The organism is Dyella sp. Tek66A03, assembly GCF_052567735.1.
Genome location: NZ_CP199584.1, coordinates 286995 through 517680 on the forward strand (window position 1 = coordinate 286995; position 230686 = coordinate 517680).

The following is a 230686-nucleotide window of genomic DNA, read 5'->3' on the forward strand; positions in this document are numbered from 1 at the left end:
ATTGCCGTCGATCTGCAGCAGCACCGCCTGCTGCGCGACGCCGACATCGACGATATCAATCGCCGCCGCGCGCCCTACCGCGACTGGCTGCGCGCCGGCGTGAGCTATCTGGAGTCGGATCTGATTGATCCCTCGCTGGCCGCGGAGCCGCTGCCAGCGGACGAGCTGCGCCGTTACCAGAAGCTCTATGGCCTGTCGCGCGAAGAGCGCGAAACCGTACTCAAGGCGATGGTGGAGCTGGAACAGGAAGCCACCGGCTCGATGGGTGACGACACGCCGATCGCGGCGATGTCGCGCCAGGTGCGGCCGCTGTTCGACCGTTTCCGCCAGGCCTTCGCCCAGGTCACCAATCCACCGATCGATCCGCTGCGCGAAAAGCTGGTGATGTCGCTGGTGACGCAGATCGGGCCCGAGAGCAACGTGTTCGATCTCACCCCCGAGAACGCGAAGCAGGTGCTGATCAATTCGCCCGTGCTCTCGCAGCGCAAGCTGCGGCAGCTGCTGGCCTTGCCGCAGTTCATCACTACCCCGCGCTTCGATTTGATGTATGCGCCGGAAGAAGGCTTGGAAGCGGCTCTGCGCCGGCTTTGCCAGGACGTTGAAAAGGTGGTGCGCGAAGGTTGCTCGTTGGTCTTCCTCAGCGACCGCTACCCCAGCAAGGACCAGCTACCCATCCACTCGCTGCTCGCGGTGGGCGCGGTGCATGCGCACCTGATCGATCAGTCCCTGCGCTGCCAATGCAATATCGTGGTCGAGACGGCCACGCCACGCGACGCGCACCAGTTCGCCTGCCTGATCGGATTTGGCGCTACCGCGATCTACCCCTGGCTCGCCTACCAGAGCCTGTTCGAGTTGGGCCGCGAAGGCCACATCGCCAGCGACCGCTTCGAAGTGGGCCGCAGCTATCGACGCGGCATCCGCAAGGGCCTGCTCAAGATCCTGTCGAAGATGGGCATCTCCACCGTTGCCGGCTATCGCGGTGCGCAGCTGTTCGAGATTGTCGGGCTGGCGCCGGAGGTGGTGGCGCTGTGCTTCCCCGGCACGCCGTCGCGCATCGGTGGCGCGGGCTTCGCGGAGCTGGAACACGACCAGCGCCTGCTGGCTGCGGAGGCATGGAACGAGGCATTGCCATTGCGCGCAGGCGGACTGTACAAGTTCGTCTACGGCGGCGAATACCACATGTACAACCCGGACGTGATCGCCAGCCTGCAGAAGGCCGTGCGTACCGGCAGCAGCGCGGATTACCGCGCCTACGCCAATTACGTCGATCACCGCCCGCCCTCGGCACTGCGCGATCTGCTGGCGCCGCGCCCGGTGGGCGATCCGGTGCCGCTGGACGATGTCGAGTCGGTCGAAAGCATCCTGCGTCGTTTCGATTCGGCGGGCATGTCGCTGGGCGCGCTGTCGCCGGAGGCGCACGAGGCACTGGCGATCGCCATGAATCGCCTCGGTGCGCGCAGCAATTCGGGCGAAGGCGGTGAAGATCCCGCCCGCTACGGCACCGAGAAGACCTCGAAGATCAAGCAGGTGGCATCGGGTCGCTTCGGCGTCACGCCGGCGTATCTGGTCAATGCCGAAGTGCTGCAGATCAAGATTGCCCAGGGCGCCAAGCCCGGCGAGGGCGGTCAGTTGCCCGGGCACAAAGTCGACGCCACCATCGCGCGACTGCGCTACGCCAAGCCGGGTATCGGCCTGATCTCGCCGCCGCCGCATCACGACATCTATTCCATCGAAGACCTGGCCGAACTGATCCATGACCTCAAGGAGGTCAATCCCTCGGCGCTGGTCTCGGTGAAGCTGGTCAGCCATGCCGGCGTCGGCACGGTCGCGGCGGGCGTGGTGAAGGCAGGTGCGGATCTCATCACGGTGAGCGGTCACGATGGTGGTACGGGTGCCAGTCCGCTGACCTCCATCAAGTACGCAGGTACGCCGTGGGAGCTGGGCCTGGCCGAGACGCAGCAGACGCTGCGCCGCAACGACCTGCGTGGGCGCGTGCGCCTGCAGACCGATGGTGGTCTGAAGACCGGCCTCGACGTGATCAAGGCGGCGCTGCTCGGCGCGGAAAGCTTCGGTTTCGGCACCGGCCCGATGGTGGCGCTGGGCTGCAAATACCTGCGCATCTGTCATTTGAACAACTGCGCCACCGGCGTCGCCACCCAACATCCGGTGCTGCGCAAGGAGCACTTCATTGGCCTGCCGGAAATGGTGATCAACTATTTCCGCTTCGTCGCCGAAGATGTGCGTGCGCATCTCGCCCAACTGGGCGTGCGCAGTCTCGATGAGATCATCGGCCGCGCCGACCTGCTGGAACAGGTCGATGGCACCACGCCGGTACAACACAAGCTGGATCTGCTGCCGCTGATCGGTACCGGCTCACTGGGTGCAAACGTCGACTTCGCCTGCACCCTGCCACGCAATCCGATGCGTGACGAAGCCGAGTTGGCGGAGCGCATCGATACGGCAACCCGCGAGGCCATCATTCAGCGCAGCGGCGGCGTGTTCACCTTCGATATTGCGAACATCGATCGTGCGATTGGCGCACGCCTATCCGGTGAAGTGGCTCGTCGTCACGGCGATCACGGTATGGATGCACATCCGCTCGTGTTGAAGCTCACCGGTTCAGCGGGTCAGAGCCTCGGCGCGTGGAATGCCGGCGGCGTGCATATCGATCTCACCGGCGAAGCAAACGACGGCGTTGGCAAGGGCATGGCCGGTGGCCGCATCGTGGTGCGTCCGCCGGCGGATTCACCGTTTGCCAGCCAGGATGCCGCGATCATCGGCAACACCTGTCTGTATGGCGCGACCGATGGCGAGCTGTTTGCAGCGGGTCGCGCGGGCGAACGCTTCGCCGTGCGCAACTCCGGCGCGCTGGCCGTGGTGGAAGGCGCCGGCGATCACTGCTGCGAATACATGACCGGTGGCGTGGTGGCCGTGCTCGGCAAGGTCGGTCTCAACTTCGGTGCGGGCATGACCGGTGGCTTTGCCTACGTGCTCGATCTCGAACGCACCTTCGTCGACTGCTACAACCACGAGCTGGTGGACATCCTGCGTATTTCCCCTGAGGGCATGGAGCATTACATGCAGCATCTGCGCGGCCTGGTGGCGCGACACGTGGAGCTCACCGGCAGCGACTGGGGACGCCATATCCTGCATGACTTCCGCGGCCTGCAGTACAAGTTCTGGCTGGTGAAGCCGAAGGCTGCGAGCCTGTCGGCACTGGCCGAGGAACTGAGGAGCGCGGCATGAGCGACAAGGACTTTCAGTTCCTCAATGTGCAGAGGCAGACGCCACGCACGGTGCCGGTATCGATTCGCGTGCTCGGCTACGGCGAGATTTCCGGCGATTTCGGTGCCGCGCAGGCCGGCACCCAGGCCGAGCGTTGCATCGACTGCGGTAACCCGTATTGCGAGCATGCCTGCCCGGTACACAACTACATCCCGAACTGGCTCAAGCTGGTGGAGGAAGGCCGCCTGATGGAGGCGGCCACCTTGATGCACGAGACCAACCCGCTGCCGGAAATCTGCGGCCGCGTATGCCCGCAGGACCGCCTGTGCGAGGGCGCGTGCACGCTGGAACAAACGTCGTTCGGTGCGGTGACCATTGGTAGCATCGAGCGCTGGGTTACGGACGAAGCGTTACGCCAGGGATGGCGCCCTGATCTTTCTGCGGTGCGCGAGACCGGCAAGCGGGTGGCCATCGTGGGTGCTGGCCCGGCTGGGCTGTCCTGTGCGGACCGCCTGCGTCGTGCTGGCATCGCGGCCGATGTCTACGACAGCCAGCGGGAAATCGGCGGCCTGCTCACCTTTGGCATTCCGCCGTTCAAGCTGGACAAAGCTGTCGTGCGCACGCGCCGCGAGCTGCTCGAAGGCATGGGCGTGCGTTTCCTGCTCGGCCGTGAAGTCGGGCGCGATATCGAATTCGGCCAGCTGCTTGACGATTACGATGCGGTCTTCGTGGGCACCGGTGCCTACACCTATGTCGACGCCCAGCTGCCGGGACGCGAGCTGCACGGCGTGCACGACGCGCTGCCATTTCTGATCGCCAATACCGAGCGCTTGCTGCGCGACGAATCGCCGCCGCCGGCGTTCGACTTCCGCGGCAAGCACGTGGTCGTGCTCGGCGGTGGCGACACCGGCATGGACTGCAATCGCACGGCGATCCGCCTGGGCGCGGCCAGCGTGACCTGCGTGTATCGGCGCGACGAAGCGAATATGCCGGGCTCCGCGCGCGAGGTGAACTACAGCCGCGAGGAAGGCGTCACCTTCCTGTTCCAGCGCCAGCCGCTGGAGATCCTCGGTGGCGCCCGCGGCAACGTGCGTGGCGTGCGGGTGATCGAGACGGCCCTGGTCGACGATGGTTCCGGCCGCATGCGCCCGCAGAACGTGGCGGGCACCGAATACGTCATCGACGCCGACGTGGTGATCCAGTCCTTCGGTTTCCTGCCCAGCCCGCCCGATTGGCTGCGCACGCATGGCGTGTCGCTGGACCGCACGGGGCGCATCGTCACCGGCGCCAACGGCACCCTGCCGCACCAGACCAGCCACCCGCGCATCTTCGCCGGCGGCGACAACGTGCGCGGTGCCGACCTGGTAGTGCGCGCGGTATACGACGGTCGCGAGGCGTCCGGGTCGATCGTGCAGATGCTGCAGGAAGTCGACGCACCTGCCCTCGCGCATGCCTAGCACTTTTCCCTCTCCCCTCCGGGCGACCCGGAGGTAGTCCCTGTGGGAGAGAGGGTAGGGTGAGGGGACACGGTCGCGAATGCGTCGGATCGAAGCGCGCTCCGAATCATCTATTCCGCGAGCACCCACCCCTCACCTCAATCCTCTCCCCATAGGGGAGAGGAGGCTAAGCTAACGAGCCATGCTGTCCGACGCCAGGCGCGATGGCTGCCCCCTTATCGGAACGAAACCCCATGCGTCTTGGTCTCGCCGCCAACCAACTTCATCACGCCCATGCCGATGCGGCACTGTTCCGCTGGCTGCGCGCCAGTGAGGCCGGCATCCGCGAACTGGGACTCGGGCTGCACGCAGTAGGGCGTACCTACGACGCCATCCTGCGTGCGGGGCATCTGGAAGGCTACGCACCGCTGCGTCGCTATCCCTATGGACGCGAAGGCGGCCTGATGAAGCTGGTGGCCGAAGTGGTCGGCTTGGGCGACGACCGCGTGTTGGATGGTGCGATCTACCTGATCGATCCGGTCGATCCCTCATCGATCTTCCCGGAAGCGGTGGCGCTGAAGCGGCAGTGCGTGATCCACGGCAAGCCGTTTATCTCCACCGTGGCGTCCGCGCGCGACTGGATCGAGTTTGAGCGACTCCATGCCGGGTGGGCGCCTGATTCGGGAGCGGATGCGTTTTACGCGCTCGAGTCCCAAACCGCCGCCCTGATCGCACACGATGCCATGAAGCCGCAGATGCTCGCCTATGCCGACGCGCATTTCGACGTGCTCTCCCGCTTTGCCCATCGCGTCGGCACCGGCACCACCGGCCAGCGGCTGAACGAGCTGGCCTGGAGCCGTGGTTGGCCCAAGGACTCGGCTTGGGTGCAGCGCTACCAGAGCGGTCCCCTGGGCGGCGACGCGCAGATCGCCGACCTGGTGCTGGAAGGGCGCTGCCAGCGCGCGATTTTCTTCGAAGATCCGCATGTGGCCCGCCAGCACGAGGCCGATATCCAGCTGCTCGAGCGCGCCGTCACCACCCGTACCGACGAGGCGGTGTGCATCACCTCGCCCAAGGTGGCCGCGCGCTGGGCGTCAGCTGTACGGCTGCGCGCGGCTGCCTGAACAGGCACAGGCGCGCGGACGTTTGCCGGTTCTATACTCCGGATCAGAGCCCTGGGTTAGCCCAGGGCTCATCGCTTGCCCGGAACGTCGCCAGGCCATGGGCCAGAGTCGACGGGGGAAACCAGGGCGGCGCGCCGAGCAATCGGCGCGCCGTTTTTTTTTGGCGCTGGTGCCGCCATGCGCGCTCGCCCACAATGCCCGGATGACGCCGGGAGCCACGACATGTGCCTGATCGCGCTGGCTTGGAAGGTCCATCCGCGCTGGCGCCTGCTGCTGGCCGGCAATCGCGACGAGTTTCATGCGCGCCCCAGCCTGCCACTGGCGCGCTGGGAGCAACCGCCCATCATCGCGGGCAAGGATCTGGAGGCCGGTGGCACCTGGCTGGGCGTGACCGACGCGGGATCCTGCAGCGTGGTCACCAATGTGCGCGATCCGCGCGATCCGCAGCACGGGCGATCACGTGGCCTGCTGGCGCTGGACTATCTCTCAGGCAGCGCCGATGCCGTGAGGCATGCTGACGACCTGCTGGAGACGGCGGCGGACTACCGCCCCTTCAACTTGCTGACCTTTGATACCGAGCATGCGTTCTACCTGGGCAACCGGCCGGACCCACGCGCACAGGCGATCACGCCCGGCATCCACGGCCTGTCCAATGCCGACTTCAATACCCCGTGGCCGAAGACCCGCGCGCTGATGGGGCATTTGCAGGCATGGCTCGATGCCGGGGAGGATGACGAGTTCGCGCCGCTATTCGCAGCCCTGGCCGATCCGCATGTCTATCCAGACGACGAGCTGCCGGATACGGGCGTGGGACTGGAGCGCGAGCGCTGGTTGTCGTCCGCCTTCATTCGCGGCGAGCATTATGGAACCCGTGCCAGCACGGTGGTGGCTATCGGTTACGACGGGCGCGGCGTGGTGGTCGAGCGCCGCTTCGGGCCTTTTGGTCGCCCGGAGGGTGAGACGGCGATGCCGTTGGTGGCGCGAGGCTAAAGCGCGCACAGGGTGCGCTCCTACAGTGCTGTCGGGGTGGTCAATCCTCGCCTGACTTCGCTTCCGGAAATTCGCCGTCGACATAGAACCACAGGCCGTGTTCGCGCACGAAGCGGCTGACCTCATGCATGCGCTGTGCCTTGCCGCCGCCGTAACGCAGGCGTGCGATGAACTCCACTGTGGCTTCATCGTTGGCACTTTCATGGCGCTTCACGGTGAGTCCGAGCCAGCTCGGCGCGGGCTGCTGCGCGCCGAGTTTCAAGGTGGCCGGGCGCGTGCTGGCGTGCCAGGTGGCGAGCAGGTAATCCTCGCGCTTGAGCACATAGGCGCTGTAACGCGAACGCATCAGTTGCTCGGCGGTGAAGGCGTGGCCACCCTCATGCAGGAGGCCGCAGCACCGGGCATAGCCGGCCGTATTGCCGCAGGGGCAGGGGGTGAGCGTGTCGATCGCTTGCACGTAAGGTCGCATCGTCGGTCGTGGTGTGGCGGGTAAACCGCCATTGGGCGCATCGTGACGCGTAAACGGTCGGAAATCCAATGATTCGCGCGTGAAACACCCGGGCCAAGCAGCCCACATGCCGCTACACCGTCATTCCAGCGTTTGCGGGGATGACGGGCGAAAGCTTGTGCTGGTTATCCCCATTATTTGACCAGCACCTGCCGCTGCCACACGCGGCAGCGGTTATTGGCCGGCATGGCGATGTCGTCCACCAGCTTGAAGCCGGCGGCATCGGCCAGCGCATCCACCGCTTCGGCATCGCGGATGCGCATGTGCGCGCCGCGCGCCTGCAACCACTGGTCGAACGCGGCGTTGCTCTCGCTGGTGTACTGCCCACCGTAGTTGAACGGTCCGTAGACGATCAGCTTCGCATCACCCGTCGTGATATCGGCCAGATGATCGAACAGTCGCTCCACTTCATCCCAACCCATGATGTGCAGCGTGTTGGCGCTGAACACGGCGTCATAACGCTGTATCGGCCACGTGCCACTGACGTCCAGTTCGATGGGCGCCGGCGTGTTCGATAACCTGGCTTCGTCTAGCCAAAGCTGGATACCGGGCAGGTTCTCCACCCGATCCGTACATTGCCAAAGCAGTTGCGGCAACGCCGCAGCGAAATGCACGGCGTGTTGCCCGGTGCCACTGCCGATCTCCAGCACGTTCTGGCGATCGGCGAAATGGACGCGCAACACGTCGAGAATCGGGTCTCGGTTGCGCTCGCAGGATGGCGCGTGCGGTTTATCCGCGCCCATCAGGCTAAGGGTTTACCACTCAGCACGCGCGCCGGCAGCATCAGCAGTGCACCGAGGAAGGCGAACACCGCGCTCACCGTGATGCCCACCAGGCGCAGTGGCAAGGTCAGCAGCCACACGATCGGGTACAGCACGATGGCCAGCAGTGCCAGTGGCCAGCAGAACACCAGCAGCAACAACCACAGCAGGAAACCAAGCATGAGACGACCCTCGCGTCAGAACCGGCGCCACTCTAGCGCAGTTGGGCTGCCCGATGGCCGCCCGCTGCCTATGACTGATGGGCCAGGAACTGCTCCCGATACAGGGTGGCGTACAGGCCTTGGCGGGACAGCAATTCTGCATGCGTACCGCGGTCGACGATGCGTCCTTGGTCGAGCACGAGGATCAGGTCAGCGCGAATGACCGTGCTGAGCCGATGGGCGATGACCAGGCTGCTGCGCCCTGCCAGCAAGGTCTTGAGCGCCTCGCTGATCTGTGCCTCGGACTGCGAATCCAGCGACGAGGTGGCCTCGTCCAGAATGATCAGCTTGGGGTCCCGCAGGGCAATGCGCGCCAACGCCAGCCGTTGCCTTTCACCACCCGATAGCTTGTAACCCTTCTCGCCGATCACGGTCATCAAGCCATTGGGCAAGGATGCGATCACATCATGCACCTGGGCCAAGCGGCAGGCTCGCTCGATCTCCTCATCGCTGGCATCGGGCTTGGCGTAGAGCAGGCTGTCCTTCACCGTGGCGTTGAAGAAGATGGCCTCCTGGGTAACGCTTGCCGTCAATCGCGCCAGCGTCCCGAAACCGATCGAGCGCAGGTCGACGTCGTCGAAGCAGACGCTGCCCGCCGTGGGATCGTAGAGACGGGTGGCAAGATAAGTAATGCTGGTCTTGCCAGCGCCGCTCGGGCCGACCAGTGCCACCATCTTGCCGGGTGGCACCTCGAACGAAACATCGTCCAGGACCACGCGACCGCCAGGCAGGTCATAGGCCAGCGACACGTTCTTGAAGGAAAGCGCGCCGCGTGGATGGCTGATGGTGGTGGGCGACGCCGCATCATCCACCTCGATCGGCAGATCCAGGTACTCAAAGATTCGGCGGAACAAGGCCGTGGCGCTGATCAGGTCGACCTGCGCATTGACCAGCGCCGATGCCGGCGCGTAGAGACGGCCAAGATACGTGACAAATGCCACGATAGTGCCGGTGGTAACCGTGCCGGCAATGGCTTCCCAGCCACCCACCAGAAAGATCAGCGCAGGCCCGACACTGGCGAACGACGTGATGAACATCAGAAACCAGCGGCCCAGCGAGTTCTGCTCGATCACCAGGTCGCGAATGGCGCCGGAATTCTGCTGGAATCGCTGGCGTTCGACCTGCTGGGTGCCAAACAGGCGCATCAACAGAAAGCCGCCTATCGACAGGCGCTCCTGCACGTAGGAGTTGAATTCCGCGATCTGCTCCTGCGTACGGCTGGCGATACGGCCGCGCGCCTGCCCGACCTTGCGGGTGGGAAGAATGAAGATCGGGAGAATCGCCAGCGCCAGCAGGGCGAGGCGCCAGTCGAGGTGCAGGATCACGGCGGCGATGGCGATGACGGTAAGCGTATTGCTGGCCAGGTTGACCATGGTGCCACTGACGACGCTCTGGATGCCGCTGGCGTCGTTCTGCAGACGCGACAGCGCCTCGGCCGAACGGGTGTTGGTGTAGAACCGCAATGATTGGCGCAGCAGCCGGTCGAACATCTGGCTGCGGATATCAAAAATCACGCCTTGCCCGAGACGGGTGGCGATAAAGCTCTGCCAGACACCGAGCAGGTTCGCGACCAGCGACGCCACGATCATGCTGGTGACCATCACGAGCAGCAGCGCCACGCTGCGACCGGGAATGGCCTGGTCGACGATTTCCTTCATCGCAAGGCCCGGAACCACCGCCAGCGCGGCCGACACCACGATGCAGAGTACGAGCTGCGCAGTGTTGCGCCACTTGGGTAATACGTAGCGCCCGATCCGCCGCCAATCGGCGAGGCTCATTTTTACATCGGCCGGACGCTTCTGATAATTGAAATGGAAAGAGCTCATACCGTCTTGCCGCTCCGTGTTCGACCGATGGGGCCTGGCAGCGTCGCGCTTCGATACCCCCGCACCCGGGCGACAACGCTGCGAAGCATGCGCAGGAACCTTAGCAGGCGCGCGCGGACCGTCGACGCACCGAAAGAATAGGCGTTCATCGGCCATGACTAGCGATTTTCGTATAATGATGGCCAGCCCGATAAAGCCAGGCCCGGATTCTTGATCCGCGAACGTTTGGTGCCTCGCAAAGCGCCGGGTTTCCGCAACGCGTCAGCGCAGATTCGGCTCGCCCGAATCCCCGGTGTGAGGAGGCGCTATAGCGGTGTCGACGAGCACAGGGCTCGCGTCACCCCATCGGTTTTACGCCGATCAGCCACGCGTGCAGCACAAAGGCGAATAGGGCCCAGCTCACCGCACCGGCAACCACCGCGATGACATCACCCTTCGCCGTGCCGGCGGGATAGGCAACCCCGGCCAGTCGATCGCGGCGACGTGAACTGACGAAGTCAACCACGGCCCACAGTAGGAAGGCGCCGAACAACACCACATCGTGCAGCATGCCGGTGGCCAGCAGATGGCCGAAGGCCCAGGTCTTTACGCCGGCCAGCATCGGATGGCCGAGCTTGGCCTTGAAATGATTGTTCGGCACATAGGCGGCCACCACGAGAATGAAAGCGATCAGCGTGAACAGCGCATTGAGGTGCCGCAGCCACAGTGGCGGCACATACAGCAGTACCGGCTGATGTCTCGCCAGTCCAAAGCCCCAGCAGATCATGACGAAGCCAACGATGGATACCAGCGCGTAAAGCCCTTTCCAGCGCTTCTCGCCGATTCGCGCGAGCTGCCGGCTACGCCAGTCATTGGCAAAGATGCGGACCGAGTGCGCACCGAGGAAGATCACCAGACCGAGGATCAGCAGCGCCATGAGCTCACCTTGGGTGTGTGGGGCTGCGGGGATTATAGGCATGTGCACGGCACATACCGTGACGGCTCACGGCTAGCCGGCGCGAGGGCTAACCCGGACGACAAAGGCCATCGAGCCCTCGTGCAGCACGAAGGCCGTGCCATCCGGTCGCAAGGCGTCACCGACCTGCAGCAACCCTGCGGCTGTCTCGGCGGTGCCGCGCAGTACAAAAAGCAGCACGCTGGCGGCGTCTGTCGCGTGGCTGCCGGGCTCACCGCAAACGGTGACCGAACCCAGCGCTTCCGCGCGCCGCACCATCAGGTTGAAGTCGCGCGTGGCGCCGCCAACGAGCGCGACATCGACGTGGGACTCGCCGGCAAACGCAAACGGTTCAAAAGGCGTATGCAAACGATGCTCGTGCGAGCCGTCGAGCACCATGGTGAAGCCATTGCCATCGAGCAGGGCGATATGACGATCGATGCCGGGAAACGCAGAGAACGGCGACGCGCTGTTCACCTCGGCCACGCTCACGCGCCACAGGAAATGCTCGTTATCCGCATCGACAGGGAAGCGCGCTATCTCGCGCGTCACGCCCATGCCGTTCTTCCACGGCTGGGGCAGGCAATCCGTCGCGCGAATGATGGCGGACGTCATGCCACCTTCTCGATGACACGGGTGAAAGGCGGCAGTGATTTCAACATGCGCTCGCCGTAGCGCTTGAGCACCACGCGGCGATCAAGCAGCACGATGCGGCCATGATCGGTCTCGGTGCGGATCAGGCGGCCACAATACTGCGTGAGCAGACGCGTCGCTTCCGGCACGGTCACTTCGATAAAGGGATTGCGTCCGCGCGATTCCAGCCATTCCGCATAAGTCGCGCCGACCGGATCAGTGGGCACGGCAAACGGCAATTGCGTGATGACCACGGTTTCGCACAGCTTGCCGGGCAGGTCCAGGCCTTCGCCGAACGAGGCGAGCCCAAACAGCGTACTGCCCTTGCCGGCTTCGATATCGATGATGTGTTCGGCGACCAATTGCGCCTTGCCCAACGAGCCTTGCGCGCGCACCTTGCGTACGTGCTCGATCGGCAGCTTCTGCAAGACGCGGTCAAGCTTGACGCGCGAGGTGAACAACACCAGGTTGCCGGCATTCCAGTCGAGATGTTCGGCCAGCCAGTCGCAGATTTCCTGCGCGTGGTCCTCGCGCGCATCGGGCAGCGAGCGCATGGCGGGCACTTCAAGTCGCGCCTGCGCGGCGAGGTCGAAGGGCGAGGGCAGGCTGAGCGTGACCGAGTCGTTCGGCAGTCCCACGGCATCGGCGAAGCCGCGGAAGTTGCCGCCCGCGCTCAAGGTGGCCGAGGTCATCACCACGCCACTCGCATTGCCCCACAGCACCTTACGCAACAGGCCGCCGGCCGACACCGCCGAGGCATGGCACACGAGCTGCTGGTCGACGCTAAGCGTGACCCAGCGCGCCAGCGGTGGCGCATCGTCGCTATCGCTGGCGGACCACGCACGCCAGGTGCGGGTTTGCCGGTCGATGCGTTCCAGCGCCATGCCCAGCTCGCGCGAAAGCGCTTCATGGGTGGGGCCGCTCTCGGTCATTTCCAGCACCGCGCGACGCACGGCACCAATCCAGCGTTCCACTTCGCCGGTAAACACGTAGAGCACGCGCGCATGTTCCACCCAGGCGTCGGGCAGTTGGCCGAGCGAGCCGCGATACATCGGTTCGTCATCATCCGGCGACGGCAGCCAGGCGAGACGAATCTCCTTCTCCAGTTCCTCCAGCGCGTCGCTGAGTTCCTGCAGTTTTTCGTCGCCGGCATCGAGCGAAAGCTTGCCGATCACTTCCTTGTCGGTGAGCGAATAGGCAGCATGGATCTGGCGGCCGAGACGGCTGAGCTGGCGCACGGCGACACTCATATACACATCGGAGGCGCCGCGATCGATCGCCTTGGCCGGCACGTGATGGCCTTCGTCGAAGATGTACAGCGTCTCGTCCGGCTTGGGCAGGATGACGCCGCCAAAACCTTCTTCCTCGCGCGGCATGGTGAGGTCAGCGAGCACCAGGTCCTGGTTCGCCACCACGATGTCCGCATCGCCCACCGCGCGTCGCGCGGCAAAGAACGGGCAGATCATGAACTGGCCGCATTTACGACTCGTGCAGCCGCCCGCGCTGGTCGTGATCATGGGGCGCAGCACATCGCTGATCGGCTCGGGCGAGGCATCGATATCGCCGTCCCACTCGCCACGGTCGAACAGGCCGGCCAGCTTGGACAGCGCCTTCTTATCGCGTTCCTGCGGCGGCTTGGTCCACAGCGCGAGGTCCGCATCGAAGCCCAGCCCCATCTGCGCCGTTTCGTTGAGGCTGTTGCCGGCCATGTTGAGGTTGCGCGGGCACAGGTAACGTCCGCGCCCCTTGGCCAGCGCCACCTTGGCCTCGGTGCCGTTGAGCTTGAGATACAGCGGAATATCGCGTTGCACCAGCTGTTCCTGCAGGGCGACGGTGGCCGTGGCGATCAACAGCTTCTTCTTCTGCGCCCGCGCCACTTCGACACCGGCGATCAGGTAGGCCATCGACTTGCCGGTACCCGTGGGCGCCTCGATCACCGCGGCACCACCTTCCTGCGCCAGCGCCTTGGCCACCTCGGCGATCATTTTTCCCTGCGACGCACGCACACGAAAGCCGGGCAGCCCCTCTTTCAGGCGCGTATAGGCGGCGCGGATCGCGTCTTTGGTGGTATCGGTAAGCATCGGGGGCAGTTCGAGCGTCCGCTGTCGCGGCAGGCCCCCATTCTCGCATGGCCGGCCCTCACCTGCCGGCGGGCCGCTAGCGGGGCAAAGGAAAGGGCCGGCTAGGCCGGCCCTTTCACCCGAAGTTTCTGGACTGCCACCCTACTAAAGGTCGTAAGTCACCGAGAAACGGCCATAGCGCGGCGGAGTCGTCTGATAGAGCGTTGCCCCGTAAGTGTTGGATATGGTGTACGGGGCAGTCTCGTACGTGGCATCGATCACGGTCGGCTTTCGTTCGTTGAACACATTGAAGATATTAAAATTGAAGGCGAGCTTGCTATCGGCGAACGCCGGACGATAAGTCACGCCCAGGTCGACGATCTTCTGCCATGGCAGGCGGCCGTTGTTGCCTAGCGGGGTCGGCTTGCCAGCACAGAAACGGTAGCCAGAGCCATAGCCCACCGGGTTACTTTCGTCCGTACCGAAGTAACCCAGGCAGGCCTTCGGTGCTCCGGACATCACGCGCAACGCGCCAGACAACATCCACTCCGGTGAAACCATATAGCTGCCGTAGGCTTTCAGCTGGTGGGTTCGATCGTTCGAGAGCACTCCGTTGCTGTTGACCATCAGTGCCGCGGCATCCCAGTCCTGGGTTTTGGAGACGTCATCCTGACCAATGGTCGAAAGTACTTGGCCTTCCGTATTGCCGTAGCTACGCGAAAACGTGTAGTCGAAGCGACCCTGCCACTTGCCGTCGAACGGATGCTCCAGGAACAGGTCCAGCGCGTAGTACTTGCGCTTGGCGCCCTGGGTAAAGCCCCAGTCGCCGGTGGACATGCTGACTTTCTCGTAGCCGCTGCCGTCGGCCCTGGCCAACAGGAAAGTGTTCGTCTTGCCCGGGTTGAAGATCAGGCAGCTATTCGGCAGCGTCACCGCATCCGGATCGATGCCCTGTGCGGCGGCCTTCTCGATCAGAGGATCCGTATCGCAGACATCGTCGATAGCCGCCTGCAATTTGCGCAGCGTGCCCTTGGCACCAATCACCCAGTTGGGACCAAGCGTCTTGCTGAAGCCGAGAATCACTTCGTCCTGGTATTGCGACTTGAGGTTGGCGGCTGCAACCGTCTTGGCGTCCGGCTGCTGACCATACTCGCCATTGACGGAAACCGGACCAGGGCCAATCGGTTTCAGGCCGGTCGGAATCCCGTTCGGCGTGATACCGGTATAGGTGAAGTATTCGTAGGTAAAGGTGGACGGCGAGGCGCCACGAATTGCCACACTGTTAGGCAAGGCTAGGTAGTAACGCCCCAGATTGCCGAACACCTTCAGGCTGGAATCGCCGAATGCATCCCAACTGAATCCCAGGCGTGGTGCCCATTGATTCTTATTCTTGACGAAGGGTTCGCCTAAATTATTGAAATTGTCGAATTGATCGTTGCGGAGACCAAGACTCAGCAGCAGCTTGTCGTTGAGCTGCCAGCGGTCTTCCAGATACTGCGCCTTCTGATCCACCGACATATTGGTCGTGGTGACAAAAACATACTGGCGCACGTAGTAGCCGTTACCGCCAGGCGCACCTACACCTAGGCTCGGTGACAGAGGAGCAGATGGCTTAGAGGCCTTTCCATAGAGCCATGCATAACCAGGGCCGCTCAGCTGCTCGCCTTCGTTGGTCGCGGCGTAGTGCATGTTGTCGATGCCACCAGACAGCGTGTGGTCGCCGAGCTTGTACTCGAGGTCGAGGCGCAAGCCGTGGCTCTTGTTCCTTGCATCGGGATCCTTCACGTACAGGATCGTGTTGCCATTGCGGATCGGCGCGCCACCAGTGATCGCTGGATCCTGGTTGGTCACGCCGCTCAGATACGGGCGATCCGGTGTTAGCCCTGGCGTATGCGAGTAGTCAATCGCGCGGTTCTGGCCGTAGGTGGCCGAGAAGGTGAGGTTGTCGGTGATATAGCTTGTGTACTTGCCGATATAGATGTCGGAGCCGGTCTTGGTCGAGGTGTCGTAGCCGTTAAGGGCGCCCTCCGTACCAGTCTTATAGTCGTAAACGTATTGTGTGCCGCTGTATGACGTCTTGTTGGATATAGCTGTTGCTTCAAGGATATTGCTGTCGTTGATGTTCCAATCCAACTTCACGTAGTACTTGGGTATGTCATAGGTAAAGTACGTGTTGTTCGGCTGGGCGACTCCCGCGCTGGATGTCGTTTTTCCCTCCTGCTTCTCCGCCTCTCCCGCGACGAACAGAAACAGCTTGTCCGCTATCAGCGGCCCACCCATGTAGGCGCTATAGATCGTGTTCCAGCGAGTATTGTTTGTACGCGTGCGATATGGTGTGCCGGGAAGCGTGCTGTTCGTATATTTGAAGCCATCCGGCAGCGCGTTGTTTGGGTAGTTCACGTTCTTGGGGTCTTCCGCGAGAAACCTCGGTGCCCAGAGCACTTGCGCCCCGAAATGCCATTCGTTGGTACCGCGCTTGCCGACCTGGTTGATCACGCCGCCGGTAGAACGTCCATACATCGCGCTGTAGCCGCCGGTAAAAATTTCCTGCTGGTCGATGGCTCCGAACGGCAGTCCTATGCCACCCATGTATCCCAGCGGATCGGTGGTGTTGTAACCATTGATGTAATACGCGTTCTCGGTGACTGAGGCGCCACCGAACGAGACCACGCTGGACCCCTTTTTCTGCCCCTCAAAATAGGAGCTGCCAGCAATCACCCCTGGCGCAAGCAGCGCAATCGACTCCGCGCTGCGGCCGAGCGGCAGGCGATCCAATTCTTGCGACGTGATGACCGTGCGCGAATCGACCGACGTTACGTCGATCGGAGGCAGGCTATTGGCGGTTACCACAACAGTAGACAGCGACGACGCGCTGGCAGCCGAGGCGAACGACACCTCAGTACCGGCATTCACCGTTATGGCGACGGTGTCGCGTGTACTGAGTGTTGCCCCTTCCTTTTGCAGCGTGACTTTATAGGTGCCCAACGGTAGGTTGGTAAAGCGATAGCGACCAGAACTATCCACGGTAGCCTGCCGGTTAATACCGGTAGAACCACTGACAGTAACCGTTTGGCCCGGTTCCGCCTGACCGAAGATGCTGCCGGTGGTCGATTGCGCGAAAACCTTACCGCTCATTCCCAAGGCAAGTGCAGCTGCCAGTGCTGAAACTCGTAGCGCATTGCTACGACGCAACGTATAAAAATCCATCTGTTTGGCCTCCCCGGCGACAGCGTGTCGAAAATTACTTCGAGTTAACGAAAGTAATTACGATTCGAACACAGCCGACTTGGATCCCAAGTAGCGGATGGACGACAAACCATGGCAGTACATGCCATGGATGCATGTAAGTGAAAGTCGCAGATCAGAGTTGCGAGGGGGCGGCTTTTCCCCACAGAAACCCTGGGTCGACACCAATTTAGCCAACCATCGAAATTTTACTTGCGTTCAATTTAGGTATTTGGCTAAATAGTGACCATGAACAGCGTCTTCAAAGCCTTGGCCGATCCCACTCGCCGCAAGGTGCTGGAATTGCTCCGTCAGCGTCCGATGACCGCGGGAGAGCTATGGGAGCATTTCCCGGTGTCGCGGCCGACCATGTCGGCGCATTTTGCGGTGTTGCGCGAGGCTGACCTGATCGAGGCCAACAAGATCGGCACCAGCATCATCTATCAGTTGAAGTTGTCGGTGCTGGAAGACGCACTTCTGAGCTTCACCCAGCTGTTCGGCATAGGCGCTGGAGAGCACGCGACAGCGGGCTCCGCTGGCAAGTCCCAGCCCAAACAATCCCGTGAAGGAGCCGACCAATGAGCGAGAACTCCAATCTTCTCCGCGCGAGAAAACAAATCGTTTTCTCCCTCAAGCTCGCGGCTGTCATGCTCGCAGGCAGCTTGCTGCTCGTCCTGGCTCGCAAGCAAGGATGGATCGACGCAGAGCAAGTCGTGCGTGCAAACAACGTCATCCTCGGTCTCGCGTTCGCGGCCTTCTGTAACGTCATGCCAAAGATGCTGAATGGACCGCCGCGCTCTCTCCGCCACGCGACGTTGGCGCAGGCGGCGGGACGCGTCGGTGGTTGGACCATGACGTTGGCATTCCTTGTGTGGGCCGCGCTGTGGACATTCGCTCCGCAGGGGCTCGCAACAATCCTCTCGGTGGCTGTCGTCGTCGCCAGCGTTGCGGTCACGCTTGGCTACGCGGTGTGGAAGGGCGCCGCCTGCCGTAGGTCAGGGAGAGATCAAGCCCTTTGAGCTGGCGCCGGGTATCTAGCCAGGCTTCTGCTCCCGACCCGACGCGGGCATATTCCATTCACTCAATTCTTCGAAAGATCGCGCTTGCGAGACTGGTGCAGGTGGGTAGGCGTCATGCAGATCCGCCGATTGCGCATCGGTAGGGTCCGTGGGGCACGGGTGCGATCGGTACGATGCCGCCGGGGACATGGCACGATCTTCGAGTGTGAGAAAACCTGAGGCAAGAACACGTCGGCGCCTCTATCAGGTTCTAGTATTCCTCTGCCGCTTCGCGGCCCTGCTGTCGGATCAGCGCTTCTTCGCGTGCATCATTGATGGACTGGCGGATGCTGTCGAGATCGACCTCGGTTTCGTCGGGCTCGAACTCGCCGGTCAGTTCCGTTTCGGGTCGCAGCTCGCCGGCTTGGAACAACGCCCACATCTCCTCGCCGTACCACGTGTCGAACAGCTCGGGTGCCCAACGTCCAAGATGCGCCGTGAGGTTGTTGACGTCACGCAGCAGCATCGCGCGCGCCGCATTGTTGCCACCGGCACTGACGACTTGTGGGAAATCGATCACTACAGGCCCATCCGGACCGACCAATACGTTGTAAGCGGAGAGATCGCCATGGATCAATCCGCAACACAACATCAGCACCACTTGCCGCACCAGTACGCGATGGTATTCACGCGCCTTCTCCGCACTGAGTTCAACCTCACCCAGGCGTGGTGCGGAGAAGCCTTCGGCGTCGGTGACCAGCTCCATCACCAGCACGCCGTGGAAATAGCCATACGGCTCCGGCACGCGCATGCCAGCGTCGCGCAATTGGTAGAGCGCATCGACTTCGGTGTTCTTCCAGGCTACTTCCTGCTGCTTGCGCCCGTACTTGCTCGCCTTGCCGATCGCACGCGCCTCGCGACTGCCGCGTACCTTGCGACCTTCCTGATACTGCACGCGTTGCTGGAAGCTGCGCTGTGCCATGTCCTTGTAAACCTTTGCGCAGCGCACGTCGTCGCCGCTGCGGACCACATATACCGCCGCTTCCTTGCCGCTCTTGAGTGGTCGCAGCACTTCATCAATGACGCCGTCATCGATCAGCGCCTGCAAGCCTTGGGGGGTTTTCACAGTGTCTCTGGGAGTAGTTGGCGCAGCGAGAGCGGCCATTAACCGATCATTTTCGCATTTTCTGGCGGATGTGGCCATCTTAGGATGGATTGCGTGCCTACGTAGCCCGGGCCAAGCTCCCGCAAACGTCCGCCTCAGGCCGCAAACCGGCCATCGCATCTGGTTTTTGGGTGTCGAGCATCAACGAAAGGTAGGCAACCCAAAACAGCCGTATTTCGACTGGGTAACATTTGGCGGCCGATGCATCACGGGCGAACTGACAAAGAGATTGCCAGGGCCACTGGTGAAAGGCTGAGTTTTTCAACACCATCGGCTCGAAGCAGACGTCGGCGCACCCATTGACTGGATGTGCCCGTCGGGGCCTTGACGCATCCGGCGGGGTCACTCGTGCCTATTGTCCGTTCGGGCCGTGGTTGAGAACGCTGAGCAACGGGAACCAACGCAAGTTACTTTGGGGGCCGCTCCCGTAAGGTCTGGGGCCATCCGGGGGAGCTTTCAAAGGCGAGGGGGAGCATGCGATGGATACATCGATCGAATTTCAGGCGATTCCACGGGCCGCGGCCGGGCGCTCCGCTGGGGGGCGACCAGCCCAGCAGGACGACCTGGTTTGCTTCCATGACGCAGATGAAGGCACTCATCTGCTTGTCCTGGCCGACGGCTTAGGCGGCGATGGCGCTGGCGAGTTGGCCTCGGAAGGCGTTATTCACGTGGCCCGTCAGTTATGGGAGCAACGCCTTTGGAAAGAACAGCCCGGTTCACTGTTTCTTGAGTCGCTCTGCCAGCAGGCCCATGCGGAGCTGCATCGTCGGCGGGTTGGCCTGGCGAGCGGGGAGCCGCATTCGACCGTGGTTGCCATGTTGGTGCGTGGCGGCCAGGTCTTTTGGGTCCACGTGGGCGATAGCCGCCTCTATCGCTTTCAGCGCGGGCGTTTAATCGGTCGAACCGAGGACCACAGCGTGGCGCAGCTCAAGCGTCAGCGGGGCGAGTTGACTGAAAGCGAGCTAGCCAGCGACCCTGATCAGCACAAGCTATTACGTGCCCTGGGAGGACCGGATGCGCCCGTGGTGGAGCATGGTTGTGCGATGCTGCGCGCCGACCAGGCCTTTGTGCTTTGCAGCGATGGTGTCTGGGAGCAGCTGACTACGCAGGAGCTTGGCCGTCTGTCGCGGCGGCGCGATCAGCACCTCGCGCTGCAGGAGGCACTTACCTCGGCAGTCCAGCGAGGCGGCATGCATGGAGATAATGTCGCGCTCATTTTCGCGCGCCCCGGCCCTGACGGCTGGGCGCGTCGATGGCGCGATAATTTTTTGGCGGCGGTTCGACGAGCCGTGGTGATCAGACGGCCGACAAGTGAGCAAGCCGCTGCGATGCGAAACGAGGTATGACATTGGCTCGATGGTTTCAATTCAGGGGCCTAGGCCTCCGGCGATGGGCGCAAGCCGTCGTTCCACTGGTGGTGCTGGGCGTGGCTGGCTGTGCGCAGGTGAACGCCATCAAGTCCAAGGTAAGCGACAGCTTTGGTGGATCCCAGTCGACGCAGACGTCCGCTACGCGCACCGACGACGGCGCGCCGAGCAGCAGCCAGGTGCTTTCATTGGGGACGATCACCAACACCTATCTCTTGCATGGTCGCTACGCCGAAGGCGAGCAGCAGTTGCGGCATTACCTGGCGAAGTACCCCGGCGATCGTGCGGCCCAGGGCATGCTGCGCCAGCTCACATCGGACCCCAAGACCATGCTGGGCGCGCAGTCGCGCCCTTACGTGGTGCAACAGGGTGACTCCTACGGCACGTTGGCGGCCCGCAACCTGGGCGATTCCAACCGGTTTCTGATACTGGCCCGCTACAACGGTTCCACCAATCCTTCCGCCTTGCGTGCCGGCGATACCGTGCGCCTGCCGCTCGCTGGCGCAGGTGCTGCTCCCGCGGCGGACGCCTCGCCGTCGAGGGCGAACGTGGATACTCGCGTCTCTACCGTGAATACGGGGACTGACCATGCTGACGCGACGATCCCGGCTACGGCCCCGACGGGAGAATCGACAACGGCAAGGGCGCAGCGCCTGCAAACGGAAAGCGTGGCACTGCTGAAACAGGGGCAGCAAGATCAGGCACTGGCCCGTCTGGATGAGGCGCTGACGCTTGATCCCCACTTGAAGCCCACGGGAAACCAGGCCTTGCGCCAGCAGTTGCTGGCCTCGTATCACGAGCGCGCCGTGGTGCTTTATCGTGACCAGAAGTTGGACCAGGCGATTGCCTTATGGGACCGCGTGCTGGCGATCGATCCCGGCTACGAGCGAGCGGTGATCTATCGCGCGCGGGCCGTTGATCTGCAGCACCGGCTCAACCAGATGTGAAGGGCTGGGATGACGACAAGTCCAAACCTTCCCTAGCGATCTAGGCCGACCTGTCAGTGCGTGTTGGTGTCGGCATCACCAGCGTGGGCTGCGACGTGGCTTCCGCACTCGCCCGCGGCAGTTTGGTCTCGGGCGTCTGGCGCGCTTGTAGCGCGCTGCTCATCATATTGAAGGCCGCAAACAGCCGTCCGAGTTCATCGCGGCGCACGAGCCGGATGCGATAGCTGTAATCGCCACCGGCGACCCGCAACAGCGCGTCGCCAAGCAAGCCAAGCAGGGCCAGAGGACGCCGGAACAGCCAATAGGCGGCACCGATCATGGCGGTCAGCGTGACCACGAGCACGGCGACAATCACCCAGAACGTCGTGTGCTGTGCGGCGACCAGGGGGGCATTGCTCACGCCGAGCCGCAATTCGCCGATGGCCTTGGATTGATAGCGAATGGGGACATCGAACAGCAGCATCTCATGGTCTTGCGCGCCATCGACGACCTGGCCGAGGTAGCTATCGACGCCATTGGCCAGGGTCCGACGATGGGTTTCGTCGAGATGGGCCAGGCCGTGTCCGACATCCGTTGGCAAGGTGCTCGCAACCACGTAGCCCTCGCGATTGGCGATGGCGAGGTAGTGGATCTGCTGGTTGTGTGCGATGTCTTGCACCAGGGCGCGGGTGGCCGCGTCGTCCCCAAGCAGCAGATTCTCAGCTGATTCGCTGGCCACCATTCGCCCCAACGAGCTTCCAAAATCGGTGGCGAGACCGGTCACGGCGGTGTTCTGCTTGGCATAGATCGCGGCCAGCCCCAGTAGCAGCACCAGGCACAGGATGGCGCCCAGTGCGCCGATCCAACGCAGCCGTAGGGAGATGATGCGGGTGGCTAGTGGCGTTTCGTGCGAGCGTTCGTACTCGCGACGTGCCAAGCGAAGATCGTCAATGACCTCGGCGCCGGTCTGGTAGCGAGCGTCGGGCGTGGGTGCCAACAAAGTGCGCACGATGCTGACCAGGATCGATGGCGTGGCCGGATCCAGCGGAGCGATGGCTGGACGGGGTTGGCGCAGGCGTTCCCTGGTCAGGCGCTTCAGGTCGCTCGTCTCCGCCCATGGCAGCTTGCCGGTAATCAACCAGCACAGCACCACACCCAGCGAGAACAGGTCGCTGCGTGCGTCGGCCTGCTCCCCACGCAAGCGCTCAGGGGCCATGTAGGCCGGTGTGCCGCCGATCTCCTTGCCTTCGCCGTGCTCGATGCCCTGCGTTGAAAGACGCTCGGCGATGCCAAAGTCGCTGAGCTTGGCGTAATGCCAATCCTCGGCGAGCATGATGTTCTCGGGCTTTACGTCGTGATGGATGACGCCCTGGCCGTGCGCATAGTCGAGCGCTGCCGCTATCTGCGTCGCCAACTCGATGGTCACGGCCAGGGACGGTAGCCCGTCTCGCGCGACCCGGCTGGTCAGCGTTTCGCCCGAAAGTCGCTCCATGGCGATGTACTTGCGGCCGTCCTCGGTCTCGCCGGTATCGAAGATCGTGACGATGTTCGGATGCACCAGGTGCCCCGACGCACGGGCTTCCAGCACGAATCTGTCCCGGTTGCCCGGATCGGCAGCCATGGTGCGATGGAGGCATTTGATCGCCACCGGCCGGTCGATGCCGGGATCGAAGCCGGCGTAAACGACGGCCATGGCACCTTTGCCAAGGACGCCGTCGATGCGATAGCGGCCGATGCTGCGTGGCGCGGGACGCTCGCTCATGCCTGCGCGGTCACATCAGCCACCAGGCCAGCGCGGCCAGCCCAGCCATAGCGGCCACGCCAGCCACCGGCCAGATCCAACGAGCGCGCGACCGCTTGCCGGCTTCACTGGTCAGGAAGACGAACTCGATCTGCCCAAAACGAAGATGGTCACCATGCTTGATGACGTGCTCGTGGACACGCTGGTTGTTGACGTAGGTGCCATTGGTGGAGAGGGTGTTCATGACCACGTAGTGGCCCTGCTGATTCATCAGCCACGCGTGCGTCGAGGAGACGCTCCGGTCGCCGATCACGATGTCGTTGTCGTCGCCACGGCCTATCGTCTGCCGCCCGGGACGAAGGCTAAAGCGCCGACGCTCCCAGCCCGCGCTCACGCCTTCGAGCACGGGTTCGCGCACGCTGGCGCGGCCATCGCTCGCGGGACCGGTTTCGACAGCGAGATGATTCAACTCTGCGGCGGAAAAAAGTCGCGTCCCCTGCGGGCCCGCGGAGCGCTTCCCCGGTGCGGATGACGGAATGTAGCGAGGGGTCACCATCGAGCGCCTTTGAACCAGGATCACAGCGACAATATAGCCAACAAGTCACCCCGGTGGCTCAAACTTGGCCAACCCCGGGTGACTTACGCAAATCTGACGTCCAACTCGCCGCCACGCCCAGGGATGGCAGCAGCTTTGACGTCGCCATCACGTGGTCACGGTGAGGCGCGTGAAGATTAACGCGAAGCGTTGATGGCCAGCGCCACGGCTTCGGCGACGCGAATGCCATCGACGGCGGCCGAAAGAATGCCGCCGGCATAACCGGCACCTTCGCCAGCGGGGTACAGGCCGCGCGTGTTGAGGCTTTGGTAGTCGTCGCCGCGGCGGATGCGCACCGGTGACGAGGTGCGGGTTTCGACGCCGGTCAGCAAGGCATCGTGCATGGCGAAGCCCTTGATCTGGCGATCGAAGGCGGGCAGTGCTTCGCGCATGGCGTCGATGGCGTAGCCGGGCAGCGCCGGTGCCAGGTCGGTCAGGTGCACGCCGGGCTTGTACGAGGGCTGCACGCTACCAAGTTCGCGCGATGGCGTGCCAGCGATGAAGTCGCCTACCAGCTGCGCGGGTGCGTCGTAGCTGCTGCCGCCCATCTCGAAGGCGCGTGCTTCCAGCGCGCGCTGCAGCGCCAGACCGGCCAGCACGCTGCCGCTGTTGTCGAACTCAGCAAAGTCACTGGGCTCGATGCCGACCACCACGGCCGCATTCGCATTGCGCTCGTTGCGCGAGTACTGGCTCATGCCGTTGGTGACGACGCGGCCTGGCTCGGACGTAGCGGCTACGACGGTGCCGCCGGGACACATGCAGAAGCTGTAGACCGAGCGACCGTTCTTTGCGTGATGCACCAGCTTGTAGTCGGCCGCGCCGAGGATCGGGTGGCCGGCGTTGGCGCCGAAGCGTGCCCGATCGATGATCGATTGCGGATGTTCGATGCGGAAACCGATAGAGAACGCCTTGGGCTCCATGTACACGCCACGCTCGTGCAGCATGCTGAAGGTGTCGCGGGCGCTGTGGCCGATGGCGACGACGACATGATCGCTGCGCAACTGCTCGCCACTGGCCAGCACCACGCCGCGCACGTGTCGCGCGCCATCGCTGTCGGTCTCCACCAGCACGTCGTCCACGCGCTGCTTGAAGCGGATCTCGCCGCCCAGCGCCTCGATGGTCGCGCGCATGTTCTCCACCATCGTGACCAGGCGGAAGGTGCCGATATGCGGCTTGCTGACGTAGAGGATTTCTTCCGGCGCGCCGGCCTTCACGAACTCAGCCAGCACCTTGCGGCCGTGGTGCTTGGGGTCGGAGATCTGGCTGTAAAGCTTGCCGTCGGAAAACGTGCCCGCGCCGCCCTCGCCGAACTGCACGTTCGATTCCGGCTCCAGCTGGCGCTTGCGCCACAGGCCCCAGGTATCGACGGTGCGTTCGCGCACCGCCTTGCCGCGGTCGAGGATGATCGGCCGATAACCCATCTGCGCCAGCAGCAAGCCGGCGAACAGGCCGCAGGGACCGGTGCCGACGACGATGGGGCGATGACTCAGCTGGGCCGGCGCCTGCGCCACGAAGTGATAGCCCGTATCCGGCGTGGGCTGCACATGCTTGTCGTCGGCATGACGCTTGAGGATGGCGGCCTCATCGGTCACCTCCACGTCGAGCGTGTAGATCAGCAGGATCGCGTTGCGCTTGCGCGCGTCGTAGCCGCGACGGAACACCGTATAGCCACGCAGTGCGTCCTTGCCCAGACCCAATTTGGCGCGGATGGCCGCCTCGATGGCGCCATCAGCGTGATCCAGCGGGAGCTTGATATCGGTGAGTCGCAACATGCGGGGTCCGGGCGTGAGGTCAGCGGCAGCCGCGCATTTTCGCACGCCCGGCGGTTTGCTTCCCGCCACCGGGCTGAGCCCTTGTCGCACAAGGGCTCAGCGGTGCCGGCTCAGGCTTCGCTGGCAATCCTGCGCAAAGTTTCCTCGAACGCTTCCGGCGGCTGGCCGCCCTGGATCAGGTAACGGTCGTTGACGATCACCGAAGGGACCGCCTGGATGCCCTGCGACTGGTAGAACTGCTCCTGCGCACGCACGTCGAGTGCATAGCGGTCCTGCTCCAGTACCTCGCGCGCGGTGACCGGGTTCAGGCCGACCTTGCCCGCCACCTCCACCAGCACATCGTGCGAACTCACATCGCGGCCGTCGGTGAAATAAGCGGTGAGCAAGGCTTGCTTCAGCTCGGCCTGGCGGCCCTCGAGCGCCGCCCAATGCAGCAGACGATGCGCATCGAACGTGTTCACCACGCGATTGCGCTTGTCCAGATTGAAGGTGAAGCCCACGGCCGCGCCGCGCTGGCGGATTGCCTCGCCGTTTTTGGCGATCTGTTCGGGTGTGCTGCCGTACTTGCGCGCGATGTGTTCGACGACATCTTCGCCTTCCGGCGCCATCTGCGGGTTCAGCTCGAACGGCTGGAAGTGCATCTCGACGGCCACGGAGTCACCCAGTCGATCCAGCGCCTGTTCCAGCGACTTCAGCCCGATGGCGCACCACGGGCATACCACGTCGGAAACGAAGTCGATCTTGAGCGGTTTAGTCATGGCACACCTAGGAAAGCGGGGCGCATATGGCGCGATGCCTTCAACGTGGGGGCTAGCTCACCGCCGATCAATCCGCGCTCAAGGGGCCGGCGACACCGGCCCCTCGTTGCAGCTGACTTCAGGGCTTGCCGATGAAGTCCATCTTGCCCAGCTCCACGCCGGCCTGGCGCAGGATGGCGTAGGCGGTGGTGGTGTGGAAGAACAGGTTCGGGATCACGAAGTGCAGCAGGTAGCCCTCGCCTTCGAACTGCTGCTCGCCACTGCGGGTCTTGATGGTGACCGTGCGCGTCTCGCTGCCGTCGATCTGCTCGGGCTTGAAGCTCTTGATGTAGTCGATGGCGCGGTCGATGCGCGCGTAAAGCTCGGCGAAATTCGCTTCGTTGTCCTCGAACTTCAGCGGTTCCACACCGGCAAGGCGCGCACAGGCGTTCTTGGCCATATCGGTGGCGATCTGCACCTGACGGCTCAGCGGCAGCATGTCAGGCGTGAGGCGCGCCTGCACCAGCAGCTCGGGATCGAACTTGCGGGCTTCGGCATGCGCCTCGCCCTTGCGCAGCACGTGCTGCAGATTGCTCAGTGCGCGCAGGAAAACGGGGACGGCAGCCTGGTACATCGACAATGTCATGGGGAATGCTCCGATGGTTCGGTGGGGGTAACAGGAGGTGGAACCGGGACGACGGAAGATAGTTCAGTAGGTAACGGTACTGCTTCCGCCGTCGCCAGGTCGACCGTATGGCGCGTGATGCGCCAGGCGATGACGCTGCCAATCGCGAGCAGCACGGCCGACAGCACGAAGGCCAGGCCAGGCAGGTGAATCGGCGAGCTCGGCGAGATCGAGATCGAAAACACCTGGGCAAACAGGAAGGGGCCGAAGATGCCGGCGAAACTCGCCAGGCTGCTGATGGCGCCCTGCAGCCGGCCCTGTTCATGCGGATCGACCTGATGCGTCATGATCGACTGCATCGGTGGCTGCGACAGGCCCCACAAGGCCATCAGCGGGATACCCAGCAAAAATACGAAGCCGCTGTCGGCCAGCCCCATCACCAGGAAAGCACCGATACCGCACAGCATGCCGCCGAGCAGCAGGCGGCGCTCGCCCAACTTAGGCGCCAGGCGGCGAGTGAGGAAAGCCTGCACCAAGCCATCGCAGCCACCCACCAGCATCAGCACGTAGCCCACCGCCTGTGGACCCCAGCCATAGCGATAGTCCGCGTACAGTACGAAGGTGGTCTGCAGGACGTAGTGCGCCAGGTAGACCACGAACATCACCACCGCCAGCCCCAGCACCAGCGGGTAGCGGCGCAAGAGTTTGAGTGAGCCCAACGGATGCGCGCTATGCAGCTCGAAGCGCGCCGTACGGCGTTCCTTGGGCAGCGATTCGGGCAGCACGAATAACCCGTAGGTGAAATTGCAGGCCGCCAGGCCCGCCGCCACCCAGAACGGCAGGCGCAGGTCGACATGGCCGAGTAGGCCCCCGAGGCCAGGGCCGATGATGAAGCCCAGTCCGAACGCGCTGCCCAGGATGCCGTAGGCGGCCGCGCGTTTTTCTTTCGGCGTGATGTCGGCGATATAGGCGTTCGCCGTGGTGAAGCTCGCCGCGGTCACGCCCAGGATCACGCGCGCCACGAACAGCAGCCACAGCGTGGGCGCCAGCGCCAGCACCACAAAGTCGATGGCCAGCCCGGCGTTGGAAATCAGGATCACTGGCCGACGCCCGAAACGGTCCGACAGCGCGCCTTGGATCGGCGAACAGGCGAACTGGACGATGGCGAACACCGTGCCGAACACGCCCACCCACCAGGCCGCATTCGCGATACCGCCGCCAGCCAGCTGCTCGATCAGGTGAGGCAGCACCGGGATGACGATGCCGAACGCCAGCATGTCCAGCACCACGGTAATGTAGATGAACGCCACGGCCGCGCGCCGGCGCGGATGGAGCTCATTGATGGCTGGCTGGTCCATGAGACGTGGCTGGCGGGGAGGCGTGCACGATAGCGGATTGTGTGTGACGTGGTGTGTGCGGTGCAGTAGAGCCTCGCTCTTCTTCCTCTCCCCTCTGGGGCACGCGGGAAGGGGCCATGGATGGCCCCGGCTTTGAGGAGCGAGGAGAGGACCGAGGTGAGGGGCGGGTGCTCGCGGGAAGGCCACATAAGAGCCACATCGACAGACGTGAGGCTAGATTGACCCCTCACCCCAACCCTCTCCCCGGAGGGGAGAGGGAGCAATCAAGGCTGCGGCGGCTGGGTCAGCTCACGCGCATCCAGATACCCATCGTGGTTCCGGTCCAGCTTGTGAAACTGCCGGCGCAGGTTCTCCTGGAACTGCTTGAGCGTGATCGGTCGGCCGTGCCCGCCGGGCAGTTCGTCGCCTTCCAGCACGCCGTTGCCGTCGCGGTCCATGCGGCGAAAACCCACGCTCATATGGTCCACGTACTCGGCCTCGCTGACCCGGCCATCGCCATTGGTGTCGAACTCACGCAGATACTCGGCCGGCGTGTTCTGCGCCCGCGCCGCCAGTGGCAGCAGGATCAGGCCGGCCAGAACGATCGTCTGCCGGCGGCGCGTCATGCGACCTCGGTCCGACGGCGCAAGACCGCCAGCGGCTGCGCCCAGGTGGCGCCAGGGCGACGCTTGCTGGTGACGAGGGTGAGGTCGCTGGGCTGGAACACGTTGATATTGTGCGTGGCCGGGGTGGTGAGAATGTACTGGGCGCGGGTGGACTTGAGGAAGGCGCCCACCTTGTCGATGTTGAAGATGTCCAGATGGGCGAACGGTTCGTCGATAAAGACGAAGCCGCCCGGGCGGTCCTCGTCGCGCATCAGCGCCACCAGCAACAGCAGCGACTTCATCACCTGCTGGCCGCCGGAGGCCTCGCCGTCGTCCATGCCGATCCAGCCCTTCTTGTCGAACTCGAAGCGCACGTTGAGGCCGGCCTGGGCCAGCGCCAGATCTTCGTTGGACAGCTCGGGCAGCTCCACTTCCACGCCGATGCCGGCCAGTTCGGCCAGCAGCTTCAGGTTGCGCGCATAGCGTTTGACCGTGTTGCGTAGCACATTGAGATAGGCCGCGCGCGCCTCACTGGTGATGCGCGCGGCGCGCTCCAGGTGCTGGCGACGGCGCACCAGATCCTGCTTGAGACCGTCATGGTCGCCGGCCAGCTTGTCGCGCAGCGGCACACAACCGGCATCCGCCTCCCAGTGGCCCTCATTGAGGCGGCGCTCGATACGCTCGATTTCACGCCTTGCGGCGGCGGGCGATTCGTAGCGCTCGCGCAGTTCGGCCATCGCCTGGCGGTTGCGCTTGCCCGGTCGTACATGGCTGCGCTTGTGCCGGAACGCCTTGAGGCGTTCGATCTGTTCGTTGCGGAACTGGCTGAACTGACGCGTGCCGTCGGCCAGCTGTTGCTGGGTCTGCTTGTGTTCGCGCGCCTCGTTGTCGCGTTGACGCGAGTTCTGCTGGCTCTTTTCGCGCACGCCTTCGTAATGCGTGTCGGCGGCGGCGTAGCTGTCGGCGCAGCGCTGCACGTCGTCCTGCAAGCTCGCCTGCGCGTCGTGCGCCGTGGCGAATTCGTCGGCGCGGTCGATCAGCTGGCCGCTGGCATTGGCGCCGCGCAGCAGGCTCTCCGCACCGCTGGCCTGCTGCTGCCATTGCTTGCGCTGATCGGTCAGCGCGTGCAGCTGCGCTTCGATCCGCTGCAGGCGCGCTTCGCCTTCGCGTAGCTGGCGCTCGCGCGCTGCGCTGCCGAAGTAGACATCGTCGACGCCAAGATGACGGCCACCGCGGCGTTCGCGGAAATACCCCTGTGGCGTGATCCAGTCCTGCTCCTTGCCCAGCTTGCTGCCGTCCGCCACGTCATCGACGCGGCGAATGCGGTCGAGCTGGCGCAGCAGCCATTCCGGCGCAGCGGCATTGAAGTCGACTACTTCCAGCAGCGAGCCGCGCGTAGGCGCGGTGGTCGGCGCACGATCCGCCACCACGAAATGCTTGTAGCGATGCTGCTCGCCAAGACGCCACGCCGCTTCGCGGTCGCGCGGATGGTCAAGCAGCACGACGTGGCGAAAACCGGCGAGTACGGCTTCCACCGCAGCCTGCCAACGTGGCTCGGTGATCTCCACGATCTCGCTGAGCATGCTGTGGCCGATACCCGCGTCATCCAGCGCACGGCGGAAGCTCTGCTCGAACTCCGGCGTGTAGCGCTGGCCGCGACGCCAGGCGCCGAGCTGGGCGGTGAGCGTGCTGAGCTCCTCGCGCAGGCGGGATTCCTCGCCTTGCAGGCGAGCCAAATGGCTGCGTGCATCGATCAGCACGCGGCCTTGCGCGTCATGGTCGGCGCCATCCTGCGTGGCGACCTGCTCGCGCAGTCGCAATTCCTGCTTCAGCAGCACGTCGTTTTCGGTATACGCGCGGCGTGCTTCGTCCAGCTGGCGCTGGGCCTGCTGGCGCGTGGCGTCAGCGCTCTTCTGTTCGCTGCGCAGATGTTCTTCGTTCGCATCGAGTGCGTGCAGGCGCTGGTCGAGTTCGACATCACGCTGCGACAGCTCACGGCACTTGCGCTTGAGGCCGAGCAATTGCGGGCGCGCGCCGCGAATGGCAGCGTGCAACTCGGCCAGTTCGGTGCGCGGAAGCACATCGGCAACCAGCTCCGTGCGTTCGCGACCGAGCGCGTCCCATTCCTGCCACGAGCGCACGCGCCCTTCGGTTTCCTGCAGGCTCACACCGATAAGCGAAAGCTGATGTTCCAGCCCATGCTGCTCGCGGTCGGCCTCGACCTGTTCGTTGCGGGCGCGCTGGTAATCATCCAGCACGGTCTTGTCGCCGAAGACATCGAACACCAGTTCCAGCAGTGCCTTGGGCGGCAGCTGGCACAGCTTGTCGGTGGCGCCCTGTTCCAGCGTGAGCACGCGGCGGATCGCCTGCGACAAGCCGGCGCCTTCCAGGCGCACGCGGTATTCGCGTAGGCCCAGCCAGTCGCCGCGCGCTTCGATCTCGTCCACGCTGACGTCGCCGCCCATCACGGCGTACTGGCGCTGCCACTCGCCACCCTTCTTCTGGATGCGCACGGCGAGCGTGACTTCGCTGTCCATCAAAGGGAAGAACGGACGCTCGCCGCGCGGCCCCGGGATATTGCCCACGCGCGCACGCAGCCACGCGAACGGCTTGCCGTTGTGGCGCAGATAACTCTTGTAGTCGCGGTTGCCGGCGCAATCGATGGTGAGCAAGGTGCGCAGCGCATCGAGCAAGGTGGTCTTGCCAGAACCGTTCGGTCCCACCACGGTGACGATATTGGTATCCAGCGGCAGGCTGAAGCGCTGCCAGTAATCCCAATGGATGACTTCGAGGCTGCGGAAATCAAACATCGCTGGTCACTTCGCTGTCGTCGAGTTCGTCCGCTTCGCCATACAGCGGTTCATCGTTGTCGTCATCGCTGCGGGCCGGCACCAGACCGGCCAGCAGATCGCCCAGGGCGCCGTCGAGTATGCGTCGCGCCGTGCGTTCGTAATCGAACACCAGGTCGAGCACCGGCCCTTCGGCCAGCTCACCCTTGCGGCGCACGATGAAGCCGTGGCGTGCCAGCAGGCCGAGGTTGAAGTTCACCCGCGTCTTGCCGCCCAGCCGGTCGCCGAAGTCGGCCAGCAAGGTGCGCTCGGCCACCACCGGCGACAGCGCAGGATCGCGCGAGATCGGCTTCGCCTCGGCGAACATCAGCGCCTGCGAGGCATCGGCTTCGGCTTGCTGGCGCTCGAGCTGGCGCTGGCGCTTGGGCAGCACGATCAGCGCCCACAGCACGACCAGCAAGGCGATCGCATCGCGATCGAGCTGCAAGGTGTTGGAGATCCAGCTGTCACTGCCGCCGAACACGTGGCGATCACTGCTGCGCGCCACGGCGACGCTGATATAGGCGGAATAGGGGTGTTCGCGCAGTTCCAGGCCGACGCTGGCCAGCCGGCGATCGAGCTCCTCGCGGAAGCCTTCGTCCAGCAGCGCCTTGCGTGCCTGTGCGTCGTCGCGTGGCAACCAGCGCTGCGCCAGCAGCCGGGCGACCAGCGACGCGGTTTCGTCATGCATCGGGTGTGTCCCTGGGTGAATGCGGGCGGGGTGGATGCAGGCGGCCCGCGCTGACCAGCGCAATCGCCGCCAGACCTGGGTCGATCAGACGTGGTTCGATTTCCAAAGCCAGCGGCAGGCGCGCGAGGTCGGCGGTCGGTCCCTGCAGCGCCGACGACTCAGGGTCGCCGAGCAGGCCAAGCAGGGATAGGCGGTACGCGCTCAGCGCGTAGTCTTCGCCACGCAACGCGTCGCTGAGTTCGAGCGGCTGGGTGAGTGCGGCCAGTTCGCCATGCCAGGCCAGCAGTGGCGCGAGATCGTCCTCGTCCATCGGCAGGTCGGCCGTGGTGGGCGTGCTTTCGGCGTCGGGAATCGTGGTGTTTTCCGCCGCCGCGCGTTCGCGTTCGAGCAATTCGAACTCAGCCACGTCGAGCGCGATCTGGTCCTGCAGGAACGGCGGCTGCAGCGGCAGGTGTGCCGCGTCATCGGCGTGCTGGGCCAGCGCGTCGGCGCTGAGCGAACGCAGCCATGCGACCAGGTCGGACGACGACAAGCCAGTACGGCCCAGATGCACGCGATGCTGGTCGATCTTGTTGAGCTCGCGCTGGAAGATGCCAGCCTGCCGCAGCAGTGCGCTTTGCGCGCGGCCCACCGCTTGCGCGAGGCGATGCGTGGCAGGGTCCAGGTCGGCGCTGTCGGCGATGCGGCGCACGACCTCGGTGCCTTTCTCGACCCAGTCCCACACCGAATCCAGCCGCGTGGCGGCATGGCGGATGCGGTGCTCGGAACCCGACAGCACCGCGCGGTCGAAGTCGTCTTTCAACTCCGACAGGCGCGACAGCAGGTGGCTCAATTCGTCGGCCGAGAGTCGTCCCACCGCCTGACCCGCCGCCAGCTGCGCGGTGAGATAGCCGAGGCCATCCTCGTCGTCACGTTCGAATTCCAGCAAGGTGGCGACCGCGGCCAGTGCCTTGCGGCCGAGCGGACTGATCCGGTAGCGCTGGGTCTCGCTGTCCCAGGTCAGCAGCTCGTGGTCCTTCAGGCGCTGCACCACGGTTTCCAGCTTGACCGGTTCGACGAAGGCGAGCTGGTCGCGAATCTCCGCCGGCGTCCACTCCGGCGCATGCGCGCGTGCACCGAGCGTGCGCAGTATCAGCAGGCGCAACAGCACCTGCGCTTCGCTGCCATGGAACAGGGCGCTGAAGGCGCGCAGCAGCGAGCGGCCGCGCAGGAGTGGGAACACCGCCGGCAAATCCTCGGCGCTAATACCCTCGCGCAGTACATCCTGCAGACGCTCGTCGGCGTCCGCGCTATCGACCGGTGTCATCAATCCCTTGCCTGCGCCTTCAGCGTCCGCCGTGGATGCCGATGAATTGCAGGAACTCCGAACGGGTGCGTGCGTCGTCGCGGAACGCGCCCAGCATCTGGCTGGTAATCATCGAGACGCCGCGCTTATGCACGCCACGCGTGGTCATGCATTCGTGGCTGGCATCGATCACCACGGCCACGCCGGCCGGCTGCAGGTTTTCCTGGATGCACTGGGCGATTTGCGCGGTGAGCTTTTCCTGCACCTGGAAGCGGCGGGCATAGGCATCGACCACGCGGGCCAGCTTGCTGATGCCGACCACGCGGTTGGTTGGGAGGTAGCCCACGTGGGCACGACCGATGATCGGCGCCATGTGGTGCTCGCAGTGGCTTTCGAATTCGATGTCGCGCAGCACGACCATCTCGTCGTAGCCGGCCACCTCTTCAAACGTGCGGCGCAAATACTCGCCCGGATCGACCTGGTAACCGGAGAACCAGTCGCGATAGGCCTTGACCACGCGCTTGGGGGTGTCCAGCAGACCCTCGCGGCTGGGATCTTCGCCCGACCAGCGCAGCAGAACACGTACGGCCTCCTCGGCCTGTTCGCGGGTGACGTCGGTCGGTTCGTGGCGGTCGCTCATGCGGGGTCCTTCGGCTACAGCACAGACCCGTCAGTGTAACGCCCTCGTCAAGTCTTGCGCCCGCCACGCCCTGGCCGGTTAAGGCGACGCTGATTAAGTATCGCCATCGTCATGATGTCTGGAAGGCCCGCAGGCTGCAGTGCATGGCGCCGGGAAGACTGGCCGTCTTGCCAAGCCGTGCGGTGCGGCCTGCGGGCCTTCCAGGCATCACCCCGTTCATTCAATTCAACATGTTGGGGCCGCCCCTGTCTGCCCGCATCTCTTCGGTGCGCCGGCTCGACAGCCAGCCAGGCTGCCGTCGCCGACGCCCCTGTGAGCTGCGCGCAGACAGGGGCGGTGACGATGGCGATACTTAATCAGCGTCGCCTTAATGGGGATCGGGGGCGAAATGGCCCGGGAAGGGCTCGGGCAGTCCGGTAGGCGGTACGCCAGGCGAGGGGATCACGCCCTGGGCGACCAGACGCTCGCGGGTGTCGTAGTAAAGCGTGATCACGTCGTCAGGCGTAGCGGAGGCACGCTTGAAGTCGGTATAGCTCACCGACGATTCCTCCCGCGGTCCATGACCGGTGCCAAGCGGGCCGCTGGCATCGAGGGGCGGCACAAGCGGAGCCTCGGCCGCGACGGGTGCTGGTGCGGTCGATGGCGGCAGCGCACCCGCGGCTGCGGACTCTGCAGCCTTCCGTGCCGCGCTGGTCGCCTCCGGCACCATCGGCAGGATCGGACGCGGTAGCGGCCTGGCGCGGAATACTGCCAGGCCGATCACGCCGACATTGTCGGGTCGACCTGTGCGAGTTGCGTAGCTTTGCGCGGCATCCGCAAAGACGAAGTCGGCCACCTGCGAGAGACTCTTGCGCCAACCGCGGATATCGGTCGACGTATAGGGACCGAGCACGTAGCCGGTTTGTGCCCAGTCGGCGGTATCGCCCGATATCGCATTCACGCCGTCGACCGATACCACGCTCAATACGCGCTCACCCTCGATATTGCGCAGATGGATCTGGTAGCGGTGGCCGGGTTGTCCCGCCACGTAATAGCGCCCCTGATAACGGTAGACGGGCAGCTCCTGTTGCGTGGTTCGGTCATACACACCCACTTCCACAAGCCGACCTAGGGCGGTGGCCGAGCTGCTCGCCGTCAAAGCGGCCGCCACGATGAGAGCAATGAGCAAGGTTTTCATGCGACGACTCCGGCACGCATCGCCAGCCGATGCATAAGATGAAACGTCGCAGCCCGTCAAACGGGGTTTGGAGCAAAGGAAGCGTTTCCCAACGCGATTTGCGGTCGCGGAATCTGGCGTGATGCCCGGTATCGGCTTCAGGAGATCAGTCGACCGCGTTGTGCTGCGCCACTCGAGTCATCGTGCCGCGCATCGATCCCGCAGAGAGCACCACCAAACCGGGCGCCGATTGCCATCGCGGATAAACAAGCCGAAATCAGCATTCAGGTAAGCATTTGTGGCGTCAGGCTGGCGAAGGTTTGCCTGGAGAATTCTGGGACGCAATTCTCAGAAAGAGACCCAATCTAACTCGCGCCTGAAGGCTCGCAAGCAAATGCCTGAACGTGTGTCGCAGCACTCTTCTCACGTCGCCGGTTGTCGGCGAGCATGCCCGCCGAGGCCAGAGGTAAACGCGTCGTCGCGTCCCGCCCTGGTAGATGCGGAGTTCATCTGAAGACCCCCCTTGGGCACCTCGACCGGAGCACGTTTCATCCATCCAGCCAAGGGAAATCCATGAAAAGACATCTCGTCGCACTCTCGGTATTGAGTGCTGTCATTGGCCTCGGCCTGGTTAGCCCAGAGGTGTTTGCGGAAGACGCGACCGTAGCGCCGGCAAGTGCGCATGAAAGCGCCAAGCTGGCCGGTTCGTATGCGACGTTTGCTGGCTCAAGCAGCAACGCACAGTCGCTGGTGGATGGACTTCGCGCCGGTACGACCATCGTGCTGGTGACGCCTGCTACCGCGACCAGTCCAGCCGTGCAGACCACGTTTACGCCAGACACCGGCAAGCTCGGCTACGGCAACGTCAATATCGCGCTGTCGCTCGCACAGGCGGAATTGTCCAAGGCGGGCATTACGCAACCCACGGCTGCGCAGATCGTCGTGGCGCTGAATGGCGGCACGATCACGAGTTCGAATGGCGCGGTGCCATTGCCTGGTGTACTGGCGCTACGCAGCAAGGGTGAAGGGTGGGGCGAGATTTCCAAGACGCTCGGCTTCAAGCTTGGCGAGATCGAGCACGCGGCAAAAGCGCGTGGCCCGCTGCCGGATCACGATGATATCGACCACGGCAGCAAGGGTGAGAAGGCTGAAAAAGCAGACAAGGCAGACAAGGCAGACAAGGCGGACAAAGCCGACAAAGCCGACAAGCCCGAGAAAGTAGAAAAGCCCGACAAGGTGGATCGCCCTGAAAAGCCTGAGCGGCCTGACAAGCCCGAGCGCGGCGGCCGCTGAGTTTTACTGATTTTCTTCCATGAGGAGGCCCGTGAGGGCCTCCCTTTCGCTATGCCCTGGGAATTTACACATGAAACTCAATAACACCAGCGCGCTCTGTGCCCTGGGCGTGCTCGGCCTCTTGGCGCAGTCGGCCCGTGCGGATGACAACTCGACCATCAAGGTCGGCGCTGGCATCGACTACACGTCTGGCAAGTACGGCACGTCCACTACCACCGACATCACGCAGGTGCCGTTGACGTTGGGTTATGAAACCGGCGACTGGTCGTTCAAACTCGATGTGCCGTACATCCACGTCACCGGTGCGGACAACGTCATTCCCGGCGTCGGCCCGGTCGTGAACAACAACCCGAAGAAGCGCGGTCACGGCAAGAAAAATGTGGTTGTCGCGCCGACGCCGGCTTCCACGGGTTCTGCGTCTGGCCTTGGTGATATCACTGCCGCCGCCACCTACGAGGCCTACACCAACAAGGCCGCCAACTTCGGTATCGATCTGACCGGCAAAGTGAAGTTCGGCACCGCCAGTGCGGATGACGGCCTGGGTACCGGCAAGAACGACTACACCTTCAACGTTGATCTTTACAAGGGATTCGGTGCCTGGACCGTCTTCGGAGGCGTTGGCTATACGTGGCTGGGTAGTTCGCAGTACATCCGCTTGAACGACGTGTTCACGGCCAACGCCGGCCTCGCCTACAAGCTCGATAGCAAGAGCAGCCTTGGTGCGTATTACGACTATCGCGAAAAGGCAGCTAGCACGAGCTTTGCCCGCAATGAGCTGACGGGTTACTACTCCTACAAGTTCGCTAGCGCGTGGAAGGCCCAGGCGTATGTCACCAAGGGCTTCACCGACGGCAGCCCGGATTGGGGTGTGGGCGCGTCCGTGGTCTACGCTTTCTGAGTGCATTGGGAAGATTGGCGGCGTCGTTCGTCGCCCAGCTTCCCGGCTAGGGTTGCAGCGACCCTGCCTGGGGGCGGTGGCCCCTCTGATTCAAGCCTTGTCCCACTCCATCAGAAAGCATGCGGAGATCGACGCGCCGGGGGAGAGGTATTCGGTGGGGGCGAGATTGAAAGCATCGGGCGGGCCGCTTTGCGGTTCGACGCAAGTGGCATGCGCGGTTTCGTCGTAGACCACCCAATGCTTGCAGTCGGACGTCAGCCGAGCGCTTTGCCCATGCCGATGGAGCAGTACCGGCTTATCGTTGAGAAAGCAGTCGTCCCAGGGGCCCCGGGGCGGCGGCGCCAAGGGTAGGGAAGCGATGCCCTCGCCATCGCGCGGGTAGATGCGGCTGGGCTCGAAATCGAGCCGGTCCGGTTTGCGGAACCAGGGATGCCATCCGATCGTGGCCGGCATGGGCTGCGCACCGGCGGTGACCATCAGCGCCATCCGCAGTTGGTTTTCACCGATGTCGATGCGCTGTTGCGCCGTTCCGCCAAAGGGCCAGCGTTCGTCCTCAGGCAACTGCAGCGACAGGCTGACGTGTGCAGCTGCCTGCTCTTCGATCTGCCACGGCAGCGCGAAGCCGACGCCGTGGATGGCGTGGCCGCCCAGATTGAGCGGGAGCTGGTGGTGCTGCCCGAGAAAATGAAATTGCCCGTGTCTGATGCGCCCCGCCCACGGCAGCATCGGGTAGCTTCCCCACGCGATCATGGCCTCGTTCTGGCTGTCGTGACCGACCAGCCACGGCACGCCGTCATAGGTGATCTGCGCGACGCGACCACCGGCGGCAGGGGCGATATCGACGGCGAGCTCCCCCCGTGCGATTCGGACCAGTGGGCCGGGTGCCAGCGGACTCAGCGCGTCGTCGTGCAGCCGCTGGGCATCATTTGCCATAAGGATGCAGTGTGATGATCCTGCCCTGCTCGTCGTAGCGCAGTTCGGTCATCTTGATCGAACGCAGATGGGTGACGCCGCCGGACAAAATCGAGTCGTGATAGAACAGATACCACCGGCCGTCGACCTCGCAGATGGAATGATGCGTGGTCCAGCCGACGACCTCGGTGAGGATCTGTCCCTGGTAGGTGAACGGGCCATACGGGTTGTCGCTGGTCGCGTAGCACAGGAAGTGCGTATTGCCGGTGGAGTAGGACAAGTAATACTTGCCCTGGTACCGGTGCATCCATGGCCCTTCGAAATAACGACGATCGTGATCGCTGGCCAGCAACGGCTGTCCGCTCTCATCCAGGATGCGGATTTCGCGCGGTGCTTCGGCAAACTGCTTCATGTCAGCGCTGAGCCTCGCTACACGCGGCCCCAACGCGGGCTCGTCGTCACGGGGTTCCTGGTGAGCTTCGGCGTAGGTATTGTCGCGATACTTCTGCAGCTGTCCGCCCCAGATGCCGCCGAAAAACATATAAAACGCCCCGTCGTCATCGGCATGCACGGCCGGATCGATGGAGTAGCTGCCAGCAATCGCTTCCGGCTCGGGAGCAAAGGGGCCCTCCGGGCGGTCGGCCACGGCTACCCCGATCTGGAAGATGCCGTCGGCGCGCTTGGCCGGGAAATACAGGTAGTACTGGCCGTCTTTGCAGGCCGCATCGGGTGCCCACATCTGCCGTTCCGCCCACGGCACGTCCTTGACGTGCAAGGCGACGCCACAGTCGACCGCTACGCTGTCGGGCGAAGCCATGCGGAAGACGTGGTAGTCCTCCATGCAGAAGTGGTCGCCGTTGTCGTTGAACGGAACACCGCCCTCGATATCATGCGACGGATAAATATAGATCGCGCCGTCGAATACATGCGCAGAAGGATCTGCGGTGTAGATGTGCGTGACCAACGGCTGCGAAATGGCCTGTTCGGCCAAAGACTTTAGTTGGATTTCTGCGGATTCATCGGACATGGTGGATACCGAACTGGGATGGCGCCGGATTCAGGCATTCGCGCCGGCGGGGAGTCGTCGTTCACCAAGCTCGTGCTCGATGCGCAACTCCATGGATTTGTCGATCTTGTAGAAAAACATCAGCGCCACGCCGAGCAGGAACGGGATGGAGCAGAACAGGCTGACGGTCAGACGAATGCCGTTGACGACGTCCGCTGACTGGGTGGCCGCACCGGCCTGATAGCCGTGATAGGCGAGAATGCCGGCCACCATGGCACCGCCCATGCTGAGTCCAAACTTCAAGCCGCAAAGCATGGCCGAGAAGATGATGGCGGTAGCGCGTCGGCGGTTCTTCATTTCGGAATAATCCGCCACGTCGGCGATCATCGCCCACAACAGCGGAATGGTGATGCCGTAGAAGAAGCCATGAAAGATATACGAGACGACGACCAGGCCAATGGCATCGGGCGCATAGAAATAGAAGGCAAGCAGGAACAGGGTCGAGGCGAATAGCGCACCGCCGAACACGTCGCGCTTGCCGAAGCGGTCAGCGAGCCGTTTGGAGAAGCCGATGCCGACGATCATGAAGATGATGCCCAGGCCGTTGAACAGGCTGAAGGCCGACGTGGGCGCATCTTTCGGCCAGCTGAACTCGGTCAGTCCGATGCCAGCCAGCAGGTGGTTCAATCCCGCGATAAAACGGTTGAAGCCAATATGGTCGAGGAACGCGGTCAGCGATGCGTCGTCCAGGTAGTACTTGAAATAATAGATATAGGTGCCGCCCTTGAGGGCGAGATTGACGAACAGCAGGATGGTGACGGCCAGCATGATCTGCCAGGGCTTGTTCCTGGCCAGATCGGCGAGGTCGTCACGAACGCTGGAAGTCTGCTCCTGCGTTGGCGTGATGCGTTCCTTGGTGGTGAAGAACGTGATCAGGAAAAACACGGTGCCAACGATGGCGAACAACGTCATCGTGTTGTGGAAACCGCGCGCCTTGTCGCCGCCGCCAAGCATCAGCACCAGCGGCAGCAACAGCACCTGGACAATGAACTGCGCCACCATCACCGCCACGAAGCGGTAGGACGAAAGACTATTGCGCTGCGCCATGCTGCCGGTGAGCACGCCGCTCAACGCGGAGTAGGGAAGATTGTTGGCGATATAGACCAGCACCAGCAGCGAGTAGGTGGCCATCGCATAGGTCACCTTGCCTTGCTCGCCCAGCGACGGTGTGCTGAAGGCCAGCAGGGAAAGTGCGCCGAAGGGCAGGGCGGTCCACAGCACCCACGGGCGGAACTTGCCCCAGCGCGTATGCGTGCGATCGGCGATCAAGCCCATGACGGGCGTGAACACGAAGGCCCCGAGCGTGCCGACGACGAACATGATGGTTGCCGCCGTTCCCGCAGGAATGCGGAACACATCGGTATAGAAGAAGGCCAGGAAGGTTACCAGCGTCTGGAAGATCAGGTTGGCGGCCAGATCGCCGAGGCTGTAGCCGACCTTTTCCGTGACCGATAGTGCTTGCGAGGTGTTGTTCATGCGCGCTGGTTCATCGCTTTATCGGGCCGTGGTGAGTGTGACGTACAAACGGCAAGCTGGGTCATGAGACAGAGCGGCCCGCCTGGCCAGGAGGAGCCAGGCGGGCCGCCGCTGCGTCACACAAATCCGCTATCAGAAACTGCCGCGGATGCCGAGCATGATCGTATAGCCTGGGGTGTAGTAGGTATACGCCGCATTTTCGTAGGTGAACGTGGTGCGCAGTGCCGCCTTGGTCATGTTGAGGACATTCAAGGTGATCATCGGCTTCGACTTCCACTGGGCGAACTGGTAGCTAGCCGACATGTCGAGCTGGCCACGCGCATCCGTCCTGATCTGTCCGTAGGGAAGGCCGTTCTGGTTGGCCGTGGAGCTGATCTGCGCGGCGTTCCATACATAGGACAGGCGCACCATCGCGCCGTAGTTTTCCCAATAGGTGGTCACGTTATAGGTATGCGGCGAAATGCCGATCGCCTGCGCCGGTACGCCGCTGCCGATGTTCTTCTGCGAGACGACAGTCCAGTTCGCCGTGACACCGAGACCCTTGGTGATGAAGTCCAGCGGCTGCACCCAGTTCGCTTCTGCGCCCTTGATGAAGAGCGTGCCGTCGGCATTCACCTGCTGCGTGACCTGCACCTGTGCAGCAGCAGGGCCGCCGCGCAGGTTGATCGCCTGCTGCTGAGTGGCGGTCAGGGTCGCAAACGGAACACCCAGCTGAGTGAACGGAATCAGGTTGGTGCCATTCACGGTGAAGCCGGTGATGCGCTTGCCGAACAGGTTGAGGCCCACGTAACCCTCGCCACCCGTATACCACTCGCCACCGAAGTCCAGGTTGGTGGACAGGTACGGCTTCAAGTTCGGATTACCCTGGGTGGCGATTCCCGCCGCGGGATCGCTGAAGTTGGTGTTCGGCACCATGGCGCTGGGGTCGGGGCGGGTCATCGAACGCGAGGCCGCCAGGCGCACGATGATATCGTCAGCCGCGCTGTAGGCCATGTTGAACGACGGCAGGTAGTAGCCGTAATTGTTCGACAGGGAGATGACTTGCAGCTTGCCGCCGATGTTCGATGGACCGGAGATGCCCTGGTTGGTGTAGGCATGGCGCACGCCGCCATTGACGCGAAGATCGCGTCCCCACAGGTCGAATTTGCCGTTGCCTTCCAGGAACCACGCCCACGTTCTTTCCGAGATGTCGGAGCTGTTGGCACCCGTAGCCGCCGAGGTCGCGAGCGGAGCGGTGGCGTTGAGATAGTTGTAGTTGCTGATGGCCTGCAGCGCCGCGAAGTTGGCCTGGATGAAGCCGCCCGGGCCGGGCGACAGATACTGCGGAAGCGCTGACGTCGGAACCGCGGTGGTGAGGGCCCTCTGCCACGCCGCGCTGTTGTCGTAGGCGTTGATCTGGCGGTTGATGTCGTCGTAGGCAGCGCCGACCTTGATGTTGTTACTGTCGTCGCCCCATTGCAGATCCTGGCTGAAGCCCCGATTGTCGGTCACGCGGCGTTCTTTCTGCAGGTTGGCGCGATACCACTGCCAGCCCAGATTGGGGCTGTTCAGATTGACGTTGGGCGTGATGCTCGGGAAGTTGCCGCCAGTGTTGCTGTAGTTGGTTGTGATGCCCTGACCTGTGGGCGTCTGCACCAGGAGCGACGGCTGCTCGTTGAGATACCAGCTGCGCTGCACGTAGCCCTGGAAGTCGAGCTTCCACTGGTTCTGGCTGCCGAACAGCAATTCACCACCCGGATTGATGTTGAAGAACTTGACGTGCTCGTTGTAGTCGCGCTGTTCCAGGAAATACTGGGAATTGGCGAACGTGGCCTGAGTCACCACGTTATTGGAATCCACCTGCATATTGGTGGGGATCATCTGCCCATTACGGCCGATCAGGTTCATGTCTTGGCGTTCGAAATCCTGTTCCTTCTTGGAAAACAGGGTGTCGAGGTAGAAGTGTGCCTGTTCGCTGGGACGGAACTCGAACGACATCAAGCCCGACTGGTGGTCGTTGGTGCCAGTGATATAGGCGGGGCGACCGAGGCGCGGGATCAGCGCGTTGGCGATCTGCCCCGTGTTCAGACCCGGGTTGTTGGCGAGCAGCCAGGCGTTGTTGATCGGCTGGCCTGCCACGAGGCCAGCACCGGCGCCCGGCGGCACCGTCGAGGGAACGACCCAGCTGGCGCCGGCGGGGCTGCATGAGCCCGAGGCGATACCGCATTGGGCTGCGCTCAGATGGGGCGTGGTCCAGCCCACCGATTCGAAGCCGCGTACGTCGTAGTCGGACTGCGCTCCTGTGAAGCCGATCAGCGCGCCGAACGTGTTATCGGCATTGGTCCAACTGCCGATGAGGGCACCGCGCGGTTTCACATCGCTGCCGACCGAGTTATAGCTGGCCTGCCCGGAATAGGTCAGGTGCGTACCCGGATTGTCGAACGGGCGCGTGGTGCGCATGTCGACCACGCCGGCGATGCCGCCTTCCGTCTGACTCGCTTCCGAGGTCTTGTTCACCGTCAGCTGGGTGAAGAACTCGGTCGGCAGCAGGTTCAGGTCGACTTCGCGATTCTGATTCTGCGAATCGAGCGTGCCGGACGAGGCAATGGCAGCCTGGTTGCCATTGAGCAGGATTTTGGTGAAGTTGGTGCCCAGGCCGCGGACCTGGATATTCACGCCTTCGCCGGTGACGTCGCGCGAGATCTGCACGCCGGGAACGCGATTCAGCGCTTCGGCGATATTGGTCGCCGGGAACTTGCCGATGTCCTCGGCAAACACCGTATCGATGAAGCTGGTCGAGTCGCGCTTGGCATCGGTCGAAAACTGCAGGCTGCTGCGATAGCTGCCGCTCACGTTGACGGCGCCTAGCTGCTTCACCGGCGCGGGCTGGTCAGGCGTTGCTGCCGAGGCGGCTGCGGCTGGACCGCTGGTGTTTCCCTGCGTATTCGCCTGGGTTTGTGGCGACGTCTGAGCTTGTGGCGAGGCCTGCGTCTGCGCTTGGTCTTCTGCCTGGGCAGTACCCACCAGACCCAGCAAAGCAATGCTCAAGGCATGCGACAACACCGTTCTTGCACATTTGATCTGCACCGTACTCCCTCCCAATTTCTTGTAGCTTTATGAGTCCCCGCAAAGGCGCCCCCGCGCTTGCTCGCAATGGTCCATTGGATGCAACGACTTACCGGGGCCATGTCTTGTTGGACGTGCAGAACGGTAGCGCTAACATTTTGAACGCGCACGCTGCATGGCAACATAGGGCGAAGACGTCCGCTAAACCAACAAAAATGACTGAAAATACGCGGCCGAATGGAAATGGCAGGAGCGTATTTGTTGGCCGCATGAGGCGATCTGGCGGACACAATTGTCGCTGTAGTAGTGTTAGCGCTACCACCTTGTCGAGGCGGTAAGGACAGGGGTCATGTTGCGAAGCAATAAAAATCGCACGCTGGATCGGGTCTTGTGGGTTTGCCTCGACGTCCGCTAGACCACGGGATGGCCTCATGGGCCGGCAAGTTTGGATGTGAAATGCGCGATGCCAGTCAGATGATTGCCGCCCCGAAGCCGAGCACCAGGATCGGCATGTTTCGCTGGCGCGTCTGCGCCATGCTGCTGGCGGCCACCACCATCAATTACATCGACCGCCAGGTCTTTGGAGTGCTGGCGCCGTTTCTGCAGGACAAGATCGGCTGGAACGAAATCCAGTACGGCCACATCGTCACGGCGTTTCAGGCTGCGTATGCGCTTGGCCTGCTCTGCGCGGGTGCCGTCATCGACAAGTTCGGCACGCGTATCGGCTACGCGCTCGCCATCGGTATCTGGAGTCTGGCCGCCATGGGCCACTCCCTCGCCACCGGCGTCGTGAGTTTCGCGGTAGCGCGCTTTGCCTTGGGCCTGGGCGAGTCGGGCAACTTCCCGGCCGCGATCAAGGCGGTGGCGGAATGGTTTCCACAACGGGAACGCGCACTGGCCGCCGGCATCTTCAACTCGGGCTCGAATATCGGCGCCATTGCGGCGCCCTTGCTGGTGCCGATCGTCGCGGCCAAGTGGGGTTGGCAGGCCGCCTTTCTTTTCACCGGTGCGCTGAGCGCCACCTGGCTGTTGGTATGGTTGCTGACCTACCGGACCCCGGATGAGCAACCCCGCCTGTCGGCCGCCGAGCGGGCTTACATCGGCCATGAACCGCCTGCGCCACGCAGTCGCCTGCCCTGGTCGAAACTGCTGCGTTATCGGCAGTCCTGGGCGATGGTCGCCGCCAAGTTCATCACCGATCCGATCTGGTGGTTCTTTATTTTTTGGCTGCCGAAATTTCTGCACGCCACCTATGGCCTTTCCTTGTTGGGGCTGGGGCCGCCGTTGATCGTGATCTTCGTGCTTGCGGACATCGGCAGCATCACCGGCGGCTGGCTGGCCGGCCGTCTGATCCGGTTGGGCTGGAGCGTCAACCGTGCGCGCAAGGGGGCGATGCTGATCTGCGCGCTGATGATCGTGCCGGTGATCTTCGCGGCGAAGGCGAACAACCTGTGGCTGGCCGTGGCGCTGGTCGGGCTGGCGACGGCGGGGCACCAAGGCTGGTCGGCCAATGTCTACACGCTGGCCTCGGACATGTTCCCGCGCCACGCGGTGGCCTCCGTGGTCGGCATCGGCGGCTTCGCCGGCGCCGTAGGTGGCATGTTGATATCGACCGTGATTGGCGCGTTGCTTCAGGCCACGGGAAGCTATGTACCCGTCTTCATGATGGCCGGCTTCGCCTATCTGCTTGCCCTGCTCGTGGTCCAGGTCCTGGTGCCACGGTTGGAGCCGGCACGCCTGGAAGAGCCCCCGTCAGCTACACCACCTCCTTCAAACATCGTTGCAGCGGAGTAGTTTGAGCATGAAGAAAGCAATCATCATGTGGCTCGCGCTGGCGCTTGTGGCGCCCGTGCTACATGCGCAAAGCACGCCCTTGGCCTCGGGCCAGCCGAAGTTTCTTGGCAGCGCCTATAGCAAGGGGCAGGCGCCGGACTTCGCCAACTACTGGAACAAGGTCACGCCGGAAAACGCCGGCAAATGGGGCAGCGTGGAGGCGGTGCGTGGCGAGATGGACTGGGCCAAGCTCGACGAGGCCTATCACTTTGCAAAGTCGCATGGCATGCCGTTCCATATGCACGTGCTGGTCTGGGGCCAACAGCAGCCGGCATGGATGAAGCAGCTTCCGCCCGACGAGCAGCGCCGCGAAATCGAAAAGTGGTTTTCCGCCGTGGCGGAGCGTTATCCCGACGCCGACTTCGTCGAAGTGGTCAACGAACCGCTGCAGCATCCGCCGGTTGGCAAGCGCAAGGACAGCGGCAACTATATCCAGGCGCTAGGCGGCAGCGGTGCCAGTGGCTGGGACTGGATCATCACCGCGTTCCGCATGGCACGTCAGCACTTTCCGCACGCCAAGCTGTTGATCAACGACTACAGCATTACGCGCAGCAATAAAGACACCCAGCGCTACCGCCAGATCATCGAGTTGTTGCAGAAGGAACATCTGATCGACGGCATCGGCTTGCAAGAGCACGCGTTCGAGACCACGCCCGATGTGCCGATGTCGGTGCATCGCGCCAACCTCGACGTGCTGGCGGCGACGGGCTTGCCGATCTACATCACCGAGCTGGATATCGATGGTCGCAACGACGCCCAGCAACTCAAGAATTACCAGCGCGTTTTTCCGGTGTTCTGGGAGCATCCGGACGTCAAGGGCATCACGCTATGGGGCTTCCGGCCGGGGCTGTGGCGCGACAAGCAGGGTGCCTACCTGGTCCGCAAGGACGGTAGCGAGCGCCCGGCGCTTGCCTGGTTGCGCGACTATGTGCATGGCGCCAGCGCACCCGTAACCGGGGAATCACACCCGCAAGCGCCTTGATGCCTTGCTGGATTCGGCTACGCTGATCCGTACTCCACTTTCATCTCGTATCACTTGAAGAGAAACGCACTCCCGCCATGAATACCGGAACGCATCCCCTGGCCCTGCACGAAGATCGATTGTTTTCGTCCGACGCCGTGCAGCGTGCCATCGCTCGCCGCTTGTACGCGCTGGTCGCCAAACTGCCGATCATCAGCCCGCATGGCCATACCGATCCGTCGTGGTTTGCCGGAAACCAGCCGTTTGCCAACGCGACCGAGCTGCTGTTGCTGCCAGATCACTACGTGTTCCGCATGCTTTACAGCCAGGGTATTCCGCTGGACGCGTTGGGCATCCCGCGTGCCGATGGTTCCCGCGCCAGCGTTGATCCGCGGGAAGCGTGGCGCCTGCTCGCGAAGAACTTTCATCTGTTCCGTGGCACGCCGTCATCGATGTGGCTCAACCATGTCTTCCACGACGTGTTCGACCTGCGCGTGCGCCTGGATGCGAACACCTCCGATCAGTACTACGACCACATCACCGAGGCGCTGCAACAGCCTGCCTTCCGTCCGCGCGCCTTGTTCGAGCGCTTCAATATCGAACTGATCGCGACGACAGAATCGCCGCTCGATCCGCTGGAGCACCACGCAGCCATCCGCGCCAGCGGATGGGGCGGCCGGGTCATCACGGCTTACCGACCGGATCCCGTGGTCGATCCCGAGCACGAGCAGTTCCCGTTCGCCCTGAAGACCTTCGGCGAGATCACCGGAGAGGACGTTTATAGCTGGAACGGCTACCTGCGCGCACATCGTCAGCGTCGGGCGTTCTTTGCGCAGGCCGGTGCGACGTCAACCGATCATGGGCATCCAAGTGCGGCGACAGCCAATCTCTCGCCCGCCGAAGCGAGCAAGCTGTTCGACAAGGTCGTCAGCGGCAAGGCTACCGCCGAGGACGCAGAACTATTCCGCGGTCAGATCCTCACCGAGATGGCGGCGATGAGTCTCGACGATGGCCTGGTCATGCAGCTCCACCCGGGCTGCTTCCGCAATCACAATCATCAGCTGTTCGAGCGCTACGGCCGCGACAAGGGCGCCGACATGCCGATGCGCACCGAGTACATCCATGGGTTGAAGCCCCTGCTGGATCGCTTCGGCAACGAGCCGGGCTTCAAGCTGATCCTGTTCACCCTGGACGAAAGCACCTATAGCCGCGAGCTGGCCCCGCTGGCTGGCCACTATCCGGCGCTGTCCCTTGGGCCGGCATGGTGGTTCCATGATGCCCCGGAGGGCATGTGGCGCTTCCGCGAGCAGACGCTGAGCAGCGGCGGCTTCTACAACACCGTCGGTTTCAACGATGACACGCGCGCGTTCCTGTCGATCCCCGCACGTCACGACGTTGCGCGCCGGGTCGATTGCGCCTTCCTCGCCAAGCTCGTGGCCGAGCACCGCATGGATGAGGACGAGGCAGCGGAGCTGGTGGTTGATCTGGCTTATCGCCTGCCCAAGCAGGCCTATAAGCTCTGAGGGGTTCAGGCGGCCGGCTAAGCAACCGGTCTCCCTTACCGCAAAGACCCCTCACCGTCATCCCAGCTTGACCAGCCCTTCGGCTGTTGAGAGCCGCTGGGATGACGGTGAGGTTTAATCCAGCCGCAAGCGTTTGACACGCTTAGCGCTGAGATATCTCAGCGCCCTTAGCGATAACGATAAAGCCGTACGCGAAAAATCCCGAATTTCCCTGATGGCAGGCTGAGCTGGCGCCCCTGATTGCTGTCGTCACCATTGATCGTCCGGCCGGCCACCCATGCGCCGTTCTCGTAGCGGCCCTCCTGGATGGATTCGATCCCGGCGATGGGGTTGGCCGGATCTTTCGATGCGAACGTGAGAATCATGCCCGTTCCGGCCACGATGAACTCATCCGCTCCCAGTCGCACGATCAGGCCGCCGTGTGCACCGGGTAATTCAGCTTTTTCCTTGGCGCCGACCGAGACGCCGGGAAGTTGTTTGAAATGGACGTCGAACCTGTAGGGATCGAAAGCAACCTGCTGCGGGGAAAGATCGACAGTTCCGGCGAACGCAGTCGGGGCGCGAATGCCGACCAGCTTGCCGGTACCCTGGCTGGCGAGCAGAAGCGGCGTCAGTTGCTCGATAACGCGATAGCCATCGCCCAGCGCGGCGGCATCCTCCGCCGACAGAAACTCGGGTGCGTAAGGCGAAAAGCCCATCGCCTTCAGGCTGGCAAACGCGTAGAAGGCATTGGCCGCCATGTCTGCCGCGCTGGCCCGGCCGGTTTCCGGAATAAAGTACGCCTGGTCCGGTTGCACGTACTTGTTCGCCCATTCGACAAAGTTCGGAAAGTAAAGATCGGGCGCGAGAAAATCGAGGGCGCGTGCGGCGGCCTTCCAGACGTCGAAGACGTGCGGTAACGGTCCGCCGCTCGGGTACTGGCCGGGAAGGCGGCCGGGCCGAACCAGGGCGGCGTTCACGAACATGGGCAGCGGATACACGGCCTTGCCGCTCGCCGCGACCTTGCCGGTGAAGCTCGCTTCGGTCCATGCATTGAACAGCTCATCCGTCTGAGGGCTTGCGCCGAAGGTGTCGGCCCAGCTCGCTCCGGTCTTGTAGCCATGGGCTTGCCAAGCGTCTCGCAGCGGCGGCGCCAGCGTGCTTTTGTGCGCAGCGAGATAATCGGTCAAGCGAGCGGGCACGGGCGCGGCAAAGGCGGCATTCGCCGTCGCGCTGTGGTCGCGCGCTTCGGGCAACATGCCGACTTCGTTCTCGACCTGCACCATCAACACGGTGTGCTCGTGCGCATCGGTGTCTTTGAGGTGCTGCATCAGCGCGGAGAAGGCGCGGGTGTCGGCGTCGAGATTGGCCTGGCTCAGTGCCGACAGAATCTCGAGGCCACTGCCATCCGTACGCGCGGCGCGAGGAAAGCGCTGTTGATCGCGCTTGACCCAGGCCGGCGCATAACTGGACATGCTGTTCTTCCAACTGCCAAACCAGAGCAGCACGAGCTTCATGCGGTGCTGCCTGGCACCCGCGACAAGGTGGTCGATGCTGGAGAAATCGAAGCGCCCTTCCTGCGGTTCGATCAGTTCCCAATAAACCGGAGCGAGTACCGTGTTGAGACGCATGGCCTGCAACTTGGGCCACAGGTCTTCCAGATAGTCCCGATTCGAGGCGGACGAATTCTCCAGCTCACCGCCGCGGATCAGAAAGGGCGCCCCGTCGACGATCAGTTGATAGGCCCCGTGCTCCAGGCTCAGATGCGGCATGGCGGGCGCGGCCGCATGCTCCACCGCCAAGGCGGACTGGCACGACAGGCCGAGCGCAAAAAGCATGAGCGCGGTCCGGTTTAGCAGCGGCTTTATCATGTTCGGCACACTCGCTTTCCTTGCTGGCAATGGCCCGTACCGCGTGCCCGGATATCGAGCAAGACTATATCCGGGGCGCCGTACGGGACGCGGTCAAGCACTCTTCCCGTCGGCGTCGAGGGCGCGCGAGACCGACGCGGGCGTGCCATCGCCGAGCGCGGCATAGGCACGGCGCAGCGCGGCCACGAAACGCGCATCCGCTGAAAGCGGCGCGAATACCGCTTCGAGCTTGAAGAAGGCCTCGAGATCGCCTTGCGGGTCGCCGGTAGTGACGCTGCCGATGGCGGATAGCCTGTCGTTCAGCGGATCGACCAGGGCCACGCCTTGACCAGCCTGTCGGCGCACGAAATGCATCCATGCCGCGATGGGCAGACACAAGGCGTCAATCGATTGCCCTAAGGCGAGCGCATCGGCGATGGTGCTGAGCAGGCGTACCGGCAGCTTCTGCGAGCCGTCCCAGGCAATCTGCGAAAGACGATGGCGGATGGACGGATTGCGGAAGCGTTGCAGAATGGCATCGATATACGTGCGCACGTCCATGCCGGCGGGCAGGGCAATCGCGGGGGCAATGGACTCGCGCATCAGCCGCTCCACAAAGCCGGCAAGCCGAGGCTCGCTCATGGCGTCGCCAACGGTTTCGATCTGCATCAGCGAACCGAGATACGCGAGGCTGGAATGGGCGCCATTGAGCAGGCGCAGCTTGGCGCGATCGTAACCGGCGATGTCATGACTCATGGTGACGCCGACGCGCTCGAAAGGCGGGCGCTCGTTGCAGAAGCGGTCTTCGACCACCCATTGGGTGTACGTCTCGCGCTGGATCGGCCAGGCGTCCACGCAGCCGAGTTCGCTGCCAACGCGTGCGCGCAGCGCGTCGTCGGTAGCCGGCGTGATGCTGTCCACCATCGAACACGGGAAGGCCACCTGGGCTTCGATCCAGCTGGCCAGGGTGGCATCGATGCGCCGCGCATACTGCAGCACGGCACGGCGCAAGCGATGGCCATTGTCGGCGAGGTTGTCGCAACTGAGCACGGTATACGGTGCCAGCCCCTGCTGTTGGCGTGCGCGCAGGCCGGCGACGAGATAGCCGATCGCGCTACGCGGTGACGAAGGGCAGGCAAGGTCATGCACGATGTCAGGATGGCTCACATCGAGATCCTGCCCGGCCAGGCAGTAGCCCTTTTCGGTAATCGTGAGTGTTACCAGTCGCACCGAGGGATCGGCCAGCCGCGCCAGCACCGCGGCAGGCTCATCGCGCGCCCACAGCAGCTCGCGAATCGAGCCGATCACGCGCAGCTGACTTTGTTCGCCCAATAAGGCCAGCGCGTACAGGCCGTCCTGCGGCTGCAAGGCGTCGCGCACGTCGGCGCTATGCAGGGACACGCCGCAAATCGCCCAGTCCGGATGATCGGCCAGCAGGTCGTCGAGATAGACCGCCTGATGGGCGCGGTGGAACGCGCCGGGGCCGATATGCACAATGCCGATGCGGGTCTGGTCTGGCGCATAGGCCGGCTTGACTACCGACGGCGGCAAGTCGGCCAGCGATTTCAAGGACAGGCGCGTGTCCAGCTGCGAGGTGATCTCGGCCATCAGCGTTTCACCTCGAAGCCACCTTGGCCGAGAAAGGCGCGCATATCTGCCTCACGCAACAAGTTGACGTCGCCGGGAACGGAATGTTTGAGGCAGGCGGCGGCGATGGCGAAGTCGAGCGCGTCCTTGTCGCTCATATGGCGCAGCAGTCCGTGCAGCAAGCCGGCGGCAAACGCATCGCCGCCGCCAATGCGGTCGACAATGCCGCTCAGCGCATACGCCTTCGTGCTCAGCACACGCTCGCGCACGGCCAGGATGCCAGCCAGCTCCTGATGGTCGACGCTGCGGTGCTTGCGCTCCGTCGCTGCCATATGGCGCAGGCGCGGCCACGCGGCGAACGCCGCAGCCGCCGCGGCTGCAAAGCGCTCGGCTGCGCTCTTGTATGGAAAGTCCATGCCGAGGATCAGGGCCACGTCGCGGTCGTTGCCGAAGATCAGGTCGGCCTCGGCCACGATCTCGCGCAGCAGAGCCGGCGCCTCCACCACCCGCGATCCCCACAGCTTGCTGCGGAAATTGCAGTCGAACGAGACCGACACGCCCGCCTCGCGCGCTGCGCGCACGGCCGCCAAGGCCGCCTGCGCGGTGGGTTTGCCCAAGGCCAGGTTGATGCCCGATAGGTGCAGCCACTGGGCGCCGGCAAGCAGGCGCGGCCAGTCGTAAGCCTTGGCCGCGGTGCGCGCGAACACCGAATCCGCGCGATCGTAAAGCACCTCGGAAGGGCGTTGCATGGCGCCCGGCGAAAGGAAATACAGCCCCATGCGACCGTCGGCATAACGCAGGCCGGCGGTATCCACGCCATGGCGGCGCAACTCACCGGCGCAGGCGTGACCGAGCGTGTTGTCCGGCAGCGCGCTGATCATGGCGCTGTCGTGGCCAAGAATGGCCAGCGACGCGGCCACATTCGCCTCGGCGCCGCCGAAGTGTGCATCGAAGCGCGGCGACTGCAGCGGCAGTTCATGCCCCGGTGGCGACAACCGCAGCATCAGTTCGCCGAAGAAGATGATCCGGTTTTTGCCGTTGTTGGTCTTGGTTTCGTTACGCATTGCGTTTTCCATCAGTGCTGGACGACGACGTCCTTGACCAGGCGGATATCGGTGCTGGAAGCGCCGATCTGCACCTGGTAGTTGCCCGGATCGACAGCATACGCATGCCGCACGTCGTCGTAATACTTGAGATCGTTGGAAGGCGAGATATCGAAGCTGACGCTACGCTCCTCGCCCGGTTGCAGGTTGATGCGCTGGAAGCCACGCAGTTCCTTGGTCGCGCGCGCATGCGGCGTATCCAGCGGGTGCAGGTACAGCTGGACGACTTCGTCGCCGGCGCGCTGGCCTGAGTTCTTCACTTTCAGCGTGACCTTGACGTGATCCTTCGCCGCCACCTGGCTGCGGTCGAGCTGCAGGTCCGAGTAAGTGAAGTGCGTATACGACAGGCCATGGCCGAACGGATACAGCGGCTCGCCTTTGAAGTAACGGTAGGTGCGTCCGCTCATGCTGTAGTCGTCGAAGGCCGGCAGCTTCTCGTCACCCTTGTAGAAGGTCACCGGCAAACGTCCGGCGGGATTGACATTGCCGAACAGCACATCGGCGACGGCATTGCCGCCGCGCTGACCGGGATACCAGGCAAACAGGATCGCCGGCACATGCTGCTTGGCCCAGTCGACGGCCAACGCCGAACCGGCGGTCAACACCAGCACCACCGGCTTGCCGGTCGCCTGCAACGCTTCGAGCAGCTTTTCCTGAGTCTGCGGCAGGCGCAGATCGGTGCGATCGCCGCCGGCAAAGCCAGGATAATTGACCTTCATCTCCTCGCCTTCCACGTCGCCGGTCAGGCCGCCCACGAAGACCACCACGTCGGCGTGGCGCGCCGCCTCGAGCGCTTCCTCGAACGGCGGCTTGGCGCCGGGCAGGCGCCAGGCCAGCTGTACGTCGGCATTCTTGGCGCCCTTGGCATATTCCAGGCGCACATCGTAGGCCTTGCCTGCGATCAGATCCACGAAGGCGCTTTGCTTGGGCGGGTTGGCGCTGGCGTCCCAGGCATCGATCAGCGGTTTGCCGTCGAGGTAGAGGCGAAAACCGTCGCTGGCAGCGGCGCTCAACTCGTAGCGGCCCGATACCGGCGCTACCAGCTGGCCGCTCCAGCGAACGCTGAAATGGTTGCTTTCCAAGGCCTGCGAGGCGGGCAATTCGCCACGGCTGATCAGGTCGTCGACCGGGGTGCTGTGGTCCCAGCGAAAACTCACCTTGGCATCCGTGCGCGTCAGTACCGGCGAAGACGCAAAGTCGTTGCCGCGGAAATACTCGCCCTTGAGGCCGTGTTCGCTCGTGTTCGCCGAGGGACGCAAATAGGCAGGCTCGATCAGAGTCGCCGCGCCCGGTCCGTTGAGGCCTTCGACCAGGGCGGCGCCATGGGCACAGGTCACTTGCGCGTTAGGCACGGCCTGGCGGATACCCTGCACAATCGTCACGGGCGCAGCCGGGGTGCCGTAGTAATTGCCCAGCAGCGGCGCAACCTCGTCTGCGGTGGGACCGATCACCGCGATGCGGCGTACGTCGTGCGAAAGCGGCAACATGCCGTCGTTCTTCAGCAGCACGATCGATTCCTGTGCAGCACGTCGCGCCAGTTGGTCATGCGCCGGCGACTGATTGACGGAGTAGGGAATCTGCGCATAGCGCACCCGCTCCGGCGGGTCGAACATGCCGAGCCGGAAGCGGGTCAGCATCAGCCGCTTGAGCGCGGCGTCGATCTCGCTTTCGTTGATCAGGCCCTGGTGCACGGCCTTGGTCAGCGCCGCATAGGTCTTGCCGCAGTTCAGGTCGTCGCCGTTCCTTACCGCCAGCGCCGCCGCCTGTTCGGCGGTAGGCACGAGCTTGTGCTGGAGATAGATATCCTCCACCGAGTCGCAGTCGGAGACGACGTAGCCGTTGAAGCCCCAACTCTTGCGCAGGATGTCCTGTAACAGGCGCGGGCTGGCCGAGGCAGATTCGCCGTTGACGCGGTTGTAGGCGCCCATCACCGCATCGACCTTGGCCTCCTGCACCAGGGCCTGGAAGGCCGGCAGGTAGGTCTCGAACAAATCGCGTTCGCTGGGATGCACATCGAAATGATGGCGGTCCGCTTCGGGGCCGCTATGCACGGCGAAGTGCTTGGCGGTAGCGTCGAGTTTCCGATAGGTCGGATCGTCACCTTGCAGGCCACGCACGAAGTTCACGCCCATGCGCGAGGTGAGGAACGGATCTTCGCCGTAGGTTTCCTGCCCACGGCCCCAGCGTGGATCGCGAAAGATATTGATATTCGGTGACCAGAAGGTCAGGCCCTCATAGCGGGCGTGCATGTCGTGCCGTTCGAACTCGTTGTACTTGGCGCGCGCTTCGTCGCTGATCGTGGTCGCCACCTGGCTCATCAGCGCGGTATCGAATGTCGCCGAGAGTCCGATCGCCTGGGGGAAGACGGTGGCCTGGCCGGCGCGTGCGACGCCGTGCAAGCCCTCGTTCCACCAGTCGTAAGCGGGCACGCCAAGACGCGGAATCGCGGGCGCGCTGTTCTGCATCTGCGCTACTTTTTCCTCCAGCGTCATGCGCGAGACGAGATCGGCGGCGCGCTCCTCGAAGCTGCGCTTGAGATCCAGGTAAGCGGGCGTGGTGGCATGTGCGGCGGCGGCTGGCGCGCAGAAGGCCTGGGCGCTTACGGTAAGCAGGGCGACGGCCAGGAGCGTGCGCCAAGTCGGCAACCTGTTCGAATCGTTCGTTTTCCCCTCCCGGCGCGTGCTTACGGATCTGCAACTGCGCGGCAAGGACGCGCCAGGGGATCGAGCCATCGATACTTCCTTCAAACGGTTGTGTATAGGCATGGCCGCTTACTCGTTCCCAAGCTGGCGCGCATAAGGTCCCACCACGGCGCCTACGAAGCCGCCGGCGACATCGGTGCTGAGCAGGCTGCCGTCTTCGTCGCGCCGCAGCCACTTCCAGCCGGAGCCGTCGTCATACGCGAATGAATAAGCACCGCCATCCGCAGCGATTTTCAGCTTCAGCTGTCGCGTTTCCTTGGGCAGGACCGTCGTCGCGACGAGCGCCTGGTCGTCACCACGATGTCGCAGCAGTGACACCACCACCTGGTCGCCGATGCGCTTCGCGCCCAAGGCATACCAGTAATGCTCGTTCTGGAAGCTGGCGATGCCGGCTTCCGTGCCCGCCTGTGCCGGCAGGGTCAGCGAGGTACTGGCCTCGAACGCGAGATGCTGCTGTCGCCGCGCGAGGAAGGACGGATTGCGCAGGGTGTCCAGGCCTTCCGGCAGCGGGTGGATCGCCAGCTTGCCGGGATGGCTATGCAGGTCGGCCCAGTCCTGTTTCGGCACGCGCACGTACAGCCAGGCCGGATCCAGCGTGGTGCTGGCAAACGCATCGCGCCAACTGAAGTTGCCGCTTTGTGGCGTCTGCGTAGCATCGTGCTGCATGAAGGTCGGACCCGCGGCGACCTGCGGAATCGCGCGCCCATGCGGCAGGATCGTGGGCCAGCCGTCCTTCCAGGTGACCGGCAGCAGGAAGGTCTCGCGGCCGGTGTTGTAGTGCACGCGGTCGTACGCGCGGCTGGCCAGGAACACCGCCCACCAGCTGCCATCCGGTGTCTCGACCAGATTGGCATGGCCGGCATTGGTGATCGCGTCCGGGCGATCCGCGGGGAGATCGCGCTGGGTCAAGATCGGATTGTCTGCATAGGGAAGGTACGGCCCCCACACGGAGCGGCTGCGCAGCACGACTTGCGAATGCTGCGGTCCGGTGCCGCCCTCGGCACACACGAGGTAATACCAGCCCTCGCGCTTGTACAGGCGCGGCCCCTCGATCCAGATCGGCTTCTTCGACAGGTCGACGCCGCCATTGATCACGACCCGACGTGGGCCGAAGGGCTTGTACTTGGCCAGGTCGAGCTGCTGCATCCAGATCGCGCGATGCCCCTCGTACAGCGGCTTCCCTTCGGGCGCGTCATTGTTGAGCAGGTAGACCTTGCCGTCGTCGTCGAAGAACAGCGACGGATCGATGCCGCCGATGGTCGGCAACCAGATCGGGTCCGACCACGGACCGGCCGGATTCTTGGCGGTGGCGATGAAATTGCCACCGCTGTCGACCGCGGTATTGGCCACGTAGAAGGTGCCGTCGTGATAGGCGATGTTCGGCGCGAACACGCCACGCGACATGCTCAAGCCGTCGAAATTGAGCTCCGACGGACGATCAATGACGTGGCCGATCGGCGTCCAATGCACCAAGTCGCGGCTCTCAAAAATGGGAATGCCGGGGAAGTAGGCAAAGCTCGAGGTCGCCAGGTAGTAGCGGTCGCCCACGCGGACCACGCTGGGGTCCGGGTTGAAACCGGCGAGGACCGGATTGCGGTACTGGTCCGGCGACAGCGGCTGCTCGAACGCCTGGTCATGGCCGCGGTACTCGAACCAGTCGAACAGCACCGGTTCTTGCGCGCGCGCAGACATGCCGGCCATGCCGATAAGCAGCATGAGGCCGGCGCGAAGGGAAGCACGCTGGCTTCTCTTCGGCGAAACGATCTTGCGTTCGGCGAGGCCGAAGAGCCGGGTCAGCGTCATCACCAATCCCACATCGAGCCGTCTTCGAGACGCGCGATCGGCAGCTGCTTGGGTGTGTAGGGGTAACGTGCGGCGAGCTTCTCGTCGATGGTCACGCCGTGTCCCGGCGATTCGCCGCAATGCAGGCGGCCCTGGCCGAAAACGTAGTCGTGCGGGAACACTTCGTTGGTCTCGTCCGCATGGAACATGTATTCCTGGATGCCGAAGTTCGGCACCCAGGTGTCGAAGTGCAGCGCAGCGCCCATGCACACCGGTGACAGGTCGGTGGCACCGTGGAAGCCCGTGCGCACCTGATGCAGGGCGGCGAAATCGGCCAGGCGACGCAGATGGGTGATGCCGCCACCGTGCACGATGGTGGTGCGGATGTAGTCGATCAGCTGGTTCTCGATCAGGTGCTTGCAGTCCCAGATCGAGTTGAACACTTCGCCTACCGCCAGCGGGGTCACCGAATGCTGGCGGATGATCTCGAAGGATTTCTGGTTCTCCGCCGGCGTGGCGTCCTCCAGCCAGAACATCCGATACGGTTCCAGGCTGCGCGCCAGGCGCGCCGCTTCGATCGGCGTCAGGCGGTGGTGCGCATCGTGCAGCAGCTCGACACCAGTACCGTGATCGGCGCGGAGGCGTTCGAACAGCTGCGGCACGATCTCGAGGTACTTCGGCGTTGACCACACCGTTTCGGCCGGCAGTTCGCTTTCCGCGGGCTCATAGGGCTTGCCGGCGCTGGAAATCCCGTAGGCCTTCTTCACGCCCGGCACGCCGCATTGCGCGCGCACGGCGAGAAAGCCCTGTTCGATATAGCTGGCGACCTGTTCGCTGGTCTCGCTGATATCGCGGCCATTGGCATGGCAGTAGACCAGAGCGCCTTCGCGCGAGCGGCCGCCGAGCAACTGGTAGACCGGCATGCCGGCGAGCTTGCCCAGGATGTCCCATAGCGCCATATCGACGGCGGCAATCGCCGTCATGGTGACCGGACCGCGCCGCCAATAGGCACCGCGATAAAGGAACTGCCAGAGGTCTTCGATGCGGCCCGCGTCGCGACCGATGAGGTTCGGTACGACGTGTTCCTGCAGGTAGGCGGCCACGGCCAGTTCACGGCCGTTGAGTGTGGCGTCACCGATGCCGCTGATGCCCGAGCGGGTCTCGATCTTCAGCGTGACGAAGTTGCGACCCGGGCAGGTGACGATGACGCGCGCGGCGATGATTTCGCGGTCGCGCGCCGAACCATTGGCCGTGACTTCAGGGGAGGGGGTGGGGCTCATGGCCGGGTTCCTTGCTTGGCTTCTTGTGTTGGCGTGATGGGCAGCTCGAACGGTCCGGCGGGCAGGCCGGAGCCGTCGTAAAGCGTGCAGATCGGGCTGTCGGCCCAGCAGTAGCGCACGCGTTTGATATCGCTGACCGGAAGGGCCGCGCGCAGTACCACCTGATTGCCGTGGATGTCGGCGCTGGCGTAATGGCAGGAGTCGGCCTGGGCTCCGCACAGTTCAAAGCCGACCGGGTTGTCCGCGCCGTAGACGATCAGCTTGTCGGTGACGTCGCCAAAGGTGAGCGTCACCGCATCGCCATTGTGCTGTGCCGACGTGGGCACCGGACCGGACGGCGGCAAGTCAGTTTCACCATAGATCACATGGCGCGCCGCGCGGGCGAGGCGACGCCCCAGCTCCTGCTTGTTGGCCGGATGGATATCGGAGCGCTCGCCAATATCGACGGCGACGGCGAGACCCGAGTGCGGGTCCTGCAAGGCAGCCAGGCGCTGTGCCTCGCGCACCTGGGCCGAACCGCTTTCCATCGGGCGGGTGGCCGCCGGACCATAACCGGCGAGCTGCACGATCAGCATCGGCATGTTGGCGCCGAAGCGGGCGCGCAGATCGCCACGCAGACCGTCGAGCAGCGCCAGGTAGTTGCTCGCACGACTGGTGTTCGACTCGCCCTGATACCACAGGATGCCGCGCAGGCCGTAGTTGCCCAGCGGCGCAATCATGCCGTTGTAGATGGTGGTCAGGCCGGAGGTCGACAGCCACGGCGGGCTCGGCGGCGGTCCGTAGGACGAAGGCACCACCTGGTACTGCCAGGCGTCGCCCAGGGCAACCGTCGAGCCGTCGGCTAGGCGCAGCGCGCGCTTGGCCGCCGAGCCATAAAGGCCATCGTCGCGATAGGTGCCGAGCACATTGATGACGACGAGATTGTCGCCCTCATGCAGTACGCCGGGCGGCAGCGTGTAGCTGCGATCGTCGCCGCCGTAGCCGGTGCCGACCCAATGGCCATTGACCCAGGTCTGGTCGGCCTCGTTGACCGTACCCAGCGACAGCACCGCGCCCTGCGCCGCCTGCTCGGCGGTGAGCTTCACCGCGGTGCGATACCACAGCATGCCGGTGAAGTTCGCCAGCTCAGGCATCTCCCAACGCTGCCAGGCACCGCGATCGAGCGGCGCCGGCCGCCAACCTTCATTGACCACATGCGCGGGGTTCCACGGCTCGTTGGTCGCGCCAACGCCGGGGCGGGAGCGCCACCAGGCCTGCCACTGCTGAGCCCACTGCTCGCCGGCGCTGGCGCGGTCCTTGGCATAGAGCTCGAGCAGGTCCAGCGATGCGTCGTAGCCGCCGACCTTGCGCAAGGCCTGCGCGCTCATCCACGGCTCGATGCGCGAGCCACCCCAGGCCGAGACGATCAGGCCCATCGGCACCTGTACGGTTTTTTGCAACTCGCGTGCGTAGTAGTAGCAGGCGGCAGAAAACTCAGGAATGTTTTCCGGCGTGGTTTTTAGCCAGTGATTGGCGGCAGGAATACTGTCCTGCGGCGTGACGCTGCTGATGTTGTCGACGGTCAGCATGCGAATGCGATCATTCGATGCGTTCTGGATCTCGGAGCGCGAATCCAGGGTGCGCTTGACCTGCAGCACCATGTTGGATTGGCCGGCACACAGGAACACATCGCCGACCAGTACGTCATTGAGGGTCTGTGAGCTGCCGTTCGCCGCCGTCACCTTGAGCGAATAGGGGCCACCTGCCGGCAACGCCGGCAGCGAGGCCTGCCAGCGACCGCTGGCATCGGCACGCGCGCTTGCGCTCTTGCCGGCAAAGGCGATCTGCAGCTTCTCGCCAGGTTGGGCGTTGCCCCAAACAGGATTGGCACGGTCGCGTTGCAGTACCGCGTGATCCTGGAAGAGGGTGTTGAACAGAGGCGCATCGTCGCTCTTGGCCTGCGCGCTGAGCGCACTGAAGCCAAGCAATGCGGCGAGCACGACTGCGCTACTGCGAGCCTTGAACTGAATGGGCATAGCGTGGGTCACCATGATCAATGGCCAGGTACGTAGGGGAAGGAAAGCGACTGGTAATACTCAAGCGGGTGCTGCGGCGGTGCGAAGCCGGGCGGCAACGGCAGGTCGGACTTGCTCTGGAAGTAGGCGATGCTGGCATCGCGCCACCACTGCGCTTCCTTCTCCTGGATGGCCAGGAAGGCGGCGACCTGACGGTAACGCTCAGGGTCGATATGGCCGTCCAGACGGCGCCAGGTCTCGCGCATCTGCTTCACTTCGTCGACGCCACGCGTGTAGCGCGCGACCAGTTCGTACCACAGCGTCTGGCCCGAATGCATGCGGTAGTCCCACGGCAGGTGGTGGAACCACAGCAGGTCCTGCTCGGGAGTCTGCGCAGCATCATTGAACTGGGCGGCAAGCGGTGCTGCGTACTGGGCAACGGCGTTGCTACCGCTGCTGTCGCGGTCAAAGCCGATGCCATGACTGTCCGCGCGGTGATAGTAGACCGGGGTCCAGTCGGCACGCGGGCCGCCGGCATACCATGGCTGCGGACCGTAATGATGGCCATTGCCCATCAGGTGATGCAGGCCCAGCGGCGTCATGTAATCGACCACCGCCTCGCGCGACGCCATCATCATGTCGACCACCGGCTTGACGAAGGCCTCGTCGTTGCTGAAGGTCATGCGCACCCATTCCTCGGCGATGGTGCGCGAGGACAGCGACGGGTTCCAGGCCAGGCGGCCGAACGCGAACCAGTTGGCCTGGTTGAAATCCGAACCGGACCAATCGCGATCCGTGCCGATATTGGCGACACCGGCCATGCCGGTCAGCGCGTAACCATGCAGCGAACCATCGATCACCTTGGCAACCGTGGAACCCTTGCCGTGCACCATGGTGTCAGCCTGCAAGGTCTCCTCGAACAGCGGGCCCAGATAGGCCAGATGCGTGGCGAAGCCCAGGTATTCCTTGGTGATCTGGAATTCCATCATCAGCGGCGTCTTCGGCATGGCGCCGAACAGCGGGCTGAAGGGCTCCCTGGGCTGAAAGTCGATCGGCCCGTTCTTCACCTGCAGCAGTACGTTCGCGCGGAAGCGGCCGTCGAGCGGCTTGAATTCGCTATAAGCCTGCTTGGCGCGATCGTCCGGCTGCTCATGCGAATAGACGAAGGCACGCCAGATCACCACGCCGCCATGCGGCGCCAGCGCATCGGCCAGCATGTTCGCGCCGTCCGCATGGTTGCGGCCGTAGTCTTGCGGGCCCGGCTGGCCTTCGGAGTTGGCCTTGACCAGGAAACCGCCAAAATCCGGGATGTACTGGTAGATCTCATCCGCTTTCGCACGCCACCAGCGTTGCACCTGCGGATCGAGCGGATCGGCGGTCTTCAGTCCGCCGATTTCGATCGGCGAGCTGAAGCGGACGCTGAGGTAGACGCGAATGCCATAGGGCCGCAGCACGCCGGCCAGCGCCTTCACCTTCTCCAGATACAAGGGCGTCAGGATCTGGGCATTGGCGTTGACGTTGTTGAGTACGGTGCCGTTGAGGCCGATCGAAGCGTTGGCGCGCGCATAGTCGGTGTAACGCGGGTCGAGCCAGTCGGGCAGCTCTTGCCAGTCCCAGATCGAATTGCCGGCGTAGCCACGCTCGACGTGGCCGTCGAGATTGTCCCAATGGTCGAGCACGCGCAGTTTGATGTGGGGAGATTCGCGCAGATCGAGATGATCGATCGGCTGTTGGGTTTGCAGCAGGCGCAGGAAATGGAAGGCACCGTACAGCACGCCGACGTCGTCATTGCCGACGATGACCGTCGCCGCATGCCCATTCACGACGACGCTGCGGATCAGATAGCCCTCGCGCCCGAGGTCCTTGGTATTCAAGCGCAGGCGGGCCAGCAGCGGCGATGACGCCGGCGCCGCGATGATCGCGCCGTCGCTGGTGACAGCATCCGTCAGCGGCGGCGCTTGGCCGAGCAAGCCGCCCAGACCGCGCAGCAATTCGTTGCCGGTCACGGTTTGCGTTGGGGTTGCAGTGCCCACGATCAACTGCGAGGCGTGCTTCCGATACGTCGCCGCCTGTTCGGAGGCGAGCGGACGGTAGCGCAGCCACAGGTCGTAGCCGTCCTCGGCCAGTGCCTGGCTCGCACACAGGGCCGCCCCCAGCATCAGCATGCCCAAGACGAAGCGACGGTAAAGCGACGGCTTGCGCCGATGGCTGTCGCGCATCGAGGATGTCCCTTGAATTGTTTTGCTGGCCGTAGATCCTGGTACCGCTAACATATGCAAGAATTCCTGTGTTCAGCCGCAAATCGCGACTGATATCGATTTCCGTGGCTGCCGCGATGCGACTTGTTCGGCTGCGAACCCGCTAGAAGGAAATGGCATTGAAGAAGACAGGCAAGAAATCGGTTCGCCGCAAGGGGGTCGCCGTCACCATCGATGAGGTGGCGGCGCTTGCCAAGGTCTCGCCGATGACCGTGTCGCGCGTCGTCAATGGCCACAGCACGGTGCGCGAATCCACCCGCGAACGGGTCATGCAAGCCGTGAGTGACCTGGGCTATATCCCGAACCAGGCAGCCAGTTCGCTGGCGGCCGCGCAGGATGCGCGCATCGCCCTGATCTATACCAACCCCAGTGCCGGCTACTTGCGCGAGCTGCTGCTCGGCGCCTTGAACGGCACCGCGCGCACGGCGGCGCAGTTGGTCATCGATGACTGGGACGGGCTCGACACCAACGCCGAGCGCAAGGCGGCGCGGGCGCTCGCCAAAGGCGTGGCCGGCGTGATCCTGCCGCCGCCGTTGTGCGAATCCAAGGTGGTGATCGAAGAACTGGTCAGTGCCGGCGTGCCGGCCGTGGCGATCGCTTCGGGACGCTTCAATCACGATATTTCCAGCGTCCGCATCGATGACTTCCTTGCCAGCAAGGAGCTCACCGAATACCTCATCCAGATGGGGCATACCCGCATCGGCTGCATCAAGGGTCATCCCAACCAGACGGCAAGCACGCGCCGCTTCGAGGGTTACCAGGCGGCGCTCAGGGAGGCCGGCATCCCGTTTGATCCTGCCCTGGTCCAGCAAGGCTACTTCACCTACCGTTCCGCGCTCCCGGCCGTGGAGACCTTGCTGGCCCTGCGCAAGCCGCCAAGCGCGATCTTCGCCGGCAACGACGACATGGCCGCCGCCGCGATCTCGGTGGCGCATCGGCGCGGACTCGACGTGCCGCGCGATTTGTCCATCGTCGGCTTCGATGACACCTCGGCCGCGACCACCGTATGGCCCGAGCTCACCACCATTCGCCAGCCGATCGCGACCATGGCCGATTCGGCCATCGACATCCTGCTGCGCACGATTCGCCGCAAGGACAACGACACCCGGGTGGTGGTCGATCATGTCGTTGCGCATCAATTGATCAAGCGCGATTCGGTCGCGCCCTATACCGCTCCCACGGGTAAGTCGCGGGGCTGACGAGCAGCCCCGCGACTTCTCAAAAGCCTCGGTGGGGCGAGGCTCGACCTCGGTGGGGCGAGGCCGTGCGGTTGGGGCGTCGCTCACCTAGCTAGCCTTCCATCTGTTCCAGTTCCTTGCCGCGGGTCTCGTGCACATAGCGCTGCACGAAGAACACCGACACCACGGCGGCAGCGGCATACAGGCCGTAGGCGCCGGCCAGCCCGATGCCGCCCAGCAGGATGGGGAAGCTCACGGTGATGGCGAAGTTCGAGGTCCACTGCGCGGCACCCGCCACGGCCAGGCCCGAGCCACGGATCTGGTTCGGGAACATCTCGCCCAGCATCACCCACATCACCGGGCCCCACGACATATTGAAGAAGGCCACGTAGACATTGGCGGCGACCAGGGCCAGCGTGCCCATGGGATGGGATAGTGCGAGTTTGCCGTTGGCGTCCATGCCGGCATTGGCGAATGCAACGGTGACCAGGATCAAGCTGATCGCCATGCCGACCGAGCCGATCCACAACAGCGGCTTGCGCCCGACCTTGTCGATCAGCATGACGGCAACCAGGCAGGCAGCGATGCTCAAGGCGCCGGAAAACACGTTGATCAGCAGCGCGTCGTTCTCGGAAAAGCCGACGGCCTGCCACAGCACCGCGCCGTAGTAGAACACCACGTTGATGCCGACCAATTGCTGAAATGTAGCCAGGCCGACACCTACCCAGACGATGGGACGGATCTTGCCGCTGACTTTATCCCGCAGGTCGGACAGGCGCGGACGATGGCGGTCATGCGCCAGCGAGGCACCGATCTCGGCCAGCATGGTTCGCGCCTTGCTTACGCCGTACAGCCGGGTCAGTACTTCGGCGGCTTCCACGTCGCGTTTCCTCACCACCAGGTAGCGCGGGCTTTCGGGTATGAACAATAGCGAGACGAAGAACAGCGAGGACGGCAGCACCTGCATCCAGAACATCCAGCGCCATGCGGCCTGATTCAGCCACAGCGCGTCGGTCGACGCGCCGGCCGCCTTCGCCAACAGGTAATTGCTGAGGAAGGCGCAGAACAGTCCGCCGATGATGGCGATCTGCTGCACAGTAGCCAATCGACCCCGGTACCGCGCCGGTGCGACTTCCGCGATATACGCGGGCGCGATGACGCTGGCGGCACCGACGGCGAAACCGCCCATCACGCGCGCGGCAACAAACAGCAAGGCCGTCCCCGCTGCACCGGCGCCCAGCGCCGAAAGCAGGAACAGCACGGAGGAGATGATCAGGACCGCGCGTCGGCCCCAAAGGTCCGACACGCGCCCGGCGAAAAAGGCACCGAGCGCGCAGCCCAGCAGCATCGAGGCGACGACCAGACCGACCACGGTCGAACTGGCCTGGAACGTCCTGCTCAGTCCTTCGACGGTGCCGTTGATGACGCCGCTGTCGAAGCCGAACAGAAAGCCGCCCAGCGTGGCGACGCAACTGATTTGAACGATGAGCCGGGTGTTCTCTTCAGCCTTGGCGGGCACGGTGCGTTCGAACAAGACGTTATCCATACGGTAGGTTTCTCATGGCCGTGGTCTGGGTTCCTACCACCGATTTGATATGGCTCGGCTCACCGTTGATGGCGTCTCTCCACGGGAGGGAGGAGAGACGCCATCCCGCATTAACGCGACAAATGCAGGTTGATCAGGTTCTCGTAGCGTTCCTGCTTTCCGCTGCGCTGGGTTGGCTCGCCGTTCTTCACGGCCAACGCACGCAGGTCGTCCAGGCTGAGCTTGGCCAGTTCGAAGTCGCGGCCGGGGCCGTTGTCGAAGCTTGCATAGCGATCGGCGCGCCACTGCTCCCACGGCGATGCCGTCAACAGCGAATGGGCGACTTCCAGGCCGCGCGCGAACGAATCCATGCCACCGATATGGGCGAGGAACAGATCGTCGGCGTCGGTCGATTCACGCCGCACCTTGGCATCGAAGTTCAGGCCGCCCGGTGCCAATCCACCCTGGCGCAAGACCACCAGCATGGCGCCGACGGTGTCGTACAAGTCGCTCGGGAACTGGTCGGTGTCCCAGCCGTTCTGCGCATTGCCGCGGTTGGCGTCGATGCTGCCGAGCAGGCCGTGATTCGAGGCGACCTGCAGGTCATGCTCGAAGGTATGGCCGGCCAGCGTGGCATGGTTGGCTTCGATGTTGAGCTTGAAATCTTTTTCCAGGCCGTGTTGCTGCAGGAAGCCGGCCACGGTGGCGGAGTCGAAGTCGTACTGATGGTTCATCGGCTCCATCGGCTTGGGCTCGATCAGGAAGTTGCCCTTGAAGCCGATGCTGCGGCCGTAGTCGCGCGCCATGGTGAGGAAGCGGGCGAAGTGTTCCAGCTCGCGCTTCATGTTGGTGTTGTGCAGCGAGGCGTAGCCTTCGCGACCACCCCAGAACACGTAGTTGCTGCCGCCCAGCTCGACGGTGGCGTCCAACGCTGCCTTGATCTGCACGGCCGCACGCGATACCACCGCGAAATCGGGATTGGTCGCCGCACCGTTCATATAGCGGGGGTGGCTGAACAGGTTCGCCGTGCCCCACAGCAGCTTGACGCCAGTGGCGCTCTGGCGCTCCTTGGCCAGCGCGACCATATGCTTGAGGTTCTTCTCATACTCGCCGACGTCATCGGCATCCGGTGCCATGTCGATGTCGTGGAAGCAGTAATACGGCACGCCGAGCTTGGTGAAGAATTCGAACGCTGCGTCGAGCTTTGCTTCGGCACGCGCGAGCGGCGCGGTCTCGACATCCCACGGATAGTGGCGCGTGCCCGGACCGAACGGATCGTGGCCCATGTTGCAGAAGCTGTGCCAGTAGCAGACCGCGAAGCGCAGGTGCTCGGCCATGGTCTTGTCGCCGATCTTCTTGTTGGCGTCGTAGAACTTGAACGCCAGCGGGTTATCGGACTGGCGGCCTTCGAACGGAATACTGCCGATACCGGGGAAGTATTCACGCTTGCCGATGAAAGGAGTGCTCATGAGATTCAAATCCTTGTCGAGAAGTAAGGGCGTCGGAGTCGGCGACGCATCAAACGGTGTTCGTGGATTAACGATTCGCGTAGAAGGAGACAGCTGCGTCCAGGTGGCGCAGGAATTGGCCATAGGTATTTCGGTAGGCCGCGGCGGCCTTGGCGTCCGGTCGCGTCGAAAGCCCCGGCTCGATCAGCACATGCTCGCGCGCAAGGTCGGCCAGCGCCGCCGTGCCGCCGTTGGCATGGTCATGGGCCCAAAGCGCCTGCAGCGCGGCACCAAAGGCGGCGCCCTCGGCCTGGGCCGGTACATCGACCGGGAGCTCGAAGATGTCTGCGACCATCTGGCGCCATGCGGCGCTATGGCTGCCGCCACCGGTAAGGCGGATCGCGTCGAAGTGCAGGCCGGCCGTCAGCCAGGCGTCGTAGCCGTTGCGCAAGGCGTAGGTCGCGCCTTCCATCGCGGCGCGATAGGCGTTGCCGCGGGTCAGGTTGGCCATGTCGAGGCCATGCAGGCTGGCGCGGGCGTTCGGCATGTCCGGCGTGCGCTCTCCATTGAAGAACGGCAGCATCACCAGGCCGGCGGCGCCGGGCGCGGTATCGGCCATCACTGCATCGCCGTCGCGGCTGCTGAAACCAAACGCGCGCGCCACGCTCTCCGTGGCAACCGTGCAATTCATGGTGCAGATCAGCGGCAGCCAACCGCCCGTCGATGAGCAGAAGGCAGCCCAGCTGCCGCTATCACTCACCACCGGTTGGTCCGCGTACGCGAACAAGGTGCCGGAGGTGCCAAGGCTCATGCTCAACACGCCGGCCACCACGTTGCCAGTGCCGATCGCCGCCATCATGTTGTCGCCGCCGCCCGCCGATACACGCACGTTGCGGGGCAGGCCGAGTTCGTCGGCAATCGTCGGCGCGATGACAAAGCTGGCATCCGCTTCGACCAGGGGCGGCAGGCATGCAGCCAGGTCACGCGTCGGGTCCGTCGCGGCCAGCATGGACGAGGACCATTGGCGCGTGCGCACGTCGAGCCAGCCGGTGCCCGAGGCGTCGCCGTATTCCATCCAGCGTTCGCCGGTCAGCCAGAAGTTCACGTAATCATGCGGCAGCATGATCGTAGCCAGTTGCTGGTAGACCTCAGGCCGATGCTTGTGCGTCCACGGCAACTTGGATGCGGTATAGCCGGCGAGGATGGGATTGCCGGCCAGCTCCAGGCTGCGCTGCACACCGCCCGCGGCCGCCATGATCTCGTCGCATTCAAGCTGCGTGCTGGTGTCGCACCAGAGTTTGGCGGGTGCCAATACCTTGCCGGCAGCGTCAACCGGCACGAAGCCATGCTGCTGGCCCGATACACCTACGGCGATGACGCGTGCGCGCAAGCCCGGATCGAGCTTCGCGAAGCAGGCGCGGATCGCGTCGATCCACCACTGCGCTTCTTGCTCGCGACTGCCATCGTCACCAGCGATCAACTCCAGCGCTTGACCGTGCGTGGCAACGACGCGACGCAGCGAAGGATCGTAAGCAACAAGCTTGACGCTTTGGGTGCCGACATCTAGTCCAACAACAAGGCTCATCTGCATTCCACGACGGTAAATGTTAGCGCTACCACTTAAAGCTAACGGAGAAGTATCAGGCTGGCAAGAACGGCTCGCGGGTCACTCGCAGTGAGAGAAAAACCGAGTGCGGCCGAGGCGACGGATGCGCGCGTGAAGGGCCATGCCGCATTGCAAAAATTACGTCGGACACCTGCTTGCATTGGCTGCGTTGGAAGCGTGACTTATATCCATGGGCGATGGCCAAGCTCGCGCGCAGCGCGACCAGCAACTGCGATGGCCGGGCGTGCGACGGTGTTCGCAAATGGCTTTGCTGAGCCGATTCAAGTTCGGTGTTGGCGATGGCGAGCGCATCAGGGACGAGAACGAGCGCTAACGAGCGCCGCCGTCGTTGAATGTCACTTTGGTCGGTGCGGGGAAATGCTGTGGTGCATCAGAAGCCGCACTCTCAACGCGGACTGACACGCGCTTTCGGCGTCCGAGTCCGGGAGCCGGGGAAGGTCGGAGGGAGGGCGGTGATCGAGCAGAACCGGTCATGGCTCCGCTACGGGGGCACCTGGCCGGTCGGCAAAGGGCCCGCGCTAGCGGGTTCCTAGCTGGGCCATCGGATACCCCGCCTGGGTGAGTCGGCGGCCACCGTCGCTTAGCCGATGGACGCATTCGTTACATAGGCTCCGACCGCGAATCGTGGCGCGATGCGATAGGAGCTGGCGACCAGCCACGCCCCTCCCGCAATCGCAAACGAGATGATGAGTGCTGTCCACTGGGTCCGATCCATCGGCGTGGCAATGACCCCTGGCCCCCACACGAGCAAGGTGATGATGCTCAGCATGGCGGCCTCTAGCGTGGCAGCCAGCCGCGGGACGATGCCCAGAAGCATGGCGATGCTGGCGGCAATACTGGCGGCGCCGGTCAGGTAGACCCAGGCCAACCGAAACGGCAGCCATGCCGGCACGAAGGCGACGGTCTGTTCGCTATAGAAGAAATGGGAAAGTCCGATCATCGGCAGCGCAAGCGCAAACAGCACCCTCGCGCAGCGGACGCCGGTCTTGCCCGTGATGAAGCCAAGGGCTTTCCTCCTGCCGTCGTCGGCCAAACTGGCATGAAGAATCCAACCGCCGGCAAAGATGACGGCGATCTCACCGAAACCCAACCAGCTAGCTTCCATCCGCGGCATCACCACGACTTCCCGCAGCTTCAGCAACAGCCATAGCAACAGATAGACGGCCAATAGAGCAGCAGAGAATCTTGCCGTGCTTCGAAACAGCAGGCCGATGCCGGTCACCAATTCGATGGCGGCGCAGGCATAGGCGATCAACTGGCGGCCGGGCAAATGTTCGATCGGAATGCGCTGCCAGACCATGGCAAAGTCGCCATAGATAAGCCCGACGATGCCCAGGCCGATCATGGTCAGCGCGAAAAACACGCGTGCCAGTCTTAAGCTTGCCATGGGGGCCATGCGTCGGTCGTCGGCGCTTAGCACGGGCGATCCAAATCGCATGTGGCCTGGTCGAGCTGAACTTCCCATACCCCGTCTCCTTCATAGTGTGAGTAACACGCGGACATCGGACTGGCCCCTGGCCGAGCTTGACCAGCCATTCGGCCTTGTGAGCCGTTGGTACGAACGTGAGCAGGCTTGCGTAACGACTGATGGATCAAGGAACGCCCGACAGGCGCTGCGCCAGTTCGACGCTGCGCGGTGCAGCAAGTCCCCCATAGCGCCTGTCGATCTGGTCGAGCAGTCGCCTTGCCGGCCCGGCTTCGCCGCGGTCGATCAAGCCTTGGGCCTGGTCGAGCTGTTGGCTGAGCTGGCTGTCCATGGTGGCACGGCAGCTGGCGAGTTTGCCCGGTTCCGTCGGCCGATGCACGGCCAGCGACTCCAGTGCATGTTCCAACGACGAGCCACCGGCCAGTTCGTGCCCCGTCCACGGCATGGACTCGTTGTCGACATCGAACACGCACCAGGCCTGCAGCGATTGCCGACTGCGCTTGTCGGCGTCTTCGTGGAACGCATCGCGCCCGCCGGTGAGGTACACCACGCGCGTCGATGCCTGGAACCGGTAGAGCAGGTCGCGCGGCGGCACGGGAATCTGCTCGCCGATGGCATCGCTGCCCGCATCGAGCAGGGCGCCATGGAAAAGGTCGGGATAACCGAGCGCCAGCCGCAGGGCCACGCGGGATCCGCCGGAGAAGCCGCCGATGTAGACCCGGTCCGGGTCGACCCGATAGCGTGACATCACATTGTGTGCCGCCAACAGCGCCAGTGGATCGCGCCGGTCGAGCACATTGGCATCGTTGCCGGAGTTGGCCGCGCTGACCAGGATGACGCCCAGGCGATCCAGCGCAGGGATCCAGCGTGGCGGGATCGCGGCCTGCGGCCAGGGCGGCACGAACACCAGCAGGGCGTAGCCACTCGCCGGCGCGTGCACGGGGACATAAAGTGCGAAGCGCTCCCGCTCCAGGTCGATCGGCTGCTCACTGATGCGCACATGCGCCGCATCGGCCTGTTGCTGCAGGCGCAGCGCGTTCAACGGGCTCACCAGGCGGCGCGCAAGTTCCGCGCTACTGGCGTAGGGAGAGTACTGCGTAAAGGTCACGTCGCTGAGCAGGCCCGAGTTGGCGACAGCAGCGTTCTGCGCTGCCACCGCCAGTGGCATTAGCAGCATGCTCAGCGGAAGCAGCAGACGCCAGCTCATCGGCGCAGGCTAGCACCGGCGTCGAGGCGCAGCATGTGGCCGCCACAGGCGCGGGAGGTGGCTCCCGCGCTTCGCTCAGGGCGTTTGCGCGTGATTGGCGGGTTCCGACGCGCTCTTTGGATAGCTCACCTGGCTTGCGCCGTACGGGGCATGCCATTGTCCCAGGGCGTAGTCGATGGTCATGCGCATATAACCTTCCGAGTAGCGGGTAGATAGGCGCGAGCCATCCGCTTGCAGCTCGTAATCGGTGAGACCGTGCTCGGCGTGCGGGAACAACGCGGTCGTGATGGGCAAGCCCTCGGCCTGAAGCGACTTCAGTCGACGCAGGGTTTCCGCGCTCGGCGCGTCGATATCGTCCTCGCCAAGCATCCACAGTTGCGGTGTCTTCACCTTCCTGAGTACGGCCATGGAGTCGTAGTGCCACGGCGTATGGAACATGAACGCCTTGCCCTTCTCGCGAATCTCGTCAGCGGTATACGGCAGCACCATATAGCTGAAGTCGCCGCGTATATCCTTATACCAGGGCTCGTTGCGGTACTTGTTGCGGGCCGCATCCAACTGCTCGTAGCCCTGGGTCAGGTTACTGGACAGGATCAGGCCGATCGCGTCGGAGATTTCCCACGCCTTGTCGATGGTGGCCTGGTCATAGCCCTTAAGCTGCAGCTGGAACGCCACTGCCTCGCGGTCTTCCTCCAGCGGCGAGATGGCGAGGCCATAGCCGACCATGACGAAATCCACCTTGGTCCGCGTGGCGGCCAGTGGAGCGACCCAGCCACCTTGGCTGCCGCCGCGGAAACCGACCCGCCCGGCGCGCGCGCCGGCCAGTGCGCGAGCCTCGCTGACGGCAGCCACGGCGTCGTTGGCGAGTACGCTGTAATCCTGCGTATAGGTGCCGCCGGAATCACCGGTGCCGCGCTTGTCGTAGACGAACGCAGCGACACCTTCGGCCGGAAGCTGGCGCTGCATATGGTCATCGACTCTTGCAGATTCGTGCTCCGAGCCGTGGATCAGCACCACCACCGGCACCTTGCCCTTGCCTTCCGGAAGGATCAGCCGGCCAACCAGCTTGGTGCCACCTTCGCCGACAAAGGTGGCGTCGTGCACTTCAAAGTGGATGCGCTGGCCGCCCATCCCGCCAAACGTGATGCCGCCCTTGGCACAGTCGGTGAATGTCACGTCCTTGCCGTCGGGGCGGGGCGTCCAGCCCCCGGTGCTGGTCCACGCATCCTTCTGGCCGCGGGTCAGTTTGCCCGTGGTACCGTCGATGCGGCGCCAGCGCAACGTGCCATCGTCGCTGGGGGCGATGTCCAGTGAGCTGCCGTCCGTCAGTCGATAGGCTCCGACGTGACAGTCGACGACGGGTTGAGCGCTGCTGAGCAGCGTGGCCAACAGGATGGATAACATGCGCGTCCGTTGCGTGGTGTCAGTGGCGATGACCCTAACACCCACCTGCATCGGTGCCATTGGCCGCAAGTCATGCAAGGCCACAAGTCATGGCTTGCGTCATGCTTGCGTGATGGCGATCGCGGGGAGAGCTTCATCGCGGTGCGCGGATGACTTGTGCCGCCGCGACGTCATGAAACCAATCACAAAGGTTTTGCCATGCTTCGTCTAAGCTGCGTCCTGGTACTCGCTGCAGGCATGCTGCTCATGGCCCCTGATGGGCAGGCAAAAGAGGCGCCTATCGCTAGCAAAGTGCGGGTCATCGGGCATCGGGGTGCGAGTGCATTGCGCCCGGAGCACACGCTGGCCTCCTATGGCAAGGCGATCGCCGATGGCGCCGATTTCATCGAACCGGATCTGGTGATGACACGCGACGGTGTGCCCGTGGCGCGCCACGAGAACGAAATCGGCAGCACCACTGACGTCGCGCAACATCCCGAGTTCGCCGCACGCAAAACCACCAGGACGATCGATGGCCATGCCGTCACCGGCTGGTTTACCGAGGACTTCACGCTGGATGAGCTCAAGACGCTGCGTGCGCGCGAACGTCTGCCAGCGTTTCGCAGCACCGCTTATGACGGCCAGTTCCAGATTCCCAGCCTGGACGAGATCATCGATTTCGTCGCCACCGAAGCGGCCACCAGCGGCCGCGTGATCGGCATCATTCCCGAGATCAAGCACAGCACGTATTTCCAGCAACGCGGCCTGCCGATGGAAGATCGCGTGCTGGCGATGCTTGCCGCGCACGCCTATACGCGCAGCGCGCCCGTCGAGATCCAGTCGTTCGAGGTCGCCAACCTGCGCTATCTGCGGGACAAGCTGGGCAAGACCCATCCGAACATCCGCCTGCTGCAACTGCTCGATGACGCGGCCGCGCAGCCGTACGATGTGGTCGTTGCGGGCGGCAAGCTTACCTATGGCGACATGATGAAGCCGGCGGGGCTGCATGACATCGCCACCTATGCCGATGCGATCGGCCCGAACATCCGTGCCATCATCCCGCTCGCTGCCGACGGCACGTTGGGGAAGCCAACATCGCTGGTGCATGATGCGCATGCAGCGAAGCTGGAACTTCATCCCTATACCTTCCGCCCGGAAAACCATTTCCAGGCCAGGAACTTCTGGCAGGGTAGCGATCCGAAGACCTTCAACGAGGCTGGTTCGATCGCCGAAATGCGCGCCTATCTCGATGCGGGTATCGACGCCTTTTTCACTGATGATCCGGCACTGGGTCGCCGGGCCGTCGATGGTCGCCAGGCTCTATAGGATGGGCCCGGACATCATCTCTCTTGCGGGGAGCCTCTCATGCGTATTCCCATGCGCCGTATCGTCGGCACCCTGTTGGCAATCGGCGTGGCCGTGCCGCTGGCGGCGGCCCCTGTGGTGCTCATTTCCATCGATGGCCTGCGACCCGTCGACGTGCTGGACGCGCAACATCGCGGCTTGAAGTTGCCCAACCTGCAGTCTTTCCTCACGCAGGGCGCCTATGCCGAAAGCGTGCGCGGCGTGCTGCCCACGCTTACCTATCCAAGCCATGCCACGCTGCTTACCGGCGTATCGCCGGGAAAGCATGGTATCGGGGGCAATCTCATCTTCGATCCGCACGATGAGAACGAGCAGCGTTGGGACTGGTACGCTACCGATATCAAGGTGCCGACCTTGTGGGACGAAGCACACGCCGCCGGGCTGCGCACGGCGAGCATCAATTGGCCAGTCAGCGTTGGCGCCGAAGTGGATTGGAACCTGCCGCAGATCTGGGGCAGCGGTGCCGCGGATACCCGCAAGCTGGTCGCTGCCATGGCGACGCCGGGCCTGTTGCCGGTGCTGGAGAAGCAACTGGGTACCTACGCCGACGGTGCGGATGAAAGTATCGCCGCAGATCGGACGCGTACGCGCTTCGCCATCGCGCTGATGGAATCGCGCAAGCCCGATTTCATGACGACCTATCTCGCCTCGCTCGACCGCGAGCAGCACGTGAGCGGGCCGGATACGCCGGCATCGCGCGTGGTGCTGGAACAGATCGATACCCTGGTAGGTGACCTGATCAAGGCGTCACGACGCGTGCATCCCGACTGCGTGATCGCGGTGGTATCCGATCACGGCTTTGTGCCGGTGCAGCACGATGTGAATCTCTACATTCCGTTTATTCAAGCCGGGCTGGTCACCGTCAAGGATGGCGCCGTGGCCGATTGGCAGGCGATGCCGTGGAACGATCGCGGCAGTGCAGCGATCGTGTTGCGTGATCCCGCCAATGTCGCGGTGCGCAAGAAGGTAACCACGATGCTTGCCGGGCTTCAAAAGGACCCGGCCTACGGCATCGATCGCGTGGACGACAAGGCTGAAGTGATCAGACAGGGCGGCGCTGCGCAGGCCGAGTGGTTCGTGCTGTTCAAGCAGGGCTATGAAATGGGCCTGAAGCTTGACGCTCCGATGCCGTCGCCAAGCCCTTTCCGCGGCATGCACGGCTACGATCCGGCGTGGCCGCAGATGCGCGCAACCTTCCTGATCGAGGGCAAGGGCATCAAGGCGGGCAGGGATCTTGGCCAGATCGATATGCGCGATATCGCACCTACGATCGCTTACGTGCTCGGTGTAAAGCTGCCGCAGGCGGAAGGTAAATCGCTACTGCCGTAAAGGAGCCGCGAAAAGCCACCGCTCGCGCACCCGGCTACGCAACGATTTCGCGCTGGCTCTAAGATCGCGGTTCCATACGGGCACAGGGGCCGTGCATGTCCATGTCATCCATTGCCGATGCGCCACCCGGGTCTCGACGGCCCGGCGTCGCCGTGGCGCTGCTTGGCGCCGCCGCCATCCTCGGTGCCGTGCTGGCCGGTCCGGGCCCGGCGGACGGCTGGCAGTGGTTGCACTGGATCAGCAAGCCCCTGGCGACGGTGCTGATACTGTGGACGGCGTGGCGCATCGCTCCGCCGCTAACGGCGCGCTACCGGCGCTGGATCGCCATCGGCATGCTGTTCTCCTTGGCCGGCGATATCTTCCTGATGCTGCCGCAGGACGCCTTCGTCCCAGGGCTGGTGGCCTTTCTCATCGCGCACGTCTGCTTTATCCGGGCCATGCTGGACGATGCGCGCTTTGCGGCGCGTCCGTGGGCACTGCTGGCGTGTCTGGGTTACGGAGCGCTCAACCTGTGGCTGCTGTGGCCGTCGCTGCCGACGGCGCTTTATGTCCCGGTGGTGGTTTACGTGGCCGTGCTGGCGAGCATGGCCGGTCAGGCGGTGTCTCGCGCCTGGTGGTACGCCGGGGATGCGCTGGCCGGCCCGGCCCGGTGGGCGGCGGTGGGCGCGCTGCTGTTCATGCTCAGCGATACACTGATTGCCTGGAACCGGTTCCGCGTGGCCATACCGTGGGCGGCCTTGTGGATACTGGCCACTTACTATGCGGCGCTGTGGTGTCTGGCGCGTTCGATTCAACGGGTGAGCGGGACGGGTAAGCACGCGTGAACATGCAGGAAGTCATCATTACCTGGGCCACGCCGGTGTTCTTCGCGCTGATCGCGCTGGAACTGCTGGTGGCGAAGCTGCGCGGGCGCGTGGTCTATCACAGCAGCGATGCCATCAACAGCCTCGGCCTGGGCGTGATCTCGCAGATCGTGGCGGTCTTCAGCAAGCTGCTCACGCTGGGCATCTACGCATGGTGCGTGCAGCACTTCGCGGTGTTCTCGCTGCCCTCCAACAGCATCTGGGTCTGGATCAGCGCCTTGCTGCTGTACGACTTTTGCTACTACTGGCTGCATCGCTGCGGCCATGAAGTGAACATCCTGTGGGCTGCGCACGTGGTGCATCACCAGAGTGAGGACTACAACCTGAGCACGGCGCTGCGCCAGACCGGCAGTGGTGTCTTGCTGGGCTGGCTGTTCTACCTGCCGATGGCGATCATCGGCTACCCGCTGGAAGTGTTCGTGGTGGTGGCGCTGATCGACCTGCTGTACCAGTTCTGGGTACATACCGAGCTGGTGGGGCGACTGGGCTGGTTCGATCGGGTGTTCTGCTCGCCGTCCAACCATCGCGCGCATCATGCGGTGAACGACCGTTATCTCGATCGCAACTACGGCGGCATCCTGATCGTGTGGGACCGCTTGTTCGGCAGCTTCGTCGAAGAAGACGACACCGATCCGCCGATTTATGGTACCCGCTCGCCCTTGCGCAGCTGGAACCCGCTATGGGCTAACGCCGAGGTGTACTGGGCCACCTTGAAAGACGCCTGGCATGCGCGACGCTGGCGCGACAAGTGGCTGGTCTGGCTGAAACCGCCGGGCTGGCGACCGGCCGATGTCGCCGAGCGATTCCCCAAGCCGGCGTTCGAGATCCAGCGTGAACGCTATGCGCCGCAGTTATCGCGCGGGCTGGTCATCTACAGCCTGGTGCAGTTCGCGTTGCTGCTGGCGATGGGCGTGCAGTTCCTGGATCTCGCCAAGCACCTGCCGGCCCTGTCGCTGATCGGCTACGCCATCTTCCTGTTGCTGAGCTTGTATGCATTGGGCGCGCTGACGGAGGGTCATCGCAGTGGAGTCGGGCTGGAGCTGGTGCGCCTGTTCGCCACCGGGGTCATCCCGCTGTTCACCGGCGGCTGGTTCGGCGCGGCCCATCTGGACGTTCCCGTCGTCGGCGCCCTGGTGGCGATACCTGTGCTCAGTGCACTGGTCCTGGGCTGGCTGAGTCTGGGCATGCACGGGCAGGCGGGTAGCGGCAAAACCATCCCCGGCTGAGCATTGGCGGGGCCTCGCGCAGCTGCAGCGTGGCAGCGGAAGAGGCATTCGCTATGATCGCCGCTCGTTTCCCGGGGATGAGCTGATGAGTTTCTTGAGCAAGTTGATACGCCACAAGCCTGTGGAGATGCTGCAGGCCGAGGCGGGCAAGCGCGGGGATTTCCGCCGCGTGCTGGGCCTTTGGCAGCTCACCGCGATCGGCATCGGCGGCATCATCGGCGTGGGCGTGTTTGTGCTGGCCGGCCAGCAGGCGGCGATTAACGCCGGCCCGGCGGTGGTCTTGTCGTTCCTTATCGCGGGTATCGCCAGCGCGGCGGCGGCACTGTGCTACGCCGAGTTCGCCGGCATGATTCCCGTCACTGGCAGTGCCTATACCTACGGTTACGCAGTGCTCGGCGAGCTGGCCGCTTGGCTGATCGGCTGGGATCTCCTGCTCGAATATGCGCTGATCGTGGCCGTGGTGGCGATCGGCTGGTCCGGTTATGTGCAATCGGCGCTGGCTAGCATGGGGCTGGACCTGCCGGTATGGGCGAAGGGCGCGGCGAATCCTGACAAACCAGGACAGCTGTTCGATGTCGTCGCCGCCGCGATCACACTGGGCGTCGCCGCGCTTTTGACCATGCGCACCGAGTGGGGCGCGCGCCTCAACACGTTCATCGTCACCATCAAGGTCCTGGCGGTGATGCTGGTGATCGGCGTCGGCGCGTTCTACGTAAATCCTGCCAATTGGGTGCCCTTCATTCCCGCGCGCGTGATCGGCGCCGACGGCGTGAGCCATTTCGGTCTTCATGGCGTCGCAACGGCGGCGGCGGTGGTGTTTTTTGCAGTGTTTGGCTACGACACGCTGACCACGGCTGCCGAGGAATCGAAGAATCCCCAGCGTGACTTGCCGCGCGCGGTGCTGCTGTCGCTGGGCATCTCCATGGCGATGTACCTGGCCGTGTCGCTGGTACTCACCGGCATCGCCCACTACACCACGCTCAAGACCGACGCTCCGGTGGCTGATGCGTTCAAGGGCCTGGGGCTGCACTGGGTCGCGCTGACCGTCTCGATTTCGGCGGTGTTCGGCCTGATCAGCGTGCTGTTTGCCTTCATGCTGGGCGCGGCGCGCATCTGGTTCGCGCTCGCCCGCGACGGACTGCTGCCGGGCTGGTTCGCCAAGGTGCACCCGCGCTATGGCACGCCGTTTCGTCCGACCGTTGCACTCGGTGTATTTACCGCGCTGGTAGCGGGCTCCACGCCGATCCAGAAGGTGGCCGAGCTGGTGAATATCGGCGTGCTGTCGGCCTTCATCGTCATCTGCTCCTCGGTGATCGTTCTGCGCATGCGCAAGCCGAACCTGCCACGCTCGTTTCGCACACCGCTGGTGCCACTGATCCCGCTAGTCGGCATTGGCTTCTCGATCTGGCTGCTATCGGAACTGCCGGCGATCACCTGGAAAGTGTTCCTGATCTGGGTGAGCCTGGGTCTGATGGTGTACTTCGGGTATGGCATGCACCACAGCAAGCTGGAAAAGTTGCCTCAATAGAACGATGTAGGAGCGCACCCTGTGCGCGATCACTGAGTGTCGTCTTACCGCTCCGTAGGCTTTTCGCGCACAGGGTGCGCTCCTACAAAAAGAGCAGTGCAAAAAAACGGCCGCTTTCGCGGCCGTTTTTCTAATCGCGATGTCGCAAAACTCAGAAGCGGTATTCGACCGATGCCGAGTAAGCCGCTACGTTGGTGTTGACCTGCGACTCGCTGGCGCCAGCGCGGCCGTACTTCACGTGGTAGTTGTCGTAGTTCAGCGCGAGGCTGACGTTCTTGGTCACGTCATAGCCCACGCCTGCACCGGCGTACCAGCCGTTGTTCCAGCTGCGCTGCGATGCGGACACGTCGCCCACGGTGACGCCGGCGGTGGTGCGCGAACGCAGGTAGCCGCCGTGACCGGTGACGTACCAGTTGTTGTAGAAGTTGTACTTGGCGGTCACGCCGAGCTGGGCCACGCGCGGCTTGGCGTATGCCGTGGCGAAGTCCGTGGTGTTCTTGGCCTGGCCGAGGTAGGCGTAGCCGACTTCGGCACCGACGAGGCCGTTCCAGCGCCAGCCGAAGCGCACGTTCTGGAACACGTCGGACTTATCGGAAATGCCGCCGATGCGGTAGTTGCTCTGGCCCAGGTTGCCAGCCACGAAGAAGTTGTCCAGCTGGTTGCTTTCGTCGGCCTTGGCGGCGAACGGCGACACAGCGGCGACGGCCAAGACGGCCGCGAGAAGAGGCTTGTGCATGGAATGCTCCATTCTTTTTGTGATGTCGCCACGACGGCTAAGGGGGAGTGTCGTGACGGTCCGCGTGGGGATCGCGGTGTGAAAATCATACGGGTTTTTAACGCGTGGGTAGCATCTCCAGCGCGTCGAGGGATGGGCAAGGTTCAGGCATCGCCATGACCTCTGGCAGGGGTTGCGATGCGCCGTCGCCCACTAGCATCGACTGCTTATGTTCCGTGCGGCTGCCGTCGCGGGGCACGGATTTCGTCAGGAGAAAACTTTGAAAGCCTCGCGTCTCGCTTCCGCCATCCTTGCTTCAGCCCTTGGTGTGGGCAGCTTTTCAGCGCTCGCCGACGTGGCTGCGCCGCAGGACATCGCGTTCAATGGCACGCTCAAGATCAACGTCGACGCCACCGACATCGCGCATCGCGTATTCCGCGTGCACGAAACCGTGCCGGCGCAGCCGGGTCCGTTGACCCTGCTGTATCCCCAGTGGTTACCGGGCAATCATTCGCCGACCGGTCCGATCGACAAGCTGGCGGGCCTGGTGGTGAAGGCGAACGGCAAGACCTTGCCGTGGAAGCGCGATCCGCTCAACGTGTACGCGTTCCATGTCGACGTGCCGGAGGGCGCTAGCAGCGTGGACGTCGAGTTCCAGTTCCTCTCACCGCAGGACACCCGCCAGGGCCGTGTGGTGATGACGCCGGAAATGCTCAACGTGCAGTGGAACGCCGTGTCGCTGTATCCGGCAGGCTACAACGCCAACCGCATCCAGGCCGAGACCAGCGTGAAGTTTCCCGCGGGCTGGCAGTACGGTAGTGCGCTCGAGCTGGCCGCGCGCGATGGCGACACCGTGCATTTTAAGCCGATCGCCTATGACGACCTGGTCGACTCGCCGATCTACGCGGGCAAGTATTTCAAGCGCGTGGACCTGGACCCGGGTGCGAAGACCCCGGTGTTCCTCAACATCGTCGCCGACGATCCGAAATTCTTGGAGATGAAGCCCGAGCAGCTGAAGCTGCACCAGAACCTGGTGCAACAGATGTACAAGCTGTATGGCGCGCATCACTACGACCATTACGACTTCCTGTTCTCGCTCAGCGACAAGATGTCGGGCAATGGCCTGGAGCATCACCGCTCCAGCGAAAACGGCGTCGGCACCGGCTATTTCACCGAGTGGGACAAGAGCGCCATCATGCGCGACCTGCTCCCGCACGAGTTCAACCACTCCTGGGACGGCAAGTATCGTCGCGGCGCCGATCTCGCCACGCCGAGCTTCAACGTGCCGATGCAGGACAGCCTGCTGTGGGTATACGAAGGCCAGACCCAGTTCTGGGGTTATGTGATGGCCGCGCGCTCGGGCCTGTGGAAGCAGGACGAGGCGCGCGACATGCTCGCCCTGGTCGCCGCCACCTACGACAAGGGCCGTCCGGGCCTGCAGCAGTGGCGCACCATCCAGGACACCACCAACGATCCGATCATCGCGATGCGTCGTCCGCTGCCGTATCGCAACTACCAGCTGAGCGAGGATTACTACTCCGGTGGCCAGATGATCTGGATGGACGTGGACGGCAAGCTGCGTGACCTCACCGGCAACAAGCGTTCCATCGACGATTTCGCCAAGTCGTTCTTCGGCGTGGAGAACGGCAAGTGGGACGTCAACACCTACACCTTCGAAGACGTAGTGAAGACGCTCAACGGGATTGCGCCGTATGACTGGACCAGCTACCTGCGCGAGCGACTGGACGGCCACGGCCCGCTGATCGGCGGCTTCGAGGCCAATGGCTGGAAGCTGGTCTACAACGACAAGCCGTCGGCTTCGGCGAAGGCTGTGGAAACGCGCGTCGGCGGTGCCAACCTCACCTACTCGCTGGGTGTCTCGTTCGGCAAGGGCGGTGACACGCTGGACGTGCTGTGGGACGGCCCCGCGTTCAAGGCCGGCCTGTCGCCGGGCATGAAGGTGATCGCGGTGAACGGCAAGGAGTTCTCCAGCGACGCCATCAAGGATGCCGTCGATGCGTCGGCAAAGGACAAGAGCCAGCCGATCGAACTGCTGGTGAAGAATTTCGACGAGTACAAGACGCTGCGCATCGACTATCACGATGGCCAGAAGTATCCGCACCTGGAGCGTATCGAGGGCAAGCCGGATCGTTTGAGCGAGCTGCTCAAGCCGCGTTGAATCACTCCGCTTTTCCCTCTCCGGGGAGAGGGTAGGGTGAGGGGTCAAACTTGCGATAAAGCCTGTTTGAGACGGGCTTCGTAGAGAGCTTTTCGCAAGCACCCGCCCCTCATCCCGGCCTTCTCCCCAACGGGGAGAAGGAGAAGTGCGAGCCGCGCCCCAAATTCGCTATACTGCGCGTCCGCCGTGCGGCGAGGGTCTTCCCCCTGCACGTGCCGACGCTTATGCGCCCGTAGCTCAGCCGGATAGAGTAGTGGCTTCCGAAGCCATTGGTCGGGGGTTCGAATCCCTCCGGGCGCGCCATCTTCGAGGAGCAGCGTGCCTGCTAGCGTGGCTGGCCCCGGGTTTCGGCCTTGCGCGCAGCCTCCTGGACACCACGCACGGCGGCGGCGATGACCAGTCCGGTCATCAGCACGCCGATCAGGCCGAGCAATAACGTGTCGATCCGGCCGAATGCTGTTGTGGGCACCACGTCGCCATAGCCGATGGTGAGCGCGGTGATGGTGCAGAAGTAGATGGTCTCGCCGAATGGCGACGGTAATCGATCCGATGTTTCAACCGGGCCGCCGAGGTAATACATCCCGACTGTCAGCAGGGCGAACAGCAGGAGCAGCCCGGCCATGATCGTTCGCAGGTACCACAGCGTCGCCGCGAACTCCTCGAGTACGTCGCTGGCCTTTAGGTGGGGACTTGGAGTTCTCGACATCTTTCCCATGGTGGACCTCACGTTTTTGGATGGCTCGCCTCGCCGCGGGGTAGGTCGCCTGATCGCAAGCGGCGGCGTGTATCGAGCAACTGGACCATCAGGCACGCGTACAGGGTGACGGCAACGAACAGCCCCATGCGCACGGCGAAGGCCGTATAGACGTCTTTTCCAGCCGCGCTGTCCTGCACCGACTGACCCAGCAGAATGATGAGGGTGACGAGGCTGTTGAGCCAGAAGCCGGGCGTGTAGCGGGTCGGGCTGATCGCATAAAGCTTGCGTGCCAGCAGCAAGGCGAACAGCAGCATCCACAGGAAGAACATCCACAGGTGCACGAACCACTTCAGTGCGAACCAGAACAGGATCGCCAACAGGCCACCGAGCAGGGTGGACCCCAGCAGCTCACGTGCGGCACCGCGCGCCGACGTCGTGCAGCTCTGCCTGCCCAGGCTGACGGACTTCATGATGATCGGCATATAGCTGGCCGGGTCGGACAGCGCGAGGAGGAACGCCGGCAATACCACCAGGGCGGCACGTAGCGCCAGGCGAGTGGCGTCGTCGTTCGACATGGCTTGGGCAGCGGGGGTTTTGGGAGCGCTGGCGGGTTCCGGAAACAGCCGGTGGCAGAGGGCCAGCACCAGCACCGCGAGCGCCAGTCCCTTGATCAGTGCGCCGACGACCGTCATGGCCAGCTCGGTATCCGCCGTGCCTGCCGCAGAAATCATGGTCAGGCCAACCACGAGAAACGTGGCGACCAGGTTGTTGCCTCCACGCAGGCCGTAGCGAAAGGCCAGGAATAGACACAAGCCGATCAGCAGTACGCCAGCCAGCGCGTAATAGCGAAGCAAGGGTGCCAGCAGCAGGCCGCTCCCCGTGGTCAATGCCACGACCAGCACAAGACGCAATCCGTCCTTCAGTGACAGCGGTCGATTGAGCAACGCCAGCAGGAAGACGGCAAACACCGGCGCCACCACCGGAATGGGCAGATCCAGCGCGAAACTGGTGGCGAGGCAGAGCGCCGTGCCCGTGCCGAGGCGTAGCGCGCGCAGACCGCGTAACCATCGTTGGTCGGGTGCGGTGGTCATCAGTAGAGATAGGAAAGCCAGCTCATTACACGGAGGAATAGGCGGCCCAGCGGGTTGAGCGGGTTGCCCTGGGTCGGAAACGCCATGACCTCGGCCTGCCCACCGACACGAATGTCGCGGGGGGGCACGGATGCTCCCGGCGTGAACTCCACGATCACCGGAAAGCGCTGGGCCGGTCGCAACCAGTCGCGACTGTTCTGCACGGTCGGCAGGCTGCCGGGCGGCGTGCCCTGGCCCACGCTGACGCCATAGCCGATGCTGCGGACCCGACCGGGGAAGAGCTCACCCGGCCGTGAATCCAGCGCAATCGAGACCGGCGTGCCCGGTTCAAGGTGACCCAGATTGTTCTCGGTCATGTCCGCGCTCACCCACACATCGTGGATGGCGACCAAGGTCATGACCGGATTGCCCGCTGCGGCGTACTGACCGACTTCCGTGCGCAAGTCGGTGATGAGTCCCGCAGAGCGAGCGCGAATGCGGGTGTTGGCGAGGTCCAGCGCCGCCTTTTCCACCGCCGCGGCGGCACTGCGCAACTGCGCATTCTCTGCCTCGCTGCCGCCTTGCGTCTCTTTCGCGCGCTCCACCTCGGCACGGGCGCCGCTGACTTGGCTAAGCGCCTGATCGTGCGTCGCACGCGCAACTTCCAGGCGACGCAGCGATACGGTGCCCTGATCCTCGCGGTAAAGCCGTTCCAGGCGATCGCTGTCCTGTCGCGCCTTGACCTCGTTTGCGCTGGCAGCACGCACTGCCGCGAGAGCCGAATCGATGCCGGCCGTGCTCGCACCAATCTGGCGGCGTGTCGATTCGAGGTCGGCGCGCGCGCGGACCAGGGCGATCCGATAGGGCTCCGCGTCCACTTCGAACAGAATGTCACCCGCCTTGACCTCCTGGTTGTTGCGCACGAGAACCCGGGTCACTCGCCCCGCTACTTCGGCAGCCACCGGAATAACGAAGGCCTGCACCCGGGCCTGCTGCGTATAGGGCGTGAAGCGGTCGGCGAGCAGGTACCAGACGAAGCTGATGCCGATGAGCACGAGCACCCACCGCACGCCCTTGCCGGACGGTTCTGCCGCAGGTGGCTGCGATGGCGGCGCGGCCGCCGCGGGTGACGGCGCATCGCTCATCGGGACTGGCCTTCAGGTGGTAGGGGCGCGGCGGAAGGAGCATTCGACTCCTTGATCAAGTCGCCCCAATGCGTGCGCTGCTCCATCTGCTCGCGGGTGGCCGGATCGACCAGCGGCTGCTCCGTGCGCCAGCCGCCACCGACGGCTTTGTAGAGTGCAATCAGGCTACCGACCGCATTGCTGCGGTTGACGATGTAGGCATCCTGCTGGGCGGAAAGCGCGCGTTGCGCATCGAGGACACGCTGGAAGTCTGAATAGCCTTCGCGATAGATCGTGTTGGCAAGCGTCAGCGAGCGACCCGCGGCCTGTTCCGCATCGTGCAACACGCTGTCGCGCTGCAGCGCTGCGATCAGTCCGGTGGCGGCATCGTCCGCTTCGCGCGCCGCCTGGCGCACGGTGTCCTGGTAGGTGACGACCAGCTGTTGCAGACGGGCATCCTGCACGCGCACGTTGTTGACGATCCTGCCATGGTCAAACACGTTCCAGGTGACGCTGGGGCCGATGGCCAAGGCGAGCTCGCTCGGTGATCCCGCCACCTCGCTGGCGCTCAACAGCGAGCTGGGCGTGCCCGACGATGAACTCGCGCTCCAGGCGAGCGTGCCCAACAGTGTCACCGTCGGATAGAGATCGGCCTTCGCCACGCCGATGAGTGCCGACTGCGAAGCCATGTGCAGCTCGGCGGCGCGCACGTCGGGGCGGCGAAGCAGCAGGTCTGCCGGAACATCCTGCAGCACCGCGTGATCGACCAGCGGGATCACCCCTTCCTTGCCGGGCTGCTCGTCCAGCTCAGGCAGTGGACCGGGAGGGCGCCCTATAAGCACGGACAACGCATGGCGTGCCAGCGTGATCTGGCTTTCGAACGTGGGGATGTTGCTCAGCGTGCTGAGGTATTGCGTCTTGGCCTGCTGGAGGTCCAGCTCATCGCTTTCACCGCTTTTGAACAGGCGCTCGGTGATCTCCAGGCTGCGCTTCTGCAGTGCGGCGTTCTCGTGTGCGATGCGCAAGCGCGCCTCGGCCGTTCGCATGGTGAAGTAGGTGTCGGCCACTTGTGCGTGGAGCAGGACCAGGACAGCGTCACGGTTGGCCTGCGAGGCAAAGTAGGCCGCGTCCGCCGCCTCGATGGCGCGCCGGAAACGACCCCAGAAGTCCAGCTCCCAGCCGATGTCGAAACCGATGCCGTACTGCCACGAGCCACTCGAATTGGGGCCGCTATTCCCGGAGTGCCTGCTCTTCGTATACAGGGCGTCGCCCCCGATCTGCTGCACTTGCGGGTAACGCCCGCTCTGGGCAATGCCCAATTGGGCGCGTGCCTCGAGCACGCGTAACCCGGCGATCTTCAGATCGGCGTTATGCGCATCGGCTTCCGCCATCAGACGCTCGAGATTCTGATCGGCGAAGACCTGCCACCATTGGCTCGCATCAGGCTGCGCATGCTGCATGGTGGCCTGCTCGATGGCCGGGTCGCTCCAGTGTTCGGCCCAACCCTCATGCTGAGGGTGAAAGTCCGGGCCCACCGTCACGCAACCACCGAGGCAAGCCACGTAGGCCAGCCACAGTCGGTTCGAGCCCGTGAAGCGCGGCACCGTGGGCGTCCGGCGGCATCAAGGCTGCTTCGGTTCGACCGGTTCATCGACCGGCGCGGCCACCGGTGCTTCGGCCTGCGGCTGCTCATCGATCCAACGCCAGAACAGTTGATAGCCGACAGCGAGCACGACCGGACCAATGAACAGGCCGATCACGCCACCGGTCACCATGCCACCCAGCGCGCCGATCAGCACCACCGGCATCGGTACGTCGACGCCGCGCCCCAGCAGCAGCGGCTTGAGCACGTTGTCCGCCAGGCCCGCGATAAAGGTATAGATGGCGAACACGATCGCCGCCACGGTGAAGCCTTCGCTGGCGAAGACCCAGATGATGACCGGGATGGTGATCAAGGTTGCCGGTAGCTGCATGATGCCGAGCAGCAACACCGCCAGCGCAAGCAGGCCCGCGCCGGGAATGCCCTTCACCACGAAGGCGACCCCGATCAGCAGCATTTGAATGAATGCGATGCCGACCACGCCCTGGGCTACCGCGCGGATGGTGGCGGCACACAGTTCCGCGACATGCGGGCCGGCCTCGGGGCCGAAGAGGCGCGACGTAATGCGTACGGCACTGTGCCTGGCTTCCTCGCCGTAGGCCATGAAGATGCCCGAGAGGATCAGCGCGAAGATGAAGATCAGCAGCCCGGCGCCAACACTGGTGGCGCCCTCCAGCAACGCAGCACCCACACCTTTGAGTTGCGGAGTGATCCTCTGGATCAGACCGGTCAAGTCAGTAGAGGCCTGAAGCCAGAACGCGTACACCCTCCCTCCCACCAGCGGCCAGCCAGCCACCGATTCGGCGGGTGGCGGAATGCGGATGCTGCCGCTCTTGGCCATCTCCATCGCATTGCCGATCGAGTCGACCAGCGCGATACCCAGCAAATACATGGGTATCGTGAGGATGATGAGTGTCACTAGCACGATAAGCGTCGCCGTCAAACCGTCCTTGTTGCCCAAGCGCTTGCGTAGCCGCAAATGCAACGGGTAGAGCGTGATGGCAAGGATTAGAGACCACACGAGCAGGCTGCCGAACGGATAGAAGATCCGGAAGCAAACCACGGCCAGGATGGCGATCAGGCCTGCCCGAATCAGCACATCGAGCATGCCGCGGGAAAGCTCCCTTGCGGAAATCGGTGTCGTCAGCATCGTTAATGTCCTTGCACGTTGCAGCAGGGATATTCGAGCGGTCGGCCAGGCTTTCGAGGCGATCGGGACAGTCCTGCCCCGAAAGCGTGGTGCTCCGATGGTCCGTTACGCAGCGTGTTTGCCGTGCGAAGACCGGGACCACCGAGGTGGCCTTCAAACCCATGGATGCACGTATTTCCCCGCAAGTATCGTTGTTCACTAGTCGCCACGCGTCACCAAACCCGCAGGCCATAAGTAAATTTACTTAGCGTCATGCGAAAGCGCGCCACGATCCGTCAACATCATGAGGCGTTAAAGTAAGTCTGCACTTGTAGAGTGCGCCTGTCCGCTCCCGTTGCTCGTGTGCATGACCTGAAGCAACATCCTTTGCTGCGCAAGTCGTCTGGTCGAGTCGACAATGAGGCGATTCCTGACATATCGAGCCATGCTGTTGGCGAGCGTCTTCTGCTTCCTGCTTCATGCGGGCATCGTGTCCGCTCAGGATCTGGAGCCGCGAACCTATTCCGCCTCGCCTATCGGCACGAATTTCATCGGCGTCGGCTACACCCGCCTGACCGGTGACGTCCTGACCGACCCATCGCTACCCATCACCAACGTCCAGGCCACGATCAACGCGTCTGCGCTCAGCTATGTACGCAGCTTCGGCGTGGCCGGCCACTCGGCATCACTGGGCATCGCCCTTCCCTATGTCGACGGCAACCTGAGCGGCAACGTGATCGACGCCCCGACCGCCATCAACCGCTCCGGCATGGGTGATCTGAAGTTGCGCTTCGGCTTCAATCTCATCGGCAGTCCTGCCTTGACTCCGGAGGAGTTCGCACGCCGGGCGCCCACGGCCTCGCTTGGCGTGAGCTTGACGATTTCCGCACCGACGGGCCAATACATGCCGGACCGACTCGTCAATATCAGCACCAACCGGTGGTCGTTCAAACCGGAGATCGGCATCTCCAAACCCATGGGTAACTGGTTCCTCGAGGCGTCGGCCGGTGTTTACTTTTTCACCACGAACGACAACTTCTACGGGGGCAGCGTACGCAGCCAGGATCCGCTGGCGACAGTGCAGCTGCATGGTGGCTACACCTTCCGCCCAGGGCTCTGGATCGCTGGCGATGTCGGCTACGTCGATGGCGGAGGCACGACCCTCAATGGCGTCTCCAAACAGGACCGGCAATCGAACGCGCGCTATGGCCTCACCTGTTCGGCGCCTCTCGCCCGTGGCTGGTCGGCCAAGCTTGCGTTGTCGAATGGCCTGGTGACGCGCATCGGTGGCAACTACAAATCCATTACCTTTGCCGTGCAATACCGCTGGTTTGATCGCTGACGTGGCCATGGCGGTGTTTGATTTCCTCGTGGGCGAGACATATATTAGTAATATCGAATATATGAATATGTTTGGGTGGGCTTATGCATCCCTGGATGCTCTCGACGCTTGGCGGCGTGCTGATTGGCGTGTCGGCGGTGATGCTGATGGGCACGCTCGGCCGTGTCGCCGGCATCAGCGGCATCGCCAGCGGCCTGCTGGACGGCGCCGCAACGGGCGATCGGGGCTGGCGTGTGGCCTTCGTGCTGGGACTGGTCGCGGCGCCTTTATTGCTGCTGTGGTGGCGAGGCGACGCCGGTATCGGGGCGCCGCAAGTCGGCTGGCCGCTGATGGCTGTGGCGGGCTTGTTGGTTGGCTTCGGCACGCGCCTGGGTAGCGGTTGCACCAGTGGCCATGGCGTGTGCGGCATGGCCCGGCTGTCGCCGCGCTCCCTGCTGGCGACCGTCGTATTCATGCTGTTTGGCGTGGTCACGGTGTTCGTGGTGCGCCACCTGCTGGGAGGTTTGAGCGCATGAGACTGGCGATGGCGTTGCTGGCGGGGCTGCTGTTCGGACTGGGCTTGAGCCTGGCTGGCATGACGCAACCCGCCGTGGTACTGGGCTTTCTGGATCTGTTTGGCGCGTGGAATCCGCGCCTGCTGTTTGTGATGGGCGGCGCCGTGCTGACCACCGCCATCGGTTATCGATGGGTGCTGCGTCGCGGCCAACCGCTGCTGGAGCCCACCTTCAAACTACCGACGGCGCGCCAGATCGACCGACGCCTGATCATCGGCGCGGCTCTGTTTGGCATCGGCTGGGGTTTGGCCGGCTATTGTCCGGGTCCTGCCTTGGCCTCGATCGGCGGTGGCGTTGCCTCGGTGTTGTTGCTGGTGGCGACCATGGCCCTGGGTTGGTGGCTGGCAATGCAGTGGCCGGCGCAGGCCCGCTCAACGGATACGCAATGAGATCGACAACATGAAACGTCCCGAGGTAAAGGCCTTCTTCGACGAGCCGACCAACACCTTCAGCTATGTGACCTGGGATCCCGCCACGCGCGCGGCGGCGGTGATCGACAGCGTGCTCGACTACGACGCGGCGTCCGGTCGTACGCGCCACGATTCGGCCGATGCGATGGTCGATTTCGTCAAGGCGCAGGGCCTCACCGTGGCATGGGTTATCGATACCCACGTGCATGCCGACCATCTCTCGGCCTCGACGTACGTGCAGTCGTGCCTTGGCGGCAGGTTGGGCATTGGCGATCAAATTCGCCTGGTGCAGGACACGTTTGGACGATTGTTCAACGTAGGGTCCGGGTTCCCGCGTGACGGCAGCCAGTTCGATCACTTGTTCAAGCACGGCGAGCGTTATCGACTGGGCGATATCGAGGCCGTCGCGCTGCATACGCCGGGCCATACGTCGGCGTGCATGACGCATGTCATCGGCGATGCGGCGTTTGTCGGCGATACGCTGTTCATGCCCGACTTCGGTACCGCCCGCTGCGATTTCCCCGGTGGCGATGCGCGCACGCTCTACCACTCGATCCAACGCATCTTCGCGTTGCCCGACGAGACGCGCATCTTCCTTTGCCATGACTACAGGGCGCCGGGCCGTGATGTCTTTGTTCATGAAACGACGGTCGGCGAAGAACGGCGCGCGAATATCCATGTGCACGACGGTGTCGTCGAGGATGACTTCGTACGCATGCGCACGGCGCGTGACGCCACGCTGGCCATGCCCAAACTCCTGCTCCCCGCCGTGCAGGTGAATATGTGCGCCGGAAAGTTGCCGCCCGCCGAGGACAACGGCATCCGCTATCTGAAGATTCCGCTCAATGCCTTGTGATCTCATCCTCCCCTGCATAGCAAGCCTTCGCTTGTGAGCCGCTCAACCAAGCCGACGCCGGCACGGTCGCTACCCACGCGTAGCCGCAAGGCCACGATGTCCATGGACGCGATGGCGCGCCATGCGGACGAGGCCGTTGCCGTGCTCAAGGCGATGGGCAGCCAGCATCGCTTGATGCTGCTATGCCAACTGCTGGGGGGCGAGCGCTCGGTCAACGAGCTGGCCGATGCGCTGGAGCTGGCGCAGAGCGTGGTGTCGCAGCACCTATCGCTGCTGCGACGTGATGGCCTGGTGGCGGGCCGTCGTGAAGGACAGTCCATCTACTATGACATCCGCGATGAGCGGGTTCGGGCCCTGATGGCGAAGCTGTTCGAACTGTTCTGCGTTGACGATTGACCAGCACGGCTGGTTCCCCGGTCCCTCTCCCCGCGGGGAGAGGGTCGAGGGTAGAGGGGAGGTGCAAGGGTCAGTGATGGCGCAACGTCTTCTGGAATTCCTTGACCTGCTTGTCGGCTTCGTCGCGCGCCATGCCGTAGCGCTCTTGCAGACGGCCCGATAGATATTCCGAGTTGCCTTCGGCCACTTTCAGGTCGTCGTCAGTGAGCTTGCCCCAGTGCTGCTTGATCTGGCCGCTGAGTTGCTTCCACTGGCCCTGAATGGTGTCTTGGTTCATGACAATACCTCGTTGCGGTTTCGTAGGGATGCAATGCGCATTGCGATGTCGATTCGACCAGCGCAGAGGTTAAGAATGCGTGCCATTTGCGTAGCGTGAAGTCGGGGCGATTCATGGGCGTATGGGCCCAGCTGATACGACATTCGCGTTACGTCGACATCGATGATGCGTGGATGAACAGGCGGAGGGGGAAACTTGGGTCCTGCGGGAGCGTGGCTACCCCATTGCCGATGATGTCTACTGCAGCGGGCCGGCACCGGCTCGCCTCTCAACGTCATGGAGGGTCGCGATATGGCTTCAGTACTGCAGCAAGGGGTCGGCCGCGCGGGCTGGCTGTTGGTGATCTACGGCATCATCTCGGTCCTGTTTGGGCTCAGCACCCTGATCTGGCCAGGCAAGACGGTCATCGCGCTGGCGTGGGCCTTCGGCATCATGGCCCTCGCCGAAGGCATTGCCAGCCTGTTCCAGCTGTTCAGGCGCAGCACGTCGATTTCCCGTGGCTGGGTCGCGTTATACGCGCTGGCATCGATTGTCTTCGGCCTGCTGGCCATCGTGCATCCGCTGGCCGTGGTCAGTGTATTGCTGTTGTTCCTGGCGGCGTGGCTGATCGTGGCTGGTATCTATCGCATCGTGTTTGCCATTCGCGTGCGCAAGGAGATCAAGGGCGAATGGCTGATCGCCTTGAGCGGCGTGTTCGCGATCGTGCTGGGTTTCATGTTCGTGGCCTATCCGGCGGCTGCCTTGCTGACGGTGGCGGTGTGGATTGGCGCGGCGGCGCTGGTCTACGGTGTCTTGCAGATCATGGCCGGCCTGCGCATGCGTCGCTGGAAGTCGGTGCTCTGAGCTTGTCCCGTCGCGTGGGGCTTGAAAGGAAAAGGCGCCCAAGGGCGCCTTTTCCTCATCGATCCCTTGAAGAGACGTGCGTCAGCTGCGCACTTCAAAATTTTCGCTGGCGACGGGTCTGCCGTTGAGCGAGATCACCACTTTGTACTGGCCTTCCGGCCACGCATTCGGGTTCTGCACCTTGAACGTGGTGGTGGCCGGTCCGTCGGTGGCGACGGATTCGGTGGTGCTGCTAAACGACTGGTCCTTGCCATCCACATAGCTCCAGTTGGCGCTGAGCGATGCGTGGTCGGTGTTGCCTAAGGTGGTCACGCTGGCATAGATCGCCTTGTCGGTCGGCGCAAAGCGGCGCTGCACCTTGCTGATGATATGCGAGGCATCGACGGCGCTGCCGATGGTTACCGCGGCGACCTTGATGTCATTGGCAGGTTGGACGCTCGCTGATTTGCCGCTGGTAGCAGCGGGGGCGGGCGTGTTGCCGTCCGTCGCTGGCACAGAGGCCGGTGGCGCCGGCGTTGTGGCGGCAGGTGTGGGCGCGGCCGGTACCGGAGCCGTGGCGGCGGGTGCGGCGGCCGGTGGGTTGGCTGCCTGCTCGTTCTTGCCGCACGCGCTGAGCATCAGCAGGCCGGCAAGGGTCGCGCAGTACAAAGCAGTGTTGCGTGCCTGAACGTTCATGACTGACCCCATGGCTAGTGGCGGAAAGCACACCTGGGTCGCGACGATGCAATCCTGGTGCGTGGAACAGGACTCGAGGCTAGTCCCGTGGGACTGAAGCGTTGATTACTGCGCGGCCGCCTAGACGTAATCTTCACGTCTTGAAGGGCGATCCGTGACGTTTATTGGCGTGCCCCGCGGGGATTACCTGGCATCTCCGCGCTGGTGCTGCGGTAGGGATTGATATCCAGGCCGCCGCGGCGCGTGTAGCGTGCATAGACGCTCAGCTGTTCGGGTCGGCAACGCTGCATCACGTCGACGAAGATGCGCTCCACGCATTGCTCGTGGAACTCATTGTGATTGCGGAACGACACCAGGTAGCGCAGCAGGCCAGCCGGGTCGATCGCGGCGCCACGATAACGGATCTGCACGCTGCCCCAGTCCGGCTGGCCGGTTACCGGACAGTTGGAGCGCAACAGGTTTGACACCAGCGCTTGCTCAACGACGGGTCCACCGGCATCGGCCCGCAGGTAATCTGCACGCGGCGGGCCATAGTCGTCGATCTCCAGCACGAGCTCGTCGATCAACTGGCCTTCCAGATCGATCACCGCATGGCCGCGCGCGCGCGCGTCGCTGAGGATGACCTCGACGGGCGCTCCCGCGGCCGCCGAAAGGTCACGTACCAGCGTGGCCACCAGGGTGTCGACGTCGGCCACGCGTTCCTGCGAAAAGCCGTTGAGATAGAGCTTGAACGACTTCGACTCGATGATATTGGGCGAGTCGGCCGGCACGCGGAACTCCGCCAGCGCCACCACGGGCTTGCCGCGGGCGTCCAGCCAGGACAGCTCATAGGCGTTCCAGACATCCACGCCATGGAACGGCAACGGTGCGGCGACGCCGATCTCCTCGCGCTTGGCGGTGCGTGGGATCGGAAACAGCTGGCTGGGGTCGTAGCGGTCGGCGTAAACCGTGGTTTTGCCGAGGGGAGAGTGTTCGGGAGTGCTCATGCGGCCATTCTACCGGCCCCGCGTCTCGGCCACCGTATGAAACTGCGGGCGGCGGGGGTCGAACCATGACGACTTACCTAGGTCGCCCGGGCCCTGCCATCCCTATAGTGTCCCCTGAACCTCTCACGTGGTCCGAAGGAATCCTCCCGCATGAAGAACCCCGCCTTGGCCTGCCGATTCGCGGCCGGCCTGCTCGTGGCTGGCACGCTGAGCGCGCCGGTCTTCGCCGATAGCCCGGCCGGCGGCTACGATCCGCAGGCGCTGTTCGCGCCGCTCTCGCTGCCGGACGCGGCCAATGCGTTCCGCGGCGGTGCCGGCAAGCAGGGGCCGCTGTTCTGGCAGAACCGCGCCGACTATGCGATCCAGGCCGCTATCGATCCGGCCACGCACTCGCTGCGCGGCGAGGAGACGATTACCTATACCAACCGCAGCCCGGACCCCCTCGACGTGTTGTGGCTGCAGCTGGACCAGAACATTTATCGGCGCGACTCGCGGGCCGCGCTGGGTTCGCCCCGTCCACGCACGGAAGCCACCGACGGCTACCAGATCGATGCGGTGGAGCTCGATGGCAAGCCCGTCCACTTCCTGGTCGACGACACCCGCATGCGCGTGGACCTGCCGCAGGCGCTGGCGGCTGGCGGCAAGCCACTCAAACTACATGTCCGCTACCACTACACAGTGCCGGGCCCGTGGGGCGGACGTACCGCAGTGACGCCGACCAAGAGCGGTGACATCTACGAGATCGCCCAGTGGTTCCCGCGCATGGCGGTGTACGACGATCTGCGCGGATGGGACACGCTGGCGTACCTGGGTTCGGAGTTCTATCTCGAATACGGCGACATCGATTACGCGATCACGGTGCCGTGGAACTACCTGGTGGCCGGCTCCGGCGAGCTGACCAATCCCAACGACGTGCTTACCGCCGCCCAGCGTCAGCGCCTGGCGCAGGCTGCGCAGAGCGACCACACGGTGCTGATCCGCACGCCGCAGGAAGTGACCGATCCGGCCAGCCGGCCCAAGCAGAGCGGCACGCAGACCTGGCACTTCCATATGGAGCACACGCGCGACGTCGCCTTCGCCGCGTCCCCCGCCTTCGTGTGGGACGCCGCACGCATCAACCTGCCCGAAGGCAAGCATGCGCTGGCCATGTCGGTGTATCCGGTCGAGGCGGTGGGCAAGGACAAGTGGGATCGCTCCACCGAATACCTGAAGGGTGCGGTCGAGCACTTCTCCGCCAAGTGGTTTCCGTATCCCTGGCCGGTGGCGGTGAACCTGGCCGGTCACGGCGCGGGCATGGAGTATCCAGGCATCGTGTTCGACGGCATCGAGGACAGCGGCCCGATGCTGTTCTGGATCAGTGCGCACGAAATCGGCCACACCTGGTTCCCGATGATCGTGGGCTCCAACGAGCGCCGCAACGCGTTCATGGACGAAGGCTTCAACACCTTCATCGACATCTACGCCTCCGATGCCTTCAACCACGGCGAATACGCGCCCAAGCGCGACAGCGAGTACGCGCCCAAGGGCGGCAACCCGGTGGACGAGATCCTGCCGCTGCTGGCGGATGCGCAGGCACCCACCTTGATGGCGCCAGCCGATTCCGTGGCCGAGAAGTACCGCCACTCGGTGAGCTACTTCAAGGGCGCCCTGGGTCTGGTGCTGCTACGCGAGCAGATTCTCGGCCCCGAGCGTTTCGATCCGGCTTTCCGCAAGTACATTGCCACCTGGGCCTACCATCACCCCACGCCATCGGATTTCTTCCGCTTCATGAGCAGCGAGACGGGTGAAGACCTCGCCTGGTGGTGGCGCGGCTGGTACCTCAATAACTGGCAGCTCGACCTGGGCGTGAGCAGTGCCTCCTACGTGGACAAGGATCCGGCCAGAGGCGTGACCATCACCTTTGCCAGCAAACAGAAGCTGGTGATGCCCGCCACCTTGCGTATTGATTTTGTCGATGGCAGTCATCGGGATGTTCGCGTACCGGTGGAGATCTGGCGACAGAGCGGCAGCCCGAGCCTGACCTTGAACACCAGCACGCGCATCAAGCAGCTGACGCTGGATCCGGACCACAAGCTGCCGGACGCCGATCGCAGCAATAACAGCTTTGCGATGCCGTGAGGATGCTTCTAACTGTGCCAGAAATGTTTTGACCCTCCTCACCGTCATCCCAGCGAAAGCTGGGATCCAGTGCCTTCCGTGCAAAGCAAAGTCGCTGGATCCCAGCTTTCGCTGGGATGACGATTCATTGGAATGGTAGACAGGTTCCTACCGCCACACTCTGTGCCAACCCGAGAAAAAGACAACGTGACGATCCAGACCTTCCATACCCGCCCACGACTTCGCGCGTTGTCACTCGTCACACTGCTTACCCTGGGGCTGGTATCCACGGCCCAGGCAGGCACGCCCGACGAAACGCGTTGGCAGACCCAAGCGAAAGCCATCACCATCACGCGCGACGACTGGGGCATCGCCCACGTCCACGGCAAGACCGACGCCGATGCGGTATTCGGCATGGCTTATGCGCAGGCCGAGGACGATTTCAATCGCGTCGAGACCAATTACCTCAACGCGATGGGCCGCCTGGCCGAGGCGGAAGGCGAGTCAGCGATCTGGTCCGACCTGCGCATGAAGCTGTTTATCGACCCGGCCGAGCTGCAGCGCCTATACGCCAAGAGCCCGGCTTGGCTGCAAACCTTGATGAATGCCTGGGCCGACGGCCTCAACCACTACCTGGCCACGCATCCCGACGTGCATCCGCGCGTCATCACCCATTTCGAGCCGTGGATGGCCCTGAGTTTCAGCGAGGGCAGCATCGGCGGCGATATCGAGCGCGTATCGCTCAATGACCTGCAGGCCTTCTACGGCCATGCTGGCGAGCCGGTGGCGAGCATCGACACGCCGTCGAGCTGGGTCGAGCCGACCGGTTCCAACGGTTTCGCCATTGCGCCCAAGCTCACCGCCAACGGCCATGCGCTGCTGTGGATCAATCCGCATACCTCGTTCTTCTTCCGCTCCGAACTGCAGATGACCAGTGACGCGGGCCTGGATGTCTATGGCGCGGCGACCTGGGGGCAGTTCTTCATCTACCAGGGCTTCAACCATCACATCGGCTGGATGCATACCTCCACCACCGCCGACGTGGTCGATGAGTTTGCCGAGACGATCGCGCACAGGAATGGCCAGCTGTTCTATCAGTACGGTACGGAGTCGCGGCCGGTGACCACGCGTCAGGTCAGCGTGCCTTACCGCAAGGCGGACGGCACCGTGGCCCAGCGGTCGTTCACCGTGTATGCCACGCATCACGGTCCGATCGTGGGCGAGAAGGAAGGCAAGTGGATCGCCACCGCGCTGATGAACAAGCCCTTGGAAGCGTTGGAGCAGAGTTGGCTACGCACCAAGGCCAGCGACTTCGCCAGCTTCATGAAGGTGGCCGAGTTGAAGGCGAACTCGTCGAACAACACGATCTTCGCCGACGACAAGGGCGAGATCGCCTATCTGCACCCGCAGTTCATTCCCAAGCGCGACAATCGCTTTGACTACACCAAGCCGGTGGATGGCAGCGATCCGGCCACCGATTGGCAGGGGCTGCACGCGCTCAACGAGGCGCCGCACCTGCTCAATCCGCCGAACGGCTGGATCATGAATACCAACAACTGGCCGTATTCCGCCGCCGGCGCGTACAGCCCGAAACGCGAAGACTATCCGCGCTATATGGACAGCGTGGGCGAGAACCCACGCGGCATTCATGCGACGATGGTGCTTAGCGACAAGAGGGATTTCACCACATCGTCGCTGATCACGGCGGCGTTCGACTCGTACCTTCCCGCATTCGCACGCCAGATCCCCGTGCTCGTGGCCGATTACGATGCGTTGCCGGCCAGCGATCCGCTAAAGCAGAAGCTGGCGGGACAGATCGCGTTGTTGCGCCACTGGGACTACCGCTGGGGCATCGCCTCGATGCCTACCACGCTGGCCGTGTTCTGGGGCGACATCCTATGGGACAAGGTCGACAAGTCCGATGTTGCCGAAGGCCTCTCTGTCTACGACATCATGGCGCAGAAAGCCGGCGCGAAGGCGCGCCTCGAAGCCCTGGTCGAAGCCTCCGATCGTCTGGAGAAGGATTTCGGCAGCTGGGGCGTTTCCTGGGGTGAAGTGAATCGCTACCAACGCATCAATGGCGACATCGTGCAGCCCTTCAACGACGCCAAGCCCAGCATCCCGGTGCCGTTCACGTCATCGCGCTGGGGCTCGCTCGCGTCCTTTGGCGCTCATCGTTGGCCCGGCACGAAACGCTATTACGGCACCGGCGGCAACAGCTTCGTCGCCGTAGTCGAATTCGGCGACAAGGTCCACGCCCGCGCAATTTCGGTCGGCGGCGAAAGCGGCCATCCGGAGTCCCCGCATTTCGACGACCAGGGCGAGCGCTATACGACGGGCAACCTGCGTGCGGTTTATTTCTGGCCGGAGGATCTCAAGGGGCATACCGGGCGCGTCTACCATCCGGGAGAATAATGATAGATGCGCTGACGTGACGGACAAACCCGTAGGCTTTCGTCAGCGCATATTCGCCGCACATGTTCAGGGGGAATGTGATGCACCGTTCAACAGCACTCGTGGTCGGCATGACCACAATGATCTTCGCTACCTGCGCGATGCCGCAGGTATTGAAGAAAGGCGTGGACGCTCTTGACGCTGGCGACTATGCCGCAGCGCTCCAGGAGTTTCGTCCGCTCGCCGAGCAAGGCAACGCCCAGGCTCAATTTCGCTTGGGGCGGATGTACGAGTACGGCCAGGGTGTTCCGCAAGACCAGGGGCAGGCGGCCGAGCTCTTCCGCAAATCGGCCGCACAAGGCGATGCCGATGGCATCAACAGTCTTGGCGGTGCCTTTGAAGAAGGACGGGGCGTTCCCCATGACCTGCCACAAGCGGTGGCGCTCTACAGAAAATCGGCCGCAAAAGGGAATGCGAAAGCAGAGTACAACCTTGGGCGCGCTTACGAGCACGGCCGTACGGTCCCGCTGGACTATGCCCAGGCGGCCGCCTGGTATCTCAAATCGGCCAAGCAGGATTACGCGCTGGCCGAATACAACCTGGCATTGATTTACGAACAAGGTCGCGGCGTCGCCGTGGACAAGGCGAAAGCGGCGTTCTGGTATGGCAAGGCCGGGGCCCAGGGCAGCCTGGACTCACTCAATAATCTGGGCGCCCTTTATGAGGACGGTGAGGGCGTGCCGCGCAATATCAACAAGTCCATCGAGCTGCGAACGAAGGCCGCCATGGGCGGGGCGCTATATGCCCAACGCTATCTCGCGCACCTATACGAAGAGGGTGTCGAGGTGCCGCAGGATTATGGAAAGGCGGTCCAGTGGTATACCGAGGCAGCGGAGACAGGGGATGCCGAAGCGCAGTACGACCTGGCCATGTTGTACCAAGATGGCAAGGGCGTGCCACAGGACTACGCCAAGGCCATGACGCTCTATAGCAATGCCGCCAACCAAGGCCATGTGGGCGCCATTAACAGCCTCGGCATGATGTACAACCTCGCGCTGGGTGTGCCGAGGGACCCTGAGCGTGCAACGGCCTTGTTCCTGGCAGCTGGCGAGCAGAAGAGCGCTTACGCGCTGCTCAATCTCTCTGCGATGTATGCCAACGGCGACGTGAGGTTCAATCAAGTGGTCGCCTATGCACTTGCCGATGCTTCGGCGGCACTGGATGCGCAAATCCGAGCCAAGGCGGCGAATCAACGCAATCAAATCCGCGCCGGCCTGAGCCTCATGCAGATCACGTACGGTGACACGTTGAGTCGACGGATCTTGCAGGTAGGTGTCACGATTGCCCTGGCTGAATACGAGAATGCCGGTCTGAATCGGGCGAACTGAGAAAGGTCGGCGGCAACTGGCCGCGTCTCATCAGTTCACCGCCCTCACCAGCTTGAGCACATCGGCAGGTCGGCCAGCTGCTTCACCGCGGCCTCCGACTATGCCAATGGCTTGGTGTTCACCCACCCGGTGCGCAAACCCCATGTAGAAGCGCACCCTGTGCGCGAAAAACCTACGGAGCGGTGACGCTGAAGCGCCTATCGCGCACAGGGTGCGCTCCTACAAAAGTGGCGTCGTAGTTTGCCAGGTCACGCTGAGCGCGATCGTCTTCAGCCGTGGCGCATGCTCGCCATCAGGTCGGCCAGCTGCTTGACCGCGGCCTCTGACGCCGTGCGATCCGGCGTGACATCGCTGTTGTTGAAATTGCCGGTTTCACCGAATGACTGCACCATAAGGCCGTCGCTACGCGGCACGACACTGAGGTTTTTGGTGGACAGTCCATAAGTAACCTCAGGCTGGGGAATCAGTCGCGCGGTCTGGCCGCGCACGGGAATGACCGATTCATCCTTGAACAAAGCCCGTGCCCCATAGCCGGTGGCGTTGATCAGGGTGGCCTCGGGCAGGGCCAGCAGCTCCCGCGGATGCTCGAATTCGCGCACCTCGATCTTGCCGCCGGCGGCGAGGAAGTCCGCCATCAGCATGCGGGCGTACGTGCTGATGTTGAACATCATGGTCGTGTAGCGACGCACATAGGGCTGGGGAAACGGGTGGCTGCCCGGCGCCAGGTCCACGGAGCGCGGAGTCAGGTCGCGCACGCGCTCGTGGAAATCCCCGTACTCGGGCTCGTCGGCAATATCCGTGTGGGACTGGCCAGCCGGCGTATCGGACAGCGTATAGCCCTCGATCCATTCGATGGGTCTGCCAGGCACCCCGAGCAGGCTCTGGTACATGGCGTGCGAGATGCGAGCCATCTCCTCCCAGCGCTCGGCAAACGCCGGGGCATGCTCGGCGTCGCAGATGCGCGAGTCGGGCGTCCATAGTCCGGAGGCGCGCATCGAGTACACATCGGGCGGCAAGGCCTTGGCATAGATACGCACCGACATGCCGGCGCGTTGTGCCACCAGGGCCGAGGTGAGGCCCAGCGCACCACAGCCGATCACGCCCAGCTCGCGCACGTGGGTGGTCTGCGCCAGGCGCACGGCCAAGGTGCTCGAACCCCATGACAACGACCAGCCGCTGCCGCCATGCCCATAGTTGTGCACGATCGCTTTATGGCCCAGCCGTTCCAGCTCGATGCGGGGGCCTGCCGCGCGGAACGGGCGGGTGCACACATACACGCCGGTGATCCGATCCGCCTTCGCCTTGATCGGTGCAAGCTCCACGCCGTCCGCAAGAAGACGTACGGACGTGGGCGCGAGGGCGCCGGCCGGGCTCGTCGGAGCGACCGACTGTTTCGTACAGGCCGCCAACCCGGCCGTGGAAGCTACTGCCAGTGTGGCGCCAGCCTGACGCAAGAAGTGACGTCGCTGCACGATGGTTCCCCGAGCTTGGATGAGTGAATGGAGCTCCCATCCCGGAGGAATCGGAGGCACTAGCGGCTACTTCTTATCGAACCCTCCTTCCAAAATCAAATCAGTAAGTCAGTTGCGTGGATGATTTCAGGTCGTGGGCAGAATTCGCCCTGGTTTTCGCCGTGCCCTGGCCTTGACGCGCCACTTTCACGACAAGGCGGATAATCCGCGTGGATTGGCTATCATTCGCCGCAGCCTACGCCGAGATTCGCCCATGAACCCCTCCGATCACGATTTCGATGCCGAACACGACTTCGACGAAGGCGAGGAAGACGACAACTCGGTCGAGGCCAGCGTCTGGCAGTTGCTGCAGCTGATCAACCCCGGCGACGAAGAGCTGGCGCTGCAGCAGTTCGCGGATTATCGCGATGCCGTTGCCCACCAGGACGAGGAAGATGTCGATCCGGTGGAAATCATCTCCCGCGTTATCGACTGGCGCTCGGGCTTTGTTGTCGACGGGAACGATACGCGGGCGCTGGTACAGGCCATCGATGAGCTGGCCTCGCGCTGGAATCTCTCCATCGACTGGAACGGCGACCCGGACGATGATGACTTTCATGCCGACATCGATGCCGCATCGTTGTTCGCCACGGCCTACGATCGCCTCAACGAACATGGCTACACCTTGTGGGCGCGCGAAACCGACAACGACAGCTACGCCGGCTGGATCACCCTGACCCGCGATAACGAGCCATTGCGCGAGCTGGCGACCGTGCTCGGCATCAATATGCGACTGGGCATCGACGTGACTTGAATGCGCGCGAGCGGCCGAGCGCGCCGTGATCGGCTTGCATACGCGCGTCTCGGAATGGCTGGGCCTGGGGCTGCTTCAGGTCGGGGCGCTGATCATCGTAGGCGCCACCCAATGCTCCTACCGCAATCGTCGCGCCATCGAGGTTGCCGACAGCTCACCCTACGGCGACTCCTGGATCGCGCGCGTCATGTCCGGGCTGCTAATCATCATGGCGCTGTTTCTGATCCTCTATGTCGCCCGGCAAATTGCCGCGCTTAGTTAGCCACGGAGCTGGGCAACCGAGGGACGGCCATAAGGCGGTCCGGTTGCGTTATTTCTCATCACCCATCGACGCGTGGCTGCAGGATAGTCAGTCCGACCTTCTTACCCGAGCCCTATCTTCCCTAGGTCTCGATAGCGGGATGCTTGCGCCGTCAAGCAAAGACATCTGCGTAAGGCACGGCGGAGCGACGGATGGGCGCGCGTAAAGGGAGCGAAGCGCACTCTGGCTCTGGATTCGATGGCAGATCGCGTCGTAACAAGTTGCGAATACAGGGCTGTTCTTGACAGGCCAAATGCGCCTGTATAGAAGGATCCCAGCCGTGTGCAACGCGCGGTTTGCCAGGGGGAAAGTGATGGTCGCAAGGACGCAGCGAGTCGCGGTTGCCGGCTGCCCGTTTCCGGTCAGAAGTATCGAGCGAATGAGATGTCTCCGGCGAACGGCGTCAGAGCGCTGCGCATCTGTTTCTGCCATCTCCTCATACGGGGCACGCCGGGAGCAGATGAAAGCAACGCCGCCACCCAATGACTCCGAAGTGATCGGGGACGTATCACAGCTGCCAAACAGGGGATTTATGAAGCGACACTTGCTCGTTCTGATGATGCTTGCATGCACGGGCTGCGCGCCCGCAGTGACGAAGGTCAACGTCACCGACATGGCCAAGTCCGATGCGCTGCCTTTGCATGACGTGCGGCCAGCCAGCGAAAAGGAGGACAAGATCTTCAGCTTGCTGATCACGAGCAAGGAATATGGAGTCCTGCGTGCGGGAGACGCCAAGCTGTCCCCAGCGCCCGTTCGCCTGCTTCAGCATGAGGCGTTCCAGAAGTTCGCTTCGGCGGATCACGCGCCCCAGGTGACCGTCCATCACCTCGTGATCTACGAGAATATGCGATCGCAGCTACGCTCGGGAGCCATTGGCGCGGGTGTAGGTGGCGTGATTGGCGGGCTGATCGGGAACGCCGTGGCGAATCACGACTCGTCTTCCCAGACCCACATCATCGACGAAATGAGCTTCAACAGCGTGTCGGAAGAATACCTGCGCGGCCAGTACGACGCTTCGGAGAATCCGGATAAGGGGTCCGTCTTCATCATCTATGTCGATACGGATATCGACGGCAAAAAGGTCTTCACGCGCACCATCGCCTCGATGAAGCCGCATGGCGACCAAAACGCCTTTGCGGACGCGGTGCAGCTGGCCATCAAGAATCATCTTTCCCGCTACGACGCCAGCGTCACGGCTGCGGCGCCGACCGCCTCCATGACGCCGGCCGCGCTCGTGGCACCGGCGACAGCAAGCGCACCAGCCGTCCTCGCGACGTCGAGGAGCTCCCAGATGGCTTCTGCCGAAGCGGCTACGACATCGATAGCCCAGGGCGTCGCCAATCAGATGGGATGCGGACCGGTTCGCGCGAGCGGCGATTCCACCTTCGTCGCCTCTTGCGGCTCCTACGATGTCGCTATCGACTGCGATGGCGCCAAGTGCCACCCGACGCACACCATGAAGGCCAATCAGTAGCCTAGAGCCCGCATCGGAGCCAAGGCGGACAAGGGGAAAACAGCGATGAGCACCACTTTTGTCGGGCGAAATCTTGATCGTGGCGCGGCTCAAGGTTGCAGATACCTGCCGCGGCCGAGGCGTGGAGAAAACGTGGCGATGTCCATGCTGCGCTTTGGTTGCCTTAGCATCAGCGTATTGCTCTCGGGCCAGGCCTGGGCCGATAGCTGCCATCTGACGAGTTACGGCACCTTGCCGGTAGAGATGGTCGACTATCGCGCCACGACCATGGTGAAGATCAATGGCAGCAATACGCGTTTCATTCTCGACACGGGGGGGTTCTTCAACTCCATGTCGAGTGCCAACGCGTCGTCGCTGGGACTTAAGTTGGAACCTGCGCCATTTGGCTACCGCATCGGTGGCGTTGGAGGCGTTGCTAACGTCCAGCAAGCGCACGTCAAGGAATTCGGCATCCTCGATACGACGATCAAGAATGTTGATTTCATTGTCGGCGGTACCGACGTCGGCGATGGATTGCTTGGTGCCAACCTGCTCGATTTCGGCGATCTGGAAATCGATCTCGCCCAGGGAAAATTGACGATGTTCAAGACAGAGCACTGCGAAAAGGCGTCGCTGGCGTATTGGGTGAAGGATGGAAACTACAATATCGCCGATATCGAGCCCGCCGAAAACGCGTTCGACCGACGCACATTTTTCACCGTGACGATCAATGGCAGGAAGGTGCGAGCGGTGCTTGATTCGGGGGCGCCTGCCACCCTGCTAAGTCGTGATGCTGCGGAGCGGGCCGGCATCAATCTTAATGCGCCCGATGTGAAGGCCGGCAGTAGCACCTACGGCATTGGTGCCAAGCAGGTCAAGACATGGACGGCGAACATTGATTCGTTCTCTGTGGGTTCGGAAACGATCCAGCACAGTCAAATGCAGGTGATGGACGGAAAATTTGGCGACAAAACCGAGATGTTGCTCGGCATGGATTTTCTCCTCGCCCATCATATGTTCATTGCCAACAGCAAGAAGAAAGCCTATTTCACTTATAACGGGGGGCGCGTGTTCATTTTGGCCGCGGCGCCGAGCGACAGCGACAAATCCGATGCCGGCACGGCTTCGGACGGAAACGGCGCCGCGGCCAAGAGCGCGGGCGATTACGCATTACTAGGCCAGGCGCACCTGTCCCGCGGTGAACCGCACGCTGCCGTAGCCGATCTTGACCAGGCGATCCGCATGGCGCCTGATCAGGCCGCCTACTATGCCGCCCGTGCGAGGGCACATGAGGCGGACAAGCAGCCCGATGCCGCGCTCGGCGATTTGGACAGGTCCTTGAGTCTGGATCCGAAGAACGTCGATGCCCTGCTGATGCGCGCCGAACTGCGCTTCACACAGAAGGATCGCACGGGTGCCGCTGTTGATGTGGCGGCCGCAAGCGTGGTGGCACCTTCGGGATCTTCGCGAGCCCGTTCGGTTGCCGCCCTTTACATTCAACTCGATCAACCCGCGGCGGCGTTGCCGATACTCGACGATTGGATTCGCCTGCATAGCGCCGATGCCTTGCTCGGCTCCGTACTCAACGAACGCTGTTGGGCGCGTAGCCTGAGCAATCAGATGCTCGACGATGCCTTGAAGGATTGCCGCAAGGCGATCAAGCGCGATGGCGAAAGCGCGGCCTATCTCGACAGCCTCGGCTTGGTTGAGTTACGGCTAGGGAACTATCCAGAGTCAATCAAGGCTTACGAGCAAGCCATCGCGAAAAACGCGAATTCCGCGTGGTCGCGCTACGGCCTTGGCTTGGCCAAGATCCGCGCTGGCCAGACGGACGCGGGCAATGCCGATCTGGTCACCGCGCGCTCAATAGATCCACAAATCGCAACACGTGCCACCCAGTATGGCTTGACCGCGGCGGGGCCATAGGGGGAATACCGCTCGCACGGAAATGTTCAATCGGCCGAGTTGGGCTCTTCGGCGAGAATGAACATTCTGCCCTAGGACTGGCGAATGCCCGCGTCCAATCCGAAGCGGACGCAGCATTGCTCATCGCTCTAACCATGGATCAAAGAATGTCGGGGAACATATGCCAGTCAATGTGATTCAGAGACGGCTTCTCTACTTTGGGCTTGCCCTGATGGTTGTGGGAACGATCGTCAGGATTGCCGGCCACTGAGCTTTGATCTGCGATGCGGGATGCTTGCAACAGGGGAGGAGTCCAGATACGGACAACTTCGTTGTCTTAGTCTTCACGAGTCAACAGCAACGATTCACCGCTGGGGGGGCGAACTCGGAGGGTAGTGAGATGCTGTTTCCTGCGTCGTCCGCCTTTGAGATATTCGCGGCGCTAGTGGTCGCCGCGTTGATTGGCCTGGGCATCAGACGAGTGTTGCCGGAGGAGCACAAGGCCCAAGAGACGGTCCAGCTAGTTCAGCTCGTCAACGGCATGCTCGTTACCTTCGCCGCACTGATGCTCAGTCTGCTGACGGCATCCGCCAAGGCCAGTTTCGACAACGTCACGGATGATTTCCATGCATTTTCATCCGACCTGATCCAGTTGGACATTACCCTTCGATCGTACGGCGAAGAAGGTGACCAGGCGCGCGGGCTCCTGCGTTCCTATACGGCGGCGACGATTGCCTGTACCTGGCCCCATGAGAGGCCGCCGCCAGGGGATTACTACCCCAAGGACATCGATCCCAAAGATATATCGGAGAATCTGGACGATCTGCGACTCGACCAGCTGCTGAACCAGGCCGGCAGTGAGGTACGCCGATTGAACCCCTCGAATCCCTATCACCAGGCGCTGAGGAATGAGGGGATGGAACAATTTGCCCGCGCCATGAACGCCCACTGGAAGTTGATTGAGGAAGCGCATAGCTCGATCTCAGTGCCATTCTTCTTGACGCTGGCTTTCTGGTTGTTCGTCATTTTCCTGAGCTTCGGCCTGATCGCGCCACACAATGCACTCGCGCTCGTTACGATCGGGCTGGGGTCCCTTTTGCTCGCGTCCGTTGTCTATGTGATCGTCGATTTCGACACTCTCTTTCGAGGCATGATTATCGTGCCCAGTCAGCCCATGCGCGACGCATTGACCCATATGTCACTCGGAATGCGCTGACTTGGGCACCATGCGAGGCAAGCCTGTCCTTGCGGGACGCCGTCCTTACCGATCACCGAAGTCCTTGCATGGTCGCGATTCCATGGCCATCTTCGGCAAGCGCCGCATGAGGAGCTGGTTCGATCCCATCCATGCCCTCAAGGTGTCGAAGACATGCTCGACGGTCTGTCGTCGCACACGCATCGCTTCGGGCGGTTGCTCCCGGTCAGCCAGATCAGCTCGATGTTGCGCTGGGCTTCGCGCTCCAGGCGGCGACTGGACGGCGCGCGGTTGAGGCAGCCCTAGCTATACACCTTGAGCAACGTGCCGGGGTGGTAGCTGAGGCGGCCCGAGGGCGCGGGTGTGACGCCCTCAAAGCCCAGCCTGCCCAGGTCCAGTTCGTCGACGAAGACATCGATCAGCCGAACCGCGTTGTCCTCGTCGATGTCGTCCTCGAGCCGCTCCGCAAAGAGCACGCTCTCTGGTCGCTCGACACCTTCCACGAATCGCTTCATGCGATACCCCGGCTCGGTTTGACGCTAGGATGTGTCGGCTCTCTTACGGGGTGTTTTCAGACAGCTCATAGCGGACGTTAACGAACTGCTCCGACCACATTGATCTGACCAAATAGGGGGTGTGTGATCATGCTTGCTGACAACGACTGCGTTAGGTCGCCCATACTTGCCAGGTGCCTTTTCTCAGTTACGGTTTGTCTTGCTTCGCATTCGGCATTGGCACAAAACAACGTTTGCCCCAACGATGGCTCAGGCGAGGATGCCTTTGTGTGTGCAAAGCAGGGCGCAGACGCCGCAGACGCGAAGCTCAGTGAGACTTACCAGCACGCGTTGACTCAGCTCAGTGGTAGCGACAACCTGGAACGAGCCAAAACGTCCCTCATCGAATCGGAACGTGCTTGGGTCAAGTTCCGTGACGCAGATTGTGTTGTCCAGGACCGACTATTCGAACAAGGGTCAATGCGGCGAGCGATGGTTGAGATGTGCCTGCAATCGCATTCTGAGCAACGCACAAGAGACCTCCAGAATATGCGGCTTCCATAACCACCAAAGAGTCCGCTTGCGGCCCGTGGCGGAAGTCGCTTGAAAGACTTCGAAGCGCAATATCAGTTACTGAAAGTGCTCACCTAGCGGTCCGTAGCCTGGGGTTACAGGGAAGATAGTGATGCGAATGTTGCGTTTCTACTGCGTCGCCACAGGCTTTTTGCTCGCAGGCCAAGCCTGGGCTGACGGCTGCCATTTGATGAGCTACGGAAGCTTGCCCGTGGATATGGTCGGCGCACGAGCCACGACTATGGTGAAAATCAACGGCAGCGATACCCGCTTCATTATGGATACGGGCGCATCCTTCAACTCCATGTCGAGCGCCAACGCCTCGTCGCTTGGACTCAAGCAACGCATCGCACCCTTTGGTTTTCGCATCAGCGGTGTTGGAGGCGATGCGACTGCGGAAGTGGCGTCCGTCAAAGAATTCGGCATCCTCGATACCACGCTCAAGAATATCGAATTCATTGTCGGCGGCACCGATACAGGTTACGGATTGGTTGGTGCGAACCTGCTCGATCTGGCCGATCTGGAAATCGATCTTGCCCACGGCAAATTGACGCTGTTCAAAGCCGAGCACTGCAATAAATTGGCGCTGGCGTATTGGGTAAAGGGCGGCGACTACAACGTCGCCGATATCGAACCGGCCGACAACCAGTTCGATCGGCGCACTTTCTTCAACGTGACGATCAATGGCAAGAAGGTGCGAGCCTTGCTCGATTCGGGGGCATCTGCCACCGTGCTGACGCGTGACGCCGCCGAACGGGCCGGCATCAACTTCAGCGCGCCCGATGTCAGGGCCAGCGGTAGCAGCACCGGCGTTGGCGCCAAGCACGTCAGGACATGGACGGTACGCATTGACTCGTTCTCGGTCGGTTCGGAAACGATTCAGCACAGTCAGATGCAGGTCATTGACGGAAGCATTGGCGACAAAACCGACATGCTGCTCGGCGTGGATTTTCTCCTCGCCCATCACATGTTCATTGCCAACAGTCAAAAGAAAGCCTATTTCACCTATAACGGTGGACGCGTGTTTACCTTCGCCGCGGCACCGAGCGACAGCGGCCAATCCGATGCCGGTGCCTCTGCAAACGAGAACGGCGCCGCGCCCAAGACCGCAGGCGATTACGTTCTACTGGGCCAGGCGCACCTGTCTCGCGGGGAACCGAACGCAGCTGTCGCCGATCTGGACGAGGCGATCCGTATGGCGCCCGATCAAGCCGCTTACTATCTCGCCCGTGCAAGGGCACATGCGGCCGGCAGACAGTCCGAGGCTGCGCTCACCGATCTGGACAAGTCCTTGAGCCTGGATCCGAAGAACGTCGATGCGTTGTTGATGCGCGCCGAACTCCACTTAGCGCACAAGGACCACACAGATGTTGCAGTCGACGTCGCGGCGGCAAGTGCCCTGGCACCTGCGGGATCAGCGCAGGCGCGTGCGATTGCCGCCCTTTACATCCAACTCGATCAACCCGCGGCGGCGTTACGCTTACTCGACGATTGGATTCGGCTGCATGACGACGATGCGATGCTTGGCGCCGTGCTCAATGAGCGCTGTTGGGCGCGTGGCCTGAGCAATCAGATGCTCGACGGTGCCTTGAAGGATTGCCGTAAGGCGATCAAGCGTGACGGCGCAAACCCGGCCTACCTCGACAGTCTCGGCTTGGTTGAGTTGAGGCTGGGACACTATCCGGAGTCGATCAAGGCCTACGAGCAGGCCGTCGCACAAAGGCCGCGTTCTGCGTGGTCGCGTTACGGCCTTGGCCTGGCGAAAGTTCGCAGTGGCCAGACAGAGGCGGGTAATGCGGATCTAGCCGCCGCGCGCACGCTCGATCCGCAAGTCGAGACACGTGCCACCAAATATGGCTTGACCGCGGCTGGACCATAGGGTGCCTGCCACTCGAACTCGAACTCGAACGCTCAGCTAGCTGAGTGGGTCGTTTCGATGCGAATGAGCATTCTGCCTCCTTGGACAAATGGTCCCAAACCGTACTTTGACAGGGGTCTGTTATCGAACCGCGCGGACACGCAATTTGGCGCGGTCGCAGGATGACTTTGCGGGTTCAGAATCGCCCTCGTGTAGGTTTTGTGAAGACAGTGCCGACGCGATGCGGGTGCTATAGTTTTTCGGCGCCGATGGCGGCCGGCGTGGCCTTAAGTTGCGCGCGTGCGACGTTTGGATGCAGCAAAGGTGCGGCTTTTTGAGGACTGCTGCCTCCACTTTCCCCAGCGGCTCAGGATGAGGTATCGCCATGAAGAGTTTGACGCTTGCATCGTTCGCGGTTTTGGCGTTTGTGATGGCTGCGCCCGCTTTTTCGGTCGACAATTCGCAGCCACAGAACGGATCGTTGTCCTACAGCGGAAACTTTTTGACATGGAGGGATGCGGGCCACCGCATCACGTTGACGACAGACGGGCGCCAGCGGATTTTTGTGCACGCCATTTGGCCTGACGGCTGGATGGGGCTGCATAGCAGCGATCAGATTGAACGGATCAACGGACAGCCCGTGCGCTGGGTGGGACAACTCGTCGAGCAGTTGAAAAAACATGACCCGACGCCAGTCGTGCTCACCGTTTATCACCACGATATCGACATGCGCATCTACGAACGGCGGGAACTTCAGTTTACAAAGGCCGATTACTCCAAGTTCATTCCGGAGGGCTGATAGCCTCTAGCACGAGGCAAACGGCCCATTGACGAGATTGTCTTCCCGATGGACAGTTCGTCATTGGGCCTTTTCTTAGGCTTCTTCTGCTTGCGCATCGGGCTGGCTTGCCGGTTGAATCCGCAACCCAAAACGGACAGGTTCTCCTAGAGGCCCCGTGTCGATCCCGCAGGCACTCGTTCGTCGCATACGTGAAGGTGACCGCGCCGGCCGCCCTTTCCGCCAAGGAGACAGTCATGTCCTACATCGATGGTTTCGTGATCGCCGTACCCAACGCCAAGCGCGAGCAGTTTATCGAGCACGCCCGTACCTTTGATGGCTTTTTCTTGGAGTTCGGCGCCATCCGGGTGGTGGAGTGCTGGGGCGATGATGTGCCCGACGGCAAGCTGACCGATTTCCGCCGCGCCGTACAGGCGGAGAAGGATGAATCCGTGGTGTTCTCCTGGGTGGAATGGCCCGACAAGGCCGCTCGCGACGCCGGCATGGAAAAAATCATGAAAGACCCGCGCATGCCGGCCGCCGGTGACATGCCCTTCGATGGCAAGCGCATGATCTTTGGCGGCTTCACGCCGGTGGTCAGCCTGCCCCACTAGGAAGGCTCTACCTGCGCTTCAAAGTAAGGCCCGCTTGCGAGCCGAAGCAGACCTCAGCTGCCAGTTCGTCGGAGTGCCAACGTGTCAACCATTCTGCGGCGGTCTTGCAGACGGCTACCGATGGCCGTGGCGTGGTGTTCGCGCGCAGTGTCATGACCACTGACGAGGTAGCCGCCGGCCGACTCATCCTGTTGAATCCGAAGGTGAAGCTGGCGTCACTACTGGCTCAATACGTGGTCTATCGGGCCGAAAGTTCCTGGCTGCCCAAAATCGTGGCATTTCGCGAACGTAGAAGTAGGAGGCGGCAGCAACCGGCTGAGTGGTGCGGGCCTGACTTTCGACCCATGGCAGGCGAGGCAAGGTGTGGTTAGGTGGGGGTTTGCGCAGTCCACTGGGGAACTCTTGATGCCACGCCTTCGTATGCTTGTCATAGCCACGTCCATTGCGCTGGCCGCCTGTTCGCAGCAATCGAACGAACAGGCTGCGCCGCCTGGTCCCGCTTCCGCCGGCACCGCGCCAGCCAAGGCATCCACGGCGGCGCTGGCCGCCGAGGTCAGTGCCGTAAACCCGTTCCTCTCGCCCAGCACGCTGCCGTTCGAGGCACCGCCGTTCGACAAGATCAAGGATGGCGACTACCAGCCGGCGCTAGAGGAGGGCATGAAGCAGCACCTGGAGGAGATCAACAAGATCGCCGACAACCCGGATGCGCCAACCTTCGAGAACACCTTCATCCCGATGGAGAAGTCGGGTGAGCTGCTGTCCCGCGTTCGCCGCGCCTTCTTTGCGGTGACGGGTGCCAACACCAACGACGTGCTGCAGAAAGTGCAGCAGGACGAAGCGCCCAAGTTTGCGGAGCATCAGGACGCCATCGTCCTGAACGATCGGCTCTTCAAACGCATCGAGACGATCTACGGTCAGCGTGATTCGCTCAAGCTTGATCCGGAATCCAAGCGCTTGGTGGAGGTCACCTACAAGAACTTCGTGCGCGGCGGCGCAAAACTTTCCGATGCCGACAAGACCAAGCTCAAGGACCTCAACAAGGAAGAGTCCGGCCTGCGCGCTCAGTTCACCAAGAAGCTGCTGGCGGCCACCAAGGCCGGTGCGCTGGTGGTGGACGACAAAGCCAAGCTCGATGGGTTGTCCGATGGCGACATCGCCGCCGCTTCGCAGGCTGCAGCCGGTCGCAAGATGGACGGCAAGTGGGTGATCCCGTTGCAAAACACCACGCAGCAGCCGGCGTTACAGAACCTCGACGACCGCGCCACACGCGAGCAGTTGTTCAAGGCGTCGTGGGGTCGCGCCGAGAAGGGCGACGACAATGACACGCGTGAGCTGATTTCCCGCATCGCGCAGATTCGCGCCGAGCAGGCCAAACTGCTGGGCTTCTCCAGTTACGCTGCATGGAAGCTGGAAGACCAGATGGCCAAGACGCCGGAAACGGCGATCACCTTCATGGACAAGCTGGCCCCGGCTGCCACCGCGCGTGCCGAGCGCGAGGCGAAAGATATCCAGGACGTGATCGACCAGCAGAAGGGCGACTTCAAGGTCGAGGCGTGGGACTGGAATCACTACGCCGAGCAAGTCCGCAAGGCCAAGTACGATCTCGACGAATCGCAGATCAAGCCGTACTTCGAGCTGGACAACGTGCTGCAGAATGGCGTGTTCTTTGCCGCCAACCAGCTCTACGGTCTGACCTTCAAGGAGCGCAAAGACATCCCCGTCTGGCAGCCTGACGTACGCGTGTTCGAAGTGTTCGACAAGGACGGCACCTCCATGGCGCTGTTCTACAGCGACTACTTCAAGCGCGACAACAAGCAGGGAGGCGCATGGATGAGCAACCTGGTGGCGCAATCCAAACTGATGGGCACCAAGCCGGTGATCTTCAACGTCGCCAACTTCACCAAGCCGGCACCGGGCAAGCCAGCGCTGCTGTCGTTCGGCGATGTCATCACCATGTTCCATGAGTTCGGTCATGGTCTGCATGGCATCTTCGCGAATTCCGAATATCCGAGTCTTTCGGGTTCGGCAACGGCGCGCGATTTCGTGGAGTTCCCGTCGCAGTTCAACGAGCACTGGGCCACCGATCCGAAGATCTTCGCCAACTACGCGAAAAACTATAAGACGGGCGAGCCGATGCCGGACGAGCTGGTCGAGAAGATCAAGAAGGCCAAGACCTTCAACAAAGGCTACGACATGACCGAGTTGCTTTCGGCCGCGTTGCTGGACATGAGCTGGCACAGCCTGTCGGCCGATGCGCCGAAGCAGGATCCGGACAAGTTCGAAATGGACGCGCTCACCAAGGCCAAGATCAACCTGAGCTACGTGCCGCCGCGCTACCGTTCCAGCTACTTCCAACATATCTGGGGCAACGGCTACGCCGCCGGTTACTACGCCTACCTGTGGACGGAAATGCTGGCTGACGACGCCTTCCAGGGCTTCGTCGACAAGGGTGGCCTGACCCGCGAGAACGGCGACCGTTTCCGCGCGATGATCCTCTCGCAGGGCAACACGCAAGACCTGGCCACCATGTACAGGAACTGGCGCGGCAAGGATCCGAGCATCGAACCGATGCTGCTTAATCGCGGTCTGAAGGAAGCGCCGCCGAAGAAGTAATGATTTCTTGGTGTTGAAGAAGGAAAGGGCCGGCTACTCCGGCCCTTTCTTTTTGGGCGGCCATGAAGAACGTTCACGACTTACCGCTCAGCTACCGGGTCCGGTGCCTCATCTGCAACACTCCTGCTGCTTGCGCAGTCGTTAGTGTGTTGCATCGACCGGTTGAGGCCGCCACCCGCAGCGGACGCTTAGAAAAGAATGACGCATTTCATTGTTAGACCATCCGCTACCGATAAGGGGCACGAATAAAAAAGCGTGGCTTGGCAACAACATTGTTGTTTCTCTCCATGAACGCGGCATTTGCACAGCAAGCGACACCTGCCCGCATTCCGCTTGCTGATCATCACCTCCATGTTGATTGTCATACGTATCAACTATATATATGCGGCGTATGGATCCGGCTGCAAAAAGTCGTCAAGTGACAGGTCGTCTTCGTAAGAATCTGGGGTCCGCTCCCGACCCAACGAGGAGATCGTGGTTCCAGCTAGAAGTACATGTCTTCAACTAGGACAAGTCCATGACTAGAAAAATTACGGCCGTGTTGGTAGCGACAGTTTTCCTACTCGCCGCTGGCGCAAAAGTTTCGCGGGCCGCAGAAGCGGTGCCAGCCGCATTGCAGCCGCCCGCCGGTTACACCGTAGCTTTCACGGCGAAAGCTACGGGGGTTCAGATCTATACGAGTACGGCTGACGGCGGCGCTGCGCCGAAATGGACTTTCGAGGCGCCGCTAGCTGAGCTGAGCTGGCGCGAGGGCGTGATCCATCACTATGCCGGCCCATCGTGGGAGGCCGTCGATGGAAGCAAAGTCGTACGTGATATGGATACGCCCGTCATAACGGCGCCTGCGAAGCAGTCATCTAGCGACATTCCTTGGTTACTCATCAAGGTTGCCGCCGACCCTGCGCCCGGTGTCTTGAGCAAGGTCGTCTACGTTCAGCGGATCTCAACGCAAGGTGGCGTTGCACCTGCCAAACCGCCTACTCGAGTCGGAACAAAGGTGGGGGTTCCTTATACGGCCACCTACGTGTTCTACATCAAGGCCGACTGACGTCTTGCAGAACGTCAGTATTTTTCGCCGAAGAACTGGCGTGCGCAACGCGGCCGTTGAAACCGAATTTTTCGGTTTGCCAGTTCATTGGATTCGCTAGCTATGCCTGCTTGGCTCAATGCCTGATCACCTGCAGGGCGGTGGCCAAGCGCTCGGAATCACTTACCCAGCCGAAGTTGTCGCCCTCGCTATACATGACGCGTACGGTAGCCTCATGGTCTGCGGGGTCATAGGCCGCACAGGCATCCTTCAGAAGAACGCAGGCGTAGCCCAGGTCGACCGCTTGGCGCAAAGTCGATGCTACGCAGCATTGCGTCGTATAACCCATGAGCAGCAGGGTATCGATGCCACGCACACGCAACACGGTATCCAAAGTCGTTTGGTGGAAGGCGCTGAATCCCGCCTTGTCTATGACGGGTTCTCGATCCGCGGGTCGCACATCGTGAATAATCTCAGTCCCTTTCTCACCCTTCACCAAAAATCGGCCCAGGGGGCCGAGTGAACCAATGGCCAGGTCGTTTTGACGGCGGAACGGATTGAGATCAGACAGGTCGGGTGCGTAACACTCGCGGGTGAAGAACACGAGCATGCCGGCTTCGCGTGCTGCGGACAGTGCACGCTGGGCGGCAGGTATCGCCGCCGCGAGTGGTTCAATGGGCAAGCCCAAGGCTCCCGCGCGGCCTTCTGGCGCGACGAAATCCGCTTGAAAGTCGATGCATCCGAGCGCGGTGCGCGCCGTGTCCAGTTCGATCAAGCGTCCACGCTCGCAGGAAAGCTTTAGGCGGGCCAAGGCGTACCTCCGGATTGAGTGTCGACACGAGCCTCGCGAACCTTGCCGCGTGGCCCTCTCTGGAATCGTGGATAGTTCAGAACCCAACCCTGTGACGCCTCGACCGCCATTTCGGATACGTCCCAGTATCTATATCAGGTCTCTGGCCCATTCGCCCATCGACCCAGAGCGAGTCCGCCTTGAGGCGACAGCAGCCCCTCGCTCGACGACGCGCTCTCCCATACGTTGCCCGGCAACGGACCGATGCTGACCCCGCGCGTGGTCGCTGCCTACGGCGAGCAACGCGCAGGCTTCGCTGATGCCGGTAGCTGCAGCGCTACTCGGACGTGGCACCGGTGACCGAGCGCGGATATCGCGCGCCTTTAGTCGAAGTGGTGCACGTAGCCCACTTGAAAGCCGCCGGGAAGAAGGGAAATGATCCATGGCGAGTTCCGATGCGCAGCCCAAAGGCCCACGCCCGTGCCGATGGCGGCACCGACCAGTACATCACTTTGCCAGTGCCCATGGGTCTTTACGCGGGCAACGGCATCGTATGCGGGGAGCACGGCGAGGAGATAGACCGCGGGGTGATCGCTACCGTAGGCAGCCATGAACGGGGTCACGGCCGCCGCTACTGCCGCGACTTCGCCGCTAGGAAAACTCTGGGCATGGATGCCCTGGAACCACTTGTTGGGATTGTCGGTCTGCGAGGGACGTTCGCGCTGGAACGTCCATTTGAGCGCCTGCGTGCCGACGCCAGTGATGACCATCGAGTCAACCGATCGCCAGAACGTATTCCCGAGCTTGTCCTCGTCTCCCAGCCACAGAGCACCCACGCCGACCGTGACAATGGATCCGTAGATCAGGATCTCCTGATTGCTGCGTTTCCAGATGCCGCTGTTGTCGTACGGCACGAGATGATCAAGGCCTAGAAGGCCGCTGCCACCCCACGCGGGGCCGCAGGCAAAGGCAAGGGCAAAAGCCGCAAACCGTCGCGCATGCATGAGCACGCCCTCCAGACTGCGAGTCGATCTGAGTTGCCACCAGGAACCTACGCTTGCCTGCTTTCCACTGCCTTACAACGGCAAGGTCGGAACATGCGGCCAACAGGATCATCGGCGCGCGGATGAAGCTTTTCCACTGAGATCCCGCCGGTGTACTGGAGGCGCAGCGGCCGCGGCGGTTCGATCATGGCGGCTGCTCGGCCGCCGATGAGGTGGAAGATGAACGCTACGCGCGCTGACGTAGCCGTAACAAACGTTGGTGTTGAATCCCCGCATCTAACGGAGGGAAGCTCATGAAGAAGCACAGTGGCGGCATGACAACGACTTGCGTGGCGATCGCGCTCAGCCTCGCTTGCGCTGCGAGTGGCGCGCAGGATCTGGGCAAGCTTGGCAGTATGATTCCCGGCGGCGGCTCCATGACTTCGGGCAGCATGGGTAATGTGGCGGGTTTGTTGGAGTATTGCGTCAAGAACAACTATCTCGGTGGCAATTCGGGCGCGTCAGGCATCAAGGATCAGCTGCTTGGAAAAATGGGCGGATCTTCCGGCGCGACGGCCAGCGCTGGCGACAAGTCATCCGGTGCCAGCGATATGCTCGGTCAGCTGACCGGCAGCAAGCACGCGGCAAGCAGTTCGACGGGCGGCAGTCCTACCAGCGACGCCGGCTACTTGAGCGGCGCGAAGGGCATCCTGCAGGGCAGTGACGGCAAGAGCATGGACCTGGCCAGCGTCGGCGGCGGATCAAGCGATATCAAGTCGCAGATCACCACCAAGGTCTGCGATACCGTGTTGAAGCAGGGCAAGTCGTTCCTGGGTCATTGACGGGCTCCACGGGGACGTTACCACTGCCCTCCACGCATCGGCGCGTTGCGCGCCGATGCGATGCGTAGAGTCGCCATGACGCCCTCGCATCAATGATGGTGTTCTTGCAGTGGCCCCGGTATGCCGCCCTGTTCCAACCCACCACTTTCCAGCCATTGCTCGGTACATGCCTTTGACTTCGCGATGAGTGCGCGAGCCGATGAGTAGTCGTAAGGCGAGGTATCCAGCGGGCACAGGCTGGGCACGATGCGCAGCTCGACGTGGCTATTCGCGAAATGCTCCGCATCGTGAATCAGCTGGCGCGACACCAGCAAACTGAGCGCATGCAGGGCGCGCGCGATCGCCCCGGTCGGAATCTGGCTGATGGCGCAGGCAAAACCGGTGGGCAGGACGATAACGCGGGTGGCGCCCAGCTTGATCGCCGTTGAGATCGGCGTGTTGTTGGCCACGCCGCCATCCACCAGCAGTCGGGCCCCGATCTGTACCGGAGGAAACACGCCTGGTATCGCGGCACTGGCCAGCACGGCATCGACGACCGATCCGGAGGACAGCACGACTTCCTCACCCGTCAGCATGTCCGACGCGACGATGTACAGGGGCAATCGTGCCTCTTCCAGGCGTGCATACTCGACGTGCTTTTCCAGCAGGGAGCGCAGCCCGTAGGAATCGACCAGATAGTCACGACGACGCAGCAAGCCGATCACGCTACCCAGGTTGAGCGGAAATACATCGCGGCGCCGGATCACGCACCACAGCCGCTCCAGTTTGTCCGCGCCATCGCGGGTTGGGTCCGCAGCGAAGTAGGCGGCATTGATGGCGCCCGCCGAGGCGCCCACCATGAACGCAGGCGCCTCTCCCCAGTCGAGCAACGCCTGCAGCATGCCCACCTCGACCGCACCGAGACTGCCGCCGCCTGCCAGTACAAAGGCGGTTCGCTTGATACTGTCGGTCTGGGTCATGTCGCTCACCTGCATGCTGCCGTGTGCGCTCGAAGCCGTAGGTCAGAATGACGTAGTCAGCCTGGTCAGCCAATCCGGGCTGATGGACAAGAGGGCGGCTTCGAGTTTTCGATCCAGCCCGCTCAGTATGAGCGCGCCGACCAACACGAAGCAGCCACCCAGCACAGACTTGCTGATGCCGCCAATCGACGCCAGCGAACCGCGCATGCGCGTCATCCTAGCGCCCGACACCAAGCTTAATCCCAACAGCGGAAGCCCCGCACCCAGGCCGAACAGCATCATCAGCAGCGCTATGTGGCCAAGATTCTTTCCCTGTGCCGCCAGCGTCGTCGCAGCGCCGAGCGTGGGGCCGACGCACGGGCTCCACACCACGCCAAGCAAGAGTCCGATCAGGAACTGGCTCCACAGACCCTCGCCTTTGACGACGCCAAGCGCGCGCTGGCCGCTTGAACCTAGGCCTGAACTGACCCGGGAGAAAACCACCTGCAAGCGTGACGACAGCATCACGATGCCAAACAGCACCATGAGCGCTGCCGCTACCTGACGGAACGTACCCGCGCTCAAGCCAATCGACGCACCCAGGGTGGCGACGAAAATGCCCACCAGCGCAAACGAAAGGCTGAGCCCGAGCGCGAGCATCGTGCTGCCAAGCCGATGTTTGGACAGGGCTGACGCAATAAGAATAGGCAGGATGGGCAACACGCATGGTGACAACAAGGTGGCCGCGCCGGCCAGAAAACCCAACAGGTATGTGCCCAGACCGAAGTCCATCAAAGTGCCTGTTCCAGCGTCGCGCGTATCGCGTTTTCCTGGGTCTGCCCGGTTGAGCGCGCGACTTCATGCCCCTGCTTGAACACCACGAAGGTCGACTGCTGGTTCACCTTGAGCGCCTTCTCGAGTGCGGTCTCCTTGTCGAAATCCGCCACGAAGATGGTCACGTCCTTCAGGCGCGGCTCCGCCGACAGCTTGTCGACGATGGGTTGCTGCGCGCGGCAGGTCGGGCACCAGTCCGCGTGCAGATAGACCACCACGGGTTTGCCCGCGGCCACGGCCTTGTCGTACTGCGCTTGGTTGAATGGCACCTCGCCCGCAAACGCCGAGCTTGCCAGCATCAGGCATAGGCCGCCCGCTAGATAACTGAGTGTGCTTGCTTTCATTTCACGCATGGCTCCGTGGTGAGGTGAGGGCGCGCGATTTGCGCGGCGGTATGCATAACTGTTCTTCGCCGCGGGAGCCGAGGGCGTTACCTGCCAGCAGACGTCTCACGCAGCGGTGCGGATGCCGAGCATGCGCGCCAGCAGGGTGTCGAGGCTTGCCTTGCCCGGTCCGGCGATCAGCAGCCAGAAAAAGATCAGGCTGTACACCACTTCGTCGGCTTCAACGTAGTCGTCCAACCCCATCAGGTTGCTCGATACGACCAGGGTCACCGCGACGGCCATATTGATCAGCATGGGTATGCAGACCAGTCGCGTGAACAGGCCGAGCATCAACAGCAGGCCACCGATCAGTTCGGTCCACGCCGACAGCCCGGCGCTGAAGGCCGGGAAGGGGATGCCCCAGCCCATGAAGCGCATGGTGAAGCCTTCGAGGTTGTGAACCTTGGCAATGCCTGTCTCGAGCCAGAAATAGCCGAACACCACGCGAACCGTGAGTGGCCCCAGCCATTCGATGGTGCGGAGCATCTGAAGCAGGCGCGAAGCCGTGGTGGCGATGAACTGACGCATGGTTGCGGATCCCGGGGCAACGAAGTGCAAACATCATGGTTATGTCGTGGCCCACTCGCCATGTTCGGGCGTCCGCGCTTTCTAGCCCGCAGTCCGATCCTTGCTCGCGACGGCCAGTTTGGCTCCGACGCCGGACGATCGGGCACAAGAACCGGATGCACGGGAACAGTCATCGACGCCCGGGTTGTCGAGAATGCGGAGGTCGGATCTGTCGGCGAGTTTGATATGCCGGGTCCGGCAAAGCGTTTCCCAACGCCGCGAACCATGGCGGCTCTCATGACTTATCAGGAGTGATCCATGAAGACCAACAAACTCAACGGCGCGGCCATGGCGATGATGGTTGCCGGCTTGTTTGCCGTCACCTCGATGTCCGCCTCGGCGGCCGACAAGACGCCCGCCGGCGACTCCGCCGCTGTCAAGTGCATGCACTCGTCATCCTGCAAGGGCCAAGGCTCGTGCAAGCAGGCCACCAACTCCTGCAAGGGCCAGAATTCGTGCAAGGGCCAGGGCTTCACCATGCAGAAGTCTCAGGATGACTGCACCGCCGCTCAAGCCGCCGCGAAGAAGTCGTAATGTGGACGGCGGAGCTTCCCGGCTTGCCTGGGAAGCTCCGCCACTGCCGCTATGAATAGCGAATCGCACACCAACCAGCTTCCCTATCTCGGCTATGGCCTGGGCCTGCGCGTCGATCACTACGAGGCGCTGCTGGAAAATCCGGGCAACGTGGAGTGGCTGGAGATCGTCTCCGAGAATTACCTGATACCTGGCGGACGGCCGCTTGCGTGGCTGGAAAGATTCCGCGAGCGTTTTCCACTCGTCATGCACGGCGTATCGATGTCGATTGGCAGCACCGACCCGCTTGACCATGGCTATCTTGCGCGACTGGCCGGGCTGGCCCGCCATATCGAACCGATGTGGGTGTCCGATCACCTGTGCTGGACCGGCGTGCAAGGCGTCAACCTGCATGACCTGATGCCGCTGCCGTATACCGAGGAAGCGCTGGCGCACGTCGTGGACCGCGTGCGTCGCGTGCAGGATATCCTCGGGCGCCGCATCCTGCTCGAGAACGTGTCGAGCTATATCAGCTTCGCCCAATCGCAATTGACGGAATGGCAGTTTCTCGCCGCCGTGGCGGAACGTGCGGACTGCATGATCCTGCTCGATATCAACAATATCCATGTGAGCGCATACAACCACGGGTTCTCTGCGCTGGACTATCTGGACGGCATTCCTGCAGCGCGAGTGCAACAGTTTCATCTTGCCGGACATGAGCACGGCGAGCGGCTGCTCATTGATACCCACGACGCGCCGATCGTCGACTCCGTGTGGGATCTCTACGTCGAAGCGGTGCGTCGCTATGGCCGCGTATCCACCATGATCGAGCGCGATGATCACATCCCGCCGTTGACCGAACTTCAAGCCGAGCTCGATCACGCGCGGCGGCTGGCGGCGCCGCTGCTGCGGGAGGCGGCATGACCGATCTGCAGACCCTCCAGCAGCACCTGCTGCAGGCCATGCTGACGAATGCCCCGCCACGACTGCGCGAACTGCGCGGCGAGGACTCCGCCGATATCACCAGCCGCCTGGCGGTTTACCGCAATGGCTACCGCATCCGCCTGCGCGACGCCCTGGCGACGGAATACGCGGGGCTTGGGCTGATGGCGGGGCATCGATTTAGCCACCTGCTGGATGGTTATGCGGCGGCGCACCCGTCCGAGCACTACAACATCCGCTGGCATGGCGCGGGCCTGCCGGCCTATCTGGAACATGCCTTGCCCTGGCGCGAAAAGCCTGAGCTGGCCGATATGGCACGCCTGGACTGGGCGATTTCAACCGTCTTCGATGTGGCCGACGAGGCCGTCTTGCCTGCGGCTGACCTCGCCGGTGTGCCGGCTGAGGCATGGGCCGATTTGCGGCTCACCCCGCTGGGCCATCTGCAGATATTGACCAGCGCCTATAACGTCGATGCGTTCCGCCGTGCGGCCGACCGCGGCCTGAAACGTCCACGCTTGCGGCGCCTCGGCAAGCCTCGTCACATGCTCGTCTGGCGCCAATCGCTGGAAGTTCGCTACCGGACGATTCAGGCAGATGAATGCGCGGCGCTGGCGGGTGCCATGCGGGGTGAGGCGTTTTCACGGCTTTGTGAACGACTGGCGGAGCACAATGGCCCGGTTAAGGCGCTGCCGCGCATGGCGGCACTGCTTTCCCAATGGCTGGATGAAGGGCTGATAGGCGGATTGCGGGCCTCACTTTGGCCCGTCATGGCGGGCGGGGGTGCCATGTAACCGCACGGACCCATCCGGCGAAGTTCAGGTATCGAGCGAACTGTCGGAAGGAAGTCCCGTGTACATCGAACCGAATCCTGTCCTGTCCGCTGGCCCCTGTCCCGTGCTCATCGAGCCGGCACTGGAGTCGCTGCTCAACCACTCGATGCTGCGCGTCGAGGTGATCGCCGAATTGCATCGCTGTGGCTCGTGGTTCCTCGACGAACCACGTTATCCGCGCGGACTGTTTCATCTCGTCGGCGTGGGTCGATGCAGGGTCGAAAGTCCCGCGCTCGATGACGCACTAGATCTGGAGACCGGTGATCTCGTCTTGTTCCCGCATGGTGACCCGCACCGTCTGAGTGCGCGCGGCCATGCCGGCGCGGAACGCCAGGACCAGACCAGCCTGATCTGCGGCGAACTCCATTTCATGGGAACGTCGCAACATCCACTCAGCCAGGCCTTGCCTGCGTGCGTAGTGATCCGCTCGAAGTCGGCCCATCACACGTTCCAACAGTTGTCGGCCATGATGGTCGAGGTGGTCAATGCCGGGCTCGCGGGTCGCCAGGTGTTGCTCAACAAACTCGCCGACGCGCTGTTTACGCTGGCGGTTTGCGATTTTGCGCAACGCACGGACGAGCGCCGCGGGCTCTTCGCCTCGCTGGCTGATCCGCGTATCGCCAGGGTCATGCAAGCGGTCTATGAGAACCCCGGCCTGACCTGGACCATGCAGTCGATGGCCTCGCTCGCCTGCATGTCACGTTCCGCCTTTGCCGAACGCTTCACCCAGCTGATGAAGGTACCGCCGGTGCAATACGTCACGCAGTGGCGCGTCAGCGTCGCGGAGCAACTCCTGCGCGATCGCCAGCAATCCGTGGCGGGCATTGCCCAGCAACTCGGCTACAGCAGCGAAGCGGCGTTCCGTCGCCTGTTCAAGCGGGTCAGCGGCATCTGCCCGGGACGGGTTCGCGCGGAAAGTTGCCGGGCCGTCGCGTTGAACTGAGCGAACTTGGCTTGCTCGAACCCACTGGCGGCCGTCCGACCCATCAACGCCGTGATTTCGCGTGGTGCGGGTTTACTGCTCGTCGATAGCGCGCGGCCATGCGGCCGCGCGACTCCTTGGGTTCACGCGATCAGGCGTTCTTTGTGGACAGCGTTCGCCGCGTTGCGTATAGCTTCCATGGCCAGCACAAAGGCTGCCGGTCCGTGACTGATGCGTGCGACACCGGCGTCGGACAACTCTCGTGCATGAGGGAGCCCTGGCATCGTCATGACGTTCAAGGGTAGGTCGATGGTGTTGCACAGGTCCCGAATGGCGGACAAGTCCACCAGGCCGGGAACGAAGAATCCGGAGGCGCCAGCGCGCGCATAGGCGGCCGCCCGTTCTTTCGCCTCGGGTATGCCAGCAGGTGGCTTGATTCCGGTGCCAAGGAACAGATCGGTGCGGGCATTGATGAAAAGTGGAACACCGCGCGCCTCAGCCATGGCCCGGATCGCGGCGATGCGCGCGCTTTGCGCATCAACGCCATGCAGGCCAGTCCCGTGCACGATGCGGTCCTCGAAGTTGATGCCGACCACGCCGTGGTCCATCAAGCGCGCGACGTTGGCAGCGCAAAACTGAGGGTCATCGCTGTAGCCGCCCTCGACATCCACCGTCACCGGGACATCCACGGCGCTGGTGATGCGAGCAACGACGTCTTCGACGAAGGTGAAGGGCATCGACTCGCCGTCACCATAACCCTGCGCCGCAGCTACGGCCCAGCTGCTCGTCGCGATCACGGGCGAACCCGCATCCCGAATGGCCTTGGCACTGCCGGCATCCCAGGCGTTATAGAGGACGAGCGGGTTACCCTTGACGTGAAGCGAAGCCAACAACGCTGCGAGTTCGTTCTGCTGCATGTCACAACTCCTTGATGGTTGGATTGAACCACGTGGATCAGGTCGCATTGAGCTGGAACGTCAGGTGTTCAGGCTTGAAGGAGCGCAGGAAGTCTTCGGCATCAAATGCGTCCCCCAAGGCCAATGCACCGCTGCGATGGAAGGAAGGTTGAAGCATGCGCGCGGCCGCCTCGACGACAAGGGGCGCGGTGACGGCGTAGATGTCCTGTCCCTGCGCGAGGGCGCGACGTGTGCCGCTACTATCGCGCGCGACAACCTCCATGGCGAATTTCTGTGCCGATCGCCCCTGCGTGTCGACGGCCACGGGCGCGGGTGTCGTGGCGTCACGTATTTCATTGAGGGACGACGCATTGAGATAGGCGCGCAAGTTGCGCACCTGCAGATGGCGGGAGATCGTGATGATCTCGCTGAAGGGCATGGCTTCCATCTCCTGCACACCATGCGGCGCATCGAAGGTCCATGCCGTCTTCGCCGCGGGGACGGCCATGGGCACCAGGTTGCCATTCTCGACCACGACCCGCGGCACGCGATTGCGCTCGCCGGTCTTGCGGGTTCCTTCGGTCGGCCACCAGTGATCGAGGGCGATGGCAACGGTCATGTCCTCCGCCGGACGTTGGCAAACCGGGGCGCTGGCGAGAAGGTCCGCCAGGCCGCCGTAAAAGCCGGCCGCCGGGATCACGGCAACACCCGTGTCGCGAGCACGCCGGTCATAGCGCTCAAAGGTCGAGAGCGCACTGGCTTGTTCCGCCGTGACATCCAGATAGGCACTGCCCGCCCGCAAAGCGGCCTCGACGATGGGAGCTACCGTATCCAGGAACGGGCCGGCGCAATTGATGACCACGGAGCAGCCGGCGAACGCCCGGTCCAGGGCAGCCGCATCATCGATACCGGCGAGCCGCGCCGTCACGCCCGCGGGCATTCTCGATATATCGCGGCCCACCGCCACAACCGCTAAGCCGCGGCGCAGCAGTTCACCGATAACGAACTTTCCCGTATGGCCCGTCGCGCCATAGACCGCCACCGCCTTTCTGTTCGTCGTCATAATCCGGGCTACCGTTGAACGCTACAGACCTGTCTGTTCCTTGTAACGCTACAGAACGGTCTGTATCATGTCAACACCCAAGTTGGCCCGGTGCCGGAAATGAAGACGCGAGTGCCTGTTAAGCACCAAAAAGCGCAGGGGGGCGAAGCCCTGGATGTGCGCGAACGCATTCTGGAATGCGCCTCGAGCCTTTTTTACCAGCGAGGCGTCCGCGCCGTCGGCGTCGATCTGGTGGTGGAGCAGGCCGGCGTGGCCAAGACCAGCCTGTATCGACACTTCCGCACCAAGGACGATCTCATCGTCGCTTTCCTGCAGCGTGAGGATGTCGACTTCTGGACTACCTGGGATGGTGTGGCGGCCGCTCATGCGGATGATCCGGCTGGCGAACTGGCAGCCCAAATGCGCTGGATAGGCGCGCGCCTGGCGCGTTCGAACTATCGCGGTTGTCCGCAGATCAATGTCGCTGCCGAATTTCCCGAACAGGATCATCCCGCGCGACAGGTGGCCCGCGCGCATATGCAGGCGCTGCGGGCGCGCCTGGATATCATCGCCAGGCGGCTCGATGTGGCCCGCCCGGATGTGCTGGCCGCGCAACTGGCCCTATTGGTCAATGGCGCCTTCGTGAGCTCAGACCTGCTTGTCACTGACGATGCGATCCAGATTCTTCTCGCATCCATGCAGGCGCTGCTCGAGGCTGCGCACGCAACCAAGTAACGCCTTCAGCTCCAGGGATTGGAGCGTTCGACCTGATTGATTACGGCCCATCGAAATTTGAGCGAGGCGGTGACCGAACCCGCCCCGCTCATCTTTCCTTTAGTGCGCGACGTAGCTGGCGATCACCTGCACATTGGCGAACGCCTTGATGCCGACCACGCTGACGTACCAGATACCCGGAGCCGGGCTCGTCTGCACGATCGTCTCGTTGTTGTTTCTAAGTAAAACTACGGACGAGGTGCGAACCCGACGATGTGAAAATAACCATCGTCATGGGGGTGCGCTGTTGACGCGAAACTGACATCGCCATCACTACCTTGGCATCGCAGAGTCCCACTCACCACCTGAATCGCTGACGCTTGAAAGCTCTGGCTGACCCGAGGCGGCGGCGAGCAGGCAAGCGGTGCGGCCGGGTCAGGCGAGAAGGGTCCCTGGAGCGTTCGATGGGTATGCAGCGAGTCCCATCACGTGCACTTCACCTTGCTTGCTGGGGATGCGCAATGAGCTATCGATCAAAACGTCGCGGTATCAGTCTGTTGGCGGGCTGTGTGTTGTCATGCCTCGCCGCCACGGCAATGGCCGACGACACACTCGCGATATCAAACAGCTTGTACTCGATTGCCCCTAATCCGGACGAAACCAGGGGCGGCGAGTGGGACTTCTGGCGATACGCCGTGGGCGCCGGCGTGGTCAGCATGCCGACCTTCCCCGGCGCCAGGGGCACCAAGGTCGAAGGTCTGCCGATCTTCAGTGTGGGCTACGGTCGTTGGTTCTTCGGCGCCAACCCGGATGCGGGATCGCTGGTGTCGCTGGGTGCCTACCTGTATCACGATGCCCATTGGCGGGCGGGTGTGGCGGTGACCTACGATTTCATCGAACCGCGACAGGAATCGGACGACTCGCATTTGCGCGGCCTGGGCGATGTAAAACGCACGACCCACTTCGATGCATTTGGCGTCTTCACCTACGACTGGTTCACGGCACGCAGCAGCGTGCTGACGGATATCGGCGATAACCAGCGCGGCACCACGGTGACCCTGGACACCATGGGCAAGTACTCGCCGACCGAGCAGTGGACGCTATCCGCGGGGCCAGGCGTGACGTGGGGAAGCGACCAGTACAACACGACGTACTTTGGCGTGAATGCAGAACAAAGCGTGCGCTCCGGGCTGCCGCCGTACTCGCTGGGTTCAGGCGTGAACGAAGTGCGCTTTTCCGTCGGCGCGGCCTATCACCCGACACCGCACTGGAATATCGGGGCCGACATCACGGCGGCCTGGATCGAAAATCACTCGGGTGACAGCCCGATCGTGCAAAAGAAGAATCAGATGACGTATGGCTTGCTGGTAACCTATCTGTTCTTCTGAGGTGGCGGGAATCTTTCCGCTCCCACGCGCGTCTGTGACATCACAAGGCCCCTCGTATGAGGGGCTTTGTGCTTGCAAGGCTGGCCGCAACCTCTACCAGGGCACGTGGGCGCCGTTGGCATCTACGTCGCTGGATTCCTCGAACGCCTTTTCCATCGCTTCGAGCTCGGCGTCCGATGGCGGCTTCTCGCTAGCAGTTTCGCCGTGCGAAGGCGGCGGCGCCGGATTGGCGATCAGCTCGCGCACGCGATCAAGCACATAAGCAAAGAACGGGTTCGATGCCATGCGCATCATGGCGTCAATGTTCAGCACGAGCGCGCCGCGTTCACCACGGGGTGCCTGCGTGCCCAGGTGCGTGCCATAGAACTCATCGGGGTTGGGCGTGGTTCCGTAGAGCGAGTCGTCCAGCGGAAACGGGAGCGACACGTGCGACATGGAAAATACGCCGGGTGGGTAGTGCAGCGCCAACGGACGTGTGCGCGACTCGGTGGAGTGCGCCTCGATGGTCGTCTCCACGATCGCATCGTCCGGCGGCATGCTTCCCAACACGGTAATGCGGAAACGTTGCGGCCCCGTGGGCAGCACGCGGCTGAGCGCCCGCGATGAAGTGGGGCGCATGAACACATCGAAGCTCGGGTCGCGATTCACGTCGAACAACACGATTTCGCTGCCGTTGTCCGGCAGCAGTCCATAGAGGGAACGCATCACCGCTGCCGTGCTTACCGTGAAGTCGACCACGGACTGAAAGGTCAGTACGGGTGCGATGCTGCCGAGCTGATTGCTTTGCGCCAGACGCTGGAGCTGGCTTTGCAGCGCATCGGTGAGCCGGTAGGCCTGGCGTGCGCCGTTGACGGGGAAGGAGTTGTACTTGAAGGGATTGAACTCCGGCACCACGTCCAGCCACGAAGCGCGCGCAAAGGGCGGCAACAAGGCGGGCAGGCCGGCAATCCCGGCAAAGCGTGCAAAGCGCGTAATGCCGATCATGGGCGAAATGAGGATCAGTCGGTCAGGACGCGCGAGCCTGGGGTCCTCGATGGCTTCGAGCGCATATTTCATCGCCAGCGCACCGCCATTGGAAAAACCGACGAGGTGCAGCGGTGCGTGAGGATCGGCATGCGTGCGTGCCTCGCGTACCGCCAGGCGCGTCGCGGCCATCCAGTCGGCCCATTGCACGTGACTGAGGCCGGACGGCACGGTGCCATGTCCAGGCAGGCGGATGGCGACCACGAAGAAGCCTTCATTGCGATACACGCGGGCGATGTGGCGAAGGCTGTACGGCGAATCGGTCAGCCCGTGCAGCAACACGACGGTGCCTACCACGGGGCCATCGGGCGTCATTTGGTAAGAGCGGTTCCAGTCCGTGGCAAAGCGCCCAGGGTAGATGGGTGCTCCCGCGTAATAGCGATTGCCGGCGGTCTGGTCCTCGGGCGGAAGCTTGTCCGTGACGTTGCGCTTCACCTCGTCAAAGAGTGCATTTTCAGCGGTCAGGTAGCCTTTCCAGTCGGTGGCGTCGATCTGCGCCGCATTCAGTTCATGCGGTTCGAAGGTATGCCATGCGTGCAGCGGCGCCCCCCGCCATGCATCCCAGGCGCGCATGCCGAGCACGCTGAGCAAGACTACCAGTACCAGGATCACCAAACGCTTGAGTGCCGTAAGTATCGATCGATACATCGAACCACCCCTTGATTTTGGCGCTGAGCCAAGCGCCGCTCGAGCGTATCTCAGCGGCATGCGATCGACAATCGCGCCGTGCTCTGAGGAGTTCCACGAGGCCATACAGGACTTGGCTTATTTCACGGGTTCCCCACGGATGCATGCCTATGCTGCGCGCGGGACGCATGGCCGGTTGGCATGTGCATTTGCAGTGGCTCATTGCGTGCGCAACTTGCCGTCGCCGATGCCAAGGCACAGGCGTGCGGACCATGCACGCAACGTGCTGCTTTGCGAAAGCTTGCGGCGATCGCGTTCAACGCCACGCCGCCCCTTCGCCTCTGCCAGTCGACGTGCCAGCGTTTGATCGGTGATATAGCCATGCAGGAACAGCAGGTCGGTCCAGAGCGAGCTCATGCGAGCCTCCAGTGCAAGGGCAGGGATGGAATACGGCTAGCGTCACATCGACGTGCTCAATCGACGGTTTCGCCTTCCAACGGTGTCGCCAGCATGGACGGCCGTTGCAGAAAGGCGCGATACCACGCCGAAAGATGCGGCCGTCCGCTTTCGAATGCAGGCAGTTCGCGAAACGCGAGCCAACTCAGCGCCGTGGCAAGGGCTATCGCGCCGATATCAACATCCGTGGCTGCCCCTGCTTCGCCGCGCGACCACTCCCGCTCAAGAAAATCATACGAAGCAACCAGCTTCTCGATCTGTCCATCGCGCATCGCGGCGTAGCGATAAGGCGCGGGCCTGCGCACGGTTTCGTGGCGCACGCTGATGCCCGCCTCGCACAGGCCTTGCGCCAGTGCCTGGAGTTGCAAGCTTCGCCATCGTTGCTTCGGCGCGGCAGGAATCATCTTCGGTCCGGCATGAAGGCTGTCCAGGTATTCGCAGATGACGCTCGAGTCGAACAGCGCGGTGCCATCGTCGCGTACCAACACGGGCACCTTGCCCAGCGGGTTCAGTTGAAACACTTGTTCATTGCGCTGGGTTGGGCTGGTCTCGTGGTGAATCACCTCGAGGCGATCGGCCACGCCGACTTCATAGGCCATGACCAGCACCTTGCGCGCGTACGGGGAGTGCGTCTGATAGAGAAGTTTCATAAGGCCTGTGAGTGGGTGGCTGGGCGGCTGAGACGTCCATCGGCGGCGCCCAAGGGCGAGCGATGGACGAGTATTTTGGCGAGCTGCCGCGCGGGGAGGCTGCGTATTTGCCCGCCTTACCGTTGCCTGGACGCATCTTTTGGCTTATCAATGCGGCATGACGACTAACTACGTTCTTGACGACTTCGACCGCGAGATCCTTCGACGCGTGCAACTGGATGCGCGCGTGACCGGCGAGGACATTGGCGCAGATATCGGCCTGTCCGCCGCGGCGGTGCAGCGTCGGCTCAAGCATCTGCGCAAGCTGGGTGTGATCACCGCTGAAGTCGCCGTCGTGAACCCGGCGGCCGTGGGCCAGGCGATGACGTTTATCGTTGGCGTGGAGCTGGAGCGCGAGCGCGTGGACATGCTCGATGCGTTCCGCGTGGCCGCGCGTGCCGACCCCAATGTGCAGCAGTGCTACTACGTAACCGGCGAAGCCGACTTCGTGTTGATCGTCACCGCCAAGGACATGGACGACTTCGAGGTATTTACCCGTCGCCTCCTGTTCGACAACGCGAACATCCGGCGATTCACCACCAACGTGGTGATGGCGCGCGACAAGGTGGGAACCGTAGTGCCTGTCTAGTCATTCGCTGAAGGCCGCGCCTTATCCACCGGCGTCGGCAAACGCCTGACCTGTCCCTGTGCCACGAACACGGAGCAGCGATCCGCGTCGTGGTGCGACGGTCAAAGCAAGGCCCATCTCACTCAGGGCGTGCGCGGTTTAGCCCGAGTGCGCTTTCTGGCGCTCGGCGCTCGGGGTGCATCCTTGGCTGACAAGGCGCGGCCGTCGTTCATCCGCTCGATCCACGACAAGTCATCGACGTACGACAGGAAATGCTGGAGATACCCAGGCGACAGTTCGCGCATGAGCGCGATCGACCGGTGTGCGAGGGCTCCCGAGTTGAGCGGGCCTGCGTTCCCGGGCGCCTGCTTTAGCGACTGCCGCAGGTGACTGTCGCTACGCACCTTGGACCAGATTTTTTGAAACGCATCGAGCGCCGCCAATTCCGGATACGAAGCGGGCAGGCGCGCCCCCTCGCCGGCGGTCAGATCGTCGCCCCGCGTCGCCGCGTAATTGGCCATGTGATCGACCAGTGCTCCAAGCGCTCCACGAACGGGCACACCGGACGTCGTCGCGTTGCTCGTCGCCACGGCGGCGAGGTCGTCGGCATAGCTGTCCAGCAGCTTGGACAGTCGGTCCTCCAGCAGGCGTCGCACCTCGCCGTCGTGGCTGGCAGCGCGGTGCTCCAGCGCCACCATGACATGGAACCGCATGGGATCCAGGCGATCGGCATGCTGTTCGCGCCACGCGTCCAATAGCGCCCTGGCGTGGGCTCCACTAGGGCTCATGGGTCGCCGCTGTGGTCGGCGAGGGCTTCGGAATGGGCGCTATCTCCACGCGTCGGTTCTTGGCCCTGCCCTCGTCATTGGCATTCGAGCTGACCGGCTGCTCGGCACCGAACGCAGCAGCAAATACCGAGGAGGCGGAGACGCCGTCTGCGATCAAGGCGCGGGTCACGGTTAGCGCGCGCTCGGCCGACAGCTCCCAGTTGTCGGCAAACTGGCGGTTACCATCGCGCACCTGCTGGTCGTCGGTGAAGCCGCTCACCATCAGGATTTCATCGCGGGACTGCAGATAGTTGGAAAGCGGCCCCGCCAGGCTCTTCAAGACCTCACGTCCTTCGGGCTGAAGCTGATCGGAGTTCAGCGCGAACAACACGCTGCCGCGAATGCCGATGCGTCCGTTGACGAGCGTCACACGGCCCGCTGCCAGCGGGCCCGCCAAGGCCTGCTCCAGGGTCATGCGGCGCTGCGCCTCGGCCTGTCGCTGCTTGACCTCTTCATCCAGCCGGCTCGAGAGTTGCAGCTGCACGCCGATCACGCCGACCAGGATCAGCACGAACGCACCGAGCAGTACCGACATCAGGTCGCCGAACGCGGCCCAGATCGGTGCCGTCGACTCCGCTTCGACGTCTATGTCGTCGTTCATGCCGTTTCGATCTCGGCCGACGCCCGCTGCTCGGCAAGCTGCTGCAGGTCCTCGATGATCTGCTTGTGCGACATCATGCTGAGGTCGACGACTTCCCTGGCCTGCGCCACGTAGTACGCCAGCTGTTCGTCGCTGCGCGCGAGCGAGTTGTCCAGCGCGGTGGCGACGTGCTGCAAGCGCTCCATCAACGCTTCGTTCGACTGGCCGAACAGCTGTACTGCCACGCCAAATGCGTCGCCCAGGCTCGCCACCTCGATGGCACTGCCGGTGACCTGGGCAGCGATCGCGCCGAGCTTGCCGGTTTCGGCTTCGATATGGTCGGTGAAGCGGGTGCTGACGCGCTCCAGCAGATCGGCCGAGGTGGTGACCAGCGCATCGACGGCGGTCCGTTGCTCGGTGGACGCATGGTTCACGGCATCGAGCAGGGTTTCCACCGTGGCGAGCAGACGGCTGCGTTCATCCAGCATGGCGGTATCGCGGACCATGCTGTCGGAGAGCTTCTGGCGCAGCTCGGCAATGACTTCGGCCGCCGCCTTGGGTGCTTCGGACGCGGCTTGCACGAGACGGGAGATCTCGGTAATCGTGTCGCTGGCGTGTGCCCGTGTCTGTGCCGAGATCTCGCGAGAGGTCAGCGCGAGCGTGTCGCAGATCTCCTGCTGTCGGCTCGCGGCGTGCTCGCCTGCCTGCTGCCACTGCGCGTTCAACGCCGCCGTCATCGAAGCGAACGCCGCGGTCCAGCTCGTCAGTCGTTTTTCATCCCGCGATTCAAGCGCCGCCTGCAAGTCCCCATGCGACTGGTGCACGAGGCGAACCAGCGACGCGGCGTGCTCCTCGAAGGTTCCCGCGGCAACGGCCAGGGCTTGCTGGTTGCGGCCTGCCAACGCTTCATTGACGGCGTCCTGCCGCGACAGCGCGTGGTTCCACGCATCCGCCGCGTAGTTCGCGGTGGCGTCGATGCGCGCCGAGACACCGTCCAGCAGACCGGCCGAACGTTGCTCGAAGGTCTCGCTAAATCGCTCCAGCGAGAGGCGCAGATCCTGGGCAAGCGCTTCGTTCGATTGCCGCTGCTCGGCCAGCGCCTTGTTCCAAATATCCGCCACGGTCGTGGTGGTCGTCGCGAAGCCGGCCGTCAGCCCCTCGAGTTGCCGCTGCACGGCCTGCGCGACGGTGTCGTGCAGGGCAGTGGTTTCGCGGGCGAGGCCGGCCATGGTGGACTCCACGACCGGTTGCAGCGCCGCGCTTGCGGCGCGGGCGCTTTCGCTAACGCTGGTCTTCAACGACTGCTCCACCGAGGAGGCGAGGCGCGTGTAGGCGGTCGTGGTGTTGGCGTGGAAAGCCTCATGGCTGGCGGACTGCCGCTCGCTCGCGGCCACGCTGTGTTGCTCGATCGTCGCCATCATCGTTTGCAGCCGATCGATCAGGGCCGGCATCGATTCGGTCTGCTGTTGCAGCAGCTTGAACGCTTGATCACGCTGATGGCTCTGCGAGAAGGTGCGCAAGGTGGTCGCGATCTTCGCGTCCAGCAGCTGCACGGCCTGCAGGCGCTCGCGCCTGCACAGGGCTGACAGCAGCCCAAGCATGGCGGAGGTGGCCACGCCCGCGATCGAGGTGCCAAACGCAAACCCCAGTCCCTTGACCGGAGCGGCGAGAGAGCCGCGGATTGCCTGCAGATCCGTTGCGCTTTCCAGCGCGATGCCGGTGCCTCGGAGCGTCGCCATCATGCCCAGCAGCGTGCCCAGCATGCCTAGCAAGACCAGCAAGCCGACCAGATATGGCGTCAGCGCCGGCGCCGGCAACGCCACGCGCTCACCCTCGACGCGTAGACGCACCGCATTGCGCAGGCTGGGATGCAGGCGCCCGAGCCAGTCACCCAGCCCGCTTGGCGCTGCGGACAAGTCCGTCACGGCATGCTGCAACGTGGACGTGGCTTGTCGATAGCGATACAGCTCAAGCGCACCAGCGATGTAGCAGACGCCAATCAAGCTGGCGACGGCCGCTCCCAGCGGATTCGAGCCGATGTAGCCCGCGCCGATCCAGCACACGGCGGCAAGGCCGACAACGAACACAGCGAGGTTGAGAAAATTTCTGAACATGACTACCCAGTTAGCTGGTGCGAAGCGCTTCAAGCAAGCCTTCGACCGGTTGAAAACGAACATCCAGTTCGGCGAGCAACACGCTCTGCATATCCTTGCGAAACACCTCCAGCCATGCGCCTGGCATGGTGGCCGGGGTACCTTCCGCGGCGCGAGCCTCGGCCAGCGCCGTCTGCTCGACCTGACGCAGGCGTTCGAAGTGTTCCCCGAGTAAAGCAGGCACGCTGGCGAGGAGCGCCTGCTCGCGGGGACTGAGCACGAGCTCCATCACGGCATCGACTTCTGCCAGCCGGGCCAGGTCAGCCGATTGCTGGGCGAGCCTGTCCCGTAGACGGCCTCGCAAGTTGCCGGTGGCCGCCTGCATCGCCCGCTGCAGGTGGAGATAACGCTGACGAAAGACGGTGTAATCGACCGCCGCATCCGCGCCATCTTCCCCAGACACACGTCCAGTCCCGCGCCGCGCTGAGACGGTCAATTCACGCTGGCCGGTAATGGCATCCGCCAACGACGCGCGTACACGGGCGCACTCGTCTTCCTCCGTACTGCCAGCGGTTGGCACCTCGGGAGCGATCGCCGAGGGCTTGCCGTCAAGCGCCGTAGACAGCGCGAGGGCATGCTTCCAGTCGAGCCACTGGCTCAACTGGTCTGGCAGCGATGCGTTCGATTGTGGGGCGTCAACGTCGGTGAGACGAGCAAGTAAGCGAATGAACGTTGGGCCGCGGACTGTCGTCCGTCGAGGAGCTTGCACGATTCTGCTGGCTAAAAAACGACCATTTTACACGCGAATGGGCACAGGGCCCGCTGACTGTCGATTAGCGGGCTGGCGCGGCAGCTGGCTGGATGTTCAGGCGAGGCGGGCACCCTGGATGCCGAAGATAGCCAGCCACCATGTTACGGCTGTCCTCAGACCTCGACGTCGTCTTCGCCGCCGTCGTCAATGGCCGGCAACGCGTCGCCAAGCAGTTGCTGGGCGGCGTCGCCGGACAGCGTTTCCACGCCGCGCAGCTTGCGTTCGATCGCACGGGTGCGTTGGCCGGCACTGTCGATGCTGTTGCGCACGCTGTCGAGTTGCTTGCGCGTCTTGTCGAGCACGGCGCCGAACTTGCCGAATTCGCTCTTCACCGCGCCGAGCAAGGTCCACACTTCGCTGCTGCGCTTGGCGATCGCCAGAGTGCGGAAACCCATTTGCAGGCTGTTGAGCAGGGCGGTGAGCGTGGTGGGGCCAGCTACCGTCACGTGGTAATCGCGTTGCAGCATTTCGAACAAGCCAGGGCGGCGGATCACTTCGGCGTACAGGCCCTCGGTAGGCAGGAACAGCACGGCAAAGTCGGTGGTGTGCGGCGGTGCCACATACTTGCTGCGAATGCGCTTGGCTTCCTCGCGCACCCGCGTTTCCAGCGCGCGGCCCGCGATGGCCGCCGCTTCGCCATCCGCGGCCTCCTGCGCTTCGAGCAGGCGTTGATAGTCCTCGGTCGGGAACTTGGCGTCGATCGGCAAGTACAGCGCCTCCTCGTCACCGTGGCCCGGCATGCGCACGGCGAACTCCACGCGATCGTTGCTACCCGGCACGGTGGCGACATTCGTTTCGTACTGCTCCATGGTGAGCATCTGCTCGAGCAGGGCGCCGAGTTGAACTTCGCCGAGGATGCCGCGCGTTTTCACATTGGTGAGCACGCGCTTGAGATCGCCCACGCCGGTGGCCAGGCTTTGCATCTCGCCCAGGCCGCGTTGCACCTGTTCCAGGCGCTCGGAAACCAGCGCGAACGACTGGCCAAGGCGCGTTTCCAGCGTGTTCTGCAGCTTTTCGTCCACCGTGGCGCGCATCTGTTCCAGCTTGGCGGCGTTGTCGTCCTGGATCGCCTGGAGCTTGGTTTCCAGCGTGGCGCGCACTTCGTTGAGGCGTTTCTCGTTGTCCGCGGTGAGTGCAGCGAGTCGCTGTTGTTGTTGCTCGCCGAAGCGGTTGAGCGTGAGCGTGAGTTCTTCGCGGCTGCGGCGCGCATCTTCGGTCAGCCGCTGCGCCAGTGTCTGCAGGCCGGTATCGGTGCGCTCGGTGAGCACATCGAGGCGCTGGCCGAAATGGCCGATGCGCTCGTGCTGCTGCTCGCTCATGCCGCCGAGCTGCTCCTGCAGCAGGCCACGGAAGTGGCCCAGCGATTGCGCCAGCTCGCCACGTCCTGCGCGCTGTTCCTGCGCCAGCGCATCGCGCAGGTGGCGGTTGTCGTCTTTCAGGGCGTCCAGGCGTGCCGTCAGGCCACCGTCGCCGCGTCCGCGCTGCAGGTTGACGACTTGCAGCACGATCAGCACCAGCACGGCGATGACGAGGACGATCAACAGGATTTCAGAAGCGGACATAACGTTCCTAAGGGATGCTCTGATCTATTCAACGGTAGTGTCACCGGTTCTGTCTGCCCGCAGATGCGTGCTGCGTCGGCGAAGGCAGGCTGGCTGCCTGTCGAGACGGCGCGGCGCGGAGCTGCGGGCAAACAGAACCGGCCCTTCGGGTGATGCCCAGAAAGCCCGCCAGCCGCGGTGCGCGGCTTGCCCAGGCGGCCAGCCTGTGCTGCGCCACGCCCCACACCTGGCAGGCTTTCTGGGCATCATGCCACTACCGTTGAATAGATCAGAGCATCCCTGACAGCACTGGCTGGCAAGTGTACGCGCTGGCGTCTCAGAAGCCGGGACGCCCGTGTTTTTGGCAAGGGATGCTTTGATCAACGCTCAGAGTTTGAACGCACCTTGGTCGTAGGCCTTGGCATAGGTCTTCCAGTCGCGCCGCACCTGCTTGGTGGCGTCCCTTGCCAGCGTGCGCAGCTCTGCGGGCCAGCGACGTTTCTCGCTGAAGGCGATCAGCTGGTCGGCAGTGGCCGAGCCCTGGCGACCACTGCTGCGCAGCTGGGACCAGGCGGTGAGCTTGCCCATCGTCTCAAGCACACCTTCGAGACGTTCCAGCTTGCCGTCCCATTCGGTCAGCGCGACGCGGTCCGCGGTGGGCTGCAGGCCGCGCAAGACATAGGATTTGCGACCCATGTTCACCGCGCGGAAGAACGCGGGCGAGATGGCTTGCATGCGGCGCTGCACGGTCACTACACGTTCGGCTTCGCTGCTCCACCCCGGTTGGGCGATGCTCAGGTGAGGCACCAGGGACGACGGTATGGCCTGCTTGAGGTCGAGCAGGTAGTTGCCGTCGGGTGAACCCTTGCCTTCGACGAGGATGGCATAGCGCTCGATGCCGAGGCTGCCAGTGCCAGCGATGCGGCGAGCCACGTCGAGGACGCGATAGAACGCTGGGTTGTCTTCTTTCGCGCCGATCCGCTTGATCAAGGCGGTGACCTTCTCGCGCTGCTTTTCGGTCACGGCGAGTGCCCGTTTACCATCGATGCGCAGCTTGCGTAGTCTGCCTTTGCGCTCGGTGCGGCTGTCGAGAAAGGGGGGGCGTAGGCGGCCGCGCAGGCCGCCCAACAGGTCGCCGACCATGCCAGTAGCGGTGTCGCGCTCGATCCAGCGCGCCTTGCCAAGGCGCAAGGCGGCGACGTAGGACGACAAGAAGTGCCCGCATAGTCGGTCCGCCTGTTCGGTGCTCAGCTGCAGGCTGTCGGCGGCGATGTGCACGCTGCTGAGCAGTCGGATCAACTCCCACGTACAGGGTGCGAGCGCGGCCTCATCGAAGTCGTTGAGATCGAAATAGACGAGCCGGTTGTCGCCCTTGTAGCTGCCCATGTTTTCCAGGTGCAAGTCGCCGCAGACCCAGGTCGGCGGCGACTTGGCCAGCACCTTGGGCGCCGGCAACCGCGCATAGAACAGGGGGCAGGTGCCGCGCAGAAAGGAGAACGGGTCGTGGCGCATGACGGCGTACTTGCGTGAAAGTCGCTCCGGATCGCGCTTGGCGTTGTAAGTGCGGATGGACTCGACGACATCGATCATGGCCCGCTCTCCTTTGAAGATTTACATCACACGGCAGAACACCGCCTTCAGATAACGCCCTTCTGGCACATCGCTGCGGAATGGATGGTCGGCGCCAGCGCCAGCCACGTGCAGCACCTGGATCTCGCGCCCGGCATTGAGTGCCACGCGACGCAGCATTTCCAGAAAATCCGCTTCGCTCACCAGGCCGGTGCACGAGCAGGTAAGCAAGAGGCCGCCCGGCGCAATCACATCGAGCGCCAGCCGGTTCATGGCGAAGTACTTCTTCAGCGCTTCCAGGATCTTGCTGCGGTCGCGCGTGAGCTTGGCCGGGTCCAGCACGACCGCGTCGTACTGCTCGCCCTGCGCCACGGCGTTGCGTAGCCAGTCGAAGATGTCGGCCTGCTCGAACCGTGCGGCGACGTCATTGGCCGCGGCATTGGCGCGGGCAATCTCCAGGATGCCCGCATCCATGTCCACGCCGACGGCCTCGCTGGCGCCGGCAGCCAAGGCGTGCACGGCGAAACCTCCGGCATTGCAGCACAGGTCGAGCACGCGACGGCCCTTGGCCAGTCGCGCAAAGTGATGGCGGTTCTCGCGCTGATCGGCAAAAAAGCCGGTCTTGTGGCCATAACCTGGCGCGGCGTGGAAACGCAGGCCGTGCTCGTGCACTTCTACCGGTTCGGGCGCATCGGCGGAGCGGCAGTCGAACGACTCCTGCTTCTGCACATGGCTCTCGGCGAACCAGTACAGGCGGGCGCCGGGAAAGTGGCGCAGCAGTGCGTGGTGGATCGCTTCGCGAAAACGCCACATGCCGGCCGCGAAGTATTCGATCACCAGAATGTCGGCGTAGCGGTCGACCACCAGGCCGGATAGTCCGTCGCCCTCGCTGTGCACCACGCGCCAGGCGTCGCTCACGCGATCGAGCTGCAGCAGTTCCTGGCGTAGCGCGATCGCGTTATCGATGCGTGCAGCGATCCACTCGGCGTCGATATTTTCAGCCGGGTCGGTGGTCAGCAGGCGCAGCGCGATGCGCGCATGGCCATTCCAGAAGCCGCGACCGATGAAGCGTCCGTTCGCATCCACCACGTCGACCACGCTGCCGGGCGGCAGGCGGGTTTCGGGTTTGTGCACCTGGGCGGACCACACCCAGGGATGGCCAGGGGCGCGGTCGGTCTTCAGACGGATGATGGGGAGGGAGGAATCAGGGGTACTCATTCGCCCATGATAACTGGTGTGGAGTGGTCGCCTCGCGGGGGGGCGATCCCAGCCCCCGTGTGTCTGTGCGCTCCTACACAGGAAGATTCGGGGCTTAGCGCAGCCGCAGGGCCAGCCAGGACAGCAGGGCGAGCAGGTTGATCCCGATACGCGACAGGCCGGGGCCGGCCACCGCCAGCAGGAAGCCCTCGCTGCCGACATGCCAGTCCAGGCCCAGGCGGACCGGCAGGTGCAAGGTGGCGTAGACGTTCACGAAGGCGCCGCAGTGCAGGGCGTAGCTCAGGATCGGCGTAGCTATCAAAGGCAGCTGCAGCAGCTGGGCCCAACTGGAGAACGACACGCCGCGCTCGCTGCCTTCCAGCAACATCACGCCGGCGATCAGCACGAAGCCGTACAGCACCAGTCCGATCACCGCGACCAGCGATTCATGCGTGGAGCCGAGTGGGAACAGGCGCCGCGCCATGTTGACCACGCCGTAGAAGCCGCCGGCTACTTCGAGGATGCCGATCAGTCGGAAAAGAAAGTTACGCACGTGGCCGTCCGGTTCAAAAACGGCGAGCTTAACTGCTTCCTCTCCCCTCTGGGGAGAGGAAGCAGTTCGTCGATTACAACGCCTCGGCCAGCTCATGCAGGTCGGTGATATGTTGTTCCCACCAGCGCGCCTCGGCCGCGAACGGGAAGGCGGCGGGGAAGGCGGGGTCGTGCCAGCGGGCGGCGATCCAGCCGGCGTAGTGCAGCTGGCGCATCGCGCGCAGGGCGGGCACCAGAGCCAGTTCGGCGAAGTCGAAGTCGCGCATCTGCTGGTAGCCGTCGAGCAGGGCGTGCATGGCCGATTCGTCGTTGGCGAGCATCCACAAGTCCTGCACGGCCGGGCCCATGCGTGCATCGTCGAGATCGACGAAATGCGGCCCGCCGTCGGTCCACAGCACATTGCCGGGATGGCAGTCGCCGTGCAGGCGCAGCTGGCGTACCGGTCCTATCGCCTCCAGGCGCGCCGCGACGGCGCTGTCCACACGTTCGGCCGCCGCGCGGTAAGCGGCTTGCAGCGAGGGCGGCAGCAGGGTCGAAGCGAGCACGGCCTGCATGGGCAGTTCGATCAGCGTGGCACGATCGATGCGGCCACGATGCTCAAAGGGCCGTCGCGCGCCGACGCTATGGATGCGCGCGATCAGACGGCCCAGCCACTCCAGTTGCTCCGTCGATTCCAGCGACGGCGCGCGTCCGCCACGTCGCGGCGTGAGGGCGTAGCGAAAGCCATCGTGATGCAGCAGGGTGCGTCCGCCGAAAACCAGTGGCGCCACCACGGGCAACTCGTCGGCGACCAGTTCCACGGCAAAGGCGTGTTCTTCGAGGATCGCCGCATCGCTCCAGCGATATGGGCGGTAGAACTTGGCAATCACCGGTGCGGCGTCGTCCAGGCCGACCTGCCATACGCGGTTCTCGTAACTATTGAGTGCGAGCAGGCGCCCGTCCGGCCATAGCCCGCAGGCGGTAACGGCATCGAGGACACGATCCGGATCGAGCGTGGCGTAGGGCGCTAGCTCGCTCAACGGGGTGCCACGGGGCGGGCGGGGATGACCGCCATGGTGATGCGCGAAATGCACACCAGCTCGCCGGCTTCGTTCTCGATGCGGATTTCCCATACCTGGGTGGTGCGGCCCAGATGCACCACGCGGGCGGTGCCGGTCACGATGCCGCTGCGCACGCCGCGCACATGGTTGGCATTGATATCCAGGCCGACGGCCAGCTCCTGCGACGGGTCGAGCGTCAGCATGGCTCCGATGCTGCCCAGGGTTTCGGCTAGCGCCACCGAAGCGCCGCCATGCAACAGGCCGTAGGGCTGGTGGGTGCGGTGATCGACCGGCAGGGTGCCACGTACCCAGTCATCGCCGATCTCGGTGATATGCATGCCGAGCGTCTCCATCATGGTGTTGGCGCTCCAGCCGTTGATGCGCTCAAGCGAAGGTTCCTGCTTCCAGATGGCCATGGCGGTTGATTCTTGGGGGTGGGACCCGCATTGTCGATCGACTGCCATCGCCGCGACAATGCGTGGCGACATCAGCCGGTCCACCAGAGCAGCCCATTGTTTACCGTTACCCTCCAATCTTCCGGTCGCCATTTCCCGGTCGCACCGGGCGAAAGCGTGCTGGAAGCCGCGCAGCGCGCCGGCATCGCCTTGCCGTATTCGTGCCGCGCCGGCGTCTGCGGCAGCTGCAAGGCCATCCTGCTGAGCGGGCATTGCGAATATCCGCGCAACCCGCCTGTGGGGCTGAGCGGCACCGCGCCGTCCCAGCACGCCATTTTGCTGTGTCAGGCCGTGCCGACCGAAAATCTGCTGATCGAGGCGCGCGAAGTCACCTCGGTGGAGGACATTGCCCGCCGCCAGCTCGATGCCCTGGTGACGCGCAAATGGATGCTGGCGCCCGACGTGGTCGGCCTGCAGCTGCAGCCCGCAGCCGCGGAGGCGCGCCTGCAATGGCTGCCCGGCCAGTATCTCGACGTGCTGCTTGACGAAGGACGCCGCCGCCCGTTCTCGATCGCCAATCACCCGCAGGCGGATGGCAGCATCGAGCTGCATGTGCGGCACGTTGCAGGTGGCGGCTTCACCTCCTGGGTGAACGACGGCATGCAGCTGGGTGATGCATTGCGCATCGAAGGTCCGCTGGGCACCTTCGTGCCGCGCGAGGACTCGGAGCGGCCAATGATCTTCATGGCGGGTGGCACCGGTTTTGCGCCGGTGAAGGCCATCGTCGAGCACTTCATCGCGCTCGGCACGCGACGCCCGATGCGGGTTTACTGGGGCGCCCGCAGTGCGACCGATCTGTATCTGCGCGAGATGGCCGAGGGCTGGGCTCGTCAGGCGCACGACCTGGTTTTCCATGCCGTGCTGTCCGATCCGGAACAGGCGGCGAGCAGCGGCCTGCGCATGGGGCTGGTGCACGAGGCGGTGCTCGACGATCAGCCCGATCTTGCCGGCTACGACGTCTATATGAGCGGCCCGCCCGCGATGATCGATGCCGGCCGCAAGCTGTTTATCGATGCAGGCCTGGCCGAGAGCCGCCTCTACTACGACTCGTTCGACTATGCGCCGGACGTGTTGGCGCAGATTCTCGGCGGCCGCGCGGGCATCGCTGGCTTGTAAGCCGCGTTCGCGTGCCGCACTTCAGGGAGACCCCACATGGGAGCGCTTCCATGGCCCGACATCATCGTTACCGCGTCACCGTCGAACATCTCGCACCCGCGAAAGAGGGCGAGGCGCTGCACGCGCCCTTGCGGTTCGAGGCGATCAATCACGACGAGATCCTGGCGATTGCCGACCGTCTGCGCACACGGCTGGACTACGGCGACGACGAGACCGCCCAGCTGGCAATCGGCCTGAAGCTATTCGGCGAAATCTTGCTCAAGCATCGCGAGGATGCCCTGTTTGCGCCGTTGCGCGAGAGCTTCAGGGAATTCATCGGCGGCCTGAAGAAGCTGCCGGAGCGCGAGGGCTGAGCGCCCTCGCGCGGCCATACGAGGCTTACGGATTCTTGCCCTTGGCCACCGGCAGCTGTGCCTGCTGCCAGGCCTGCACGCCACCACCCAGGGTGTAGACCTTGGCGAAACCAGCCTTGACCAGGCGCGGTGCCGCCTTGGTGCTGGCGCCGCGGCCGTCCTTGTCGATCAGTACCACCGGCACGTCCTTGGCCTTGGCCAGGTCCTTGTGCTCAGGATCGAACTGGCTCATCGCCACATGGCGCGAGCCCGGCACGTGTGCCTTCTCATAGTCAGCATAGGCGGACAAATCCACCATCAGCGGGCCTTCGCGGTTGATCAGCAAGGTCAGGCCGGCCGGGGTCAGTTCCTTGTACTTGCGGAACAACGTGAGGATTTCCATCACGATGATCGCCAGCAGCAGGATCAGGAACAGCGCGGCGAGCGCGAGATGGTTGCCGATGAACTCGGGCAGCTTGTGCAGTACATCGCTCATTCGAAAACTTCCGCAGGCGCGACACAGGTCGCGCGGTTTGAACAGAACGGGCGATTATACGGGTAGCGCGGCCCGATCCGCTGCCGGCCCGCGGACAGGCCTACTCGCGGCTGATATCGGGCAGGCCGGTGACCAGCCACCAGCGCTTGCCCTCGGCGTCATAACGCCAGGTCTGGTGATCGGTCAGGGTGCGCTCGGACTGGGTGTTCACGTTCACCAGGTTGATTTGCACGACCTGGGTCACTTCGTTCTGGCCCTTCGGCGTCGGACCCTTGCCCTCGTCATATTCGCTCACCTTGAACTGCTGGTAGCGCCCCATGTCCAGCTTCGACAACGGATGCTCCTCGCGCACCTTCGGGTCGACGAACTCCAAAGCGGTCGGAAAGTCGCCCCAGCGCATGGCATGGGCATAGGCATTCAACGTGGTGGTGAGCGTGTCGTTGCGCTTGTCGGTGGCGCAGCCGGCGAGCACGAGCATCGAAAACGAGGCGAGCAGGATCAGGATACGGCGCATGGAGCTTCCCCCTGGGACAAGGCCTGCATTGTGCCCAAGGATCAGCGCGTTTTCATACGGCGTCGGCCGACCGCCGTTTGGCGACAAAACGTGCCAGCAGCGTAGCCGCCGGTTTCTCGCCGGTGCCGGGAACCTGGCAGGTCACTTCGATGCGGGCGCGGCCACGTGCGGCCAGGGTATTGACGAAGGTGGCCCAGTCCGCCCCATCAGCCAGCCTCGCCTGGCTTTCGAAATCGGTCCATACGGGTTCGAGATAGCGCACGGTCGATTCGCCCACGAATACATCGCAGTCCAGCCCCCGCATGCGCAGTTCCAGCTCCACCAGGCCCCAGCAGGTCAGCGTCATCGCGCTCACCAGGCTGCCGCCGAAGGCACAGCCCTTGTCGTTGACGTTCGGTACGAGCGGTGCGGTGATCGAAAGATGCTGCTCATCGCAGCCCTGGAAATGCAGGTCCATGTTCTGCGCCAGCGGAATTTCGTCGCGCATAAAGGCAACCAGCTTGCGGGCAACGGTCTGTCGTTCGGTGGTGCTCATCGGTGTCAGGTACGTTCGGGGGAACGCGTAGTGTACGCACCCTAGGGCGTGTTCACCCTAATCAAGCGGCGCGCGCCGGGAGCTGTTTGCGCGCAGGCCAAGGAAGAGCGAGGGCGTGGCCGGTACACTGCCGTAGCTTTCCAGGGAGGTGGCCATGACGGTGCGACATACGACTTCGGAGCCCGGGTTGCGCGGGCGCACCGTGGTCATCACACGCCCGGCGGGCGCGGGATCGGCCATGGCGCGCCAGGTGCGCCGGCTTGGCGGTGTTCCGTTCCTGCTGCCTGGGCTGTCGCTGCGCGAAGTGGATGACCCCGGGCAGGCGGCGATCGCCCTGGGTACGGCCCTCGCAGACGACCTGCTCGTGTTCACCAGCCCCGCCGCCGTGCGCTTTGCCGCGCGACTGGTCCCGCTGCGTACCCAGGCCACCGTGTTGGCCGTGGGTCAGGGTACGGCTCTCGCCTTGCGGCTGCACGGTGTAGGGACGCCGCTCGCGCCCGTGCAACGACAGGACAGCGAAGGATTGCTTGATCATCCCGCGCTCACTGACTTGCATGGCAGGCGGGTCGCGCTGATCGGCGCGGCGGGTGGTCGTGGTGTATTGCGCGCCGAGCTGGCGACTCGCGGTGCGCAGTTGCGCGAAGTTCACGTGTATCGGCGTGTGCCGCCGCGTTGGCAGCGGCGTCAGCTCCAGGCCGTCGCGGCCTTGTCGCCCGATGCGCGCGTGCTGCTGTCGAGCGCCGAGGCCCTGGGGTGTTTGCGCGAGGGGTTGCCGCTGGCGGCTTACACCGCGCTGACTGGCGCCATCGCGGTGGTGAGTAGTGAGCGCTTGGCTGGGGCAGCCCGTGAGGCCGGGTTCAAGCGGGTGGTGGTAGCTGCGTCGGCGATGGGGGCGGATTTGCTGGCAGCGGCGGCGCAATAACTGGGTTTCGGTCTTTGCCCGTGATCTCAGCGAGGGCTGTGTGCAAACCGGGAGGAATGCCGGTTTGTCGCGCACAGGGTGCGCTTCTACATCGGTGATCTCCGGCGAGGTAAAACCACCTACGCCTTCACGAACACTTGATGCGAGTCCCGCGTCACAGGCTGTTAGCATGTCGCACATGAGCCAAGACGACTCCATCCCCAGCAACAGCGCGCCCGCAGGCCCTGTCGAGCCATCCTCATCCTCACGCACCCCGCGTTTCACGGCGGCAGCGCGCCGCGGTGGCGGCACACTCGCCGTCGCCCTGCTGCTTGCGCTGGTGGCGGTGGGCGGTACCGGCTACGTGGCTTGGCGCCAGTGGCAGCAGGAGCAGGAACGTGCAGCGGGCAGCGAGTCGCTGAACGCCATGAAGCAGCGCGTGGATAGCCTCGAAGGCGCCGTCACGGCGAGCAACAGCGAACGCAACTTGCTGCGCCAACGCCTCGGCGATGCGGTCCAGGTCAATCGTTCGTTACGCGAGGAATTGCTGAGCCAGGCCGAGCGCACGCGCAATCTCGAAGATGCGGTGGCCAAACTCTCTGAAAAGACGCTATCGGCGCATGACACCATGCTGCTCGATGAAACCGAGTCGCTGTTGCGCATGGCCAAGGAGCGCTACGAGTTGTTCCACGATGCGCAGGGCGCGGCGGCTGCCTATGCGATTGCCGGGCAGACGCTGGCGGCGGTCGACGATCACGCGTTTTCCGGGTTACGGCAGAGCATCGCTGCCGAACGCGAAGCGCTGGCGAAGAGTCAGCCGGTCAGCGTGAGCGCTTCGCTGGCGACCTTGACGAGGGTGCGCGCAGCGATGACGGATTTGCCGCTGAGGCCACTGGATACCCCTGCCTCGGGCTCGACGAGCGGAAGCTGGACGCGCATCGTTGCTGCGCTCGCTGACGTCGTGAGGGTGCAACGAACCAATGGTGCGCCGTTGTCAGTGGCGGATGCGCGCTTTGCGCGCGAACTGGCCGGGATCGACCTGGCGCAGGCACAGGCGGCGCTGCTCGCGTCCGACCACGATGGTTATGTCGCTGCGCTCAAGCGCGCCGACGCGGGTATTGCCGCGCAGTTCGACGAGAAGTCGCCCGCCGTGGCAGAGGTACGCGAGCAGTTGGCAAGCTTGATCGCGCAGCAACCGACCACGTCGGTGCAGTTGGGTGCCGCGCTGAGCGAATTGCGCAACCTGCGTTCGGTACACGCGCTCAAGCCCGCCAGCGGCAATGGTGCGCCGGCCGGGGCCAAGCCATGAAGTTATGGCGCTGGATCCTGCTGCTGGTGATCCTGGCAGCGCTCGCTGCGTTCGGCTGGCATTGGGTGGCGGCAGACCCGGGCTATGTGATGGTGCAGCTGCGCGGCTGGCAGGCGGAAACCACGGTCGTCGCCGCGGTGATCCTGTTGCTGGTGGCGTGGGGATTGCTGAGTGCGCTGTGGTTCCTGCTGCGCTGGCCCTTTGGCGCATTTTCGCGCCGGCATCGCCGGATCAGCCGCCAACGCATGCGTGAAGGCCTGATTGCCTTGATGGAAGGCCGTCACGGCGACGCCGAGCGCGACCTGCATCGTGCCTCGCGACTGGGCAGCTTGCGTGCACCTGCCTTGCTCGCCGCCGCGGAAGCGGCGTCCCGCCGGGGCGAAAATGGCCGCGCCTTCGCCGCATTGGACGAGGCAGGCCAGGACGCACCGCGTGCCGCGCGCGTGCTTCGAGCCCGCGTGCTTCGTCGTGACGGCAAGGCTGCCGAAGCGGTGAACCTGTTGGCACCGGAAGCCGATAGCAACCTTCTCACCCCTGGTGGCTGGCGCGAGCTGGCGCTGGCATCGCTGGCCAGCGGCGACACGCGGCGTGCACGCCAGGCCTTGGAGCCGCTGCAGAAGAGCGGCGCCTTTGGCATCCGTGGTTTTGCCGCGCTCGAAGCGCAGGTGCTTGCTGCGGCCTTGCGCGCTGCGCCGGATGCCGCGTCGCTCAATACGCTGTGGTCCCAGCTGCCCAAGGCGCAGCGCCGCGTGCCTGCAGCGATCGACGCGTATGCGCGGCGCGCAGCCGCGTTCGGCATGGTCTTGCCGGCCATGGACGAAGTGGAATCGGCGCTACGTCGTGAATGGTCGCCGCTGCTGATCGAAACCTACGGTGCCTTGGGCGGCGGCGACCTGGAAGCGCGCCTGCGCCGGGCCGAGTCCTGGCTGGACGCCCATCCCAACGATGCCGCGCTCCTGCTTACGCTCGGTCGCATGTGCGCGCGAATGAAGCTATGGGGCAAGGCCAGCAAGTTCCTCGAACGTTCACTGGCGCTGTCACCGACGAGTGCCGCCTGGGAAGTGCTCGGCGATGTCCATGCCGGCCAGAACGATGCGGCACTGGCCCAGCGTTGCTATCGCAATGCGTTGGCGCTGGCGCGCGGCGAATCCGTCGAGCCACTGCCGCAGGATGGACGTTCCACCAAGCTGGATACGCGCCCCATTGCCGTGGAAGAGCGCAGCGAGCACGGCGTCCCGCGCTTGCCGGAGTGACACCGGCCTGGCTGGCGCTGAGCATCAGGGGATCAGCTCCTCAGTCCTTAGGCTCAACAGGACGCACCCAGCGCGCCTGCACGCGCTCGCCGATACCCACGACCAGCAAGGCGCAAGCGATGCCGAGCGCCACTTCGCCGATGCGCGTCAGGGCGACGATCCAGAACGTTCCGGTATGCGGCACCAGCATCACGATGGTGGTGGTGCTGCCGCTGAGCCGCCCGGCGCTGCCGACGCCGAACAGCCAGCACGCGGTAATCGCAACCACGATGGCAGCCGCATAGGCTGGATAGGTTTCACCGGCGATCAAGACGGCGCCCAGGCCCGCCAGGCCACCGACCAGGGCACCGATGATCTGGTCGCGCGACGAGGTGCGGGTATCGAGATAGTTCTGCTGGGTCACCGCAATGCTGGTCAAGGCCGCCCAGAACGCTTGTTGGGTATGCAGCAGCAGGCCCAAGCCATAGGCCGAACTCGCGGCGACCAAGGCGAGTAGAGCCAGCCATAGGCCTTGCGCGGCGCGGTGTGTCCAGGGCAGGCGACGGTAGATCGCTGCCATGCCTTCCTGAAAGCCAAGCAGTTGGCGCACATTTTCGCGCAGGGACAGATGCTCGTTCATGATCACTCCGTGCCGTGCTTGTGCGGAAAGGTGGCTACACCGGCGTCAGGTTGGCATAGGCATAGACCAGCCACTTGCTGCCGCTGCTGGAGAAATTCACCTGGATACGGGTATGCGCGCCGCTGCCTTCCGCGCTGACCACCACACCTTCGCCGAAGCTGGGGTGGCTGACGCGCTGGCCCAGTTGCAGCGGCATGCTTTCCTGCAGCGAGCTGGATGCCGCGCCGGGACGGGCGCCGTACAGCGGGCGACTTACCTGCACGCGCGGGCGTACTTCGTCGATCAGCTCCGGTGGAATCTCGGAGAGGAAGCGTGAAGGACGCGCCAGCATCTCTGCACCATGCATGCGGCGCGACTCGGCGTGGGTGATGAAAAGGCGTTCGCGCGCGCGGGTAATACCCACATAGGCAAGGCGGCGTTCTTCTTCCAGGCGGCCCTCGTCTTCGACCGAGCGCTGGCTGGGGAACAGGCCTTCCTCCATGCCGACCAGGAACACGATCGGAAATTCCAGACCCTTGGCCGAGTGCAGCGTCATCAGCTGCACGCAGTCGTCCCAGGCTTCGCCCTGGCCTTCGCCTGCTTCCAGGGCCGCATGCGAGAGGAAGGCGGACAGTTCACTCAGGCCCGCCTCGATATCGTCCTGGGTCAGCTCGAAACGACTGGCGACGTTGACCAGTTCGTCCAGGTTCTCCACGCGCGATTCGGCATTGCCGCGGCTGTCCTTCTCGTAGAAGTCGCGCAGGCTGGTTTGGATGATGGCGTGATCGATCTGTTCGGCGAGCGCCAAGGCGTCGCCCACGCCCGCGCCGGCAAACGCGCGGGCCATGTCGTCGATCAGCACCAGGAACGCCTTCACGGCGTTCTTCGCGCGTCCGGCCAGCTCTTGGCCGCCGCTGAGTTCGCCCAGAGTGGCTTCCCACATCGAACTGTTTTCGGCGCGGGCGCGTCGACGCAGCACGTCCAGCGTGCGATCGCCGATGCCGCGCGGCGGTGTGTTCACCGCGCGCTCGAAGGCCGCATCGTCATGGCGATTGGAGGACAGGCGCAGATAGGCCAGCGCATCCTTGATTTCCGCACGATCGAAAAAGCGCTGGCCGCCGTACACGCGGAAGCGGATATCGCGTTGCATCAGCTGTTCTTCGAAGTTGCGCGACTGTGCATTCGAGCGATACAGGATGGCGCAATCGCGCGCATCGCCCTGTTCGGCGATGTACTCGCGGATGCGCTCGACCACGAAGCGCGCCTCGTCCTGCTCGTTGTACGCCGCATACAGGGCAATGCGCTCGCCTTCACCGCCGTCGGTCCACAGCTGTTTGCCGAGACGGCCGCCATTGCGCGCAATCACGCTGTTGGCGGCCTTCAGGATGGTCGAGGTGGACCGATAGTTCTGCTCCAGCTTGATCGTCTTGGAACCGGGGAAGTCGCGCAGGAATTGCTGCACGTTTTCCACCTTGGCGCCGCGCCAGCCATAGATGGCCTGGTCGTCGTCTCCTACGACGAACACCTGGCCGGTGCTTCCGGCCAATACGCGTATCCATGCGTATTGCAGCGAGTTGGTGTCCTGGAATTCGTCGATCAACAGATAGCGCCAGCGCTCGCGGTAGTGCTCGAGCACATGCGGGTTGTTCAGCCATAGTTCGTGCGCACGCAGCAGCAGCTCGGCGAAATCGACCAGGCCGGCGCGGCGGCAGGCATCCTCGTAGGCCTGATAGATCTGGACCAGGGTGCGTGTCATCGGATGATCGCGATGCTCGACGTTGTCCGGGCGCTTGCCTTCGTCCTTCCAGCTGTTGATCTGCCAGGTGGCCTGGCGCGGCGGAAAGCGCGACTCGTCCAGCCCCAGTCCGGTGATCACCCGCTTGACGATGCGTAGCTGGTCGTCCGCGTCGAGTATCTGGAAACCCTCGGGCAGCCCTGCCTCGCGCCAGTGACGGCGCAACAGGCGATGGGCGATGCCATGGAAAGTGCCCACGGTGAGTCCCTGGGTGCCGCCGGGGATCAGCTGCTCCAGGCGCGCGCGCATCTCGCCTGCGGCCTTGTTGGTGAAGGTGACGGCAAGAATCGCCCACGGTGGTATCTGTTCGACCTGGGTGAGCCAGCCGATCCGGTGGGTGAGCACGCGGGTCTTACCGGAACCGGCGCCCGCGAGCACGAGGTAATGGCCGGGCGGGGCGCAGACCGCTTCGCGCTGCGCGTCGTTGAGCTTGTCGATCAGGTGCGAGACATCCATCCGACGCATTGTACCGGGGTGGTCAAGGGCGCGGTTTTTTTGCGGCCGGGTCGAGGCCCCGGAAGCGCTTGAACAAGACCTCACCGTCATTCCAGCGAACGCTGGAATGACGGTGAGGTTGGTGTGGAGGTTAGTAGTAGAGGTGCAGGCTCAGCAGGTGCTGCGAGAACGTAAACCACAGGGCAACCAGGCAAGCCAGCAACAAAATCAGGCTAGCCAACTTGCGCCACCAGCCGCCGGGCTCTCGCCACGCATGCCAGGCATTCAAGGCTACGGCGATGGTGCCAAGGCAGGCGAGCAGTCCGACCAGCTGCAACAGGCGCAGGCGGGTGTCGAGCTGCGAGGTGCCCATCTCAAGGCGCGGCAGCATCAGCCACCAACCAGCGGCAAACAGCAGCTGCAGGATCGCCGTGACGCAGCTCAGGCGATACCAGCGACCGGCCGACTCCGGCAGCTCTGCTGGCCTACCGCGAACGCGGCGCAACAGGACGGCGAGGGGCCAGGAGAGGGCGGCCAACAAGAAGATGGCCAGTGTCCCGCCCAGCAACGGCTGCATCCGCGCGGGCGATAACCAGTCGGGTACGGGCAGGAAGACCTGGGTGGGCGCGAGTTCATCGATGGAAAACCAGCGCAGTTTGCCATCCTTCACTTCGGCGCCGAGATGGCTGCCGCTAGTGTCATCGAGCCAGAGGAACGGCTTAACTTCGCGCCAGTGGGCCGGGCCAACGAGATGATCGAAAAGTGGCGTGCGCAGCGTGCCGTCCGGCGCCATGCTGACTTCCTTCTGCGTGAACAGATTGCGCAGCGCGCGGAAGTTGCTCAGCGAGAGCGTGCTGCCCAGATAGCGGCCGACCATCAGGGCGCCGTGCTCGCGTGCGGTCGCCAAGGTGGGCTGCCTGATCTGTGGCAGCGGTGGGAAATAGCGATCGGCAAAGCCATCCAGCAATTGGCGCCGCAGACCGCCGTCATTCGCGCCATCGACAGCGACGAACAAGCCGACGTGCTGCTGCCCGAACAGCGCCAGTGAGCTATGGAAGAATCGTGTATCGCTGGACTGCCCTATGATGCCCTGGCCATGGCGGTCCAGATGATGGAAGCCAAGTCCCATTGCGTGCAGCCCGGTTACGCTGGGGCGCGAGTAGTCGTGCATCTGCTGTACGGTTTGCGCGCGCAGGAGTTGTGCATCGCCTATACGGCCGTCTTGCAGATGGGCCGCCATGAAGCGCGCCATATCGTTACCGCTGATCGACAGGGCGCCCGCCGGAACCGCCGGCATCCATCCGGTCGACGTGGGTGTCGCGTTCGACCCTGCGTAGCTCGCGGCCATGTCGGCCTGCAGCGAAGACGGCAGCGGTTGCCGAAAGCTTGCGTGCGCCATGCCTAGCGGCTGGAAGATATGCTGCTCGACGTAGGTCTCGAACGGCTCGCCCGCGACGCGTTGCACGATATAGCCGGCCAGCGCGGCGCCGTAGTTCGAATACGCGGCAATCTCACCGGCCGGGTAGATGCGCGCCGGCACCCAGCGCTTCAGCCACGCCTCGTTGCTGATGAGTGATGAAGCGTCGGCTACAGACTGGTCTTTCACCACGTCTTCGAAGCCAGCGGTGTGGGTGATCAAGTCCCGCAGGGTCACGGCCTTGCCGTCGCGCGGTGGGATGCTGAAATCAAGATAGCGATTGACGTCGGCGTCCAGGTCGAGCTTGCCTTGCTCGACCAGCTGCATCACCGCCGTCGAGGTGAACAATTGCGAGAGGGATCCCACGCGGAACAGTGTGGTCGCGGGATCCATCGGCTTTTTCGCCGACACGTCGGCATAGCCGTAACCCTTGGACAGCAGGATGTTGCCGTCCTTGACGACGATCACCACCGCGCCGGCGATGGGTGCGCGCTTCATCGCCTCGGCGATCTGTGGATCGAGCCAGGAGGCGGCGTCGGACGCCCTCAACGCGTTCGCGCCCAGCGGCATCACCGCGGCGCGCTTTGGCTCCGCAATGGGCGTGATCTGGATCTGCGCTTGTGCGGCCACCTGCAGCGAAATCGCACAGAGCGCCATGAACGCAAGCAGCCGGTTGCGAGTGGGGGCGCGTCTCCACGCGGCGCGTGCTTGCCTGCTCATCGTGCAGTTCCCGTCAATGCGATCCCACGAGTATGACGGGGGAGCCGTAGTGTTCGATGTCAACGCCGAGCTGACGGGTAGGTACGATTCAGCCTCTGCGCAGGAATCCGAGCAACGCCAGCACGGCGCCCACCACGATGCTTGCGATACCCACCGACGGCGAAATCGGCGTGTCGTGCGTGGCCGTGACTTTGGCCGAACCAATCTGCACCAGCGTATCGGTCTGCTGGTAGCTGCCATGGCCGAGGAGGACCCAGATACCTGCACCGAGCAGGATCAGGCCGAGAATGATCAGCACAGCGCGCATGAAAGCCTCCTATCGACGAGACGTCGATCATAGGCGGGTCGGGCGCAAGGGAAAAGTCGACGGCGGCACGCGGGACCGCCGCCGTCGATGGGGAAAGGTTTAAGGCATCAGCCGATGCGAGCGAACAGTGCACCGTGGCCGGGCAGGAGCAGCTGGCCGTTGACGAGGTCTCCTCGCGCAAGGCCATGACCGTTGATCAGTGTCACGGTGTCCAGGCCCGACAGCGATGTTTCGACCGCTTCGTTGGACAGGTTGAAGGCAGCGAGCACGGTGTCGTTGCCATGACGGCGGGTGAACGCGAGTACCGGCTCAGGCGTGTCGAGGAAGCGGATATCACCCCAACGCAACGCCGGTTGCGACTTGCGCCAGGCCATGAAGGCGCGGAAACCGTTGAGGGCGGAGTGTGGCTCGGCGTCCTGCAAGGCCACGGCCAGCGCGCGATGCTCGACGGGCACGGGCAGCCACGGTTCGCCCACGCTGAAACCGGCGTTGATGCCGTCGTTCCAGGGGATCGGCGTGCGGCAGCCGTCGCGACCCTTGAAGGTGGGCCAGAACGTGATGCCGTAGGGATCCTGCAGGTCTTCGTAAGGTACCTCGGCTTCGGTGAGGCCGAGCTCTTCGCCCTGATACACGCACACCGAGCCGCGCAATGAGCAGACCATCGCGCTCAGCATATTGGCCAGGCGCACCGACGCTTCGCCATTACCCCAGCGACTGAGCACGCGCTCCACGTCGTGATTGGAGATGGCCCAGCACGGCCAGCCTTCGAGCATCTGTGCCTCGAGGTTCTGCACCGTATTGCGGATATAGGCCGCGTTGAAGTCGTTGGTGAGCAGCTCGAAGCTGTAGCCCATGTGCAGGCGGCGACCGCTGGTGTATTCGGCGGTGGTCGCCAGCGAATCTTCCGAGGAAATTTCGCCGATCGCCGCCACGTCCTGATAGCGATCCATCAAGGCGCGCAAGTCCTCGAGGAACGCGAGGTTCTCCGGCCGCGTGTTGTTGTAGTAGTGGTACTGGAACGCGTACGGATTGTCCGGGCTGAAGCCGCGGCCCACGCGCTTGTCGGCCGGCTTGGGCGGGTTATCGCGCAGTTCGCGGTCGTGATAGCAGAAGTTGATCGCGTCCAGGCGCAAGCCGTCCACGCCCTTGTCCAGCCAGAACTGCACGTTGTCGAGTACCGACTGGCGCACGTCCGGGTTGTAGAAGTTGAGATCCGGCTGCGAAGTCAGGAAGTTGTGCAGGTAGTACTGGCCGCGGCGCGGCTCCCACTGCCACGCGCAGCCGCCGAACAGCGACAGCCAGTTGTTGGGCGGCGTGCCGTCGTCCTTCGCATCGGCCCAGACGTACCAGTCGGCCTTGGGGTTGTCGCGGCTTTCGCGGCTCTCCTTGAACCAGGCGTGCTCGGCCGAGGTATGGCTGAGCACCTGGTCGATCATCACCTTCAGGCCCAGCTGGTGTGCCTTGGCCAGCAGGCGGTCGAAGTCGGCGAGCGTGCCGAACAGCGGGTCCACGTCGCGGTAGTCCGCAATGTCATAGCCGAAATCCGCCATCGGCGAACGGAAGAACGGCGCGATCCAGATCGCGTCCACGCCCAGTCCGGCCACGTAATCGAGCTTGTCGATGATGCCCGGCAGGTCACCAACGCCATCGCCATTGGTGTCCATGAAGCTGCGTGGATAAATCTGGTAAGTGACGGCCCCTCGCCACCACGGTGCATCACTCATGTCGCCCTTCCCGATGTTTCCGCCCAATGCCCGCGTCGCGAAGACCCATGGCCAGCTCGAAGCGCGGGGGCAGCTTAAACGCAGAGCGGCGACGCGATGATTTGACTGCATACGTATTCAAAAAACCGCGATATTGCGGTGCAGCAGCGTGTAACCGCAGGCCCATGCGACGAAAATAATTGCGCGTATCACCGCGCGTGAGCGAGCGGAAAACCGCATGGCTATTGCATATCAGGCTGTGCGTAGCGAGATGAGGCGTGCATCGAAAACTGCTGCCACTTTGTCCATTTGCCGTTATGATTTTGTCAAAGGTGCACAATAAAACGCGGTAATGAATACGTATGCATAGACCTGTTCGCGTTTTGGCGCAGCCCTACCATGGCCGCCACGCGACTGGGCCCTCCGAGCATCGGCATGCACTGGCGCGTAGCCCGCAACAGTCTGTGGGGACTGTTGCGGCAACTACATAACAAGAGTGCAAACCCGTGGGAGGGGAAGACGGTGATATTGAAACGTAATGTGCTGGCCTTGGCGCTGGCGTCCGGCCTTTGTTTTACCGCCGGCATTCATGCGGCGCCGATTGATACGGGTGCGAAGGCTGATGGTTCCGCTGCCAGCACGGGCGCGACCAATGATCAGGCCACGCCCGCGTCTGCCCAGCAGACCGAGCAGAGCAAGAAAGACAGCAAGTCGGGCGATCAGCCCAAGCAGACCGAAGACCAGCAGCTGGCCAAGAGCCTGTCCACCATCACGGTGACCGGTTTCAACCAGGGCATGGAGCGGTCGATCGACTACCAGCGCTACGCCGACACCATCCAGAACGTCATCACCTCGGCCGATATCGGCGGTCTTCCCGACCAGTCGATCGCCGACGCGTTGACCCGTCTGCCAGGCGTCTCGGCCGAGCGCATTGCAGGCCAGGCTTCGCAGATCAATATCCGCGGCCTTTCCGGCAACTTCATCCAGACCACGCTCGACGGTCGCGAGCAGCCCTCGACCAGCGGCAGCAACTACATCAACTTCGACCAGTACCCGTCCGAGTTGATCAACATGGCCACGGTGTACAAGTCCTCGCAGGCTTCCCTGGTCACCGGCGGCGTGGCCGGCACCATCGCGCTGCAGACGGCAAACCCGCTGAACAACGCGCAGGACCAGACGCTCAACGTCGACGCCCGCGGCAGCTACAACGGCCAGGCGCATGACGTCGCCGGCGCCAATGCGCTCGGCTATCGCCTCAGCGTGGCCTACCAGGGTAAGTTCCTCGACAACACGCTCGGCGTTGGCATCGGCGTTGCGCAGATGTACCAGCCGCACGTGGCCGAGCAGTTCGTGGGCGAGGCCTCCGACGGCTCGCAGTATCTGCTCAACTCGTCGCCCAACTCGCCGACGGGCTATCTGCCGCAGGGTATCCAGCTGCAACAGAACGGCGGAACCGAGCGTCGCACGGGTTATCTGACGACGATCGTGTGGAAGCCCACCGATGAGCTGCAAGTCACCGGCGACGGCTTCTTCTCGAAGTTCAACAACAGCTCGTTTGGCTACGGTTTCCGCTCGCAGAATTTCTACGGCAATAACGCGCAGATCACCAACCCGACCTTCAGCTCGCTCGGCACCCTGATCGGCGGCACAGTCACCAGCAATCCGACGACCGGCATCGATCCGCGCACCATCAACCCCGGCAACCCGAACGGTAGTCCGTACGGTAACCAGTTCTCCAACGAGACCACGGCGGACAACTATTCGGCGACCACTTACGTGTTCTCCGGTGGCCTGAACGCGAAGTGGGATCACGACCGCTGGCATGTCGAAGCCGATGCGTCGATGTCGCGCGCATCGAGCAACGAAATCAACGTCGATACCACGGCTGACCCGTACAGCGGCCTGGGCACCGCCAACCCGCAGCTGATGCCGCAGTCGGTGACCTATGCGCTGGCCGGTCGCCAGATCGGTACGGCGTCGTTCGCCAATCCGGGCATCTATACCAACGTCAACGACATGGGCTTGTCGCGTTACGGTGTGTATCCGTACATCTACCACGACAAGATGAAGGCCTTCCGCACCAGCGTGAAGTACGACCTGCCGAACAGTTCGTGGTTGTCGGCGCTGGAAGCGGGCGTCTACATCAATAATCACGACTACGCCGCCGATCGCGAAGTCTATGTCTACGGTTCGGAGTGGAATACCTCGCCGGTGGCTGGCCAGCCGCCGTTGACCATTCCCAGCAGCGCCGCCTCGGTGACCTGCTGGAAGGGTAATTTCTCGGGCTTGCCGTGCTTCCTCCAGCTCAACGGTCCGGCCATTCTCGCTGCGCATGGCATCAACGCCACGCCAGTGAAGAACATCACCGACCAGAGCTGGTCGGAGATCCAGAGCGGTTCGGTTGACGAAAAGACCCGCGACCTGTTCTTCATGGGCGATATCGATGCCCAGGTGTTCGGTCATGAGCTGACCGGCAACGCTGGTTTCCGCGTGTCGCACCAGTCGCAGTACAGCTACGGTCTGCAGCAAGTAGGCAATGGCGCCGGTATCCCGATCACCGACGGCAACGGCCATACCAGCTCCGACTATGCCCCGCTCAAGGTCGGCAAGAGTTATACCGACTGGCTGCCGTCGTTGAACCTGATCTACCACCTGACCGACGACGATCAGATGCGCTTCTCGGCGGCCAAGGTGCTGTCGCGTCCGCCGATCGACAAGATGCTGGCCGGTGCCGGTTCCTGGGTGTCCAACGGTCAGTACAACGTGTGGGGCGGTACCAGCCCGCTGCTGGATCCGCTGCGCGCAACCCAGTACGACCTGGGCTACGAGCACTACTTTGACGATTCGTCGGGTGCGGTCACTGCGGGTGTGTTCTTCAAGCACATCCAGTCGTTCATCCAGAGCGTGACCTACAACAACTACGACTTCGCCGCGGCCGGCATCACCGTGCCGATCGACACGACCACCGGCAAGCCGTACCTGAATGGCCAGTTCCAGACGTCGTACAACGCCCAGGGCGGCGACGTTCGTGGTCTAGAGCTCGCCGCTTCGAAGAACAAGTTCCTGCCGGGTATCTGGGCTGGCCTGGGTGTGCAGGGCAACTTCGCGCTGACCTCGAGCACGGTGCGCAACCCGACTAACCTGGGTGGTCCGACCACCTATGTCGGTCTGCCGGGCCTTTCCAAGCGTGTGGCCAGCGTGGCGGTGTTCTACGACTACGGTCCCTTCTCGGCCCGCGTGTCCGGTAACTACCGTTCGTCGTTCCTGTCCGATTCGCAGATCGCGGTGTCCAACCAGCTCGTGACGTTTGCGGCGGAGACGGTGTACGACTTCCAGGCTTCGTACAACATCACCTCGCAGCTGAGCGTCGTCTACCAGATGCTCAACCTGACCAACGAGCCGACGCGCACCTACTTCGGCGGCAATCCCCAGCAGACCGGCACGATCCAGTACTTCGGTCGTACCAGCTACCTGGGTCTTAACCTGAAGCTGTAATCCAAGATCGCGCCGGCGCTTCCGCAAGGAGCGCCGGCGCGATGCTTTAGGGGCTTTGCTACCGCAAGGACGCAAAGCACCGGCACACCGCGAGGCCTGGCGTGGCGGTTACCGGCCCCGGCGATGCCCGCGTCCGCGAACCGATCCGTCGATGGCCTGCGGCCCTCGAATGGAGCAAGACATGTCTCGGTATCGCTTATTCACTCCCCTGGCTTTTCTGTTTGCGATGGCCTGTGGTTCGGCCGCCAGCACCACCCTCGTCGCCCAAGCGAGCGATGCGCCACCGGCACCTGCTGCGACGGCTGCTGCCTCCGGCGTCTATTACGAAATCTTCGTGCGCGCCTGGTACGACACCAACGGCGATGGCATCGGCGATCTCAATGGCGTCACCGCCAGGCTCGATTACCTGAAGTCGCTGGGCATCAGCGGCATCTGGCTGATGCCGATCAACAACTCGCCCAGCTATCACGGCTACGACATCACCGATTACTACGGCATCAATCCGCAGTACGGCAGCATGCAGGACTTCCAGCATCTGCTCGATGAGGCGCACAAGCGCGGCATCGCCGTGACCATGGACATGGTGATCAACCACACCAGCCAGCAGCATCCCTGGTTCCTAGCCGCTCGCGATCCGGCCGATCCACATCACGCTTGGTATACCTGGGCCGACTCGCATGCAGATCTCCAGGCGCTGAGCACGGCTTCCGACCGGAAGATCTGGCACCCGCTAGGTGGTACGCACTACCTTGGCGACTTCGGGGGAGGCATGCCGGATCTCAACTACGACAACCCCGCTGTACGCGCCGAGATGATCAAGGTGGGACGCTACTGGATCGCCAAGGGCGTCGATGGTTTTCGCCTGGACGCCGCCAAGCACATCTACGACGATTTCAAGGCGCGCACGCACGATCCGGAGATCGTCGCCAAGAATGTGGCGTGGTGGTCCGAGTTTCACCAAGGGCTCGCCTCGATCAACCCGAAGGTGACCCTGGTCGGCGAAGTCATGGCGGAGTCGCCCAAACAATTGGCGCCGTATCTGAAGCCGCTTGGCTCGATCTTCGACTTTCCATTGGCCGAGCAGTTGATCCTCAGCGCCAAAAGCGAGCGCGTCGGCAAGCTCGATCAGCTGCTGGAAGACACTTATGCCGCTTATCGCGGTGCTGGGGACGCGCCGTTTATCGATTCCACCTTCCTCTCCAATCACGACCAGGAACGCGTGATGAGTCGCCTCGACGGCGATGGCCAGCGCATGCGCATGGCCGCGGCGATGCTGCTGACGTTGCCAGGCCGGCCGTATATCTACTACGGCGAAGAGCTGGGCATGGAAGGGCGCAAGCCTGACGAGAACCTGCGCGAGCCGATGCGCTGGCAGCGCCAGGCCGGAGCGGGCGAATCGCGTTGGAAGCCATCGAGCGTCAATCAGGGCGAAGCGGTTTCGGTGCAGGCCGAGCAGGACGATCCCGCTTCGCTGCTCAATTTCTACCGCATGTTGATCAGTTGGCGTAGCCAGGTCGGCGCGCTGCGCGATGGCGACTTGCAGATGCAGGTTACCGGCAATCCGCGTTTGCTCGCCTATTGGCGTCAGGACGGCACGCAGCGCGTCCTGGTCGTGCATAACCTGTCTGGCCAGGCTGCCAGCTGGAAACCGGCTGGCCAAACCCTGCCCAAGGACGCCAGCGTGCTGCTGAAGAGCAAGCCCGAGGTTGCTCTGGAAGGTCAGACCTTGAAGCTCCCCGCCTATAGCACCGTGGTGCTGCACTGATGCGCGCACGCCTGCTTGCTCTGGCCCTGCTCGCCGCCATCGCCGGTACACCGGCGATAGGCGCCGAAAGTGATGCTGCGGTGACGACGGATCATCTTTCCCTTGCGTTGCCGCACGGCAAGCTGGAGTTGCGTCTGCTCGCGCCGGGCATCGTGCAGCTGCGCGTGGCCGGTGCAGATACGGCACCGGCCACGCCGGTGATCGATCCGCAGGCCAGTTTCGCCGCGATGACGGCGACGCTGGAACAGCAGGGCGACGAGCAGGTGTTGCGCTCGGATCAGTTGACCTTAAGTTGGAATCCTCGCCGCGCCGAGTTGCGCATGGAGGATCACCACGGTCGCCTGTTGCTGACGGCGGATCTTGCGCATGCCGCCGAAGGCCGCTGGTCGCTGCGCCACGCCAAGGGCGATCCGCAATACGGCATCGGCGGCCTCAACGCCTTCGATGCGGCGACCGGTGATTTGCTGCGCCAGGGCAAGCAGGTCGCGACGGCCGGCAATCAAGGCCACACCGGCGCGCCGTTGGTATGGAGCACGGCTGGCTACGGCGTGCTCGCCGACGCCGAGCCGGCCCGCTTCGACCTGTCGCCCACGACGATAGGCATTCGTGCGGAGCACGCACCCGTGCGCACGCTCTATCTGCTGGCCGGCCCGCCGGCAGCACTCTTCGCCGGAGTGCGCCAGCTGAGCGGTGCCGCGCCGATGTTCCCGAAGTGGGCGATGGGCTTCACCAACAGCCAGTGGGGCATCGACCAGAAGGAGGCGCTGGCGCTGGTGGACACTTACCGCGCCAAGCACATACCCATCGACAATTTCACTTTCGACTTCGACTGGAAGGCCTGGGCCGAGGACAACGGCGAGTTTCGCTGGAACACCGACAAGTTCCCCGACGGTCCAGACGGCAGCTTGAAGCAGGCCATGGATCGTCGCGGCATGCACATGACCGGCATCATGAAGCCGCGCGTGCACGTGGACACGATCGAAGGTCGCGAGGCGACCGAGCACGGCTACTGGCTGGCCCAATCAAAGCCCGCGCCGGACTACTTCTCGCACAAGACCGTGCGCGATATCGATTTCGACAACCCGGCGGCGCGCGCCTGGTTCTTCAACGACGCGCTCAAGCATTCCTACGACACCGGCATCGTCGGCTGGTGGAACGACGAAGCGGACGATAGCGGCGTCGACACCCAGTTTCTCAACATGCAGCGCGCGCTGTATGAGGGCCAGCGTGCCCACAGTGACCAGCGCGTGTGGTCGGTCAATCGCAACTTCTACCTCGGTTCGCAACGCTATGCCTATGGCGTTTGGTCGGGCGATATCCAGAGCGGCTTCGCCAGCATGGCGTCGCAGCGCCAGCGCATGCTGGCGGCGTTCGACGTCGGCGCGATGCATTGGGGCATGGATGGTGGCGGCTTCAAGGCGCCGCGCCCCACGGACGAGAACTACGCGCGCTGGATCGAGTTTGGCGCGTTCACGCCGATGTTCCGCGTGCATGGCGATTTTGGCCAGAAGCGCCAGCCATGGGTCTATGGCCCGGTGGCCGAGAAAGCGGCAACGGCAGCGATCCGCCTGCGCTATGCGCTGATCCCGTATATCTACGCCTACGAATACCAGAACCACGTACACGGGGTGGGCCTGGTGCGGCCACTGCAGTTTGACTATCCCAACGACGCCGCGCAGCGCGATCGCATCGATGCCTGGATGTTCGGCCAGTACCTGCTGGTGTCGCCGATCGTGGAGCAGGGCCAGACCCGCAAGCAGCTCGCCTTGCCCCAGGGGCGCTGGATCGGCTACGCGGATGGCAAAGTCTACGAAGGCGGCAAGGACATCACGCTGCCCGTCGATGCGACGGGCTGGAGCGATATCCCGTTGTTCATTCGCGAAGGCGCAATCATCCCGCAACAAGCGCCGATGGACTACGTCGACCAGAAGCCGGTGACCACGCTTGACGTCAACGTGTTCCCTGCCGAAGAGCAGACGCACTTCGACTACTACGACGATGACGGCAACACCTACGGCTACGAGAAAGGCGACTACTTCCTGCAGCCGCTCTCGGTCCAGCACCAGGATGGCGTGGTGACGTTCGACACCGGCGCTCCCTCGGGCAGCTACCGGCCGGCGTTGCGACACTACGTTCTTGCGTTTCACGGCGACGTGGCAGGCGCCGTGAACAATGGCGGGCAGGCCTTGCCCAGGTTCGATAGTGTGGAAGCCTTGCGTGATGCCCCCGGCGAAGGCTGGGCGCGCGGGAAGGATCGCTACGGGGAAGTCACCTATGTGAAGATCACGGCGGGCGCTGACCGCCATGTGCAACTCACTTCAATAGCGAACCATCCATGAGCCTGCGCAAGACCTCCCGGTTGGCCCAGCGCACCGCATCGGCGTTTGCCTGCGGCGCGCTGCTGTGCGCCAGCCTCGCCCATGCAGAAGCCGCCACACCCAGCGATACCCATAACAGTGTGAGCTGGCAGGGCAAGACAGCGAACATGAGTGCGGTGGCCGATGGCAGCTTCCTGCTGCGCTCACCGCAGGGCGAGCGACGTATCCCTGCCCAGAAGCTCGCCGTGCATACCGCCAGCCCGTTGTTCGACGGGCTGTTTGCGATGGCGCAGGACGATTTGCGCCGGGATTCGGTGGCGGCGATCCGTGACAGCGCCTTCGACCACGGTGAGTCGATCGCCTGCGATTGCTTCGAGACGGGTGAGAAGTGGCATTACGTGTGGACGCGCGACCTGTCCTACGCCGTGGATCTTGCCTTGTGGCGCATCGATCCGGCGCGTTCGCGGCAGTCGTTGCGCTTCAAGCTGTCCGAAGTGCGTGAGCCGTCCATGCCCCAGGGGCTTTACGTGATGCAGGACACCGGGTCCGGCGGCAGCTGGCCGATCAGTACCGACCGTGTGGTGTGGTTCCTGGGCGCGCGGCATCTGCTGGACGACCCTGCTTTTGCCGATGAAACCTGGCGCGCGCTTACCGATACGCTGGCGCAGGACCGCCTGTATGTCTTCGACGAGCAGGTGGGCCTGTATCGCGGCGAGACCTCGTTTCTGGACTGGCGCGAGCAGAGCTACCCCGATGGGACCGCGAAGGACGTCCGCTTCATCGCCGAGTCCTATGCGTTGTCCACCAATGCGCTGCATTACCAGGCGCTGCAGCTGGCAGCCAGCTTGGCCGAGCAGCGCCACGATGTCCTGGCGTCGCAGTATCGCGCCCGGGCCGACGCGCTGAAACGCGCCATCAATGCGCATTTCTGGCGTGCCGATCGCGGCATGTATATGAGTTACGTCGGCGCCGGGGCAATGCCGATCGAGGCCTATGATCTGCTCGGCCTGTCGCTGGCGATCACCAGTGGCGTGGCCGACCCGAAGCGCGCACGACAGGCGCTGGCCAACTATCCGGCCTGGTCATCGGGCAGTCCGGTGATCTGGCCGGAGCGCGCCGACCAGCCGATTTACCACAACCGGGCCATCTGGCCGTTCGTCAGTGCGTATGCGCTGCGCGCCGCGCGCAGCGTCAACGACGCACCGCGCATCGCCCATGAAATGGATTCTTTACTGCGCGGTTCGGCGTTGTCGGCATCGAATATGGAAAACTTCGAACTGGCCACCCAGTCCGTGCACGTCGAAGACGGCGCACTGAGTGGTCCAGTCGTCGATTCGCCGCGCCAGTTGTGGTCGGTGGCCGCTTATCTCGACATGGTCATCGGCGGGGTGTTCGGTGTGGGCGACGATGGCAGCGTCGCGCCGAAGCTGCCGGTGTCGTGGCTGCCGCAGCTGTTCGGAGACAAGCAGACGATCAGTCTCGACCTGGCGGGTCGACGCATCACCCTGACGCGCCCGGAAACGCTGCATGGCGATCTGCTGGTCGCCAAATCGCAGCGCCATGACGGCGACGAAACCGTGGTGGAATTGACGGCGATCGCATCGGGGGCGGCTCCGCTGCGCATGGATGCACCCATGTTCGCACCGGCAACGCCAGCCGCTCCGATGGTGGTCGATACGCCCGAGGGCTGGCAACTGGCTGTCGCCGACAAGGCGGTGCTGTACGTCGACGGTCGGCGTTATGGCGAGGTGGTCGGCAAGACCACGTTGCCCCCGCGTGCATCGATGCAGTGTTTCCAGGTCACCACCATCGGCAAGGATGGATGGGAGTCGCTGCCGAGTGCGGAAACCTGCAAGGGCACGGAGTTCCATATCGACAGTGCCTGGCCGCGGCAATGGAAGGCAACGACCAGCGGCAAGTTCCGCGTCTCGCTGGCGTATACCAATGACCATGGCCCGATCAATACGGGAATCACCGCCGGGGTGAAGCTGCTGGACGTACGATGCGACGGGGCCGCACCACAGCGCTTCCCGTTGGTGCTGCCACATAGCGATGGCGTGCAACGGTCCACGTCCGCCACGTTCACGGCGAGTGCCGGCGCGCTGTGCCGTTTCCGCCTCGATCAGGGATTCAATATGAGTTTTCTGCGCCAAAACGCTCACTACACCGGCGGGCAGGGCGGGGCCGACGGTCCGGTGAACGATGCTGCCGTCGATGGATTACTGATCGCACCCGTAGCTAGCGGAAACCTGACGCCATGAAGCGCAAGCCCGAGTTGTCGTTCTGGCAGATCTGGAACATGTGCTTCGGTTTTCTTGGCATCCAGTTCGGCTTTGCGCTGCAGAACGCGAATGTCAGTCGCATCTTCCAGACGTTGGGCGCGGATGTGGCCGATATCCCCGTGCTGTGGATCGCCGCGCCGCTCACTGGCCTGATCGTACAGCCGATCGTCGGGCACCTGTCCGATCGCACCTGGACCCGGCTGGGTCGTCGGCGCCCGTATTTCCTGATCGGTGCCGTGCTCTCCACGCTGGCCCTGCTGGTCATGCCCAACTCGCCGGCGCTGTGGGTGGCGGCCGGCCTGCTGTGGATCCTGGATGCGACCATCAATATCTCGATGGAGCCTTTCCGTGCCTTCGTGGGCGACCAGTTGCCGCCTCGGCAGCGACCGCTCGGCTATGCCATGCAGAGCTTCTTTATCGGCGTGGGCTCGGTGATCGCCTCGCTGCTGCCGTGGCTGCTCGCCAAGCTCGGCATCAGCAATGTGGCAGGCACAGGCGGCATTCCGGATACGGTGAAGTACGCTTTCTATCTCGGCGGCGCGGTGCTGTTGGTGTCGGTGCTATGGACGGTGCTTTCCACGCGCGAATATCCGCCGGAGCAGTTGGAGTCGTTCGCCGACAACGCAGTGGAAACGCATGCCACCGACGTATCCACTGCCTGGCGCGTCGGCCTGGTGTTGCTGGGCATCGGTGTGCTGTTGCTGGCGGCGATTCGTTTCTACGCGCTGGAGAAAGAGCTCTATCTGCTCGCCGGCGGATTCACCGCGTTCGGCCTCCTGTTCGCCTGGCTCTCGGCCACGCGCAGCCAGGGCATGCTGCGGCAGGTGACGGGCGACCTGTATGGCATGCCCGCATCGATGCGCCGCCTGGCCTGGGTGCAGTTTTTCTCCTGGTTCGCCCTGTTCGCGCTGTGGATCTACACCACGGCCGCGGTCACCGCCACGCACTACGGCACCACCGATACGCATTCAGCGGCTTACAACGAGGGTGCCAATTGGGTCGGCGTGCTGTTCGCCGCGTACAACGGCTTCGCGGCCGTGGCTGCCATCGCCATTCCCTGGATGGTGCGCCACTGGGGCCTGCGCATGAGCCATCTGGTGAACCTGTGGCTTGGCGGCGCGGGCCTGCTTTCGTTCCTGCTGATTCGCGACCCGCACTGGCTCTTGCTGTCGATGGTGGGCGTGGGCTTCGCCTGGGCCTCCATCCTGTCGTTGCCGTATGCACTGCTGTCGGACAACCTGCCCGCCGCGAAGATGGGCGTGTATATGGGCATCTTCAATTTCTTCATCGTGATACCGCAGCTGCTGGCAGCCAGCGTCTTGGGCATGCTGCTGCGACTGTTCTTCCACGGGCAGCCCATCTGGGCGCTGGCCATGGGCGGCGCCAGCCTGATGATTGCCGGTCTGTGCACGCTACGGGTGAGTGAGCCGGCCCTCGAACTTTCCGCCGCCACCAGCACAGGACGCCATTGACGCCATGCGCATTCGTTCATCCATCCCGGTCGCCTTAGGCCTCTCGCTCGCCGTGCTCGGTAGCCGAGCTGCGTCTGCCGACAACGTGCCGCGGGATTTCTACGGCACCGATGTGCCCTTCGCCTCCAACGCGATCTACTTCGTGATGACGGACCGTTTCGTCAACGGCGATCCTTCCAACGATCACCGCGACCAGGGCGGCGCGCATCACACTTTCGACATTTCCATCCAGGGTCCGAACGGTGAGACCGACAACATCGGTTATCTGGGGGGAGACTTCAGAGGCATCCTGGACAACGCCGGCTATATCCGCGGCATGGGCTTCGGTGCGGTGTGGATTACGCCGATCGTGCAGAATCCGGATGAGGCCTTTACCGGTGGCGATCCGGTGAACTGGGGCGCCTCGCTCGCTGACCGCGGCAAGGCCGGTTATCACGGCTATTGGGGCGTGAACTTCTACAAGCTTGATGTCCACCTGCCCAGCAAGGACCTCGACTTCGCCCAGTTCACGCAGAAGATGCGCGCGCAGGGGCTTAAGACCGTGCTCGACATCGTCGCCAACCATGGCTCACCGTCGTTCAGCATGCCGGTGGCGCAGCCCATGTTTGGGCAGATCGTCGATAAGGACGGCAAGCTGATAGCCGACCACCAGAACCTGGCGCCAGCGGATCTGGATCCGGTGCGCAATCCACTGCATCGGTTCTATCACGCATACGACGACCTGGCGCAGCTGTCCAACAACAACGACGAAAATCCGGCGGTGCTGGATTATTTCGTCGGCGCCTATCTGCAATGGGCGGACCAGGGCGCGGATGCGTTCCGCATCGACACCATCAGTCATATGCCGACCGCGTTCTGGAAGCAGTTTGCTACGCGCATCCGTGCGAGGCATCCCGGCTTCTTCATGTTTGGCGAGGCGTTCGACTACAACCCTGACAACATCGGCCAGTACACCTGGCCACGTAACGGTGGCATCAGTGTGCTGGATTTTCCGCTGCGCCAGCGCGTGGCCGAAGTGTTCGAGCACCCGCACAGTGATTACGCACGCGTCGCCGAGCGGCTGTACCTGCGCAATGGCCCGTATGCGAATCCGTACGAGGTGGTGACGTTCTACGACAACCACGACATGGCGCGCCTCAACGCCACGGACGATGGTTTCATCGACGCGCACAACTGGCTGTTCACTGCGCGCGGCATTCCGGCCGTCTATTACGGTTCGGAAGTAGGCTTCATGCGCGGGCGCGCCGAGCACCAGGGCAATCGCAACTATTTCGGTCAGGAGCGCATCGATGCAGCGCCGAAGAGCCGCATCTATCAGCAACTGGTGCGCATTTCCCAGCTACGCGCCCGCACCCCGGCATTGCAGAAGGGCTTGATGCTGCCGCTGCAGTTCAAGGGCGACCAGGCAGCGTTCTATCGCGTCTACCAGAAGGGCGGTCAGCATCAGATCGCCCTGGTGCTGCTCAACAAGGGTGATGCAGCCGCCTCGTTTGATATCACGGACTACGTGCAGCCAGGTACATGGAAAGCCGCTTTGGGCGGCGGCAACGTCAGGGTGGCAGACGGTGGCGCGCTGCACGCCACGGTGGGCGCGCATGATGTGCAGGTCTTCCTGCTGGATGCCGTGGCCACGCGCGCGGACTTCGTCGCCGAGCTCACCCGGCTGATGAATGAAAAGGGGCATCCTGGCGCTTGATCGCGCTATAGAGTGCGCTCCTACACGAGCGTGCCCCCGTAGGAACGCACCCTGTGCGCGATCGAGCGTCAGCGAGCCCGCAAACTAGAACGGCGCACGATCAACCGCGCTGGCAGCATGGCGCTCTCCGCCGGTTCGCCGCGGATCAGCCGCAGCAAGTTGTCGACCAGGATCTCGCCCGCCTGCTTGGTGTCCTGCAACACCGTGGTCAGTGGCGGATTGACGAAGCTGGCCATGGTGATGTCGTCGAAGCCGGCCAGCGCCACATCGTCCGGCACCTTCAGCCCGTGATCGGCGAGCGCGCGCAGGGCGCCGATGGCGATCAGGTCGCTGGCGGCGAACACGGCATCGAAACTGACGCCGCGCGTGAGCAGCTTTTCGAGCGCGTCGTAGCCGGAGCGCTCGGTGCTTTCGGCATTCACCTGGAGCAGGGGCTCGGCTTCCAGTCCGGCATCGCTCAGCGCCCGCACGTGGCCGCGGTAGCGGTCAAAAAATTCCGGGTAATGGCTTGAGGCGTCACCGAGAAACGCAATGCGTCGGCAGCCTTGTTCGATGAGGTGGGTGGTCACGGCGCGGCCACCGCTGACGTTGTCGCAACCCACCGACACATCCGGCTGGTCGTGCAGCACGGCGCCCCAGCGCACGCAGCACGTGCCCTGGTCCACCAGTTTCTGCAGCTTGTCGCGGGTGGCGAGATAGTCGCCGTAACCGAGCAGGATGATGCCGTCGGCCTTCTTGCTGTCCGCATAGTCCGCATGCCAGTCGCGCGAAAACTGCTGGAACGAGATCAGCAGGTCGTAGCCGCGCTGCGCACTGGCGCGCGTGATCGAGCCCAGCATGGAAAGAAAGAACGGGTTGATATGCGAATCATCCGCCGTCGGATCCTCGAACAGCAGCAACGCCAACGTGCCGGTGTGCTTGGCACGCAGGCCGGAGGCGTTCTTGTCGACCTTGTAATTGAGCTCGTCCACCGCCGCCTGGATGCGTCGGCGCGTTTCCTCGTTCACCAGCGGGCTGCCGCGCAGCGCACGCGACACCGTTGACTGCGAGACACCAGCCAGGTGGGCAATATCGAACGAGGTGACTTTTCCCTTGATCTGCACGCGGCCGTAACCCTTAAGGCGATGCCGGCCGAGCTCCCTGTGGCCAGACGAGTTGTTCGCGGCATCCTAGCTGCTTTAGGTCGTTCTCGCGCGCCGCGTGGCGAGATTGAACCGCCGCTTGGCCGAGGCGAAAAAAAGCCCCGAGGATTAGGGGGGAATCCTCGGGGCCGGGGGTGGAAGCGAAACCCAGGGGAGAGGTTCGCTTACCGGTTGGCTCATCCAGGGAGGTGGTCTGAGCCGGTGGACGCCGTTGCGTGCATCCGAGTACTAAGAACGCGCCACGCGGCAAAAGTTGCACTCACCAGGACAGTTTTAGTTAGCGACGATTCATTTGACGAAAATCAAACACTTCGCCGCTGCCCTCGTCGCAGCGCAACTGGGACGACGGTGAAACTCAGTGCGCCTCGTCCCAGTTGGCACCCACGCCAGCTTCCACCAGTAGCGGCACGGCAAGTTCCGCCGCACCCGACATGCGCTCGATGACACCAGTGCGAACCTCCGCCACCGCTTCCTTGCGCACTTCGAAGACCAGTTCGTCGTGCACCTGCATCAGCATGTGGGCATCGTCGCGTTCCCGCAGCCAGGCGTGTACGGCCAGCATGGCGCGTTTGATGATGTCGGCAGCGGTGCCTTGCATCGGGGCGTTGACGGCGGCGCGCTCGGCACCGGCGCGCAGGGCCTGGTTGCGCGAGGTGAGGTTTTCCAGGTACAGCCGGCGACCGAACAGGGTCTGCACATAACCGTCGCGGTGCGCCTGCTCGCGGGTGGCGTCCATGAAGGCGCGCACACCCGGATAGCGCGAGAAGTAGCGCGCCATGTAGTCGCTCGCTTCGCCCCGGTCAACACCGAGCTGGCGGGCCAGGCCGAACGCGCTCATGCCATACATCAGGCCGAAGTTGATGGCCTTGGCGGCGCGGCGCTGGTTGGCGGAGACTCCTTCAGGCGTGAGCCCGAACACTTCCGCGGCGGTGGCGCGATGCACGTCGCCGCCTTCATGGAAGGCCTTGAGCAGCCCCTCGTCGCCGGAGAGGTGGGCCATGATGCGCAGCTCGATTTGCGAATAATCCGCTGCCAGCACCACCCAGCCTTCCGGTGCCACGAACGCCTGGCGGATGCGCCGGCCTTCTTCGGTGCGCACCGGGATGTTCTGCAGGTTGGGATCGGACGAGGAAATACGGCCCGTCGCCACCGCACCCTGGTGATAACTGGTATGCACGCGGCCCGTGCGCGGATTGACCATCTCGGCCAGTTTGTCGGTGTAGGTCGAGCGCAGCTTGGCCAGGCCGCGGTAATCGAGGATCAGGCGCGGCAGCGGGTGGTCATCGGCGATGGCGTCCAGCGCTTCCTCGTTCGTCGACGGCTGGCCGGTGGGCGTCTTCAGCTTGGCGCGCAGGCCGAGTTCGTCGAACAGGATGGCCTGCAGCTGCTTGGGCGAGTCGAGATTGAACTCGCGGCCGGCATTCTTCCAGGCTTCCCGCTGCAGTTCGAGCATGCGCTTGCCCAGTTGCTGGCTTTGCTTGCGCAGCTCGTTCACGTCGATCAGCACACCGCGCTGTTCCATCGCGGCCAGCACGGGCACCAGCGGGATCTCGATGTCCTCGTAGACCGCGCGCAGGGCAGGGATGCTTTCCAGTTTTGGCCACAGCGCGTGATGCAGGCGCAGGGTGACGTCGGCATCCTCGGCGGCATAGCGGCAGGCCGTATCCAGGTCGACCTGGGAGAACGAGATCTGCTTGGCGCCCTTGCCGGCCACCTGCTCGTACTTGATGGTCTCGTAGCCCAGGTACTTGCGCGCCAGCGAATCCATGTCGTGCCGCGTGGCGGTGGCGTTCCAGATATAGGACTCCAGCATGGAGTCGTGCTTGAGCCCCTGCACGGCGATGCCGTAGTGCGACAGGATGTTGATGTCATATTTCGCGTGCTGGCCCAGCTTAGGCCGGCTGGGGTCTTCGAAGAACGGCTTCAGTGCGGCCAGCACCTGATCGCGCGGCAGCTGCGCCGGTGCGCCCGGGTAATCGTGGGTGAGCGGCACGTAGCAGGCGTGTCCCGGCTCCACCGACAGGCTGAGGCCGACGATATCGGCCTGCATGGCGTCGATCGAGGTGGTCTCGGTGTCGAACGCGATCAGCGGTGCGGTGGCGATCTTCGCTAGCCAGCTGTCGAACTGAGCTTGTGTAGTCACCAGTTCGTACTGGCCTTCCATCGCCAGATTCGATTCGGTCGGCTGCTGTTGTAGCAGCGCACCCTGTGCGCGATGCTCTTCGGTGGCGCCCGTCGTGGCTGGATCGTGCACAGGGTGCGCTCCTACAACAACAGGGGCGGCGGCCTCGCCGTCCAGCTCCTTCAACGCCGCCTTGAACTCGTAGCGCGTGAACAGCTCGCGCAGCGGCTCCAGGTGGCGTTCGTGCAGGGCGAGATCGGTCACCGCAACGTCCAGCGGCACATCGGTCTTGATCGTTACCAGTTCGCGCGACAGCGGCAATTGCGGCAGCGCCGCGCGCAGGCTCTCGCCGATCTTGCCGCCGATCTTGTCCGCGTTGGCGATGACCTGGTCCAGCGTGCCGTATTCCGCCAGCCATTTGGCCGCCGTTTTCGGACCGCACTTGGGCACGCCTGGCACGTTGTCGACGGTATCGCCGGTAAGCGAGAGGAAGTCGACGATCTGTGTCGGCGCCACGCCGAATTTGTCCATCACGCCCGCGCTATCGGTGGTCGTGTTGGTCATGGTGTTGACCAGGGTGACACCGGGTCGTACGAGCTGGGCGAGATCCTTGTCGCCGGTGGAGATTTCCACCTCGATGCCCTGCGCATGCGCCTGCTCGGTCAAAGTGCCGATCACGTCATCCGCTTCCACGCCGCTGACCCGCAGGATCGGGAAGCCAAGCGCACCGACGATCGCGAGCATGGGGTCGACCTGCGCGCGCAGATCATCCGGCATCGGTGGGCGATTGGCCTTGTACTGGTCGTAGAGCTCGTTGCGGAAAGTAGGCCCCGGCGCATCGCTGACGAAGGCGACGTGCTCGGGCCTGGCCTTCAGCGTCGCGCGCAGCATGTTGACCACGCCGAACAGCGCACCGGTGGGCTCGCCCTGCGAGTTGGTCAGCGGGGGCAGCGCGTGGAAGGCGCGATAGAGGTACGACGAACCGTCGATAAGAATGAGCTTGGCCATGCCGGGAATTGTCGCATGCGAGGGGAGTGGCGACCTGGCAACCCTGCTACCCATGCGCCACCGCCCAGTTCCCGTTTGCGGTTCACGAGGCGCATCACTACGCGCTGCTATGCTTTGATTTCATCAGGAGGCCGTCATCATGAAACCTGTCGCGTTGCTTATTGTTCTTGGCGTCGCTGTCGCATCCCAGGCGCTCGCCCAGACCGCAGGCTTCCCGCCCGCACCGCCGCCGCCGGGCATGAATGATCCGGGCGTGAAGGCCGTGGCACCGCCGGCACCGGCACCCACAGCACAGCCCGCCCAGTCGGCCCAACAAGCGCAGGCCGCCCAGCAGCAGGCCGCGACGAACAGCGCGCCGGCCCGCCAGGGTCAGCCTGCCCTGCCGGCCATGCAGGAACCCCGCGATGCCACGGGCCAGGCGCCGCCGCAGGTCACCGTACGCAAGCAGGGCGACGATACCGTGCAGGAGTACCGCCGCAGTGGCCAGCTCTACATGGTGGTGGTGACGCCGAAGAACGGCATCACGCAAACCTATATGGTCGACCAGAAGGGCGCCTGGACCAATGCGGGCGGCGAGCCGGTGAAGCCGGTGATGTACAAGGTGCTGGAGTGGGGCAAGGGCAAGTCCGCCGAGGATCAGGAGAACGGCGGCCAATGAGCCGCCTGGCGATCGACGGACGCTGGTTCATGACGCATCGCGCGATGGACCGGTCGTGAACCCGCGCGAGAGTTGGCTGCTGTTCGCCCTGGGTTCGGCGTTCTTCGCCGCGTTGACGGCGCTGTTCGGCAAGCTGGGCGTGGCAGGGATCAATTCGAATCTCGCCACCTTCATCCGCACCATCGTGATCCTGCTGGTAACCGCCGGCATCCTCAGCCTACGTAGCGAATGGGCCCGCCCCACCGGGCTGCCGACCAGCAGCTGGGTCTTCCTGGTTCTCTCGGGCATCGCCACCGGCTTGTCCTGGCTGTGCTACTACCGGGCGCTGCAGTTGGGGCCGGTGAGCAAGGTGGCCCCCATCGACAAGCTCAGCGTGGCCATTGCCATCGTGCTGGGCGTACTTCTGCTTGGCGAGCAGGTGAGTTGGTCGCTGGTGATCGGTGGCGGCCTGATCGTCGCGGGCGCCATCGTCATCGCGGTGTTTTGATCCGGCTTTGCTACGCGTCGTCCAACTCCGGATAGTGGCGGAAGATGCCATCCTCGTTGAACGGTAGGCGTCGCGGCGAGGCGAGATAAGCGGCAAGCCGGGGTCTGGCGGCGACACGCTCGCCCAGTGAACGCAGACGTGACGTGTGTCGACGAAGTCGCTTCATCGCGAGGGGAAAGGCGTAGTCCAGCCCCGCCATCAGCTGGAACAGCGATAGATCCACATAGGAGTGGTTTCGGCCCACGGCATGGTGTCCATCGCCGCGTTCCAGCACCTGTTCGAAGTAGTCGAGGAATTTCGCCAGCCGCTGCGTGCGGAAAGCTTCCGCCCGCTTGCGCGCTTCCATTCGCTGGTCCTCGAAATACTGATCCACCGCGATCGGATGATGCGTGTCGTGCACCTCCATCAGCATGTCGGCGATGGTGAGCTGCAACTGCAGCGCAAAGCACTTGCTGGCAACCGAGGTGGGTACCAGGTCGTGACGAGGCGCAAGAAAGGCGAGGATGTTCGGTGTCTGCGCAAGCACCAGCTTGCCTGCGCGCAGGAAGGGCGCAGCGAAGGGCAGCGCACCCGCTTGCTCGCCACCTAGAAACGTCATCATGACGCCATCGCCCTGGTCGCGCGCCACATCGACATAAGTAGCTCCGGCATCTTCCAATGCCAGGCGCACGAACTCGCCGCGACCCTGGATGCCCGTCCAGTAGAACAGTTCGTAACGCATTGCCTGGCCCGATGGTGGCGGAACGCTCAGGCTAGCGTTGGTCGATTCAAGGCTGCGTGAGCGTCACCCGGCAGGCGTTGCCGGCCACGCGGCAGCGAGTGCGCGCAGGCGTTCCCATACCAGCGCAGCGAGCGGCGACAGCGAGCGCTGGCGCCGCTTCAGCAGCACGACATTGCGGTGTTCCGTCGGCGTCAGTGGGCGCGTGACCAGGCTGTCGGGTGCGGGCGACAACGCTGGGCTGACACTGATGCCGAGTCCCGCCTCCACCATGCGAAACGCCGTGAGCGTATGGCCCGTCTGCTGCACGATATCGACCTCGATCCCACGACTCGCCAATGCGTGATCGATCAGTCGACGGCTGCCGGAGGAATAGTCGAGCAACACCAGGCGTTGTCCACGCAGCTTGCGCCACGGTACACGTTCCAGCTGGGCGAGCGGATGGTCGGGGCGGCATACCAGCACGAAGGGGTCGCGCAGGATCAGCTCGCTGTCGAATTCACCGCTGGCGGGTGGCTCGATAGCGAGACCGAAATCCACCTCACCGCCGCGCACGCTGTCCAGCACCATCGTTTGCGCCTCATCGTGCAGCTGGATGACGAGGTCGGGATAACGCCTGCTGCAGTCGGCGATGCATTGGGGCATCAGGCCGGCCGACAGTGTGGGTACGGATGCCACGTGCACTTTGCCGTGCCGCCGCTCGCTTTCGGAGTGGACATGGCTGAGGACACCTTCAAGCTCGTCCAGTACGCGGCCTATCGCGCTCTCCAGATAGCGTCCCGTATCCGTCAGCACCACTTCCCGGGTGTTCCGGTCGAACAGCTTCAAGCCGAGCTCCGCCTCCAGTTCGGCCACATGCCGGCTCACGGCTGGCTGGCTCAGGTGCAAGCTCTCCGCTGCGCGCCGGAAATGCTGCTGCTGGGCCACAGCGAGGAATACACGAAGCTGACGCAGAGTGATATTCATAACGGGATGATATCAATGAATCCGATAATACGAATTGATTAATGAATTCCGCGGCGCTCAAATAACCGCCTCCGCCAAATCCGACTTCTGGTCATGTCACTGAGTCGCATCCTTCCCGATCGCTTCACTTGCGCATTGGTCGTCACGGTCACCTTGGCCAGCCTGTTGCCTTGTCGTGGCCACGTGGCCAGTGCGTTCGACGTCCTTACCAACCTGGCCATCGCGCTGCTGTTCTTCCTGCATGGCGCCAAGCTGTCGCGTGAGGCCGTGGTGGCCGGCATGACCCACTGGCGTCTGCACCTCACGGTGCTGGCCAGCACCTTCGTGCTGTTTCCGCTGCTTGGCCTGCTGTTGCGTCCGGTCCTCTCGCCACTGGTGACGCCGGCGCTCTACATGGGCGTGCTGTTCCTGTGCACGCTGCCCTCCACCGTGCAGTCGTCCATCGCTTTCACTTCGATGGCGCGCGGCAATATCCCGGCCGCCATCTGCGCCGCCTCGGCTTCCAGCCTGCTTGGCATCTTCATCACGCCGCTGCTGGTGGGCGTGATGCTGGAGTCGCACGGGCAGGGCGGCATGAGTTGGGACGCCATAGGCGGCATCGTGCTGCAGTTGCTGGTGCCCTTCGTCGCCGGCCAGGTGGCGCAGCGCTGGATCGGCACGTGGGTAAGCCGCAATCGTGCATTGCTCGCTTACGTGGATCAGGGTTCGATTCTGCTGGTGGTGTACACGGCGTTCAGTGCGGCAGTGCTGCAAGGCCTTTGGAAGCAGATGCCGTTGCCGGTGCTCGGTGGCTTGTTGGTCGTCAACGCGGTGTTGCTAGCGATTGCGCTGCTGGTGACGCGTTATGGCGCACGCGCGCTGGGCTTTGATCGCGAGGACGAGATTACCATCGTGTTCTGCGGCTCCAAGAAGAGCCTGGCCAGTGGCGTGCCGATGGCGAAGGTGCTGTTCGCGGGTCATCCGCTGGGCGCGATCGTGTTGCCGATCATGCTGTTCCACCAGATCCAGCTGATGACTTGCGCGGTGCTGGCGCGGCGCTATGCGGAGCGGTTGCGGAAGGTGGAGCTTGAGGTGGATGGGGCGACACAGGCCTGAGCTCCCGGCGGCTCTCGCTAGCCGAATGCGATCCTACAACGGAGGCTCTGCTTCTGACTCCTGGTTCTCTTGCGCGGTGGTGAGCGCGAGCACCCGCCCCTCACCCCAACCCTCTCCCCGAAGAAGAGAGAGTCAAAGGCGTCGGTAAATCGCCGACGAGAAGGACCCACTCGCCCATCAATGACGGAAGTGGCGAATCCCGGTGAACACCATTGCCATATCGTGCTCATCCGCCGCGGCAATCACTTCAGCATCACGCATCGAGCCGCCCGGCTGGATGACCGCACGGATACCCGCGGCAGCGGCGGCATCGATGCCGTCGCGGAACGGGAAGAACGCATCGGAGGCCATCACCGAACCGCGCACTTCCAGCTTCTCGTCGGCCGCCTTGATGCCGGCGATCTTCGCGCTGTAGACGCGGCTCATCTGGCCGGCGCCGATGCCGATGGTCTGGCGGTCGCGGGCGTAGACGATGGCATTGCTCTTGACGTACTTGGCCACCTTCCAGGCGAAGATCAGGTCGTCGATCTCGGTCGGAGTCGGTGCGCGCTTGGTGACGATCTTGAGATCCTCGGCGCCGACCATGGCCCGGTCGGCCGTCTGGATCAGCAGGCCGGAACCGACGCGGCGCGAATCATGGCCGGGGTGCGGCTTGGTCAGGTCGCCATCGGCCGGCGGCGGAATTTCCAGCACGCGCACGTTGGCTTTCTTGCCGAACACCTTGAGCGCTTCGTCCTCATAGTCGGGGGCGAGCACCACTTCCACGAACTGGCGCTCGACGATGGCGCGTGCCGTGGCGGCGTCCACCGCGCGGTTGAACGCGATGATGCCGCCGAACGCGGACGTAGGATCGGTCTGGTAGGCGAGATCGTAGGCGCGGCCGATGCCTTCCAGGCTCACCGCAACACCGCACGGATTGGCGTGCTTGACGATCACGCAGGCCGGCTTGGTGAAGCTGCGCACGCATTCCCACGCGGCATCGGAGTCGGCGATGTTATTGAACGACAGTTCCTTGCCCTGCAACTGGCGGAACGTCGCCAGCGTGCCAGGGTGTGGATACATGTCGCGGTAGAACGCGGCCTGCTGATGCGGGTTCTCGCCATAGCGCAAGTCCATCATCTTCACGAAGCGGCCATTGGCCTGGGCCGGGAAGGCGTCGTGGCCGGCAATGGCGTCGTAGCCATCGTTGAGTTGCAGCGCGGACAGGTAGTCGCTGATCGCGCCGTCATAATTCGACACGCGATTGAACGCGGCGACGGCGAGCTTGAAGCGCGTGGCGCGGGTGAGGCCGCCCTGTGCCTCGATTTCCGCGAGCGCGTCCTCGTACTGGTCGGGCGAGGTCAGCACGCCGACGTCGTTCCAGTTCTTGGCGGCCGAACGCAGCATCGCCGGGCCGCCAATATCGATGTTCTCGATCGCGTCTTCCAGCGTGCAATCGGGCTTGGCCACCGTCTGCTCGAACGGATAGAGGTTGAGTACGAGCAGGTCGATCGGTGCGATGCCGAGCTCGCTCATCACGGCGTCGTCCGTGCCGCGACGGCCGAGCAGGCCGCCATGCACTTTCGGGTGCAGGGTCTTGACGCGACCGTCCATGATCTCCGGGAAACCGGTGACGTCGCTGACGTCCTTGACCGGGATGCCGGCGTCGCGCAGCGCCTTGGCGCTACCGCCGGTGGAAAGCAGCTCGACGCCGGCCTGGTGCAGCCGCTGACCCAGCGCAATCAGTCCAGTCTTGTCCGATACGCTGAGCAGCGCACGGCGGATGGGGGTAACGGCAGGGGCAGACATGGCGGCTTCCAGAGCAGGAGAGCCGAGCATTATAGCGGGCTGGGGCCTTGCCGGCGGAAAGCACGGCTTTGACCGGGATGGATGGCTAAATGACGGGAGCTGCGGCGCTTGCCAGCCCTGAACGCGATAGGCGCGTCGGGCTGAGGCCCGATGGTTACACCAGGCTTACAGCAGGCCGTGGGCGGCCAGCTTCTTGCGCAGCGTGGCGCGATTGATACCGAGCACGGCAGCAGCGCGGCTCTGGTTGCCGTCGTGCCAGGCCAGGACTTCGCGCAGGAGGGGGCCTTCGACTTCGCGAATCACGAGCGCGTGCAGACCCTCGTCGCATTCAGTATCGCCGATGTCAGCGAGATAGCGGCGGACGGTGCGACTGACGCATTCGCTCAATGCGCTCTGCGACGAAGTCTCCTTAGGGGACTCGCTGGCAGGCAGTCTGACGGCGTTCACTGGCATTTCCCCTCACGTTCTAATGCGGCGGCTGCGTTGGCCGCTGCAATTGTTGTATGGCAATACCGCGGGCGGCGGCTCGCATGGAACGCCGGGTGCAGCACAAGACGAAGGGGCGAGTTTACCCGTGTGTGCCGATAAATTTAAGTCCCTTGCATCGAACAAACGGTGAGGCTTGGTGACATCGGGATTTGTCCTATGGACAAATGAGGGGGCGCTTCGTCGGGTTGTGTGCTAGGCCCGGTTTGCGCGCAATGATGCGAGGCCGGTGTTGCCAGCACGGCTTGTTGCCACAAGGAGTTGGACGGCTATTCGAAGCCGAATTCGAACGCCACGGCCTTGCCGTCGGGATCTTCCACTTCAAGCACGATGGCCGTGCTGCCGCCTGGCGGCAGTCCGCGTTGTAGCGTGGCCATGTCACCAAGATATTCGGCGGCACGCAAGCGGCGCATGGCAAGGCGCTTGCCATTGACGTCGGACAGGGTGATGGCCACCGCGGGATAGGGTTGGGCAAACGTGGCGTCGTTGCGCAGACTGGCGGTAATCAACAGGGCGCCAGGTACCGAAGGGTGCGCCTGGACGTCGCGGGCGAGCAGGCTCAGCTGCGAGGTGTCCTGCACCAGGGGCAGCTGGCATCCCATGCTGGTGCAGGCTTGCCGCAGCATCCCCCCGATGGACGGGTCGCTGATCAATACGTCACGCTTGGCCCAGGCGATTTGTGCGCCGAGAGCCGATAACAGCAGGACGCAGGCGGTTACCCACGGCCAGCGCCGCCCGCTGCGTTCCTTGCCGCGCGCGAAGCGCGGTGCAAGGACGAGTTTGCTGAAGACCTCGACATCGTCGCGCGCTTCGACCTTGGCTTCGGCAATGGCGGGCGTTTCGGCGCGCGGGCGATAAATCGCCAGATCCAGCCGTGGTGACGTCGCCTGCGTGCGGGGTGACAAATGCTCGAAGGGTTCGGGCGGCAACTGGTCGCTGAGGCTGACCAGTGCATCGAATTCCGTCTGGCAATGACCGCACACGACTAAGCCTCGCGCCTGCGCAAGCGTTTCCGTGTTCAGCGAGAACACGGTCAGGCATTCGGGACATTGGGCGTACATGCAGGCCGCTCTATCGAACTATGGCAAGCCTAGTGCAGCTGCGGCCACAAATCATCCGCGCTGAAGTGGAGATCGTGACCCGTCTCTCAACTGCGATGTCGGCCGCTCCTGCGCATCCTGCGCCCGCAGCACTAGCGCGTCCGTGCGCGTCGACCGCTGATGCGTACCCAATCTTCCTGGGTGTCGACGCGCAGCTCGTCGAACCACTCGGCGTAGCGCTGCAGCAGTTCGTCCTCCTGGCCCTTGAGGATGCCGGAGATGGCGAATGGGGCGCCGGGCTTGGCGGCCTTGGCGAAGGTGGGCGCCAACTCGCCCAGCGGGCCGGCGAGGATGTTGGCGATGAACACGTCGGCAGGCTCGGCGTCGACATCTTCCGGCAGGAACAGCGCGAGCCGTTCAGCCACCTGGTTGCGCTCGGCATTGTCGGCAGAGGCCGTGAGTGCCTGCGGATCATTGTCCACGCCGATGGCGCTGGCGGCACCCAGCTTGAGCGCGGCGATGGCGAGAATGCCTGAGCCGCAGCCGAAGTCGGTCACAGTCTTGCCGGCGAGCTCGAGGCTATCGAGCCAGGCCAGGCACAGCGCCGTGGTCGGGTGCGTGCCACTCCCGAAGGCCAGGCCCGGATCCAGGCGCACCACGACGATGTCTTCATCCACCGGCGGCTCGATGTTCCACGGATAGATCCACAGCCGGCGGCCGAACGCCATCGGCTTGAACTGGTCCATCCAGGCGCGCTCCCAGTCCTGGTCGGCGACGTCGCGAAACTGCATGTGGTCGGGTTCCAGCCATGGCAGCAGTTCGCTCAATGCCTCGCTCAGGCCGCGCCGGTCCGTTTCCGCTTCGAACAAGGCATTGAGCGTGATCGTCGGCCATAGCGGCAGTTCGCCCACGCCCGGCTCGAAGATGGCCTGCTCGTCAGGCGTCTCGGCATCCGCGTCCTGCAGCGTGATGGACAGCGCGCCGATATCGTCCAGCGCCTCCTCCACGCGAGGTTGCTGTTCGGCACGGACGGTGAGCGAGAGTTCAAGCCAGGGCATGGGCACAAAGTCCTACGGAAAGTACGCATTGTCGCCGATGTAGCAGCGACCGGGAGGGGTGTGTCGCCTGACTCCAGGCAGGCCATGTAGGAGCGCAACCTGTGCGCGACAAGCCGGCAGGATTGCCGCTTTGCACAGCGCCAGCTGCGCGCAGGGCGAGGGCCAAGGATGGCCCGAGTCAAAAGCCTACGTAGCGGTGACGCCGTGATCGCGCACAGGGTGCGCTCCTACAGGGGCGGCGCCGGCATGCCCAGAAAGGCGTCGTGGCGGCGGTAGTAGTCCAGCGCCTTGGCGAAGTCGCTCACGCCTGACGCGGGTTCGCGCCGCCGCTGTACGAACAACACTTCGGCGAAATCAGCCGCCTCGAGGAAATGCTGCAGGTGATGCGTGGCAGCGAAGGCGGGCATGGCCTCGCCGTTATCGTCGATCAGCGAGTCGTCCTCGTCCGCCACCTGCGAAAGGTAGACGCGGCACGCGGCATCGGTGATCTCGCCACGGAGATACACCCACGCGTAACGATCCCAGCCATCGCCGTCGTCAAAGGCGTCGGTGATGGCCGCGATGGCCTCGTGCAGGGTCACTAGCATGATGTTCGGCGTGGTCTGGCGGGTCGCTGTTGCGGCCCGCCATTATCGCTCAAGCAGCGGTCGATCAATGTCCGCCAGCGGCCTTTTCTTTCTGCTCGGCCATGCGCTTTTCCAGGTAGTGGATGTTCTGTCCACCCTGCTGGAAACCGACGTCGGCCATGATGCGCTGCTGCAGCGGGATATTGCACTTGACGCCTTCGATCACCGTCTCGGCCAGCGCCAGGCGCATACGCGCGATGGCGGTCTCGCGATCCGGGCCGTGCACGATCAGCTTGCCGATCATCGAATCGTAGTTCGGCGGAATGCGATAGCCGTCGTACAGATGCGTGTCCACGCGCACGCCCGGGCCACCCGGCGCCTCGAAGCGCTTCACCGTGCCAGGCGAGGGCAGGAAGGAATCCGGATCTTCGGCGTTGATACGGCACTCGATCGCATGGCCGTGGATCTGGATGTCTTCCTGGCGAATCGTGAGCTTCTCGCCACCGGCGATCAGCAACTGCTCGCGCACCAGGTCGATGCCGGTGATCAGCTCGGTCACCGGATGCTCCACCTGGATACGGGTGTTCATCTCGATGAAGTAGAAGTGGCCATCCTCGAACAGGAACTCGAACGTGCCGGCGCCGCGGTAGCCGATGCGCAGGCAGGCTTCCACGCACACCTTGCCGATCTGCTCGCGCAGCGCCGGCGTGATGCCAGGCGCGGGAGCTTCTTCCACCACCTTCTGGTGGCGGCGCTGCATGGAGCAGTCGCGCTCGCCGAGGTGGATGGCGTTGCCCTGGCCGTCGGCCAGCACCTGGATCTCGATGTGGCGCGGGTTCTCGAGGAACTTCTCCATGTACACCTGATCGTTGCCGAAGGCCGCCTTGGCCTCCTGCTTGGTCATGGTGATGGCGTTGCCCAGATGCGCCTCGGTGCGCACCACGCGCATGCCGCGACCGCCGCCGCCGCCGGAGGCCTTGATGATCACCGGATAGCCGATCTCGCGTGCGATGCGGACGTTTTCGTCGACGTTGTCGCCGAGCGGACCACCCGAGCCGGGCACGCACGGCACGCCGGCGGCCTTCATGGCGCGGATCGCCTCGACTTTGTCGCCCATCAGGCGGATCACCTCAGCGGTCGGGCCGATGAAGATGAAGCCGCTCTGCTCCACTTGTTCGGCGAAGTCGGCGCGCTCGGAGAGGAAGCCGTAACCCGGGTGGATGGCCTGGGCGTCAGTGATCTCCGCCGCGGCGATGATGCGCGGGATATTGAGGTAGCTGTCGGTCGAGGGGCCGGGGCCGATGCAGACCGACTCGTCGGCCAGGCCGACGTGCTTCAGGTTGCGGTCCACGGTGGAGTGCACGGCCACGGTCTTGATGCCAAGACTGTGGCAGGCGCGCAACACGCGCAGGGCAATTTCGCCGCGGTTGGCGATGACGACTTTTTCGAGCTTCATGTCAGGCGATCACGAACATGGGTTCGTCGAATTCCACCGGCTGGCCGTTCTCGACCAGAATGGCCTGTACGGTGCCGGAAACCTCGGCTTCGATCTGGTTGAACATCTTCATCGCCTCGATGATGCCGATCGTCTCGCCGGCCTTCACCTGCTGGCCGATCTTGACGAATGCCGGTGCACCCGGGGTGGCGGACGCATAGAAGGTGCCGACCATCGGCGCCTTGATGACGTGGCCTGCCGGCAGCGCGGCGACCGCCGGTGCGGCATCGGCCACCGGTGCGGCGGGCGGGGCGGCAACGGGCGCAGCGGCCATCACCGGCGCCGGAGCGACGGTCACGGTGCCCTTGGGCACGCGCGACAGGCGGACGACTTCTTCGCCTTCCTTGATCTCAAGTTCCGCGAGGTTTGATTCCTCAAGCAGGTCGATGAGCTTCTTGATCTTGCGCAGGTCCATTGTTCAAACCTTTTCGTAGGTGCCGCCAGGGGCGGCCGGATGTGGAATGGGTGGTGGCCGTGAATCAGGCGGCGGTGGATGCCGCAGCCCGATCGAGCCGATGCAGGGCGGCATCCAATGCCAGCCGGTAGCTGTCCGCGCCGAAGCCGCAGATCACGCCAACGGCGATGTCCGAGAGATACGAGTGCTGGCGGAAGGACTCGCGCGCATGCACGTTGGACAGGTGCAACTCGATGAAGGGGATCGACACCCCCGCCAGCGCATCGCGCAGGGCGATGCTGGTATGGGTGAAGGCGCCTGGGTTGATCAGGATGATCGCCGTGCCATCCAGGCGAGCCTGATGGATGCGGTCGATCAAGCCATGCTCGGCGTTGGACTGGAGCGAAACCAGGGTATGGCCGGCAGCCTGCGCGCGCGATGCCAGCAAGGCGTCGATATCGGCCAAGGTCTCGCGGCCGTAGATCTCCGGCTCGCGCACGCCCAGCAAATTGAGATTGGGTCCGTGCAGGACCAGGATCTTCGCCACACCCACACCTTGAGCTCGAACCGGCTGGGCCGGCTTCCGGCGCGGAGTGTGCGCGTAGTGGCCAATGTTGTCCAGTTCGGCGCTGTTCGGCGATGTTTGAAGGAGAAGTTAACGTTAAGCCGTGCGCGGACGTATGGTCAGATGAAACCGCGTCATAGCGCGGCTGGCTTCAGCCATTGCTGCAACTGCGACATTTCCAGGGCGCCCCGGCGGCTGGCTAGCACACGACCGTTCTCGTCCAGTAGCACGCTGTAAGGCAGCAATTCGCCGACGTTGCCCAGCAGAAGCGACGTGCTGGGGCTGTCAATCCGGCCCAGCAGCACCGGATAATTCAACGGATGCCCGGCCAGGAAGGCGCGCACGCGTTCCGGATCGTCCATCGCAATGCCGACGACGATGGCTCCCTTTTCGCCGACGTTCGCCTGGGCTTTGACCAGGGCTGGCATCTCCTGCAGGCAGGGGCCGCACCAGGTCGCCCAGAAGTTGAGCAGCACCCGGCGACCGCGGTACTCGGACAGGCGATGCGGCTTGCCGTCCACATCGCTCAGGGTCAGGTCGGGCGCGATGTCACCGCGTTCGGCCACCTGAACGCCAGCCGGTACACGGGCGCGCTCGCTGGCGTGCTGCATCCAGCCGCCCGCCGCGGCGACCAGCACAGCCAGGCCCAGGATGGTCCAGTTGCTGCGACTCAACATCATGGGCTGGCGGCGACCGGCGTGCCCGCCGCCCTGGTCAGGGCGGATTCGACCAGGGAAGAAGTCAGCACGGTGGGCAGCTTCTTGCCGTCGCCGCCGTCCTTCGGGAACACCACATATAGAGGTACGCCCGGCGAGTGGTACTGCTGCAGGAAGGCGGCAATGGTCGGGTTCACGTCGGTCCAGTCACCCTTCATATAAACCGCGCCGGTGCGCTTGAGCAGGTCGCGGAAGCCGTCCGTATCGAGCACGGCGTGCTCGTTGGCCTTGCAGGTGACGCACCAGTCGGCGGTCATGTCCACGAACACCGGCGTGCCGGCCTTGCGCAGTTCGGCCAGCTTCTCGGGCGTGTAAGCCACCACGCCGTCCTCGGCCACCGCGGCGGCTGTCGGGGCGGGCACATGGGCCAGGTAATACAGCGGCACCAGGGTGGCCAAGGCCAGCAGCGCGACCAGCGCTCGCGAGACCCCGCCACGCGAGCGGCTGCGCTCGAACCACCATAGCGTCATCGCCAGCAGCACCGCCGCCACCAGCACCAGGCCCACGGCATCCGCACCGCGCTGGTGTGCCAGCACCCACACCAGCCACACGGCGGTGAGATACATCGGGAAGGCCAGCACCTGCTTGAGCGTTTCCATCCAGGCGCCCGGACGCGGCAGCAGCCGGGCCAGCGCAGGTACGAAGCCGATCAGCAGGAAAGGCAGGGCCAGACCCACACCCAGGGTGAAGAACACCAGCAGCGCGTTGAGCATGGGCGCAGCGAACGCGTAGGCCAGCGCCGTGCCCATCAGCGGCGCCGTGCAAGGGCTGGCCACCGCCACCGCGAGTACGCCGGTGAAGAAATCACCGGCAGGACCCGAGCGAGTCGCCAGCGAGTTGCCTACGTTGCCCAGCGAAGTGCCGAACTGCACCACGCCCGACATGGACAGACCGACGGCCAGCATCACACAGGCCAGCACGCCCACGACCAGCGGCTGCTGCAGCTGCGCGCCCCAGCCCAGTGCATGTCCGGCCGAACGCAAGCTGACGATGCCAATGCCGATCAGCATGAAACTGCACAGCACGCCTGCCGTATAGAAGAGCGCATGTTTGCGTCTGCGGGCCGGGTTCTCGCCACTTTCCAGCAGGCCGACGGCCTTGATCGACAGCACCGGCAACACGCAAGGCATCAGGTTCAGCACCAGGCCGCCGCCCAGGGCGAGCAGCAGGGCGCTAAGCAGGCTAACTTCGAGGGCCGGGGCCGTGACGCTGGCCGGCGGCATCTCCGGCGCCGGCTCAGCGGCCATGCCGCTGGTCGGTGTTGCGCTGCCCAGGTCGATGCTCAGCGCGCGGGTCATCATCGGATAGCACAGGCCACCGTCCTGGCAGCCCTGGAAACTCGCTTCCAGCGCCAGCGTCTGGTGGCCCGAGGTGTCGCCTTGAATGGTCACCGGCAGTTCGACCTGGTCGAAGTAGACCGTGGTCTGGCCGAAATGCGGGTCGTTATGCATCACGCCGGCCGGCCACTCCGGCTTGGCCAGGGTCAGGCCGTCGGCATCCTTCAGGTGCAAGGTGGTCTGGTCGCGATACAGGTAATAACCCTTGGGCATGGTCCAGCGCAGCAGCAGGTGCTGGCGGTCCTTGGCCAAGGCCTCGAACTGGAAAGCCTGGTCGGCAGGCAGCGCAGCGCTGTCCATGCCTGCGGGGGCGGTCTTGCTGCCAGCGCCCAGCTTGCCCAGCGCGGCGCCGAAGGCGTTGCCCGTGCCGCTGGAGGCGACCGGGCCCGCCGGCAACGCCAGATCCAGATGCTCGGTATTGGGCGGGTAACAGATCTTTGGATCGACCTCGTGGCAGCCCTGGTACTGCACGCTCAACTTGAGTCGGGTGGTGCCGGCTGCCAGCGTGTAGGGAATGCTGGCGTCGATGCTGTGGTGATACGTCTCCACATCGCCCAGGTACTCGTCGTGGTGCTTCTCGCCATCGGGCAGCTGCGCTTCGCCCAGGCTTACCCCATCGCCGCCCTTGAACTTCATGCGGCCGCGGTAGAGGTAATAGTCGGGCGCGATGATCCAGTGCAGCTTCACTACGCCCGGCGTCGAGGTGTCGGCGCTGAGCTTGTACGCCTCGGTCACTGCCAGCAGGCCATCGGTGTCGTCCTGCGCCAAGGCAGGCAGGGCGCTCAGGCAGAGGGCGAACCACAGACAAAGCAGGGCAGAGAATCGAGCGGCCACTTGGCCTGGGCGGATCGGACGCATTGCAGCTCCAGCGAGGAAGAGCCTGCGCCGGAGCGCAGGCGAAGAAGGATTATCGCTCAGCCAGCCGGAAGCGATTGTTCAGGCCTCTTCCATGGCGGCGACCTTGGTTGCGAAGGGGCGCAATCGCACCAGCCCGGTGGTCAACGCCACGCCGAGCAGGATGATGGTGCAGCCGCCGGCCATGGCCGGGGTCACCGGCTCGTGCAAGAAGACCAGCCCCCACAGCACACCGAACACCGGAATCAGGTACAGCACGGCCATGGACTTGGTGGCGCCAATGCGTGACATCAGTCGGTAGAACAAGACATAGGCGATCGAGGTGCAGGCGGCAGCGAGACCGAACATGGCTAGCCAGGCCTGCACGCCCGGCATCTTCGCCGGCCACAGCCAGACGGTGAAGGGCAGCAACAACACGGCCGCGGCCACCTGGCTACCGGTCGCTACCGAGAGCGGGGCCACCCCGCGCAGCCGTCGCTGGCTGTAATGGGCGCCGAAGGTGTAGCAGACATTGGCGCCGACACAGGCCGCCATCGCCCAGCCCGTCGCCTCGCCCCCATGGCCGAAGCCGACCGTGCCGGCGACCAGCCACACCACGCCGGTCAGGCCGATCAGCAGCCCGCTGGCGCGCGTGGCGTCGAGCCGCTCGCCCAGCCACATCCAGCCGGAGGCGGCCACCAGCAGGGGCGCGATGGCATCGGAAATCGCCGAGACGCCGGCCGGAAGGCTTTGCGCGGCGTAGGAGAACAGCACGAACGGCAACGCTGAATTGGCCAGGCCCACAATGGCGATCGGGCGCCAATGCGTGCGCATCTCGGCCAGTCGCCGGCGCGACAGCAGCAGCGGCAGCGAGCACACCGCCGCGCCGATGGCACGCATGCCCGCCAGCGCCATGCCGCCGAACTGGTCGGCACCCATGCGCATAAACAGGAACGACGCGCCCCAGATGGCACCCAGTAGCAGCAGCGCGGCGATGTCGGACTTCTTCATGGCGAGGGACTCGTGGGTACGTGCGGCAACGGTAGTTCAGGGTAGTGACGAGACCTGTCAGTAGTCTTCGCCGCTGAAGTCGGGAGGGTTACAGACCCTCACCGGCTATCAGGGGTTCCGCCCTGGCCGAACAGCACGCGGCGTTCCTCCTCCGAGATGTCGCGTTGGCGCGCGGCATAGACGTTGGCGACGCCCTCATAGGTGCGCAGGGTGGCCGGCCGCTGCGACATCGCCACGAACCAGCGTTCCAGGTGCGGGAAATCGGACAGCGTCTGGCCGTGCGCCTCATGCGGCACGATCCACGGGTAGCAGGCGATATCGGCGATCGAGAAATCGCCTGCGATGAATTCGCGATCCGCCAGGCGCTGGTTCAGCACGCCATAGAGGCGGGCGGTCTCTCGGGTGTAGCGGTCGATCGCATACGGCACTTGCTCCGGCGCGTACACGTTGAAATGCCCGATCTGTCCCGCCATCGGCCCCAGCCCGGCCATCTGCCAGAACAACCACTGCAATACCTGGGCGCGGCCCTGGATCTCGGTCGGAATCAGGCGGCCGGCTTTCTCGGCCAGGTAAAGCATGATCGCGCCCGACTCGAACAAGGTGATCGGCGCACCACCGCCCGCCGGCGCGTGATCGACGATGGCGGGAATCTTGTTGTTCGGCGAAATAGCCAGGAATTCCGGCGTGAATTGCTCGCCCTTGCCGATATTCACCGGCGTGACGAAGTACGGCAGGCCGGCTTCCTCCAGGAACAGCTTGAGCTTGAGGCCGTTCGGCGTGGCGGCGAAATACAGCTCGATCATGATGGGACTCCTGCAGGCGGGTGGATGGGCGATGCTAGTGTCGACGGCTCACTGGTCTTGAAAAAGATCCAGATAAGGAGAAATCTCTAGGTCCAGTGAGGCAGCCCGGCTAGCGCGCCATGGATCAGCTTTTGGCTTTCCCCCTCGAGCTTCCGGCGCGCGGTCGCCTGCAGGCGCTGCACGGGCAGTTGCGGGCGGCGATCCTGGATGGGCGACTTCGGGGCGGTCAGACCCTGCCTTCGACGCGTGCGCTGGCGGGGTCACTGGGAGTGTCGCGCAACACTGTGGTATCCGCCTATGACCGGCTGCTCAGTGAGGGCTACGTCTCGGCGCGGCAAGGTGCGGGTTATAGGGTCGCCGACGTCCTCGGCAGCCGGCCCGCACCGCCGCGTCCACGTGCGGCTGGCGGTGATCTGCGGCTGCATCCGCGCTGGCGCGAGGCGACCCTGCCGATGCCGATCAGCGGCGTGGCGCCGGTGCGCTACGACCTGCGTGTAGGGCTGCCCGATACGTCGCGCTTTCCTTTCGATATCTGGCGTCGCCTGTCGGCACGAGCGCTGCGCACGTTGTCGCGCACGCCGGCCATCTACGACGCGGCCGAGGGCCGCCTGTCGCTGCGCCACGCCATCGCCGGCCATATCTCGTTTACCCGCGCCGTGGCCTGCCGCGCGGACGACATCATGGTGACCAATGGTGCGCAGCAAGCGTTCGATCTGCTCGCGCGTCTCCTGGTGATGCCGGGGCGGACGATGGTGGCAGTGGAAGACCCGGGTTATCCGCCGCTGCGCGCGGCATTCGAGGCGGTGGGCGCCCATGTGGTGCCGGTGCCGGTCGATGGCGAAGGCCTCGTAGTGGAGCGCATTCCCATCGACGCGCGGGTGATCTACGTGACGCCATCGCACCAGTTCCCGCTGGGTATGGTGATGTCGCCCTCTCGTCGGCTGGCGCTGCTGGCGTTTGCGCGACAGCATGGCGCAGTCGTGATCGAGGACGACTACGACGGCGAATTCCGTTACGGCGGTCGTCCGCTCGACGCCTTGCAGACACTCGATCGCGATGGCGTAGTGTTCTACGTAGGCACGTTCTCCAAGAGCCTGTTCCCGGCACTTCGCCTTGGCTACATGGTGACGCCACCTTGGGCGATGGCGGCCCTGGCGCGTGCGCGCCAATTGAGCGATTGGCATAGCGATGTGCTGGCGCAGGATACCTTGGCCTTGTTCATCGCCGAAGGGCATCTCGCCCGGCACGTACGCAAGATGCGGCGCATCTACGGCGAGCGCCGCGCTAGCTTGCTCGATGCCTTGTCTCACCAGGCGGACCGCATGCTCCAGCCGCTGGCAGCCGACGCTGGCCTGCATCTGGCAGCGACACTGTCTGCACCCATCAGGCTCGACGCACTGATCGGCCATGCAGCGGAGCTAGGGCTGCGGATTGAATCGCTGCAGGACTACGCGATTGGCGATAGCGCACCCAACGGCTTGGCCTTCGGCCTGGGCATGATTCCCGCGGCTCGCATCGAGGAGGCGGCGCGTCTGCTAGGCCAGCTGCTTGATGCCCATCGAGCTAAGTGAGTGGGGTGATCGGTGGCGATGGCCAGCTCCGTTCGTAACGCTCGTTGATCCTGTTCGGGGCACTGGCTATGACCGGGCAACGGTAGCGGACATTCGGCACTCGACTCACCTATCCACCGATGACGGCGCCACTTGGTCTTAGTGAGTGCGCAAACTGACATCCGGATGAAGCAAATCTCACACATTTGCCGAGTGCAAGCAAAGCTACCCGGATAATCATCTATGCGTTGCTCCCGCAGCGCCCTGGCGTGGGGTGGCGGAGGCGCGGACGGCGGCGCCGCCCTAATCTAACGATAAGTCTTCATGCGTAAGCTGGATCTCCTGACTTGTGGCGTTCAGGGGATGGGGCATCGTGAAGAAGCTGTTTGTACTGCCGGTAGCGGGCTTGCTCGTACTAGCGGCGTGGTGCCTCTATCGGCCCGAGTCGTCTTCCTCCGCCAAGAGCGCAACGGATCCTCATAGTGTTCCGGTTGTGCTTGCGCCTGTTGAGCTGCGCGACGCTCCCCTGGTGTTGTCCACCATCGGGACGGTCCAGGCTTTCAATACGGTGTTGGTCCGTGCGCGAGTCGATGGGACGCTTGAGCGCGTTGCATTCGTTGAGGGACAACGGGTGCGTCGGGGCGATCTGCTGGCGCAGATTGATCCGCGCCCGTTTGAAAACCAGCTCCATATGGCGCTGGCGCAGAAGGCGCACGATGCGGCACAACTCGCGAACGTGGAGCGCGACATAACGCGCTTCTCGTATCTGGCCAATCGAAACATCGTGCCCGCGCAGACACTGGACAGCACGCGAGCACAGGCCGAAGAGCTGAAGGCGACCGTGGCTATGGATCAGGCCCAGATCGATAACGCTCACAACGAGCTGGACTACGCGGCGATTCGAGCGCCCCTGGATGGCCTGACAGGAGCGCGCCTGGTCGACGCGGGGAATATGGTGCACGCCAGCGATACGAATGGGCTTGTGCTGATCACACAGGTTCAGCCTATCTCCGTGAGCTTCACGCTACCGCAGGACGCGCTGCCAGCCATGCTCTCGGCGCAACACCAGGCTCCGGTTGAGGTTGTCGCGAAAAGCCGTGACGCGAGCCAGGAGCTTGGCAAGGGCGTGTTGAGCCTCATCGACAACCAGATCGATGCCACCACAGGCACTATTCACTGCAAGGCAACGTTCGAGAACACGAACGAGTCGCTCTGGCCGGGCCAGTTTGTCGTCCTGCGTATCGTGCTGGCGGTAGAGCATGGTGCGATGACGGTCCCCGCGACGGCTGTGCAACAGGGTTCAAACGGTACCTACGTCTATGTCATCAATGCCGACAATACCGCTGCATTGCGCCCCGTCGATGTCGCTTCCACGGAAGACAATCGTAGCGTTATTGCACGCGGCATCACCAAGGGTGAGCGTGTAGTTGTCGAGGGTCAATTCAAGCTGGAGGACGGGACACACGTCCGTGTCGTCGAACATACCGTCCATGATCGCTGACGGATCGGCCTCATGAGCGCCTTCAATTTCTCGGCGATCTTCATTCGTCGCCCGATCGCGACCTCCCTCCTGATGCTTGGCATCCTTTTCCTTGGAGTCATCAGTTATACCCAGCTGCCGATCGCCGGCGTGCCGCAGGTCGATATACCGACGATATCCATCAATGCATCACTGCCCGGCGCAAGCGCCGAGACCATGGCATCGTCGGTGACGGCGCCACTTGAGCGTGCGCTGGCGGTGATGCCGGGCGTTACCGCGCTGACGTCAACGAGCTCACTGGGATCGAGCTCCATCGAGGTGGAGTTCGACCTTTCCCGGACCATCGACAGCGCCGCACTGGATGTCCAGACTGCGATCAATGCGGCTTCCGGCGATCTCCCGAAGAACCTTCCTCATCCGCCAACATTCGAGAAGGCGAATCCAGCCGACGCGCTGTTGATGACCATCGCGGTCTATTCGGACATCATGCCGATCGCTCAGGTGGATGACTACGCCGAAAATTATCTCGCACCGGAGATCGCGCGTGTCCGCGGTGTTGGCGTTGTCGACTATCACGGCCAGCAGAAGCCAGCGGTACGGGTGCGTATCAATCCTGCCGCCATCGCCGCCATGGGCCTGAGCCTTGAGGACATACGCGCGGCCATTGCCGCCTCGACGGTGAACGCACCCAAGGGAACCCTCAACGGAGAGCATCAGGCGGTTACGCTCGATGCCAGCGACCAGCTCTTCGACGCAGCCAGCTATGCCGATCTTGTCGTAGCGTTTCGAGGGGGTGCACCGGTTCGACTGCGCGACGTTGCTACCGTCGTGCCCAGTGTCGAGGATATTCGGCAAGGCGCGTGGTTCAAAGGGCATCAGGCCGTGATGCTCGACGTTCACAAGCAAATCGGCTTCAACATCAACCAGACGGTGGAGAGCGTCAAGGCGGAGCTGCCGCGTCTAACGCACGACTTGCCGGCGTCGATCCATATGGTGTTGCTCGGTGACCGCACGCAAACCATCCGGGCGTCGGTCGTCGACCTGCAGTTTACGCTACTGCTAAGCGTCATCCTGGTTGTCGCCGTCGTCTATGCGTTCTTGCTCGATCTACGTGCCACGCTTATTCCGGCTATCACCATTCCGCTGTCCCTCCTTGGCACCCTGGCCGCGATGAACGTCGTCGGCTACAGCCTCGACAACGTCTCCTTGATGGCACTCACGGTGGTCATCGGCTTCGTCGTCGATGATGCCATCGTCATGCTCGAGAACATACTCAGGCACATCGAGCATGGCGACACGCCCCTGGAGGCGGCGTCCAAGGGTTCGCGCGAGATCGCTTTTACGATCCTTTCCATGACGGTGTCGCTGGTCGCCGTGTTCATCCCGCTGCTTTTTATGGGCGGCCTGGTAGGGCGTCTATTTCGCGAATTCGCCATGACGGCGGGGATAGCGATACTTATCTCCGGCGCCATATCACTGACCTTGACGCCCATGTTGTGCGCACGCTTTCTCACAAGCCAAACGGCGCATGGGCGTGGCCACTTTCATCACCTGGCGGAGGCCTTCTTCAGTCGCTTGCAGGAGGTTTATGCGAAGGGTCTAAGACAGGCATTGGCGCATAGAAAGTGGATGCTGGCGATTGCCGCGGCAACGCTTGTAGGCACCATCTTCATGTACGTTGTCATTCCCAAGGGGTTCTTTCCGCAGCAGGACAATGGACTCATCGCCGGCGTCACCGAGGCATCGCAGGATATTTCCTATCCCGCGATGGTCGAGCGCATGCATGCACTGGCTGCCGTCGTCGAACGCGATCCCGCCATTGAGCACGTCTACTACTGGGTGGAAGGTGACCCTTCGGTCAACATCGGACGCATGCTGATCGACCTGAAGCCTTTCGGGCAGCGCTCCGAATCGGTGTACGAGGTGATCAAGCGCTTGCGCCCGCAGGTTGCCCAAATACCGGGCATTTCACTTTCGCTGCAAGCGCGCCAGGATCTGCAGATTGGCGCGCGCGTAAGCAAGTCGCAATTTCAATACACGTTGCGCGATTCGAACCTGGAGGAACTGCGGCAATGGGCGCCTATCATGCTCAAAGCATTGCGTGACGTTGCGGTCATCCAGGACGTTGAAGGCGATCTGGAGCCGGTGGCCCCTCGCCTGAAGGCGGTCTTTGATCGCGACACGATGAGCAGGGTCGGCATTACGCCCCAGATGGTCGACGACACCCTGAACGACGCATTTGGTCAACGTCAGGTCGCCACGTTCTATACGCAGCTCAATGTCTACCGTGTCGTGCTTGAAGTCGACCCCAAGTATCAGCTGGACGAAAATGCGCTGCGACAGCTTTACCTCACGGGGAATGACGCCAAGCAGGTGCCGCTATCGTCGTTTATTCACCTGGAGCACTCGTCTGCGCCACTTACGGTAAATCATGACGGGCAATTCCCCGCGGTGACGCTTTCATTCAACCTGGCGCCGGGTCACTCGCTGAGCGAGGCCGTAGCCGCGATTGATGCCAAGGGCGCGCAGCTAGGAAAGCCGACGGCTCTCACCGCGATATTCCAGGGCTCGGCCCAGGCCTTCAAGGCATCGCTTGCCAATCAGCCGCTGCTCATAGCCGCTGCGATCCTGGCCATCTACATCATTCTCGGCATGCTTTACGAGAGCTACATCCATCCATTGACGATACTCTCGACCTTGCCATCGGCCGGCATCGGCGCGCTCGGCGCCCTGATGCTGTTTCACTACGAGTTCTCCCTGGTCGCCCTGATCGGCGTGATCCTCTTGATCGGCATCGTCAAGAAGAACGGCATCATGATGGTCGACTTCGCCCTGGCCGCCGAGCAGGAGCGAGGGTTGTCACCCGAGCAGGCCATCTACGAAGCGTGCCTGCTGCGGTTTCGGCCGATCATGATGACGACCATGGCGGCGCTGCTCGGCGCGTTGCCGCTTGCGTTCGGCTCGGGTGCCGGCGCGGAACTGCGGCGACCACTTGGCATCGCGATCGTGGGCGGGCTGCTGATTTCGCAGATCCTTACGCTCTACACGACCCCCGTGATCTATCTCCTGCTGGACAGATTCAGCACGCATCGGTTGCGTAAGGCTGGGGGTCACGTCTAATGAAGCGCCGCATCGCCACTGGAGCTTACGGCGCTGGACGGAGCACCATCTGGATGGCGCATGGGCACGAACGCGGACATCCGCTGGATGGGGCATAGGGGCGACATGCAAAGGTTTGGGGCAATATTCGCCGTAGCTCGCCAGTTGAATGGACATCCTAGAAAGACCTTGAACCTCGAGACACCGGCAGCACGATTCCAACCATGTGTTGCAGCGACCGGTTGAAGTCGCAGCCGGATGCGCGCATCCCGGATCGGGCGAGCTAAGTATTCGCCGTCGGCATGACGCCTGGAAGGCCCGCTGACCAAGGCATCGACCGTGACGGAGGGACGTTCACTGTCTTGCGCGGTCTTCTTGATGAAAGACAGATAGCCCGCATGACCCATTGCGTCGCCGCGATCTTCATGTATACGATGTATACATGACTCGCTTGACCACTGCCGAGAAAATCCTCCGGGCTGCGCACAAGCTGTTCGATCGCGACGGCGCCGATGCCGTGACCATGCGCCGCGTGGCCGATGCGGTGGGCATCACGCCGATGGCGATCTACCGCCACTTTCCCACCCGCGATGCATTGCTGAAGAGGCTTTCTGACGACAGCTTCAACGCCGTCGCGCATGAATGGAGTGCGCGCCGCACACAGCACCCCGATGTGCTGAAGCGACTGATGGCGCTGGTCGAGCCTTATCTGGACTACGCGCTGGCGCATCCGCATTTGTTCGACCACGCGTTTTCAGTGCGCCGTGATGATGCGCGGCGTTATCCCGAGGATTTTCGTGCGGGCCATTCGCCCACCTTCAACGTCGTGCTCAACGCTGTCGTTGAAGGCATGGCCCAGGGTGTGCTGAAGCAAGACGACCCGCACGACGTCACCATGGCGATCTGGGCGCAGCAGCATGGCTTGATCGCCCTTTATCGCGCCGGGCGCTTCAGTTACGACGAGGCGCAGTTTCGCGCCTTCTACAACCAATCGGTTCGGAGATTGATCAATGGCATCAAAGCCTGAGGGTTTCGCGCCGCTGACCTGGTGGGTGGCGACGGCACTGGCCGCACTGGGCTGGTGGTTCGGCAGTGGCATTCAACCGCTATGGTGGTTGACCTGGCTCGCGCCATTGCCGGTGCTATGGCTTGCTCCTCGCGTTCGCACGCGCTTGGCAGCGCTGGCGGCCTTCGTGGCACTGACGATCGGTGGTCTCAATCAGTGGACCTATCTGCACACCTACATCGGTCTGCCGCTGCCGTTCATCGTGTACGCCATCGGTATGCCCGGCCTCGCGTTGGCGTTGTGCGTGCTGCTGTTCCGGCGACTGCTGCTGCGTGGCCATACCCTGGCGGCGGCATGGGCGATGCCGACGGCCTGGGTCGCCATCGAATACATCAACAGCCTGGTTTCGCCGCACGGCACCTTCGGAAGCATCGGCTACACGCAGATGGATGCGCTTGCGATCATCCAGGTTGCCGCCCTGTCGGGTATCTGGGGGATCGGCTTTCTGGTGCTACTGGTGCCGACTGCCATCGCCATACAAACCGCACCGCAAGCCACGAAGCGTGGCCGCATCGTGGTGGCCGCGATGACCGCGCTATTGATCATGGCTGCCGTCGGCTACGGTTATGGGCGACTGCAGGCACCTGCCACGACGACGATGCGTATTGGCCTGGTGTCGTTGGAGAAGCCGATCCGGCCCGCCTTGGCAGATGCGGATGGCCAGGCGCTGGAGGCACGCTATGTCGACGCCATCGGTCGCCTGGCGAACGCCGGCGCCAAGCTCGTGCTGATCCCGGAAACGTCCTTCGTCACCAGCGATGCGACCGTACCGGCATTCGCCGCGCTGGCCGAGCAGCACGCACTGACCATCGGCGCCGGCATCGATTTCAAGGGCGATCCGCGCGCCGAACGCAACATGTTGATGGTGCTCCCATCCGGCGGCATGGCGCCGGCCACTTACAACAAGCGTCACCTGATCCCCGGCTTTGAACGCCAATACACGCCGGGCGACAGCTACACCCTGTTGGCCGGCACGCCACGGATCGGACTGGCCGTCTGCAAGGACATGGACTTCCACGATGTTGGCCACGGCTATGCGGCGCGCCATGCGCAACTGCTGCTGGTACCCGCGTGGGACTTCAGCATCGACGGCTGGCTGCATAGCCGCATGGCGATCATGCGTGGTGTGGAAAACGGCTTCGCCATCGCTCGTGCGGCGCGCTCCGGCCGCCTTACGTTAAGTGATGACCGGGGTAGAGTCGTGGCCGAGGCTTCCAGCGAAGCGCATGACGCCGAACTGGTAGGCAACCTCCCGCTGCACGACACGCGTACGCTGTATGCCCGCTGGGGTGACTGGTTCGCGTGGCTCAACCTGATCGCCTTGGCGGCATGCCTGGCACTGGCCTTGCTGCCACGCCGCGCAGGCGATCGCTAGTAGCGTTTCTGTTCGCGGGCTGGCCGAGGTTTCCATCAGCACGCTTCGCACGCGAGAATTTGCACGGCGGCACGCCGTGCTGCGACTTGAGCAACGGGCGCAGTGAAGCGCACCGGTATCTGGAGGTTGGGTGGAAGGTAAGACGTTGGAATCACATGCACGGCGCTTGCAGCGTCTTGGTCGGGTCGCCTTGATGCTGCTCGGCCTCGGTCTGGCCACAACGGCGATGGCCACAGCTGCCAGCAAGCCATTGAGACACGCCGTGCGCGTGGGCTCGTATCGTGTCGAGCGTGACGTGACGCCTGGCCGCAACAAGGTGGTGGGCACGCTGACCAACGTGAGCCCGGCGCGGATCCACGCCACCCGGGTCAAATTTCGGCTTTTCGATGCCAGGGGGCGCGCGATCGGCAACGCGGTGGACGAGGTGCGTGACCTCGAACCGGGCCAGACATGGAAATTTCATGCCCAGGCGCGTGGAAATGTCAGCCGGGCCCGCCTGTTGCGTGTCGAGACTGAGTAGCGTCCATGGCGGGTCAGTTGACGCTCGCGCGCACCCAGTCCAGATAAGCGGCATGGCCCCGTGCCACCGGCACGGCGATTAACTCGGGCAGCTCGTAGGGATGCAGGGCCAAAACCCTCTCCTTGAGCGCAGCAAACCGGCTTTCGGTGGTCTTGATCAGCAGCAATACCTCGCTGTCGGTGACCACCTTGCCTTCCCAGCGATAGGTGGAACGGATCTCGGGCAGGTGGTTGACACAGGCGGCCAGCCCCTCGCCGACCAGGGCGTCGGCCAGGACCTGGGCGCTGCTGGCGTCCGGGCAGGTGCAATAACAGAGCAGGACCGTATCGGACATCACGGTCTCGGCGCCATCAGGCCGTAGTTGGCGAATTTTTCCAGCACCTGGGCGGCCTCGTCGGCGGTCAGCAACACCGGGGTGCCGACCTGCAGAGCCAGGGCGTACTGCTTGGCCAGGATTTCCACCTCGATGGCTCGCCACATGGCCTGGGTCATGGAGCTGCCGGTGGCGATCAGGCCGTGGTTGGCCATCAGGCAGGCCAAACGCCCCTCCAGCGCCCGCACTACCGCATCCGAGAGGGCCTGGGTGCCGTAGGTGTGATAGTCCGCGCAGCGGATCGAATCGCCGCCACCGACGGCAATCATGTAGTGCGCGGCCGGAATATCCATGCGGCACATGGCCAGCGCCGTGCCATAGGGCGGGTGGACGTGGACCACGGCCTCGACATCGGCCCGCGCGGCATAGATATCGCGGTGGAAGCGCCATTCGCTCGATGGGCGTAGCGCTGGGTTCCAGTGCCCATCCCTGTCGACCAGGACGACCCCTTCCGGGGCGATTTCCTCGTAAGGCGTGCCGCTCGGGGTGATCAGGAAACCGGTCCCGCAGCGGGTGCTGAGGTTGCCCGAAGTCCCTTGGCTCAAGCCGGATGCGGCCAGTTTCGCCCCCTGGGCGACGATTTCCTTGCGTAGCGTCAGCTCGGCGCTCACGGCGGTCGATGGCCTTGATGGTGCGGGACGCCTTCATCGTCGTCGCTCACGCGGGGCTTGTCGATGGCCCCCGGAGACCGGCCAGCCCTTGAAAGGCCTCCCCCTCCCCCCCATTGGAAGATGCAGCCATCGGACCGGCGCCTCTTGCTAAGGGGCTTTGCGTCGTTAGAATTGGCACTCACCTCCGGGGAGTGCTAACAGCGCCATCACTGGCGCCGCTCCGGGGTCCCAATTCTGTTCAACCCATCCAACCAAGCTGGAGCCCACCCATGAGCAAACTGCGTCCGCTGCACGATCGCGTCATCGTCAAGCGTCTCGAAGAAGAGCGCGTCTCCGCTGGCGGCATCGTCATTCCTGACAGCGCCACCGAAAAGCCGACCCGCGGCAAGGTCATTGCTGCCGGTACCGGCCGCATCCTGGACGACGGCAACGTGCGCCCGATGTCGCTGAAGGAAGGCGACGTGGTGCTGTTCGGCAAGTACGCCGGCCAGGAAATCAAGATCGAAGGCGAAGAGCTGGTCTTCCTGAAGGAAGACGACATCGTTGCGGTTATTGAAGGCTGATCTTGAGAGACGCTCGGTCTTAGCGCGATAGCCGCGCTTGCCGGTCTGCAAGAACAAGATCAAGAACCCATTCCTATTCAAAATTTTTGAGGCAAAAATTTTATGGCAGCTAAAGAAGTCCGCTTCGGCGAAGACGTACGCGCACGCATGCTCAAGGGTGTGAACACCCTGGCCAATGCGGTCAAGGTCACCCTGGGTCCGAAGGGCCGCAACGTGGTGATCGAGAAGAGCTTCGGCGTCCCGACCGTGACCAAGGACGGCGTGTCCGTGGCCAAGGAAATCGAACTGGCCGACAAGTACGAGAACATCGGCGCCCAGATCGTCAAGGAAGCCGCTTCCAAGACCTCCGACGTGGCCGGCGACGGCACCACCACGGCTACCGTGCTGGCCCAGGCGTTCATCCAGGAAGGCCTCAAGGCTGTGGCCGCCGGCATGAACCCGATGGACCTGAAGCGCGGCATCGACCAGGCCGTGGCTGCCGCTGTGGGCGAGCTGAAGAAGCTCTCCAACCCGACCGCTGACGACAAGGCGATTGCCCAGGTCGGCACCATCTCGGCCAACTCCGATACCAACATCGGCGACATCATCGCTACCGCGATGAAGAAGGTCGGCAAGGAAGGCGTGATCACCGTTGAGGAAGGCTCGGGTCTCGAGAACGAGCTCGACGTCGTCGAAGGCATGCAGTTCGATCGCGGCTACCTGTCGCCGTACTTCATCAACAACCAGCAGTCGCAGCAGGTTGAGTTGGACGACCCGTTCATCCTCATCCACGACAAGAAGGTCTCCAACGTCCGTGAGCTGCTGCCGGTGCTGGAAGCCGTTGCCAAGGCTGGCAAGCCGCTGCTGATCGTGGCCGAGGAAGTCGAGGGCGAAGCCCTGGCGACCCTGGTGGTCAACACCATCCGCGGTATCGTCAAGGTTGCCGCCGTGAAGGCGCCGGGCTTCGGCGACCGTCGCAAGGCCATCCTGGAAGACATCGCCATCCTCACCAATGGCGTGGTGATCTCCGAGGAAGTCGGTCTGGCCCTTGAGAAGGCCACGATCACCGATCTGGGCCGTGCCAAGCGCGTCGTGATCACCAAGGAAAACACCACCATCATCGACGGCGCCGGCGAAGCCGAGCGCATCCAGTCGCGCATTGCCCAGATCAAGGCGCAGATCGAAGAGACCTCTTCGGACTACGACCGCGAGAAGCTGCAGGAGCGTGTGGCCAAGCTGGCTGGTGGCGTGGCCGTCATCAAGGTGGGCGCTGCGACCGAAGTCGAGATGAAGGAAAAGAAGGCTCGCGTCGAAGACGCCCTGCACGCGACCCGCGCTGCAGTGGAAGAAGGCGTGGTCCCCGGTGGTGGCGTGGCGCTGATCCGCGCTCTGAAGGCTCTGGAAGGCCTGAAGGGTCACAACGCGGATCAGGACCTGGGTATTGCCATCACCCGTCGTGCGCTGGAATCCCCGCTGCGCGCCATCGTCGCCAACGCTGGCGACGAGCCGTCCGTCATCCTCAACAAGGTGAAGGAAGGCACCGGTAACTTCGGTTACGACGCGGCTACCGGCCAGTTCGGCGACATGATCGCCTTCGGCATCCTGGACCCGACCAAGGTGACCCGTTCGGCCCTGCAGTTCGCGGCCTCGGTGGCTGGTTCCATCATCACGACCGAAGCGGCCGTGACCGAAGTGCCGAAGAAGGATGAAGGTCATTCGCACGGCGGCGGCGGTGGCATGGGCGGCATGGGCGGCATGGACTTCTAAGTCCGGCCCTCAAGCCAGCACTAAGAGGAAACCCCGCCTTGTGCGGGGTTTTCTTTTTTCGCAGATTTTTTCACTGATCCATTTCCGTTTTTGCGTCCCCGCACGTCTTAGACAGGTCACAGCTACTACGCGGGCCGCGCGCCATGAACCAACGGAAGCTTCTGTCAGGGACTGACACCTTGGACGCCGACCTCGTATTCGCGGCCAGTGGCTGCGCCTTTGCGGCGCAGCAGGGTCTGGAGCGCGAACTTCGCGTAGTCACGGGTGCGTCGCACCCGCGTGTGACCATGCCGTCGAAGGAGCCGAGTGCCAGGGATGGCCACTTCAAGCCAGCGTTATGGCTAGGTTCGCTGCGGGATCGCGGCGACTGGGTGGGCAACCCGTTCCAGCGTGCCGTGATGGCCGCGAAGTACCTGGTGCGCGCTTCGTCCCTGCCACGCCAGCATCAGCGCTTCCTGGCATTCGCCCAAGCGCATCCGCTCATGCGAGCCTGCATCACCTGTGATCCACGTGTGCTTGAGCGTCATCTGCATCGTTTCATCCATCGGCATTGGCATCGCGCGACCCGCCTGCGTAGCCTGCAGTGCCACTACCGCCACATGCTGCATCGGTTGCCCCCGAAGCTGTTCGATGACATCTATGTTCGGGGGCGAGCCAGCCTCGGTCAGTTGACCTTGAAGGACGGCAGCCAGCTGGCGTTGCATCTGCGGCCACCCGTCTTCATGGGTTGCGAGGGTGAGTTGTGCATCGAGCTCAGCGAGATGAATGGCGATCCGCTCTATCGGCTGGTCCTGACCATCATCGACGACGAGTCGACGCTTGCCATCGGTTGCCTCCAGGGTCCGGACGGCGAGCACGCCCGCGAGCGGGTACGTGAACTGACCCGCCACCTGCATGGCCTGCGTCCCAAGCAACTCATGCTGACGCTGGCCTATGCGTTTGCAGCGCAATGCGGAGTGCGCCGCATGCTGGCGGTTGGCAACGCCGGACATCCGTTGCGCGGCCGTCAACGGTTTCATGCCGACTACGACGCTTTCTGGCGGGAGCAGGGTGGCGTGGAAACCAGTGAGGGTTGGTTCCTGATGCCATCGACGCTTCACCAGCGTGCCGAGTCTGACGTGCCGAGCAAGCATCGTGCCCTTTACCGTCGTCGCCGTGAGCTGTGCTGGCAGGCCGAGCAAATGCTGCGTGATGCCCTGGGTGAGTCGCCGCAGCGCTTCGACGTGCCCGCTGCGGTCGCTACGCTAGAATCCATGCCGTCTCTTGCAGGCGCTCTTCGGGAAGCAGCGTGGACAAGCTAGTCAAATCCGAAGCGAAGCAAGACAGGAGTCCCATGGTGCCGGCACATGCTGCGCAGATCGCAGCGCTGTTTCGTGACCACAACCGTGCCTTGGTCGCGTTCCTGCAATGCCGCCTCAATTCGCTCTCCGATGCGCAGGAGGTCGCGCAGGAGGCGTATATCCGCATGTTCACGCTCGAACATCCCGAGCAGGTGGATTCGCTGCGCGCGTATCTGTTTCGGACCGCATCGAACCTGGCGGTCGATCGCCTGCGCATGCGCAAGGTGCGCCACGAGCATCCTGTCGAGGCGCCAAGTGAAGACGTCCACCTCGCGCCGATTCCCGAGCGTCACGCCTCGGCCACCGAGCAATTGCACGGACTGCGCCGGGCATTGCGCGAACTGCCGGCCAAGACCAGTCGCGCCTTTGTCATGCATGTCATCGACGGCTGCGACATAGGCGTTATTGCACGAGCCATGAAAATCAGCGAGCGCATGGTGCGCTATCACGTTGCCAACGCCCTGGCGCATTGCCGGGCGCGGGTGGACGAACTGGAGATGCCATGAAGGCCGACACGTTCAACGAGCAGACCATGCACGCCGCCGCGGACTGGTGGGTGCGCCTGCGCGACCCTGCTGCCGCCGATCAGACCGTGGAACAGTGGTTGGCATGGACGTCGGCCGATGCCAGCCATCTGCGCGCTTTCGAGAAAGTTACGGAACTGGCCGAGCGGCTCAGCGCGTTGGGTGAAGTCTCGCGCGCGCAACTGGTGGCCGAGTTCGCGCCGGTCGAGGCGGCGCACCGCCGCTGGCTCCCGCTGGCGATAGCAGCGGCGGTAGTAGGCATGGCTTTGATGAGTGGCTACGTCGCATGGAGCCTTCGCGGCAGCAGGTTGGCGCCACAGGTCTACAGCAGCGAAGTGGCCGCAAGGCGTGATATCACCCTGGTCGACGGCACCACCGTCACCCTAGGTGGCGCGACCACGCTGACCGCGCAATTCAGCCGCGATCAACGCCAGGTGGAGCTGGCGCAAGGCGAGGCGTTCTTCCAGGTCGCGCACAACGCGGGGCGTCCCTTTGTGGTGAATGCCGGCAAGCTGGCGATCCACGACGTAGGCACGGCGTTCGATGTGCGTCGCACGGGCGATCACGTCACCATCGCCGTGACTGAAGGACGTGTGCGCATTTTCAATCGCGCCGATCGCACGGGCGACGGCCTGGAGGCGGTGGCTGGGCAGTTGGTGTCCTACGATCCAGGGCGTGCGGCCCTGAGCGTGTCGAGCACCGACCTGGCGCGCGCCACCGCATGGCGTAACGACCGACTGGAGTTCGACAACGAATCGCTTGCGGTCGTGGTGGCCAATATCAACCGTTACCGCACGCGGCCGGTGCACATCGAGGATGCATATCTCGAATCGCTTACCTTCACCGGTACGGTGAAGACCGATGCCATCGACGATTGGCTGCACGCACTGCCGCAGGTGCTTCCCGTCAAGGTTCGCGATGCGGGCAGTCAGACGATACTGTCCGACGCGGGACGCAATGGCGAGCGCTAGGTAGATCGCTTCAACACGCGCTCATCGACCGCGCACGCATGCGCTCGATAACCGCAGTCTCGTCAGAGGCATCAACGTCTTTCCTTTCGGGCATCGCAAGGTCGGCGACAGCCATCGTTCATAGCGTCGCTACGCTGCCAAAAAATCCCGGACGCATGTCACACTGCCCGTTTTCGCTTAGGGAGAAGCGGGGTCCATGACGGTGCGCGCGCAGCTGCTTTTCTACGGCAGCCTCGCCATGGCGATGAACCTGTTGGCGTCCGGCGCCGTGATGGCGGCTGCACGTTCGGCATCAGCCGACTCCTGCGTGGATTTTGCGATCTCCGCGCAATCGCTGGCCGCCGCGTTGATTGCTTTCGGCAAGCAGGCCAATGTGCAGGTACTCACCGCTGGCGGCGCCATCGTCGGTTTTCGTTCGCCCGGATTGAGCGGCAGCCTCTCAGCCGAAGCGGCGTTATCGCGCCTGTTGCAGGGCACCGGCCTGAATTATGAGTTCACCGATGCCGGCACGGTGGTGGTGAGGCCGCGTGCCATCGCTTCGGCCACGCAAGCCGCTGATCGTTCCCAGGTGAAGGAGCTGGCGCCGGTACACACCGATGCGATGGTCGATCGCGATGTCGGCTATATGGCTGAACTCAGCAGCATCGCGACACGCAACGATGCGTACCTGATCGACGTACCGCAGTCGATCAGCGTGGTCACGCGCGACCTGATCGATTCCCAGCAGATCCTCACCGTGGCCGAAGCGGTCCGCAATGTCGCCGGCGTGCAGTACATCGACGGTTCGGATGGTTTGCCGCTGTTCCAGATTCGCGGCTTCTATACCGGCAATGGCCTGACCGACGGCATGCCCAACAGCATCGCCGGATCGGGCGATTATCCGCCGCTTATCGGCGTGCAGCGGGTCGAGGTGCTGAAAGGGCCGCAGTCGATCCTGGGCGATACCACGGGCGGCAATTTCGGCGGCCTGGTCAACATCACGACCAAGCAGCCGCAAAGCGAGCCGGTGCGTCAGATCAGCTATGCGGTGGGCGAGCAGGGCGAGACGCAGGCGGGGCTGGATCTGGCAGGCCCGCTCGGCAGCACCCCAGGGCTGACTTATCGACTGGTGCTGTCCGGCGAGTACGCCGATCGCTCGCCGCAGGGTTATCGCCACCGGCGCAGTGCGTACCTCGCGCCGTCGATCGGCTGGCGCGGCAAGTCCACTCAGCTCGTCGTCGGCGTGCAGCGCATCGATAATCGACTACCGATTCCCGATCACGTCGTGCTGTTGAACAGCAGCCTGTCGTCTGCCTCGCCCTTCGGCCGGCTGACCGGCAGCCCGAGTGACTACGCCAGTTACCAGACGGACCGCCTTTATTACCTGCTAGACCAGCAACTGGGCGATAGCTGGACGTGGCGCAGCCGCGGCCAGTACGTGCGACAGCGAAACGACCAGCGAAGCTGGACCTTGTATAACCCCGCGCCGAATGGAAATGCCGACGCGTTGGCCGAGGCCTACCGCTACAACGATGCCTACTACTCGCTGCAGAACGATCTCGTTGGCGTGTTCGGCCTCGGACAGGTGACGCATACGGTGACCGTGGGTTTCGACTACTCACGTTCGCGCATCGGTCACAGTGACGATTTTCTGCATGGGTACGACGGCGGGCAGTACAACTTGTTCACCAGCGCCCCGTTGCCCTCGGTAGGGTCGGTGATCCAGCCGGCCGACAACCTCCCACTGGGCGGTACGCCATGGTCGATCGATAGCGGCCTGTTTCTGCAGGACCAGATCGCGCTGGGCGAGCATTGGGGCGTGCTCGCCGCCGTGCGCCGCGCGGCCTACGAGGTGTCGACCGAAGACACGGATGGCCATCCGTGGAATCCGCACCGCACGAAGTGGGTGCCCAACGTCGGACTGGTCTACAAACTCACCCCTGACGTGGCGCTCTACAGCAGCATGGCCAGCGGCTTCCAGCCGGTGTCCTTCCTCGGCGAAAACGGCCGCCCGCTGGTGCCGGCGCTGTCGCGCCAGCTGGAGGCGGGTGCCAAATTCAATCTGTTCGACCAGCGCGCGCGACTCACCGTATCGCTGTACCGCATCATGCTCGATCACAGCTACGTGCTGGTGTCGCCGAAGCCGCCAAACTTCGCCGAGCTGGGGCCCGGTCAGACCAATCGCGGTGCGGAGCTGGAATTTGCCGGTCGGGTGGCGCCGGGGCTGGACCTCAGCAGCAGCTACACGTTCGCGCAGATCAGCAACCACGACAGTACGGCGGCAACCGGCGCACCGCGCCAGCGCTTCAACCTTTGGGCCAGCTACGGGTTCCAGGGGGAGGCCTTGCACGGCTGGGGTGTTGCCGGCGGCGTGCTCGCCCGCAGTCATTCGCTGGGCCAGAGCCTGGATGGCGAAAGCTACTTCACGATTCCAGGGCAGGCCGAAGTGTCTGCCAACGTGTCGTATCGCACCGATCGCTGGCGCCTGACGCTGGGGGTGAAGAATCTTTTGGTCCGGCGTCTTTACGCGGAAAATTTCGACGAAACGTTCGTGCCTATCCGCACCCGCCGAACGTTCCTGCTAACCGGCAGCTACGACTTCTAGGATGGCGCCTGCGCAGCGTGGCAGCACAGGCGGCTCGGTACGTTGCAGTGACTTTTCCGCGTCATGAAAAAGCCCCGGGAGTTCCCTCCCGGGGCTTTTCGTTTCATCGAGCGGGGCGTTTATTCACCGCTGGTCTTGGCGCCGGCCTCCGTCGTGGTGGCGTCGCCGGCAGCGGCCTTGGCCTTGTGGCTGGTGTGCTGCTTGGTGGCCTTGTGGCTTGCGTGGGTGGCCGTGTCGGCCGCCTTGGTGGCGGTCTGATCGGCCGTCTTGGCAGTGTCCTGCGCTGTCGCGCCGGCGGTCGTGCTCGCTTCGGTCTTGGTCGCGGCGGCGGTCTGGGCGAAAGCCGGCACGGTCAGGATGGAAGCAGCGGTGACGAGCAGGGCGGCAAGCATGGTCTTACGCATGAGGTAAACCTCCAATGGGGATGTGCCGTCGAAGACGTTGCTTCGGGGCTGGGACCAACGCTAGACGCTGCTCGCACTACCGAACCTGAACGAAATGGGGTGTCTTAAGCAAGCAGACAGATCCGTGAATTTTCGCCTAGCGTCGTATCAAGCATGTGCCCCAGGCCGCTTGAAAAGCTCGGAGAACGGCCGCCCAGCTCAACTGTATGGACGTCCAAACCATGGCAGTCGATCACTGCCGGGCACCGGCGGCGTCGAAGGACTCGCCCGGCACGTCGGCTTCAACCTCGCCGGCCTCCGCGATTTGTAGCTCGGCCTTGGGCAGCATCGGCTCCAGCTTGCCCTTGAAGCGAAGCAAGGCGACGTTCGCCATGTCCTCGTCGGCCGCATTCCCAACTCCCTCCCCAGCCGCTGGCGACGCGCCTGGCGCTTGCGTCAGCGCCACCAGCTCCGGCGCGATGACCTGGGTAAGCGCGAAGTAGGCATCGTCGCGGATGCCCGCTTGCTCGAGCAGGCGTCCCGGCAACATCCACGATGCGAGTGCCTCATGCATGGCCGGTATAGGGTTGCGCGGATTGACCAGCAGCCAAGTGCTGGCCTGGCTCAGCATGTCCTTGCCATCGATGAAGCCGGCGCTGTGAAACGTGTCCGTGAGGGCGGGCAGGTGATCGCCGTAGAACAGCAGCAGGGTGGGGCGATCGCGCCTGGCGAGCAGGTCGGCCAGTCGGCCAAGCTCCTGGTCGGCATGCTGCAGGTGATACAGGTAGTTCTGCAGCTCGCGCTTGTGCTTGCCGGTGATGCCATCCGGAACGGGCATGGCATCGCGCGCAGCGACGTCCGCCGGGGTGACATCGTAGGGTCCGTGCGCTTCGATGCTGATGGCGAACAGGAACTGCGGTGGCCCGGCGTCCTTGAGCCGGTCCATGATCGCCTCGGTCATGGCACTGTCGGCCATGTACTGTCCATCCATGGCGGCACGGGTGGGGAAATCCGCGCGCGATGCAAAGTGGTCGAAGCCGATGGCGCGGAACGCCGTTATGCGGTTCCAGAAGCCAGGATCATTGCCATGCAGCGCCATCGTTTCGTAGCCGTGAGCGCGCAGCGTGCGCACCAGGCTCGGCACGATCTTGTTGTTCATTTGCAGGTAGGGAAATTGCAGGTCGTCGAAGTAGCGCAGCGAGAGCCCGGTCAGTACCTCGAACTCGGTGCGGATGGTACCGCCGCCAAAGGTGGGGACGTGGAGGGGGCCGCTCTCGCCCTGTGTGGCGAGTCGCCGAAGATGGGGTATGAGGTCGGTGTGCTCGTAACCCTTCAGGATGGAAGGATCGAAGAACGACTCGCTTTGTACGACGACGATATCCGGTGTTTCACCCTGATCCTGCGTCGTTGACTTCAGGCGTGCGCGTAAGGCGACGTTGGAACGTTCGATCAACTGCTGCGCGGCGCTGGCGTCGGCTTGCTTGCCTGCATGGCCCTGGTGCAAGTGAAACATCAGCAATGAGCTGACCAGGCCGGAATGATCGGCGGTTGCCGAAGCCGACCACGGTTCCAGCCACAAGTAGCCGCCTCCGTAGATCTTCGCCCAGCCCGGCATGCCGGCGAGCAAGGTGGCCAGCAACGCAAGCAGGGACACGCCCGACCACAGCCGCTTGCCGCGTGTGCGGCGCGCAAACAGCGGCGGCTCGATGCGCCACGCGATGAGCATCGCGATGACCGAGCCGATCACGCACAAGTACGGCCAGGGACTCGTCGGCATATAACTGCCTAGCAACGGCAGCCCACCACGACGCAGCTGGCCGAGCATGTGGAAGTCGGCCGGCATCAGCGGCGTGCCCAGATGGTTCACCTTCAGGCTGTTGATGCCGTACACCAGCGCCTGCAGCAGAAAGGCGAGGCCGAACGACAGCAGCGCGCGCCGGCTAAGCACCAGCAGCAACGCCGCCAGCAGCAAGCCGGGCAGCGCGTTGGCCAGCAGGAAGCTTGGCTGGATCAGTGCTTGCGCGGGGCTCACGCCGACGCCGCCGTCGACCAGACCGGTCAGCAGGGTGAACGCCAGGACCAGCACGACAATGACGGCCAGGCGAATAGAGATGGAGCGCGCACCCGGCGCGGGCGGAGTCGCTGACATGGTCACGGCATCCTGCAGATGGCTGTCATGGCTCGGACATCGGAATGTAACGGCTTGGGTATGAACGAATCATTGAGCGCCGGGGCAGGGTGGATGCATATGGCTCAGTGCGGTAAGAGCGCGCCCCCGCACCGATGCGGGTCGTGCCCTTTGGGCGTCGTGGCCCGGTTGTCGGGTAGTCGGCGGGCACTTACGGCACAATGCGCCGATGCCTGCCCTGGAATCTCCCGCGCTACGAGCGCTGATCGACGATCGCTACGCCGAACTGGCTGCCCGTTGCCGCACCATGGGCGTGCCGCTGCACGATGACGCCGGTGTCGCCGAGCGCATCCGGCGTACCCTGCTGGCCAGCGATTTCGCGTTCGATACCTGGTTCCGCCAGCCGCAACTGCTGGCGCCACAAGGGTTGGAACGACTGCGCTCGAGTAGCGATGCCAGCGCGCGTATCGACGCGCTGAAGCTGACCGACGATGAGGCCACCTGCCTGATGGAGCTGCGTCGCTTTCGCCATGCGGAAGCGTTGCGGCTGGTGTTTCGTGACGTCAATGGCCTGGATGAATTGCCCGAGACGCTGTCCGCCACCAGCGTGCTTTACGAAGCGCTGCTAGGTGCCTCGCTCAGCTGGTCGGAACGCGCCATGGCGACCCGTTATGGCCACAGCCGAAGTCACGAAGGTGTATTGCAGCGCATGGTGGTGGTCGGCTTCGGCAAGCTCGGTGGCAGCGAGCTGAACTTCTCGTCCGATATCGACCTGGTGCTGGCTTATCCACATAGTGGGCAAAGCGACGGCGCCCGTTCGCTCGACAATAGCGAGTACTTCGTGCGGCTGGCGCGTCAACTCGTGCGCCTGCTCCACGAACCTACGGTGGATGGCATTTGCGCGCGCGTGGATCTGCGCCTGCGGCCGTTTGGCAACGCAGGGCGGCTGGCGCTGCCCTTCTCGGCCATGGAGCAGTACTACCAGAGCGAAGGGCGTGACTGGGAGCGTTATGCCTGGATCAAGGCGCGCCCTGTCGCAGGCGATCGCAATGGCGGCAAGCAGCTGCAGGAATTGCTGCGCCCGTTCGTCTATCGCCGATATCTCGACTACACCGCGTTCGCCGGCCTGCGCGAGATGAAGGCGCTGATCGACGCTGAAGTGGCACGCAAGGATCTCGCGGACAATCTCAAGCTGGGGCCGGGAGGCATCCGCGAAATCGAGTTCGTCGTGCAGCTGGTGCAGCTGATTCGCGGCGGACGCGAGCCCAGCCTGCGTGTGCGCGGGCTGCTGCCCGCACTCACCGCGTGTGAGGCGCGTGGACATATCAGCGCGGCCCGTGCGCGGGCGTTGCGCGAGGCCTACATCTTCCTGCGTCGGGTGGAGAATCGCGTGCAGATGCTGCGCGATGCGCAGACGCACGATATTCCCGAGGATGCCTTGAGCCGCGAGCGCATCGCACTGGGACTCGGACATGCCTCGTGGGAGGAGTTGGAGCTTCAGCTGGCGCAGCATCGCGCCCATGTCAGCGAAGAGTTCGCCGAAGTACTGATGCCGCAAGGTGGCCGCACGGCCAGCGCCCCCGTGGCGGATGTCGCGCTGTGGCAGCGGGCCTGTGCGGAGACGCTCGATGCCGCCGCGATGGAAGCCTCGGGCTTCACGCCCGGCGCCGAGGTGGCGGAAGCCGTACAGAAGCTGTCGCAGGCGGCATCGGTGCGCGCCATGTCGCAGCGTTCGCGCGAGCAGCTCGACCGCCTGATGCCTCAGCTGCTGTCGGTCGCACGCGCCGGCGCCGCGCCGGCGCCTTGCCTGCTGCGGTTGTGCCGATTGGTGCAGGCGGTAGCGCGTCGTTCTTCCTACCTGGCCTTGCTGGAGGAGCAGCCCGCGGCGCGTCTGCGGCTCGCCCGCCTGTTCGCCGAGAGTGCCTTTCTTGCCGAGCGGGTGATCGCCCAGCCACTATTGTTGGACGACGTGCTCGACCCGCGCATCGACCAACTGCCGCTCAAGCGGGCGGACATCAGCGCCGAGATCATCCGCGTGCTCGCCACCCTGGACGAGCGCGAGGCCGAAGCGGAACTTGAGCGCCTCAACGAATTCAAGGCAAGTGTGGCGTTTCGCCTTGGGCTGGCCTTCAACGACGGGCGCGCCGATGCCGTGGCCACCGCGCGGCGCCTGGCGGTGCTGGCCGAATCCATCGTGCTGGCGGTGACCGCGCTGGCCGAGCGAGAGCTGGTCGCACAACATGGCCGCCTGGCGGGCGAGGGAACGGGTTTCGCCGTGCTCGGCTACGGCAGCCTGGGCGGCGAAGAACTCGGCTTCGCTTCCGATCTCGATCTGGTGTTTGTGTACGACGGCAAGCGCGCGCACCTGCTGAGCGATGGCGCGCGACCCCTGGAAGGTTCGCGCTGGTATCAGCGGCTGGCGCAACGCGTGATGAACTGGCTCACCGTGCTCACGCGCGCCGGACGCCTGTATGAAGTGGACACGCGCCTTCGTCCGGACGGCTCCAAGGGACTGCTGGTAAGCAGCCTGGAGTCGTTCACCGAGTACCAGAAGAGTCGCGCCTGGACCTGGGAGCATCAGGCCTTGCTGCGCGCGCGACCGGTGGCTGGCGATGCCTCGCTCCACGCCGAGCTGGCCGCAGTGCGGCGCGGCGTGCTCGCGGCGCCGCGCGATCGCGCCGCGGTGTTGCAGGAGGTGAGCAGCATGCGGCAGCGCTGGCGTGCCGAGCGCAATCGTTCGGATGCGGTGCAGCTTGACCTCAAGCAAGGCCTGGGCGGTCTGCTCGATATCGAGTTCGCGTTGCAGGGCCTGGTGTTGGCGCACGCGGCCGAACATCCGGCCCTGCTCAACATCACCGCGAATGCCGGCCTGATCGAAGCGTGCCGCAATGCGGGCCTGCTCGACGGCGGCCAGGCCGGGATGTTCGCCGAAGCCCATGCCGAACTGCTGCATCGCGCGCTTGCCTGCACGCTCGACCTGCGTTCGCGCATTGCGCCGCGTGATGCCGAACTGGATCGTCTATGCAGCGGCGTGAGCGCCGTCACCTTGGAACTGGGTTTCACCTTCTGACGTCAGGCGCATCGACTACGCGCTCCAGCTCCCTCTCCCCTCCGGGGAGAAGGAGCCCACCCTCGCGGGCGACCTGGCGAAACCGTGACAACCGAGCGAATACCTACTCCGTACGCGCGCAAAGATCTTGCACAGACTCTCAGCCCCTTGATCGCCGCGCCTGGCGCGCCGCGATGAGCTTGCGCAGGGTGGCGGCGATCGCTTCCGTCTCGCGCAAGGGGTATTGCGGTGGTGCGGCCACGGTGTCGACTGCATGCAAACGTCCGGCGTCGCGCAGCGCGCGATGAAAGCGTTCGATCTTCGCCGGCAGCGGCGAGGTGACCAGGGTATGCACGGGGCAGCCGACGGCGCAGGCTTCGGAAAGCATGTTGACCGAGTCGGGCGTGACTACGAGACGGTCGGCCCAACCGAGCACGCCCGGATAGGGGTTGCCGCCATCGTCGGGGCCGGACCAGGTCAAGCCGGGCACGCCGACGAGGCGGTGACGCATGACCTCGACGAGCGCCGGTGGCGTACGCCGCGACGCCAGCACCAGCAAGCTGCCGCCTTCGACGCGCTGGCGCGCCAGCAACTTCGCAACCAGCACTTCGACGTAAGCCGCATCCACGGCGATGCCCTTGCGCGGTCCACCCAGCAGCACGCCGACACGGGGGCGTGGCAGATCGACGAAGGCAGGGTTGGCCTCGCGCGCGTCCTCAAGCCAGGCATCGTCGATGGGATTGAGCGAGCCCACCGGATGCAGCACATTGGGTCCCGCCCGTTCGTCGTGTTGCGGGGCGATGACGGTATCCCAGTGGGAAGGGTCCATGCGTGGATCAAGAATCTGCACCGTATAGCAGTCGCCATGGCTCCTGGGCCGCAGCAGTCGCGTATACAGCGCCGAAATTCGCCCGCAGCCGATGGCGATGGCGGGCCAGGGCGGTTCGAACTGCCGCCGCTGTGTGTCAGAGAGGGCGAAGCTTGCGCCAAGGCCGAGGCGGGGTGCCAGCCAGGACCATGGCGCGCGCGGTTCGAGTTGCAGGTGATGGATGGGCATGTCCAGCCGCGCCGCCAGCGCCAGGGCCTGGCGCTGGTTTCCTGCGGCGCCGTCGGTGATCACCCAGCAGTCGCCGTTCCGCTTCAGCATGCGGGCGACGCCCCGGCGATTGTTACTCGAAACAGCACAGTACGTTCCATTCGCCAGGGTCCTGTTTGCCCGCGCCCGCGCTTACACTGTGGACTGTTGCGCCCAGTATGGCGTGCCACGATCACAAGGATACCCATGAGCGAGATGCTTTCCGAGGCCGCCCTCGACCAGTTGTTCCGCAGCGCCCGCACGTTCAACGCCTGGCTGCCGAAAGACGTGAGCGACGCCCAGCTGCACGAGCTGTATGAGCTTGCCAAGTTCGGACCGACCAGCGCGAACTCCTCGCCGATGCGACTGATCTTCATGAAGTCGAAGGAAGCGAAGGAAAAGCTCGCGCCGTTCCTATCCGAGAGCAATCGCGCCAAGACCATGGTGGCGCCGGTGACCGCCATCGTGGCCACCGACTACGCGTTCTACGAAAAGCTGCCGCAGCTGTTCCCGCACGCCGACGCGCGCAGCTGGTTCGTGGGCAACCAGCCGCTGATCGACGGCACCGCGTTCCGTAACGGTTCGTTGCAAGGCGCCTACGTGATTATCGCTGCGCGCGCGCTTGGCCTCGATTGCGGCCCGATGTCCGGCTTCGACGCGGCTGGCGTGGACGCGGCATTCTTCGCGGGCACGACGGTCCGCGCCAATTTCCTGATCAATATCGGTTATGGCGATGCCAGCCGAGACATGTTCCCGCGCAGTCCGCGTCTTTCCTTCGACGAAGCCTGCCGGATCGTCTGAGTACTTCGTACTCGCTGTCGATTAAGTGCTTTCCCCAAACCCATTGGAGATCAGATTCATGCGTTCATTCCGTTATCTCGTTCTAGCCGGCCTGATCGGCGCAGCCGTCACCGCACAGGCTGCCCCGGTCACCTACAAGATGGATCCCAATCACACCCAGGTTCTCTTCAGCTGGAACCACTTCGGCTTCTCCAACCCGACCGCCAACCTTGGCCTCGGCGAGGGCACGATCGTGTTTGACGAAAAGGATCTGGCCAAGTCGTCGGTGGACGTGGCCTTGCCGTTGGCCAATCTCGACACGCACGTCAGTGCGCTCGACGAGCATTTGAAGAAGCCGGATTTCCTCGACGCCGACAAGTTCGCGGTGGTGACCTTCAAGAGCACCAAGGTGGAGTCGGCGGGCGGCAACAAGTACAAGGTGACGGGCGACCTGACCGTTCATGGCGTGACCAAGCCGGTGGTGCTCGATGCCACGCTCAACAAGAGCGGCATGCATCCGATGATGAAGGTGCCGACGGTGGGCTTTGATGCCACCGCCAGCCTCAAGCGTTCGGATTTCGGCGTGGGCGCTTATGTGCCGAACGTCAGCGACGAGATCAAGGTGCGCATCACCACCGAGGCCTCGGTGCCGAAGGCCGAAGCGGCAAAGTAAGCGTTGCGATAGATCAAAGCCCGCGCCGGAGACGGCGCGGGCTTTTTGTTGGGCGCAGCGGGAGGTTTCGTGCGTTGATCAGTTCGCGCTCGCACCTTCGCTCTTGAGCGCTTCGAGCTTACCCAGATCCACCCCGTTCACCATCTGCTTCAGCTGTTCGATGTTCTCCGCCTTGCCACTGGCCTTGACCGCGAAACGCTGGGCCACGATGACGCCGTACTCGCCGCTGTGCGTGTCGTTGTTCCAGCGCTCATGGATCAGGCGTCCCTGGCTGGTATAGGACTTTTCGTAGCCGTGCTCGGTCTGTTGCTCGGAATCCGGTGCCAGCGCGCTGGCGGCGGCCATCATGCCCCGCATGCTGCCCGTGTCGCCCACTTCCAGTCGCACGCTGTGGCCATTGCCATCGCTGTAGTTGGCGTGCGCCGCCGTGACCTGCATGCCCACCGTGCTGTTGCGCTCGGCTGACAAGTCGTCCCGTTTCATGCCGGCCAGCGTCTCGGGCAGGAAGGCCTTGATCGTGTCGGTTGGCAATGACTGCCCGTGGCTGTCACCCGGGTTCTGCGCGGCATCCAGTGTTTTGCTGGTGCCATCGGCGCTCTCGCTGGTCGCTTCCGCCGTGGTGTGGCGGGTATCGCTGCCCAGATGCATGCCGCCCATCCTGGCACCGGTCAGGGCCGCCGTTCCGATCAGGCCCGTCACGATCAAGGCGACGATCCAGCTCAACACGATGGAGACGATGACCGTGACGGCGGTATAACCAGCCGCCTTCTCTGCAGGGCAGCGCATCGTATGCGGCAAGCCCAGGTAGAGCAGGTAGACGCCGTAGATCAGGCTGGCGAGCGCGACCAGCCAGCCCAGCCACGGAATGATTACCGCGATGCCGCCGACCCATCCGGCTGTCCACGCGTAGGCTACCGTCTTCAGTGCCTGCACCGGATCTTTCTGGCCGCCAAACGTGGGCGCCAGCGCATCCACGATCAGGGCAACCACATAGGTCAGGGCCAGGCTCAGCAGGTAGTACAGCACCAGGCTGAGCAGGCCCACGCCTAGGGATGTATGCAGATGCATGCCCCAGCCGCCGTAGCCGATCAGGCTGTGGCGGATGAAGTGCGCGATCACTGGCAGCGCCGCCACGATCAGGATGTAGTGGCGATAGAGCCCATTCACCGTGGCCGGCTCGCCGGCAATCTCCGGCCATTCGGTTTGTGGCGTGGTGAGGATGGCTTTGATCCGGGCGATCAGGTTTCCGAAGTCCATGACAATCCTTGCTCAGCAGGCGATCGATGGGGCGGCGACGGGATCATCGGCAGGCGGGCGGAAACATCGGCCGAAGGCATCGGCCCAAGCCCCAGGCGGATCAGGGTTTCAGCGTTGCGCCGGCCGGACAGCAGTCCGCCTGATTCTCAACCCGCGCCTGGCCTGGCTCCCATTCGTCGCATGGGCTATGCCCTTCGGCGAGCATGTGGCGCAGAGAGGGTTTACCGGCTCCGAGGAGACCTGTTAGCCAGGGAGGCCTGTTAACATGGCGGACCCGGTGCCTTGATGGAGTTGTCCCCCATGTCGCGTTCCCCTGCGGCTGCCGCGTTGATCCCGGCAAATGCCGAAAATCGTTATGAAGTGACGCGCGCGGACCTTCCGCTGTCCTGTCCGATGCCCGGTATGGTGCTCTGGAATTCCCATCCGAAGGTCTATCTGCCAATCGTCGAGGATGGCGGCGAGTCCACATGTCCTTATTGCGGCGCACATTACGTCCTGCGGGACTGATCCATCCGTCCCGATCGCACCCATAAATCCTCGCAAGAGCGGATTTAGGCACGATTGCTGCTTGCCTATCAGGGATGAAGGCACCTTTTGAACAAATCATGTCAGCAGTCGCCACCCCAGCCAGGTCACTGACCGTCGTTCAGCTGATCCCCGGCCTCGATTCGGGCGGGGCGGAGCGTTCTGCGCTGGAAATCGCGCGGGCGCTGGTCAAGGCCGGCCACCAGTCCGTGGTGATTTCGGCGGGCGGCCGCATGGTGCAGCAGTTGGAAGCCGAAGGTAGCCGTCACGTCACCCTGGACGTGGGTCGCAAGTCGTTGACTACGCTAATGAAGATGGGTGAGCTTCGACGGGTCCTGCGCGAGCTCAAGCCGGATATCGTGCATGCCCGCTCGCGACTGCCGGCCTGGATGGGCTGGTGGGCCATCAAGGGCCTCAAGCCGAAACCCCATTTCGTGACCACGGTTCACGGGCTGAATTCGCCCGGCCGCTACAGCGCGATCCTGCTGCGTGGCGAGCGCGTGATCGCCGTGTCGCAGACCTTGCGAGATTTCATGCTCAGCCACTACCCCTGGCTGGAGCCGGGGCGGGTGCGGGTGATTCCTCGCGGTATCGATCCGGAGGCGTTTCCGTACGGACATCGCCCCGACGACATGTGGCGCAAAGCCTTCTTCGCGGAATTCCCAGCGCTCGCAGGAGCGCCGCTGCTGACCCTGCCGGGTCGCGGCACGCGGCTGAAGGGACACCACGATGCCGTCGAGCTGCTGAGTGAGCTGAAGCGTCGCGGCATCGACGCGCGTCTGTTGCTGCTCGGCGTCATCGAGCCTGGGCGTGATGCCTATATCACTGAACTGCGTAGCCTGATCCGCGCCCGTGGCCTGGAATCCCAGGTGGTGCTGACACCGCCGCGCAGTGATGTGCGCGACATCTATGCGATCTCGTCGCTGGTGCTCCAACTCTCCAACAAGCCCGAATCGTTCGGGCGCACCGTGATCGAGGCGTTGTCGCTGTGCCGCCCGGTGCTGGGTTATGCGCATGGTGGCGTGGGTGAGTTGCTGGCCGAGCTGTATCCCGCCGGCCGGGTTCCGGTGGCCGACCGCGAGCGACTGGTCGAACGTGCCGCCGAGTTGCTGCGCGTAGCCCCTCCCATTCCGATGCTGCAAAGCTACCGGCTTACCGACATGCAACAGGCCACGCTGGCGCTCTACGACGAACTGACCGCCTGATCGTTGCGGCACGTGGCTCACCTACAATGCGTGAGCCATGATCACCTGATGTCCGCATGAGTCCATCTGCTGTTTCACTGAAGGCCGCCCTACGCTCGCCCTTGCTGCCCTTCTGGCTGGTGATCGCCCTGCTGCCGGTTGGACGCAGCTCGGAGCTTGGCACCTTCCTCTGTCTGGTCGGCGTCATCCTGCTGTTTGCCCGCCATCCTTCCGCGTTGCGCGAGCACGAGGGTGCGAGGCTGCTGTTGTGGCTGCTGGGCGCCTACGTGGGCGCGGCCTTGTTGTCGGCGGTCGATTCGCTGGCGCCGGGCAGGAGCTGGTCGACGGTGGCGTCGTTGCTTCGCTACGTGCCGTTGGGGCTCTATGCCTGTTTCGCGATACGCCGCGAAGAAAAGCTCGACGCGCTCTATGGGGCCGTTGCCGTGGTCGTAGGCGTTTGGGCACTGGATGCCTGGGTGCAGGCGCTGACGGGATGGAGCCTGGGTGGGCATGCCAATGCAGAGCGTATCTCGGGCATCTTTGGCGCCACCAATCTCAAACTGGGTCCCACGCTGGCCGTGCTGTCGCCGTTCGCGCTCTGGGCTGCTCATCGACGGTGGCGATGGAAGGGCTTGCTGCTGACCTTCCTGCTGCTGCTTGGGCCCGTGCTGTTGTCCGGTTCACGCGCGTCGTGGCTGTGCTATGCCCTGGTGGCCGTGGGTTTTGCTTGGCACCTTTCGCGGAGGCCGTTACGTTTTCTCGCCACCGTCGGCCTGGGCATGCTCTTGATCGTTCTCGCTGGTGGCGTGGCCTGGAAAACCTCCGACCGCTTTCAGCTCCGCATGGAGCGCACCGTGCAGGCGTTCCACGGTTCCAATCAAGCCATGGACACCGCGCTCAGCGGGCGCCTGGATATCTGGCGAACCAGCGTGGCCATGTTCAAGGCACATCCTATCAATGGCGTGGGCGTGCGTGCGTACCGCTTCGCCTATCCCGCGTTCGCGCCGGCCAATGATCATTTCGTCGTCGCCGAGTCCTGCGGCGAGGGCGAGGGCGCCTGCCATGCGCATCAATGGGTCCTGGAAGTACTCACCGAAACCGGCACGCTCGGCTTGTTGCTCTGGCTGGGCGCCATCGGCATGGCGGTGGCGACGTGGTGGCGCGTTGGCGCCGAAGCGCGCGCGCGGGCCTTCCCGGTGACGTTGGCGCTTGGCGTCATGTTGTTCCCGCTCAATACGCATCTGGCCTTCTATTCGGCCTGGTGGGGACTCCTGTTTGCCTGGTTGCTGGGGCTTTGGTGCGCGGCACTATATGTTCAGCCGAAGGCATCGAGTTCGGGAGAACCGGCATGAAGCGCGAGCCCCTGTCGGTGGTGGTGATCACCTACAACAATGGCGAGACGCTCGATGCCTGCTTGAGTGGTGTGGATTGGGCGGATGAGATCGTCGTGCTGGATTCCGGCTCCAGCGATGACACCGTCGATATCGCCAGGCGGCATGGCGCCCGCGTGGCGGTGCATCCGTTTGACCAGTTCGGCCCGCAGAAACAGCGTGCCTACGACCTGGCCAGTCACGACTGGGTGCTCAACCTGGATGCCGATGAGCGCCTATCGCCGGGCACGCGCGAGGTGATCGAACAAGCCTTGGTGGCCCCGCGCCATGCGGGCTTCCGCTTGCCACGTCGCGAGCGATTGTTCTGGACCGTGCAGCATCGATGGGGGCGGCGCAATGGACTCCTGCGCCTGTTCGACCGCCGGCGCGGCCGCATGAACGATGTCGAGGTCCATGCGGCGGTCGAGGTGGATGGACCGGTCAAGACGTTGCGGCGTGCGGACTTCATCAACGATGGCGATCGCGACATCACCACGCGGATGGACAAGATCAACCGATATACGAGCAACATGGTGGCGCATAAGCTGCGCAGGAATCAGCGCTACACCGGCCTGCGCATGGTGTTCTATCCGCCGCTCTATTTTCTGCGGCAGTACCTCGTAAAGCGCTACTTCCTGGACGGCTGGGCAGGTTTCATCGCCAGCGCGACGGGCGCGTTCTACGCCTTTCTCAAGTACGCGAAATTGCACGAAGCGCGTGAGCAGGCGGCGCGTAAACAACTTCACTGATTAATGTTGGCTGCGATCCATGTCGCGACGTTGTCGGCAACTATCGAACATCGTTGTTCAGTGATCGTTTAGAAAGTGGTCTTGTCGTACGGCGATTTCTTGCTGCGGCGAAATTACTTTCTTTGCACGTGAATCGCGCCACTGGGCCAATGTTCGGCACTTAGGCTCGCCCGGCTACGCATGACGAAATATTTTGCGCCCGCGAGCTGCCTACATGAAATCGTGATGCGCATCGTAGAAAACGCCGATTCGCGGCGGGTTCTCTCGGTTCTTCCGATGTGTGATGACGCCGTCAACTTGCGCCTGCTGATGTCGTTGCTCTGACGGCCCCGCTGTTTCTACACTCGGGCGAGTTGGGGTGCGTCATCGCGGAAGGCGTCAGGGGCTGCCTTCCGCTTCAAGAGTAAGTCTTAGGGTGGGTTTTTCGAGGCCAATTGAACACGCTGTCGATGCGACCGCGTGATGCGCCGTTTCGTTTTTCTCAGCCACGTGCATCGGAAAGGAGGTCACGCACTTAATCGGTCTTTGCTGGCGGGACGATTTCATCACAGGGGGCCTAGCCTGTTTTCGATGGAATATCTCCAGGAGACATTGCATGAGAAACGAGCACCTGTACCTGTGCGCCGCCGTAGCCCTCGCCCTTGCGGGACTACCCACCATAGCGGCCGCACAATCATCGACGTCGCAGAATGCGGCGCTGGCGGATATCAATACGGCGGAAGCGCCGCGAGTCACCCAGACGATCAACAACAAGGTCGTCTCGCCGCTGCAGCGAAGTCACGTCGCCGCGGTCGACAGTCTGAAGCCTACGCAGAGCGTGGCCGATAGCTTGCCGATGAATCATATGCACCTCGTGCTTCAGCGCAGTGCATTGCGACAGTCCGCCTTGGATGCACTGATTAGCGCCCAGCACGATCCGAGTTCGCCCAAGTTCCACCAATGGGTCACGCCGGATCAGTTCGGCGAGACGTTTGGCGTCAGCAACGCCGACATCGCTGCAGCGACCGCATGGCTGCAATCGCAGGGATTCAAGGTCAATGGCGTCTACCCCAACAAAATGCAGATCGACTTCAGCGGTAGCGCCGGTCTGGTCAAGCAGGCATTCCACACCCAGATCAATCGCTATGCATTAGGCAAGTCCAGCCACATCGCCAACGCCACGGACATCAGTGTGCCGTCGGCATTGAAGGATGTGGTGGTGGGTGTTGCCGGCATCAACGACATCCACCCGCAGGCGCAGCACGTGGCCACCAAGGTGTCGCAGTACGATGCTTCCACGCACAAGTTCATCATCAAGCCACCTGCCGGTTCCAATCCCGCCACGGTGAACCCGCAGGCGATCGGCTTTACCAATGGCGCACGTGGCCTCGTACCCTATGACATGGCCAAGATCTACGGTGTGGATCAGCTGCGTAACAGCGGACTGACCGGAACAGGCATCACCATTGCGGTAGTCGAGGACAACTCGATGGTGCCCGCCGACTGGACCAACTTCGTCAGCCAGTTCAGCCTCGGCAGCTACGGCGGCACGTTCACCCAGTTCCAGCCGCAGGCCACCGGTTTCACCAACTGCATCGATCCCACCATTAATTTTCCCGGCGAGGACGACGGCGAGACCTTGCTCGATGCGGAATGGTCGACGGCGATGGCACCCGGCGCGAACATCTGGGTTGCCTCTTGCGACGATTCCAATTCCAACAACTTCTTCGGTGGCGTATTTACCGCGGCGACGAACCTGATCAACGGTACCAGCCGGCCGAACATCATCAGCGCGAGTTACGGCTATGGCGAAGGCTATACCGACGCCGCCAGCAAGACAGCCATCGACCTGATGTGGGCACAGGCGGATGCCGAGGGCATTTCGGTCTTCGTATCGAGCGGTGATTCGGGCTCCAACCCGAGCTTCAACGGGTTCTTCATCAATGGCGTCGGCATTGACGCCAACGCGTTCGGCACCTCACCGAACGACACGGTCGTCGGCGGTACCGATACCGCGGATGTGCTCGATGGCACTACCAAGAAGTACTTCGCCTCGACCTACAACTCGGTCTATGGCTCCGCGCTGTCCTACGTCCCGGAGATTCCCTGGAACCAGTCCTGCGGCAACGAAGTGGCGGCCAAGTCGCTGGGCTTCGCCAGCGCGCTGGAGTTCTGCAAGGAATACATAAAGCTCGACCCCTACGGCTATTACCTGACGTCCGAAGCGGGCAGCGGTGGTCCGTCTTCAGTAGACCGCAAGCCGGCGTGGCAGCGGCAGGTGCATAACGCGGCTAAGGATCAGTCGCGCGATGTGCCGGATGTGTCGCTGTTCGCGGGCTCCTACGGTGGCGACACCTGGGTCATCGTCTGTACGTCGTTCTATCCCTGCCAGCCCGGGTTCACGGGGCAGATCGCACTCAGCGGTGGCACCTCGCTCTCGTCGCCGATGTTCGCGGGTATCCAGGCCTTGATCGATCAGGGTCTGGCCGCCAAGGGACTGTCACCCAACCAGGGCAATGCCGCTCCGACGCTGTATGCACTGGCCGCCGACGAGTACGGTGGTGCCAAGGGCGCGCCGCCTGCCAGCCTCGCCGCTTGCAGTGCCGATAATGGTACGAAGGGAACCGGCAAGTGCGTCTTCCACAACATCACGCGTGGAAGCATTGCCACTCAGTGCGTCCAGCAGTTGCCTTATGTGGTCACGCCGGACTGTTACTTCTACGGCACCCTGCCCAACTCGTATCTGGGGCCGATCCAGGTGGGCCTGACCTCAACCAATATCAGCAAGTACAACAGCAATACCGAGGCCTATGCCGCAGAAGCGGGATGGAGCTTTGCCTCGGGCTTGGGTTCGGTCAACGCCAACAATCTGTTTAATGCCTGGAAGGCGTTCGTCAACGTGAAGTAATCGATGAAGCGCGCGTCCTCGGCGGTCGTTATGGCCGCCGAGGATCCTTCCATGCGATCAGCTCAATAGATCGGCGGATAGCCTTCAGGTCGCGTCTTGAAACGCTTGTGCACCCATAGGTACTGCTCGGGCGCAGCGCGCACCATCGCCTCAATGCAGACGTTGACGCGGGCCGTGTCATCGAGCGTGTCGGCGCTCGGGAAATGTTCCAGCGGCGCATCGAGTCGCAAGGCGTAGCCGGCGTTGCCGGCTAGACGACGATGGTGGAAGGGAATCACCACGGCGCCTGACATGCGCGCGAGATGATGGGTGGCGGTGATCGTTGCCGCCGGCACGCCGAAGAACGGCACGAACGCATTGTCCTTGCTGCGCATATCCTGGTCCGGCGCGTACCAGAGCGTGCCGCCGTTGCGCAGGTGCTTCACGGTGCCGCGGATATCGTCCTTGTCGAACATCGCCTCGGCGTAGTCGAGGCGCGCACGCAGCACGGCCCATTCGAACACGCGTGAATCCATCTTGCGATACATGCCGGAGATACGGATGCGTTGCGAGACCAGCCGCGCGCAGAGTTCCAGATGCGAGAAGTGGCCGCCAACCAGCAAGACGCCCTTGCCCTGCGCGCGCGCAGCTTCCAGGTGCTCAAGCCCTTCGATGGTCATGGGCACGCGGGAGATCGCGCGTTCGCTGCCCATCCAGCCGAGTGCGAACTCCATCATCATCAGGCCGATATCCCGCAGGTGCGCATTCACCAGCGCAGCCTGTTCGGTTTTTGAAAGCTCGGGGAAGCACAGGGCGATATTCGCCTCGGCGATGTGTCGGCGCGGCGAAGGTACGCGTTGGACGAGCGCGCCCAGCAAGCGGCCAAGTCCCATCAGCAGCGGACGCGGCAGGTGGGCAATGACCCAGATCGCACCGACGCCCAGCCACGCCGGCCATTGCAGCGGTGCGAGCAGGGAACGGGAAAAAGGGGGGCGGGGCATGCCTGGCATCGCCGGCATTGTAAGGAACAACCCAAAACGAGGCGAGCAACGCGCGCTGTGGGAGGAGGCTGACCCAGCGTGGCCGTCGGGTTGCCAAGGCAAGTCGATATACTGGCGCACCGGATTCAAGGGCAAGTCGTTTGCGCTACCTCTACACCCTGGCCATGTACCTGGTGATGCCGCTGGTCATGCTGCGCCTGATGACGCGTGGCGTGCGCTACGGCGATTACCACAAGCGATGGCGCGAGCGCTTCGGCTTCTTTCAGGGGCCGCGCATTCGCGAGAGCCTGTGGGTCCATGCCGTATCGGTGGGCGAGGTCAATGCCGCCGAGCCCTTGATCAAGGCATTGCGCGCGCGCTATCCGAACGCACCGCTGGTCGTCACCACCGTGACGCCTACCGGTTCCGAGCGTGTGCGCCAGCTGTTCGGCGACAGCGTGTTCCATGTCTACCTGCCCTACGACCTGCCGTTCGCAGTAATGCGCTTCCTGCGGCATGTGCGGCCGCGCCTGGCCGTCATCGTCGAAACCGAGATCTGGCCGAACCTCTACCTCACCTGCCAGCGTCGTGGCATTCCCTTGATGATCGCTAACGCACGCCTGTCGGAGCGCTCCCTGCGTGGGTACAAGCCGTTGGGTAGCCTGGTTCGTCAGGCGCTCGGATGCGTGCGCCTGATCGCCGCACAGTCGCGCCCGGATGCGGAGCGATATCGCCTGCTCGGCGCCCATCCCGACAGGCTCATCGTGGCGGGCAACATGAAGTTCGACATGCCCGTGCCTTACGACGCCGAACGCAACGGCCAGGCGCTGCGCCATCAATGGGGGCAGCTTCGCCCCGCATGGATTGCAGGGAGCACGCACGAGGGCGAAGAGTTGCCGGTGCTCGAAGCACACCGCGAGGTGCTTACGCGTTTGCCCGATGCCTTGTTGTTGATTGCGCCGCGCCATCCAGAGCGCTTCAAACCGGTCGAAAGCGCCGCCCGCAACCTGGGCTTCAGTGTCGGCACTCGTAGTGCCGACGGGGTTCCATCAACCGCGCACCAGGTCTTCGTGATCGATGCGATGGGTGAATTGATGCCGTTCTATGCCGCTGCGGATCTCGCCTTTGTTGGCGGCAGCCTCGTGCCCATTGGTGGCCACAACGTGCTCGAGCCGGCAGCCCTATCCACACCAGTGCTGGTGGGGCCGCATACGTTCAACTTCGAGGAAATCACCCTCACGCTGATCCAGGGAGACGGGGCCGAGCGCGTCAACAGCGCCGAGGAGCTGGGGGCGGAGGTATTGCGACTGCTGTGTGACCGATCGGCCCGTGAGCGCATGGGCAAGGCCGCGCGTATTGTGTTCGACAGCGAGCGTGGCGCCGTGGAGCGCGTGATGGGAATGATCGACGGCCTGCTGGCGGAGTGACGTTGACTCCGTTCAAAAGGATAGGGATCGGAAAATTTGGCGTCACATAAAGCTTACTACTGAGTCTCTGCTGTCGTCCCACGATATCGGACCGAGTGTCATGGCGTTGGTTGTCGGTCTACCGAGTGGAGTCGCGTAGCAGCAGCCAAGACTGGCCATTTTAGCGTCTCGACAGCGCATGGCATCCTGCCTCATCTGTCTGAAGACAGAATCGTCCTATTAGCAGAAATGGATTAATGCCCCTTTAGCCAGGGCGCGCAGGTGGCATTCCGCGAGTCAGATTCTGACTGATCGTCATGGCGGTTGCTTGCATATCCGCGCTGGCTGCTTAGCTACGGTGAGGCCGTCTAGCTAGTCAGTGATCTCCTGAAATGCATCGTTGACGCGCTGGACACCCATTAGCGAGTCACTCATTAGAGGAGATTGAGCATGCTCAAGTTAATGCCAGCTTCTTGGTTGATAAGCGGACTGCTACTGACCTCGGCTCCCGTAGCGCTGGCGGCGCAGTATACGGACGCCATGATCACGGTATCAGGCAAGGCAGGGGGAACTGTTGATGCCACCGCAGTCTGCCCCAACGGGTATCGCCCGACGGGTGGCGGTTACGATTTTGGCAATCCGAACGATCAGATGGTTAACGTAGTCGATGGCGTCCTCTATGGCGGTGGCAATGTAAATTACATCTATCTTAAAAAGGTCTTTATTCCGCGCGTTGTTGTCGTGCGCAGCCGCCAAGTTGGCAATGGATGGAACGTCGCCGGCTATGTGAACAGCGACGTGAACTTCCAGATCTTTGCCACCTGTGCGTCGGGTTGAAACTGCTCATGCCGGTGGCTGTGGTCATCGTATTTTGAGCGCTGCGTGATCGCATATGGCGCGATTTGTGTGCACGCGCCATATGCCGGTTTCGGCGCATTGCATTTGACGCGATCAAAAGACAGGCCGGATCTATGATCCGGCCTGTCCATCGGTTCGCTTGTATACCGCGAGCGGCTACTGCAGCATCGCGTTGACCATCTCCACGTCCTTCAGGTCGATCGAGCCCGCCGATTCCTTGAGCTGCAGCTGGTCCAGCACCAGCGCATGGCGCGACTGCGAGTAGCTGTTTTCGGCCTGAGTGAGAGTCTGGATCGCGTTGAGCACGTTGAGCATGGTCTGCGTGCCGACATCGAAGCCGGCGCGCGTGGCTTCCAATGCCTTTTGGCCGGAGTCCACCGAGGCCTTGTTCGCCTGCACCTGGCTGATGCCCGCCATCACCGAGCGATAGAAGTTCAGCGTGTCGCGAACAACGGCACGGCGCGTAGATTCCAGCGAGTCCTGGGCTTCGTCACGCTGGTAGATTGACTGGCGTACGCGCGACTGCGTGGCGCCGCCGGAGAAGATCGGCACCGAAACGGTCAGGCCCACGGTGGTGCCGTAGTTGCCATTGCCGTTGATGTTGGCTGCGCTGCCGTTCTCAAACCAGGACGTGGTCTTGCGGCGCGACACCGTAGCGTTCAGTGTCGGCAGGTGTCCGGCGCGCGCCGCATTGATGCTGTGCTCGGCCGATTGCACGGAGTACTGGCTGGCCTGGATGGTGGCATTAGATACCAGCGCCGCCTTGACCCATTGGTCCGGATCGGCCGGCGAGGGCGGGGTCAGCGGCAGATCCTCGCGCAGCTTCTTGAGCTCGCCTGCAGGCTTGCCGGTGATCTGGGTGAGCGCTTCGCGGGAATCGTTCAGCGTGTTCTGGGCGGCGATGGTCTGTGCCTTGGCCAGTTCGTAGTTCGACTTGGCCTGGTAGACGTCGGTGACGGCCGACAGACCTACCTTGAAGCGCTGATCCGCCTGCTCGTAGGCCTCCTTGAAGGCGTCCTCGTTGGCCTTGGCGAAGATCAGCGCATCCTGACTGGTCAACACGCCGAAGTAGGCCGTGGTGACGCGCACATACAGATCCTGCAGCGCCGCCTCATAGGTTGCATCCTGAGAAGATGCGGTCGAGCGGGCCGCCGACAGGTTGGCCCATTGGCTGAGGTCAACAATCGATTGATCCAGCTGGGCGGAAAGCACGCGCGAACGCTCGTGGTTGGAGCTACTGGCAAGAACGTTGTTCGTTGGTTCCGCGCCGGGGGGGCCTTGGTTCAAGGAGTAGGCGCCATTGAGCTGAGGCAGCATCAATGCGCGGGCCTGTGTGACACCTTCGCCGACGGCGAGGCGGGTGGCCTCTGCCTGCGACAGCACCGGGTCATTGGCGCGGGCTTCTCGGTAGGCATCCAGCAAGTCCTCGCTGTGACCGGCCAGCGGCAATGCCGACAGGGCCAGGGCGAGGGTCAGAAGCTTCAAGCGCATGTGAGGGATGAGCTCATCAATACGCCGGTAAGAGCTGCCGCTGCGGCCCATAGAGCCATGTGTCGGTTCATAGCTATGTACCTCGTCGAAAAATATTCACCCCGAGGAGATGCGTTATCGACCTATATGTAGCGTGCCGGTAGATGGCGGTGGCCCTCACTTTGAGGGGTGAAATTCCATTTGGTGTGTAAGTGAAGCCTCAATGTTGAGGGTGTCAGCTGACGACTTGAAAAGTCGAGCGCAGAGCGTCTCGCAGGTTCTTTAGGGCTGTCGGTAAAGACGCGGGCCCTAACTGGGCGCGCCAGATTTGCGCAACAAAACGCGATGGATCTTCCGTTGTCTTCATTCAGATACGATAAGGCCGGGACATGCCCGGCCTTGTCGTTTGGAAATGCGGCGCTCTGCTGTGTTACTGCAGCATCGCGTTGACCATCTCCACGTCCTTCAGGTCGATCGAGCCCGCCGACTCCTTGAGCTGCAGCTGGTCGAGCACCAGGGCATGACGCGACTGCGAGTAGCTGTTCTCGGCCTGGGTGAGGGTCTGGATCGCGTTGAGCACGTTGAGCATGGTCTGCGTGCCAACGTCGAAGCCGGCGCGCGTGGCTTCCAGTGCCTTTTGGCCCGAGTCCACCGAAGCCTTGTTCGCCTGCACCTGGCTGATGCCAGCGATCACCGAGCGGTAGAAGTTGAGCGTGTCGCGAACGACTAAACGGCGCGTCGATTCCAGCGAGTCCTGGGCTTCGTCACGCTGGTAGATCGACTGGCGTACGCGCGACTGAGTCCCGCCGCCAGCGAAGATCGGGATATTCACCGAGAGGCCTACGGTGGTGCCGTAATTGCCATTGGCGCGACTGCCGCTGAGGTCGGTATAGCTACCGTTCTCCAGCCAGGACGTGGTCTTGCCGCGCGATACGGACGCATTCAACGTCGGCAGATGGCCGGCGCGCGCCGCATTGATACTGTGCTCGGCCGATTGTACCGAGTACTGGCTGGCCTGGATGGTGGCATTGGACGTCAGCGCGGCCTTCACCCACTGGTCCGGATCGGCCGGCGTGGGCGGGGTCAGCGGGAGATCCTCGCGCAGCTTCTTCAACTCGCCGGCGGGCTTGCCGGTGATCTGGGTGAGTCCTTCCCTGGCATCGTTCAGCGTGTTCTGCGCGGCGATGGTTTGGGCCTTGGCCAGCTCGTAGTTCGACTTGGCCTGATAGACGTCGGTGACCGCCGAGAGGCCCACCTTGAAGCGCTGGTCGGCCTGCTCGTAGGCCTCCTTGAAGGCATCCTCGTTGGCCTTGGCGAAGACCAGCGCATCCTGGCTGGTCAGCACGCTGAAGTAGGCCGTGGTGACGCGCACATACAGATCCTGCAGCGCCGCCTCATAGGTTGCATCCTGGGCGGACGCCGTCGAACGGGCCGCCGACAGGTTGGCCCATTGGCTGAGGTCAACGATCGATTGATCCAGGGTGGCGGAAACCGTGCGCGAACGCGAATGCGCGGAGCCGGCAAGGACGCCACTCGTCGCGGCCGAACCGGTCGGCTGCTGGTTGAGGCTGAAGGCGCCGTTGAGCTGAGGCAGCATCAATGCGCGGGCCTGTGTGACACCTTCGCCGACGGCGAGGCGGGTGGCCTCTGCCTGCGACAGCACCGGGTCATTGGCGCGGGCTTCTCGGTATGCATCCAGCAAGTCCTCGCTGTGGCCGGCCAGCGGCAATGCCGACAGGGCCAGGGCGAGGGTCAGAAGCTTCAAGCGCATGGGTTGCCTCATGTGTGGGAACGGGATCAGCGGATTCAGAAAACGAAGCGGCGCGGTGGCTCTGCGTGCTTCAGGTACGGCAGATCGGTCTCGAACAGAACTTCCTCACGGTAGCGGCCGTTACCTTCGTGGGTCAGCAGCAGCACCTGCTGCACCGGCGACTCGCCACGCACGACCAGCAAGCGGCCGCCGGGTTTGAGCCACGAGAGGAAGCGCTGCGGAATCTGATACACCGCACCGGTTACCACCAGCGCATCGAACAGGCCGGCGGGTTGCCATCCCGTGATGGCCTCGCCCACTTCCAGCTTCACATTGGCAACGCCCGCGTGAGCCAGGCGTTCGGCAGCGGCATCGACGAAATCGGCATGGATGTCCACGCTGGTGACGCCGGCCGAGAGTTTGGCCAGGCAAGCGGTAAGGAAGCCCGAACCCGTGCCGATTTCCAGTACGTGGTCGGTGGGCGTCAATTCGAGTGCCTGCAGCACGCGGCCTTCGACCACCGGCTTCATCATCACTTCGCCATGGCCGAGTGGCAGGCAGAGATCGGCGAATGCCAGCTTGCGGTGCTCGGCAGCGACAAAATCCTCGCGGCGCACGCTGCTGAGCACGTCGAGCACGCGCCCATCGAGCACCTCCCAGGGGCGCACCTGGTTTTCCACCATGTTCTGTCGCGCCTGTTCGAAGTTCATCGCCATCGTGCGTACTTCCTAATTCGGATCGAAAAAAAGGCTAAAAAGGATAAGCGCTTAGCCGTGTTCCGACAATGTGCAAAGCCTGCGGCCTGGCCCAGTGGCTACGAAGTGCCGGAAGTCATCGCGCTTGCTTGACGGAAGTCATGTGTGGCGCGGTGTCCGCGGACACTATGCGCTTCGACGATGCCTGTGAGAGGTCACCTCAAGCATACCGGCTGGCAGTCGTGCGAGAGCATCTTGCACGGCTTCGTGCAAGGACGCGTCAAGGCGGTGGATGCGAGCCTCCAGCGAAGCCTTTCCGCGGCTGCGGGCGGCCACTGACAACCAGGCCAGCCAGCGCGCCAGGCGGCCGCGCTCGGTGGCATCGAGGCCACCCAGCGCCGCACGCACCACGAAAGCGCCCTGACGAGCGCCGGCCTCGCCGCGCTCGAGCCAGCTGGACAGCGAACGTTGGGCGTGGCGATACGCCTTGCTGAGGGAAAGTTCTGCGATAGTGGTGGACATAAGGTAAGCCGTGTATCGTGGCCATGGAAAATAACTAAACCGTCGCGTATACTAAACCGGCGTTATCCATTTGTGAAGCCAGTCCTAGAAGGTGTTGCCATGAGCACGATCCCGCAAACCAAGCCTCAGGGACCCGGTCGTCCCAAGGACATGGAAAAGCGTGCGGCGATCCTGGAAGCAGCCAAGGGCCTGTTCATCCGCAACGCCTTTGCCGGTACCAGCATGGATGCAGTGGCCGCCGAGGCGGGCGTGTCCAAACTCACGGTCTACAGCCATTTCGGTGACAAGGACAACCTGTTCCGCGAAGTCATCCGCGCACGGATCCAGGACCTGACGCCGGAAGACACCTACCAGTACGACTCGAGCGTGGATGTTCGCGAGACGCTGGAGCGCATCGCCTTGCACCATGTGAGGCTCGATTGCGACGTGCAGAACGTCGGCACCTTCCGCGCGATCCTCAGCGATTGCCGCCAGGGCAACCCCCGCTACGGCAAGCTGCTGTGGGAGGAAGGCCCGGACCGTACGCTCGGTTTGATGAAACGCCTGCTGCAACAAGCCGTTGACGCCGGCCAGCTGGACATCCCCAACGTGTCGCGCGCCGCTGGCCAGTTCATCTCCCTGATCAAGGGCGAGATGTTGCTCCGCCGCATGTTCGGCTGCGAGGAATGCGCGTTCTCCTACGCTGCCGAGCTGGAACAGACCGCCCGCGATGGCGTGGACATGTTCCTGCGCGCTTACCTGAAGCGCTGATTTCCCCCTCCTGTAACGTCGTTGCTGGCCGCTTGCGGCGGTCACCCTCGCGACAAACCCTGCTTCGTGCTCAAATAGCGCCTTGGAAGCGGGGGTGCCGGCAACAGTCGGCTGAGAGAGTCCCTTCGAACCTGATGCGGCTAGTACCGCTGTAGGGAGCTTCGCCGTACGACCCTCGTCGTGCGACT

190 protein-coding genes, 1 tRNA gene, 1 pseudogene and 1 riboswitch (1 of these 193 running past the window's edge) are annotated in these 230686 nt (G+C 63.5%); of the genes and pseudogenes, 86 read left to right on the forward strand and 106 right to left on the reverse strand.

Translation table 11 applies throughout. The features are described from left to right. The 4 genes from gltB to ACT01B_RS01290 form a co-directional block, all read left to right on the forward strand. On the forward strand, positions 1–3246 hold the 3' portion of the coding sequence (gltB, locus tag ACT01B_RS01275) for a glutamate synthase large subunit (protein ID WP_445145594.1). Its footprint begins 1200 nt before the window's first position; only the last 3246 of its 4446 coding nucleotides appear in the window; the start codon falls outside the window, past its left edge; it ends in the stop codon at positions 3244–3246. Next, complete coding sequence (locus ACT01B_RS01280) at positions 3243–4682, forward strand: FAD-dependent oxidoreductase (RefSeq protein ID WP_445145595.1); 1440 nt, start codon at positions 3243–3245, stop codon at positions 4680–4682. Before gltB ends, ACT01B_RS01280 begins: the two co-directional genes overlap by 4 nt. A 233-nt stretch (positions 4683–4915) precedes the next feature. Continuing rightward, positions 4916–5785, forward strand: a complete 870-nt coding sequence (locus ACT01B_RS01285; protein WP_445145596.1) for a methylglyoxal synthase — start codon at positions 4916–4918, stop codon at positions 5783–5785. A gap of 222 nt (positions 5786–6007) precedes the next feature. Then, positions 6008–6775 (forward strand): NRDE family protein, encoded by a 768-nt coding sequence (locus ACT01B_RS01290; RefSeq protein ID WP_445147398.1) that lies wholly within the window; start codon positions 6008–6010, stop codon positions 6773–6775. A gap of 40 nt (positions 6776–6815) precedes the next feature. Here the strand turns inward: ACT01B_RS01290 and ACT01B_RS01295 are convergent, their stop codons facing one another. The 8 genes from ACT01B_RS01295 to ACT01B_RS01330 form a co-directional block, all read right to left on the reverse strand. Beyond that, on the reverse strand, positions 6816–7244 hold the full coding sequence (locus tag ACT01B_RS01295; protein WP_445145597.1) for a YchJ family protein: 429 nt from the start codon (positions 7242–7244) through the stop codon (positions 6816–6818). A 173-nt stretch (positions 7245–7417) separates the two neighbouring features. Next, positions 7418–8026 carry a DUF938 domain-containing protein gene (locus ACT01B_RS01300; protein ID WP_445145598.1) on the reverse strand — a complete coding sequence of 203 codons (609 nt, stop codon included), beginning with the start codon at positions 8024–8026 and terminating at the stop codon, positions 7418–7420. Continuing rightward, a complete protein-coding gene (locus tag ACT01B_RS01305) occupies positions 8026–8226 on the reverse strand; it encodes a hypothetical protein (RefSeq protein WP_445145599.1) in 201 nt (66 codons plus the stop codon). The genes ACT01B_RS01300 and ACT01B_RS01305 overlap by 1 nt, the downstream gene beginning before the upstream one ends. Before the next feature lie 68 nt (positions 8227–8294). Then, positions 8295–10091: an ABC transporter ATP-binding protein gene (locus ACT01B_RS01310; RefSeq protein WP_445145600.1), complete on the reverse strand. Its 1797-nt coding sequence runs from the start codon at positions 10089–10091 to the stop codon at positions 8295–8297. Between the two features lie 337 nt (positions 10092–10428). Then, positions 10429–11007: an NnrU family protein gene (locus tag ACT01B_RS01315; RefSeq protein WP_445145601.1), complete on the reverse strand. Its 579-nt coding sequence runs from the start codon at positions 11005–11007 to the stop codon at positions 10429–10431. A 72-nt stretch (positions 11008–11079) separates the two neighbouring features. Further along, positions 11080–11640: a HutD/Ves family protein gene (locus ACT01B_RS01320; RefSeq protein ID WP_445145602.1), complete on the reverse strand. Its 561-nt coding sequence runs from the start codon at positions 11638–11640 to the stop codon at positions 11080–11082. Continuing rightward, positions 11637–13739, reverse strand: coding sequence for an ATP-dependent DNA helicase DinG (gene dinG, locus ACT01B_RS01325; protein ID WP_445145603.1), 2103 nt, complete (start codon positions 13737–13739; stop codon positions 11637–11639). The genes ACT01B_RS01320 and dinG overlap by 4 nt, the downstream gene beginning before the upstream one ends. Positions 13740–13883: 144 nt before the next feature. Then, a complete protein-coding gene (locus tag ACT01B_RS01330) occupies positions 13884–16925 on the reverse strand; it encodes a TonB-dependent receptor (protein WP_445145604.1) in 3042 nt (1013 codons plus the stop codon). Between the two features lie 267 nt (positions 16926–17192). Here ACT01B_RS01330 and ACT01B_RS01335 point away from each other — a divergent pair, with 267 nt between their 5' ends. Both ACT01B_RS01335 and ACT01B_RS01340 read left to right on the forward strand, forming a co-directional pair. Next, a complete protein-coding gene (locus tag ACT01B_RS01335; RefSeq protein WP_445145605.1) occupies positions 17193–17525 on the forward strand; it encodes an autorepressor SdpR family transcription factor in 333 nt (110 codons plus the stop codon). Then, entirely contained in the window at positions 17522–17962 is a 441-nt protein-coding gene (locus ACT01B_RS01340; protein ID WP_445145606.1) for a hypothetical protein, read from the forward strand. The genes ACT01B_RS01335 and ACT01B_RS01340 overlap by 4 nt, the downstream gene beginning before the upstream one ends. 250 nt (positions 17963–18212) lie before the next feature. On the opposite strand, the gene ACT01B_RS01345 is transcribed toward ACT01B_RS01340, so the two are convergent. After that, on the reverse strand, positions 18213–19067 hold the full coding sequence (locus ACT01B_RS01345) for a PA4780 family RIO1-like protein kinase (protein WP_445145607.1): 855 nt from the start codon (positions 19065–19067) through the stop codon (positions 18213–18215). 518 nt (positions 19068–19585) lie between these two features. Between ACT01B_RS01345 and ACT01B_RS01350 the strand changes: the two genes are divergently transcribed. Both ACT01B_RS01350 and ACT01B_RS01355 read left to right on the forward strand, forming a co-directional pair. Continuing rightward, positions 19586–20452, forward strand: a complete 867-nt coding sequence (locus ACT01B_RS01350; RefSeq protein WP_445145608.1) for a PP2C family protein-serine/threonine phosphatase — start codon at positions 19586–19588, stop codon at positions 20450–20452. A gap of 98 nt (positions 20453–20550) precedes the next feature. Continuing rightward, positions 20551–21420: a LysM peptidoglycan-binding domain-containing protein gene (locus tag ACT01B_RS01355; protein ID WP_445145609.1), complete on the forward strand. Its 870-nt coding sequence runs from the start codon at positions 20551–20553 to the stop codon at positions 21418–21420. Positions 21421–21460: 40 nt separating this feature from the next. On the opposite strand, the gene ACT01B_RS01360 is transcribed toward ACT01B_RS01355, so the two are convergent. The 12 genes from ACT01B_RS01360 to ACT01B_RS01415 all read right to left on the reverse strand — a co-directional run bounded on the left by ACT01B_RS01360 (position 21461) and on the right by ACT01B_RS01415 (position 35432). After that, a complete protein-coding gene (locus ACT01B_RS01360; protein WP_445145610.1) occupies positions 21461–23161 on the reverse strand; it encodes a protein kinase domain-containing protein in 1701 nt (566 codons plus the stop codon). A gap of 10 nt (positions 23162–23171) precedes the next feature. Beyond that, the gene (locus ACT01B_RS01365; RefSeq protein WP_445145611.1) at positions 23172–23609 is read right to left on the reverse strand and encodes an FHA domain-containing protein; all 438 of its coding nucleotides are present in this window, start codon (positions 23607–23609) and stop codon (positions 23172–23174) included. Positions 23610–23872: 263 nt separating this feature from the next. After that, entirely contained in the window at positions 23873–25507 is a 1635-nt protein-coding gene (locus tag ACT01B_RS01370; RefSeq protein ID WP_445145612.1) for an NAD(P)/FAD-dependent oxidoreductase, read from the reverse strand. Between the two features lie 110 nt (positions 25508–25617). Further along, a complete protein-coding gene (locus ACT01B_RS01375) occupies positions 25618–26265 on the reverse strand; it encodes a DsbA family oxidoreductase (RefSeq protein WP_445145613.1) in 648 nt (215 codons plus the stop codon). 118 nt (positions 26266–26383) lie between these two features. After that, positions 26384–26890 carry a DUF1993 domain-containing protein gene (locus ACT01B_RS01380; protein WP_445145614.1) on the reverse strand — a complete coding sequence of 169 codons (507 nt, stop codon included), beginning with the start codon at positions 26888–26890 and terminating at the stop codon, positions 26384–26386. After that, on the reverse strand, positions 26887–28227 hold the full coding sequence (locus ACT01B_RS01385) for a TCR/Tet family MFS transporter (RefSeq protein ID WP_445145615.1): 1341 nt from the start codon (positions 28225–28227) through the stop codon (positions 26887–26889). Before ACT01B_RS01385 ends, ACT01B_RS01380 begins: the two co-directional genes overlap by 4 nt. 263 nt (positions 28228–28490) lie before the next feature. Beyond that, positions 28491–28832, reverse strand: a complete 342-nt coding sequence (locus tag ACT01B_RS01390) for an EF-hand domain-containing protein (protein ID WP_445145616.1) — start codon at positions 28830–28832, stop codon at positions 28491–28493. Continuing rightward, a complete protein-coding gene (locus ACT01B_RS01395; RefSeq protein ID WP_445145617.1) occupies positions 28829–31621 on the reverse strand; it encodes an AAA family ATPase in 2793 nt (930 codons plus the stop codon). Before ACT01B_RS01395 ends, ACT01B_RS01390 begins: the two co-directional genes overlap by 4 nt. After that, complete coding sequence (locus tag ACT01B_RS01400) at positions 31614–32330, reverse strand: hypothetical protein (protein ID WP_445145618.1); 717 nt, start codon at positions 32328–32330, stop codon at positions 31614–31616. The genes ACT01B_RS01395 and ACT01B_RS01400 overlap by 8 nt, the downstream gene beginning before the upstream one ends. Beyond that, complete coding sequence (locus tag ACT01B_RS01405) at positions 32323–33636, reverse strand: hypothetical protein (RefSeq protein ID WP_445145619.1); 1314 nt, start codon at positions 33634–33636, stop codon at positions 32323–32325. Before ACT01B_RS01405 ends, ACT01B_RS01400 begins: the two co-directional genes overlap by 8 nt. A gap of 19 nt (positions 33637–33655) precedes the next feature. Beyond that, on the reverse strand, positions 33656–34255 hold the full coding sequence (gene folE, locus ACT01B_RS01410) for a GTP cyclohydrolase I FolE (protein ID WP_445145620.1): 600 nt from the start codon (positions 34253–34255) through the stop codon (positions 33656–33658). Positions 34256–34622: 367 nt separating this feature from the next. Beyond that, positions 34623–35432 (reverse strand): hypothetical protein, encoded by an 810-nt coding sequence (locus ACT01B_RS01415; protein WP_445145621.1) that lies wholly within the window; start codon positions 35430–35432, stop codon positions 34623–34625. A gap of 552 nt (positions 35433–35984) precedes the next feature. Between ACT01B_RS01415 and ACT01B_RS01420 the strand changes: the two genes are divergently transcribed. Together ACT01B_RS01420 and ACT01B_RS01425 are read left to right on the forward strand one after the other, a co-directional pair. Then, the gene (locus tag ACT01B_RS01420; protein ID WP_445145622.1) at positions 35985–36704 is read left to right on the forward strand and encodes a hypothetical protein; all 720 of its coding nucleotides are present in this window, start codon (positions 35985–35987) and stop codon (positions 36702–36704) included. Between the two features lie 70 nt (positions 36705–36774). Beyond that, positions 36775–37602, forward strand: coding sequence for a transporter (locus tag ACT01B_RS01425; protein ID WP_445145623.1), 828 nt, complete (start codon positions 36775–36777; stop codon positions 37600–37602). A gap of 90 nt (positions 37603–37692) precedes the next feature. Here the strand turns inward: ACT01B_RS01425 and ACT01B_RS01430 are convergent, their stop codons facing one another. The 4 genes from ACT01B_RS01430 to ACT01B_RS01445 form a co-directional block, all read right to left on the reverse strand. Further along, positions 37693–38535 carry an aldose 1-epimerase gene (locus tag ACT01B_RS01430; protein ID WP_445145624.1) on the reverse strand — a complete coding sequence of 281 codons (843 nt, stop codon included), beginning with the start codon at positions 38533–38535 and terminating at the stop codon, positions 37693–37695. Continuing rightward, entirely contained in the window at positions 38525–39541 is a 1017-nt protein-coding gene (locus tag ACT01B_RS01435) for a glycoside hydrolase family 43 protein (RefSeq protein ID WP_445145625.1), read from the reverse strand. The genes ACT01B_RS01430 and ACT01B_RS01435 overlap by 11 nt, the downstream gene beginning before the upstream one ends. Positions 39542–39571: 30 nt before the next feature. Then, entirely contained in the window at positions 39572–41056 is a 1485-nt protein-coding gene (locus ACT01B_RS01440; protein ID WP_445145626.1) for an MFS transporter, read from the reverse strand. Positions 41057–41188: 132 nt separating this feature from the next. Next, positions 41189–44077: a TonB-dependent receptor gene (locus ACT01B_RS01445; RefSeq protein ID WP_445147399.1), complete on the reverse strand. Its 2889-nt coding sequence runs from the start codon at positions 44075–44077 to the stop codon at positions 41189–41191. A gap of 480 nt (positions 44078–44557) precedes the next feature. On the opposite strand from ACT01B_RS01445, the gene ACT01B_RS01450 reads away from it, so the two are divergent. From ACT01B_RS01450 to uxaC, 3 genes are all read left to right on the forward strand, one after another. Then, positions 44558–45895: an MFS transporter gene (locus ACT01B_RS01450; RefSeq protein WP_445145627.1), complete on the forward strand. Its 1338-nt coding sequence runs from the start codon at positions 44558–44560 to the stop codon at positions 45893–45895. Between the two features lie 7 nt (positions 45896–45902). Further along, positions 45903–46916, forward strand: a complete 1014-nt coding sequence (locus tag ACT01B_RS01455) for an endo-1,4-beta-xylanase (protein ID WP_445145628.1) — start codon at positions 45903–45905, stop codon at positions 46914–46916. A 77-nt stretch (positions 46917–46993) separates the two neighbouring features. Next, positions 46994–48418 (forward strand): glucuronate isomerase, encoded by a 1425-nt coding sequence (gene uxaC / locus ACT01B_RS01460; RefSeq protein ID WP_445145629.1) that lies wholly within the window; start codon positions 46994–46996, stop codon positions 48416–48418. 167 nt (positions 48419–48585) lie between these two features. On the opposite strand, the gene ACT01B_RS01465 is transcribed toward uxaC, so the two are convergent. From ACT01B_RS01465 to ACT01B_RS01500, 8 genes are all read right to left on the reverse strand, one after another. Beyond that, positions 48586–50235 carry a GH35 family beta-galactosidase gene (locus ACT01B_RS01465; RefSeq protein WP_445145630.1) on the reverse strand — a complete coding sequence of 550 codons (1650 nt, stop codon included), beginning with the start codon at positions 50233–50235 and terminating at the stop codon, positions 48586–48588. Positions 50236–50361: 126 nt separating this feature from the next. Next, positions 50362–51855 (reverse strand): mannitol dehydrogenase family protein, encoded by a 1494-nt coding sequence (locus ACT01B_RS01470; RefSeq protein WP_445145631.1) that lies wholly within the window; start codon positions 51853–51855, stop codon positions 50362–50364. Further along, positions 51855–52898, reverse strand: coding sequence for a sugar kinase (locus ACT01B_RS01475; RefSeq protein WP_445145632.1), 1044 nt, complete (start codon positions 52896–52898; stop codon positions 51855–51857). The genes ACT01B_RS01470 and ACT01B_RS01475 overlap by 1 nt, the downstream gene beginning before the upstream one ends. An 11-nt stretch (positions 52899–52909) precedes the next feature. Beyond that, entirely contained in the window at positions 52910–55582 is a 2673-nt protein-coding gene (locus ACT01B_RS01480; protein ID WP_445145633.1) for a glycoside hydrolase family 3 C-terminal domain-containing protein, read from the reverse strand. A 126-nt stretch (positions 55583–55708) separates the two neighbouring features. Further along, the gene (locus tag ACT01B_RS01485) at positions 55709–57355 is read right to left on the reverse strand and encodes a glycoside hydrolase family 43 protein (protein WP_445147400.1); all 1647 of its coding nucleotides are present in this window, start codon (positions 57353–57355) and stop codon (positions 55709–55711) included. Between the two features lie 86 nt (positions 57356–57441). Further along, positions 57442–58701: a D-mannonate dehydratase ManD gene (gene manD / locus ACT01B_RS01490; RefSeq protein WP_445145634.1), complete on the reverse strand. Its 1260-nt coding sequence runs from the start codon at positions 58699–58701 to the stop codon at positions 57442–57444. Further along, the gene (locus ACT01B_RS01495; protein WP_445145635.1) at positions 58698–60731 is read right to left on the reverse strand and encodes a sialate O-acetylesterase; all 2034 of its coding nucleotides are present in this window, start codon (positions 60729–60731) and stop codon (positions 58698–58700) included. Before ACT01B_RS01495 ends, manD begins: the two co-directional genes overlap by 4 nt. A 2-nt stretch (positions 60732–60733) precedes the next feature. Beyond that, positions 60734–62914 (reverse strand): alpha-glucuronidase family glycosyl hydrolase, encoded by a 2181-nt coding sequence (locus tag ACT01B_RS01500; protein WP_445145636.1) that lies wholly within the window; start codon positions 62912–62914, stop codon positions 60734–60736. A gap of 158 nt (positions 62915–63072) precedes the next feature. Here ACT01B_RS01500 and ACT01B_RS01505 point away from each other — a divergent pair, with 158 nt between their 5' ends. Continuing rightward, positions 63073–64152 (forward strand): LacI family DNA-binding transcriptional regulator, encoded by a 1080-nt coding sequence (locus tag ACT01B_RS01505; RefSeq protein ID WP_445145637.1) that lies wholly within the window; start codon positions 63073–63075, stop codon positions 64150–64152. A gap of 91 nt (positions 64153–64243) precedes the next feature. Here ACT01B_RS01505 and ACT01B_RS01510 read toward each other — a convergent pair whose 3' ends face one another. The 6 genes from ACT01B_RS01510 to ACT01B_RS01535 form a co-directional block, all read right to left on the reverse strand. Beyond that, entirely contained in the window at positions 64244–65677 is a 1434-nt protein-coding gene (locus ACT01B_RS01510; protein ID WP_445145638.1) for a sugar porter family MFS transporter, read from the reverse strand. 110 nt (positions 65678–65787) lie between these two features. Further along, complete coding sequence (gene xylA / locus ACT01B_RS01515; RefSeq protein ID WP_445145639.1) at positions 65788–67125, reverse strand: xylose isomerase; 1338 nt, start codon at positions 67123–67125, stop codon at positions 65788–65790. 67 nt (positions 67126–67192) lie between these two features. Continuing rightward, on the reverse strand, positions 67193–68689 hold the full coding sequence (xylB, locus tag ACT01B_RS01520) for a xylulokinase (protein WP_445145640.1): 1497 nt from the start codon (positions 68687–68689) through the stop codon (positions 67193–67195). A gap of 622 nt (positions 68690–69311) precedes the next feature. Beyond that, the gene (locus ACT01B_RS01525) at positions 69312–70118 is read right to left on the reverse strand and encodes a DoxX family membrane protein (protein WP_445145641.1); all 807 of its coding nucleotides are present in this window, start codon (positions 70116–70118) and stop codon (positions 69312–69314) included. Between the two features lie 205 nt (positions 70119–70323). Next, positions 70324–71364: a hypothetical protein gene (locus tag ACT01B_RS01530; RefSeq protein WP_445145642.1), complete on the reverse strand. Its 1041-nt coding sequence runs from the start codon at positions 71362–71364 to the stop codon at positions 70324–70326. Between the two features lie 75 nt (positions 71365–71439). Next, complete coding sequence (locus ACT01B_RS01535; protein WP_445145643.1) at positions 71440–72828, reverse strand: alpha/beta hydrolase family protein; 1389 nt, start codon at positions 72826–72828, stop codon at positions 71440–71442. 138 nt (positions 72829–72966) lie between these two features. On the opposite strand from ACT01B_RS01535, the gene ACT01B_RS01540 reads away from it, so the two are divergent. From ACT01B_RS01540 to ACT01B_RS01560, 5 genes are all read left to right on the forward strand, one after another. Further along, positions 72967–74073 (forward strand): glycerophosphodiester phosphodiesterase, encoded by a 1107-nt coding sequence (locus tag ACT01B_RS01540; protein WP_445145644.1) that lies wholly within the window; start codon positions 72967–72969, stop codon positions 74071–74073. A gap of 39 nt (positions 74074–74112) precedes the next feature. After that, a complete protein-coding gene (locus tag ACT01B_RS01545) occupies positions 74113–75441 on the forward strand; it encodes an alkaline phosphatase family protein (protein ID WP_445145645.1) in 1329 nt (442 codons plus the stop codon). A 95-nt stretch (positions 75442–75536) separates the two neighbouring features. Beyond that, a complete protein-coding gene (locus ACT01B_RS01550; RefSeq protein ID WP_445145646.1) occupies positions 75537–76265 on the forward strand; it encodes a lysoplasmalogenase in 729 nt (242 codons plus the stop codon). After that, the gene (locus ACT01B_RS01555; protein WP_445145647.1) at positions 76262–77530 is read left to right on the forward strand and encodes a sterol desaturase family protein; all 1269 of its coding nucleotides are present in this window, start codon (positions 76262–76264) and stop codon (positions 77528–77530) included. The genes ACT01B_RS01550 and ACT01B_RS01555 overlap by 4 nt, the downstream gene beginning before the upstream one ends. Before the next feature lie 85 nt (positions 77531–77615). Beyond that, a complete protein-coding gene (locus ACT01B_RS01560; RefSeq protein ID WP_445145648.1) occupies positions 77616–79058 on the forward strand; it encodes an amino acid permease in 1443 nt (480 codons plus the stop codon). 151 nt (positions 79059–79209) lie between these two features. Here ACT01B_RS01560 and ACT01B_RS01565 read toward each other — a convergent pair whose 3' ends face one another. Next, the gene (locus ACT01B_RS01565) at positions 79210–79794 is read right to left on the reverse strand and encodes an outer membrane protein (RefSeq protein WP_445145649.1); all 585 of its coding nucleotides are present in this window, start codon (positions 79792–79794) and stop codon (positions 79210–79212) included. A 259-nt stretch (positions 79795–80053) separates the two neighbouring features. Between ACT01B_RS01565 and ACT01B_RS01570 the strand changes: the two genes are divergently transcribed. Both ACT01B_RS01570 and ACT01B_RS01575 read left to right on the forward strand, forming a co-directional pair. Then, positions 80054–81952 carry a M61 family metallopeptidase gene (locus tag ACT01B_RS01570; protein ID WP_445145650.1) on the forward strand — a complete coding sequence of 633 codons (1899 nt, stop codon included), beginning with the start codon at positions 80054–80056 and terminating at the stop codon, positions 81950–81952. Between the two features lie 226 nt (positions 81953–82178). After that, positions 82179–82255, forward strand: a tRNA-Arg gene (locus tag ACT01B_RS01575). A 22-nt stretch (positions 82256–82277) separates the two neighbouring features. Here ACT01B_RS01575 and ACT01B_RS01580 read toward each other — a convergent pair. The 5 genes from ACT01B_RS01580 to ACT01B_RS01600 form a co-directional block, all read right to left on the reverse strand. Further along, positions 82278–82574, reverse strand: a complete 297-nt coding sequence (locus ACT01B_RS01580; protein ID WP_445145651.1) for a potassium channel family protein — start codon at positions 82572–82574, stop codon at positions 82278–82280. Between the two features lie 101 nt (positions 82575–82675). Continuing rightward, complete coding sequence (locus ACT01B_RS01585; protein WP_445145652.1) at positions 82676–83740, reverse strand: DUF2955 domain-containing protein; 1065 nt, start codon at positions 83738–83740, stop codon at positions 82676–82678. Next, entirely contained in the window at positions 83740–84864 is a 1125-nt protein-coding gene (locus tag ACT01B_RS01590; protein ID WP_445145653.1) for an HlyD family secretion protein, read from the reverse strand. Before ACT01B_RS01590 ends, ACT01B_RS01585 begins: the two co-directional genes overlap by 1 nt. Next, positions 84861–86447, reverse strand: a complete 1587-nt coding sequence (locus ACT01B_RS01595; RefSeq protein ID WP_445145654.1) for a TolC family protein — start codon at positions 86445–86447, stop codon at positions 84861–84863. Before ACT01B_RS01595 ends, ACT01B_RS01590 begins: the two co-directional genes overlap by 4 nt. A gap of 18 nt (positions 86448–86465) precedes the next feature. Further along, entirely contained in the window at positions 86466–87593 is a 1128-nt protein-coding gene (locus ACT01B_RS01600) for an AI-2E family transporter (RefSeq protein WP_445145655.1), read from the reverse strand. A gap of 397 nt (positions 87594–87990) precedes the next feature. On the opposite strand from ACT01B_RS01600, the gene ACT01B_RS01605 reads away from it, so the two are divergent. The 5 genes from ACT01B_RS01605 (at position 87991) to ACT01B_RS01625 (ending at position 91130) form a co-directional block, all read left to right on the forward strand. Continuing rightward, positions 87991–88914: a transporter gene (locus tag ACT01B_RS01605; RefSeq protein WP_445145656.1), complete on the forward strand. Its 924-nt coding sequence runs from the start codon at positions 87991–87993 to the stop codon at positions 88912–88914. A 95-nt stretch (positions 88915–89009) separates the two neighbouring features. Beyond that, complete coding sequence (locus ACT01B_RS01610; protein WP_445145657.1) at positions 89010–89429, forward strand: YeeE/YedE family protein; 420 nt, start codon at positions 89010–89012, stop codon at positions 89427–89429. After that, positions 89426–89857, forward strand: coding sequence for a DUF6691 family protein (locus ACT01B_RS01615; protein WP_445145658.1), 432 nt, complete (start codon positions 89426–89428; stop codon positions 89855–89857). Before ACT01B_RS01610 ends, ACT01B_RS01615 begins: the two co-directional genes overlap by 4 nt. A gap of 10 nt (positions 89858–89867) precedes the next feature. After that, positions 89868–90734, forward strand: a complete 867-nt coding sequence (locus ACT01B_RS01620) for an MBL fold metallo-hydrolase (protein ID WP_445145659.1) — start codon at positions 89868–89870, stop codon at positions 90732–90734. 33 nt (positions 90735–90767) lie between these two features. Then, the gene (locus ACT01B_RS01625; RefSeq protein WP_445145660.1) at positions 90768–91130 is read left to right on the forward strand and encodes an ArsR/SmtB family transcription factor; all 363 of its coding nucleotides are present in this window, start codon (positions 90768–90770) and stop codon (positions 91128–91130) included. Positions 91131–91200: 70 nt separating this feature from the next. Here ACT01B_RS01625 and ACT01B_RS01630 read toward each other — a convergent pair whose 3' ends face one another. Next, the gene (locus tag ACT01B_RS01630; RefSeq protein WP_445145661.1) at positions 91201–91407 is read right to left on the reverse strand and encodes a CsbD family protein; all 207 of its coding nucleotides are present in this window, start codon (positions 91405–91407) and stop codon (positions 91201–91203) included. Between the two features lie 291 nt (positions 91408–91698). On the opposite strand from ACT01B_RS01630, the gene ACT01B_RS01635 reads away from it, so the two are divergent. Then, positions 91699–92250, forward strand: coding sequence for an HdeD family acid-resistance protein (locus ACT01B_RS01635; protein ID WP_445145662.1), 552 nt, complete (start codon positions 91699–91701; stop codon positions 92248–92250). 81 nt (positions 92251–92331) lie between these two features. Here ACT01B_RS01635 and ACT01B_RS01640 read toward each other — a convergent pair whose 3' ends face one another. Beyond that, positions 92332–92925, reverse strand: a complete 594-nt coding sequence (locus ACT01B_RS01640; RefSeq protein ID WP_445145663.1) for a hypothetical protein — start codon at positions 92923–92925, stop codon at positions 92332–92334. A gap of 161 nt (positions 92926–93086) precedes the next feature. Further along, entirely contained in the window at positions 93087–93911 is an 825-nt protein-coding gene (gene queF / locus ACT01B_RS01645) for an NADPH-dependent 7-cyano-7-deazaguanine reductase QueF (RefSeq protein ID WP_445145664.1), read from the reverse strand. Between the two features lie 150 nt (positions 93912–94061). Here queF and ACT01B_RS01650 point away from each other — a divergent pair, with 150 nt between their 5' ends. The 3 genes from ACT01B_RS01650 (at position 94062) to ACT01B_RS01660 (ending at position 99790) form a co-directional block, all read left to right on the forward strand. Continuing rightward, complete coding sequence (locus ACT01B_RS01650; RefSeq protein ID WP_445145665.1) at positions 94062–96029, forward strand: M1 family metallopeptidase; 1968 nt, start codon at positions 94062–94064, stop codon at positions 96027–96029. 186 nt (positions 96030–96215) lie between these two features. Further along, complete coding sequence (locus ACT01B_RS01655) at positions 96216–98423, forward strand: penicillin acylase family protein (RefSeq protein WP_445145666.1); 2208 nt, start codon at positions 96216–96218, stop codon at positions 98421–98423. Between the two features lie 110 nt (positions 98424–98533). After that, complete coding sequence (locus ACT01B_RS01660) at positions 98534–99790, forward strand: tetratricopeptide repeat protein (RefSeq protein ID WP_445147401.1); 1257 nt, start codon at positions 98534–98536, stop codon at positions 99788–99790. 269 nt (positions 99791–100059) lie between these two features. On the opposite strand, the gene ACT01B_RS01665 is transcribed toward ACT01B_RS01660, so the two are convergent. Beyond that, on the reverse strand, positions 100060–101262 hold the full coding sequence (locus ACT01B_RS01665) for an FAD-dependent oxidoreductase (RefSeq protein ID WP_445145667.1): 1203 nt from the start codon (positions 101260–101262) through the stop codon (positions 100060–100062). Between the two features lie 253 nt (positions 101263–101515). On the opposite strand from ACT01B_RS01665, the gene ACT01B_RS01670 reads away from it, so the two are divergent. The 5 genes from ACT01B_RS01670 to ACT01B_RS01690 all read left to right on the forward strand — a co-directional run bounded on the left by ACT01B_RS01670 (position 101516) and on the right by ACT01B_RS01690 (position 106930). Next, positions 101516–102055 (forward strand): DUF6630 family protein, encoded by a 540-nt coding sequence (locus ACT01B_RS01670; protein WP_445145668.1) that lies wholly within the window; start codon positions 101516–101518, stop codon positions 102053–102055. A gap of 25 nt (positions 102056–102080) precedes the next feature. After that, the gene (locus ACT01B_RS01675) at positions 102081–102317 is read left to right on the forward strand and encodes a hypothetical protein (protein ID WP_445145669.1); all 237 of its coding nucleotides are present in this window, start codon (positions 102081–102083) and stop codon (positions 102315–102317) included. A 499-nt stretch (positions 102318–102816) separates the two neighbouring features. After that, the gene (locus ACT01B_RS01680; RefSeq protein ID WP_445145670.1) at positions 102817–103830 is read left to right on the forward strand and encodes a hypothetical protein; all 1014 of its coding nucleotides are present in this window, start codon (positions 102817–102819) and stop codon (positions 103828–103830) included. Positions 103831–103968: 138 nt separating this feature from the next. Then, a complete protein-coding gene (locus ACT01B_RS01685) occupies positions 103969–105735 on the forward strand; it encodes an aspartyl protease family protein (protein WP_445147402.1) in 1767 nt (588 codons plus the stop codon). 379 nt (positions 105736–106114) lie between these two features. Next, complete coding sequence (locus ACT01B_RS01690) at positions 106115–106930, forward strand: bestrophin-like domain (protein WP_445145671.1); 816 nt, start codon at positions 106115–106117, stop codon at positions 106928–106930. Positions 106931–107118: 188 nt separating this feature from the next. Here the strand turns inward: ACT01B_RS01690 and ACT01B_RS01695 are convergent. Continuing rightward, positions 107119–107424, reverse strand: a pseudogene (locus ACT01B_RS01695) (transposase); the annotation flags it as partial. 129 nt (positions 107425–107553) lie between these two features. On the opposite strand from ACT01B_RS01695, the gene ACT01B_RS01700 reads away from it, so the two are divergent. From ACT01B_RS01700 to ACT01B_RS01725, 6 genes are all read left to right on the forward strand, one after another. Then, the gene (locus ACT01B_RS01700) at positions 107554–107967 is read left to right on the forward strand and encodes a lysozyme inhibitor LprI family protein (protein ID WP_445145672.1); all 414 of its coding nucleotides are present in this window, start codon (positions 107554–107556) and stop codon (positions 107965–107967) included. 250 nt (positions 107968–108217) lie between these two features. After that, a complete protein-coding gene (locus ACT01B_RS01705; RefSeq protein WP_445145673.1) occupies positions 108218–109855 on the forward strand; it encodes an aspartyl protease family protein in 1638 nt (545 codons plus the stop codon). Positions 109856–110219: 364 nt separating this feature from the next. Further along, positions 110220–110633: a hypothetical protein gene (locus ACT01B_RS01710; protein ID WP_445145674.1), complete on the forward strand. Its 414-nt coding sequence runs from the start codon at positions 110220–110222 to the stop codon at positions 110631–110633. A gap of 236 nt (positions 110634–110869) precedes the next feature. Continuing rightward, positions 110870–111226 (forward strand): DUF1428 domain-containing protein, encoded by a 357-nt coding sequence (locus tag ACT01B_RS01715; protein ID WP_445147403.1) that lies wholly within the window; start codon positions 110870–110872, stop codon positions 111224–111226. Between the two features lie 405 nt (positions 111227–111631). Then, on the forward strand, positions 111632–113839 hold the full coding sequence (gene dcp, locus ACT01B_RS01720; RefSeq protein ID WP_445145675.1) for a peptidyl-dipeptidase Dcp: 2208 nt from the start codon (positions 111632–111634) through the stop codon (positions 113837–113839). Positions 113840–114356: 517 nt separating this feature from the next. Next, the gene (locus tag ACT01B_RS01725) at positions 114357–114887 is read left to right on the forward strand and encodes a DUF3455 domain-containing protein (protein ID WP_445145676.1); all 531 of its coding nucleotides are present in this window, start codon (positions 114357–114359) and stop codon (positions 114885–114887) included. Positions 114888–115002: 115 nt separating this feature from the next. On the opposite strand, the gene ACT01B_RS01730 is transcribed toward ACT01B_RS01725, so the two are convergent. Both ACT01B_RS01730 and ACT01B_RS01735 read right to left on the reverse strand, forming a co-directional pair. Beyond that, the gene (locus ACT01B_RS01730; protein ID WP_445145677.1) at positions 115003–115641 is read right to left on the reverse strand and encodes a cysteine hydrolase family protein; all 639 of its coding nucleotides are present in this window, start codon (positions 115639–115641) and stop codon (positions 115003–115005) included. Positions 115642–116039: 398 nt separating this feature from the next. After that, positions 116040–116660, reverse strand: a complete 621-nt coding sequence (locus ACT01B_RS01735) for a phosphatase PAP2 family protein (protein ID WP_445145678.1) — start codon at positions 116658–116660, stop codon at positions 116040–116042. Between the two features lie 293 nt (positions 116661–116953). On the opposite strand from ACT01B_RS01735, the gene ACT01B_RS01740 reads away from it, so the two are divergent. Beyond that, positions 116954–117481 (forward strand): DUF2501 domain-containing protein, encoded by a 528-nt coding sequence (locus tag ACT01B_RS01740; RefSeq protein WP_445145679.1) that lies wholly within the window; start codon positions 116954–116956, stop codon positions 117479–117481. Between the two features lie 89 nt (positions 117482–117570). On the opposite strand, the gene ACT01B_RS01745 is transcribed toward ACT01B_RS01740, so the two are convergent. The 4 genes from ACT01B_RS01745 to ACT01B_RS01760 all read right to left on the reverse strand — a co-directional run bounded on the left by ACT01B_RS01745 (position 117571) and on the right by ACT01B_RS01760 (position 120164). Further along, positions 117571–118440 carry a patatin-like phospholipase family protein gene (locus tag ACT01B_RS01745; protein WP_445145680.1) on the reverse strand — a complete coding sequence of 290 codons (870 nt, stop codon included), beginning with the start codon at positions 118438–118440 and terminating at the stop codon, positions 117571–117573. A gap of 42 nt (positions 118441–118482) precedes the next feature. Beyond that, positions 118483–119211 (reverse strand): cytochrome c biogenesis CcdA family protein, encoded by a 729-nt coding sequence (locus ACT01B_RS01750; protein ID WP_445145681.1) that lies wholly within the window; start codon positions 119209–119211, stop codon positions 118483–118485. Next, on the reverse strand, positions 119211–119597 hold the full coding sequence (locus ACT01B_RS01755; protein ID WP_445145682.1) for a thioredoxin family protein: 387 nt from the start codon (positions 119595–119597) through the stop codon (positions 119211–119213). The genes ACT01B_RS01750 and ACT01B_RS01755 overlap by 1 nt, the downstream gene beginning before the upstream one ends. A gap of 105 nt (positions 119598–119702) precedes the next feature. Continuing rightward, positions 119703–120164 (reverse strand): DoxX family protein, encoded by a 462-nt coding sequence (locus tag ACT01B_RS01760; protein ID WP_445145683.1) that lies wholly within the window; start codon positions 120162–120164, stop codon positions 119703–119705. A 297-nt stretch (positions 120165–120461) separates the two neighbouring features. On the opposite strand from ACT01B_RS01760, the gene bufA2 reads away from it, so the two are divergent. The 4 genes from bufA2 to ACT01B_RS01780 are packed head-to-tail and all read left to right on the forward strand — an operon-like array spanning position 120462 to position 123431. Then, positions 120462–120737, forward strand: coding sequence for a BufA2 family periplasmic bufferin-type metallophore (gene bufA2 / locus ACT01B_RS01765; protein ID WP_445145684.1), 276 nt, complete (start codon positions 120462–120464; stop codon positions 120735–120737). Between the two features lie 51 nt (positions 120738–120788). Then, positions 120789–121640, forward strand: a complete 852-nt coding sequence (gene bufB / locus ACT01B_RS01770) for an MNIO family bufferin maturase (protein ID WP_445145685.1) — start codon at positions 120789–120791, stop codon at positions 121638–121640. After that, the gene (locus ACT01B_RS01775) at positions 121637–122449 is read left to right on the forward strand and encodes an HvfC/BufC family peptide modification chaperone (protein ID WP_445145686.1); all 813 of its coding nucleotides are present in this window, start codon (positions 121637–121639) and stop codon (positions 122447–122449) included. Before bufB ends, ACT01B_RS01775 begins: the two co-directional genes overlap by 4 nt. A 58-nt stretch (positions 122450–122507) precedes the next feature. Next, a complete protein-coding gene (locus ACT01B_RS01780; protein WP_445145687.1) occupies positions 122508–123431 on the forward strand; it encodes an AraC family transcriptional regulator in 924 nt (307 codons plus the stop codon). A 122-nt stretch (positions 123432–123553) separates the two neighbouring features. Here the strand turns inward: ACT01B_RS01780 and ACT01B_RS01785 are convergent, their stop codons facing one another. Both ACT01B_RS01785 and ACT01B_RS01790 read right to left on the reverse strand, forming a co-directional pair. After that, entirely contained in the window at positions 123554–124327 is a 774-nt protein-coding gene (locus ACT01B_RS01785; protein WP_445145688.1) for an isocitrate lyase/PEP mutase family protein, read from the reverse strand. Positions 124328–124364: 37 nt separating this feature from the next. Then, positions 124365–125369, reverse strand: coding sequence for a saccharopine dehydrogenase family protein (locus tag ACT01B_RS01790; RefSeq protein ID WP_445145689.1), 1005 nt, complete (start codon positions 125367–125369; stop codon positions 124365–124367). 111 nt (positions 125370–125480) lie between these two features. Here ACT01B_RS01790 and ACT01B_RS01795 point away from each other — a divergent pair, with 111 nt between their 5' ends. Together ACT01B_RS01795 and ACT01B_RS01800 are read left to right on the forward strand one after the other, a co-directional pair. Further along, entirely contained in the window at positions 125481–126083 is a 603-nt protein-coding gene (locus ACT01B_RS01795) for a TetR/AcrR family transcriptional regulator (RefSeq protein ID WP_445145690.1), read from the forward strand. Positions 126084–126583: 500 nt separating this feature from the next. Further along, positions 126584–127450 carry a MipA/OmpV family protein gene (locus ACT01B_RS01800; protein WP_445145691.1) on the forward strand — a complete coding sequence of 289 codons (867 nt, stop codon included), beginning with the start codon at positions 126584–126586 and terminating at the stop codon, positions 127448–127450. A 93-nt stretch (positions 127451–127543) separates the two neighbouring features. On the opposite strand, the gene ACT01B_RS01805 is transcribed toward ACT01B_RS01800, so the two are convergent. From ACT01B_RS01805 to ACT01B_RS01815, 3 genes are all read right to left on the reverse strand, one after another. After that, positions 127544–129121: an alpha/beta hydrolase gene (locus ACT01B_RS01805; protein WP_445145692.1), complete on the reverse strand. Its 1578-nt coding sequence runs from the start codon at positions 129119–129121 to the stop codon at positions 127544–127546. A gap of 198 nt (positions 129122–129319) precedes the next feature. Continuing rightward, on the reverse strand, positions 129320–129517 hold the full coding sequence (locus tag ACT01B_RS01810) for a hypothetical protein (protein WP_445145693.1): 198 nt from the start codon (positions 129515–129517) through the stop codon (positions 129320–129322). A 56-nt stretch (positions 129518–129573) separates the two neighbouring features. After that, positions 129574–130206 (reverse strand): glutathione S-transferase family protein, encoded by a 633-nt coding sequence (locus tag ACT01B_RS01815; RefSeq protein ID WP_445145694.1) that lies wholly within the window; start codon positions 130204–130206, stop codon positions 129574–129576. Positions 130207–130363: 157 nt separating this feature from the next. Here ACT01B_RS01815 and ACT01B_RS01820 point away from each other — a divergent pair, with 157 nt between their 5' ends. Further along, positions 130364–130834 (forward strand): Lrp/AsnC family transcriptional regulator, encoded by a 471-nt coding sequence (locus ACT01B_RS01820; RefSeq protein ID WP_445145695.1) that lies wholly within the window; start codon positions 130364–130366, stop codon positions 130832–130834. A 122-nt stretch (positions 130835–130956) separates the two neighbouring features. On the opposite strand, the gene ACT01B_RS01825 is transcribed toward ACT01B_RS01820, so the two are convergent. The 10 genes from ACT01B_RS01825 to ACT01B_RS01870 form a co-directional block, all read right to left on the reverse strand. Continuing rightward, positions 130957–131601, reverse strand: a complete 645-nt coding sequence (locus ACT01B_RS01825) for a DUF2894 domain-containing protein (RefSeq protein ID WP_445145696.1) — start codon at positions 131599–131601, stop codon at positions 130957–130959. Beyond that, a complete protein-coding gene (locus tag ACT01B_RS01830) occupies positions 131591–132241 on the reverse strand; it encodes an OmpA family protein (RefSeq protein WP_445145697.1) in 651 nt (216 codons plus the stop codon). The genes ACT01B_RS01825 and ACT01B_RS01830 overlap by 11 nt, the downstream gene beginning before the upstream one ends. Further along, positions 132238–134334, reverse strand: coding sequence for a DUF802 domain-containing protein (locus tag ACT01B_RS01835; protein WP_445145698.1), 2097 nt, complete (start codon positions 134332–134334; stop codon positions 132238–132240). Before ACT01B_RS01835 ends, ACT01B_RS01830 begins: the two co-directional genes overlap by 4 nt. A 10-nt stretch (positions 134335–134344) precedes the next feature. Continuing rightward, positions 134345–135085 carry a DUF3348 domain-containing protein gene (locus tag ACT01B_RS01840; protein ID WP_445147404.1) on the reverse strand — a complete coding sequence of 247 codons (741 nt, stop codon included), beginning with the start codon at positions 135083–135085 and terminating at the stop codon, positions 134345–134347. Positions 135086–135237: 152 nt separating this feature from the next. Continuing rightward, on the reverse strand, positions 135238–136686 hold the full coding sequence (gene rmuC, locus ACT01B_RS01845) for a DNA recombination protein RmuC (protein WP_445145699.1): 1449 nt from the start codon (positions 136684–136686) through the stop codon (positions 135238–135240). Between the two features lie 366 nt (positions 136687–137052). Further along, positions 137053–138255, reverse strand: a complete 1203-nt coding sequence (locus ACT01B_RS01850) for a DUF2252 domain-containing protein (RefSeq protein WP_445145700.1) — start codon at positions 138253–138255, stop codon at positions 137053–137055. Between the two features lie 21 nt (positions 138256–138276). Next, the gene (locus ACT01B_RS01855; protein WP_445145701.1) at positions 138277–139452 is read right to left on the reverse strand and encodes a class I SAM-dependent rRNA methyltransferase; all 1176 of its coding nucleotides are present in this window, start codon (positions 139450–139452) and stop codon (positions 138277–138279) included. Positions 139453–139546: 94 nt separating this feature from the next. Continuing rightward, positions 139547–139984 carry a hypothetical protein gene (locus ACT01B_RS01860; protein WP_445145702.1) on the reverse strand — a complete coding sequence of 146 codons (438 nt, stop codon included), beginning with the start codon at positions 139982–139984 and terminating at the stop codon, positions 139547–139549. Positions 139985–140057: 73 nt separating this feature from the next. Next, on the reverse strand, positions 140058–141002 hold the full coding sequence (locus tag ACT01B_RS01865) for a serine/threonine protein kinase (protein WP_445145703.1): 945 nt from the start codon (positions 141000–141002) through the stop codon (positions 140058–140060). Then, positions 140999–141439, reverse strand: a complete 441-nt coding sequence (locus ACT01B_RS01870) for a hotdog fold thioesterase (RefSeq protein WP_445145704.1) — start codon at positions 141437–141439, stop codon at positions 140999–141001. Before ACT01B_RS01870 ends, ACT01B_RS01865 begins: the two co-directional genes overlap by 4 nt. A 36-nt stretch (positions 141440–141475) precedes the next feature. On the opposite strand from ACT01B_RS01870, the gene ACT01B_RS01875 reads away from it, so the two are divergent. Both ACT01B_RS01875 and ACT01B_RS01880 read left to right on the forward strand, forming a co-directional pair. Beyond that, complete coding sequence (locus tag ACT01B_RS01875; RefSeq protein ID WP_445147405.1) at positions 141476–142594, forward strand: 2Fe-2S iron-sulfur cluster-binding protein; 1119 nt, start codon at positions 141476–141478, stop codon at positions 142592–142594. Positions 142595–142644: 50 nt separating this feature from the next. Continuing rightward, a complete protein-coding gene (locus ACT01B_RS01880) occupies positions 142645–142947 on the forward strand; it encodes a DUF3861 domain-containing protein (RefSeq protein WP_445145705.1) in 303 nt (100 codons plus the stop codon). Positions 142948–142972: 25 nt separating this feature from the next. Here ACT01B_RS01880 and ACT01B_RS01885 read toward each other — a convergent pair whose 3' ends face one another. The 3 genes from ACT01B_RS01885 to ACT01B_RS01895 all read right to left on the reverse strand — a co-directional run bounded on the left by ACT01B_RS01885 (position 142973) and on the right by ACT01B_RS01895 (position 144471). Next, complete coding sequence (locus ACT01B_RS01885; protein ID WP_445145706.1) at positions 142973–143422, reverse strand: rhodanese-like domain-containing protein; 450 nt, start codon at positions 143420–143422, stop codon at positions 142973–142975. A 100-nt stretch (positions 143423–143522) separates the two neighbouring features. Continuing rightward, positions 143523–143936, reverse strand: a complete 414-nt coding sequence (locus ACT01B_RS01890; RefSeq protein ID WP_445145707.1) for a hypothetical protein — start codon at positions 143934–143936, stop codon at positions 143523–143525. Between the two features lie 52 nt (positions 143937–143988). Next, the gene (locus ACT01B_RS01895) at positions 143989–144471 is read right to left on the reverse strand and encodes a YiiD C-terminal domain-containing protein (RefSeq protein ID WP_445145708.1); all 483 of its coding nucleotides are present in this window, start codon (positions 144469–144471) and stop codon (positions 143989–143991) included. Between the two features lie 154 nt (positions 144472–144625). Between ACT01B_RS01895 and ACT01B_RS01900 the strand changes: the two genes are divergently transcribed. The 3 genes from ACT01B_RS01900 to ACT01B_RS01910 all read left to right on the forward strand — a co-directional run bounded on the left by ACT01B_RS01900 (position 144626) and on the right by ACT01B_RS01910 (position 147934). Beyond that, positions 144626–145393: a uroporphyrinogen-III synthase gene (locus ACT01B_RS01900; protein ID WP_445145709.1), complete on the forward strand. Its 768-nt coding sequence runs from the start codon at positions 144626–144628 to the stop codon at positions 145391–145393. Between the two features lie 178 nt (positions 145394–145571). Then, positions 145572–146681: a uroporphyrinogen-III C-methyltransferase gene (locus ACT01B_RS01905; RefSeq protein WP_445145710.1), complete on the forward strand. Its 1110-nt coding sequence runs from the start codon at positions 145572–145574 to the stop codon at positions 146679–146681. Further along, positions 146678–147934 carry a heme biosynthesis HemY N-terminal domain-containing protein gene (locus tag ACT01B_RS01910; protein ID WP_445145711.1) on the forward strand — a complete coding sequence of 419 codons (1257 nt, stop codon included), beginning with the start codon at positions 146678–146680 and terminating at the stop codon, positions 147932–147934. The genes ACT01B_RS01905 and ACT01B_RS01910 overlap by 4 nt, the downstream gene beginning before the upstream one ends. A 40-nt stretch (positions 147935–147974) precedes the next feature. Here ACT01B_RS01910 and ACT01B_RS01915 read toward each other — a convergent pair whose 3' ends face one another. The 5 genes from ACT01B_RS01915 to ACT01B_RS01935 all read right to left on the reverse strand — a co-directional run bounded on the left by ACT01B_RS01915 (position 147975) and on the right by ACT01B_RS01935 (position 154930). Beyond that, on the reverse strand, positions 147975–148553 hold the full coding sequence (locus ACT01B_RS01915) for an FUSC family protein (RefSeq protein WP_445145712.1): 579 nt from the start codon (positions 148551–148553) through the stop codon (positions 147975–147977). Between the two features lie 34 nt (positions 148554–148587). Next, a complete protein-coding gene (uvrD, locus tag ACT01B_RS01920) occupies positions 148588–150783 on the reverse strand; it encodes a DNA helicase II (protein ID WP_445145713.1) in 2196 nt (731 codons plus the stop codon). A gap of 130 nt (positions 150784–150913) precedes the next feature. Next, positions 150914–152899, reverse strand: coding sequence for a serine hydrolase domain-containing protein (locus ACT01B_RS01925; protein ID WP_445145714.1), 1986 nt, complete (start codon positions 152897–152899; stop codon positions 150914–150916). An 88-nt stretch (positions 152900–152987) separates the two neighbouring features. Further along, complete coding sequence (locus ACT01B_RS01930; RefSeq protein ID WP_445145715.1) at positions 152988–153206, reverse strand: hypothetical protein; 219 nt, start codon at positions 153204–153206, stop codon at positions 152988–152990. A gap of 107 nt (positions 153207–153313) precedes the next feature. Next, the gene (locus ACT01B_RS01935) at positions 153314–154930 is read right to left on the reverse strand and encodes an alpha-glucosidase family protein (protein WP_445145716.1); all 1617 of its coding nucleotides are present in this window, start codon (positions 154928–154930) and stop codon (positions 153314–153316) included. A 501-nt stretch (positions 154931–155431) separates the two neighbouring features. Here ACT01B_RS01935 and ACT01B_RS01940 point away from each other — a divergent pair. From ACT01B_RS01940 to ACT01B_RS01965, 6 genes are all read left to right on the forward strand, one after another. Then, positions 155432–158404, forward strand: coding sequence for a TonB-dependent receptor (locus ACT01B_RS01940; RefSeq protein WP_445145717.1), 2973 nt, complete (start codon positions 155432–155434; stop codon positions 158402–158404). Between the two features lie 181 nt (positions 158405–158585). Beyond that, on the forward strand, positions 158586–160169 hold the full coding sequence (locus tag ACT01B_RS01945; RefSeq protein WP_445145718.1) for an alpha-amylase family glycosyl hydrolase: 1584 nt from the start codon (positions 158586–158588) through the stop codon (positions 160167–160169). Continuing rightward, entirely contained in the window at positions 160169–162508 is a 2340-nt protein-coding gene (locus ACT01B_RS01950) for a glycoside hydrolase family 31 protein (RefSeq protein WP_445145719.1), read from the forward strand. Before ACT01B_RS01945 ends, ACT01B_RS01950 begins: the two co-directional genes overlap by 1 nt. Next, entirely contained in the window at positions 162505–164748 is a 2244-nt protein-coding gene (locus tag ACT01B_RS01955) for an MGH1-like glycoside hydrolase domain-containing protein (protein ID WP_445145720.1), read from the forward strand. The genes ACT01B_RS01950 and ACT01B_RS01955 overlap by 4 nt, the downstream gene beginning before the upstream one ends. Next, a complete protein-coding gene (locus ACT01B_RS01960; RefSeq protein WP_445145721.1) occupies positions 164745–166241 on the forward strand; it encodes an MFS transporter in 1497 nt (498 codons plus the stop codon). The genes ACT01B_RS01955 and ACT01B_RS01960 overlap by 4 nt, the downstream gene beginning before the upstream one ends. A 4-nt stretch (positions 166242–166245) precedes the next feature. Further along, a complete protein-coding gene (locus ACT01B_RS01965) occupies positions 166246–167937 on the forward strand; it encodes an alpha-amylase family glycosyl hydrolase (RefSeq protein WP_445145722.1) in 1692 nt (563 codons plus the stop codon). 68 nt (positions 167938–168005) lie between these two features. Here ACT01B_RS01965 and ACT01B_RS01970 read toward each other — a convergent pair whose 3' ends face one another. Further along, positions 168006–169034 carry a LacI family DNA-binding transcriptional regulator gene (locus tag ACT01B_RS01970; RefSeq protein ID WP_445147406.1) on the reverse strand — a complete coding sequence of 343 codons (1029 nt, stop codon included), beginning with the start codon at positions 169032–169034 and terminating at the stop codon, positions 168006–168008. A gap of 400 nt (positions 169035–169434) precedes the next feature. After that, positions 169435–172209 carry a DNA polymerase I gene (gene polA, locus ACT01B_RS01975; RefSeq protein ID WP_445145723.1) on the reverse strand — a complete coding sequence of 925 codons (2775 nt, stop codon included), beginning with the start codon at positions 172207–172209 and terminating at the stop codon, positions 169435–169437. Positions 172210–172348: 139 nt separating this feature from the next. On the opposite strand from polA, the gene ACT01B_RS01980 reads away from it, so the two are divergent. Together ACT01B_RS01980 and ACT01B_RS01985 are read left to right on the forward strand one after the other, a co-directional pair. Next, positions 172349–172867, forward strand: a complete 519-nt coding sequence (locus tag ACT01B_RS01980; RefSeq protein ID WP_445145724.1) for a DUF2782 domain-containing protein — start codon at positions 172349–172351, stop codon at positions 172865–172867. A 55-nt stretch (positions 172868–172922) separates the two neighbouring features. Then, on the forward strand, positions 172923–173354 hold the full coding sequence (locus ACT01B_RS01985; RefSeq protein WP_445145725.1) for an EamA family transporter: 432 nt from the start codon (positions 172923–172925) through the stop codon (positions 173352–173354). Positions 173355–173364: 10 nt separating this feature from the next. On the opposite strand, the gene ACT01B_RS01990 is transcribed toward ACT01B_RS01985, so the two are convergent. Then, positions 173365–174075 carry a glutathione S-transferase gene (locus tag ACT01B_RS01990; RefSeq protein WP_445145726.1) on the reverse strand — a complete coding sequence of 237 codons (711 nt, stop codon included), beginning with the start codon at positions 174073–174075 and terminating at the stop codon, positions 173365–173367. Positions 174076–174138: 63 nt separating this feature from the next. Beyond that, positions 174139–175038, reverse strand: a complete 900-nt coding sequence (locus ACT01B_RS01995) for a LysR family transcriptional regulator (RefSeq protein WP_445145727.1) — start codon at positions 175036–175038, stop codon at positions 174139–174141. A 93-nt stretch (positions 175039–175131) separates the two neighbouring features. On the opposite strand from ACT01B_RS01995, the gene ACT01B_RS02000 reads away from it, so the two are divergent. Further along, positions 175132–176133: a bile acid:sodium symporter family protein gene (locus ACT01B_RS02000; protein ID WP_445145728.1), complete on the forward strand. Its 1002-nt coding sequence runs from the start codon at positions 175132–175134 to the stop codon at positions 176131–176133. A gap of 177 nt (positions 176134–176310) precedes the next feature. On the opposite strand, the gene purH is transcribed toward ACT01B_RS02000, so the two are convergent. The 12 genes from purH to ACT01B_RS02060 all read right to left on the reverse strand — a co-directional run bounded on the left by purH (position 176311) and on the right by ACT01B_RS02060 (position 188226). Further along, positions 176311–177921: a bifunctional phosphoribosylaminoimidazolecarboxamide formyltransferase/IMP cyclohydrolase gene (gene purH, locus ACT01B_RS02005; protein ID WP_445145729.1), complete on the reverse strand. Its 1611-nt coding sequence runs from the start codon at positions 177919–177921 to the stop codon at positions 176311–176313. 165 nt (positions 177922–178086) lie between these two features. Then, positions 178087–178374, reverse strand: a complete 288-nt coding sequence (locus ACT01B_RS02010) for a helix-turn-helix domain-containing protein (RefSeq protein WP_046970233.1) — start codon at positions 178372–178374, stop codon at positions 178087–178089. A 302-nt stretch (positions 178375–178676) separates the two neighbouring features. Further along, positions 178677–179468: a zinc-ribbon and DUF3426 domain-containing protein gene (locus ACT01B_RS02015; protein WP_445145730.1), complete on the reverse strand. Its 792-nt coding sequence runs from the start codon at positions 179466–179468 to the stop codon at positions 178677–178679. Positions 179469–179599: 131 nt separating this feature from the next. Further along, positions 179600–180505, reverse strand: a complete 906-nt coding sequence (gene prmA / locus ACT01B_RS02020; RefSeq protein ID WP_445145731.1) for a 50S ribosomal protein L11 methyltransferase — start codon at positions 180503–180505, stop codon at positions 179600–179602. A 227-nt stretch (positions 180506–180732) separates the two neighbouring features. Further along, entirely contained in the window at positions 180733–181092 is a 360-nt protein-coding gene (locus ACT01B_RS02025) for a DUF7716 domain-containing protein (RefSeq protein WP_445145732.1), read from the reverse strand. 64 nt (positions 181093–181156) lie between these two features. Then, positions 181157–182527: an acetyl-CoA carboxylase biotin carboxylase subunit gene (accC, locus tag ACT01B_RS02030; RefSeq protein ID WP_445145733.1), complete on the reverse strand. Its 1371-nt coding sequence runs from the start codon at positions 182525–182527 to the stop codon at positions 181157–181159. A gap of 1 nt (position 182528) precedes the next feature. Next, positions 182529–182981: an acetyl-CoA carboxylase biotin carboxyl carrier protein gene (gene accB / locus ACT01B_RS02035; RefSeq protein WP_445145734.1), complete on the reverse strand. Its 453-nt coding sequence runs from the start codon at positions 182979–182981 to the stop codon at positions 182529–182531. A 64-nt stretch (positions 182982–183045) separates the two neighbouring features. Beyond that, positions 183046–183507 (reverse strand): type II 3-dehydroquinate dehydratase, encoded by a 462-nt coding sequence (gene aroQ / locus ACT01B_RS02040; RefSeq protein WP_445145735.1) that lies wholly within the window; start codon positions 183505–183507, stop codon positions 183046–183048. 152 nt (positions 183508–183659) lie between these two features. After that, complete coding sequence (locus tag ACT01B_RS02045; protein WP_445145736.1) at positions 183660–184205, reverse strand: peroxiredoxin family protein; 546 nt, start codon at positions 184203–184205, stop codon at positions 183660–183662. After that, complete coding sequence (locus tag ACT01B_RS02050; RefSeq protein WP_445145737.1) at positions 184202–186436, reverse strand: protein-disulfide reductase DsbD family protein; 2235 nt, start codon at positions 186434–186436, stop codon at positions 184202–184204. Before ACT01B_RS02050 ends, ACT01B_RS02045 begins: the two co-directional genes overlap by 4 nt. Positions 186437–186514: 78 nt before the next feature. After that, positions 186515–187423: a DMT family transporter gene (locus tag ACT01B_RS02055; RefSeq protein ID WP_445145738.1), complete on the reverse strand. Its 909-nt coding sequence runs from the start codon at positions 187421–187423 to the stop codon at positions 186515–186517. A 98-nt stretch (positions 187424–187521) separates the two neighbouring features. After that, complete coding sequence (locus ACT01B_RS02060) at positions 187522–188226, reverse strand: glutathione binding-like protein (RefSeq protein WP_445145739.1); 705 nt, start codon at positions 188224–188226, stop codon at positions 187522–187524. Positions 188227–188345: 119 nt separating this feature from the next. Here ACT01B_RS02060 and pdxR point away from each other — a divergent pair, with 119 nt between their 5' ends. The 6 genes from pdxR (at position 188346) to ACT01B_RS02090 (ending at position 197316) form a co-directional block, all read left to right on the forward strand. Then, positions 188346–189797, forward strand: coding sequence for a MocR-like pyridoxine biosynthesis transcription factor PdxR (gene pdxR / locus ACT01B_RS02065; RefSeq protein ID WP_445145740.1), 1452 nt, complete (start codon positions 188346–188348; stop codon positions 189795–189797). A gap of 352 nt (positions 189798–190149) precedes the next feature. Then, on the forward strand, positions 190150–191277 hold the full coding sequence (locus ACT01B_RS02070; protein ID WP_445145741.1) for an efflux RND transporter periplasmic adaptor subunit: 1128 nt from the start codon (positions 190150–190152) through the stop codon (positions 191275–191277). Between the two features lie 12 nt (positions 191278–191289). Beyond that, complete coding sequence (locus ACT01B_RS02075; protein WP_445145742.1) at positions 191290–194376, forward strand: efflux RND transporter permease subunit; 3087 nt, start codon at positions 191290–191292, stop codon at positions 194374–194376. A 421-nt stretch (positions 194377–194797) separates the two neighbouring features. Continuing rightward, positions 194798–195382, forward strand: a complete 585-nt coding sequence (locus tag ACT01B_RS02080; RefSeq protein WP_445145743.1) for a TetR/AcrR family transcriptional regulator — start codon at positions 194798–194800, stop codon at positions 195380–195382. After that, positions 195366–196796, forward strand: a complete 1431-nt coding sequence (locus ACT01B_RS02085; protein WP_445145744.1) for a nitrilase-related carbon-nitrogen hydrolase — start codon at positions 195366–195368, stop codon at positions 196794–196796. The genes ACT01B_RS02080 and ACT01B_RS02085 overlap by 17 nt, the downstream gene beginning before the upstream one ends. Positions 196797–196989: 193 nt before the next feature. After that, complete coding sequence (locus ACT01B_RS02090) at positions 196990–197316, forward strand: FxLYD domain-containing protein (protein WP_445145745.1); 327 nt, start codon at positions 196990–196992, stop codon at positions 197314–197316. A gap of 13 nt (positions 197317–197329) precedes the next feature. On the opposite strand, the gene cutA is transcribed toward ACT01B_RS02090, so the two are convergent. Together cutA and ACT01B_RS02100 are read right to left on the reverse strand one after the other, a co-directional pair. Beyond that, positions 197330–197650, reverse strand: a complete 321-nt coding sequence (gene cutA / locus ACT01B_RS02095; protein WP_445145746.1) for a divalent-cation tolerance protein CutA — start codon at positions 197648–197650, stop codon at positions 197330–197332. Next, positions 197650–198300: a class II aldolase/adducin family protein gene (locus ACT01B_RS02100; protein ID WP_445145747.1), complete on the reverse strand. Its 651-nt coding sequence runs from the start codon at positions 198298–198300 to the stop codon at positions 197650–197652. The genes cutA and ACT01B_RS02100 overlap by 1 nt, the downstream gene beginning before the upstream one ends. 269 nt (positions 198301–198569) lie before the next feature. On the opposite strand from ACT01B_RS02100, the gene groES reads away from it, so the two are divergent. The 6 genes from groES (at position 198570) to ACT01B_RS02130 (ending at position 206028) form a co-directional block, all read left to right on the forward strand. After that, positions 198570–198863 carry a co-chaperone GroES gene (gene groES, locus ACT01B_RS02105; RefSeq protein ID WP_445145748.1) on the forward strand — a complete coding sequence of 98 codons (294 nt, stop codon included), beginning with the start codon at positions 198570–198572 and terminating at the stop codon, positions 198861–198863. A 102-nt stretch (positions 198864–198965) separates the two neighbouring features. Next, positions 198966–200609 carry a chaperonin GroEL gene (groL, locus tag ACT01B_RS02110; RefSeq protein WP_445145749.1) on the forward strand — a complete coding sequence of 548 codons (1644 nt, stop codon included), beginning with the start codon at positions 198966–198968 and terminating at the stop codon, positions 200607–200609. A gap of 179 nt (positions 200610–200788) precedes the next feature. Then, the gene (locus tag ACT01B_RS02115) at positions 200789–201910 is read left to right on the forward strand and encodes a VirK/YbjX family protein (protein ID WP_445145750.1); all 1122 of its coding nucleotides are present in this window, start codon (positions 200789–200791) and stop codon (positions 201908–201910) included. Between the two features lie 32 nt (positions 201911–201942). Next, the gene (locus ACT01B_RS02120) at positions 201943–202455 is read left to right on the forward strand and encodes an RNA polymerase sigma factor (RefSeq protein WP_445145751.1); all 513 of its coding nucleotides are present in this window, start codon (positions 201943–201945) and stop codon (positions 202453–202455) included. Next, complete coding sequence (locus ACT01B_RS02125) at positions 202452–203444, forward strand: FecR family protein (protein WP_445145752.1); 993 nt, start codon at positions 202452–202454, stop codon at positions 203442–203444. The genes ACT01B_RS02120 and ACT01B_RS02125 overlap by 4 nt, the downstream gene beginning before the upstream one ends. A gap of 196 nt (positions 203445–203640) precedes the next feature. Further along, entirely contained in the window at positions 203641–206028 is a 2388-nt protein-coding gene (locus tag ACT01B_RS02130) for a TonB-dependent siderophore receptor (protein WP_445145753.1), read from the forward strand. 119 nt (positions 206029–206147) lie between these two features. Here the strand turns inward: ACT01B_RS02130 and ACT01B_RS02135 are convergent, their stop codons facing one another. Both ACT01B_RS02135 and ACT01B_RS02140 read right to left on the reverse strand, forming a co-directional pair. Then, entirely contained in the window at positions 206148–206432 is a 285-nt protein-coding gene (locus ACT01B_RS02135) for a hypothetical protein (RefSeq protein WP_445145754.1), read from the reverse strand. A 232-nt stretch (positions 206433–206664) separates the two neighbouring features. Further along, a complete protein-coding gene (locus ACT01B_RS02140; RefSeq protein ID WP_445145755.1) occupies positions 206665–208560 on the reverse strand; it encodes an LTA synthase family protein in 1896 nt (631 codons plus the stop codon). Between the two features lie 208 nt (positions 208561–208768). Here ACT01B_RS02140 and glnE point away from each other — a divergent pair, with 208 nt between their 5' ends. Beyond that, positions 208769–211609, forward strand: coding sequence for a bifunctional [glutamate--ammonia ligase]-adenylyl-L-tyrosine phosphorylase/[glutamate--ammonia-ligase] adenylyltransferase (gene glnE / locus ACT01B_RS02145; protein WP_445145756.1), 2841 nt, complete (start codon positions 208769–208771; stop codon positions 211607–211609). Between the two features lie 139 nt (positions 211610–211748). Here glnE and ACT01B_RS02150 read toward each other — a convergent pair whose 3' ends face one another. After that, positions 211749–212735: a mitochondrial fission ELM1 family protein gene (locus ACT01B_RS02150; RefSeq protein ID WP_445145757.1), complete on the reverse strand. Its 987-nt coding sequence runs from the start codon at positions 212733–212735 to the stop codon at positions 211749–211751. Positions 212736–212870: 135 nt separating this feature from the next. On the opposite strand from ACT01B_RS02150, the gene ACT01B_RS02155 reads away from it, so the two are divergent. Both ACT01B_RS02155 and ACT01B_RS02160 read left to right on the forward strand, forming a co-directional pair. Next, positions 212871–213464: a malonic semialdehyde reductase gene (locus tag ACT01B_RS02155; RefSeq protein WP_445145758.1), complete on the forward strand. Its 594-nt coding sequence runs from the start codon at positions 212871–212873 to the stop codon at positions 213462–213464. A 58-nt stretch (positions 213465–213522) separates the two neighbouring features. Then, on the forward strand, positions 213523–214116 hold the full coding sequence (locus ACT01B_RS02160; RefSeq protein ID WP_445145759.1) for a YceI family protein: 594 nt from the start codon (positions 213523–213525) through the stop codon (positions 214114–214116). 78 nt (positions 214117–214194) lie between these two features. Here the strand turns inward: ACT01B_RS02160 and ACT01B_RS02165 are convergent, their stop codons facing one another. Further along, the gene (locus ACT01B_RS02165; protein ID WP_445145760.1) at positions 214195–215373 is read right to left on the reverse strand and encodes a Yip1 family protein; all 1179 of its coding nucleotides are present in this window, start codon (positions 215371–215373) and stop codon (positions 214195–214197) included. A gap of 300 nt (positions 215374–215673) precedes the next feature. On the opposite strand from ACT01B_RS02165, the gene ACT01B_RS02170 reads away from it, so the two are divergent. The 5 genes from ACT01B_RS02170 to ACT01B_RS02190 all read left to right on the forward strand — a co-directional run bounded on the left by ACT01B_RS02170 (position 215674) and on the right by ACT01B_RS02190 (position 222088). After that, positions 215674–215880: a zinc-finger domain-containing protein gene (locus ACT01B_RS02170; protein WP_445145761.1), complete on the forward strand. Its 207-nt coding sequence runs from the start codon at positions 215674–215676 to the stop codon at positions 215878–215880. A gap of 98 nt (positions 215881–215978) precedes the next feature. Next, on the forward strand, positions 215979–217103 hold the full coding sequence (locus ACT01B_RS02175; RefSeq protein ID WP_445145762.1) for a glycosyltransferase: 1125 nt from the start codon (positions 215979–215981) through the stop codon (positions 217101–217103). Between the two features lie 56 nt (positions 217104–217159). Further along, positions 217160–218434, forward strand: a complete 1275-nt coding sequence (locus ACT01B_RS02180; protein WP_445145763.1) for an O-antigen ligase family protein — start codon at positions 217160–217162, stop codon at positions 218432–218434. Then, entirely contained in the window at positions 218431–219201 is a 771-nt protein-coding gene (locus ACT01B_RS02185; protein WP_445145764.1) for a glycosyltransferase family 2 protein, read from the forward strand. Before ACT01B_RS02180 ends, ACT01B_RS02185 begins: the two co-directional genes overlap by 4 nt. Before the next feature lie 595 nt (positions 219202–219796). Further along, positions 219797–222088 (forward strand): S53 family peptidase, encoded by a 2292-nt coding sequence (locus ACT01B_RS02190; RefSeq protein ID WP_445145765.1) that lies wholly within the window; start codon positions 219797–219799, stop codon positions 222086–222088. A 62-nt stretch (positions 222089–222150) separates the two neighbouring features. On the opposite strand, the gene lpxL is transcribed toward ACT01B_RS02190, so the two are convergent. Then, the gene (lpxL, locus tag ACT01B_RS02195) at positions 222151–223068 is read right to left on the reverse strand and encodes an LpxL/LpxP family Kdo(2)-lipid IV(A) lauroyl/palmitoleoyl acyltransferase (protein WP_445145766.1); all 918 of its coding nucleotides are present in this window, start codon (positions 223066–223068) and stop codon (positions 222151–222153) included. Positions 223069–223208: 140 nt separating this feature from the next. On the opposite strand from lpxL, the gene waaA reads away from it, so the two are divergent. Next, on the forward strand, positions 223209–224474 hold the full coding sequence (gene waaA, locus ACT01B_RS02200) for a lipid IV(A) 3-deoxy-D-manno-octulosonic acid transferase (protein WP_445145767.1): 1266 nt from the start codon (positions 223209–223211) through the stop codon (positions 224472–224474). Positions 224475–224903: 429 nt separating this feature from the next. Continuing rightward, the gene (locus ACT01B_RS02205; RefSeq protein ID WP_445145768.1) at positions 224904–225290 is read left to right on the forward strand and encodes a hypothetical protein; all 387 of its coding nucleotides are present in this window, start codon (positions 224904–224906) and stop codon (positions 225288–225290) included. 177 nt (positions 225291–225467) lie between these two features. Here ACT01B_RS02205 and ACT01B_RS02210 read toward each other — a convergent pair whose 3' ends face one another. The 4 genes from ACT01B_RS02210 to ACT01B_RS02225 all read right to left on the reverse strand — a co-directional run bounded on the left by ACT01B_RS02210 (position 225468) and on the right by ACT01B_RS02225 (position 229748). Continuing rightward, entirely contained in the window at positions 225468–226802 is a 1335-nt protein-coding gene (locus ACT01B_RS02210) for a TolC family outer membrane protein (RefSeq protein WP_445145769.1), read from the reverse strand. Positions 226803–227211: 409 nt separating this feature from the next. Continuing rightward, entirely contained in the window at positions 227212–228552 is a 1341-nt protein-coding gene (locus ACT01B_RS02215; RefSeq protein WP_445145770.1) for a TolC family outer membrane protein, read from the reverse strand. Between the two features lie 35 nt (positions 228553–228587). Next, positions 228588–229247 (reverse strand): protein-L-isoaspartate O-methyltransferase family protein, encoded by a 660-nt coding sequence (locus tag ACT01B_RS02220; RefSeq protein WP_445145771.1) that lies wholly within the window; start codon positions 229245–229247, stop codon positions 228588–228590. Between the two features lie 165 nt (positions 229248–229412). Further along, complete coding sequence (locus ACT01B_RS02225; protein WP_445145772.1) at positions 229413–229748, reverse strand: hypothetical protein; 336 nt, start codon at positions 229746–229748, stop codon at positions 229413–229415. A gap of 99 nt (positions 229749–229847) precedes the next feature. Here ACT01B_RS02225 and ACT01B_RS02230 point away from each other — a divergent pair, with 99 nt between their 5' ends. Continuing rightward, on the forward strand, positions 229848–230498 hold the full coding sequence (locus ACT01B_RS02230; protein ID WP_445145773.1) for a TetR/AcrR family transcriptional regulator: 651 nt from the start codon (positions 229848–229850) through the stop codon (positions 230496–230498). A gap of 80 nt (positions 230499–230578) precedes the next feature. Beyond that, a riboswitch (TPP riboswitch) is annotated at positions 230579–230673 on the forward strand. Positions 230674–230686 lie beyond the last annotated feature (13 nt).

Bases quoted from the DNA above. Each gene is read 5' to 3' on its own strand.
- ACT01B_RS02210 (WP_445145769.1), bottom strand. From the start codon at position 226,802: ATGCGCTTGAAGCTTCTGACCCTCGCCCTGGCCCTGTCGGCATTGCCG.
- ACT01B_RS01815 (WP_445145694.1), bottom strand. From the start codon at position 130,206: ATGAAACTTCTCTATCAGACGCACTCCCCGTACGCGCGCAAGGTGCTG.
- ACT01B_RS01835 (WP_445145698.1), bottom strand. From the start codon at position 134,334: ATGTTCAGAAATTTTCTCAACCTCGCTGTGTTCGTTGTCGGCCTTGCC.
- ACT01B_RS01965 (WP_445145722.1), top strand. From the start codon at position 166,246: ATGCGCATTCGTTCATCCATCCCGGTCGCCTTAGGCCTCTCGCTCGCC.
- ACT01B_RS02230 (WP_445145773.1), top strand. From the start codon at position 229,848: ATGAGCACGATCCCGCAAACCAAGCCTCAGGGACCCGGTCGTCCCAAG.
- ACT01B_RS02130 (WP_445145753.1), top strand. From the start codon at position 203,641: ATGACGGTGCGCGCGCAGCTGCTTTTCTACGGCAGCCTCGCCATGGCG.
- ACT01B_RS01500 (WP_445145636.1), bottom strand. From the start codon at position 62,914: ATGCGCGACAGCCATCGGCGCAAGCCGTCGCTTTACCGTCGCTTCGTC.
- ACT01B_RS01295 (WP_445145597.1), bottom strand. From the start codon at position 7,244: ATGCGACCTTACGTGCAAGCGATCGACACGCTCACCCCCTGCCCCTGC.
- ACT01B_RS02205 (WP_445145768.1), top strand. From the start codon at position 224,904: ATGCTCAAGTTAATGCCAGCTTCTTGGTTGATAAGCGGACTGCTACTG.
- ACT01B_RS01430 (WP_445145624.1), bottom strand. From the start codon at position 38,535: ATGGCAAATGATGCCCAGCGGCTGCACGACGACGCGCTGAGTCCGCTG.
- xylA (WP_445145639.1), bottom strand. From the start codon at position 67,125: ATGAGCACTCCTTTCATCGGCAAGCGTGAATACTTCCCCGGTATCGGC.
- ACT01B_RS01635 (WP_445145662.1), top strand. From the start codon at position 91,699: ATGGCTTCAGTACTGCAGCAAGGGGTCGGCCGCGCGGGCTGGCTGTTG.
- polA (WP_445145723.1), bottom strand. From the start codon at position 172,209: ATGGCCAAGCTCATTCTTATCGACGGTTCGTCGTACCTCTATCGCGCC.
- ACT01B_RS02075 (WP_445145742.1), top strand. From the start codon at position 191,290: ATGAGCGCCTTCAATTTCTCGGCGATCTTCATTCGTCGCCCGATCGCG.
- ACT01B_RS01550 (WP_445145646.1), top strand. From the start codon at position 75,537: ATGTCCATGTCATCCATTGCCGATGCGCCACCCGGGTCTCGACGGCCC.
- ACT01B_RS01715 (WP_445147403.1), top strand. From the start codon at position 110,870: ATGTCCTACATCGATGGTTTCGTGATCGCCGTACCCAACGCCAAGCGC.
- queF (WP_445145664.1), bottom strand. From the start codon at position 93,911: ATGAGCACTCCCGAACACTCTCCCCTCGGCAAAACCACGGTTTACGCC.
- dcp (WP_445145675.1), top strand. From the start codon at position 111,632: ATGCCACGCCTTCGTATGCTTGTCATAGCCACGTCCATTGCGCTGGCC.
- ACT01B_RS01905 (WP_445145710.1), top strand. From the start codon at position 145,572: ATGAGCCAAGACGACTCCATCCCCAGCAACAGCGCGCCCGCAGGCCCT.
- ACT01B_RS01310 (WP_445145600.1), bottom strand. From the start codon at position 10,091: ATGAGCTCTTTCCATTTCAATTATCAGAAGCGTCCGGCCGATGTAAAA.
- ACT01B_RS01440 (WP_445145626.1), bottom strand. From the start codon at position 41,056: ATGAACAACACCTCGCAAGCACTATCGGTCACGGAAAAGGTCGGCTAC.
- ACT01B_RS01810 (WP_445145693.1), bottom strand. From the start codon at position 129,517: ATGAGCTCGCTCTGGACCGACCTGCTGTTCCTGCATGGCTATATCACC.
- ACT01B_RS02160 (WP_445145759.1), top strand. From the start codon at position 213,523: ATGCGTTCATTCCGTTATCTCGTTCTAGCCGGCCTGATCGGCGCAGCC.
- ACT01B_RS01540 (WP_445145644.1), top strand. From the start codon at position 72,967: ATGCTTCGTCTAAGCTGCGTCCTGGTACTCGCTGCAGGCATGCTGCTC.
- ACT01B_RS01290 (WP_445147398.1), top strand. From the start codon at position 6,008: ATGTGCCTGATCGCGCTGGCTTGGAAGGTCCATCCGCGCTGGCGCCTG.
- ACT01B_RS02055 (WP_445145738.1), bottom strand. From the start codon at position 187,423: ATGAAGAAGTCCGACATCGCCGCGCTGCTGCTACTGGGTGCCATCTGG.
- ACT01B_RS02155 (WP_445145758.1), top strand. From the start codon at position 212,871: ATGAGCGAGATGCTTTCCGAGGCCGCCCTCGACCAGTTGTTCCGCAGC.
- ACT01B_RS01690 (WP_445145671.1), top strand. From the start codon at position 106,115: ATGCTGTTTCCTGCGTCGTCCGCCTTTGAGATATTCGCGGCGCTAGTG.
- ACT01B_RS02180 (WP_445145763.1), top strand. From the start codon at position 217,160: ATGAGTCCATCTGCTGTTTCACTGAAGGCCGCCCTACGCTCGCCCTTG.
- ACT01B_RS01725 (WP_445145676.1), top strand. From the start codon at position 114,357: ATGACTAGAAAAATTACGGCCGTGTTGGTAGCGACAGTTTTCCTACTC.
- ACT01B_RS01800 (WP_445145691.1), top strand. From the start codon at position 126,584: ATGAGCTATCGATCAAAACGTCGCGGTATCAGTCTGTTGGCGGGCTGT.
- ACT01B_RS01590 (WP_445145653.1), bottom strand. From the start codon at position 84,864: ATGAGCGATGCGCCGTCACCCGCGGCGGCCGCGCCGCCATCGCAGCCA.
- ACT01B_RS01380 (WP_445145614.1), bottom strand. From the start codon at position 26,890: ATGACATTGTCGATGTACCAGGCTGCCGTCCCCGTTTTCCTGCGCGCA.
- folE (WP_445145620.1), bottom strand. From the start codon at position 34,255: ATGAGCGACCGCCACGAACCGACCGACGTCACCCGCGAACAGGCCGAG.
- ACT01B_RS01495 (WP_445145635.1), bottom strand. From the start codon at position 60,731: ATGGTGACCCACGCTATGCCCATTCAGTTCAAGGCTCGCAGTAGCGCA.
- cutA (WP_445145746.1), bottom strand. From the start codon at position 197,650: ATGTCCGATACGGTCCTGCTCTGTTATTGCACCTGCCCGGACGCCAGC.
- ACT01B_RS01545 (WP_445145645.1), top strand. From the start codon at position 74,113: ATGCGTATTCCCATGCGCCGTATCGTCGGCACCCTGTTGGCAATCGGC.
- ACT01B_RS02215 (WP_445145770.1), bottom strand. From the start codon at position 228,552: ATGCGCTTGAAGCTTCTGACCCTCGCCCTGGCCCTGTCGGCATTGCCG.
- ACT01B_RS02175 (WP_445145762.1), top strand. From the start codon at position 215,979: ATGTCAGCAGTCGCCACCCCAGCCAGGTCACTGACCGTCGTTCAGCTG.
- ACT01B_RS01535 (WP_445145643.1), bottom strand. From the start codon at position 72,828: ATGGCACCGATGCAGGTGGGTGTTAGGGTCATCGCCACTGACACCACG.
- ACT01B_RS01300 (WP_445145598.1), bottom strand. From the start codon at position 8,026: ATGGGCGCGGATAAACCGCACGCGCCATCCTGCGAGCGCAACCGAGAC.
- ACT01B_RS01280 (WP_445145595.1), top strand. From the start codon at position 3,243: ATGAGCGACAAGGACTTTCAGTTCCTCAATGTGCAGAGGCAGACGCCA.
- ACT01B_RS01615 (WP_445145658.1), top strand. From the start codon at position 89,426: ATGAGACTGGCGATGGCGTTGCTGGCGGGGCTGCTGTTCGGACTGGGC.
- accB (WP_445145734.1), bottom strand. From the start codon at position 182,981: ATGGACCTGCGCAAGATCAAGAAGCTCATCGACCTGCTTGAGGAATCA.
- ACT01B_RS01600 (WP_445145655.1), bottom strand. From the start codon at position 87,593: ATGCTGACGACACCGATTTCCGCAAGGGAGCTTTCCCGCGGCATGCTC.
- groES (WP_445145748.1), top strand. From the start codon at position 198,570: ATGAGCAAACTGCGTCCGCTGCACGATCGCGTCATCGTCAAGCGTCTC.
- ACT01B_RS01395 (WP_445145617.1), bottom strand. From the start codon at position 31,621: ATGTTTGATTTCCGCAGCCTCGAAGTCATCCATTGGGATTACTGGCAG.
- ACT01B_RS01420 (WP_445145622.1), top strand. From the start codon at position 35,985: ATGAAAAGACATCTCGTCGCACTCTCGGTATTGAGTGCTGTCATTGGC.
- ACT01B_RS01915 (WP_445145712.1), bottom strand. From the start codon at position 148,553: ATGAACGAGCATCTGTCCCTGCGCGAAAATGTGCGCCAACTGCTTGGC.
- ACT01B_RS01910 (WP_445145711.1), top strand. From the start codon at position 146,678: ATGAAGTTATGGCGCTGGATCCTGCTGCTGGTGATCCTGGCAGCGCTC.
- ACT01B_RS01995 (WP_445145727.1), bottom strand. From the start codon at position 175,038: ATGAATATCACTCTGCGTCAGCTTCGTGTATTCCTCGCTGTGGCCCAG.
- ACT01B_RS01620 (WP_445145659.1), top strand. From the start codon at position 89,868: ATGAAACGTCCCGAGGTAAAGGCCTTCTTCGACGAGCCGACCAACACC.
- ACT01B_RS02080 (WP_445145743.1), top strand. From the start codon at position 194,798: ATGACTCGCTTGACCACTGCCGAGAAAATCCTCCGGGCTGCGCACAAG.
- ACT01B_RS01285 (WP_445145596.1), top strand. From the start codon at position 4,916: ATGCGTCTTGGTCTCGCCGCCAACCAACTTCATCACGCCCATGCCGAT.
- ACT01B_RS01650 (WP_445145665.1), top strand. From the start codon at position 94,062: ATGAAGAACCCCGCCTTGGCCTGCCGATTCGCGGCCGGCCTGCTCGTG.
- ACT01B_RS01360 (WP_445145610.1), bottom strand. From the start codon at position 23,161: ATGAGCGAGCGTCCCGCGCCACGCAGCATCGGCCGCTATCGCATCGAC.
- ACT01B_RS02165 (WP_445145760.1), bottom strand. From the start codon at position 215,373: ATGGACTTCGGAAACCTGATCGCCCGGATCAAAGCCATCCTCACCACG.
- ACT01B_RS01705 (WP_445145673.1), top strand. From the start codon at position 108,218: ATGGTGAAAATCAACGGCAGCGATACCCGCTTCATTATGGATACGGGC.
- ACT01B_RS01525 (WP_445145641.1), bottom strand. From the start codon at position 70,118: ATGGCAAGCTTAAGACTGGCACGCGTGTTTTTCGCGCTGACCATGATC.
- ACT01B_RS01350 (WP_445145608.1), top strand. From the start codon at position 19,586: ATGGATACATCGATCGAATTTCAGGCGATTCCACGGGCCGCGGCCGGG.
- ACT01B_RS02045 (WP_445145736.1), bottom strand. From the start codon at position 184,205: ATGATGTTGAGTCGCAGCAACTGGACCATCCTGGGCCTGGCTGTGCTG.
- ACT01B_RS01470 (WP_445145631.1), bottom strand. From the start codon at position 51,855: ATGGCCGAGATCACCTCGCAGCTGGACACGCGCCTGTCCTTGAAATCG.
- ACT01B_RS01945 (WP_445145718.1), top strand. From the start codon at position 158,586: ATGTCTCGGTATCGCTTATTCACTCCCCTGGCTTTTCTGTTTGCGATG.
- dinG (WP_445145603.1), bottom strand. From the start codon at position 13,739: ATGCTTACCGATACCACCAAAGACGCGATCCGCGCCGCCTATACGCGC.
- ACT01B_RS01850 (WP_445145700.1), bottom strand. From the start codon at position 138,255: ATGATCGATGTCGTCGAGTCCATCCGCACTTACAACGCCAAGCGCGAT.
- ACT01B_RS01955 (WP_445145720.1), top strand. From the start codon at position 162,505: ATGAGCCTGCGCAAGACCTCCCGGTTGGCCCAGCGCACCGCATCGGCG.
- groL (WP_445145749.1), top strand. From the start codon at position 198,966: ATGGCAGCTAAAGAAGTCCGCTTCGGCGAAGACGTACGCGCACGCATG.
- ACT01B_RS02010 (WP_046970233.1), bottom strand. From the start codon at position 178,374: ATGCCAGTGAACGCCGTCAGACTGCCTGCCAGCGAGTCCCCTAAGGAG.
- ACT01B_RS01885 (WP_445145706.1), bottom strand. From the start codon at position 143,422: ATGAGCGATGTACTGCACAAGCTGCCCGAGTTCATCGGCAACCATCTC.
- ACT01B_RS01735 (WP_445145678.1), bottom strand. From the start codon at position 116,660: ATGCATGCGCGACGGTTTGCGGCTTTTGCCCTTGCCTTTGCCTGCGGC.
- ACT01B_RS02025 (WP_445145732.1), bottom strand. From the start codon at position 181,092: ATGCTAGTGACCCTGCACGAGGCCATCGCGGCCATCACCGACGCCTTT.
- ACT01B_RS01745 (WP_445145680.1), bottom strand. From the start codon at position 118,440: ATGACCCAGACCGACAGTATCAAGCGAACCGCCTTTGTACTGGCAGGC.
- ACT01B_RS01510 (WP_445145638.1), bottom strand. From the start codon at position 65,677: ATGGATAACGTCTTGTTCGAACGCACCGTGCCCGCCAAGGCTGAAGAG.
- bufA2 (WP_445145684.1), top strand. From the start codon at position 120,462: ATGAAGACCAACAAACTCAACGGCGCGGCCATGGCGATGATGGTTGCC.
- ACT01B_RS01680 (WP_445145670.1), top strand. From the start codon at position 102,817: ATGAAAGCAACGCCGCCACCCAATGACTCCGAAGTGATCGGGGACGTA.
- ACT01B_RS01750 (WP_445145681.1), bottom strand. From the start codon at position 119,211: ATGGACTTCGGTCTGGGCACATACCTGTTGGGTTTTCTGGCCGGCGCG.
- ACT01B_RS01585 (WP_445145652.1), bottom strand. From the start codon at position 83,740: ATGACCACCGCACCCGACCAACGATGGTTACGCGGTCTGCGCGCGCTA.
- ACT01B_RS01370 (WP_445145612.1), bottom strand. From the start codon at position 25,507: ATGTTGCGACTCACCGATATCAAGCTCCCGCTGGATCACGCTGATGGC.
- ACT01B_RS02170 (WP_445145761.1), top strand. From the start codon at position 215,674: ATGTCGCGTTCCCCTGCGGCTGCCGCGTTGATCCCGGCAAATGCCGAA.
- ACT01B_RS01775 (WP_445145686.1), top strand. From the start codon at position 121,637: ATGACCGATCTGCAGACCCTCCAGCAGCACCTGCTGCAGGCCATGCTG.
- ACT01B_RS01385 (WP_445145615.1), bottom strand. From the start codon at position 28,227: ATGGACCAGCCAGCCATCAATGAGCTCCATCCGCGCCGGCGCGCGGCC.
- ACT01B_RS01710 (WP_445145674.1), top strand. From the start codon at position 110,220: ATGAAGAGTTTGACGCTTGCATCGTTCGCGGTTTTGGCGTTTGTGATG.
- ACT01B_RS01880 (WP_445145705.1), top strand. From the start codon at position 142,645: ATGGCCCGACATCATCGTTACCGCGTCACCGTCGAACATCTCGCACCC.
- ACT01B_RS02120 (WP_445145751.1), top strand. From the start codon at position 201,943: ATGGTGCCGGCACATGCTGCGCAGATCGCAGCGCTGTTTCGTGACCAC.
- ACT01B_RS02185 (WP_445145764.1), top strand. From the start codon at position 218,431: ATGAAGCGCGAGCCCCTGTCGGTGGTGGTGATCACCTACAACAATGGC.
- prmA (WP_445145731.1), bottom strand. From the start codon at position 180,505: ATGCCCTGGCTTGAACTCTCGCTCACCGTCCGTGCCGAACAGCAACCT.
- ACT01B_RS01895 (WP_445145708.1), bottom strand. From the start codon at position 144,471: ATGAGCACCACCGAACGACAGACCGTTGCCCGCAAGCTGGTTGCCTTT.
- ACT01B_RS01900 (WP_445145709.1), top strand. From the start codon at position 144,626: ATGACGGTGCGACATACGACTTCGGAGCCCGGGTTGCGCGGGCGCACC.
- ACT01B_RS02225 (WP_445145772.1), bottom strand. From the start codon at position 229,748: ATGTCCACCACTATCGCAGAACTTTCCCTCAGCAAGGCGTATCGCCAC.
- ACT01B_RS02190 (WP_445145765.1), top strand. From the start codon at position 219,797: ATGAGAAACGAGCACCTGTACCTGTGCGCCGCCGTAGCCCTCGCCCTT.
- ACT01B_RS01870 (WP_445145704.1), bottom strand. From the start codon at position 141,439: ATGGCCATCTGGAAGCAGGAACCTTCGCTTGAGCGCATCAACGGCTGG.
- ACT01B_RS01670 (WP_445145668.1), top strand. From the start codon at position 101,516: ATGAACCCCTCCGATCACGATTTCGATGCCGAACACGACTTCGACGAA.
- ACT01B_RS01785 (WP_445145688.1), bottom strand. From the start codon at position 124,327: ATGCAGCAGAACGAACTCGCAGCGTTGTTGGCTTCGCTTCACGTCAAG.
- ACT01B_RS01755 (WP_445145682.1), bottom strand. From the start codon at position 119,597: ATGAAAGCAAGCACACTCAGTTATCTAGCGGGCGGCCTATGCCTGATG.
- ACT01B_RS01610 (WP_445145657.1), top strand. From the start codon at position 89,010: ATGCTCTCGACGCTTGGCGGCGTGCTGATTGGCGTGTCGGCGGTGATG.
- ACT01B_RS01950 (WP_445145719.1), top strand. From the start codon at position 160,169: ATGCGCGCACGCCTGCTTGCTCTGGCCCTGCTCGCCGCCATCGCCGGT.
- ACT01B_RS01335 (WP_445145605.1), top strand. From the start codon at position 17,193: ATGAACAGCGTCTTCAAAGCCTTGGCCGATCCCACTCGCCGCAAGGTG.
- uvrD (WP_445145713.1), bottom strand. From the start codon at position 150,783: ATGGATGTCTCGCACCTGATCGACAAGCTCAACGACGCGCAGCGCGAA.
- ACT01B_RS02015 (WP_445145730.1), bottom strand. From the start codon at position 179,468: ATGTACGCCCAATGTCCCGAATGCCTGACCGTGTTCTCGCTGAACACG.
- ACT01B_RS01660 (WP_445147401.1), top strand. From the start codon at position 98,534: ATGACCACAATGATCTTCGCTACCTGCGCGATGCCGCAGGTATTGAAG.
- ACT01B_RS01400 (WP_445145618.1), bottom strand. From the start codon at position 32,330: ATGCATGACGAAACCGCGTCGCTGGTCGCCCGGCTGCTGGCGCAGCGC.
- ACT01B_RS01450 (WP_445145627.1), top strand. From the start codon at position 44,558: ATGCGCGATGCCAGTCAGATGATTGCCGCCCCGAAGCCGAGCACCAGG.
- ACT01B_RS01890 (WP_445145707.1), bottom strand. From the start codon at position 143,936: ATGCGCCGTATCCTGATCCTGCTCGCCTCGTTTTCGATGCTCGTGCTC.
- ACT01B_RS01560 (WP_445145648.1), top strand. From the start codon at position 77,616: ATGAGTTTCTTGAGCAAGTTGATACGCCACAAGCCTGTGGAGATGCTG.
- ACT01B_RS01935 (WP_445145716.1), bottom strand. From the start codon at position 154,930: ATGAGTGATGCACCGTGGTGGCGAGGGGCCGTCACTTACCAGATTTAT.
- ACT01B_RS02050 (WP_445145737.1), bottom strand. From the start codon at position 186,436: ATGCGTCCGATCCGCCCAGGCCAAGTGGCCGCTCGATTCTCTGCCCTG.
- ACT01B_RS02135 (WP_445145754.1), bottom strand. From the start codon at position 206,432: ATGCGTAAGACCATGCTTGCCGCCCTGCTCGTCACCGCTGCTTCCATC.
- glnE (WP_445145756.1), top strand. From the start codon at position 208,769: ATGCCTGCCCTGGAATCTCCCGCGCTACGAGCGCTGATCGACGATCGC.
- bufB (WP_445145685.1), top strand. From the start codon at position 120,789: ATGAATAGCGAATCGCACACCAACCAGCTTCCCTATCTCGGCTATGGC.
- ACT01B_RS01530 (WP_445145642.1), bottom strand. From the start codon at position 71,364: ATGAGCTGGCGTCTGCTGCTTCCGCTGAGCATGCTGCTAATGCCACTG.
- ACT01B_RS01315 (WP_445145601.1), bottom strand. From the start codon at position 11,007: ATGGCGCTGCTGATCCTCGGTCTGGTGATCTTCCTCGGTGCGCACTCG.
- ACT01B_RS01790 (WP_445145689.1), bottom strand. From the start codon at position 125,369: ATGACGACGAACAGAAAGGCGGTGGCGGTCTATGGCGCGACGGGCCAT.
- ACT01B_RS01305 (WP_445145599.1), bottom strand. From the start codon at position 8,226: ATGCTTGGTTTCCTGCTGTGGTTGTTGCTGCTGGTGTTCTGCTGGCCA.
- ACT01B_RS01565 (WP_445145649.1), bottom strand. From the start codon at position 79,794: ATGCACAAGCCTCTTCTCGCGGCCGTCTTGGCCGTCGCCGCTGTGTCG.
- ACT01B_RS02125 (WP_445145752.1), top strand. From the start codon at position 202,452: ATGAAGGCCGACACGTTCAACGAGCAGACCATGCACGCCGCCGCGGAC.
- manD (WP_445145634.1), bottom strand. From the start codon at position 58,701: ATGAGCCCCACCCCCTCCCCTGAAGTCACGGCCAATGGTTCGGCGCGC.
- ACT01B_RS01435 (WP_445145625.1), bottom strand. From the start codon at position 39,541: ATGTCCGATGAATCCGCAGAAATCCAACTAAAGTCTTTGGCCGAACAG.
- ACT01B_RS01485 (WP_445147400.1), bottom strand. From the start codon at position 57,355: ATGCTGCTTATCGGCATGGCCGGCATGTCTGCGCGCGCGCAAGAACCG.
- accC (WP_445145733.1), bottom strand. From the start codon at position 182,527: ATGAAGCTCGAAAAAGTCGTCATCGCCAACCGCGGCGAAATTGCCCTG.
- ACT01B_RS01820 (WP_445145695.1), top strand. From the start codon at position 130,364: ATGACGACTAACTACGTTCTTGACGACTTCGACCGCGAGATCCTTCGA.
- ACT01B_RS01930 (WP_445145715.1), bottom strand. From the start codon at position 153,206: ATGCGCGCTGTGCTGATCATTCTCGGCCTGATCCTGCTCGGTGCAGGT.
- ACT01B_RS01475 (WP_445145632.1), bottom strand. From the start codon at position 52,898: ATGCGTAACGAAACCAAGACCAACAACGGCAAAAACCGGATCATCTTC.
- purH (WP_445145729.1), bottom strand. From the start codon at position 177,921: ATGTCTGCCCCTGCCGTTACCCCCATCCGCCGTGCGCTGCTCAGCGTA.
- rmuC (WP_445145699.1), bottom strand. From the start codon at position 136,686: ATGTCCGCTTCTGAAATCCTGTTGATCGTCCTCGTCATCGCCGTGCTG.
- ACT01B_RS01960 (WP_445145721.1), top strand. From the start codon at position 164,745: ATGAAGCGCAAGCCCGAGTTGTCGTTCTGGCAGATCTGGAACATGTGC.
- ACT01B_RS01740 (WP_445145679.1), top strand. From the start codon at position 116,954: ATGAAGAAGCACAGTGGCGGCATGACAACGACTTGCGTGGCGATCGCG.
- ACT01B_RS01855 (WP_445145701.1), bottom strand. From the start codon at position 139,452: ATGAGTACCCCTGATTCCTCCCTCCCCATCATCCGTCTGAAGACCGAC.
- ACT01B_RS01925 (WP_445145714.1), bottom strand. From the start codon at position 152,899: ATGAGCAGGCAAGCACGCGCCGCGTGGAGACGCGCCCCCACTCGCAAC.
- ACT01B_RS01330 (WP_445145604.1), bottom strand. From the start codon at position 16,925: ATGGATTTTTATACGTTGCGTCGTAGCAATGCGCTACGAGTTTCAGCA.
- ACT01B_RS01405 (WP_445145619.1), bottom strand. From the start codon at position 33,636: ATGACACCGGTCGATAGCGCGGACGCCGACGAGCGTCTGCAGGATGTA.
- ACT01B_RS01605 (WP_445145656.1), top strand. From the start codon at position 87,991: ATGAGGCGATTCCTGACATATCGAGCCATGCTGTTGGCGAGCGTCTTC.
- ACT01B_RS02000 (WP_445145728.1), top strand. From the start codon at position 175,132: ATGTCACTGAGTCGCATCCTTCCCGATCGCTTCACTTGCGCATTGGTC.
- ACT01B_RS01425 (WP_445145623.1), top strand. From the start codon at position 36,775: ATGAAACTCAATAACACCAGCGCGCTCTGTGCCCTGGGCGTGCTCGGC.
- ACT01B_RS01700 (WP_445145672.1), top strand. From the start codon at position 107,554: ATGCTTGCTGACAACGACTGCGTTAGGTCGCCCATACTTGCCAGGTGC.
- ACT01B_RS02060 (WP_445145739.1), bottom strand. From the start codon at position 188,226: ATGATCGAGCTGTATTTCGCCGCCACGCCGAACGGCCTCAAGCTCAAG.
- ACT01B_RS02220 (WP_445145771.1), bottom strand. From the start codon at position 229,247: ATGGCGATGAACTTCGAACAGGCGCGACAGAACATGGTGGAAAACCAG.
- xylB (WP_445145640.1), bottom strand. From the start codon at position 68,689: ATGAGCCTTGTTGTTGGACTAGATGTCGGCACCCAAAGCGTCAAGCTT.
- ACT01B_RS02150 (WP_445145757.1), bottom strand. From the start codon at position 212,735: ATGCTGAAGCGGAACGGCGACTGCTGGGTGATCACCGACGGCGCCGCA.
- ACT01B_RS01990 (WP_445145726.1), bottom strand. From the start codon at position 174,075: ATGCGTTACGAACTGTTCTACTGGACGGGCATCCAGGGTCGCGGCGAG.
- ACT01B_RS01685 (WP_445147402.1), top strand. From the start codon at position 103,969: ATGTCCATGCTGCGCTTTGGTTGCCTTAGCATCAGCGTATTGCTCTCG.
- ACT01B_RS01980 (WP_445145724.1), top strand. From the start codon at position 172,349: ATGAAACCTGTCGCGTTGCTTATTGTTCTTGGCGTCGCTGTCGCATCC.
- ACT01B_RS01375 (WP_445145613.1), bottom strand. From the start codon at position 26,265: ATGACTAAACCGCTCAAGATCGACTTCGTTTCCGACGTGGTATGCCCG.
- ACT01B_RS01580 (WP_445145651.1), bottom strand. From the start codon at position 82,574: ATGGCCGGGCTGCTCCTGCTGTTCGCCCTGCTGACAGTCGGGATGTAT.
- ACT01B_RS01455 (WP_445145628.1), top strand. From the start codon at position 45,903: ATGAAGAAAGCAATCATCATGTGGCTCGCGCTGGCGCTTGTGGCGCCC.
- ACT01B_RS01320 (WP_445145602.1), bottom strand. From the start codon at position 11,640: ATGACGTCCGCCATCATTCGCGCGACGGATTGCCTGCCCCAGCCGTGG.
- uxaC (WP_445145629.1), top strand. From the start codon at position 46,994: ATGAATACCGGAACGCATCCCCTGGCCCTGCACGAAGATCGATTGTTT.
- ACT01B_RS02140 (WP_445145755.1), bottom strand. From the start codon at position 208,560: ATGTCAGCGACTCCGCCCGCGCCGGGTGCGCGCTCCATCTCTATTCGC.
- ACT01B_RS02090 (WP_445145745.1), top strand. From the start codon at position 196,990: ATGCTGCTCGGCCTCGGTCTGGCCACAACGGCGATGGCCACAGCTGCC.
- pdxR (WP_445145740.1), top strand. From the start codon at position 188,346: ATGGATCAGCTTTTGGCTTTCCCCCTCGAGCTTCCGGCGCGCGGTCGC.
- lpxL (WP_445145766.1), bottom strand. From the start codon at position 223,068: ATGCCCCGCCCCCCTTTTTCCCGTTCCCTGCTCGCACCGCTGCAATGG.
- ACT01B_RS01825 (WP_445145696.1), bottom strand. From the start codon at position 131,601: ATGAGCCCTAGTGGAGCCCACGCCAGGGCGCTATTGGACGCGTGGCGC.
- ACT01B_RS01640 (WP_445145663.1), bottom strand. From the start codon at position 92,925: ATGAACGTTCAGGCACGCAACACTGCTTTGTACTGCGCGACCCTTGCC.
- ACT01B_RS01390 (WP_445145616.1), bottom strand. From the start codon at position 28,832: ATGACGCGCCGCCGGCAGACGATCGTTCTGGCCGGCCTGATCCTGCTG.
- ACT01B_RS01340 (WP_445145606.1), top strand. From the start codon at position 17,522: ATGAGCGAGAACTCCAATCTTCTCCGCGCGAGAAAACAAATCGTTTTC.
- ACT01B_RS02085 (WP_445145744.1), top strand. From the start codon at position 195,366: ATGGCATCAAAGCCTGAGGGTTTCGCGCCGCTGACCTGGTGGGTGGCG.
- ACT01B_RS01630 (WP_445145661.1), bottom strand. From the start codon at position 91,407: ATGAACCAAGACACCATTCAGGGCCAGTGGAAGCAACTCAGCGGCCAG.
- ACT01B_RS01465 (WP_445145630.1), bottom strand. From the start codon at position 50,235: ATGCTTTTTGCGCTCGGCCTGTCGTGCCAGTCCGCCTTGGCGGTGGAG.
- ACT01B_RS01415 (WP_445145621.1), bottom strand. From the start codon at position 35,432: ATGAAAACCTTGCTCATTGCTCTCATCGTGGCGGCCGCTTTGACGGCG.
- ACT01B_RS01830 (WP_445145697.1), bottom strand. From the start codon at position 132,241: ATGAACGACGACATAGACGTCGAAGCGGAGTCGACGGCACCGATCTGG.
- ACT01B_RS01805 (WP_445145692.1), bottom strand. From the start codon at position 129,121: ATGTATCGATCGATACTTACGGCACTCAAGCGTTTGGTGATCCTGGTA.
- ACT01B_RS01760 (WP_445145683.1), bottom strand. From the start codon at position 120,164: ATGCGTCAGTTCATCGCCACCACGGCTTCGCGCCTGCTTCAGATGCTC.